The following is a 187,406-nucleotide window of genomic DNA, read 5'->3' on the forward strand; positions in this document are numbered from 1 at the left end:
CTGCCCGGCGCGCGGGCGAGCAGGGTCGAGGAGCCGCCGCCGTCGAGGTTCAGCGCGCTGTGCGATCCGGCGCGCTTCATCATCACGGCGAGTTCGGTGAGCGTGACGCCGCCGCTGTCGGCCTGGCGGCCGTCGACGGTGATCACCTGCATGCGGCTGCCGTCCTGGGAGAAGCCGACGGCGGTGCGCGGTGCGGCCGCGTTGTTGCCCTGGCCGTCGTGGTCGCGGGGCACGCCGTCCACGACCAGCAGTTCGCGCCCGCCGACCGCGGTGCGCGGCACGGGTCCGCCGTCGGTGCGCGCGTCGTACTCCAGCGCCACCGGATCGCCCGGCTTCAGCGCGTTCAGGGCCGCTGCCCCGGCCTCCCTGCCGACGAGGACCGTGGTGCCCTCGGGGATCGGCCCGGTGCCGGGCCGGTCGTCGACCGCGACGACTTTGCCGTCCCGTACGGTCGCCTCGGCCACGGGGCGCGCGGCGTCCACCGTCAGGGCGCGGTCGGCCGCGCCCCAGCCGGAGTTGTACGCCCCCACTCCCCCGGCTGGCACGTTGGCCGCGTTGTACGCCTGCAGGGGGTGCGTCCCGGTGGGGAGGGTGAGCGTGCCGTCGAAGTACAGCTGGAGTACGCGGCCGGCGCCGCCGGGGCCGATGCCGACGGCGCGGTGGACGCCGGGGGCCGGGGAGTGGACGGGCGCGCCGTCCTTGACGCCGGGGCCCTGGGGGGCGCCGGTCTCGTTGATGTCGAAGAAGTCGGCGTTGAAGGCGGCGACGGTACGGCGGCCCGCCCCCGGGTCGTGTGCGGCGGCGAGCGCGGACACCGGGCGGCGGTCGGAGACCTTTCCCGAGTGGAGGTAGTCGGCCTGTACGCCGCTGCCGCCGAGGTCGACCGACAGGGCGTCCACGCGAAGCCACTTGTCGGATTCGAGGCGGTCGTACGAGGTGAGGCGGACGCCGGGGGCGACCGGGCGGGTGTGGCGGGCCGTCTCGATGCCGTCGCCGTCGACGACGGAGCGAGCGCCGGCGGCCGGGGCGCTCGCGGGGGGCGGCGCGACCGGCCGCAGGATCTCGGCGGCGGTGCGGGGACGGGGATCGGGAGTCGTGCCGGCGGTGGCCGGGGCGATCGCCCCGGCCGTCAGGGCGGCCACCGTCGCGAGGAGCACGACGGGGCGGCCGAGGGAGCCGACTGTGCCAGGGCCCACAAGTCCTCCTGGGAAAGGGCGGGTTGGGCGGGGCAGCGGGCGGTAAGCGCTGTCACCCCAGCATTGCCGCGTGCGCACCGGGGCACCAGGGGTCGACGGGGCCCTCGGGGGAAACAGGCGGCGCCGCTGAGGTGACGAGGCATCAGGTGGACGCCGGGGGCGGGGGGCGCGGCCTTGACCACGTTACGGCGCGCCCCGGCGCGGGGGCGGCAGTCTCCCGCGCGTGCCCTGCCCTCGAAGCGGCCCGCCCGCTGGGCGCGGCGGTTCACCACCGGGCGGCACGCGCCCGCCACTGCTGCATCCGGGGCTCCGGGTCGCCGGTGTGGTCTACCCGCCGCTCGACACGGTGCCGCCGCGACGGGCCCGGGCGCCCGGTTGCCGCACGCTGGACGACGGCGGGACGGCCGTCGTCCCGGCCGCACGCGCTCCGGCCGTCCGGGGTCGTGAGCCCGCCGCGGCCGGGACGCCCGCCCACCCGGCCGCCCTCGTCGCCGCCCCCGCAGGAGCCCCGCATGCGCAAGTCCATCGCCACCGTCTCCGTCAGCGGTTCCCTGACCGAGAAGCTGGAGGCCGTCGCCCGGGCCGGGTTCGACGGCGTGGAGATCTTCGAGAACGACCTGCTCGGCTGCCCGCTGCCACCGGAGCGGATCCGCGAGCGGGCCGAACACCTGGGCCTGCGCGTCGAGGCGTACCAGCCCTTCCGCGACTTCGAGGCGGTCGCCCCGGACCGGCTCGCTGACCATCTGCGGCGGGCCGAACACAAGTTCCGGGTGATGGAGCGGCTCGGTACGGATCTGATGCTCGTCTGCTCGAACACCTCCCCCGGCTGCGCCGACGACGACGCGCTCGCCGCCGAGCAGTTGCGGCGGCTGGCCGAGCGGGCGGCGGACCACGGCATCAGGGTCGCGTACGAGGCGCTGGCGTGGGGCCGGCATGTCGACACGTACCTGCACGGCTGGCGGATCGTACGGATGGCCGACCACCCCAACCTCGGCACCTGCCTGGACAGTTTCCACATCCTGTCGCGCGGTTCGGACCCCGGAGGCATCGAGGCCATTCCCGGCGACAGGATCTTCCTGCTCCAGCTCGCCGACGCCCCGCTGCTCGCCATGGACGTACTCCAGTGGAGCCGTCACTACCGCTGTTTCCCCGGGCAGGGCGGCTTCGATCTGACCGGGCTGCTCGCCCATGTGCTGCGCACGGGCTACGCGGGCCCGCTGTCGCTGGAGATCTTCAACGACGGCTTCCGGCAGGCGGACGCCGGGCGGACGGCCGTCGACGCGATGCGGTCCCTGATCGCGCTGGAGGAGTCCGTCGCACGGGTGCTGGGGACCGGCTCTCCGCTGCCCCGGCCCGCGCAGCCCGAAGGGTTCGCCTTCGCCGAGCTGGCGACCCGTGACCACAAGCGCCTGGGCGGCCTGCTGGGCGCGCTGGGGTTCGCCCGTACGGGACAGCACGAGACCCGGCCGATCGAGCTGTGGGAGCAGGGACGGGCGAGGATCCTCCTCAGCCGGGTGCACCCCGAGAGCCCCACCGACACCTCGCTGGTGGCCATCGGGCTGGAGTCGGCGGACCCGGCGCTGTCCGCCGAGCGGGCCCAGGCCCTGCTGGCGCCGGTCCTGGCCCGCCACCGCGCCCCGGGCGAGGCGCGGCTCGACGCCGTCGCGGCGCCGGACGGCACCGAGCTGTTCTTCTGCGACACCGGCCGGGCGGTCTGGCGCGAGCCCTTCGACGCGGTGTCACCGCCCTCGGGCCATGTCGGACGCATCGACCATGTGGCGCTGGGTCACCCCTGGGACCAGTTCGACGAGGCGGCGCTGTTCTACCGCGCGGTGCTCGGGCTCCAGCCGCACGAGAGCGTCGAAGTGGCCGATCCGTACGGTCTGCTGCGCAGCCGCGCCATGTCCGACGCGGCCGGCGCGGTCCGTCTCACGCTCGACATCGCGCCGGTCGGGGCGCGGGCTCTGCCGGGGCAGCACATCGCGCTCGCCGACGACGACATCGTGGCGACCGCGCGCCGGCTGCGCGCCCTGCCCGACGACGTGCTGCTGCCCGTCCCCGGCAACTACTACGACGACCTGCGGGCCCGCTTCGACCTGGGCGAGGAGCGGCACCGGGAACTGCGCGAGCTGAGGCTGATGTACGACAGGGACGAGTACGGCGAGTTCCTGCACCTGTTCACGGTCACCGTCGGCCGGGTCTTCTTCGAGATCGTGCAGCGCGTCGGCGGCTACCGGGGCTTCGGCACGGACAACGCGCCGGTACGGCTCGCCGCCCAGCACACCCCCGCACCGTCGCCCGCCCCCGCCGGGGACGGTGACTAGCCGGCCGCGCGGCCGAGGTGGGGCGGGCCCAGGTAGGGGAACTCGGGGAGCAGGTCGGTGTGCGGGCCGATGTGGTCGCCGGCGACCTTTCCGCCCGAGATCATGGCGAGACGCGCGGACGTGACGTCGTCGGTCAGGGTCCGGCCGTTGGGGTACGCGGCCGTACGTCCCCGGTCGTAGACCAGGATGTCCGGCAGAACCGTGCGCAGGACCTCCTCGGCGGTCCGCGCGTCGTAGCCGCCGGTGTGCCGCAGGACCTCCGTCCACGGTGCGTGGTAGGTGTCCCAGTCCGCCACCGGCTCCCCCTCGTTGTACGCGCTCTTCACCTCGTCGGCGTTGAAGTACGCCGTCAGGGAGGGGTGGGCCCCGCGGTCGACGGACTTGAGCTGCCCGTCCTGACGCACGCTCACCCGGGCCCAGACTCCGATGGGGTCGGCGTCGAGCTCCTCGCTGGGGATCTCCAGGGCGATGCCGAGGACGTTCTTGTCGGCTCCCCAGTCGACGCCGGTCCACTGGAAGTCCTTGACGATCCCGTCGAGGTCCGCGAAGAACGGGTCGCTGCGCAGTCCGGCGGAGAAGAGGTAGGGCCCCGCTTCGATCACGTTCGGCTGCGGTCCGAAGGAGACCGGCGCCTCGGCGATGATCTGCTGTCCGCCCGGTTCACGGCTGCGGGCCTGCGCCCCGGTCGCCCAGTACACGCTCGCCGTCTGCTGCCCGCCGGCGGGCGGCGAGAAGACGAAGCTGAACGCCGCGTCGGCCCGCTCGTCACCGTCGATGTCGACATCGATGCGGTACACCGCGTCCGGATGGAACGCCGCACCCGTGGCAGGGGCGATCGGGTGGACGTTCATGATCAGGGCGGTGCGGTCGCCGGGGACGGTGAACACGAACAGATCCGTCAGGTCCAGCCGGGCGTCGTCCATGGGCGACCGCAGGTTCGGTCCGCTGAGGTGATGAGACATGGACCCAGCGTCGGCCCCGGGCCCCCCGCGCGCACGGCGGTGCCCGCCAAACGCGCCCCCGGTTCACTCCCCCGGCCACACGCCCGCGCCGCGAATCCCCTCCGACCCGTGTACGGGGCGGCGCGGCCCCCGTACGGTATGGGGCGCACCGTCCGGAACAGGTAGCGGTATCTGGAGGACCGGGCCATGACCGTACCCGCGCACCGGCGCCCCCGACGGCGTCTCCTGTCGGCCGCACTGGCACTCGCTGTGGCCTCGGTGTCCGTCGTGTTCGCGCTGCTGCCCGCGTCGGGTGCGACCGCGCCCTCGCAGGACGCCTGCCGCACGGTCGGTGACAGCATGCCGCGCGGCGACTGCGGACCCTTCTGGCAGATCTTCGCCGAGAACTTCAACGGCGACTCCGTGCCGCTCGGCTCGTTCAGCGACTGCGACCACCACGCCGACACGAAGGACGCGTACTGCGCCGGTCTGGAGGGCGCCTACCGCGAGGACTGGTGGGCGTACCCGAGCAGCTGGCAGGACACCGCGACGTCCGGCGCCGACGGCAACGCGGTCCGTTCCGTGGGCGGCGCCTACCGCCCCGAGGACACGGTCAGCGTCGGGCCCGCCGGGAACGGCGACGGGCGGATGAGCATCCGCATGTGGCGGCCCGAGGACGGCTGAGGACCCGTGCACCCGCCGGGGCCCGGCCGGCCCCGGCCGCCCGAGCGCCGTCACCCCTCGCTGAGTTCGCGCACCGTGGCCATGTCGCTGAACGGGATCAGCCGCTCGCCGACGATCTGGAACGGCTCGCTGCCCTTCCCCGCGACCAGCACGGTGTCGCCCGGTCCGGCGGCGGACAGGGCGTGGGCGATGGCCTCGCGCCGGTCGGCGATGCGCTCGAAGGGGGTGCCGGTCGCGACGAGGCCCGGGGTGATCTGGTCGAGGATCTCCCCCGGGGCCTCGTTCCTGGGGTTGTCCGAGGTCACCACGCACAGGTCGGAGTGGGTGCCGGCGATCTCGCCCATCTCCGCGCGCTTGGTGCTGTCGCGATCGCCGCCGCAGCCGAAGACGGTGATGATCCGGCCCTCGGCGTATCCCCGGATGGTGGTGAGCACCTTCTCCAGCGAGTCCGGGGAGTGGGCGTAGTCCACGATCACGGACGTGCCGCCCGGGGTCTCGAAACGTTCGAAACGGCCCGGGGCGGTCGGCATGCGGTCGAGTGCGGCGATCAGGCCGGCCAGGTCGTGGCCCAGTACGTGACAGGCCGCCACGGTGGCGAGGGCGTTGGCGACGGAGAAGCGGCCGGGCACGGGAATCGCCGCCGGGTACGCGCGGCCGGCGTGGTGGAGCGTGAACCGGGTGCCTCGGCTGTCCATGACGAGGTCCGTGGCCCGGTAGTCCGCTTCCGCGTCGAGGGCGTACGTCGTCACCCGGCCCGGCATCATCGCCACGATCGAGGCGCCCACCGTGTCGTCCACGTTGACGACCGCGCGGCGGCAGAGCCCGTCGAACAGACGCAGTTTGGCGTCGCGGTAGTTCTCCATGGTGCCGTGGTCGTCCAGGTGGTCCTGGGTCAGGTTGGTGAAGATGCCGACGTCGAGGAACGAGTCGTCCACCCGGTTGGTCAGCAGCCCCATCGACGTGGCCTCCAGGACCACGGTGGAGACCTCGCGGTCCCGCATGCGCCCCAGCAGGTACTGGAAGTCCGGCGACTCCGGCGTGGTCAGCACCGACCTCGGCATGGGGATCACCTCGTCGCCGATGCGGCTGCCGCCGGTCCCGATGACGCCGACCACGGCTCCTTCGGCGATCCGCAGCAGCGACTCGACCATGTACGAGACCGAGGTCTTCCCGTTGGTGCCGGTGACCGCCACCATGTCCATGGCCCGTCCGGGCTCCCCGTAGTACCGGGAGGCGACGGCCGCCGCGGCCTTCCTGGTGTCCGGGACGCGGACGACGCAGACGCCCGGGGCGGGCGCCGGCGCGGGGGCGGGCGGATGCGTACCGTCGACGAGCACGGCCACCGCGCCGCGCGCGAGCGCGGGTCCGACCGCCTCGGGTCCGCCGCCGACGTGCCCGGGTACGGCGATGAACAGGGTCCCCGGGGTGGCCCGGTGAGCGTCGAAGCAGGTGCCGGCGGTGATCGGTGTGTCCGGATCTCCCGCGAGGACCTCGTGGTCGTGGCCGGCCAGCAACTCGCTCAACTTCACAGGGGTCCTCTCGGGCGTGGTACGCCGACGCCGGTCGTCCGGAGTCGGCAGGGCCGCTCCCGGCGAGGGCCGGGAGCGGGGATACGGGGTCGGAGCACGCCACGACGGCGGGCAGCGGGGCGTGACGCCCGGGGAAAGGGCGGAAGGTCGCGGACTGCCGGAGAAGGGCCGGTCCGGGGACCGGGGCCGGCGCGGAGGGGAGACGGGCGCTAGCCGTGGCCGTGCAGGGCGCGGCACAGGGCGGGGGAGGCCCGGTTCGGGCATCCCCCTGCTTCACCTGCGCCGCGACGACCCATGTTCGGAGTGTACGGCCCCGCAGGAGCCGTCAGTACCCCTCCTGGACCGGCCCGGGGTGCCCAGTGGCACACTGGCCGCCGATTCGCCGAAGGAGCTCTCCATGCCGTTGATCCGCACGCTCAGCCGGGCGGTCCGCCGCGCGTACCGCCCCCCTGTGGATCTGAGCCACCCCACCCGTTCCCCGCTCGGCAGCGCGGTCGTGAACTGCGTGGTGTACGAGAACGGCACGCGCCGGCCCGGTGACTGTCCGGCCCAGGAGGCGCTGCTGCGGGTGCGCAAGGCCGGCCGGGGGTTCGTCTGGATCGGGCTGCACGAGCCGTCGCAGGAGGAGTTCGCCGGTCTCGCGGAGGTCTTCGGGCTGCATCCGCTGGCCGTGGAGGACGCCGTACAGGCCCATCAGCGGCCGAAGGTGGAGCGGTACGACGACGTGCTGTTCGCCGTCTTCAAGACCGTCCACTACGTCGAGCACGCCGAGCTCAGCGCCACCAGTGAGATCGTGGACACCGGTGACCTCATGGTCTTCACCGGCCCCGACTTCGTGATCACCGTCCGGCACGGCGGCCGGGGCTCGCTCGGGCCGCTCCGTGAGGTGCTGGAGGCGTCGCCCGAACGGCTCGCCATGGGCCCCGCCGCCGTGCTGCACGCCGTCGCCGACTACGTCGTCGACGACTACCTCGTGGTGGCGGAGGCCGTGCAGCACGACATCGACGCGGTGGAGAGCGCCGTGTTCAGCGAGCCGACGGGGCGCGGGGACGCCGGCCGGATCTACCAGCTCAAGCGGGAACTGCTCGAACTGAAGCGGGCCGTGGCGCCGCTGGCCGGGCCGCTGCGTCTGCTGTCCACCGAGCCGATGCCGACCGTCGGCGACGAGATCCGGACGTACTTCCGCGACGTCGCCGGGCACCTGGCCAGGACGGCCGAGCAGATCGCCGCCTTCGAGGGTCTGCTCGACTCCATCCTGCAGGCCCATCTGGCGCAGGTGACGATCACGCAGAACGAGGACATGCGCAAGATCACCTCGTGGGCCGCGATCATCGCCGTACCGACCATGATCTGCGGTGTCTACGGCATGAACTTCGACCACATGCCGGAACTGCGGTGGACGTACGGCTATCCCCTCGCCCTCGGCGTCATGGCCGTCGCCTGCTTCGCCATCCACCGCGCGTTCCGCCGCAACGGCTGGCTATGACCCCTTGACCACGATCTCGCCGCCCACGACGACCGTCTCGGCGACGGTGCCGGGGATGTCCTCGGGCGCGACGCTCAGAATGTCGCGGGACAGCACGACGAAGTCGGCGAGCTTGCCGACCGTCAGCGAACCCCGTTCGTGTTCGAGGAAGTTGGCGTACGCCGACCCCATCGTGTAGCCGCGCACGGCGGTCGCCACGTCGACGGTCTCCCCCGGCATCCACGGCTCCCCGCCGCCGAGCGGGCGCCGGGTCACGGCGGTGTAGATGCCCACCATCGGGTCCATCTCGGCGACGTTCCAGTCGCTGGAGAAGGCGAGCACCGCACCTGCCTCGTGCAGGCTGCGCATCGGCCACGCCTTGTGCCAGCGGCCCTCGCCGACGTTCTCGGCCCAGTCCTTGCCCGGCCCGGCGATCTCGGGGGCGCTGTGGCGCGGCTGCATGCAGGCGACCACGCCGAGCTCCTTGAAGCGCGGGGTGTCGTCCGGGTCGAGGCATTCGACGTGGACGACCTGGTGGCGGGCGTCGCGCGGGCCGTTGACGGCGCGGGCCCGCCCGACGGCGTCGAGGACGGTACGGATGCCCCGGTCGCCGGTGGCGTGGACGAAGCACTGGAAGCCGCGCGCGTCCAGCCGGGTCAGCAGCGCGTCGAACTCCTCGGGCGGGTAGAAGGTCTCACCCCGGTGGTGGCCGCAGCCGGTGTAGGGCTCCAGCAGGGCGGCGGTGCGGGGCTCGACGACGTCGTCGATGTAGAGCTTGAGCGGGCCGACGTTCAGCCGGTCGTCGTCGAAGCGGCGCGCGGCCTCGGCGAAGTCGTCGAGATCGGCGTCGGTGGTGCCGCGCGGGTGGAAGAGGGCCGCGACGATCCGGGAGCGGAGCCGCCCCTCGGCGCGGGCCCGCTCGTACAGGGCGAGGTCGTCGAGGGAGTTCTGCGGCTCGACGACGGTGGTGATGCCGTACCCGATCGCGTCGTCGAGGCTCCGCGCGAGGCGCCCGTACTGCCGGTCGGGCGACGCCCACGGCACGCCGAGCGCGCGCAGGGCGCGGTGGCCGTCGCGGGAGAGGCCCTTGACGGCGAAGTCCTTGACGAAGCCGGTGGGTTCGCCGGTCGCCGGGTCGGTCTCGGCCTCGCCGAAGGGCAGGCCCGTACGGTCCTTGGAGACGCCGAGGCGGCGCAGGGCCGCCGTGTTGAGCCAGGCGGTGTGCACGTCGTAGCTGAGGACGAAGGCGGGAGTGTCGCCGGTGACGGGGTCGAGGTCCTCGGCGCGCGGCATGCGGCCGCCGGGGATCGCCGAGTAGTCGAACGCCTCGGCCTCGATCCACTCGGCGTCGGGGTGGGCCGCGTGCCAGGCGCGGATGCGTGCGTGGATGCCGTCGAGCGTACGGACGCCGGCGAGCTGGACGCAGGCGTCGTCGGAGCCGAGCCTGACGTGGTTGTGCGCGTCGATGAATCCGGGCAGCACGAGCCGGCCGCCCGCGTCGAGGACCTCGGTGTGCGGTCCGGTCCACCGCGCGGCGCCGGCGTCCTCGCCGAGCCAGGCGATCCGCCCGTTCCGTACGGCCAGTGCCCGCGCCGCGGGCAGCGTGTCGTCCACGGTGTGGATGCGGGCGTTGACGAGGACCAGGTCGGCCGGGGCGGTGGGGGTGGTGCGGGTCATGAGGGGTGCGCTCCTGTACGTGCGGTGCGGGGTGCGGTGCTCTTCAGCGGGCGGCGGGACGGACGGGCGTGCGCGAGGCCAGGGCCGCGTACGTGAGGGCGGCGACGACCGAGCCGAGGAGGGTGAGGTCGGCGCCACCGAGCGGGGCGACCAGGGGGCCGGTCCACAGCTCGGAGTCGCAGGTGAGCGCGGAGAAGGCGATTCCGGTGAGGAGGGCGGCCATGCCGGCGGGGTGGCAGCCCGCCCGGTACCAGTAGGCGCCACCGCGTCCGGCGTGCAGGGCGACGGCGTCGTAACGGCAGCGTCGCAGCCCCATGTCGGTGAGGAAGACGCCGCTCCACGGGGCGAAGACGATGATCAGCAGGGAGAGGAACGACAGCAGCGACTCGGTGAAGTCGGCGAAGAACAGGGCCCACAGGGAGCCGGCGGCCGTGACGGCGGCGCTGATGAGGATGGCCCGCGACCGGCTCCAGGGGATGCCGAGCACCTGGAGGTTCAGGCTGGAGGAGTAGAGCGTGATGATCGAGTTGGTGACGGAGCCCAGCAGGACCAGGGCCAGGAAGACCGGCTGGAACCAGCCGGGCAGGAGCCCCTCGGTGCCCGCCACCGCGTCGGTCATGTCCGTCTGGGTGGCGGCGGCGACGCCGGCCACACCGAGCGCGACCGAGGAGAGGAAGCCGCCGAGGGCGCCGCTCCAGGTGATCGAACGCAGCGAGGTGGTCCCGGGCAGGTAGCGGGTGTAGTCGGCGGGCATCGGCACGTACGAGAACGGGCTCGCCAGCACGACGACGAAGGCGAGGGACCAGCCGGCCGCGCCGGGGCCGGTTGCGGGGGCGGCGGTGTCGGCGCCGGGCAGGACGAAGACGAGCAGCGCGGCGAAGCCGGCGGCGAGGGCGTACGCCATCCAGCGTTCGGCGAACTGCACGGTGGCGTGGCCCCACATGGCGACGGCGAAGGTCAGGGTGAGGGTGACCAGCAGGGCGAGGGCGCGGGCGGTGTCGCCGCCCTGCCAGCCGATCTCGGCGAAGAAGACCTCCAGGGCCAGGGTGCCGACCACCGTGTTGACGATGGTGTACCCGATGCTGACGACCCAGTTGAGCACTCCGGCGGGCCAGTTGCCGCGCGTGCCGAAAGCGGCTCGGGAGATGACGAGGGTGGCGGTTCCGGTACGGATTCCGCTGAGGCCGGCGGCGCTGATGACGAAGAAGGCCAGACCGCCGACGACCACCACGGCGGTCGCCTGCCAGAAGGACAGGCCGAAGGCGACGGCGAGCGCGCCGTTGATGACGTAGGTGAAGGTCAGGTTCGAGCCGAACCAGAGCCAGAAGAGGTCCTTGGCGCTGCCGTGCCGTTCCTCGTCGGGGATGCGGTCGATGCCGTGGGTCTCGACCCGGAACACCTCGTCGCTTCGCTGCTGCTCTGCCGTGTGCGTCGCCATGCCACTCCCACCAGACCTTGAATGCCGTTCTAAGAGTTAGAACGGCATTCAAGATGCGGTGTCGCTCCCCCACCCGTCAAGACCCCGGCGCGAATCCGCGGCTAAGGTCGTGGCATCGGGTACGGACGGCGGGTACGGCGGAGGGGAAACGGGTGGCGGGAGCGGCGCGACGGCGCGACGGGCACATCGCCCAGGAGCGGATGCTCGAGGAGGCCATGGCACTCATCGCCGAGCACGGCCTGGCCGCGCTCACCATGTCCGCGCTCGCCGAGCGGCTGGACACCAGCGGCGGCCACATCCTGTACTACTTCGGCAGCAAGGACCGGCTGCTGCTGGAGGCGCTGCGCTGGAGCGAGAGCGACCTCGCCGGGGAGCGCCGGCTCCTGCTGGGACGCCGTACGACGGCGGAGCGCAAGCTCGACCAGTTCCTGGAGCTGTACCTGCCGCGCGGACCGCGCGACCCGCGCTGGATGCTGTGGATCGAGCTCTGGGCCCGTACGGCGGCGAACGAGGACCTGCGCCAGGCCCAGGAGGAGATGGACCGGGGCTGGCAGCGGGATCTGGAGGCGCTGCTCGCCAGGGGCGTGGAGCGCGCCCGCTTCGCCCCGATGGACATACCCGTGCACGCCTCGCAGCTCCTGGCGCTGCTGGACGGACTGAGCACCCGCGTCGTACTGGGCCAGCCCGACGGCGACCGGGGCCGGGCTCTGGCGGCGGCGCGATCGGCGGCGGCCCTGCTGATCCCCCGGCCGGCCGGGTAGCCCGGCCGCGCGGCTGCGCGCGCGGCCCGGTGACCGTGCCGCGCCGCCCGGCGGCTCAGTATCCGGCCGGGCGCACCAGGCCGGTCTCGTACGCGAAGACGGCGGCCTGAGTCCGGTCGCGCAGCCCGAGTTTGAGCAGGATGCGGCTGACGTGGGTCTTGACGGTCTGCTCCGCCACCACCAGCCGCCCGGCGATCTCCGCGTTCGACAGGCCCTGCGCGATCAGGGACAGCACCTCCGTCCCGCGTTCCGTCAGGTCGCCGACGCGGTCCTTGAGCGGGGCGCGGGGCGTACCGCTCAGCCGGGAGAACTCGGTGATCAGACGCTTCGTGACGTTCGGGGCGAGCAGGGCGTCGCCGGCCGCCACCACCCTTACCGCCTGGGCGAGTTCGGCGGCCGAGGCGTCCTTCGCCGGGAAGGCCCGGGCGCCGAACTCGGGCGAGACCGGGTCCGCCCCCAGCCCGACCGTGGTGCAGGGCAGGCGCAGCCGTGCGTGCGGGACAGGGGCGAGCCAGTCGCCCGCGCCGCGCCCGGCCCAGACCGTCGCGCGCGTGCGCATCCCGGTGGCGTTGTCGGCGCCGGCGCCGGGGCTGCCGTACAGAACGATGTGCGCGACGTCGAGCCCGGGGGCGGCCCGGCCGCAGACCACGGCTCCGTAGGAGTGGCACAGCAAGGACGTACGGGCGGCGGGTCTGGTCGCGCGCAGCTGCGCCACGAACCGGCGCAGCGCGGGGGCGGCGGCGTCCGCGCGGCCGGGGGTCAGCACCTGCGGGCTCACCGTGCCCGGCGTCCTGTACCCGAGCCAGGCCACGACGGCGGACCGGCCGCCCAGTTCCCGCTGGAGCGCCGCGGCGCCGGCCCGCAGGCGTCCGTACCGGTCGAGGCCGGTGTCCGAGCCGGGGACCAGCACGGCCATCCGTCCGGCCCGCGACAGGTCGCCGAAGACCTCGGCGGTGCGGCCGCCGTCTCGGCCGTCGAAGGAGAGGAAGCGGCGCTCCGGGCCGGCCATGGCCCGCAGTACGGCTGCCCGCTTCCAGTCGCCGTGGTCCGCGGCCGCGCGCTCGGCGTCCCGGATGCCGTCCCGGTTGGCGGCGTACCGCTCGGCGAGGTCCGCAGGGGTGGCGTCCCGCAGCGGGGCGAGGGCGGCGGGGGCGGGCGCCGGGACGGCGGACGGGCGGGCCGCGCCGGACACCGGCACGGCCACCGAGGCGATGACGAGCGCGGCGAGGAGGGCGCGGCGGGGGCGGCCGCGGGGGCGGGACGCCATGGAGGGTGGTCCTTCCGTACCGGATTCATTCGTGCTTCCGGTGAGGAAGTTATGGATCACGCCTCGTGGTCGGCGTCCCGCCCGGGAGGGCACCTGACGCGTAGCTCCGAAGTACTACGGGGTAGGGGCTGCCGGTCCTCCGGGTGCGCGTCAGTGCGCGTTCTCGGTCGGGCGGAGGTCCTTGGGGATCTTCGCCCAGGTGAGCGCCGCCGCCGCGAGGGGCAGCGTCGCGGCGAGCAGGAAGGTCGGCGTCATGCCCTGGGTGAAGGCCGTGGAGACCTTGTCGAGCAGTGCCGCGCCGGCCGGGCCGCCGGTCAGGTCGGCCAAGTGCGCGGCCTCACCGACGGAGTCACGCACAGCCGCCGTCGCCGCGCCGTCCAGGCCGAGTTCGGGCAGGTGCGCCCGGTACAGCGCGGAGGCGACGCTGCCCAGGATGGCGACGCCCATCGCCGCGCCGAGTTCGTAGCAGGTCTCCTCGATGGCGGCGGCGCCGCTGACGTCGCGGGAGGGGGCGGCCGCCATGAGGGTGACCGAGGCGACCGTGGTGGCGATGCCGACGCCGCAGCCGAGCACGGCCAGCGAGAAGGCGACGGACGGGTAGCCGAGGGCGCCGGCCCGCTGGAACACCCAGGGCAGCGCGAGTCCGGCGGTCATCATCAGCAGTCCGCCGCCGAGCACGTGACGGATCGGCAGCCGGTGCATCAGGGCCGGGGTCACCAGCGAGGTGACGACCAGCCCCAGGGGCGCGGGCAGCAGCCGCACGCCGGCTTCCAGCGGGGTGTAGCCCTCGCCGTACTGGAACCACTGGGTGATCAGGAACAGCGCCGAACCGAGTGCGATCATCCCGAGGAAGATCGCGGCGGCGGCGATGCTGAACGACCGGCTCGCGAACAGCCGTACCTGCAGCAGGGGTTGCTCCAGCCTCAGTTGACGGCGTACGAACACGGTCAGCGCGATCGCCGCGAGGCCCAGCAGGGCCCAGGCGACCGGGTCGGCCGGGCCGCCCTTGCCGAGCTGCTTGATGCCGCCGGCGAGGGCGAGCATGCCGACGACCGACTCCCCGACGCCCCACCAGTCCCAGCGCCCTTCCCTCGGGCGGCGCGACTCGGGCAGCAGCCACAGGCCGAACGCGATGACGGCCAGGGCGACCGGGATGTTGAGCAGGAACGCGGACTGCCAGCCGTTCTTCTCCACCAGCAGACCGCCCACCACCGGGCCGAGCGCCATGCCGCCGCCGAACACCGCGGCCCAGACCGCGTACGCGAGGGCACGCTCGCGGGCGTCGGTGAAGACGTGCCGCAGGATCGACAGGGTCGACGGCATGATGGCCGCGCCGCCGACGCCGAGCAGCGCGCGGGCGGCGATGACCTGCCACGGCGCGGTGGCGAACACGGCGATCAGCGAGGCGAGCGCGAAGACGGCGAAGCCGATGAGCAGCATGCGCTTGCGTCCCCAGCGGTCGCCGAGCGCGCCGGCGGTGACCAGCACACCGGAGAGCGCGAGCGCGTACACGTCGATGATCCACAGCTGCTGCACGGAGCTGGGCCGGAGGTCGGCCACGAGGGAGGGGAAGGCGACGTTGAGGATCGTGGTGTCCATCGCGATCAGCAGCAGGCTGCCGGAGAGGATCGTGAGGACGGCCCAGCGCCGGGGATCGAGCTGAGCCCGGGTGTCTTGCCGGGCGGGGGCGGGGTGCATGGGGTTCCTGTTCGGGTCGTGCCGGAGGGTGCCTGGTGACACCGTGCGGTCTCGCTTGAGACATCAGTGTCTCAAATAAGACGCCAATGCGCACGTCCCTTGCGAGGGCGCGCCCTTATAGAGCGATTTGCACCTCTATGCCCCGTCGGTGGGGCGAGCGAGTACCGAGCGAGCGGTGCGCGGGCGGGGGCGCGGTGCGGTCCGTAATCCCCGGGACCGCGTCGGGCCCCCTCGTGCGATGCTGGTGAACATGACCTTGGAGGACCTGGTCCGGCTGCGGCGCGCCCGGGACACGATGGACCGCGACTACGCGCGGCCGCTGGACGTCCCGGCGCTGGCGCGCGGCGCCCTCATGTCGTCGGGCCACTTCTCCCGCAGCTTTCGCGCCGCCTTCGGGGAGACGCCGTACAGCTACCTGATGACACGGCGGATCGAGCGGGCCAAGGCGCTGCTGCGGCGGGGCGACCTGTCCGTCACGGACGTCTGCTTCGCGGTCGGCTGCACGTCGTTGGGGTCCTTCAGCTCGCGGTTCACCGAGCTGGTCGGCGAGAGCCCGAGCGCGTACCGGGCCCGTAGTCACGACGAGGGCGCCGCCCTGCCGGCCTGCGTCGCGAAGGTGTACACGCGACCGGTCAGGAACGGAGAAGCGAAACACACCCCCCGCCCGTAGCGTGAAACGCATGGACATCAAGCTTTCGCAGTGCTTCATCGCCGTCGACGACCATGACAAGGCGCTCGCGTTCTACCGTGACGTTCTCGGCCTGGAGGTGCGCAACGACGTCGGGTTCGAGGGGATGCGCTGGGTGACCGTGGGCTCACCGTCGCAGCCCGATGTGGACATCGTCCTCGAACCGCCGCTCGCGGACCCGAACGCCTCGCCCGCCGACCGGCAGGCCATGGCGGAGCTGCTCGCCAAGGGCCTGCTGCGCGCCGTCATCTTCAGGACCGACGACTGCGACGCCACTTTCGAGCGCGTCCGCGCCGTCGGCGCCGAGGTGCTCCAGGAGCCGGTCGACCAGCCCTACGGCGTCCGGGACTGCGCCTTCCGCGACCCCTCCGGCAATATGCTGCGCTTCAACCAGCCCCGCACGCAGTGAACTTGGACGCCCCGGCCCTCGCTCCGGCCGCGGCCCCGGCCGGAGCGCGCATACAGCCACGCCCGACAGATGGAGAGACCAGATGAGCAAGGCCACGCCGACGGCCAAGCGGTCGCCCGCGCCGCACGTCGCCGACAGCCAGGACATGATCCGGGTGCACGGCGCGCGCGAGAACAACCTCAAGGACGTCAGCGTCGAGATCCCCAAGCGCCGGCTGACGGTGTTCACGGGCGTCTCCGGCTCGGGCAAGAGCTCCCTGGTGTTCGACACGATCGCCGCGGAGTCGCAGCGGCTGATCAACGAGACGTACAGCGCCTTCGTGCAGGGCTTCATGCCGACGCAGGCGCGGCCCGAGGTGGACGTACTGGAAGGGCTGACGACCGCGATCATCGTCGACCAGCAGCGGATGGGCGCCGACCCCCGCTCGACGGTCGGCACGGCCACCGACGCCAACGCGATGCTGCGCATCCTCTTCAGCCGGCTCGGCAAGCCGCACATCGGCCCGCCGAGCGCGTACTCCTTCAACACCGCCTCGGTGCGGGCGAGCGGCGCGATCACCGTCCAGCGCGGCGACAAGACCAAGGCCGAGAAGGCGACGTTCGAGCGCACCGGCGGCATGTGCACGCGCTGCGAGGGCCGGGGCTCGGTCTCCGACATCGACCTCGCCCAGCTGTACGACGACTCCAAGTCCATCGCCGAGGGCGCGTTCACCATCCCCGGCTGGAAGTCGGACAACGTGTGGACCGTGGGGATCTACGCCGAGTCGGGCTTCCTCGATCCGAACAAGCCGATCCGCAGGTACACCAAGAGGGAGATGCAGGACTTCCTCTACCGCGAGCCGACCAAGGTGAAGGTCAACGGGGTCAACCTCACCTACGAGGGGCTGATCCCCAAGATCCAGAAGTCGTTCCTGTCCAAGGACAAGGAGGCGATGCAGCCGCACATCCGGGCGTTCGTGGAGCGGGCGGTCACCTTCACCACCTGTCCCGAGTGCGACGGTACCCGGCTCAGCGAGGGGGCCCGTACCTCGAAGATCAAGCGGATCAGCATCGCCGACGCCTGCGCGATGGAGATCCGGGACCTGGCCGAGTGGGTCCGGGGCCTCAAGGAGCCGTCGGTGGCGCCGCTGCTCACCGCGCTGCAGCAGACCCTCGACTCGTTCGTGGAGATCGGCCTGGGCTACCTCGCGCTGGAGCGGCCGGCGGGCACACTGTCCGGCGGTGAGGCGCAGCGCGTCAAGATGATCCGCCAGCTCGGTTCCTCGCTCACCGATGTCACCTACGTCTTCGACGAGCCCACCATCGGCCTGCACCCCCATGACATCCAGCGGATGAACGACCTGCTGCTGCGGCTGCGCGACAAGGGCAACACCGTGCTGGTCGTGGAGCACAAACCGGAGATGATCGCGATCGCCGACCACGTCGTCGACCTCGGCCCCGGCGCCGGTACGGCGGGCGGCACCGTCTGCTTCGAGGGCACCGTCGAGGGGCTGCGGGCCGGCGGCACCGTGACCGGCCGCCACCTCGGCGACCGGGCCGCCGTGAAGAAGACGGTGCGCGAGCCGAACGGCACGCTGGAGATCCGCGGCGCCTCGGCGAACAACCTGCGCGACGTCGACGTCGACATCCCGCTCGGGGTGCTCACCGTCGTCACCGGCGTGGCGGGCTCCGGCAAAAGTTCGCTGGTGCACGGGTCGCTGCCGCGGCAGGCCGCCGACGCGGGCGTGGTGTCGGTCGACCAGAGCCCGATCCGTGGCTCCAGGCGCAGCAACCCGGCGACGTACACCGGTCTGCTGGATCCGATCCGCAAGGCGTTCGCGAAGGTCAACGGCGTGAAGCCGGCGCTGTTCAGCGCCAACTCCGAGGGCGCCTGCCCCACGTGCAACGGAGCCGGCGTCGTCTACACCGACCTGGCGATGATGGCCGGCGTGGCCAGTCCCTGCGAGGAGTGCGAGGGCAAGCGGTTCCAGGCAGCGGTACTGGAGTACCACCTCGGCGGCCGCGACATCAGCGAGGTCCTCGCGATGTCGGTGACCGAGGCCGAGGAGTTCTTCGGCGCCGGCGAGGCGGCCACACCGGCCGCGCACCGCATCCTCGGCCGGCTCGTCGACGTCGGGCTCGGCTACCTGAGTCTGGGCCAGCCGCTCACCACGCTGTCCGGCGGCGAGCGGCAGCGGCTGAAGCTGGCCACCCACATGGCGGAGAAGGGCGGCGTCTACATCCTCGACGAGCCGACCGCCGGCCTCCACCTCGCCGACGTCGAGCAGTTGCTCGGCCTGCTCGACCGGCTCGTCGACTCCGGCAAGTCGGTCATCGTCGTCGAGCACCACCAGGCGGTCATGGCGCACGCCGACTGGATCGTCGACCTGGGCCCCGGCGCCGGCCACGACGGAGGCCGGATCGTGTACCAGGGCACGCCCGCCGACCTCGTCGCCGGCCGCTCCACCCTCACCGGCGAACACCTCGCGGCGTACGTCGGCGCCTGACCGGGGCCGCGCCGCACCGTCCGCCAGCCCGGCCGGCCCACCGGCCGGGCTGGCACGGCTTGCGCGGGCGCGGCATAGAATGACCGAATGATCTTCATTGTTGTCAAGTTTCCCGTGAAGTCCGAGTACGCCGACGCATGGCCGAAGCACGTCGCGGCCTTCACCGAGGCCACCCGGGCCGAGCCGGGGAACCTGTGGTTCGAGTGGTCGCGCAGTGTCGAGGACCCGAACACGTACGTGCTGGTCGAGGCGTTCCAGGACGACGCGGCCGCGGCTCATGTCAATTCCCGCCATTTCCGGGCCGCGTTGGACACGATGCGTCCCCTGGTCCGCCGTACACCCGACATCGTCAGCACGTCCATCGAGGGCGCCGACGGGTGGAGCGCGATGGGCGAACTCCGGATCGACTGACAACGGACGGGGCAGTACGTGGCGGCTCACCGTTCGCGGGCCACCCGCCCCTGCCGACGCTCGGGCCGGCTCGCGCCGCTGACGGCCGCTCAGGCCAGCTGGCGGCGCACCAGTTCGCGCAGGCGGCCGCCGGGGTCGGCCAGCAGCCGGGCCGGCGGCCCCTGTTCGACGACCTTGCCGTCCGCCATGACGATCACGCGGTCGGCGTCCATGACCGTGCTCAGCCGGTGGGCGATCACCAGGCGGCCTGCGCTCAGCCGGCGCGTGCTCTCCATGACGATGCGCTGGGTCTCGTTGTCCAGCGCGCTGGTCGCCTCGTCGAAGAAGAGGACGCGCGGGCGGCGCACCAGCGCCTGAGCGATCATCAGGCGCTGCCGCTGTCCGCCCGAGATGGCGCCGCCGCCGGAGATCATCGTGTGCAGCCCCATCGGCATGCGCCGGATGTCCTCGGCCAGACCCGCCATCTCGGCCGCCTCCCAGACCTCCTCCTGGGAGAAGACCTCGGCGCCGCTGATGCACTCCAGGATCGATCCGGTGAGCGGCTGCGCGTTCTGCAGGACGACGCCGCACTGACGGCGTACGGCCGCCTGGTCGAGCGCCGCCAGGTCCTGGCCGTCGTACAGCACACTGCCCGAGACCGGCCGGTCGAAGCCGATGAGCAGCCGCAGCAGGGTCGACTTGCCGCAGCCGCTGGGCCCGACGACGGCCACGAACTCGCCCGGCCGCACCTCGAGCGACACGTCGTCGAGGACCAGGGGCCCGTCGTCGGTGTAGCGGAACGAGAGGTTGCGGGCCTCGACGGCGCCGCTCAGGGCGCCGGGCTGCGCGCTCGTGCCGCGTACCTCCGGGACCTCGTCGAGGACCGGCTTGATCTGTTCGAACATGGGCAGGACGGCGGCGACCGAGATGAGCGCGCCGGTGAGCTGGGTGACCGAGGTCAGCAGCATGGTGACGGCCGTGCTGAAGGTCAGGAAGGCGCCGGCGGACATGCTGCCCCGGGCGGGCCCCGCCAGCAGCATGAACATGATGAGCGAGCAGAGCGGCAGGTAGACGGCGTCGAGGACCGTGGTGAGGTTCCTGATGCGGCCCGCGCGCTGCTGGAGTTCGCGGGAGCGGGCGAACTCGCGGGCCCAGGCGGCGTACGCGAAACTCTCGGCGGCGGCGACCCGCAGCTTGGGCAGTCCCCGCAGGGTCTGGAACGCCTGGTTGTTGAGCTTGTTGCCGAGCTCGACCAGCCGCCGCTGCCAGCGCACCTGCCACAGGCCCATCCCGAGGAACACGGCGCCGATGACCACCAGCATGGCGATCGCCGCCAGTGCCAGCGGCACGCTGAACCAGAACAGCAGCACGACGTTCATCGCGCCCACGGTGCTCGCCTGCACGGCCACCGGGCCGAGTCCGGACAGCACTCTGCGGATGGCACTGATGCCCATGGCCGCGCTCGCCAGTTCCCCGGTGGAGCGCTCGGTGAAGAACTTCGCCGGCAGCCTCAGCAGCCGGTCCCAGACGGCCGGCTGAAGGGTGGCCTCGACGCGGCCTTCCATCCGGAGGATGGTGAGGTTCTGCAGCAGCATGAACGACGCCGTGACGATGCTGGTGATCATGACGGCGAGGGAGACCTGGACGATGAGGCCGCTCTCGGCGTTCGGTACGTACACGCCGAGCACCTGGCCGGTCGCGATCGGGACGAGACCGCCGAGGCCGACCGTCACCAGACCGCTCAGGAGCAGGTTCCGCAGGTCGAGGCGGGTGTCACGGAGGCTGAAGCGCAGCAGCCGCCACAGGGTCGCGGGCCGGTCGGGCAGAGGCCGGTAGAACATGACCGCGCGCGGCTGGAAGTCGTCCGCGTTGTCCTTGCCGACCCGGATCCGCAGGCCCGAGGCCGGGTTGAGCGCCTCGTACCCTCCGCGCCGCCACACCAGCGCGACGGGCGCGCCGGACTTGGCGCGGTGCCCGACCAGGGGCCCGGAGTTCACCCGCCACCAGCGCCCGTCGAGCCGTACGTCGCGGGTGCGGACCCGGGAGTGCAGCGCGATGCGTTCGACGGGGGTGACGCGGTCGTCGGCCGCGCCGCCCTTCGGCGGCTCGGTGAGGGTGATGCCCGCCGCCCGCGCGACCCGGTTGCAGACGGCGAAGGTCGCGTCGTCGCTCGCGCGGTCGGTGGCCGCCGTACCGCGTCCGGACCGGTCGGGGCGGCCGATGGAGGCGACCAGGGCCTGGTCCGCCCGTTCGCGCACGGCCGCGCCGGCCTTGATGCCGGCCGCCGTCCGGTCCTCGTGGGCGCGCTCCAGTTCCTCGATCCAGTGGTCGACGGCGGACAGCAGCCGGTACTGCTGGTTCACCAGCTGCTGCCACATCGCGGTCTCGATCAGCAGATCACCGGCGGCCTCGTGGCCGTAGGAGGCGCCGTACTGCACGCTGCCGGGCGAGACCGGCATCCACAGGACGTCGTCGTCGGCCACCGGCCCCTCGATGTCCGGCCGGCCGTCCAGCGGGGCCTGGAAGAGCACGCCCAGGCCGCGCCCGACGCCGAGCGCGAAGGCGTGGTCGAGCGGGCTCTCGTACGCCGCGCCGGCGTCCCCGTAGCCATGGGCGTAGCTCTCGGCGTACTGCGGCTGCCGGTGCAGCTCCCGCAGCGGGATCCGCCGCAGCACGCAGTCCTGCGACGGCCGGCCGAGCAGGGTGTGCTGGGGGCCTTCGACGGGGCCGAGCAGCAGTGTCCCCGCTTCGAGGCGGCCGAGGAAGTGCCAGTGGCCCCGCTGGACGGCGTCGACCGCGAACAGGTCGAGCGCGCCGCCCACGACGAGCCACAGCACCTGCGGCCCCTCCAGCGGCAGGCTGCGCAGTCCGGCGCAGTCGACGGGCGCGCCGAGGCCGCCGAGCGCGTAGGTCACCGCGTCGGCCCCCTGCGGGCTCTCGACGGCGGGCGGGTGTACGGACGACATGTCAGTGCTCCTTGACCAGCTCGGCGTACGCCCCGCCGGCGGCGACCAGGTCCTCGTGGCGGCCGCGCTCGACGACCGCGCCGTGGTCGAGCACCACGATCTCGTCGCTGTCGCGCACCGTGCTCAGCCGGTGGGCGATGACGACGCAGGCGCAGCCGCGCCGCCGCAGGTTGTCGATGATGACCCGCTCGGTCTCGGCGTCCAGGGCGCTCGTCACCTCGTCGAGCACGAGGACGCTGGGCCGCCTCACCAGCGCGCGGGCGATCTCCAGGCGCTGGCGCTGCCCGCCGGAGAAGTTGCGGCCGTCCTGCTCGACGCGGCTGTGGATGCCGTCGGGGCGCCGCGCGATCACGTCGTACAGAGCGGCGTCCTGGAGGGCGGTGACGACGGCCTCGTCCGGGATGGAGGGGTCCCAGAGCGCGACGTTGTCCCGGACCGTGCCCTCGAAGAGGAAGACGTCCTGGTCGACGAAGGAGACGGAGGCGGCCAGCGCGCTGCGGGAGATGTCCTCCAGCCGCTGCCCGTCGATCCGGATCGTCCCCTCCCAGGGGGTGTAGAGCCCGGAGATCAGCCGGGAGACGGTCGACTTGCCGCTGCCCGACCCGCCGACGAGGGCGACCTGCTGCCCGGGGCCGACCGCCAGCGAGAAGCCGGTGAGCAGCGGTTTGTCCAGCGGGCTGTAGCCGAAGGTGATGTCGGTGAGCGTCACGTGCCCGGTGAGCCTGCGGGTGCTCTCGTCCGGCTCGCGGCGCGAGTACAGGACGTCGACAGGGAAGCTCTCGACGTCCTTCAGCCGCGCCACGTCGGCGGCGAAGTCCTGGATGCGTCCCGCCACCCCGTTGAGCCGGCTGATGGGCGCGGTGAAACGGGCGACCAGCGCCTGGAAGGCGACCAGCAGACCGATGGAGATGTGGCCCTCGACGGCCCGCAGGCCGCCGATCCACAGGATCAGCGCGCTGTTGAGGGTGGCGAGCGTGGGCGCGACGACGGCCAGGAACGCGCTCGGCACGCCGAGGCGCTGCTGCACGTCCAGGGTGGTCGCGTGCTGCCCGGCCCAGCGGCGGAAGAACCCGTTCTCGCCGCCGGTCGCCTTCATCGTCTCGATCAGCTGGAGCCCGGTGTACGACGTGTTGGTCAGCCGGGCGCTGTCCGCGCGCAGCTTCTGCGTGTGGGTGGCCCGCAGCCGGATCACGACGCGCATGGCGACGACGTTGAGCAGCGCGACGACGACGCCGACGAGCGTCAGCTGGGGGTCGTACGTCCACATCAGGAGGGCGTAGAGGATCACGACCACCCCGTCGACCCCCGCGGCGGCGAGGTCGCGTGCCAGCGTCTCGGCGACGGCGTCGTTGGACTGCAGGCGCTGGACGAGGTCGGCCGGGCTGCGCTGCGCGAAGAAGGTGACGGGCAGCCGCAGCAGGTGCCGCAGGAAGCGGGCGCTGCTGAGGGTGGAGGAGATGATGCGTCCGCGCAGCAGGTTCGCCTGCTGAAGCCCGGTCAGTACGGCGGTGAGCGCCACCATGGCCGCCATCGAGGCGAAGAGCGGCCCCAGCATCGACGTCTGCTCACCGATCAGGAACATGTCGATGTACGTACGGCTCAGCGCGGGCACCGCCGCGCCGACGGCGACCAGCAGCAGGCTGGCGAGCAGCGCGGCGAGCAGGGTGCCGGTGGTTCTGCGCATGCGGGCGGGGACGGCGCTCATCACGCCGGGCCTGCGGCCGCCGCGCCGGAAGGACTCGCCGGGCTCGAAGACGAGGACGACGCCGGTGAAGCTGGTGTCGAAGTCCTCCGACGGGACGAAACGGCGGCCCTTGTCGGGGTCGTTGATGTGCACGCCCCGGCGGCCGAACCTGCGCCCCGTGCCGTCGTAGACGACGTAGTGGTTGAACTCCCAGAAGAGGATGGCGGGCGCCTGGACCTCGGCGAGGGCCGCCGACTCCATCTGCATGCCCTTGGCCTGGAGGCCGTAACCGCGCGCGGCCTTGAGCAGGTTGCTGGCGCGTGAGCCGTCGCGCGAGACTCCGCAGGCGATGCGGAGCTCTTCGAGCGGCACGTGGCGGCCGTAATGGGCGAGCACCATGGCCAGCGCGGCGGCGCCGCACTCCACCGCCTCCATCTGGAGGACCGTGGGCGTACGGACCGCCTTGCGCTTCTTGACCTGTACGGGCCGCGCGCGGCGGCGGCCGGTGGCCGGCTCGGGGCGGTGCCTGCGGCGGCCCGGCGGGGGCGACTGCGGCTGGGACGGCGCCGCGGACGGGTGCGGTGGGGTCACGGAAGCAGCCAATCGATCGGGCGCTGCTCGGCGAGGTGGACGGAGCCGGTGGCGAGGGTCATGGACTCGACGGCGTACGGCGGCCCCTGGGAAGTCGACCAGGCGTAGCCCGACTTCGAGGCGCCGGACCGCTCCAGCCGTACGAGCACGGAGACGGGCTGGCCCTGCCGGGAGAACTCCTCGCCGAGCTGGCCGCTGCCGAGGAAGGCGGTGATGCGCTGGCGGGTCTGGGCGGTCCTGCCGACGGCCTGGACCCGGCCGCGCAGTACGCCGTACCGCTGCGCCGCGACGGACTGGACGGTCAGGTCGACGGCGGCGCCGACGGGCACGGTGGAGCCGCGTTCGGCCGGTACGTACAGCATGGCCATGAGGGGGTCGTCGGCGTTCTTCACGCGTTCGACCGCCGCCACGTCCGCTCCGGTGGTCACCACGGAGCCGATGGCGGCGACCAGCGCCGTCAGCCGGCCTGCCGCGATGGTGCGTACGACGGTGTCGCCCCGGGCGGTACGGACCTTGAGCAGAGGCGCGTCCGCGGAGACCCGCTCGCCCTCTTCGGCGAGTACGGCGGTGACCTGGCCGGCGACGGGGCTCTGCAGGACGTAACTGCCCTGGGCGTAGGTGAGGATGCCGGGGGCGGCGACCGTGGAGGAGACGGTGCCGGTGACGGCCCAGACGGCCGAGGCGATCATGACGACGACCGTGACGGTCAGAACAAGCCAGCCCTGGGGCCGGGCGAATCGCACCGGCAGATCAATTTCCTCGGGCGATTGCAGCTTGGAAAGCGCCTGTTGGCGGAACTGCACGACACTCTTCCCTCAACCACAATGGGCCGACCGCATGGAGCCGGCGGCGCTCGGCCGCCGGGAATTCGAGGCGGCCGTACGCCCCGGGCCCTGGGTGGGTCCGGGGCGCACGGCCCGGCCGGTCGGCAAGGAGAGGACGCCGACGGGCCGTAGTCACCGCTGGTGACCGCGCCGCGGGGCGGCGCAGGGCGAACTCAGACGCCGGCGACCGTGGCGGTGGCGATGCCCGTGACCGCGCCCGTGTTGAGGCCGGTGACGCCCTCGACGGTGCCGAGGGCGGAGCCCACGGTGCCCGAGACGGGGACGACGGAGTTGAGGACGCCCGTGGCGTTGCCGACCACGCCGCCGAGGAGGCCGCCGGACACGTTGTCCAGGTCGTTGTCGGAGATTTCCTGGGTCGCAACCTGGGAGAAGTTCATGATGCGAGTTTCCCTTCGCGGTGAATATTCGAAACAACCGGGACCGCCCCTGACGGATAGGCCTCAGTGCGAAGGATCAAAGCACGTAAGCGCGTTGGGCAGCCAGTCGGGACTTTGCTCGTCCGGGCACATCTCCGCCGGGAATTACCGTGACGTGCACGGCCGTCCATGACTTGGTGACAGGTTCTTCACGGGATCGCCCGAGCTGAATGCCGAGAGCCTTCGCCGGGCCCGCGACCGATGTGGACATTCCCGCGCAGACACACATATCCGCAGGTCAGAGCAGGTGTGACTATTTGAAGACGGTGTGCCGCCTGCGCATTCGATGTGCAGATTCGACGATGTGACACGGTCATTACGGAATGCCACTGCACAACGAGGGGAGAAAACAAGCGAGTTCCTGCCGGAACGGGTCGCCCAGGTCATCGGCGACATGGGTAGGAAACCGGTCAGGAGAGAACGTCCGTCGCGAACGGCGGCAAGAGGGGACACCCATGGACCTGAGTGAGGTCACCTACCAGGATCCCGACGACGAATCAGGCGAGGCCGCGTACGCCCGGCGCGCCTGCGAACTCACCGGCATGGACCCGGAGTACGGCGTACCGGCGCTCGCCACGATCGCGCTGCGCGAGTCCGCGTCCAACCACCCGCGGTGGCGGGTCAACACCGGCGACTCCAACGCGCACGGCCCGGTCGTGTCGGACGGGCACCCGCGCGACTGCTCGCGCGGCGCGACGCAGTGCATTCCGCCGACGTTCGCCGCGTACCACCAGGAGGGCACGGCCACCACCCCGTACGACGTGGTGGCGTGCATGTGCGCCACGGTCAACTACGTGCGCGCGAGGTACGGCGTCAACCAGTCCGGGTCCGACTTCGCCGAACGCGTCCAGGCCGATCCGGACCGGCCGCCCAAGGGGTACTGAATCCCCCGCACCGGCCCGCTCACGCCTTGCGGGCCACCAGCAGCCGCCAGTGGGGGCTCCCGTCGGTACGCCGGCCGAACTCCTCCAGGGGCTGCGACCGCACCTCGAACCCGGCCCCGGCCAGGTCGTCCAGCACGCCGCGCAGCGGGAACGTCCGGTAGTACATGACGAACCTCGGCCGCCACAGCGCGTTGCGCACGCGCATGACGGAGTCGAAGCCGAGCAGTGTCCAGTACAGGGGTGAACCGATGCGCGGGGGCGCCCCGACGGGGAAGGCGAAGAGTCCGCCGGGCCGCAGCGCCCGGTGGACTCCGGCGAACAGGGCGGGCCGCTCGGCCGGCAGGAAGTGCCCGAACGCGCCGAAGCTCACCGCCAGGTCGAATTCCCCGGTGAACGGCAGGGCGCGGGCGTCCGCCCGCACCCACTCCGCCGCCGGCTCCCGGCCGTCGTCGAACGCCTCCCGGGCCGCGGCCAGCATCCCGGCGCTGAAGTCGACCCCGGTGACCCGCTCTCGGCACAGCGGGCGCAGCACCCGCGCGCCGGCACCGGTGCCGCAGCAGACGTCGAGGCCGGCGCCGAACGGGCCGAGGGGCGCCAGGGCGCCCGCGACCGCGTCCAGGAAGCGGTCGGGGGTGCGGAAGGGCGTGTGATCGAACTTCGGGGCCAGCAGGTCGTAGCCGCGCTCGATGGAGGAGAGAGCCTGCACGGTCAGCTCACGGAAGGTCGGGCCCTGGGAGGTGAACACGGGCCCAGCGTAGCCAGCGCCCGTTCCGGCCCTGTCGACCCATTGACCAAAAGGAACCAAAGGGCGTTAATTGTGACGTAAAGGGCAGATAAGGGCTCTCTTAAGTGGAGGCAGCCTGTCATGACCACTCATCCCAGCATTGAGCAGCACCCCGATGTCGCCGAGATGCGGTCCCGGTTCGAGCGGGCGACAGCCACCCCGCGAGCCCAGGCGATCGAGACCCTGGCCCTCCTCACGGGCCTGTTCCTCGCGGCGTCGCCGTGGATCGTCGGGTTCAACGGCCTCACCACGCTCGCTGTGTGCAACCTGATCACCGGTGTTGCCTACGCCCTGTGCATGGGCGGGTTCGGCCCGGCGTACGAGCGGACCCACGCCATGGCCTGGGCCGCCGCCGTCATCGGCGCATGGACGATCGTCTCCCCATGGGTGGTGTCGGGCAACGTCGACACCACGCGCAGCGTCGTCACCAACGTGATCGTGGGCTGCGTGGCCCTGCTGCTCGCCGTGGCCATGGCGGCCATGAAGAGCGACAGCTCCGGCTCGTCCCGCTCGCGCGGCCGGGGCCGCCGGGACAGGGACGTCGGCGCGATGGGCTGACACCATCGAGCCGGCCGCACCACCTGGGCCCCGGTCACCCGGCCGGGGCCCCCTCATGTCCCGCGTCCCCGCGCCGCCCGTGGGCGCCCGAGCGGCGAAGACGGGTGCCCCCGGATAGAATTGAGCCATGGGTGACCGGCCTGTCGCGCCGACCGCGCCCGAGCTCGTCCTCGAAACTGAGGCGGGCTCGACGCTGATCAGTCCGAGCCGGGACTACCACGTCGGGCGCGACCCACTGAGCGACATCGTCATCGACGACGCGCGCGTGTCATGGCATCACGCGGTGCTCCGGCCCGAGGCGGACCACTGGACCCTCGAGGACGAGCACAGCACCAACGGCACGTACGCCGAAGGCAGACGGATCCACGAATGGGACGTCGGCCCCGGCAGCGTCATCCGCTTCGGCAGCCCGGCGGACGGGCCGCGCGCGGTGCTCGTGGGACACGGGCTCCCACCTCCGGCGCCCGAACGCCCGTCCTCGGTGTCCATGCCGTCCGCGACGGGCACCTTCCGCCGGCCGACCACCGTACGGCCGCTGCCGGCCCGCACCGTGCGCATCGGCCGCGCCGCCGACAACGACCTGGTCGTCGACGACCTGATCGTCTCGCGCCGCCACGCCGAGCTGCGGACCCGCCCCGACGGCACGTACGAGATAGCCGACCTCGGCAGCCACAACGGCACGTTCCTCAACGGCCAGCCCGTCTCCGTCGCCCAGGTCTCCCCCGGTGACATCGTCGGCATCGGGCACTCCGCGTTCTGCCTGGTCGGCGACACCCTGCAGGAGTTCGTCGACACCGGTGAGGTCTCGCTCGACGTACAGGACCTGGCGGTGTCGGTCGACAAGGGCCGCAAGACGCTCCTTGACCACGTCACCTTCCCCGTCGGCGAGAAGTGCCTGCTCGCGGTGGTGGGGCCGAGCGGCGCCGGCAAGTCCACGCTGCTCAACGCCCTCACCGGGCTGCGCCCGGCCGACCACGGCACGGTCCTGTACGACGGCCGCGACCTGTACCGGGACTACGCCGAGCTGCGTCAGCGCATCGGTCTCGTACCGCAGGACGACATCCTGCACTCCCAGCTGACCGTGCGGCGGGCCCTCGGTTACGCCGCCGAACTGCGCTTCCCCGAGGACACCGCGAAGAAGGAGCGGCAGGCGCGGGTGACCGAGGTCATCCGCGAACTGGGCCTCGAGCAGCGGGCGTCCCAGCCGATCCACAGCCTGTCCGGCGGGCAGCGCAAGCGGGTCAGCGTGGCCCTGGAGCTGATGACGAAGCCGTCGCTCCTGTTCCTCGACGAGCCGACGTCCGGACTCGACCCGGGCATGGACCGCTCGGTGATGCACATGCTGCGCGGCCTCGCGGACGACGGCCGTACGGTCATCGTCGTCACGCACAGCGTGCTCAGCCTCGACGTGTGCGACCGGCTGCTGATGCTGGCCCCCGGCGGGAAGATCGCCTACTACGGGCCGCCGGAGGACGCGCTCGCCTTCTTCGGCTTCGAGCAGTGGCCGGAGGCGTTCGAGGCCTTCGAGAACGACCGCTCGCGCGACTGGGCGGGCCAGTACGCCGAGTCCCCGTTCCGCCGGCAGTACGTCACCAACGCCACCGCACAGCCGCATCTGCCGCAGGCCCCCACGACGCCCGCCGTCATCGGGCCCCCGGCCCGCGCGCGCAGCCGCGGCGCGCAGCTGCGGACGCTGGTGCGGCGGTACGCGGCCGCGCTGAGCGCGGACCGGACCTTCCTGGCCATCATGATCGCGCTGCCGTTCGTCATGGGCGCCATGGCGCGCGCCCTGGCCGGCTCGAAGCTGACACAGGAAACAGCGATGAACGCCCTGCTCATCCTCTGCGTCGGCGGTGTGCTCACGGGCGCCGCCAACGCGGTGCGGGAGCTGGTCAAGGAACGGACGATCTACCAGCGGGAGCGGGCCGTCGGGCTCTCCAGATCGGCGTACCTGATGTCGAAGGTCGTGGTCCTGGGCACGATCACGATCCTCCAGGCCGTCGTCCTGACCCTGGTAGCCCTGGTCGGTGTCGACCTCGGGGCGCCGGGCGGCGAAGGGGTGCTGATGCCGCCCCTGGTGGAGATCACGGTGGCCGTGGCGATGCTGGCGTTCACCGCGATGATGCTGGGACTGCTGGTGTCCGCCCTGGTGCGCAAGGAGGAGGTCACCATGCCGCTGCTGGTCCTCCTCGCCATCGTCCAGGTGGTGTTCTGCGGCGCGCTGCTGAAGCTGGACGGGGTCGTCGGGGTCGAACAGCTGGCGTGGCTGATTCCCTCGCGGTGGGCGCTGGGCGCGATGGCCGGGACCATCGGGCTGGGCGACATCGTCCCGGGGGAGCTGACGGCGGATCCGCTGTTCGGGCATTCCGTGGGCGTCTGGCTGCTCAACATCGGGATGCTGGTGGTGCTGTCAGCCGTGTTCGGGTACATCGTCGCGAAGCTGCTGCGGCGGCACGAGCCCGCCATCATGCGGAAGTAGGGGCGGGGGGCCATGACGACTCCGGACTTCCGTCCCACGCATGTCGTCCCCCAGGACGGGCTGCCCGCCTGGGAGGAACCGGACGTGTCGCTGCCCACGGAGCCGCTCGACCCGCTGCTCCCGGTGCGGCTGATCGACCGGCGGGGGGACTGGGGCCAGGTCCTCTGCGCCAACGGCTGGTCGGCCTGGGTCGACGGCCGCCTGCTGGTGTCCGTACCGGGGGAACCCCCGGCGGCCGGGCAGCCGATGGCCCGTACGGCGGACCCGCGGCCGATGCTGGCCCGGGTGGAGGAATCCCTGAGCCAGTACCGGCGGGCGGCGGAGGACCTGACGGCGGGCCGCACGGACGGCCAGGGCTTCCACCGGCGCACGCGCGGCCTGCGGGTGGGGATGGTGGTCGACGGTGAGGCGGTGTGGCTGTACGACGCGGAGCACGAGCGGTGGGTGTACTGCGACGGAACACGCCTCGCCACCTACGCGACCTCCTCGTCCCCCGCCGCCGAGGAGCCGCCGCCCCGGGAACCGACCCAGGTGACCGCGCGGCCCCCCGCGAGCCCGCCGACGCCCCCTGAGCCGACCCGGGTCGTCGCCCCGGCCGCCCCGGACGACGAACGCCCGGACGCGTCGGACCCCACCCGGGTGGTCGGCCCGGACGCCGGTCGACCGCCGGAACCGGCTCCCCCGGCCGACCGGGCCGCCCCACCGGAGCCGACCCGCGTCGCCACCCCGCCGACCGCCACCCCGAGCGCACCGCCCGACGACGAGGAACCCACCGCCCCGGCGGAGCCCACCCGCGTCGTGGCCCCGCCCACCACCGCCCCGAGCGCACCGCCCGACGACGAGGAATCCCCCGCACCGGAACCCACCCGCGTCGTCACGCCCCCGACGGCCACCACCTCCCCGGCCGGGCCGCCCCACGGTGGACAGACCACTCCGCCCGCGCCCACCCGCGTCGTCGGCGGCGTGCCAGAGGAGCCGGACGATGCCGAGGGCGGCGGCGGTGATGGCGGCGGGAACGATGACAGGGGCCGCGACCGCGAGGCCACCCGGATCGTGCGACCCGGGGACCGGACCGCCCCGCGGCCGCCCGCCCGGCCCGGTGACGGATGATGGCGCGCACGCCGCACGAGAGCGGCCTGGCCGGAAGGCCGTCCGAACTGGTCGGCAGCCAGATCGCCGGATACCGGGTGGAGAGCGAGATCGGCCGCGGCGGCATGGCTGTCGTCTACCGCGCCAGGGATCTGCGTCTGGACCGTACGGTCGCCCTGAAGCTGCTGGCACCCGAACTCGCGCGCAACGACACCTTCCGTCGCCGCTTCAGCCACGAGTCGCGGGTGGCCGCCGCGATCGACCATCCGCACATCGTGCCGGTCTTCGAGGCCGGCGAGACCGAGGGCGTTCTCTACATCGCCATGCGCTTCGTCGCCGGTCAGGACCTGCGTCACCTGCTCGACCGGCAGGGGCCGCTGCCGATCGCCACCGCCTGCCGGATCGCGGCACAAGTGGCTTCGGCGCTCGACGCCGCCCACGACCACGACCTCGTGCACCGGGACGTGAAGCCCGGCAACATCCTGGTGGCGGAGGGCACGGACAGCGACCACCCGGAGCACGTGTACCTCACCGATTTCGGCCTGACGAAGAAGTCGCTGTCGCTGACCGGTTTCACCACCGTCGGGCAGTTCGTCGGCACACTCGACTACGTGGCGCCCGAGCAGATCTCGGGGCGCCCGGTGGACGGCAGATGCGACGTGTACAGCCTCGCCTGTGTCGTACACGAGACGATGGCCGGTACCCCGCCGTTCCAGCGCGACGACGACATGGCCCTGCTGTGGGCCCACCAGTTCGACCCGCCGCCGCCGCTGAGCGCGCAGCGCCCGGACCTCCCGGCAGGCGTCGACGGCGTACTGGCGAAGGCGCTCGCCAAGAGCCCGGACGACCGGTACGGCTCCTGCCTGCAGTTCGTGGCCGCGCTGCGCGCCGCGGCGGCCGGCTTCGGCCCGGACGACCACGGAGCGGTCCACGTGGCGCCGCACACCGGCGGATCGTCCTTCACCGCCGAGGCTCCGCCCGCGCCGCCCCGCTGGGCGCTTCCGGTGTTCCGCGGGCACGTCGGGTAGGCGACGGACGCCCGTGCGGCCGTCGGTCGGGCGACGTACGGGCGGCGATCAGGTGGGCGGCGGGCCGGCGGCCGGTCGGGCGGCTCGCGGCGGGACCTCGCCCCGTCGGCGGACCCGGGAGGCGAGGAGACCGCCGAGGAACCCCGCCACCAGCCCCCACAGCACGGCGAAACCGAGCGCCGTCCACAGGCGCGGCCGCAGCGACACCTCTCCCCCGAGGCCGCCGCCGGCGTCGAAGAGATCCCCGAGGCCGAGCAGCGAGAGCCCCAGGCGCGCGGAGACGCGGGCGACGAGACAGATCATCAGTACGGTGAGGGTGAGGGCGACCGCCATGTGCACGGCGTGCTGCCAGTGCCGCATCCGCGCGGGTGAACGGACCGCCATGAGGAACGCGGCGGCCGGCACCAGGAGCACGGCGGCGACCAGCAGCCACCACGCCCGCCCGTCGTGTTCGGTGAGCGTGCCGAGGCTGAGGGTGGAGATGTCCTTCGTACGGAGCACCTCGTCCAGCACCTGCGGCATGGGCAGCCCGAAGGGGCCGTCGACCTTGCCCTCCCAGGACGCCCCGAGGCCGAGCGTGAGGGCGATCCAGGCGAGGTTCGGCAGTCCGAGGAGGATCACCGCGAACGTCTCCGCCTTGTGGCCGTGCGTCACGACGACGACGAGCGCGAGGAGGAGCCCCAGGGCGACGTACGCGAGCAGCAGCGCGACCATCGCGAAGGCGGCGGGCCGGACGGGCTCCTGGAAGCGCACCAGGCGGGCGGGGAGCGGGGCCTTGCGGGACACGAGGAGAGCCACGAACAGGAGGCCCGCCAGCCACAGCAGTCCGAAGAGGATCGTGAGGGCGATGTCGGCCCGGAAGCCGACCTTGGGCGCGCCGTCCTCCCCTAGCAGATCGTCGAGGAGACCGCCCGTCGGGTCCTCCAGCGGGATCGTGAAGGTGAACCGCGCCAGGAGCGAGAGGACGACGAGGCCGATCACCCACAGGGCGGCCAGCCGGCCGGCCCGCCCGGCCAGTTCACGGGTGCCCGCGACGGCCCGGTGACGCAGCGGCCGCAGGAAGAGCGTGGCGGTCACCAGGGCCCCCGCGAGGGTCACCGAGAGGGGCAGCACCGAGAGGTCGGCCCGGGTCTGCGCGAGTTCCCCCGCGCCGCCGGCGATGCCGACCGAGCCGCCGACGGCCATCACCACAACGGCCGCCACGACGCGAAGGAACGCGCCTTGCGGCAGGTCCGCCGCGCCCGCTGCCCACAGGCCGAGTGCGGCCGTGACGACCATGGCCGCCAGGCCGGCGAGCACCGCCACGAGGGCGTCGCGCCAGAGGCGGACGGCGCTGGTGGCGCGGGTGGCGCGGGTCGGGTCGCTGAACTTTCGCTGGCTCACGTGGTCACGCTAGGCACGGGAGTCGCGGTCCGCCGCCGGAGAGGGCCGACCGCGTCAGCTTGCGGCCCGTATGGGTGCGAGGCACACAATAAGCACGCATAGCAGAACTAAGCGTGCACACCGCGACCGATCCCTACGTTGGGGAGTACCGCCCGTGAGTGCTGAACCGCCGCAGTCGTCCGACCGCCCCACAGGACCACCCTCCGGCCCGCTCTCCGGCCCCACGCAGCCGGGGCAGGGAAGGCCCACGCCGCCGCCCGAGACGCCGTCCGGCCCGACCGGAGGCGGCGGTACGGGCGGCGGCGGGCGGGGTGGCGGCGGGCCGGGCGGATCCCAAGGCCCCGACCGCCCCTGGTGGCGGAACGTACCGAGGATCGCCACCATCGCCACCCTCGTCGTCGCCGCGGTGGTGGTGACCGTCGTGCTCACCCGGCCGGACGGCAAGTCCGCCGCGGGCGGCGAGGTGTTCCTGGAAGCGGCGGGCTCCTCCGGCCCGGATCCGTACACGGAGTCGACGGCGCAGAAGCCCTCGGAGGCGGCGACGGCGTCGCCGACCACACCGTCGAGCATGCGGCCGAGCGGGTCGCCGACCGGGTCCAACGTCACCCAGGCGGTGGAGGGCTCGGAACCGGGTCTCTACGGCGGGACCCGGAAGGTCGCGAGCTGCAACGTGGAGAAGCAGATCTCGGCGCTCACCTCCCAGCAGGACAAGAACAAGGCGTTCGCGGCCGTCCTGGACATCGAGCCCACCGGCGTCCCCGCGTATCTGCGGTCGCTGACCCCCGTGCAGCTGCGGTTGGACACCCGGGTCACCAACCACGGTTACCGCAACGGTTCCCCCACGCCCTACCAGTCCGTGCTCCAGGCCGGCACCGCCGTCCTGGTCGACGACCGCGGCGTGCCGCGGGTGCGCTGTGCGTGCGGCAATCCGCTGCGTCCGCCGGTCGCCGTCCAGGGCACGGCGAAGCGTACGGGCGACCCGTGGCCCGGGTTCCGTTCCTCGGCCGTCGTGACGGTGAAACCGGCTCCCGAGCCGGTCGAGGAGTTCGTCATGTACGACCCGGAGAGCGACGACTGGTTCAAGCGCGACAAGGGTGACACCGGCGTCGGCGACGAGCAGACCACGCCGCCGCCCAAGAGGACGAAGTCCCCCTCGCCGTCCGCCGACGCGACGTCGACGTCGACGTCGCCCTCGTCCGAAGCGCCGTCCCCGCCGTCCCCGGGGTCGGATCCGCCGACGTCGCAGGAGCCGCCGGCCGAGCCGGAGCCGGACTCGCCCGCCCCCGAGTCGCCGGCGCCGGAATCACCGGCGCCGGAGTCACCGGTGACGCCGCCGGCGCCGGCCCCCGACACCCCCGCCTCGGAGGGGCCGACCGGGTGAATTCGTGGCTCCACCGGCCTCTTGGCGCGCATCCGTGTCACGTGACTGGTTTGCTGCCGGGCAGGGGGCCGGCGGGCCGCCGCAGCACACGAATGGCAACCGGAGGAACGTCGTAATGACGACGATGAACACCGCAGGATCGGCCGGACCGGAACCGGAGAGCTACGAGGACGAGCTTCCGGTCCACCCCCACCAGCGGGGCAACGTCGTGATCAAGTGGCTGACCACCACCGACCACAAGACGATCGGTTCGCTCTACCTGACCACGTCGTTCATGTTCTTCGTCATCGGCGGGGTGATGGCGCTGCTCATGCGCGCCGAACTGGCCCGTCCCGGCATCCAGATCGTGTCGAACGAGCAGTTCAACCAGGCGTTCACGATGCACGGCACGATCATGCTGCTGATGTTCGCGACGCCGCTGTTCGCCGGATTCGCGAACTGGATCATGCCGCTGCAGATCGGCGCGCCCGACGTGGCGTTCCCCCGGCTGAACATGTTCGCGTACTGGCTGTACCTCTTCGGCTCGCTCATCGCGGTGGGCGGCCTGCTCACCCCGGACGGCACGCCGGACTTCGGCTGGTTCGCGTACTCGCCCCTTAACGACGCGGTGCATTCGCCGGGGGTCGGCGCCGACATGTGGATCATGGGCCTGGCCTTCTCCGGTTTCGGCACGATCCTCGGCTCGGTCAACTTCATCACCACGATCATCTGCATGCGCGCGCCCGGCATGACGATGTTCCGCATGCCGATCTTCACCTGGAACATCCTGCTGACCGGTGTCCTGGTGCTGCTCGCCTTCCCGGTGCTGGCCGCCGCGCTCCTCGCGCTGGAGGCGGACCGCAAGTTCGGCGCGCACATCTTCGACCCGGCCATCGGCGGATCGATCCTGTGGCAGCACCTCTTCTGGTTCTTCGGACACCCCGAGGTGTACATCATCGCCCTGCCGTTCTTCGGCATCGTCACCGAGATCATCCCGGTCTTCAGCCGCAAGCCGATCTTCGGTTACATCGGACTGGTGGGCGCGACGATCGCGATCGCCGGTCTGTCGGCGACCGTGTGGGCGCACCACATGTTCCCCACCGGTGCGGTGCTGCTGCCGTTCTTCTCGTTCATGACGTTCCTGATCGCGGTGCCGACCGGAGTGAAGTTCTTCAACTGGATCGGCACCATGTGGCGGGGCTCGCTCAGCTTCGAGACGCCCATGCTGTGGGCGACGGGATTCCTCGTCACGTTCCTGTTCGGGGGTCTGACCGGCATCATCCTGGCGTCTCCGCCGCTGGACTTCCACGTGACCGACTCGTACTTCGTGGTGGCGCACTTCCACTACGTCGTGTTCGGCACCGTGGTCTTCGCGATGTTCGCCGGGTTCCACTTCTGGTGGCCGAAGTTCACGGGCAAGATGCTGGACGAGCGTCTGGGCAAGATGACGTTCTGGACGCTGTTCGTGGGCTTCCACGGCACGTTCCTGGTGCAGCACTGGCTGGGCGCCGAGGGCATGCCGCGCCGGTACGCCGACTACCTGGCCGCCGACGGGTTCACCGCGCTGAACACCATCTCGTCCATCAGTTCCTTCCTGCTCGGCATGTCGCTGCTGCCGTTCCTCTACAACGTCTGGAAGACCGCCAAGTACGGCGAGCCGGTCGCGGTCGACGACCCCTGGGGCTACGGCCGTTCGCTGGAGTGGGCGACCTCCTGCCCGCCGCCCCGGCACAACTTCGTCACGCTCCCCCGCATCCGCTCCGAGTCCCCGGCGTTCGACCTGCACCACCCCCTGATCGCGGCCCTCGACCAGGCGCACAACCGCCCCGACGCCTCGGTGACGGTGGCGCCCGGCGACAAGCAGGAGTGAGTACGCGACCACGGAGGGAAGCGCCCGCGGAAGGAAGGAGACGTGAGCGTGGAGCCTGAGCAGGAGAGCGCCCAGGGGCTGGCCCAGCTGGAGGGGTACCTCCTGTGGAGCGCCGAGGTGGCGGAGGCCCGTCACCAGGCCGGCCGTTTCGCCGAGCAGTTGCCGTGGCTGACCACCGCGCAGCGCGAGGACGTGGAGCGCGCCTACACGGCCGACCGGCTGGCCGTCTCCAAGGCCTTCCTGGTGCGTGTGGCGGCGCGGTCCACCGCGCTGCGCGCCGAGTACACCGAGCGCTACCGCCGGCTGAGGGCGCGCTGTGTCGCGACGGCCGCCGTGTGCGCGGGCCTGGCCGGCGGGACGTGCGCGGTGTTCACCTTGCTCGTGCGGTGACGCCCTGCCGCGCCGCACAGGGCGGGCCGCCCGGCGGTGCGGCGGTCCGCCGCCTTGTTTCACCCGGGCTGTTGTGGGGACCCGCAGGACGTCCGCCTGGTTCGCACGCACAGTCAGCCCGAGCAAGGTCACGGAGTGCCTCATGAGCGAGACAACAGGACTGCGGGTGGTCGTCACGGGCGCCACCGGGAATGTCGGTACCAGCGTGGTGCGCGCCCTCGCGGAGGACCCACGGGTCGGCTCCGTCCTGGGCCTCGCGCGCAGGGTTCCCGACCTGGCCTTTCCCCGGACGGAGTGGGCGTCCGTGGATCTGAGCGAGGAGGCGGACGGCGAGGGGCTGACCGGCTGGTTCGCCGGGGCCGACGCCGTGGTCCACCTCGCCTGGCGTTTCCAGCCGACCCACGACCCGGTGCTGACGTGGCAGACCAATGTCCTCGGCTCGCTCAGGGTCTTCACAGCGGTCGCCGCCGCCGGGGTGCCCGCGCTGGTCCACGCCTCGTCGGTCGGCGCGTATTCGCCCGGCCCGAAGGAGGCCCCGGGCGTCGTCGAGTCCTGGCCCACCCACGGCTGGCCGGACGCGGCGTACTGCCGGGAGAAGGCGTACCTGGAGCGGGTGCTGGACACCTTCGAGTACGAGCACCCGCACGTCCGCGTCGTCCGCATGCGGCCCGCGTTCCTGTTCAAGGAGACGTCGGCGAGCGAGCAGCGGCGTATCTTCGCCGGGCGCTTCCTGCCCGGTCCGCTGCTGCGGCCGGACCTGCTGCCCTGGGTGCCCGACATGAAGGGGCTCGTGCTCCAGGCCCTGCACACCGACGACGCCGCGCAGGCCTACCGGCAGGCCGTGCTGCGGGACGTGACCGGGGCGTTCAACCTGGCCGCCGATCCCGTCGTCGACGCGAAGGTACTGGGCGACCTGCTGGACGCGAAGGTGGTGAAGGTGCCTACCGCAGTGGTACGCGCGGCGCTGGCGGCGGCCTGGAACGCGCGCCTCGCCCCCGCCTCGCCGCACCTGTTCGACGCGGTGCTGCGGATGCCCGTGCTGGACGCGTCCCGCGCGCGCCGGGAGCTCGGCTGGGAGCCGCGGCTCACGTCCGTCGAGGCCATCGGTGAGTTCTTGGAAGGGGTGCGCAAGGGCAGCGGGGAGCAGACGGCGCCGCTCGCGGGCCGCAAGGCGAGCTAGGCACGCGATCAGCCCGACAATAAGGCGGCAAAACGCCCATATGGGTAAGATATCGGCAGGACGCTCGAACGACGGTTCCCCTCAGTGCGTCGAAGGAGCCTCATGTCCAGCCGCCTGCGTACCCGTGAAACCGAACCCGGAGCCGCCGAACCCGGCTCAGCGCGACCGGGACCGGCCGGTCTCCCCGAGATCCCGGATCCGGCGACGCTCTGCACTCTGGACGCACGCAGCCTCTCCGACTCCCTGTTCGAGCGGTTGGCGACGCTGAAGGAAGGCACGCCCGACCACGCGTACGTCCGCAACACGCTGGTCGAGATCAACCTCAGTCTGGTGAAGTACGCCGCGGCCCGGTTCCGCAACCGGAACCAGCCCATGGAGGACATTGTCCAGGTGGGCACGATCGGCCTGATCAAGGCCATCGACCGCTTCGACCTGGGGCGCGAGGTGGAGTTCCCCTCCTTCGCGCTGCCGACGATCGAGGGCGAGATCAAGCGCTTCTTCCGCGACAACAGCTGGGACGTCCGCGTACCGCGCCGTCTCCAGGAACTGCGGATCGACATCGCCCGGGCGTCCGACGTCCTGGAGCAAGGGCTCGGCCGGGAGCCCACGGGCGCCGAGCTGGCCGCCCACCTGGGTGTGGACGAGGACGAGGTCCGGGAGGGCCGGCGGGCCGCGAACGGCTACAACGCCCGCTCGCTGGACGTCGTGTTCGACGACGCCCCGGCCGGTTTCACCCAGTGCTGCCTCGGCCAGGAGGTCCGCGCGTACGACACCGTCGAGTGCGTCGTGGCGCTGAAGCCTTCGGTGACCGCGCTGGCCGAGCGGGACCGGATGATCCTCACCATGCGGTTCGTGGAGGAACTGACCCAGCGGGAGATCGGCGAGCGGATGGGCATCTCGCAGATGCAGGTGTCCCGGCTGCTCACACGCATCCTGACCACCCTGCGCGACGCGCTGCTCGCCGACGACGACGGCCCGCCCGCTAAGCCCACCGACGCTGGTGGCCGCGCGGCGCCGCCACCTCCACCCACACCGCCTTCCCGCCTCCCCGGGGCAGCGAACCCCAGCTCCGGGCGAGGCGCCGCAGCACCGTCAGGCCGTGCCCGCCGGGAACGCCCACGCCGGACGGCCGTGGTCTCGGAGGGACCGGGCTCCCGTCGGTGACCTCGACGCGCAGCCGGTCAGCCGTGCAGTGCAGCAGGATCTCCTGGGGGCCGCCCGCGTGCAGGCAGGCGTTGGTGACCACCTCGGACACGAGCAGCAGCACGTCGTCGACGACGGCCTGCTCCTCCTCGTCCGCGGCCGGAGTCCACTGCCAGTCGGCCAGCGCGTCCCGGGTGAAGTCGCGACAACGACTCACCACGTCCTCGATGCCGCGCAGGGTCAGCCGTCGGGTCCGACCCCGCGACTGGAGGACGTCACTTACGGCCATGACGCACCCCTCGTCTCGGTTGGGGTCTCAGCACCCGTGGGTTCTGAGAGAGTCTTCGGAGCTTTGAGGCTATGGCCACCGGGTGCCCCAAAAGTTGGGTTTTACCCACTGCTGCGGTCACCGTGCGACGGGCGGCCGCCCTGTGCCGGCTGTTCGCCCTCCACCGGCGCGAGCTCGTGCAGGAGTTGCTGGGACTGGGCGACGAGGCCGCCCAGCGACGTCGCCGTCTCGCTGTCCTGCTCGACCAGTTGCCGCTTCAGGAGTCCGTGCGCGGACCACGCGGACTCCAGCGCGCGCGCCCGCTCCTGCCGCGCGCCGCGCCCCCGGCCCCCGAGGAAGGCCCGGTCGGCCGCGCACACGTCGCCGGCCGCCCCCAGCAGTTCCGCCAGCTGCGCCACGGCCGCGTCGGGAAGCCGCCTGAGCGGGCTCTCCTCGCTGACCGTACTGGCGAGGGTGCGCATCAGGGCCACCAGAGGGTCGGCGATCCGCTCCCACGCCTGGTCCCACTCGGTCGGGGGCAGCGCGGCCCCGGTACGGCGCAGCCGGTGGCCGGGGTTCAGGCGGTAGCTCTCGCGGGTCCACAGCCGCGCGTCGCGCAGGTCGGCCAGGACGGCCGGGATGTGGCGCGCCCGGTCGTGCCAGCCGTCCGCCTCCTGCCGCCCGTACCCCTCCCGCAGGCCGTCGGCGACCGCGTGCAGCAGGTCGGCGCACTCCTCGGGCAGTCTGCGCAGGGAGTCGCGGACGCTGCGCAGATGGACCGGCGGGAGGATCAGCGCGTTCACCGCGATGCCGATGACCGCGCCGACGGCCGACTCGAAGAGCCGGTGCAGGATGTCGACGCCCGAGTACGACCCGTAGGCCAGCACGAACACGGCGGTGGTCGGCGCGTACAGGCCGTGCTCGCCGAAGCGCGCGTAGTTGCCGATCAGCACGGCGACCGGCAGCACCAGGACCATCGCGGTCATGGTGTCGCCCGTCAGGTTGGCCGCCCCCGCCGCCAGCACGGTGCCCAGCGCGATCACCACGAGTTGCTGGACGCCGGAGCGCAGTGAGCGGTAGACGGTGCTCTGCACGAGGACGACCGCCGTCCAGGGGGCCATCAGCGCCATCGGCGCGTTCCACCACCAGCCGGTCAGCGCCCACGCCGCCGCGGCGGCCCCCGCGGCCTTCAGCGACTGGGTGACGACATCGCGCTCGGGGCCGGGCCCCGCCGCCGCGCGGCGCGCGGAACGGCCGATCGCCGCCGCCTCCCAGCGCAGCCACTGCCACATCCGGCCGAGTGCGGCACCGCCCCGGTACGACCGGTGCTCGCTCTCACTGACTGCCACTATCGCCTCCGGGACCCGGCCTGCCTACGACGGGCCCCGGGTGCCCTGACGCGACGCGTCCAATCGTCGCCCCACCCGGGCGACCGGGCTGTCGTCGAGCCGCGCGAGCAGATCGGCCGGGTCCTCGTAGACGGCCGCCGCGCCGGCCTGCTCCAGGTCGCGCTGCGGGATGCCGCCGCAGCGCAGTGCCACGCCGAGCACGCCCGCCCGGGTGGCGGCCTCCATGTCCCACACCGTGTCCCCCACGAACACCGCGCGGTCGGCGGGCACCCCGGCCAGTTCCAGCGCCCGTTCGACCGGTTCCGGCGCCGGCTTGCCCTCGTCGACGTCCTCCGAGCTCGCGGTGGCGCCGATCGCGTCGTCGGCGTCGAGCGCGCGGCGCAGCGCGGCGAGTTCGCCGCCGCTCGCCGACGTGGCGAGCACGACGGTCCAGCCCTGCCCCTTGAGGGCCCGCAGCAGCCGGCCGGCTCCGGGGAGTGGGGGCAGCCGTTCGGCGTACGTCGCGTACAGGGTCTTGTGGGCGGCGCTGATGGCGTCGTCCTGACCGGTGTCGCGGTCGTCGCCGAGCAGCCGGGCGATGAGGTCGTGGCCCGGCAGGCCGACGGAGCGGTGGATGTCGTGCATGACGACGTCGTGCCCGGCCTGCCGGAATGCCTCCCACCACGCCGTCACGTGCAGATGGTTGGTGTCGACGAGCGTTCCGTCGACATCGAAGACGGCCGCGCGCTCCATGTCGCCGTTCCCTTCCTCACGCCTCACTCGGACAGAGCGACGGGCCGCGCCGCCGTGGCGGCGCGGCCCGCTCAGTGCGGTGCCGCGCTACTTCGCGGCCGACCTCTTCACCCGGTCGCCGGTCTTCGCGACGGTTTCCTGGGTCTTGCCCCGCAGCTGCTCGCCGCGGCCCTCGGCCTCCATGGCCGGGTCGTCCTTGACCCTGCCCGCCGTTTCCTTCAACTTGCCCTTGACCTGCTTCGCCTTCGCCTTTGCCTTGCTCACGAGGGTGTTCCTTCCAGAGATCGGAGGTGACTTTCACCTGGCTCACCCACCTTGCGCCGGTCACCGTCCGCCTGCAATCCGGGACGCCGCGTGACATCGCGCCCGTTCAGCCGGTCGGCTCCTCCGGGGCCGGCTCCTGGCCGGCGGCGGACGCCTGGTCGCCGTCGTCGTGGTCGTCCCGCGCGGCGGGTCGGCCCGCCTCGTTCGGCGAGTCCTCGCCGTCCGGGGCCTGCTGGTCGGGCAGGTCGCGCGGCACGGGCTTGCCGTTGTCCTCCGGGTCCTGCGTGTACGAGTCGCTCATGGTCCTCGGTCCTCCCTAGGCGCGGCAGAGGCAGAACGGGTGACCCGCCGGATCGGCGTACACCCGAAAGCCCCGCTTCCCGTCCTCGTCGTCCAGATCGAGCGGCGTGGCGCCGAGTGCGAGCACCTGCGTCTGCGCCGCCTCGATGTCGGGGACGTCGAAGTCCAGATGCATCTGCTGCGAGTTGTCGTCGGCCCGCGGCCAATCCGGCGGCCGGTGCCCCGGGGCCCGCTGGAAGGCGATGCGGGGCCCGTCGGGCAGGTACAGGTCGTACCAGTCCTCGGTGTTCTGCTTCACGTCGCCGCCCAGCACCGCGGCGTAGAAGCCGGCGAGTGCCTGCGGGTCCGGACAGTCCACGGCCACGAGGCCGTACTTCGCGATGGCCATTGCGACCTCCTTGCTCGGGCTTGCGTCCCACCCCGGTACCCCGCCGAGGCCCCGTTGAACCGGAACGCGCCGGGCGGAACATTTTGATAGGAAGAGGTGCGAAGCGATGTCTCCGGACCGGAAAGGTGCCACGGAGTGGAGCCAACCAGCCAGCAGGAGAACGCGCACAGCTCTGTCCTCACCCTGCACGTCAACGGCACCCCGCACACCCTCATGCTCGACCACCGCACCACCCTCCTCGACGCCCTGCGCGAGCGGTTGCGTCTGACGGGGGCGAAGAAGGGCTGCGACCACGGCCAGTGCGGGGCGTGCACCGTGATCGTCGACGGCCGGCGCGCCAACAGCTGTCTGCTGCTCGCCGCCGCCCACGACGGCGCGCGCGTCACCACCGTGGAGGGCCTCGCCGAGGGCGAGACCCTCCACCCGGTCCAGGAGGCGTTCGTCGGGCGGGACGCCCTCCAGTGCGGCTACTGCACGCCGGGGCAGATCTGCTCGGCCGTCGGGATGCTGGCCGAGGCCGCCGAAGGGCATCCCTCGTACGTCACGTCCCCCCATCACTCCCCCGGCGCTCCCGCCGCCCTCACGCCGGACGAGATCCGCGAACGCATGAGCGGCAACATCTGCCGCTGCGGCGCCTATCCGAACATCGTCGACGCGATCGGTGAGGTGGCGCCGTGAAGCCGTTCGCGTACTTCCGCGCCGAGAGCGCCGAGGAGGCGGTCGACGCCTTCGCCGGCCACGAGCGGGCGCAGTACCTCGGCGGTGGCACGAACCTGGTGGACCTGATGAAGCTCGGGGTCGCGGCCCCGGACCTGCTCATCGACGTCAGCCGGCTGCCGCTGGACGGGATCGAGGAGACGCCCGACGGCGGGCTGCACATCGGCGCGACCGTGCGCAACAGCGACCTGGCCGCCCACCCGGCCGTCCGCACGCGGTACGCCGCCCTGTCGCAGGCCCTGCTCTCCGGCGCCTCGGGGCAGTTGCGCAACGTGGCGACGACCGGCGGGAACCTGCTGCAGCGCACCCGCTGCACGTACTTCCAGGACACCTCGAAGCCCTGCAACAAACGCACTCCCGGCACCGGATGCCCGGCCCGTGACGGCGTGCACCGCGACCTCGCGGTGCTCGGCCACTCCGAGCACTGCGTCGCCACCCACCCCTCCGACATGGCCGTCGCACTGGCCGCCCTCGACGCCACCGTCCACCTGAGCGGCCCGCAGGGCACCCGCGCCGTCCCCGTCACCGGCTTCCACCGGCTGCCGGGCGACCGCCCCGACCAGGACACCGTCGTCCGTACGGGCGAACTGATCACCGGGGTCACCCTGCCGCCCGTCCTGCCCGGCACCCAGTGCGGCTACCGCAAGGCGCGCGACCGCACCTCGTACGCCTTCGCTCTCGCGTCCGTCGCCGCCGTCCTGCGCGTCGAGAGCGGTGTCGTGCGGGACGCCGCCCTCGCGTTCGGCGGGCTCGCGCACGTGCCCTGGCGTGGCCGGGCCGCGGAAGAGGTGCTGCGCGGGGCGCCCGCCACCGAGGAGACGTACGCCCGGGCGGCCGACGCCGAACTCGCCGCGGCCGAGCCGCTGCGCGACAACGGCTTCAAGGTGCCGCTCGCCCGCAACCTCGCCATCAGCGTGCTGGCCGAGCTCGCTTCCCGTACCTGAGGACGTGACACCCCGTCATGACGCACGCACACAGCCCCCTCGGCACACCCGCCGTCCGCGCGGAGGCCCGCGCCAAGGTCACCGGCGCCGCACGCTACGGGGCGGAGCACACCCCGCCTGGCTGCGCCTACGCCGTACCCGTGCCGGCGACCGTCGCACGCGGGCGGGTGACCGCCGTCCACGACGACGAGGTGCTGGCCCTGCCGGGCGTGCACGCCGTGCTCAGCCACGAGAACGCGCCCCGGCTGAAGGAGCCGGACGACCCGATCCTCGCGGTCCTCCAGAACGACCGGGTGCCGCACCGCGGCTGGTACGTCGCCCTGGTGGTCGCCGACACGCCGGAGAACGCCGCGGCGGCGGCCGAGGCGCTGCGCGTCGAGTACGCGGCCGAGGAGCACGACGTCACGCTGACCACCGGCCATCCGGGTCTCTACACGCCGGAGGAGGCGAACAGCGGCGTCCCGGCCGTCCGGGAACGCGGCGACTTCGACACGGCCTGTCCGGCGGCCGCCGTGCGCGTCGACGCGACGTACACCATGAGCGCGCAGCACAACCACCCGATGGAGCCGCACGCCTCGACCGCCCGGTGGGACGACGGCCGGCTGACCGTGTACGACTCCAGCCAGGGGTCCACCAAGGTGCGCGACGCGCTGGCGCAGGTCTTCGCTCTGGAGAAGCGGCAGATCACCGTCGTCTCCGAGCATGTCGGCGGCGGGTTCGGCTCCAAGGGCACGCCCCGCCCGCAGGTGGTGCTGGCCGCCATGGCCGCGCGGCACACCGGGCGCCCCGTCAAGCTGGCGCTCCCCCGCCGCCAGCTCGCGGCGGTGGTGGGCCACCGCGCGCCGACCGTGCAGCGGGTGCGGCTGGGGGCCGGCGCGGACGGCGTGATCACCGCGCTCGCGCACGAGGTCGTCACGCAGACCTCGACGGTCAAGGAGTTCGTGGAGCAGGCCGCCGTACCGGCCCGGGTCATGTACACCTCGCCGCACAGCCGCACCGGTCACCGGGTCGTCGCGCTGGACGTGCCGTCCCCGTCGTGGATGCGTGCTCCGGGCGAGGCGTCCGGCATGTACGCCCTGGAGTCGGCGATGGACGAACTCGCCGTGGCCGCCGGGATCGACCCGGTGGAACTGCGCCTGCGCAACGAACCGGAGACCGAGCCCGACAGCGGCAGCCCGTTCAGCAGCCGTCACCTGGCCGAGTGCCTGCGGGAGGGAGCGCGGCGCTTCGGCTGGGAGGAGCGCGACCCGCGGCCCGGCGTCCGCCGCGACGGCGACCTGCTGCTCGGCACCGGGGTCGCGGCGGCCACCTACCCCGTGCTGGTCAGCCCGTCCGCCGCCACCGCGCACGCCGCCCCCGACGGCACGTACCTCGTCCGGGTCAACGCCACCGACATCGGCACCGGGGCCCGTACGGTGCTGGCGCAGATCGCCGCCGACGTGCTGGACGCGCCCCTGGAGTCGGTGCGCGTCGAGATCGGCAGCAGCGACCTGCCGGTGGCGCCGCTCGCGGGCGGCTCGTCGGGCACGGCGTCGTGGGGCTGGGCGGTGCACAAGGCGTGCGCGCTCCTGGCGGAGCGGCTGCGGGAGAGCCCGGGCGGCGTACCGGCCGGGGGGATCACCGCGACGGCGGACACCGAGCGGGAGCTGGCGGAGGATCCGCCGTACGCGCGGCACGCGTTCGGCGCCCACTTCGCGGAGGTCCAGGCCGACACGGTGACGGGCGAGGTCCGTGTACGCCGCCTCCTGGGCGTGTACGCCGCGGGGCGCGTCCTCAACCCGCGTACGGCGCGCTCCCAGTTCATCGGCGGGATGACGATGGGCATCGGCATGGCGCTGACGGAGCACAGCACGATGGACCCCGCGTTCGGGGACTTCGCGGAGCACGATCTGGCGTCGTACCACGTGCCCGCGTGCGCGGACGTGCGGTCGATCGAGGCGCACTGGGTCGACGAGGACGATCCGCACCTCAACCCGATGGGCAGCAAGGGCATCGGCGAGATCGGCATCGTCGGCACGGCGGCGGCCATCGCCAACGCCGTCCACCACGCGACGGGAGCGCGGTTGCGGGACCTGCCGCTGACGCCCGACAAGGTGCTGCCGCACGTCGGTCCGGCGCGCTGAAGGGGCCGCCCGGCGGCACCCGGCGCGGTCCGGGCGGCCGTGTCGTGTGCGAGGCATGAGCGGCACGCGCCGGGGCACAAGGCTGTCAGCGGCGCAGCCACCGGACCGTGTGTGACGCGCCGTCGAGCGGCAGGAGAAGAACATGCTGGCAATCGCGGCGGCGGTGGTCTTCGTCATCGCCTTCATCATTCACGCGACCGAGACGTCGACGGAAACGATCTTCGGTCCGACGAGCCTCATGCTCGTCGGGCTCGCCCTGCTGGCCCTGCACGTGGCGGGCCTGGGCGCCGGGTGGTCGGCCCGGGGCCGCCGGCGGTGACGGGCCGAGGGCGCCACAGGCACCGAAAGGACGCCCGGAGCACAGGCAGTTGACGGGAACAGGCCCGGGGCGGGCCGCTGGAACCCCGCCCCGGGCCGCTCGCGTGCGTCAGGCCGCGCGGGCGCCGCGCGTGCGGTGCTCGGCGATGATCCCGGCGTAGTGGTGTCCGCTTCCCTTGATCGTGCGGCGCTGGGTCGCGTAGTCGACGTGGACCAGGCCGAAGCGCTTGTCGTAGCCGTACGCCCACTCGAAGTTGTCCAGCAGGGACCAGGCGTAGTAGCCGGCGAGCGGCGCGCCCCGCCGTACCGCGCGTGCGCAGGCGGCCAGGTGCTCCCGCAGGTACGCGGTGCGCTCGCGGTCGTCGATGGTGCCGTCGGCGAGCACCGTGTCCGGGTACGCGGACCCGTTCTCGGTCACGTAGAGCCTGCGTGCGCCGTACTCGTCGGTGAGGCGCATCAGCAGGGTCTCGATGCCCCCCGCGTCGACCTCCCAGTCCATGCCCGTGCGCGGCACGCCGGACCGGCGGATCTGCCGCGCGAAGGGGTACGGGCCGTCCGGGTCGTCGGTCACCACGGCCGGGAAGTAGTAGTTCAGCCCCAGCCAGTCCAGCGGCTGCGCGATGGTGGTGCGCCTGCCCTGACCCACCGGCCGCCGCACGGCCTGTCGGCCCCGCACCCCCTGCCCGGCTCCTCCCGCCCTCCCCGGCGGGAGGGGCCGGGCGCTCGCGCTACGCCGACTCGCGGCGCACGAGCTCGGGTGCGAAGATCACCGACGTCGGCTCGGTCCGTTTCCCCTCGATGTGCTCCTGGAGGAGCCGCGCCATCGCCGCCGCCATCTCCTCCATCGGCTGGCGGACGGTGGTCAGCGGCGGGAGGCAGGCGAGCGCCGCGCTGGAGTCGTCGAAACCGACCACGGCCACGTCCTGCGGCACGCGCCGGCCGCTCGCGCGCAGCGCCTGGCAGACCCCCTGGGCCATCAGGTCGTTCGCCGCGAACACTCCGTCGGTGTCGGGGTGTTCGGCCAGCAGCCGCGTCATGGCCGAGGCCCCGCTGTCGAGGGTGAAGCCGCCCTCGGCGATCGGGACGTAGGGGTGGCCGTGGCGCGCCATCGTGTCCTGGAACCCGGAGAGGCGGTCCTGGGCCGCCGGCAGGTCCAGCGGGCCCGCGATCGTGGCGGCACGGCGGCAGCCGCGTGCCAGCAGGTGCTCGGCGGCCAGCCGCCCGCCCTCGCGGTGGTCCAGGTCGACGTACGTGACCGGAGCCGGACGGGCGGGACGCGCGAACAGCACACAGGGCAGGCTCTCGGCCGCCAGGAGGCCCGGCAGGGGGTCCTCGGCGTGCGTGGAGAAGACCAGAGCGCCGTCGGCGCTGCCCTGCCGCAGGTACGCGAGCACCTGCTGGCGGGCGTCCTCGGACTCGGCGAACATCAGCACCGGGTGCATCGAGCGCGGGCGCAGGAAGCCGACGACGCCGCTGACCACGCGGCCGAAGAACGGGTCGGCGAGCGCCCGCGCGGCGAACTCGTTCTGCTCGCCGCCGGTGTCGTCGCCCGCGCCGGAGACGACCAGGGCGACGGTCCCGGCGCGCCGGGTCACCAGGGACCGGGCTGCGCGGTTCGGGGTGTAACCGCTGCGCGCGATGGCCTCCCGTACCGTCTCCCGGATGGCGGGGTCCACGTTGCGGATGCCGTTGACGACGCGGGAGACGGTCGCCCGGGAGACGCCCGCCTCCCGCGCCACGTCCTCGAGGGTGGGCGCCTTTCTGGTCATGTCCGCACCCTACCGGCCGTACGGCGCGGCGCGGGAGCGCTCTCCGGGACCGGACGGCGAGGTCAGGGGCGTGCGACGGGGGGCTCTGCGGTGTCGAGCGTCGCGGACAGCGGCAGTTCTCCGGCGGACGGTCCCACGAGCACCTGGTACGCGCCGGGCTCCACGCGCCAGCCGCCGTCGGCGACGGACCAGTGCCGCAGCGCCCGCGCCGCCACGGTGATGTGCGCGGTCGCCGCCTCGCCGGGGCCGGTGTCGACGGCGGCGTACCCGGCGAACCAGCGGTGGGGGCGCTCCACGGCCGAGTCCGGCTTCGCGAGGTACACCTGGACGACCTCCCTGCCGCGTCTGGGGCCCGTGTTGCGCACCCGGGCGCGGACCGTGAAGGAGCCGTCGGGCGCCGGCCCGTCGACGGCCGCCGCCTCGTACGCCCAGGTGGTCCAACCGAGTCCGTGCCCGAACCAGTAGGCGGGCCGGCGCCCCGCGCGCAGCCAGGCCCGGTGACCGATGTGGAGGCCCTCGGCGTAGTCAAGGGCGCCGCCCTCGGGGCGGGTCCCGGTGACCGGTACGTCGTCGAGAGCCGCGCCCCACGTGGTCGGCAGCCGCCCGCCGGGCTCGGCGGCGCCGCACAGGACGTCCGCGATGCCGGCGCCCGCCTCCTGGCCGGGGAACCAGGCCAGGAGCACCGCCGCGGCCGCGTCGCGCCACGGCATCTCGACCGGGCCGCCGGCGTTGACCACGACCACCGTGCGGGCGTTGGCCCGGGTGACCGCCCGCACCAACGCGTCCTGCGCGCCGGGCAGACCCAGGCCGGTGCGGTCCTGCCCCTCGGACTCGCCGTCCCGCGCGGTGGCGACGAACACGACGGCCGTGTCGGCGGCGCGGGCCGCGTCGGCCGCCTCCCTGATCGCCGCGGCGGGGTCGGGGGCGGGCGGCCCGCCGGCCAGGAGGGTGGCGCGGCCGGTGCCCGGCGCGAGTTCGCGCCGGGCGACCACGCGCACCGCGCGCCCGGCCTCCAGCCGCAGGCCGCCGTACTGGCACGGGGGGCTGACGTGGACTGCGGCCGGGTCGTCCGTCGCGCGGGGGAACACGCCGTCGACGAGGACCCGGTCGTCGACGGTCAGGCTCATGCGCCCGAACCCGCCGACGCCGAAGGTCCATGCGCCCCCCGCGTCCGGCGTCAGGACCGCGCTGATCTCCACGGTGCGGGCGCCGGGCGGCGTGGGGGGCTCCAACTGCCGCCCCGAGAGGCCCTGTCCGGCGTACAGCTCGCGGCCCCGCGCGTCCAGCGTGCGCACCAGCACCCCGGGCAGCCCGCCGCGGGGGTCGCGGCACCCGTCGGTCCCCAGCGGCGGCGGCAGTCGCTCGACGGCGGGACCCGGGGCGTGGACGACGCGGGCCCGCCCGGCGAGGGCTTCGCGGATGCCGTCGAGCGGCGTCGTAACGCCCTGCGGGAAGACCCCGGCGCTGCCGCCCCCCTGGGTCCTCGGCCGGGTGGCCGGCGCCCCGATCACCGCGACCGTGCCGGCCGTCCCGGGGTCCAGCGGCAGTACACCGTCGTTGCGCAGCAGGACCGCGCTCGCGGCGACGGTGCGCCGCAGCAGCCGCCGTACGTCGCCGGGGCCCGGCGGCGACGCGGGCGGCGCGGCGGGCCCGCCCAGGGCCCCGACGCGGCCGGCCAGCCGCAGCAGGCGCCTGACCTTGTCGTCCACGGTCTCGACCGGGACGAGGCCCGCGTCGACCGCCGTGACCAGTGCGTCACCCCAGGCGCCGCCGGGCCCGGGCATGACCAGGTCGAGGCCGGACAGGGCGGACGCCGTGGTGCCGCGGACCGCGCCCCAGTCGGAGACGACGACGCCGTCGAAGCCCCACTCCCCCTTGAGCGGCTCGGTGAGGAGCGCGTTCTCCGTCATGGTGGCGCCGTTGACGCCGTTGTACCCGGCCATGACCAGCCGGACGCCGGCGGCGACCGCGGCGGCGAAGGGCGCGAGGTAGACCTCGCGCAGGGCGCGTTCGCCGACGCGGACGTCCACGGTCAGCCGTTCGGTCTCCGCCTCGTTCGCGACGTAGTGCTTGGCCGTGGCGGCGATGCCGTGCGCCTGGATGCCCCGGATCAGCGCGGCCCCGGTGCGGCCGGTGAGTTCCGGGTCCTCGGAGAAGCACTCGAAGTGGCGGCCGCCCAGGGGCGAGCGGTGGAGGTTGAGGGTGGGAGCGAGTACGACGTCCACCCCCTTGCGCCGGGCCTCGGCCGCCAGCAGGCCGCCCAGCCGCTCGACCAGACCCTCGTCCCACAGCGCGCCGAGCGCCGACGCGCAGGGCAGCAGCGCGGAGGTGTCCCGCTCGTCCCATGCCTCGCCGCGTACGCCGGCGGGTCCGTCGGAGAGCACCATCGGCGCGAGGCCGGCCGCCGGTTCGGCGTGGGTGCGACAGGTCGTCGCCCCGGTCAGCATGCGCACCTTCTCCCCGAGGGAGAGTTTGCCGAGCAGCCGGTCGAGTTCTTCTTCCGTCATGGGTCCGCCTCCCCCGCGCCCGCCACCTTGGAGAGCGCTCTCCGAGAGAATGGCCAAGCCGGGACGGAACTGTCAACGGATCACCGGCCCGTTTGCCGCGGCGGCGCCGGGGGACGCGCCGGAGGAACGGACTCCGTCACCTCTGCTGGGGTTTCTCCTGGGCACACCGCCGAACGATCCCGTCCCGCCGAACCCGACCCCCGCGCCCGGCCCCGGTCCGCAGCCGGGTCCCGCACCAGGTCCCGTCACCTGAGCGGCGCGACGGGCGGGGTTGAGGCAAGTTCGGGCAACGGAAGCGCAGGGCCGCCGGCCGGTCACGTGTTGGGCGCGGCGGCGCTCACGTCTCCGAGCGCGGACGTGGGATCGCGCTCGATGGCCAGATCGCCCAGGGACACGATGCCCACGGCGGTGGAGCCCTCGACCACGGGCAGCCGGCGCAGCGCGTTCTCCCGCATCAGCCGGATGGCGTCGTCGACCTCGTCGCCGGGCGCGACGGTGACGAGATCGGTGCTGCAGACGTCCCGGACCGTGGTCTCCCCCGGGGCCTTCCCCTCGGCGAGCACCCGCACCACGAGGTCCCGGTCGGTGACCAGGCCGCGCAGCTCGTCGCCCTCCGCGACCAGGACCACGCCGATGTTCTCCTCGCGCATCCGGTGCGCGACCTCGCTCACCGCCGTGAGCACGCCCACGGTGGCCGGGGCGCTCGTCATGATCTCGCGAACCTGCTGACCCATCGGGTCCTCCACTGAACGGGCGGCGCCAGCCGCGGCCCCCACTGTACGAGCGGGTACCCACGCACTGTCCGCCCAAGCGCCGGGCGGCTCGGTGCCTCCCGGGGAACCCCCGGCCTTCTTCCCGGGTTGCGCGGTGTCATCCAGCCGCGGGAGTTCAGGGACGGCGCCAGGAGTCGTCGTCCAGGTGGGAGCCCGCCATGGGCCCCATCCGCAGCATGCCGCCGTCCACCTGCCACGAGGCGCCCGTGACGTAGGAGGCGTCCGGGCTCGCGAGGAAGGCGATGACGGCGGCGACCTCCCGTGCGTCGCCGGGCCGCCCCAGGGGTACGCCGCGGCGTACCTCCGCGCGTACATCCGTGTCCTCCTGGCCGGTCATCGGCGTGGCGATCTCGCCGGGGGCGACGGCGTTGACGGTGATGCCGTGCTCGGCGAGCTCCAGGGCCATCACCTGCGTCAGCACGCCGAGGCCGCCCTTGGCCGCGCAGTACGGCGCGGCGCCGACGCGGGGCGCGCTCTCGTGGACCGAGGTGACGTTGACGATCCTGCCGCCGCCGCCCTGCCGGATCATGCGGCGGGCCGCCCGCTGGGCGCACAGGAAGGGGCCGATCATGTCCACGTCGACGACATGGCGGACGGTAGCGAGGTCGATGTCGAGGAACGGTGTGGCGGTGCCCGTCCCCGCGTTGTTGACCAGGACGTCGATGCGGCCCAGTTCCTCCGCCAGCCGGTCGACCGCGTCGGCGGCGTCCGGCAGCGCGGTGAGGTCCATGGCCGCGACGGCCGCGCGGCGCCCGTGCCCGCGCACCTCCCGGGCGGTCTCCTCCGCGCCCCGGCGGTCGGTGTGGAAGGTGATGCCGACGTCCATGCCCCGTACGGCGAGGGCGACGGCCGTGGCACGCCCGATCCCGGAGTCCGCGCCGGTGACGACGGCGACCGGCGCTGCTGCCGCGTTCCCGGCGCTGGACATGTGCGGAACCTCCTGGTGTGGGGAGCGGCCTGGGATCAGACCGTCGGGGGGACGGGAAGCGAGGGCGGATCAGGGCCAGGAGGGTTCCCGGCGCGGTACGACGACCAGTTCCGACACCGCGCTGCCGGCCGGGACGGACAGGGCGTACAGCACCGTGTCGGCCACGATGTCGGGGCTCTGCAGCATGGAGGTGTCGGCGTCCGGGAAGCGCTCCATGATGAACGGTGTCTCCATGCCGCCCGCGATGATGCCGGTGACGCCGATCCCGGGGCAGTCCCGCTGCGCCTCCTTGAACAGCGTGTGCGTGAAGGCGCGCAGGCCCGACTTGCCCGCCGCGTACGGTCCGGCCTCGGTCCAGGTGCGGTTCGCCGCCGTGGAGAGGATGTTGACGATGTGGCCGCCGCCACGGGCGATCATGCGGCGGTAGGTCTCCAGGCACAGGTACATCGGTCCCAGCAGGTTGGTCGTCACGACCCGTGTCACCTCGTCCGCCGTCAGGTGCTCGATGGGCTTGGACACGTCGACGGCCGCGTTGTTGACCAGGATGTCCACCGCCTGCCCCTCGGCCTCCAGATCCTTGAAGACCTCGGCGACGGCGGTGGCGTCGCGGACGTCCATCTCGACGAACCGGGCGTCGCCGGGTCCCGTCGCGCCGAGTTCGTTGCAGAGTTCACGCGCGAGGTCCTTGCGCACGTCGGCCACCAGCACGGAGGCCCCGGCCCCGGCCAGCCTCCGCGCGATCGAGGCGCCCAGGCCCCGCGCGCCACCGGTGACCAGCGCCTGCCTGCCGTGAAGATCGACCCGTACCGCGCTGTCCATTCCGCTGCCTTCCGTCGTCTTCCGCCGTGCCGGACGGGAGAGATGTGTGCGCTGCGCAACCGCTCCGTGTCCCACTGTGAGGCCCGGGGACGCGCCCGGCACGCCGGACTACGCCGCTTCGCCCCCCGCCCCCCGGCTGTGGTCGCGCTCACGTGGCCGGGCCGCGGGAGCGGCGCGGCGCAGGGGCGCCGGGCGCCTGTGAGCAAGCCCACCAGAAGTGCCGGATCCCTTGCGGGGTACGGGATCGCGGCCCGGCGGGTCCCGGCGCGGAAGCATCCCGCCCGCACCTGGCGAACCACTTCTGCCACGATGGTCCAGGCCGTGCCCAGGCAGGACTCGCCCGCCCCGACCGGCGTGCCGAGACCGCCGACACGGGGCACGGCCCAGACCCAGATCCGGTGGAGCGGCCGCGCAGAGCAGCCGGTGTCACGAGCTTCCGCCGTTCCGCCACTTGAGCCCCGGCTCGTCTTCCGAGTAAGTCACTGTGCCTTCCTTGCCTGCGGGCCCCGCGCCCAGCCCTGCCCCCGTCCTCGACGCCGTCGCGCCCGCCCGCCGCCGGCGCTTCGGCCTCCCCGCGAAGAGCCGGGCGGACGACCACTCGCCGTGGCGTTCGCTCAGGTACCGCAGCATGCGCTGGTGGTCGGTCGCCAACTTCGTGTCGAACGCCGGTACCTGGATGCAGCTGACGGTCCAGAACCTGCTGGTGCTCCAGATCACCGGGTCGGCCGCCGCCACCGGACTGTCGATGTCGGTCCAGGCGGCTCCCGGCCTGCTCATGAGCCTCGCGGGCGGCGCGGCGGTCGACCGTTGGCCCCGCAAGCTGACGGCCGCCGTGAGCCAGGGGCTGCTCGGCGCCGTCGCGTTCCTGACGGCGGTCCTGGTCGCGACGGACCAGCTCAACCTGGCGATCCTGATGACGCTGGCCGCCGTGACGGGGCTCGTCGCCACCGTCGACGGACCGGCCTGCTCACTGCTGGGCAACGATCTCGTCCGTACCGAGGACGTTCCCTCCGCCATCGGCGTGGGATCGCTCGTGCACAACGCGGGCCGCCTCGCCGGCGCCGCTCTGGCGGGTATCACGGTCGGCTTCCTGGGCACGGCCGCCGCGTACGCCGCCAACGGTTTCTCGTTCCTCTTCGTGGCCGCCGTCATCCCCTTCCTCCGTCCGGTGCACAACGCCGTCCGGGGCGCCAAGCCCGCTCCCGCCGCCGGGGAGCGTGCGCACGACGCGGACGGCAGCGACGACGACATGCCCGTGCGGCAGGGCGTCATGTTCTTCCTGCGGCGTCCCCGGCTGGTCGCGCTCGCGGGCATCACCGGGATCAGCGCGGTCTTCGGCCGCAATTACGGGCTCACCCTGGCCGTACTCGTCACCGGTCCGCTCGCGGGCGGCGCCGGGGCCTTCGGCACCGTCTCCACCGTGCTCGCGGTCGGCGGCATCGTGGGCGCCGTCCTCGGCGCCCGGCTGCGCAAGCCGTCCGTGCGGCTCGTGGGCACGCTCGCGGCGGTCGGCGCCCTGCTCCAGGTGGTGGCGGGATTCTCCCCGTCGCTCGCCGTGCTGCTGGTCCTCGTCCTGCCGATGGCGGTGGTCGAGTCGGTCTCCGACACCGCCGGGACGACCGTCCTGCAGACGGACCCGCCGGCCCATCTGCGGGGCCGCGTGCTCGGCGTCTGGGGCACCGTCAAGACGTCGTGGGGTCTCGCGGGACCGCCGGCGCTCGGCCTCCTGATGGAGCTGGCCGGGGCGCGGGGCGCGCTGGTGTCCGGCGGTCTGATCATCGCCGGGACGATCGGGGCGGGCTTCGTGCTGCGCCGCCGCCGCACGACCTCCGCCGTGATCGTGCGGACGGAGCGGCCGGTCCTGGCCGGGCAGCCCGCCCTGGGCACGGCCGCCTGACGGACAGCGCCCCGCGGAAGACCGCCGCCGCCCGGCCACCGGGCGGCGGCGGTCCCATGTCACCGGCTCACGACGACCTCTCCAGCAGGCGCAGCCGGCGTTCCACCCGGGGCGGCGTCCGGCGCCTGCGCGCCAGGGCGGCGGGCAGCCGCCGGGCGGCCTGGGCCAGGGCCAGCCGGGCCTGGGGGTCATCGCGGCTGTCGAGGGCCAGCCGGACCGACCGGGCGAGGGCCTGGCGCAGCGGCCGCCGCAGCCACGCGGTGAGCAGTTCGTTGCGCCGCATCCGGACCGGCCGGCCGGGGCGCGGGCCCGCGTCCGGGTCGTGGCGGGCGACGACGCCGGGGCAGTGCGCCACGCCCCACCCGTGCGCGTCGAGGTCGATGGCGAGCAGTTGCTCCTCACCGCCGACCCCCAGCAGCGGATGGAACCCGCCCACTTCCAGGAACGCCTTCCGGCGCACGACGGCCGCGCACGCGAGGAAGCCGAGCACGGACCGGCCGGGCAGGTCCGGCTCCTGGCCGAGCGGCGAATCGCGCAGCTCCGCGTTGAGCGGATCGGGCTGCGCGTCCGGGCCCACGAGCGTGGTGGCGGCCACCAGACCGAGCCGGGGGTGGCTGTCGAGCACGTCGGCGGCCCGGTCGAGGGCGCCCGGCTCCCACCACGAGTCGTCGTCGCTGAAGGCGACGTACGGCGTGTCGAGTGCGGCGGCCCCGTACGTACGCCCGGCGGCGGCCAGGTTCCGGCCGGGGGTGAGCAGGTGTACGCCGGGATGGCGGGCGCGCACCGCCTCGGCGGTGCCGTCCGTGGAACCGTTGTCGACCACGGTGACCGGTGGCCGTTCCGGCAGTGCGGCCAGGCGGTCCAGGGTGCGCAGCAGGCTCGCGCGCCGGTTCCTGGTGATGACCACGACCGCGGTACGGGGCCGGTCCGTCGGCCGCCCGCTCGCGACGGGGCGGGGCCCGGTGCGGTGCGCGGCCTCCCCGCTCACCACGAGCCCTCCGGGACCAGCGGCCGGCCGGCTGCTTTGCGCAGGTCCGGCTCGGGCAGGTCGCGTACCGCCTCGACGACCTCCTCGACGGTGATCCTCAGCAGCCGTTCGTCCGGCAGCGGGCCGTGGGCGTCCCCGGGGCGGGGCGAGTCGTCGCCGTCCGGATGCCACAGCACCCGGTGGCGGGCGCGCGCGGGTGGGCCCCACAGGCGCGGGGCGACGGGGCCGAACAGCACGACCGACGGGGTGGCGAGCGCCGACGCGAGGTGGGCGAGTCCGGTGTCGCCGACGATCACGCAGCGGGCCCGGTCCACGAGCGCGGCGAGCAGGCCGAACGGCACGTCGCCCGCGCCGCCCACCACCGCGTCCGGCGCGAGCCCCGCCTCCGCCGCCACCTGGCGGGCCGACGGCCCCTCCCCCGCGCCGGCGGTGACCACGACCTCGTGTCCCGAGCGGTGCAGCGCCTGCGCCACGGCGGCGAACCGCTCGCGCGGCCAGCGGCGGGCCGCCGCGTCGGCGCCGGGGTGCACCACAACGGCGCCGGGGGCCGGGGAGACGGCCGTGGGCGGCGGGATCCACAGCTCACGCGGGTCGGCCGGTATCCCGTACCAGTCGAGCAGCCGGCACCAGCGGTGCCGTTCGTGTTCGTCGGCCCGCCACGACGGGCCCGCGATGCCGGGGGTGTCGGGGTGCGCGTACGCGAAGAGGCGTGCCGGGCGCAGTCGTTGGAGCAGCAGGTGGCTCGGCGGGCCGTTGCCGTGCAGGTCCACCGCGACGTCGGGCGCGGGCCCGTCCCACGCCAGCTCGGCGGGAACGGCCCTGGCCTGGGCGGACGCGGGCAGCAGCCGGTCCACCAGACCGGTCGCCTCCGCCGCGTCCGCCAGCCGCTCGGGGGCGGCCAGTACCACCTCGTAGCCCGGCAGCCCGCGCCGCAGTGCCCGCAGGGCGGGCACTGCGGTCAGCAGATCGCCGAGCCCCAGGGCCCGCAGCACCAGCACACGCGGGCGGGGCGCACGGTCCGGGGCGTCGCCGCGCGTGAGCGGGTGGGTCCGCTTCTCGGCACTCATGTCGGTGACTGCCTCTCCTCGTCGGCGTCGGTACGTGAGCGGGGCCGGCCGGGTCTCAGGGCGACGCGGGTCCCACCCGTACGGCGGCCTGTGCGGCCCGGTGGGCCAGCAGCGTGGTGGAGCGGCCGACGAGGTACGGCAGGACGACGGCCTGCCCGCCCCAGGCGCGCAGCACCTCCGCCTCGGGGAGGTCCTCGACGGAGTAGTCGCCGCCCTTCACCCAGACGTCGGGGCGCAGCCGACTGAGCAGCGCGGCGGGGGTGTCCTCCTCGAAGACCGCGACGGCGTCGACGCTGCCGAGCGCCGCGAGGACCCGCAGCCGGTCCCGCACCGGGTTGAGCGGGCGGCCCGGTCCCTTGCGGCGGGTGAGCGAGGCGTCGGAGTTGACGCACACGATGAGGCAGTCGCCGATCCGGCGGGCGCTCTCCAGCAGCCCGACGTGACCGGCGTGCAGCAGGTCGAAGCAGCCGCCGGTCGCGACCACCGTGCCGCCGCGCGCCCTGACCCGTTCGGCGAGAGCGAACGGGTCGGTCTCCGGGGCCTCGTCCCGCGCGCCGGGCGCGGACTCGGTGCGCCACAGCGCCGGGTTGCCCGCGCCGCCGGCCGCCACGAAGGCGGCGGCCTCGGCGACGGCCCGCTGCACGGCCTCCTCCGGGAGCGCCCCGTCCGCGAGCGCGGCGGCCGTGGCGGCGGCGAAGCAGTCGCCCGCGCCGCACGGATCGCCCTGGGCGCGGTACGGCGCCGGGACGAGCATCGGCGTACCGGCGCCGGGGCGGGTCAGCAGCACGCCGCGCTCGCCCAGGGTCACGGCGACGGCCGCGGCCCGCCAGCGCTCGGCCAGGTCGCCGCCGCGCCGCGCGTAGGCCCGCAGGGACTGGCCGTCGGCGTGGCTCAGGGCGCACGCCTCCGCGCCGTTCGGGGTGACGATCCTGGCCCCCGGCACGGGGTCGTCGCCGCTGGGGTGGGGGTCCCACACCAGGGGTGTGCGGCGGGCCGCACCCTCCAGGTGCGGCCGTACGGCACTCGCGGTACCGCGCCCGTAGTCGGCCACCAGTACGGCGTGGGCCTGCGCCAGCGCCTCGCGCACCGCGTCGTCGGGCTCGCCGGGTGTTCCGCCGCCCCGGTCGATGCGCACCAGGGGGCGGCCGCCGGCCAGTACCCGGGTCTTGATCGGCAGCGTGCCCTCCAGCGGGATCTCCACCAGCCGCACCCGGCCGCGCAGGGCCCGGCGTACCGCTTCGCTCGCCGGGTCGTCGCCGAGCGCGGTCACCAGGGTCACCTCGCGCCCGCCCCTGGCCGCCAGCGCGGCGGCGAGGCCGGCCCCGCCGGGATGGCTGCGGTCGCCGGTGACGTCGACGACGGGAGCGGGCGCGTCCGGGGACAGCCGGGTCGAGACGCCTTCGATGTCCTCGTCGAGCAGGACGTCCCCGACGACCACCAGGGGCTTGGGCGCGGTCACGAGAGCCTCCGCTCCGCGGCGGCGCCGGGCCGGGCCCCGGCCCCCGCCCCGGCGGCCGGGGCGGGTGCGCCGCCCGCCGCGTCGAAGCACTCGCACAGCACGTGCACGGCGACCAGATGGGCCTCCTGCACGGCGGCCGTACTGTCCGCGTCGACGCACAGCGCCTCGTCGGCCGCCTCCGCCAGCGGGTTGGGGCCCGGCCCCGTCAGCGCCCATACGCGCAGTCCGGCGGCCCGGCCCGTCACCGCCGCCGTGATCAGGTTGGCGCTGCGGCCGGAGGTCGACAGGAGGACCAGGATGTCGCCGGGACGGCCGTGGGCGGACACCTGGCGGGCGAACACCTGGTCGAAGCCGTAGTCGTTGCCGATCGCCGTCACGCTGGACGTCTCGGCGTGCAGGGCTATGGCCGAGTACGCGGGGCGCTCCTGCCGGTAGCGTCCCACCAGCTCGGCCGTCAGGTGCTGGGCCTGGGCGGCGCTGCCGCCGTTGCCCGCGGCGAGCAGCCGGCCGCCGACCGGGAGTACGGCGGCGAGTTCGGTGCCCCAGGCCGCGAGGCGGCCGAGGTTCCGGTGGCGGAAGCCGGTGAGCGTGTCCAGCAGCGACTGGCAGTGCCGGTGCGCGGCATCGAGTACAAGGGATTCGTTCATGCTGGCCGGGCGTGCCGCGTCCGGGGGACGACGGCCGGACCCGCACCTCCTTCGGACATCGGTGCTGCGCGGTTGACGGTCGGGGGGGCTGACGGCCGGGGGCGCCCGACGGGCGGGTACTTCAGAGGGCCCCCGTCACAGCGGGCCGCAGGGCGAGGACCTCGCCGTACACGGACTCGGTGGACGCCGCGACGCGCGGCCAGCCGTACCGGCTCAGCACCCGGCGGCGGCCGGCCTCCCCGCACGCCTCGCGCAGCGCGGGGTCGGCGAGCAGCGCGCCGGCGGCGCGGGCGAGGGCCTCGGGGTCGCCGGGCGGCACCAGGCGGCCGGTGGCGGGGTCGGCGACGGTGTCGAGCTGTCCGCCCACTCCGCTGGCGACGACCGGCTTGCCGCAGGCCATGGCCTCCAGCGGGACGATGCCGAACGGCTCGTAGTCGCCCGGGCACAGCACCACGTCGGCGGTCCGCAGCAGCGGCGCCACCTCGTCGCCGGGCACCCCGCCGGTGAAGCGGACCCGGTCCGCGACCCCGGCTTGTTGGGCGAGGTCGCGCAGCCGGCGGACCTCGGGGTCGTCGTCGAGCCGGTCGGCCGACGGGCCGCCCACGATCAGGAGTTCGGTGCCGGGCAGCGCGCCCAGCGCGGCGATGGAGACGGCGGCGCCCTTGCGGGGCACGAGGCGGCCGAGCTGGATCAGCCGGTGCCGGTACTTCCCGTCGCGGTCGGCGACCGGCCCGTACGGGGTGAACTCGGCGGTGTCGACGCCACACGGCACGACGCTCACCTTGTCGGAGGGGATGCCCATCCGGCCCAGTTCGGTGACCTCGTCGTGGCAGGTGGCGACGATGCGGTCGCAGCCCGTCCCCACCTCCCGCTCGCAGGCGATCCGGGCGGGCGGGCTGGGGTCGGCCCGCCGCTGGTGGCGCCGCTTCACCGTGCCGAGGGCGTGGAAGGTGTGGACGAGCGGCAGCCGCAGTTCGCGTGTGGCGTGAAGGGCGGCGAGGCCGGACATCCAGAAGTGCGAGTGGACGAGGTCGGGCGGCCGTACCTGCCATTCCCGCGCCAGGTAGCGCCCGAACGCCAGCATGTGGGGCAGCAGTTCGTCCTTGGGGATCTCTTCCGGCGGCCCGGCGGGCACGTGGTGCACCTCGACGCCCGCGCGCAGCGGCACCCGCTCCGGCAGGTCGCGCGCGTCCCGCCGGGTGTAGACGGTGACGCGGTGGCCCCGGTCGGCGAGTGCGCCCGCGAGGCGCGCGACGTGGACGTTCTGGCCGCCCGCGTCCACTCCGCCGAGGACCGCGAGGGGGCTGGCGTGCTCCGAGACGAGCGCGATCGACAGGGCGCCGTTGCCGGCGACGCCGCCTGTGGGGCCGAGGGATGTCATGAACGCACCTCCGTCATCACGCGCTCCCAGTCGCCCAGGAAGCGCTTGAGCCCGTACCGTTCGAGTGCCGCCTGACGGCCGCGCGCGCCGTCCTCGGCCGCGGCTTCCGGTTCCTCCAGGTAGTGCCGGGCGGCGCGCGCGAGCACCTCGGGGCGGGTGGACAGCGTTCCGGCGCCGGGAGGGACGGCCTCGACCGCCTCGGTGGTGGCCAGTGCCACGACCGGCATGCCCAGGTGCATGGCCTCCACCAGCGACAGGCCGAGCGACGTCCAGCGCACCGGGTGCAGGTACATGCGGCGCTCGGCGAGGGCCGCGTGCAGCTCGCTCTGCGGAAGGTCGGCGGTGTGGCACCGGTCGTCGGATATGCCGAGGTGCGCGGCCAGGCCCTCGCTGCGCATGCCGAAGACGTCGAGCGGCGTCGCCTCGGAGAGCGCCGGGAGCAGGTCCGTACCGGTGTACCGGCCGCGCCGGACGGGGTCGTTGACGACGACCGCCGCGCGCGCGAGCCAGCCGGTGTACTGGTGCCCGGGATCGACGATGCCGTGCTCGACGACCTCGGTGCGGGTGGACCCGTTGTCCCAGAACAGCCGGTTGAAGTGGGTGACGTGGACGAGCGTCAGGTCGTCGCGGTCCGCGAAGGGATGCCGGGTGTTCGGCACCTCGCCGTCCGGAGCGTTGTGCTCCAGGTAGACGGCGGGTACGTCGCGGCCCGGCCGGCGTCCGCCCAGCCAGCGTTCGGCGAGTTCGAGCTCGTGCGGGCGCTGGAGGACGACGAGGTCGACCTGCGTCTCGCGCAGCTGCTCGGGTGTCACCTCCCGTACGGAGTCCGGCCAGGTGAAGGTACGGGCCCGGCCGAGCCCGTCGGGATCCCGCGCGGGGGTCACCGGAACGAGATAGGTGTGCGGTCCCTGGACGAACGCCGTGGTCCAGGAGCCGTGTACGTGCCACAGCAGGATGTTCATGCGGTCGCTCCTCCTCGTTCCTTCTCGGGTACGCCGCCCGGTAGCGCCGGGCGGCCCGCTTCGGGGCGGGCACGGCCGCCGAGCGCCGCCACGGCGGCGAGCACCTCCGCGTCGCCGACGCCGTCGAGACAGGGGTGGCCCGGTGCGGGGCACTGCCGGGCCCTGGTCCCGGCGCAGGGCGCGGCCTGGTCGCCGAGCAGGACGTGGGGCACGCCGTACGGGCCCCACCGCTCGGCCGGCACGACCGGCGCGAACAGGGAGGCGACGGGCGTGCCCACGGCGGCGGCCAGGTGCGCGGGGCCGGTGTTGCCGACCACCGCGACGCGGGCTCCGGCGAGGACGCCGGCGAGCTGGTGCAGGTCGGTGGCGCCGCCGAGGTCGAGGGCGTGCGTGCCGGCGACCTCGGCGGTCAGGTCCTTCTCCGCCCGCCCGCCGGTCACCACGACGCGGTGGCCCGCGGCGGACAGCGCGGCGGCCGCCCGCGCGGCCCGTGCGGCGCTCCAAGCGCGGGCCGGGACGGCGGCGCCGGGGTGGAGGACGACGTACGGGCCGGGGCCTGTCAGGTGTCCGGTGGCGGGCGGGGGGCTGACGCGCAGCGTCCCGTCGTCGCCGGGCGGCAGCGGGAAGCCGGCGTCCCGCGCCAGGTCGAGGGCGGCTTCGGCCTCGTGCCGGTGGGGCAGCCGGTGGTGGCGCAGGTCGAGGAGTGAGCCGGGGTAGTCCTCGCTGTCGGCGGCCGTCCAGCGCACACCGGCGAGTTTCAGCAGGAAAGCGGCCGGGAGGGGGCTCTGGTGGTACGAGACGAGGACGAGGGCCCGGTCGAAGGCGCGGGCGGCCAGCTCACCCAGGAGCCGGCGGGTCTCCGCGCGCGTCACGGGCGCGGGGTCCACCCCCGCCCAGGGAGCGTCGTACTCCAGCACCTCGTCGACACCGGGGAGCAGCCGGGCCGCCCGTACGCCCAGCGGCCCGCAGAGCAGCGCGGTGTGCGAGGAGCCGGCCGCGACGGCCCGTACGGCCGGCCCGGCGAGCAGGACGTCGCCCGCGCTGTCCAGGCGGACGACGAGTGTCCGGGGTGCGGTCATCGCACGCCCCCTGTCCGGGCGGCCGCACCCGGCGTGAGCACCAGCCGCACGGCCCGGAGCAGATCACCGGCCCTCTCCCCGGCCGCCGCGGTCTCCTGCGGACGCGTCACGGGTGTCGGTACGAGCACCCCGCGCGCGCCGGCGGCGGACGCCGCCGCCACGTCGGCCCCGATGTCCCCGATGACGACGGTGTGCGCGGGCGGCACGCCGAGCCGGGCGCAGGCGGCCAGCACCAGACCGGGCGCGGGCTTGCGGCAGCCGCAGCCGTCGTCGGGCGCGTGCGGGCAGACCGCCCAGACCGCGAACGGCCCGAGCAGTTCCTCCACCCGCCGTTGCACGGCGGCCACTTGACGTCGCGTCAGCAGACCTCTGCCGACGCCCGACTGATTGCTCACCACGCCCACCGGAATCCCGAGGGCCCGCACGGCGTCGACGGCTTCCCGGGCCGACGGCATGAGTTCCACCCGCGCCGGGTCCCCGTTGTACGGAACGTCGACGACGAGCGTCCCGTCCCGGTCGAAGAGCACCGCTGCGGGCACCGGCGGTCGCGCGGGCGGCGCGTGCGGGCCGGAGGCCGCCGGTCCGTGCGGTCCCCGGGCGACGGACGGGGCGCCGGCGGGCGGGTCCCGGCGCGGGTCCGGAGGCCCGCCGGGGGCGAGCCGTACTCGTGCGGGGGGCGGGCGGTCGACCAGGGGGCCGTCGAACAGCCAGGGGCCGCTCGCGGGTTCCGGCGGCGCCGCCGCGGGGTGGCGGGTCATGGGCCCACCCGTACCTGGACCGGCTCGCGCGGGGCGCGCGGCGGGGCCGCCGCCTCGTGCGGGCCGAGCGGCAGGGCCCGGCGGTACTTGGCGTGGCCGCGCAGCCAGTGCCACGTGGCGGCGGGCGGGATGAGCACGCTGGTCGCGGCCATCGTGAGGACCTCGTCGCGGGTCCGCGGGCCGGGTGCGATCCGCGCCCAGGCGAACTCGGCCGTACCGGCCAGCCATCCGGCAGCGCACGCCGCGGCCGCGCCGCGCCTCCCGGCGACGGCGCAGGACAGGGCGGTCAGCGCGGCACCGGTCACCACCAGGTGGCGGGGCAGGCGCCCGCGCGGCGCGTCCGCCCGGGTCCACCAGTTCCGGCCGTGCCGCCGGTTCATCAACACGTCGTCGGCGTTGCCCCGCTGGAGGCGTACGGAGATCATGCGGTCGGCGCGGCGCACCGGGTGGATCGTGGTGCGGCTGCCCGCGTGCACCGTCCAGCCCGCCGCCAGCACCCGCAGCGCGAGGTCCGCGTCCTCGCGGAAGGCGCGCCGGAACCGTTCGTCGAAGCCGCCGACGGCTTCGAGCGCCTCCCGGCGGTAGGCCATGTCGGCGGTGATCCACCGCGCGGTGGCCAGTCCCGCCGTGTTGCGCTCCCAGTCCGTGGGCCGCCGGTCCGCCGGCAGCGGCACCATGATGCGCGCGGTGACGGCGGCCGTCCGGTACGTCGCCGCCGCCAGGTCAGCGGTGAGGTCCTCGGCCCAGGTCGGGCCCGGCACCACGTCGTCGTCCAGGAACACCGCCCACGGCACGGGTCCGGCTTCCCGCCAGCCCCGGTTGCGCGCCGCGGCGGGTCCGCGCGACCGGCCGCGCACCACGGTGGTGACGGGCCGCAGGACGTCGGGCACGACGACCGGCAGGGGCACGCCGCCGTTCTCGCGGCGGTCGTCGACGAGGACCACCTGCGCCGGTTTCGGCCCGCTCCCGTCGGCCAGCGCCCGCAGGCACGCGTTCAGGCTGCGGCGTCCGATCGTGGGGATCACCACCGCGTACGCGGGGGCCGTCGTCTCTTCCTCGTACGGTGTCATCGTGCCGCCCCGTCGTCGTAGGTGTCCGACGAGTGGAAGAACTCGCCGCGCCGGATCGCGTACGGGCCGACGGCCAGCAGGTCCACCGGCGAGGAACCGAAGCACTCCAGCGCGTCGCGCGGGTCGTCGACCATGGGCCGGCCCGCCGTGTTGAGGCTGGTGTTGACGACGACGGGCAGGCCCGTGAGCCGTTCGAACTCGCCGAGCATCCGGGCGACCAGCGGCTCGGTCGCCGGGTCGACGGTCTGGACGCGGGCGGTGCCGTCCACGTGCACGACGGCGGGGATGCGGCCGCGCCACTCCTCGGCCACGTCGTGGACGAAGAGCATGTACGGGCTCGGCATGGGGCCGTCGAAGATGTCGGGGGCCCGGTCGGCCAGCACCATGGGCGCGACCGGCCGGAACTGCTCGCGGCCCTTGACGTCGTTCAGCCGCTCCAGGTTGCCCGCGTGGCCGGGGTGGGCCAGCAGGGAGCGGTGGCCGAGCGCCCTGGGTCCGTACTCCGAGCGGCCCTGGAACCAGGCCACGATCGCGTTGTCGGCCAGCGCCCGGGCCACGGTCGCGGCGATGTCCGCCGGCCGGTCGAACGGCACGGCCGCCGTCTTCAGCCACGCCAGGAGCTCCGCGTCCGACCAGTCCCGGCCGAGGTCCGCGCCGGCCATGGGCACCGGGTCGTCTCCGGAGCCCGCGGCGAGCAGCAGGGCGCTGCCCAGCGCGGTCCCCGCGTCGCCGGCGGCGGGCTGGACCCACACACGGGAGAAGGGGCCCTCGCGGGCGATCCGGGAGTTGGCGACGCAGTTGAGGGCGACGCCGCCGGCCAGGGTCAGCAGGCTGTCGTGCGTCTTGCCGTGCAGCCAGCGCACGAGGTCGAGCAGCGTCTCCTCCAGTACGGCCTGCGCGCTGGCCGCCACGTCGGCGTGGTCCTGCGTCCACGGCTCGTCCGCGCCGCGCGGCGCGCACAGTTCGTGCCAGGGCACGCCCGTGGCGTGGAAGCCGCCGTCGCCGGTGGGGTACACGTACCGGCGCAGCTCGGGCAGCATGCGCGGGGTGCCGTGCGAGGCGAGCGCCATGACCTTGAACTCGTCGCTGGAGCGCAGGAAGCCGAGGTGCTCGGTGAGCTCCTCGTAGACCAGGCCCAGGGAGTGCGGCAGGTCCTGCGCGTGGAACGCCTCCAGCCGGCCCTTGACCCGGCGGGCGGCGAGGTGCGAGGCGCGCTCCCCCCGGCCGTCGAGGACCAGTACGGCAGACGTCTGCGCGTCGGGGGCGGCGAACGCGCCCGACGCGGCGTGCGCCATGTGGTGCGGTACGAACCGGACGATGGACGGGTCGAGTCCCGGCAGGGCGGCCTTGAGGAACGCGGGGGCCTGGCGGGCATATGTGAGCCGCAGGTGGTCCCAGGGGTCGTCCAACCCCATCGCCTCGGCGGCCCTGGCGAGCTCCGGGTCGAAGGAGTAGGCCACCGCGTCGAGGTCCTGCGGGCGCAGGTTGGCGCGCTTGAGGCACCAGGCGGCGGCCTGCTCCGGCAGTTCCCAGGCGGAGAAGGGCACCGGGCGCTTGCCGTGCTTGCGCCGGGAGAACCGCTCCTCCTCCGCCGCGGCGACGGTCCGGCCGTCGATGACCAGGGCGGCCGCGGGGTCGTGGAAGAGAGCGTTGATTCCGAGGATGCGCATGGGGGTCCCAGGCCTTTCGGCGAATCGGGGCGAAGGCGGGCCGCGCGGGAGGGCGGCGGGGAGGGGCGTTCGGCCGGATCAGCTGTCCAAGTGGGCGCGATACCAGGCGATGGTGCGGCGCAGACCCTCTTCGGCGGGCACCCGCGGCTCCCATTCGAGCTTGTCCACGGCCAGCGTGATGTCGGGGCAGCGCACGGCGGGGTCGTCCGTCGGGCGTTCGATGAAGGAGATCTCGGAGCGGGAGCCGGTGAGCTCGATGACGAGCCGGGCCAGTTCGAGCATGGTGATCTCGTTCGGGTTGCCGATGTTGACGGGACCGCGCATGCCGTGGGCCGCCGCGGCGAGGATGCCGCCGACGGTGTCGTCGACGTAGCACAGCGAGCGGGTCTGGAGGCCGTCACCGGTGACGGTGAGCGGCTCGCCGGCGAGGGCCTGGCGGATGAAGGTCGGCACGGCGCGGCCGTCGTAGCCGCGCATGCGGGGCCCGTAGGTGTTGAACAGCCGCACGATGCCGGTGTCGGTGCCCTGGGCGTCGGCCTCGGCGGTGGTCAGGGCCTCGCCGAAGCGCTTGGCCTCGTCGTACACGCTGCGCGGGCCGACCGGGTTGACGTTGCCCCAGTACCGCTCGTTCTGCGGGTGCTGCTGGGGGTCGCCGTACACCTCCGAGGTGGAGGCGAGGAGGAAGCGGGCGCCGGCGCCGTGGGCGAGGGCCAGGGCGTTGCGCGTACCGAGACTGCCGGCCTCCATGGTGTGCAGCGGCAGCCGGAGGTAGTCGGCGGGGGACGCGGGGGACGCGAAGTGCAGGACGAGGTCCGGCGGCCGGGCGACGTGGAACGGCTCGGAGACGTTGGCCTCCAGCAGCGTGAAACCGGGGTGGTCGAGCAGCTCGGATATGTTCTCGGGCCGGCCGGTGCTGAAGTCGTCCACACAGGTGACGGCGGTGCCTGAGGCCAGCAGCGCGGCGCACAGGTGGGAACCGACGAATCCGGCTCCGCCGGTGACGACGGCGTGCTCCCAGTCGTGCGAGAAAGCGGTGTTCATTTCGATCTCCTCCGACCCGAGGGGGTGAGCCTCCGATCAGAGTCGGTCCTGGCCGGGTGCCCGGCGCGCTGTCATAGAGCATCCGGGTGATGTACGAAGAGTGAGGGACGGCCGGACGCCTCCTCACGCCGGGGGTCGGTGCTCCGTGCCACGGCTTGCCGGTTCCCCTACGGTCGCGTGCACCCCTCGGTGCCTGAGGGTGACAAACGGACGCGCCGAGGAATGAGTACTGCCATGAGCACACCGGACGACCTGCCCGTTCTGCGCACACTCGACGAACTGACCCGCCTCGTCGAGGGGCGTGATCATCTGTATGTGCGCTGGTCGCGCGGCCCCGCCGCCGACCTGCGAGCGGTGTCGAGCAGGGACGAGCTGACGGGCGTCGCGATGCCGGGGCTGAGCGCCAACTGCCTGGACGTCGAACCGTGGTGGCAGGACCGGCCGGTGCGGGTGTGGGTGGCCCGCCGGCTGCACGACTACTCGCATCTGCCGCGCGAGAAGGGGCCCGACGTGCACCCCTGGGCGCTGCGGGGCCGGGAGACCGGTCGCGGACCCGACAACGAGCCGCTGGTCGTGGACGTCGAGCCGGTCGGCCGGATCGACGGGCGGATGATCGAGGAGGCCGCCGCCGAGGTCGCCCGGCAGGAGGGCGTCTGGGGCCCGCTGCGGCGCCGGCAATGAGGGCGGGGCGCGGCGCTGTGCTCCATCGCGGTGACAGCCGGGGCGGGAGGCATGCCCGCCCGGCGGGCCGTGGCATGTATCGGCCCATGAAGGTGAACCCGATCGAAATGCAGAAGTCCCTCGGCGGCGTGAACTACCCGGCCTCGAAGAAGCAGATCATCGAGAAGGCGGAGAGCAACGGCGCCGGCCCGGAGGTCAAGGAGGCGCTCAAGTCCCTGCCGGAGAAGGAGTACGACTCCCCCGCGTCCGTCAACAAGGCGGTCGGCAGGTAGTCCTGCCCCAGCCGGACCGGTGGTCTCGCCCGGTCCGCGTCGGCCCGGGTCGTCAGGCGGTCAGCGCCGGCCCGGGCTTCAGGCGGTCGAGGAGCCGGTCCTGGTGGAGTCCGGCCACGGGGGCCAGCAGATCGGGGTGCCGCAGCAGCGCGGCCGCCCGCCGGTCGCGTGCGTCGGGCGTGAGCAGGCGCCGGAAGTCGACCGGCGTACCGGCCGCGTGCCCGGACCCGGTGAGCGCGCCCAGGGCCGCTTCGGCCAGCCCCGGAGCGCCGAGCAGGCACGCCGCCCAGCTCGCCACGACCTCGTCGACCCAGGTGCGCCACGCGTACGCGTCCGGGTCGTCACCGGCGCCGTCCGCGCCGGTGACCCAGTCGAGCCGGTCGGAGCCCCCGGGCCCCGCCACGGCGACCAGCGCGGCGTCCATGGGGGTCGGATAGCGCAGCCAGGCCGCAACCGTCACCGCCTGGCGGGCCTGCACCTCGCACAGAGCGGAGTCCATCGCGCCGCCGCCCGACGGGTAGGCGCGGGTCAGCCACTGAGCGGTCGCCGCTATCAGCGGGGCGAGATCTGCGGACATGCCCGGACCGTCCGAATCCGTCGGGAGGGAAGTCAGGAACGCTACCCCGCGGCTTCGCGCGGGGAAGTGGCGCGGGTCACGAGCGGTGCGTGGCCTGGGCCACATCACGGGCCACATCAACCACATCAAGGAGCGACACATGGGACACGGCGGAGACGTCATCACGGAGCTGACCACGGACCACCAGGAAGTGGAGGAGCTGTTCACCAACATCGAGGAGCTTCCGGCCGGCGACAGGCAGCGGAAGGTGTACGCGGACCAGGTCACGATGGAGCTGGTGCGCCACTCGGTCGCGGAGGAGGCGTACCTCTACCCGGCGGTCCGCGAGCTGGTTCCCGGCGGTGACGCGCTGGCGGACAAGGAGCTGGAGGACCACGCCGAGGCCGAGCAGACCATGAAGGACATGGAGAACTACGAGGCGGACGACCCGCAGTTCGACATGCTGGTGGGCAAGCTGATGACCGAGATCAGGACGCACATCAGGGACGAGGAGAACAACCTCTTCCCCCGGCTGCGCGAGGCCTGTTCGCCGGAGATGCTGAACGAGCTGGGCGACAAGGTCCGCCAGGCCAAGAAGACGGCGCCGACGCGTCCGCACCCCTCGGCCCCGGACAAGCCGCCGGCGAACAAGATTCTGGCTCCCGGGGCCGGCCTGGTGGACCGGATGCGCGACGCCCTGTCGGGCCGGGGCAAGGAGTCCTGACAGTCCGGAGAACCGCTCGGCGCCCCGTCAGGAGTACCGGCGCCCGGGCCGGACGCGTGGCGACGCGTCCGGCCCGGGCGTGTGCGGGGGCGCCGGGTCGGTGCGGGCCGCCGGGACGGACCGGCGGGTCAGTCCGTGGAGAGGGCTTCGAGGAGGTCGCCCACCTGCGGGTCGGCCAGGGCGCGGGCCACATCGGCCTGGGCCACCATGCCGACCAGGTCGTGGCCGTCGATGACGGGCAGCCGGCGCACCTTGTGCGCGGTCATGGTGCGCAGGATCTCGCCGGCGTCGTCGTCCGCGCCGATGGTCACCGCCTCGCCCTGCGCGAGCTCGCCCGCGTTGGTCGTACCGGGGTCCCTGCCTGCGCCCAGGAACTTCACGACGATGTCGCGGTCGGTCAGCATGCCCTTGAGCTTGTTGTCGGTCCCGCAGATGGGCAGGGCGCCCACGCCCAGCTCCGTCATCTTCCGGGCCGCGACCAGCACCGTCTCCTCCGCCCCGATGCACTCGGTGCCGGGGGTCATGATCTCTCTGGCAGTCGTCACTGTCGTCTTCCCATCCTCGTGCCTCATGGCGAAGGGAGCCGCCCGGGGCTTCGCCACCCCGGTCCGGCTCCCGCCCCCTTCCTACGCCCGCCCCGGGCGGCGGCCAACGCGCCGCGGCGTCACCGCGCGGGCGTCATCCGATTGCCCGGCGGGCGGTGCCGCGGGCCGGTGCGCGCCTCCGGGGCCGACCGGGTGAAAGGCGAAGCGCTCCCCCGGCGCGGGGGTACGTCTGCGCGGACGAGCGGTTGGTGCGCGAGGCAGCGCGAGAACACGTGAGGAAGGGGAGCAGATGCAGATCGGCTACAAGCTCGCCGCCGAGGCCTTCGGCCCGGCGGAGCTGGTGCGACAGGCGGTTCTGGCGGAACAGGCGGGCTTCGACTTCGTCGAGATCAGCGACCATTACCATCCCTGGCTCGACAACCAGGGCCATTCGCCGTTCGCCTGGACCGTGCTGGGCGGCATCGCGGCGAAGACCTCACGGATCGGCCTGGCGACCGGCGTGACGTGCCCGACCGTGCGGTACCACCCGGCGATCGTCGCGCAGGCCGCAGCGACGCTCGCCCTGCTGTCGGACGGACGTTTCGTGCTCGGCGTCGGCTCGGGCGAGCGGCTCAACGAGCACGTCGTGGGTGTGGGCTTCCCGGACGCCGTCAGCACGCGTCACGAGATGCTGCGGGAGGCCCTGGAGATCATCCGTCTGCTGTGGAGCGGCGGGTACCGGTCGTACGACGGCAAGCACCTGCGGCTGGAGGACGCCCGGGTGTTCGACCTGCCCGAGGAGCTGCCGCTGATCGCGGTGGCCGCGAGCGGTGGGGCGTCGACGCGGATCGCGGCCGAACTCGGCGACGGTCTGTTCGCCAATGAGGACAAGCCGGAGATCGTCCGGCAGTACCGCGACGCGGGCGGCGACGGCCCGTGCTACGCGGAGGTGCCGATGGCCTGGGCGCCCGACGAGCGCACCGCGGCCAAGGCCGCGCTGGACACCTCGCGCTGGGCCGTGACCGGGTGGAAGGTGATGAGCGAGCTGCCCAACCCGGTCAATTTCGACGCGGCGACCTCGACGGTGCGCGAGGAGGACATCCTCGCGAAGTTCGCGTGCGGGACGGATCCGGCCCGGTACGTCGAGGTGGCGCAGCAGTTCGTCGACGCGGGCTTCGACCGTCTGGTCATGCAGAACGCGGGCCCCGACCCGGACGGCTTCATCGACTTCTACCAGCGGGAGCTCGCCGGTCGCATCGCCGGGCTGAAGCCGGGTGGCGACCGCGCCTGACACCTGGGTACGGGACCGCCCCGGCCCGCGCGAAGGCGGACCGGGGCGGAACGTCACGCCTGCGCGTCCGGCGGGACGCGGCAGGTGGCGTCGTGTCAGCCGAGGGTCGCGAGGGCCTCATTGAAGGTCGCCGACGGACGCATGACGGCCGCGGCCTTGGCGGCGTCGGGACGGTAGTACCCGCCGATGTCGGCCGGGGAGCCCTGCACCGCGATCAGCTCGTCGACGATGGTCCGCTCCTGCTCGGCCAGCGTCTTGGCGAGCGCCGCGAACGCCTCGGCGAGCTTGGCGTCCTCGGTCTGCTTCGCCAGCTCCTGGGCCCAGTACAGGGCCAGGTAGAAGTGGCTGCCGCGGTTGTCGATGCCACCGAGGCGACGGCTCGGCGACTTGTCCTCCTCGAGGAAGGTCGCGGTCGCGCGGTCGAGGGTGTCGGCGAGCACCTGGGCGCGCGCGTTGTCCGTCGTCTGCGCCAGGTGCTCGAAGCTCACCGCGAGCGCGAGGAACTCGCCCAGGCTGTCCCAGCGCAGGTAGTTCTCCTTGACGAGCTGCTGCACGTGCTTGGGCGCGGAGCCGCCGGCGCCGGTCTCGAACAGGCCGCCGCCGTTCATCAGCGGGACGACCGACAGCATCTTGGCACTGGTGCCGAGCTCGAGGATCGGGAACAGGTCGGTCAGGTAGTCGCGCAGGACGTTGCCGGTGACCGAGATGGTGTCCTCGCCGCGGCGGATGCGCTCCAGGGAGAACGCGGTGGCCTCGACCGGGGACATGATCTCGATCCGCAGCCCCTCGGTGTCGTGCCCGGCCAGGTACGTGCGGACCTTGGCGATGAGCTGCGCGTCGTGCGCGCGGGTCTCGTCGAGCCAGAAGACGGCCGGGTTGCCGGTCGCGCGGGCGCGGGTGACGGCCAGCTTGACCCAGTCCTGGATCGGCAGGTCCTTGGTCTGGCACATGCGGAAGATGTCGCCCGCGCCGACGGCCTGTTCGAGCACGGCGTTGCCGGCCGCGTCGACGACGCGGACCGTGCCGGTGGCCGGGATCTCGAAGGTCTTGTCGTGGCTGCCGTACTCCTCGGCCTTCTGGGCCATCAGGCCGACGTTCGGCACGGAGCCCATCGTGGACGGGTCGAACGCGCCGTTCGCACGGCAGTCGTCGATGACGACCTGGTAGATGCCGGCGTAGCTGCTGTCCGGGAGGACCGCGAGGGTGTCGGCCTCCTGGCCGTCCGGGCCCCACATGTGACCGGAGGTGCGGATCATGGCCGGCATGGAGGCGTCGACGATGACGTCGCTCGGCACGTGCAGGTTGGTGATGCCCTTGTCGGAGTCGACCATCGCGAGGGCCGGGCCCTCGGCGAGCTCTGTCTCGAAGGACGCCTTGATCTCGGCGCCGGCCGGCAGGGAGTCCAGGCCCTTGAGGATGCCGCCGAGGCCGTCGTTGGGCGTCAGGCCGGCGGCGGCGAGCGCCTGGCCGTACTGGGCGAACGTCTTCGGGAAGAAGGCGCGGACCACGTGACCGAAGATGATCGGGTCGGAGACCTTCATCATCGTGGCCTTCAGGTGTACGGAGAACAGCACGCCCTCGGCCTTGGCGCGGGCCACCTGCGCGGTGAAGAACTCGCGCAGCGCCGCGACGCGCATGACGGCCGCGTCGACGACCTCGCCCTCCAGGACGGGCACCGACTCACGCAGGACGGTGGTGGTGCCGTCGTCGCCCACCAGCTCGATGCGCAGGGCGCCCGCCTCGGAGATGACGGCGGACTTCTCGGTGGAGCGGAAGTCGTCGGTGTCCATGTGCGCGACGTTGGTCTTCGAGTCGGCCGTCCACGCGCCCATGCGGTGCGGGTGCGCCTTGGCGTAGTTCTTGACCGACGCGGGGGCGCGGCGGTCGGAATTGCCCTCGCGCAGCACGGGGTTGACGGCGCTGCCCTTGACCTTGTCGTAGCGCGCGCGGATTTCCTTCTCCGCGTCGGTCTTCGGGTCGTCCGGGTAGTCCGGCAGGGCGTAACCCTGCTCCTGGAGCTCGGCGACGGCCGCCTTCAGCTGCGGGATGGACGCCGAGATGTTCGGAAGCTTGATGATGTTGGCGCCGGGCGTCTTGGCCAGCTCGCCGAGCTCGGCGAGCGCGTCCTCGATGCGCTGGTTCTCCTGGAGGTGCTCGGGGAAGCTGGCGATGATGCGCCCCGCGAGCGAGATGTCGCGGCTCTCCACCGTGACCCCGGCCGTCGAGGCGTAGGCCTCGACCACAGGCAAGAACGAATACGTCGCCAGGGCCGGGGCCTCGTCGGTGTGTGTGTAGATGATGGTCGAGTCAGTCACCGGGTGCTCCGCTCCACGTCTGCAACATTGCTTGACATCAAGATATCTCTTGACCGTCCCTGTCTCGACAGGGCCCGGCCCGTTCCGTTTCCGGCTGTCCGTTCAGCCTGCCAGCGCCGTCGAGACGACGGCCTTGGCCTCTTCCTGGACCCGCGCGAGGTGGTCCGGGCCCAGGAAGGACTCGGCGTACACCTTGTAGACGTCCTCGGTGCCGGACGGGCGGGCGGCGAACCAGGCGCTGTCGGTGGTGACCTTGATGCCGCCGATGGCAGCGCCGTTGCCGGGCGCCTCGGTCAGTACGGCGGTGATCGGCTCGCCCGCGAGGGAGTCCGCCGTGACCTGCGCGGGCGACAGGCGCGCCAGTACGGCCTTCTCCTCCCGGGTCGCCGGGGCGTCGACGCGGGCGTAGGCGGGCTCCCCGAAGCGGGCGGTGAGCGCCCCGTAGTGCTCGGAGGGGCTCTTTCCGGTGACGGCGAGGATCTCGGAGGCGAGCAGGGCCAGGATGATGCCGTCCTTGTCGGTGGTCCACACCGAGCCGTCCCGGCGCAGGAAGGAGGCCCCGGCCGACTCCTCGCCGCCGAAGCCGAGCGTGCCGTCGGACAGCCCGTCCACGAACCATTTGAAGCCGACCGGTACTTCGACGAGCCGCCGGCCGAGATCGGCCGCGACCCGGTCGATCATTCCGGACGACACCAGCGTCTTGCCGACCCCGGCGGCCGCGGGCCACTGGTCGCGGTGGGCGTAGAGGTAGCCGATCGCGGTGGCGAGGTAGTGGTTGGGGTTCATCAGGCCGCCGTCCGGGGTGACGATGCCGTGCCGGTCGGCGTCGGCGTCGTTGCCGGTGGCGATCTGGTAGCGGTCGCGCGCGTCGATCAGCGAGGCCATGGCGTACGGCGACGAGCAGTCCATGCGGATCCTGCCGTCCCAGTCCAGCGTCATGAAGCGCCAGGTCGGGTCGGTCCGCGGGTTGACCACGGTCAGGTCCAGCCGGTGCTGCTCGGCGATGCGGCCCCAGTACGCGACCGACGCCCCGCCCAGCGGGTCGGCCCCGATGCGCACGCCGGCGGCGCGTACCGCGTCCAGGTCGAGGACGGACGGCAGGTCGGTGACGTAGCGGTCCAGGAAGTCGTAGCGCCCGGTGGTGGGCGCGGCGAGGGCGCTGGTGTAGGGCAGCCGACGTACGTCCTTCAGGCCGTCCGCGATGATCGCGTTGGCGCGGTCCTGGATCCAGCCGGTCGCCTCGGAGCCGGCCGGGCCGCCGCTGGGCGGGTTGTACTTGAAGCCGCCGTCGGCGGGCGGGTTGTGCGACGGGGTGACGACCACCCCGTCGGCGCGGCCCGAGGCGCGTCCCCGGTTGTGGGCGAGGATGGCGTGGGACACCGCCGGTGTCGGGGTGTAGCCGTCGGCCGTGTCGATGAGCACGGTCACGTCGTTGGCGGCGAAGACCTCGACGGCCGTCACCCGGGCGGGTTCGGACAGGGCGTGGGTGTCGGCGCCGAGGAAGAGCGGCCCGTCGATGCCCTGTTGGCTGCGGTACTCGCAGATCGCCTGGCTGGTCGCGGCGATGTGGTCCTCGTTGAACGCCGTCGACAAGGACGATCCCCGGTGCCCGGACGTTCCGAACGCGACCCGCTGGCCGGGCTCCCGCACGTCGGGGTGCAGCGCGTAGTACGCCGTCACCAGCCGGGCCACGTCGGTGAGGTCGTCCGGTCCGGCCAGTCGTCCCGCTCGTTCGTGCGCCATCTGCCCACTCCTCCAGATCGTCGGTGCCGGTCTCGGCCTCGGTCACCCGTGCGTACCACAGGCGGGTGTCATTGTGGGGCCGAGTGATGGTTGACCAGGCTTTCCAAGTCACTGACGGCCGTCTCCACGGTGGGCAGGGCGAGGGTGGCCAGACGGGCCTGCTTCACCCGCCGCAGCACCGAGTCGTCGCCGAGGAGACGGCGGCAGGCCGACGCGATGCCGGACGGGGTGCAGTCGGTGACCTCGTGTCCGATGCCGAGCTCGGTGACACGCCGCGCGTTCATGGGCTGGTCGGCCGTCCTGGGCAGCACCGCCATGGGGGTCGCGGTGCTGATGGACTCCCGCACGCTCGTGTAGCCGCCGTGGGTGAGGAAGAGGTCGGCGGCCTCCAGCAGGAGCGGCTGCGGCACGGAGTCGACGACATGGACGTGGGGCGCGGAGTCGACCTGGCCGACGGCCACACCGCTGGTCGACACCACGGCGACGCAGTCGAGTCGTGACAGGCCCTCGATCATGGACCGCAGGACCGTCGCCGGGTCGGGCCGGCCGGGCGGCGGGCGGTGCCCCTCCGGCGAGGGCAGGAACAGGGGCATGGCGCAGCCGATCCCGGCGTACACCAGGGGCCGGTCGGAGGGCAGGCCGACGATCCAGCTGGGGAGTTTCGCGCGCGGGTCGCTGAAGGCGGGCTGGCGGTAGGCGAGGGCCGGCGGGAGGTGCGGCGCGAAGGTCCAGGCCGGCGGGAGGTAGTCGAGGTGGCCGTGCGCCGTCAGGGACAGCGGGTCGCCCCTCGGCGGCAGGCCCGCCGCGCAGCGCCACTGGTCGAGGCGCGGCAGCAGGGCGGCCGGGTCGGTGAAGCCCTTCGCTCCCGAGGGCATCGCCACGTGGGGGATGCCCAGTTTCTCGGCGACGAGGCAGGCGGCGACATCCATCGCGTCGCGCAGCAGCAGATCCGGCTTGAAGTCGTGGGCCACCGCGTCCAGCGCCTTGAACTGGCCGAGCAGATGGGGTCCCGCCAGTACGAGCGCCGCCGTGTCCGGGGACGCGGCGCCGCTGTGCAGCAGTTCGACGGCGTCGCCGGTCTCCCCGCCGGCCGCCGTCGCGGCGCCGAAGAGGCTCGGCAGGCACGCGGTGGCGGTGACGCCCCGGTCCAGGAACGTGCCGAGCAGGTGTTCCTCGGTGGCGATGTGCACTTCATGACCCGCGCCGGACAGCAGGAGCGCGAAGCGGAGCGCCTCGCGCGTCTGGGAGGGGGAGAGGACCGAAGTACACAGGACGCGCATGCCAGAGATCACCGTTCGCCCGCTCGACAGCGTTTTCCCGTTCGATCATCCTCTTGAACGCTCATGCTCCCGGCCGCGCCGCGCCGGTGCGGCCGGGGGCCGGCGGCTAGCGCGCGGCGAGCCGGTCGAGCCCGGCCAGCACGGGACCCACGCCGTCTTCGGCGCGCAGGCGGGCCGCCAGAGCGCCGGCACGGTGCCGGTGCGAGGCGTCGCCCGTGGCGCGCCCGAGGGCGGCGGCCAGGCGGGGCGCGGTGAGCCCGCGCAGCGGGACCGCCTCGGGGGCGACGCCGAGGGCGACGAGGCGCGAGGACCAGAAGGCCGCGTCGAACTGGATGGGGACGGGTACGGCGGGGACGCCGGCCCGCAGGCCGGCGGCGGTCGTGCCGGCGCCCGCGTGGTGCACCACGGCCGCCATGTGCGGGAACAGCACGGAGTGGGGGATCTCGTCGACGGTGAACATGTCGGTGGCGTCCGCCTCGGCGTGCAGTCCGGCCCAGCCGCGCTGGACGACGCCGCGCAGTCCGGCGGCCCGCAGGGCGCGGACCACTTCCCGGCTCAGGAGCGGGGCGTCGGGCACGGTGGCGCTGCCCAGGCCGACGAAGACGGGCGGCGGCCCGGCGGCGAGGAACGCGCGCAGCGTGGCCGGCAGCCGGGTTTCCGGCGGGTCCTTGGGCCACCAGTAGCCCGCGACGGTCAGTCCGGGGCGCCAGTCGCGGGGCCTGGGGACCACCAGGGGGCTGAAGCCGTGCAGGACCGGCCAGTCCTGCTGTTCGCGGGCGCGCCGGGCGGCGCGGGCGCTCGCCGGGGGAAGCCCGGTCCGCGCCCGCAGCGCGCGCGTGGTGTCGGCGAAGACGGCGTCCACGGCGGCGTTCACCGTGCGCCCGCCCAGCCGGTTCCCGGCCGCGCCCCACGAGCGGGTGCCGGTCACCGGCGGCGGGAAGGCGGCCGTGGCGGCCAGGGGTTGCAGGTAGACGCCCATGCTGGGCAGTCCCAGGCCCTCGGCGACGGTGTGGCCGAGGGGCCCCAGCGAGCTGGACACCAGCAGTACGTCGCTCTGCCGGGCCGCGGCCAGCAGCTCGTCGGTCATCCCGCCGACCAGCTCCCGGGCCATGGCGACCATCCGCGCCAGTTTGCCGGCCCCGGTGACGCTGCGGTGCAGGGCGCGGCCCCGGGGCGAGTGCAGTTCCGCGCGCGGGTCGACGGGGAGTGGGTGGAAGCCGACGCCCGCCGGGGCCACCAGGGGCGCGAAGCAGGCGTGGGTCACCAGGGTGACCTCGTGGCCCGCCCGGGCCAGACCGTGGGCGAGCCCGGTGTACGGCGCCACGTCACCGCGCGAACCCGCTGTCATCAACGCCACCCGCATGGCGACCAGTATGACGCCGGGCATCGGACCTGCGCCGTACGCGAGGCCGTGCGACCGGCCACGGAGCGGGGCCCGGCACCTGATTCGAGTGCTCGGCTTCGGGGAACCCAGGTGTGGTCGAAAACCCGACCGGACAGGAGCGAGCCCCATGAAGGACGAAGACCGCGCGGTGGAGAACCCCGTCACGAAGCATCCGCAGCCGGATCTGCCGGACCAGGAGCAGGCACACCCCGGATGGACCGGGCCGATGGACCCGCCGCCGGACCACGGCGAGGACTCGTACCGGGGAAGCGGCTTGCTGGAGGGGCTCGCCGCGGTGGTGACCGGCGGGGATTCGGGGATCGGCCGGGCGGTGTGCCTGGCCTTCGCGCGCGAGGGCGCCGATGTGCTGTTCACGCACCTTCCCCAGGAGGAGACGGACGCCGCCGAGACCTCGAAGCTCATCGAGGAGGCGGGGCGCCGGGCCGTAGCGGTGAGCTGTGACATCCGGGACGAGGAGCAGTGCCGGAAGCTGATCGAGCGCGCGGTCTCGGAATTCGGCAGCATCAATATCCTGGTGAACAACGCCGCGTATCAGATGTCTCAGCCGGACGGCATCGGTTCGATTACGACCGAACAATTCGACCGGGTCATGAAGACGAATCTCTACGGCATGTTCTGGCTGTCGAAGATGGCTCTCCCTCATATGCCGGAGGGCGGGTGCATTATCAACTCCACATCCGTCCAGGCCTACAAGCCGAGCCCGCACCTGCTCGACTACGCCATGACGAAGTCGGCCATTGTCGCCTTTACCCAGGGCCTGGCGCAGATGGTGGCGTCGAGCGGAATCCGCGTCAACGCGGTCGCTCCCGGCCCGGTGTGGACGCCGCTGATTCCGGCGACGATGCCGGACACCACAAAGTTCGGAAAGCAGTCGCCGCTGGGCCGGCCCGCGCAGCCGGCCGAGATGGCCCCGGCCTACGTGTTCCTCGCTTCGCCCCGGGCGAGTTACATCACGGCTGAGATCGTCAACGCCACGGGCGGCACGCCTCTGCCGTGACGGGCCGGCCGGGGCTCACTTCGGCGCGCCGGAGACCGGCCGCGCCGCCTTGCGGTGCGCGGCCGCCTTGACGCCGTCCGGGACGATCTTGCTCACGAGCCCCTGCGCCTTGGTTCTCGCCGAGCCCGCGACGATCTTCTTCCGGCCGGCCATCAGCGCCTCGAACCCCTGCCGCGCCACCTGCGCGGGGTCGTCCTTCTTCTGCCGCCCGACCTGGGTGTCGTCCATGCCGGCGCGGTGGAAGAAGGGCGTCCGCGTGGCGCCGGGCATGACGCAGGTGACCGTCACCCCGGTGCCTTTGAGCTCGTTGTGGAGCGCTTGCGCGAACGACTGCACGAAGGACTTCGTGGCGTTGTAGACGGCGTGGAAGGCACCCGGCACGGTCGCGGCGATGGACGACGTGAACAGCAGTCGCCCCTGGTCACGGGCCACCATGCCGGACAGCAGACCCTTCGCCAGCCGGACGGTGGAGGTGATGTTGAGGTCGATCACCCGCAGCTCGTCCGCCAGGTCCGTGCCGAGGAAGGCCCCGCCCTGACCGACGCCCGCGTTGAGCGCCGCGGCGTCGACGGGCCGCCCGGTCGCGGTGACGGCACCCAGGAGCTTCTCGACGCCCTCCGGCGTGGCGAGATCGGCCCGCACGACGTGCACGCCGGCGCCGTGGGCCCGCACCTCGTCCGCCGCGACACCGAGTCCGGAGTCCTCGGCGGCCAGTACGAGGTCGAAGCCGTGCTCGGCGAACCGCTTGGCCAGCTCGAAACCGATTCCGCTGGAGGCGCCGGTGACGACGGCCAGCGGTCTGGTCCTGTTCTCGTTCATGAGCGGCGGGTACCCACGCGAACCGTTTCGTATCGTATGCCCTCTTTCGCCCCACTCCGTCGGCCGCTCGGCATGGAGTGCTCAACAGCACGCCGCCCGCCAGTCGCGCCACAGCGCAGGCCAGACGCCAACTCCCGCTCAAGAGGCCCCTGTTGTCTGAGCCCCTCATGAACAATGCCCGTTCCGACCCCTAATGGCCGACGTGGGCTGTTTGCCCCGAAGGGGCGTTGTGCGGCGCGGCTCGTGATACCAGTCACGTCCGCCTCGGAACGCGAATGTCCTGCCGTCCGTCAGTTTCCAGCCGGAGGGCGGAAGTTGGGTTTGCCGCCCACGGACAGTGACAGAAGTTCCCCCGCGCCGGAACGTTTTGGTGATTGCTCCGGGGTTTGCGGGGCTTGTTCTTCCCGGGCCGTCTCGCTTAACGTCACCGTCAATCCGGGTGGACCGCCGAATCCTGCCGCCGTCCGGAATCCACACCCACTCACACTCACGTACGGCAGGAGCGGGGGACCCAGGTAAGCCGCCGGTCCGGGAAATCCGGAACGGCTTGGGGTGAAGTCGCGCCGACCGCGCGACCGGGCATCTCCAGCCCGAACCCGACAGCTCACCTCGCAGGCGACGGAGAGGAATTCGTCATGCCCTCGAAGGGTAAGCACCGCCGTACCAAGGCCAGATCGATCACTCGCGGTTTCATCGCCGTCGGCACCGGTGGCGCCGCACTGGTCCTGCCCCTGATGGGCGCGACCACCGCCGGCGCGGCGCAGCCCGCCGCCGCCCCCAAGGCCGTGGCCCCGGCGGCCGTGAAGGCCGCGCCCAAGACCTACTCCGTGGTCGCCGGCGACTCCCTGTCCAAGATCGCCGCCGCCCACTCGCTGAGCGGCTGGAAAGAGCTGTACGAGGACAACCGGGCGGTCATCGGCGACAAGCCGTCGCTGATCCACCCCGGCCTCAAGCTGACGATCGGCGCCAAGGCCAAGGCCCCGGCGAAGCCCGCGGCGAAGGCCACCCCGGCCGCCGACCGCGCCGACCGCTCGCAGACCCGTGCCGCCGTGGCCAAGACCACGACGTACACGAACGACCTGGACGGCTGGATCAAGGAGTCGCTGGCCATCATGGCCAAGCACGGCATCCCCGGCACGTACGAGGGCATCCACCGCAACATCATGCGCGAGTCCTCGGGCAACCCGAGGGCCATCAACAACTGGGACTCCAACGCCGTGGCCGGTACGCCGTCCAAGGGCCTGCTCCAGGTCATCGCGCCCACGTTCGCCGCCTACCACGTGCCCGGTACGTCGATGGACAGCTACGACCCGGTCGCCAACATCACCGCCGCGTGCAACTACGCCGCCGACCGGTACGGCTCGATCGACAACGTGAACGGCCCGTACTAGAACGACCGGCTGCCTGCCCGGGCGAGACCCCGCACGGGTGCCTCACCCGGGCAGGCAGACCAATGACCCGCCCGACAATTCCGCATAATGCTAGAAATAGTGCATGAGCGGACGTCCCGGACGATCCACGGATGGCGGGCCACCGCGTTCGTCCCGGCGCGGAGTGCGCTCCCGGCTGGAGGTGCGCAGCGCCGCCGGCCAGGTGCTCCTGCTCCAGATCGTCGTCGCGGTGCTGCTGATCACCGCCGCCGTCGTCGCGCTCGCGTTCCAGACCCGCCGCGACAGCGAGGGCGACGCCCGTAACCGCTGCCTGGCCGTCGCGGAGGGCTTCGCGGACGCCCCCGGAACGGCGGCGGCCCTGCGCTCCCCCGACCCGCCCACCGCGCTGCGCGGCCCCACGATCGCGGCCCAGCGGGGATCCGGCGTCGACTTCATCGCCGTGATGGCCCCGAACGGCACCCGGTACACCGACACCGACCCGGCGCTGATCGGCCAGCGGGCCGAGGGCGTCGGGCGCGCCGCGGCCGGTGAGTCCTTCACGGAGATCTTCACGGGCGCCCCGAACGACGCGGCGCGGGCCGTCGTCCCCGTCACCGACGCCGACGGAACCGTCGTCGGCCTGGTCGCCGCGGGTGTCACGGTCGACAACGTCGGGGACGCCGTCGATCGCCACCTGCCCATCCTCCTCGTTTCCGGCGCCGCTGCCCTCGCCCTGGCCACCGGCAGCGCCGTCCTCGTGAGCAGGCGGCTGCGGCGGCAGACGCACGGCCTCGGACCGACCGAGATGACCCGGATGTACGAGCACCACGACGCGGTTCTGCACGCCGTGCGCGAGGGAGTGCTCATCGTCGGCGACGACAGCCGGCTGATGCTGGCCAACGACGAGGCCCGCAGGCTCCTCGAACTGCCCCCGGGCGCGGAGGGGCGGCAGATCACCGACCTCGGCCTCGACGACTCCATCGCCGGGCTCCTGGTCTCCGGCCGCACCGTGACCGACGAGGTCCACCTGGCCGGGGACCGGCTGCTGGCCGTCAACACCCGCCCCACCGCCCCGTACGGCGGCCTCCCCGGCACCGCCGCGACGCTCCGCGACACCACCGAGCTGCGGGCGCTGTCCGGCGCGGCGGAGGTGGCCCGGGAGCGCCTGAAGCTGCTGTACGAGGCGGGCGTGCGGATCGGCACCACGCTGGACGTGCTCCGGACCGCCGAGGAGCTGGCGGAGGTGGCCGTGCCCGGGTTCGCGGACTTCGCCACGGTCGAGCTGCTGGATCCCGTACTGCGCGGAGAGGAGCCGAACGGCGCCCACACCGAGATGCGCCGCGCGGCGGTCAGCGGCGGCGGCGCCGACCGCCCCTTCCAGCCGGTGGGCGACCTGATCAGGTTCCTCGTCCCCACGACCCCCATGGCGGCGGCCCTGGCGGGCGGCCACGCGGTGCGGGAGGCCGACCTGGCGGGCGCCCACGGCTGGCGCTCGCAGGACCCCGAGGGGGCCGACCGGGCCCTCGCCTTCGGCATCCGCTCCCTGGTGTCGGTGCCGTTGCAGGCGCGGGGGGTCGTCCTGGGCATGGCCAACTTCTGGCGTGCCGCGCCCACCGCACGTTTCGGGGAGGAGGATCTGGCCTTCGCCGAGGAACTCGCCGCCCGCGCCGCCGTCGCCATCGACAACGCCCGCCGCTTCACCCGCGAGCACGCCATGGCCGTGACCCTCCAGCGCAGTCTGCTGCCGCGGAGCCTGCCCGAGCAGGACGCCCTGGACGTCGCCTACCGCTATCTGCCGGCGCAGGCCGGGGTGGGCGGCGACTGGTTCGACGTCATCCCGCTGCCCGGAGCCCGGGTGGCCCTGGTCGTCGGCGACGTCGTCGGGCACGGACTGCACGCCGCCGCCACCATGGGCCGGCTGCGCACCGCCGTCCACAACTTCTCCGCCCTGGACCTCTCGCCGGACGAACTGCTGGGCCACCTCGACGAGCTGGTCTCGCGCATCGACGACGAGGAGGGCGACGACGGTGACGGCATCTCGGGTGCCACCTGCCTGTACGCCATCTACGACCCGGTCTCGGGCGTGTGCACCATGGCCACGGCGGGGCACTTCGCCCCCGCGCTGGCCCGCCCCGACGGCACGGTGGAGATCCTCGACGTACCGGTCTTCCCGCCCCTCGGCCTGCACGGCATGCCCTTCGAGACCGCCGAGGTGCGGCTGCCGGAGGGCAGCCGGCTCGTCCTCTACACCGACGGTCTCATCGAGCACCGGGAACGCGACATCGACACCGGTCTGCGCCTGCTGCGCCGGACGCTCGCGGACGCCGCGGACCCCTCGCCCGAGGAGACCTGCCAGGCCGTGTTCGGCGCGATGCTGCCCGCGCACCGCCGGGACGACATCGCGCTGCTGGTGGCCCGCACGCATCTGCTGGACCGCACCCGGGTCGCCGACTGGGACGTCCCGTCCGACCCGGCGGCCGTCGCCCCGGTCCGCGCGGCGTGCGGCGCGCAGCTGGAGACCTGGGGACTCGAAGAGATCGGGTTCACGACCGAACTCATGCTGAGCGAGCTGATCACCAACGCGATCCGCTACGGCTCGGAGCCGATCCATGTGCGGCTGATGTACGAGCGCGGCCTGATCTGCGAGGTGTCCGACGGCAGCAGCACCGCCCCGCACCTGCGGCGGGCCACCACCACGGACGAGGGCGGCCGGGGGCTGTTCCTCGTCTCCCAGTTCGCCGGCCGGTGGGGAACGAGGTACACGGCGACCGGCAAGGTGATGTGGGTGGAGCAGCCCCTGGCGGACGGCTCGCGGCCGGCCCCGGAACTGGACCTGGACGATCTGTCCTGGTTGCCCGGCGACCCCCTGTGACGGACGCCGGTACGGGCCGTGCCCCGTGCGTTGGGCGGAGGAGCGAACGGCATACTTGCGCCGGGCGCGATCACTTCCGACACACCAGGAGCAGCAATGGCTGACCAGATCGCCGCCGAGAAGACCACGTTCAGGACGGTCTTCGAGGTGGGGTCGTCCTTCATGGACCGGGCGCGGAGCATCGAGGCCGGGTTCCAGCACGCGATCGCGCCGGCGACGGTGGACTTCGACTTCGGTGAGATCAGCCGGGCGGCGGGCGCCGTCCCGGACTGCTCGACGGTGAAGATCATCCGCGGTTGGGGCCTCCAGGAGACCGCCCCGGTGAGCGTCATGGTCCTGTCCCTCAAGGAGGCCGTACGCCAGGCCCTTCCGGCGGTGTCCGCCGGTTCCGCGTTCTGGGACAGGTCCGAGGAGGCCCTCACCGACGCGTTCGTGGGCCTGGGCCGGCAGGCGGGCACCCACCTCTCCTTCTACCGGGAGGAGGCGGACCGTACGAGCTACTACTACAACCTGCTGTTCGCCCTCCAGGACGAGGAGGGCGGGGACGCGCTGTACGCCGTCGCCTTCTGCGCCAACGTGACGGTGGATCTGGGCCCGGAGGAGGTCCGCGCGCTGACCGTCGGGGACACCGCCCGCTGCACGATCCGGCTGAACGCGATCAGCGTGCGGCAGGACGCACCGGCCGCCGCCTGATCACCGGGCCGCCGCGTCCCGCCCCGCGCCGGGGTGGGACGCGGCGCGCTCCACCAGGACGTGCAGCGGGGCCCGGAAGGAGAGCAGTCCCAGCATCTCCGGGACCGACGAGGGGTCCACGAGCCGCAGGTCCGGCAGCCGGGCGGCGGTCGTCCGCAGCACCACGTCGGCCTCCGTGCGGGCCAGTTCGGCCCCGGAGCACCGGTGCCGTCCCACGCCGAAGGCCAGGTGCTTGCGCCGGTTCGGCCGGTGCGGGCAGAGCTGCTCGGGGCTGTCGAACACGTCGGGGTCCGATCCGGTGGAGGCCAGCATCAGGAGCAGGGGCGCGCCCGCCGGTATGTCCACGCCGCTGAGCGTGACGGGCCGGCCGGTGACGCGCCGCCAGGTGGTGATGGGCGGCTCCCGTCGCAGGACCTCGTCGGTCCAGGGCTCCACGCCGTCAGGTTCGTCCGCGAAGCGCCGCCACAGCCCCGGTTCGCCGAGTGCGCGCCGGTACATGATGCTCAGCATCTGCCGGGTGGTCGCCTGACCGGCGATGACGATGAAGTAGAGCACCGCGGCGGACTCGGCAGCGCGCAGTGGCCGGCCGTCCGGCAGCCGGTGCTCCGCCAGTGCGGCCAGCAACGCGCCCGACGCGGCTCCCGGCCCGGTCACCAGTCCTCTGAGCCAGGAGTAGAAGTCGGCCGCTTCCCCGGCCAGCTCGATCTGGCGGGCGGCGTCCGGCCGTCCCCAGAACAGTTCGAGCGAGGCGTCGCCCCAGCGGGCGAGCGTGTCGAGGCCGACGTCCTCGGCCCCTTCGAGGCCGAGCATCCGCAGCAGGACCCGCAGCGGTACGTCCCGCGCGAGCGTGGTGGCCAGGTCGCACACGCCGTCGGCGTCCAGCCGCCGTTCGAGCTGGTCGAGGCACTCCCCCGTCACCCGCTCGATCATCGGCACGGCGGCGGTGACGGCCTGGGCGTTCAGGAGCCGGGTCATGACGCGCCGGTATCCGGCGTGGCTCTCGCCGCCGTTGCTGGCGAGGGTGGGAGGCAGGGCGAACCGGGCCCGGGCGAGCACACGCAGGGTGGGCATCGAGAAGCGGCCGATCGCGTCCATCGCGTTGTCCGGCAGGAACGTGCGCGTGTCGCGCAGCACGGTGCGTACGTCGTCGTACCGGCTCACCAGCCACAGGCCGGTGTCCGGTTCGTAGTGCACCGGCGCGTTCTCGCGCAGCCCGTCCCATACCGGGAAGGGGTCGAGCGCGTACTCCTGGTCGAAGAGATCCACGGTGCCCATGGGTATCGCCATGACGGAACCCACCCCCCTTCCTCGTGCGCGGCCCTGGTCAGGCGCTTGTCGGGCCGCAGAATACCGCCCGCCGTCGGGGCGGCGTTCACGAGGGCAGGAGGCGGCCGGCGTGCCGCAGGCGGATCCGGGAGGCCCAGCGCCGGGCGACCGGACGCCAGGTCCGTTCCGTGTCGGCGCGCGCGGCGGCGAGCTGCCCGACGACCTCGTCCGACCCGGCTCCCGCCCTGCGCAGTACAGCGCTCTCGCGGGCCCAGTCGGTGACGATCCGCGGGGTCGCCTCGGGGTGGAACTGGGTGCCCCAGGCGTTGGCCCCGAGGCGGAAGGCCTGGTGCGGAGAGGTGGTGCCGCTCATCAGGGGGACCGCTCCGGGAGGCAGTACGGACATCTCCTCCAGGTGCCAGAGCATGGCGGGCGGGCTGCCGGCCAGCCCTCCGAAGACGGCGTCGCCGGCGGCCGCGGGCAGCACCTCCAGCTCGTACACGCCTATCTGGGGCGTACGGCGGCGTTCGACGCGGCCGCCCAGCTCCACGGTCATCAGCTCCGCTCCGAGGCAGATGCCGAACGTGGGCGTGCCGTGCTCGAAGGCGGTCCGCAGGAGGGCCCGGGTGGCGGGCAGCCACGGGTAGCGCTCGTCGTCGAGCGGGCCGGGGGATCCGCCCAGGACGAGGAGGCCGTCGTACGCGTCGACTGCCTCGGGCACCGGGTCGCCGCTGTAGGGGCGTACGACGTCCAGGCGCAGGCCGGCCCCGGTCAGCCACCCGCCCCACAGACCGGGCGGACACTCCGCCTCGTGCTCGACGACCAGGACCCTCGGTGGCTCGGCGCTCTCGACCATGGCGGCATTCTCGCCGCCGCGCCCCGGTGCCCGCTCAGCTTTTCCTCTGGTCCGGTCCGGGGGGAGTCATGTGCTCGCCCGGTGTCGCGAGGTCCGCGACCGCCTCGGCGCCGACCACCGCGCCCGTCGACTTCCTGCCGCGCCGCAGCCGCAGTTCGAGCCAGCCGGCGAAGGTGGTGAGCGCGAAGTTGAGCAGGACGAAGATGACGGCGACGACGGTGAAGCTGGCGATGGTGTTCGCGCCGTAGTTCGCGCTCATGGGGCGCACCGACGCCAGCAGTTCGGAGAAGCCGAGCAGGGCGCCGCCGAGCGCGGTGTCCTTGACGATGACCACCAGCTGGCTGACGAGCGCGGGCAGCATCGCGGTGACGGACTGCGGCAGCAGCACGTACCGCATCGTCTGGCCCTTGCGCATGCCGACCGCCTTGGCGGCGTCCGTCTGCCCGGCCGGCAGGGACAGGATGCCGGCGCGCACCACCTCGGCGAGCACCGAGGCGTTGTAGAGGACCAGGCCGGTGACCACGGCGTACAGCGGCCGGTTGTCGGGGCTGATGTCGGTGAACTCGGAGTACGCCGCGTTGGCGAAGAGCATCAGGATCAGCACCGGGATGGCGCGGAAGAACTCCACGACGGTGCCGGCCGCACCGCGCACCCACCCGTGGTCGGAGAGCCGGGCGATGCCGAAGAGCGCTCCGAGGGGCAGGGCGATGACCATGGCGAGGGCGGCGGCGATGATGGTGTTCTTCAGGCCGGGCAGGATGTACGTCGTCCAGGACCGGCCGTCGGTGAAGAACGGCTCCCACTTGACCCATTCCAGCTGGTTCTTGTCGGCGAGGCTCCGCAGCACCCACCAGACCAGCGCCGCGAGCGCGACCAGGAACACGATCGTGAACAGGACGTTGCGCCGCCTGGCGCGGGGTCCGGGGACGTCGTACAGGACGGAGGTCATCGCCGCACCGCCACCTTCTTGCTCACCCAGCCGAGGAAGAGGCCGGTCGGGAGGGTCAGGCAGATGAACCCGAACGCGAACAGGGCCGAGATGAGGATGAGCTGCGCCTCGTTCTCGATCATCTCCCGCATCAGCGTCGCGGCCTCGGCGACCCCGATCGCGGCGGCCACCGTCGTGTTCTTCGTCAGGGCGATCAGTACGTTCGCGAGCGGGCCCACCACGGAACGGAACGCCTGTGGCAGGACGATGAGCGACAGCACCTGCGGAAAGCTCAGGCCGATGGCGCGCGCCGCCTCGGACTGGCCGACCGGCACCGTGTTGATGCCGGAGCGCAGCGCCTCACAGACGAACGCGGAGGTGTAGGCGATCAGGCCGAGCACGGCGAGCCGGAAGTTGATGGTCCCGAAGTCGTCGGCGCCGAGGCTGACGCCGAGCGTCTGGAAGAGGCCCAGCGAGGTGAAGACGATGATCACCGTCAGCGGGATGTTCCGCACCACGTTGACGTAGCCGGCTCCGAAGCCCCGCATCAGGGGGACGGGACTGGCCCGCATGGCGGCCAGGAGCGTGCCCCAGATCAGGGAGCCGACGGCCGAGTAGAGGGTGAGCTGCACCGTCACCCAGAAGGCGCCCAGCAGATCGTAACCTTCAAGAAAGTCGAACACGGTCTCCCGCACTTTCGCGTGGGTGGAGGGCGCGGCGCGCCGCTACGGGGTGCGGCGCGCCGGTCGGTGATCCGCTTCAGTTGACGATGTTCCCGATCTTCGGGGCGGGCTCGTTCTTGTAGTCGGCCGGGCCGAAGTTCTTCTCGACGTACTCGTCCCAGGAGCCGTCCTCGACCATCTTCTCCAGAGCGGTGTTGATCCTGTCCTTCAGTTCGCTGCCCTTCTGGACACCGATGCCGTAGTTCTCGTTGCTCAGCTTGAAGCCGCCGAGCTTGAACTTGCCCTGGTGCTCCGGCTGCGCGGCGTAACCGGCCAGGATCGAGTCGTCGGTGGTCAGGGCGTCGATGACCTTGTTCTCCAGGCCGGTCAGGCACTCCGAGTAACCGCCGTACTCCTGGAGCTGCGCGTCCGGCGCGAGCTTGGTCTTCACGTTCTGCGCGGAGGTGGAGCCGGTGACCGAGCAGAGCTTCTTGTTGTTCAGGTCCTCGGGCTTCTTGATGGAGTCGTCGTCCGCGCGCACGAGGATGTCCTGGTGGGCCAGGAGGTAGGGACCGGCGAAGTCGACCTTCTTCTGCCGCTCCTCGTTGATCGAGTAGGTGGCCGCGATGAAGTCGACGTCGCCGCGCTCCAGGAGCGTCTCGCGGTCGGCGCTCTTGGCTTCCTTCCACTCGATGTCGCCGGGCTCGTGGCCCAGCTCCTTGGCGACGTAGGTCGCCACATCGACGTCGAAGCCCGTGTACTTGCCGTCCGGGGTCTTCAGGCCGAGGCCCGGCTGGTCGAACTTGATGCCGACCGTGATCTTGTCGCCGCCACTGCCGGAACCGCTGTCGTCGCCGTCGTCGGAACCACAGGCCGCGGCGGTCAGCGACAGCGCGAGCGCCGTGGCGGTCGCGGCGGTGACCTTGAGGATCTTCATGGTGATCATCCCTGGGGATTCGTTGTGGGGGGGAGTCGTAGGAGCCCGTCGGGGCGGCCTCAGTGGTGCAGGATCTTCGACAGGAAGTCCTTGGCCCGGTCGCTGCGCGGGTTGGTGAAGAACTCGTCGGGCGTCGTCTCCTCCACGATCCGGCCGTCCGACATGAAGACCACACGGTTGGCGGCCGACCGGGCGAAGCCCATCTCATGGGTGACGACGACCATCGTCATGCCGTCGCGGGCGAGCTGCTGCATCACCTCCAGTACCTCGTTGATCATCTCGGGGTCGAGGGCCGAGGTCGGCTCGTCGAAGAGCATGACCTTCGGTTCCATGGCCAGCGCCCGGGCGATCGCCACGCGCTGCTGGCCGCCGGAGAGCTGGGCGGGGTACTTGTCCGCCTGGGTGGTCACGCCCACCCGTTCGAGGAGCGCGCGCGCCCGGTCCTCGGCTTCCTTCTTGTCCTTCTTGCGGACCTTGATCTGGCCCAGCGTCACGTTCTGCAGCACGGTCTTGTGGGCGAACAGGTTGAACGACTGGAAGACCATGCCCACGTCGGCCCGCAGCGCCGCCAGCTCCCGGCCCTCGGCCGGAAGCGGCCTGCCGTCGATGGCGATCTCTCCGGAGTCGATGGCCTCCAGCCGGTTGATGGCACGGCACAGCGTGGACTTGCCCGACCCGGACGGCCCGATGACGACGACGACCTCGCCCCGGCGGATGGTCAGGTCGATGTCCTGCAGCACGTGCAACGCGCCGAAGTGCTTGTTGACGTTCTTCAGTACGACGAGGGCATCGTCCGTGCCCGGCGCCGTGTTTCCCTTGGTCACAGCTACTCCGCTCATCGGCTTCATCGTCCGTCCGGTTCCGGCCGGACGCACGCCGAGAAGGCCAAGCGGGAAGGGGGGCCCGCGCGGCAGGGAGAAAACGCGGCCTTCGGGGGGCGCTCTAGACGGCCGCGGTGGCCCGTGCCTTGGCGATGAGCAGGTCGAGAAGGGACAGGAGGGCGTCGCGGACGTCGTCGCGGGAGCGGGCGTCGAGCATGAGGACGGGCGTGTCCGGGTCACGCAGGTGCAGCGCCGCCCGGATCTCCTCGGCGGTGTACGCCTGCTCGCCGTGGAAGCAGTTCGCGCCGACCACGAACGGCAGTCCGCGGCTCTCGAAGAAGTCGACGGCCGGGAAGCTGCGGTCCAGGCGCCGGGTGTCGACCAGGACGACCGCGCCGAACGCCCCGTTCAGCAGGTCGTCCCACATGAACCAGAAGCGCTCCTGCCCGGGAGTGCCGAAGAGGTAGAGGACGACGCCGGCGTCGGTGAGGGTGATGCGCCCGAAGTCCATCGCCACGGTGGTCACCGTCTTGGACTCGATGCCGTCGAGGTCGTCGACGCCGGCCCCCGCGGCCGTCAGGCGCTCCTCCGTACGCAGCGGCTCGATCTCGGAGATCGTCTCGACGAGCGTCGTCTTGCCCACGCCGAAGCCGCCCGCGACGAGGATCTTGACGGGAGCGGCCTCGGTCGCCCCGGTCGGTTCCGCGGCTGCCGCCGGTCCGGCCGCTCGCCGGGCTGAGGTCTCATAGGTGGGCAAGGCTGTCCCTGATTCTCATGAGCAGGTGGACGTTGCTGGTCTCGGCGCCTTCCAGGGGCGCCCGGTGGCGGATCAGCCCGCGGTCCGCGAGTTCGCCGAGCAGGACCGCCATGGGGGTGAGGCGCATGCGCATCCGCGCCGCGATCTCGGCGACCGCCCGCCCGTCGGGGGACGGGCACATGGCGAGGATGGTCTGCCATTCGGTGGGCAGGCCGCCGAGAGCGTCCCCGCCGACCGCCGCCGTGATCATCGTGTCCATGGTCAGGACGGTGCGCGGAGCGGCTGTACGGCCGTCGGTCAGGGCGTACAGCCGCGTCCGGCGGTGACCGCGCGGCTGCGGGGCGTCCGGCATTACGACGGGAGTGCCTGAACGCGCTCGGGGGTGCCCAGCCATTCGCCGAGCGCCTGGGCGGTCCGTACCGCCTCGCCGCCCAGCTCGCCCAGCCGCGCCTTGCGCGAGGTCACGACGATCAGGGTGCTGCCCTCGCCGCATCCCACGATGCACAGATAGCGGTCGTCCATCTCGACGAGCTGACGGATCACCCCGCCGCCGTCGATCTCCCGGGATATCGCCTTCATCGTGGCCGCGATGCCCGAGGACGCGGCGGCGATGCGCTCCGCCCGGTCCCGTTCCAGGAGGTAGGCGCTGAGCTTGATCCCGTCGTTGGACAGGAGGACGGCCCCCTCGATGCCGGCGATCCTGCTCAGGTTGTTGTCCAGGATGCTGTAGATCATGTCGTTCGATGTCGTCGTCATGGCTGGTCCTGTCGGAGCTCTGCTTCCACTTTCCGGGTCCCTTGTTCGTAGTCGGCCCAGGCGTCGGCCACCTCTTCGGGGGTCGCCCGGTCCTGGCCGGCCGGTTGTTCCGCCGTAAGCGGCTCGCGCAGCTGCTCGGCGATGTGGGTGTGCGGTACGCGCTCGGGAAGGGCGGGGCGCGCGTCGCCGGCCGGCGCGGTGGGCGGGGTCGCGTACACGCGCTCGCGCGGCCCTTCGTCCTTGCGGCGGTTCGGCAGCCCGGGTCTTCCGTCCGGGCCGGGCCCCGTCCCCCGTCCGGCGCGAAGGGCGGGCGGCGGGGTCCGGGCAGCCGCCGGCGCGGCGGCGGCCGGGCGGGCGGGCTCCGGGGACGTGCCCGCCGGTTCGCGCTCCGTCGGTACGAGCAGCTGGCCAGGGATGATCACCACGGCCGCCGTACCGCCGTAGACCGAGCGGCGCAGGGTGACGGTGGCGGGCAGCCGGTCGGCGAGGTGGCCGACCACGAAGAGCCCCAGCCGGTGCGCGTTGCGCGCCAGGACGGCGTACGGCGGGGCGGAGTGCAGCCGGCGGTTCATCTCCTCATAGCTGGCGGGCGACACCCGTGGGCCGCGGTCCTCGATCTCGACCGACAGGCCGTCGGCGACCAGCTCGGCCCGGATGACGACCTTCGACCTGGGCGGGGAGAACCGGGTCGCGTTGTCCAGCAGTTCCGCCAGGAGATGGCTGATCTGGCTGATCACGCCCGGTTCCACGCTGATCTCGTCCAGGGCCTGCCGCTCGATCCGCCGGAAGTCCTCCACCTCGGCGGCGGCCTCACGCAGCAGGTCGGCGACGCGCATGGGCTCGGTGTGCGGGTCCGGGATCTCGCCGCCCGCCAGGATGAGCAGGTTCTCGATCTGCCTTCGCATTCCGACCGTCAGCTGGTCGGAGCGCATCAACTGGGCCAGCAGCGCCTCGTCGTGGCCGAACGTGTCCTGGAGGTCCTCGGTCAGGCTCAGCTGGCGGCTGACCAGGTTCCCGGTGCGCGCGGCGATGCCGGCGGCGAACAGGCCGAATCCGTGGCGTTCGTCGGAGAGCTCACGGTGTCCGTCGACGGACACGGCGACGACCCGCGCGAACGCGTCGCTGATGCGTCCGACCTCGTCCTGCGCCCCGGTGGGCACGGGCAGGGCGTCCGCGTCGACGGGCTGACCGCGCCGCAGCCGGGCGACGACGTCCGGCAGCGTCTCCTCGGCGATCGCCACCGTGCGCTCGTGCAGGCCGTGCAGGCGGCGCAGGACCGATCGCGTGGTGAGGACGACGACGCCGGCGACGAGCAGCAGCGCCCCGCCGCTTCCCGCGATCAGCCAGGTGACCTCGGACTCCAGCTCCGTCGCCTTGGCGTCGGCGCGTTCGAGCACGCCGCGCGAACGGGCGGCGTTGAGCGAGGCCAACTGCGCGGCCAGCGTGTCGTGCGCCGTCCGCCATCCGGCGGCCTGGAGCGGCAGCTTCACACCGGACGCGGTGTCCTCGTGGTCGGACAGCACGACGTTCTCGATACGGGTCTTCGCCTGCCACGCGCCCGAGCCGGTGATCCCCTGGTAGGCGTCGCGCTCAACGGCGGGCAGGTACGGCACGATCGACGTGTCGTACAGGTACCGGTGCGCTCCGACGGCGTTGACGTAGGCGGCGAACCGCGAGGTCGTCAGCTCCCTGGCCGGACCGGCCGACGCGAGGACGGCCTCTTCGCGCGCGACCAGTTCGGACGCGGAGAACATGGTGGTGACCAGCCGGCTCTCCTGGGTGAGCTCGGCGTCCTGCGTGTGGCTGAACTCCTGCTGGTAGACGTCGATCGTCTTGCCGATCACGTCGGTGTAGTAGCCGAGTGTGCGGTCGGCGCTGCCGCTGCGGGCGTCCGCGCGCTCGCGTTGGGCGTCCAGGTCGTCGAGGCTGTCGCGGAGTGTGCCGAAGTGGTGGGCCGGCCGCCCGGACCCCGCCGCCCCGCGGAACGCGTCGACGGCGAGGTCCGTCGCGGCGCGCCGGTCGCGCAGTTCGTTTCCGGACACCCGCGAGCCCGCCCACCGCGCGGCGGTCGTGGTCCGCTCGGCCTGCAGCTGGAGCATGAGCGCGTACGCGGGTACGCCGATGCGCTCACCGGCGGCCACATCGGTGCGCAGGTGCTGCGACTGGTTCAGCAGCCGGTTCGCGGTGAGGGCGGACTGGGTGCCCATCGCGACGGTGGGGACGACCGCCAGACCGACGAGCAGGGTGCGCAGGCGGACGGTACGCCGACGACGGCTTCGCGCCGTGTCCGGCGTGGTCGGCGTGCTCGGCGCGGCCGCCGTGCCCGGCGCGTCGCGTTCGCCTTCGGGTTCTGTGGGTGACATCGGTCCTCGGGGACGGAGGGTGGGCGTAGCAGGCCGGCGGCCGGACCGGCGCGGGCGGGAGCGGGACTTGGGGACAGCCGGACCGACGGGGTGAGACGTGGGGGATGCAGATCATAACCAGCCACGCCGGGAAAGGGAGTGATTGCCTCCCTGTCCAGTACGTGGTACAGCGCCTCGCTCGGCGGACGCCGTACCGCGGTTCAGCCGGTCCGCCCGGCCCGCTCCACCAGCCGGGACAGCTCCACCCGCGAACGCACGCCCAGTTGCGCGAAGACGTTGCGCAGGTGGTGGTCGACGGTCCGGTGGCTGACGGACAGACGCTGCGCCACTTCGCGGTTGGTCGCCCCCTCCGCGACGCAGTGCGCGATGCGCAGCTGCTGCGGCGTCAGGCAGGACAGCGCCCCGGCCGGTTCGCCGGCGGCCACGTCCCCGGTGGCCCGCAGCTCCGCGCGGGCCTGGTCCACCCAGGCGAGGGCCTCGGAACGCTCGAAGGCGACCAGCGCGTCCCGCAGGCGTCCGCGCGCCTCGCCCGGACGGCGCCGGCGCCGCAGCCACTTCCCGTACAGCAACTGGGTGCGGGCCCACTCGAAGTCGCCGCCGGCCGATGCGTGCAGGGCCAGGGCGTGGGCGTACAGGGCGTCGGCCTCGTCGGGGCACGCGAGCAGCGCCCGGCAGCGGGCGAGCAGCGCGGGCGCCTGCGGATCGCCGCCGTGGGCCGCCCAGGCGGCGAACTCCTCGACCACGGCGGGCGCGTCGTCCGGTCGTCCGGCGAGCGCGGTGGCCTCGACGAAGCAGGGAACCGCCAGCATGCGGACGGCGAAGTGCCCCCGGCGAGGGCCCTCCCGTACGAGCGGGCCGAGCCGCGCGGCGGCCTCGGCGGCCCTGCCGCGCCCCAGATCGGCCCGGGCCGAGGCCCATTCGGCCAGGGTGGCGGCCTGGGCGAGGCCGTGCGGCCCGGCGATCGCCATGGCGGCACCGACGTGTCCGGCCACGGCGGCCGCGTCGCTCTCCACCGAGGCCACGAGGGCGAGGACCGCGTGCAGGTGCGCGAGCGTGTTGCGCCGGCCGGCGCGGTGGCCGGCGGTCAGTCCCTCGCGGGCGTGGGCTCCGGCCCTGGCGTGCCGCCCGGCCCGTAACTCGGCGTAGGCCAGGTGCTCCAGGAGCTGGGGCACGAGAGCGACGAGGTCGCGGGCCCGGCCCAGCGCGAGCCCCCGGGCGGTGATGCGGATGGCGGCCGCGATGTCGCCGAGGACGAGCGCCGCGGACCCGGCGCGCAGCAGCCGCTGCGGATCGTCGTCGTCCACGGCCCGCTCCAGCACCCGCCGCAGTGGCTTCCGCGCTGCGGCGGGCCGTGCGCACAGGGCGGCGAGCATGCCGCTGCGGTAGTCGTCGTACGACGCCCCGTACGGCTGCGCCCGCCCCGGCGGCGCGTGCGGGCACACGCCCTGCCCCGTGGTGTACGTCGCGGGCCCGGCCGGCGCCGGACCGGCGCCGCCGAGCGCGGCCACGCAGCCCGCCGCGTCACCGGCGGCCCAGGCCGCCTCCATGGCGGCGAGGCGGGCGGTGAGGGCGTGGCGCGGGTCGTACGGGCCGAGCAGTCCGGCGGCCACCAGCAGCGCCGCCTGGGCGTCCCCCACCGGGCCGTCGCCCAGACCCAGGACCCCCGCGGCGAGTTCGGCCCGGCCGCGTACGGCGTCGTGGACCCGGCCGCCCGCACGGGCGGCGGCCAGCAGCTCCCGCGCCCGGTGCGGTTGGCCCGCGAGCCGGGCGAGTTCGGCGGCGGCGGTCAGACGCGACGTACGGGCGGCGTCGTCCGCCGGGGTGTGTTCGGCGGCCCGGGCGAGGGCGAGGGAGCGCTGGAGGCCGCAGACCCCCGGGGCCGAGGCGGCGGCGGCCAGGCCGGCGGCGAGGCGCGGGTCGGGAGCCTCGGCCGCCAGGGCGCGATGCAGGAGGCGCGGAAGGCGGTGCCGGTCACCGGTGAGGACCGTCGCCAGGAGGTGGTGGGCGGCCCGCCGCCGGGCGGTGGGGGCCCCGGCGAGAACGGCGCGTCGCAGCAGCGGGTTCGCGAACCGGATGAGGTCCCCGTCGCAGCGCGCCACGCCCGCCCACCGCCCGGCGTCCAGCGCCCACGTGCCGATGCCCGCGGCGCGCGCGGCCCGCGCGACCAGGGCCGTGTCCGCTCCCCCGGTCGCGGGCGTCTGCTCCTGCGCGGCCGCCGCCAGCAGCAGCACGAACGCGGTGTCCGGTGGCAGGACGGCCAACCGGTCGCCGACCGTGCCCAGCAGGGCGTCGCCGTCGGCGAGCGGCCGGGGCAGCGGCGCGTGTCCGGAGAGCTGAGCCGGCGAGAGGCGGCCGAGCAGTGCCTTGAGCAGGGCCGGGTTGCCCTCGGCCTCGTGCAGCAGCGCCTGCCGTACGGCGGGGTCCGCCCCGTTCCCCACGAGTTCGTCCAGCAGTTCCCCGGCGGTGTGCTCGGGAAGCGGCCCCGGGCGGACGACGGGCAGACCCGCGAAGTCGGGGTCGTGCGCCCGGTGCGCGGCCGAGGTCAGGAGCAGTCCGACGGCGCTCATGGCGTCCGGGCGGCGGGCGGCGAAGCCGAGGGCGGCGCGCGACCGGTCGTCGCACAGGTGCGCGTCGTCGACGCAGACGAGCAGGGGCCGCCCGGCGGCGCGGGTGCGCAGCAGCTCCAGCAGGGCGCCCGGCGCGAGACCGGACCGCGGCGCACCGGCAGGCCCCGCGCCGCCCGCCGCGCACAGCAGCGCGTGCAGCGCGCTGTACGGGAGGCGGCTCTCGGCCGGGACGGCCCGGGTGTGCAGGACGGGGCCGGCGTCGAAGTCCGCCGCCGCCCGGCGGAGCAGGGCGGTGCGGCCGAGTCCGGGCTCCGCGGCGATCAGCAGAGCGCCGCCGCGGCCGGAGCGTACCCGGTCCGACAGGGCTGCCACGGCTTCCAGTTCGGTACGCCGGCCGTACAGCCGGACCGCACCGCTCACGGTCGTCCTCCGCTCACACTCGTCACGGTACTTCCGCGCGGACAGTGACGGAAGCCTCGCGTCCAGTACCGGTCGGGAGACCCGAATACCCATCCGACCTGCGATGACAGCGAGTTGGGAGGGGTGGCGCTGGGCGCGCGCCCAGCGCCGGCGGGCGAAGTCTGTGCCCGCGCACACGCGCCGGAGGACGCGGTGTGCCGGTGCCGGCCGCGCGGCGCGCGACCGGCACCGGCATCGACGGAGGCGGCCGTCAGGAGGCGTGCGGGCAGTTGCCCCGGTACTCCTCGATGGTCAGGCCGGGCCGGGGCAGCGGGCAGAGGAACTGCTCGTAGCGGGTGTCGTTGTCGATGAACCGCTTGAGCCAGGAAAGGCTGTACTTCGCGATGGTGGTGTTGGAGGTGTTCGGCGTGAAGTGCGACGCGCCGTTGAGTTCCAGGTACGCCTTGTCGAGCGTGGACGGCAGGCTCTCGTAGAAGGGCTCGGAGTGCGAGCCGACCGGCGCGACGGTGTCACCGTCGGCTCCCACGACCAGCGTCGGCGTCCGCAGCTCCGGCCACGTCTTGTCGGTGTTCCATCCGGTCAGCGGGATCGCGGCCTGGAGGGAGGGCCGGCTCTTGGCCGCTTCCAGCGAGCCGCCGCCGCCCATGGAGTGGCCCATCACGCCGAGTCTGGAGCTGTCGATCCGGCCGCGTACGGTGCTGCGCTCGGTCAGGTAGTCCAGCGCGGACAGCAGTTGGCGGCCCCGGCTGTCGGGCTGGTCGTACCGCGTGAGGGTGTCGATGGTGAAGACGACGAAGCCCTGGGAGGCGAGCCTCGGGCCGAGCCAGGCGATGGACGACTGGTCGGCGGTGTAGCCGGGCGAGACCGCCACCGCGCCGAAGGTGCCGTCGCTGGTGGAGGTCGGGTAGTAGACGGTCCCGCCGCCGAAGCCGGTGACGCTCAGGGAGGAGACGGTGGTCCGCGAGACCGCGTAGGGGCCGGTGCTCGCTTCGATGCTGGCCGTGGTGGGGGCGGGGCCGCGCTCGTACGGGTTGTCCGCCGCCTGGGCGGTGGGCGTGAGGGCGGTGCCGAGTCCGCCGACGGCGAGGAGGGCCGCGAGGCCGGCCATCGCCGACCGCAGGCGGCCGTGGCGGCGGAGTGGGGCGGCGCCGGGAGCGCCCTTGCTGGTGTCACTGGTGTACTGCTGCACGACTGAGTCGTCCTCTCGGTCGTGGCGGGACCGCCGGGCCGGACGCGGCACTCGTCGCCGAGGGCTGCGGCCGGTCGTACGGGGGGGCGGGCACCGCCGTTTTCGCTGGCGGGTGCCACTGTCGCCGTACGTCCGGCGCGGGGGCATCGGTGGAATCACCGGTCTCCCCCACCCGTCCTCGCCGCGAGCGGTGCGCGTCGGCCCTGCCCCCGGCGAACCCCCGGCCGGGCCCCGGCACGGCCGGCCACCCGACCGGGGCCGCTGCCCGGACGGCGGCCCGCCCCTACGCCGTGGGAGAGGTGCTTCCCGGCAGCCCTCCCCCACGGCCGACCGCTGTCAGCCGGCCGGCCGCGCTCCGCCGGTCAGGCGGGCGGGGAGGCTGCGGTGGCCGTTGGAGATGAACGACGCCACCGGCCGCAGCCCCTCGGCCGGAACGGCCGGCGCCAGACCGGGGAAGCGCTCGAAGAGGGCGGGCAGCGCGATCTGGGCTTCGAGCCGGGCCAGCGGCGCTCCCAGGCAGAAGTGGACGCCGTGTCCGAACGCGAGATGCTCCTTGTTCACCCGGGTGACGTCGAACCGGTCCGCGTCGTCGCCGTGGTGCGCGGGGTTGCGCCCGGCGGCGGCGTACGCGGCGAGGATCGCGTCGCCCCGCTCGATGGTCACGCCCCCGGCCTCGATGTCCTCCACCGCGTAGCGCAACGGCAGGCTCGCCACCGGCGCCTGGACGCGCAGCGTCTCCTCGATCACGTCGTTCCAGGTGGCCCTGCCCACGCGGACCAGTGCGAGCTGCTCGGGGTGGGTCAGCAGGGCGTGGATGGCGTTGTCCAGCAGGTTGACCGTCGTCTCGTGCCCGGCGCTGATCACCAGGAGCAGGGTGTCGACCAGTTCGGCTTCGGTGAGCCGCTCGCCGTCCTCCTCGCGGGCCGCGATGAGGACGCTGGTCATGTCGTCGCCCGGGGTTTCCCGCTTGAGGGCGACCAGGTCGCAGAGCACCTGGTGGATGCCCCGGAAGGTGGCGGCCGCCTCCTCGGGCGTGGCGGCGGTGTTGAAGATGCTGTCCACCAGCCGGCGCAGTTCCTTGCGCGTCCCTTCGTCGTTGACGCCGAACAGCTCGCAGATCACCTGGATCGGGATCGGATAGCAGTACTCCTCGCGCAGGTCCACCACCTGCCCCTCGGGCGTCGCGGCGAGGCCGTCGAGGAGGTCGGCGGTCATCCGCTCGATCCGGGGGCGCAGGGCCTCGGTGGCGCGCGCGGTGAACGCCGTGGAGACCAGCTTCCGCAGGCGCCTGTGGTCGCTGCCGTACGCGGTGAACATGTTGGTCACGGCCACCCAGGTGAACAGCGGCCAGTCCGGCGTTATGTCCCCGTCGATCCACGCGGGCCAGTGCCTGCGGGGGTCCTTCGAGACCCGGGGGTCGGTGAGCAGTTCCTTGAGTAACGCGTGATCGCCGACCGCCCACGCCGGCACTCCGCCGGGGAGCTCCACCAGCGCCACCGGCCCCTCTGCGCGGATACGGGCTCCCTCTCCGTGGATGTCGGCGCCGGAGGGGTCGATGACGACGGGGCGGGTTTCGTGTTTCATCTGCTCGCTCCAGAAGGTTCGTTCGCGGTGACCGGCACGGTGACCGGCGGAAAGCACACGGGCGAGGCGGCCGGCACCCGGTGGAATGGGCCCCTCCGCCACTCGACCGGCCTACCCCCACGACCCGTTCGATATCCGGAACGCAGCGGGGCAGTTCCCGTCCGGCCGAGTCGCCCGTAGACCGCTGAGGCCCTTTTCGGACAGGCGGACGTCCGACCTCCGGGCCCTTCCGAACCGTCCGGTAACCTGGCTCCTTTCCCTAAGGAGTTGTGCCCGTGGAGTTCCGGCTGCTCGGAGCGGTCTGTGTCGCCACCGAGGCCGGCGAACTGCCGCTCGGCCCAGCCAAGCGGCGCAGCCTCCTCGCCGCACTCCTGCTGAGGCCCAACTGCCCCGTGACGGTGGAGCAGTTGACGCGGACCCTGTGGGACTGCGAACCGCCGCCGCGTGCCCGCAGCGTCATCCAGGGCCATGTGTCGCGCCTGCGCGTCCTGTTCGCCGGCGCCGACGCCGGGACGTACGGCGTGGAACTGGTCACCCAGGGCGCCGCGTACGTCCTGCGGATGCCGGAGACCCTGCTGGACGCACACCGCTTCGAGGAGCTCGTGACGCTGGCGCGTGGCCGGCGCGCGCCGGCCGACGCCGTGGCGATGTACCAGGAGGCGCTGTCGCTGTGGCAGGGGCCCGCGCTGACCGGCGCGTACCCGAGTCCGCCGCTCCAGGCCGCCGCGCACGCGCTGGAGGAACTCCGGCTGGCCACGGTGGAGTCACTGGCCTCGGGGTACGCGCGGCTGGGCGAGCACGCCCGCGCGGCGGCGGTGCTGCGCGCCGAGGCCGGCAACCATCCGCTGCGCGAATCGCTGTCCGCCGCGCTCATGCGGGCGCTCCAGCGCGCCGGGCGGCGCTCCGAGGCGCTCGACTGGTTCCACCGCACCCGGCGGCTGCTCGCGGACGAACTCGGGGTGGACCCGGGCCGGGAACTGGCCGACGCCTACGCGGTGGCGCTGCGCGGAGAGGGCGACGACGCCGAGGAGGCGCCCGTGCCGCCGGCCGTGCCCGCCACCGCCCACGGGCCGTCCGCCGCCCCGCCCGACGGTCCGGTCGACCTGCTGCCCCGTGTGCCGCGCGGATTCCACGGGCGCGCCGCCGAACTCATCGCGCTGTCCCGGGCGGCGGCCGGCGAAGCACCGGTCTGCCTGGTCACCGGACCCGCCGGTGTGGGCAAGACGGCGCTCGTGGTGCACTGGGCCCACCGCAACCGCGCCGCGTTCCCCGGCGGCCTGCTCTACGCCGATCTGCGCGGGTTCAGCGATACGGGCGAGCCGGCCCACCTCGAAGTGCTGCGCGAGTTCCTGCTGGCCCTGGGGGTCGCGCCGCGCCGTGTCCCCGAGACGACGACCGGTGCGTCCGCGCTGTTCCGGTCCCTCGCCGCCGGCCGCCGGCTCCTCGTCGTACTGGACAACGCCCGGGGCTCCGATCAGGTCAGGGAGCTGCTGCCGGGCGGCGCCCGCTGTGTGACCGTGGTGACCAGCCGGTACCGGCTGCGCGGCCTGATCGCGTCCGACGCCGCCCGTCCGGTGCCCGTGGACGTACTCGAACCGCAGGACAGCACGGCCCTGCTCGCCGCGGTGCTCGGCAAGGAGCGGGTACGGGCGGAGGTGATGGCCGCCCGGCGCCTCGCCGAGCTGTGCGGCGGGCTGCCCCTCGCGTTGCGGGTGGCAGCCGCCCGACTCGCCGATCAGCCGGACTGGTCCCTGAGCGCGATGACCACCGAACTGTCGGACGAGTCGCGCCGCCTGAGCCTGCTGGACGTGGAGGACACGGGCGTACGGGCGGCCCTGCGGCTCACCGTGCGCCGGCTGCCCGAGGACGTGGCGCACCACTTCGCGCATCTCGGCCGCCACCCGGGTACGCACGTCGACCGGTACACGGCGGCCGCCCTGGCCGGGACGGACCCGGTCACGGCCGAGGCGGCCCTCGACAAGCTGACCGCGGCGCACCTGGTCACCCGCACCGCGCCCGGCCGCTGGACCCTGCACGATCTCGTACGGCTGTACGCGCGCGGCCTGGACGCCGGTCCCGACGCGCTGGTCCGGGTGCTCGACCACAGCGTGGCCACCGCCCTGGGCGCGGCCGGCGCGGCGGAACCGGGCGACGAGTCCTGTTTCGAGCTGCCCGTCGGCTTCCGTGTGCCGGCGGCGGTGCGGGAGTTCGCGGACCGCGACGGGGCCATGGCCTGGTACGCGGCCGAGCGCGACGACCTCGCCCTGGCGGCCGCCGCGGCGCGCGCCGCCGGACTGCACGGCAGGACCTGGCGCATCGTGCTGGCCCAGTGGCCGCAGATGGTGTGGCGGGTGCTGGACGGCTGGTCTCCGCTGCTGGAGACCGCGCTCGAAGCCGCGCGGGCCGATGGCGACGAGCGCGCCGAGTCGCGGGTGCGTGCCCTGCTCGGTTGGGTGCTGACCGAAGAGGGCCGGACCGAGGAGGCGTTGGCCCACCTGGAGGCCGCCCCGGCGCTCGCCGCCCGGGCGGACGACCGGCGCGGCGAGGCGACCGCGCTGGTCAACCTTTCGCTGGCCCAGGCGGCGCTCGGCAGCCCTCAGGAGGCGGCCGAAGGGTGCGAGCGGGCGGCCCTGCTGGCCCGCGAGGCCGGTTCCCCGCACACCGAGCGACTGGCCCTGTACCACCTCGCCCGGCACCGGCTGGCCGCCGGGCAGTGGTGTGCGGCCCTCGGCACGTCCGTCGACGCGCTCGCGCTGGACGGCGAGTCCGACGCGTCGGCGGCGTCCCGGACGCTGCTGCTCACGGTGGCGGGAGAGGCGCTGCTGGGGATGGGTGACGAGGCCGAGGGCGTCCGCCGCCTCGAGGACGCGGCCCGGGAGGCGGAGTCGTCCGGCTACGACGAGGGCGCGGTACGGGCGCTGGGCGCGCTGCTGCGGGTTTCGGCGGACGTGGGACTGCGGGCGAGGTACGACACGGCGATGCTGCGGCTCATGGCCCGGACGTGATCCGGCGCCCGCCGTCGGCGACGTCCCGGGGCGTCGGCCGTGCGGGGACGGCCGACGCCCGGGCCGGCCCAGGACCGTAGGGCGACGTACGTTCGAGCGGTCCGGGGCGTGACCCCGGCCGGGCCGGGCAGTTGAACCGGGCATGAAGAAGCGCAGCATGCTCGCCGTCGCGTCCCTCGCGGTAGGGGCGGCGATCGCCGCCCTCAGCCCCGCGCCGAACTCCGCCGAGGCGTCCACGCATGACGACGCCGTCAGCAGCCCGGACGTCATCGAGTCCGCGGACCACCCGGAGGACCGCGACGCGGATCCCTCCACCGGCGCTTAGGCCGGCCGACGGTACGCCGTACGGCGGTCACTTCTTCTGCGGGTCGTGGCCCCAGTTCTTGAGGGAGTACCGCCACGGGCTCCGCGTGACGTCTCCGTCGGGACGCTGGGCGAGATGGCGCCGGACATAGCCGACGACCTTGCGCATGTGGGCGATGTCGTCGTCGTCGAGCTCCGATTCCTTGGTGCGGAGCAGTTCGACGATGCGTCGGCCCGACTCGTGACCGACGCTCTCGTCGTCGCCGTCCTTCTTCTGGCCGACGCCGCGCGACTCGTCAGTGTCCAGCCATCGCTCCAGTTCGACCGCGGTGAGGTTCACCGTGTCCCGGAACTCGGAGACGGTCTCCTGCCGAGTGGCATCCTTCGCGGTCACGGCTCCCCTTTGCTCGGTGGTTTCGCCCGTCGGTCCGAGCAGAGCACGGGGGCGCCGCTCCTGCCACCCGGTGGTGGTGCGCAGCGTGTCCGCGTCCGTGGCGGGATCGCCCAGCGGCTCGCCACCCGGCGCAGAGTCGCCAGGAACTCCCGGTTGGTGGCGCCCTTGAGTACGTACTCGGCGACACCGGCGTGCTGCATCTCCTCGACGGAGCCCTTGTCGCCGTACGCGGAGAACGCCACGATGCGGCTGCCCGGCGAGCAGCGTCCGATCTCCTTGGCGACGAAGTGGCCGCCGCCGGGGAACCGGACGTCGAGGACCACCATCCGCCGGCCGTCTCGGCTCTCTCGCGCATCTCGATGACTCCGAAATGGTCGTGCACGATCATGCCGAAGGGCTACGGGCGGCGGCCCGGCAGTCACCGCGGCTCCTCAGTCGCGGCGAGCCGGTTCCGTGGCCTCCGCCACCCTCCCCGCGGGCAGCAGGTCACTCGCGCCGATCAGTGCCAGCAGCCGCGCCAGTTGCGCTCCGATCCCCTCCACCACGAGGCCGGCGCCCGCCGCGCGTACGGCGCTCCGCGCCTCCAGCAGTGCGTTGCCCCCGGCGCAGTCGCAGAAGGACACGTCGGTCAGGTCGAGGCACAGGGTCTTCGGCTGCTCCGCCAGGCAGGCCGCGACCGCCTTGTGGACATAAGGGGCGCTGTCCCAGTCGAGCTCGCCGCCGAGGGCCACCCGGGCGACGCCGGCCCGCGCGACGGCGTACGACTCGAATCTGCTCAGGGTCACGGCGTACCGCACCTCCCCCACCGCACCCGGCCCGCCGAGCGGCGCGGCGCCGATCGGCGAGGCCTTCCCGCGGGCGGGCGACCTGTGGCGAGCTGTCGCATCCCCACCTCAAGATAGTGCGCGTACACCAGTGTTCGTCTACTGAATCTGCACTAGGGGCGGAAGTCAACGCGGTCGACGCCGCATTCGATCGTGTGCACGCGGCGGGCACGGCCCTCACAACGGATGTTCGAGCCGCGCGGGTCGGGGCCCTGTCGCTCCCCCTGACGCTGCTCCTCGACCGACGGTCCGCCGCCGAACCGTCGGCCGGGTCGTTTCCGTTCGCGCCGAACGGTTACCTGTGGTGCGTGACCGAATCGCCGGACCTCGCCGGTCGTGTACCCGCGGGATGGAGCCGTGCGGCGGCCGCTGGACGCACCGTCCACAGACGACCATGAACGCCGGGCGGCGAAGACGCCGCGGACCACGGCGTGCGTACGGAAGGCACGAACATGCAACGGGTCAGGGAAGCGTTCCGGAAGGCGAGCAGGGCCTACTCCCCGCAGGAGGAACGCCGGCTCGGCGGGCATCTGGGGGCCGTGGTCGCGTTCGGCGCGTACACAGCCGCCTGGGGCGCGGCGGTCGGCGTGCGGAAGAGGAAACTGCCGGACCGCCACGACCCCTTGGACGTCCTGTTCACGGCGGCGGCCACCTTCCGGCTGGGCCGACTGCTCAGCAAGGGGTCCGTCACCAGCCCCCTGCGGGCGCCGTTCACGCGCTACGAGAAGGCGACGGGCCCGGCGGAGGTGAGCGAGAGCCCGCGCGGGGGTGACGTCAGGTCGACCGTGGGCGAGCTGGTCACCTGCCCGTTCTGCCTGAGCGTCTGGCTGACGACCACGTTCGCCGGCGCCCACCTGCTGTGGCCGCGTGCCACGCGCGCCGTGACGGGCGGTCTCACCGCCCTGGCGGTCGCCGACGCCATGCAACTGGGATACGACTGCCTGGTACAGAAGAACAGCGAGTGAGGCAGCCCGCGCGAGGCGAGGAGGGGCACAGATGATCGACGAGACTCTGGTCCATGAGCTCTTGGACACGACCGAGGACGGCGCCGTCCTGGTGCTGCTGGAAGGGCGGGCCCAGGTGATCGGCGGGACCGCACGGGACAGTGAGGACTTCCGCGGTGCGGCGGTTCTCGTGTCCCGGGCAGAGCTCGTCGACCGCATGGGCACCGCGACGCCCGCGCGGGAGGACGTGTCGCGGGTGGCGGCGTCGTTGCGCGACGCGGTCGGCAAGCTCGGCGCCTGACGCGACGCCGCCGGAACGGCTCACGGCCGGCCAGGGTCCGCCGCCCCGGGCACGGCCCTCGCGTCGGTACGGGCCCGCCCGGCCGGTGGCCCCTCCCGCCGTCGCAGGTACGCCCTGGGTCAGCGGCCCTTGCGCACCCGGGCCGCCGCGCGGGCTTCCGCCGCCTTGCGGGCCTCGGCGGCCTTGCGGGACTCCTTCGCGGGGCGGCCCGGGCGCGTACCGATGCCGCGGAAGGGGGCGTTGCCGCTGACGGCCCCCACGGTGGTCGGCGGGCGCTTCGCCCCCGTGATGGCGGTCAGCTTCTCCTCGCCGGAGCGGACCTGGGTGACGGTCGGCCGGATGCGGGCGTCGGTCATCATCCGGTTGACCTCGCGCCGCTGGCTGGGGGTGACCAGCGTGACCACGTTCCCGGACTCCCCGGCGCGCGCCGTGCGCCCGCCGCGGTGCAGATAGTCCTTGGCGTCGGCCGGCGGGTCGACGTTGACGACGAGGTCGAGGGCGTCGATGTGGATGCCCCGCGCGGCGACGTTGGTGGCCACCAGCACGGTGACCTCACCGTCCTTGAACCGGCCGAGCGTGTGCGTGCGCTGCGGCTGCGACTTCCCGCTGTGCAGGGCGGCGGCCTGTACGCCGCTGGCCCGCAGGTGGCGGGTGAACTGGTCCACGCCGGCCTTGGTGTCCAGGAACATCAGGACCCGGCCGTCGCGCGCGGCGATCTCGGTCGCGATCGCGTACTTGTCGGCGGCGTGGATGTTCAGGACGTGGTGCTCCATCGTGGTGACCGAGCCCGCCAGCCGGTCGACCGAGGCGAGCACCGGGTCGTTCAGGTAGCCGCGCACGAGCTGGTCGACGTTGCGGTCGAGCGTGGCCGAGAACAGCAGCCGCTGCCCGTCGGGGCGGACCTGGTCGAGGAGTTCGGATACCTGCGGCAGGAACCCCAGGTCGCACATCTGGTCCGCCTCGTCCAGCACCGTGATCCGCACGTGGTTCAGGTGGCAGTCCCGGCGTGACACCAGGTCCGCCAATCGGCCCGGGGTCGCGACCACCACGTCGGTGCCGGTCCGCAGCAGCGCCGTCTGCCGGTTGATCGACAGTCCGCCGACCACCGTCGCCAGGCGTACGTGCAGTGCCTGCGCGTACGGCTCCAGCGCGTCGCTCACCTGCTGCGCGAGTTCCCGGGTCGGCACCAGGACCAGGGCGAGCGGCCGCTTCGGCTCCGCTCGCCTGCCCGCCGTACGGGCCAGGAGCGCGAGCCCGAACGCGAGCGTCTTGCCGGAGCCGGTCCGTGCGCGGCCGAGGACGTCGCGGCCGGCCAGGGCGTTCGGCAGGGTGGCCGCCTGGATCGGGAAGGGTTCCTTCACCCCGAGGCCGGTCATCGTCTCCAGCAGCTCGGGAGGCAGCCCGAGGGCGTCGAAGGACTCGGCCGGCTGCAGGCCCGGGGCCACAGCCTGCGGCGTCGACAGTTCGCCCTGCGGCGCTGTCGCCCGCTGGGTCCTGCCGGCACGGGAGGGTGCGGGAGCCGGCGGCTTCGCGTTCATGGGGAACCTTCCTGGGTGTGGCGCCCGCAACGCGCCAGGGCCCGTACCCCTCGGTACGGGCCCTGGCGGTGTTTGAGCGTGCCCCCATTTTACCAGCGGGCGCCCGGGTGCCCCGCGGCTCCGGCCGGGTCCGTGCGCCCGGTGCCCGGACCGGCCGCCTCCGGGGGCGGCGGGCGGCTGATCGTCCCGGCGGCCGGCGGGCGGGGCCGCTGGTCGTCCGGGCGGCCGGCGCGACGCTTCCTACTCGCGCGCCTTCACCGGCTGCGGTCCACCGATGATCTTGAACTGGGACCCCGGCTCGACGACGACGTCACCGGTCGCGGAGCCCGAGATGCTGACGTCCGTCAGCGTGGCACTGCCGCGGGCTCCGCCGTGCGCCAGGATTCCGGCGCCGTTGTTGGACTTGTCGATGCGTACGTTCCTGATCTGCGCGCCGGGCACGGACCCGCCGCCCGACTTGAACTGGATGCCGTCGTACGTCGAGTCGTGGATGTCGGTGTCGCGGATCGTGACACCGGGGATGTCCTGCCCCGCCGCGAACAGCGTGATCGCTCCGAACTCCTGCGCCTCGCCCCAGAACGCGCCTCCGGTGCGGTGCAGGCCGTTGCCCGCGATCAGGGTCTGCCCGGAGAACGGCAGCGGGTCGTGGTCGGTGGCCAGCATGATCCCCGGGTAGTTCATCGTGTCGGAGATGAGGTTGTTCTCGATGGTGTTGCCGTAACCGCCGTACACGGCGATGCCGTTGGCGCGCCAGGGCAGTTGGATCGTGTTGTTGCGGAAGTGGTTGTCGTGCCCGATGTCGACGGAGGTGTCCTTCACGTACCGGCTGGCCCACACCGCCAGGGCGTCGTCGCCGGTGTTGCGGAAGGAGGAGTCGAACACCGTCGAGTTGCGGGTCCCGTTGGCGAAGTTGATGCCGTCGGCGTACGTGTTGCGGATGCGCATGCCGGTGAATTCGAGGCCGTCGCCCGGGCCCCACAGCTCCGGGATGTTGGAGTAGTCCCGGCCGGCCCAGACGCCGACGTTGGCGTGCTCGATCCACACGTTGGAGATCTTGGTGTCCTTGCCGAACCGGCCGTTGAGGCCCACTCCGCCCTCGTGGTTGCCGTCGCCGCCCCGGATCGTCCCCGATCCGAAGATGGCGATGTCGGAGATCTTCGTGTTGTCGTCGATGTCGAAGCCGAAGTTGCCCTCGTGCGGGTGGTTGATGCCGCCCGCCTCGTGCGGCGGGGTCAGGGTGTAGAGCTGTGAGTGCCACATCCCCGCCCCCCGGATCGTGACGTTCTTGATGCCGACCTGGTTGTGGGTGCCCCGGTTGAGCGGGTCGTCGGTCAGGATCTTCTGCTCCTGGCGCCACTGGCCCGCCGGGATCCAGACGCACTGGATGTCACCGTTCTGGTCGGCCGTCACGGCCCGCTGGAGGGCGACGGTGTCGTCGATCCCGTCGCCCGGGACCGCGCCGTACTCGGTGATCGACGTTCAGGTCAGGTCAGGTCAGGTCGGGTCAGGTCAGACCGGGTTCGGCCTGGGCGGGGGCGGGGGCGTCGTCCAGGAAGCCGCCCGACTGGTGCTGCCACAGCTTCGCGTAGGCGCCTTCCGCCGCGAGCAGCTGCTGGTGCGTGCCCTCCTCGACGATCCGGCCCCGGTCCAGGACGACGAGCCGGTCCATGGTGGCGACGGTGCTGAGCCGGTGCGCCACCACCAGTGCCGTCCGCCCCTCCATGAGGTGCCACAGCGCCTTCTGTACGAGGACTTCGCTCTCGGAGTCCAGAGCGCTGGTCGCCTCGTCCAGCAGCAGGATCGGCGCGTCGCGCAGAATCGCCCTGGCGAGAGCGACCCGCTGCCGCTGTCCGCCGGACAGCTTGACGCCCCGCTCGCCCACCATGGTGTCGAAGCCGTCCGCCAGCGTGTCGGCGAACTCCGTGACATGAGCCGCCTCGGCCGCGCGGCGGATCTCGGCGTCGGTGGCCTCCGGCCGGGCGAACGCGATGTTGTCCCGCAGCGTGCGGTGGAACATCGCGGGGTCCTGCGGCACGTAGGCGATCAGAGCGCGCAGATCGGCCTGGCGCAGCTTGCTGATGTCCTGCCCGCCGATGAGGATCCGCCCGGCGTCGATGTCCGTCATCCGCAGCAGCAGCCTGCTGAGCGTGGTCTTGCCCCCGCCGGACCGGCCGACGAGGCCGATCTTCGCGCCACTGCTCACCTCCAGGTCGAGGCGCTCGAAGAGCGGCTCGGCGCCCGCGTGGGCGAAGGTCACCTGCTCGAAGCGGACATCGGCTGCCTTGGACCGCAGCGGCTGGGGCGACGCCGGGTCGAGCACCGTCGGCCGGGTCAGCAGCAGTTCGGTGAACTGTCCGGCCTCTGTCATCGAGCTTTCCAGGCGGCGGTAGATCTGGTTGAACTCGAACATGATCCGCGTCGCGTTGCTGTAGTACGTGAAGGCGACGACGACCGCCTCCACGCCGTTCCCGCCCCCGCCGAGGGCGACGGCGAGCAGCAGACCCATGACGTTGGTCAGCACGGACATCGGAGCGACCAGCGTGTCGATGCGCAGGTTGCCGTAGTCCCAGGACCGCAACGTGAGCCGCCGTGACTCCGCGACGCGGGACCGGTGCTCGGCCGCCTCGCGCTCCTCGGCGCCGAAGGCCCGGACGGTGTCCATGTTCATCAGGCTGTCGGCGACGTGACCCGACACCCGCGCGATCGCCTGCTCGCGCTGGTTGACGAGAGCCTGGCGCCGCCGGATGAGCGGCAGCACACACACAGCGGTCAGCGCGATCATCGCCAGGAGACCTACCACGAGCAGCGGATCGTAACTCCACAGCACGACCGACCCGAACAGCAGCGGCACGAAGCTGCCCACGACGGAGAAGGTCAGCGTGTCGACGAAGTCCTCGAAGCGGGAGGCGAAACTCAGGACCCGCTTGGTCAGCGACCCGGCGAAGTTGTCGTGGAAGAACGTGGCGTCCTTGGCGAACAGCTCGTCCATCCCGATCACGTACAGGTGCTCGATGCCCCGGGCGTCGAGGCGGTTCAGGAAGTGCAGGCCGACGCGCCACAGCGCCTCCGCGAGCAGCAGGACTCCGGCGAAGCCGAGCACGTACGGCAGCACCGAGGCGAGGGTGGAACCCCCGTCGTCCGCGATGTGCCCGACGAGCTTCGCGACGATCAGCGGCGCGATGTAGTTGATGCCGATGTTGCCCAGGGCCGGCGACAGCATCGCGGGCGCCGTCAGCCACCGGAGCCGGACCAACTCCCCTCCGTAGTAACGCAGTGCCAGGAGCACCGAGCCCCGGCCCGGCGATTCCTCACGCGCTTCAGGCAATCCCATGGCCACCCTGTGTGGTCGTGCGGCGGGCCGCTCCACGCGTCTGCGGGGAGGCGCCGTTGCGGTACCGGCCGCGGGGCGATTCTGTTCGGTCGCGTACCCCCGGCCGGATCGTCTGTCCGACAGGAGCACGAGGCGGAGCCCCCGCGGCTCGCGGCGACGCGTCCGCGCGAGTACGAGGGCCAGGAATCGCAGTGTCCCGCGACGGCCTCCGGATGGTCCACGCGTTATTCTCGGCCACCGGCGACGCCGAGCGCCTTTCATGGTGGTCGCGCGCACAACCGCTTCCGGAACTATGGTGTCCCGCCACATGGGACGCTGACCTGCGTGTTTCTACGGTGTGGCGACACGGAAACGTCCCCGCCAACTGTCCGGAAGTGGTACTCATGGCCGCCCCAGCAACCGCTCCCCCAACGCCCAGTTCCCTCAAGCGCATCGTCGCCGCGAGTCTCATCGGGACAACGATCGAGTGGTACGACTTCTTCCTGTACGGATCCGCCGCCGCGCTGGTCTTCAACGAGCTCTTCTTTCCCGGCTCCGACCCTCTCGTCGGGACCCTGCTCGCCTTCCTGACGTACGCGGTCGGCTTCGCCGCCAGGCCGCTCGGAGCGCTCGTCTTCGGGCACTACGGCGACCGGCTCGGCCGCAAGAAGCTGCTCGTGCTGAGCCTGCTGCTGATGGGCGGTGCCACCTTCGCCATCGGTCTGCTGCCGACGCACGCCGCCATCGGCTCCGCCGCGCCCGTACTGCTCACCGTGCTGCGGCTCGTCCAGGGCTTCGCGCTCGGGGGCGAGTGGGGCGGCGCCGTGCTGCTGGTGTCCGAGCACGGGGACGCCGGGCGGCGCGGTTTCTGGGCCTCCTGGCCGCAGACCGGGGCCCCGGCGGGGCAGTTGCTCGCCACCGGGGTGCTGTCCGCCCTGACCGCGCTGCTGTCGGACTCCGCCTTCCTCGCGTGGGGCTGGCGGATACCGTTCCTGCTGTCCGGTGTGCTGGTGATCGTCGGTTTGTGGATTCGTCTCTCTGTCGACGAATCGCCGGTTTTCAAGGCCGCGTTGGCCCAGGCCGAGGCCCGCAAGAGCGCGTCCGCCGTCACCGAGAGGATGCCGCTGGTCGCCGTCCTTCGTCACCACTGGCGCGATGTGCTGGTCGCGATGGGCGCCCGTATGGCCGAGAACATCAGCTACTACGTCATCACCGCCTTCATCCTCGTCTACGCGACGACCGAGGCGCAGTTGAGCAAGCAGACGGCGCTCAACGCGGTACTGATCGCCTCGGCGGTCCACTTCGCGGTGATCCCCGCGTGGGGCGCCCTGTCGGACCGGGTCGGGCGCCGGCCCGTCTATCTGGTGGGCGCGGTCGGGGTCGGTCTGTGGATGTTCCCGTTCTTCATGCTCATCGACACCAAGAGCTTCGGGAACCTGCTCCTCGCCGTGACGGTCGGGCTCGTCTTCCACGGGGCGATGTACGCGCCGCAGGCGGCCTTCTTCTCCGAGATGTTCGCGACCCGCATGCGCTACTCCGGCGCGTCGATCGGCGCGCAGTTCTCGTCCGTGGCGGCAGGCGCCCCGGCGCCGTTGATCGCGACGGCCCTCCTGGTGGACTACGACAGCTCCACGCCGATCGCCCTGTACGTGATCGCCGCCGTGCTGATCACGGTGGTCGCCGTCGGATGTGCGAAGGAGACCCGGCACCGGGACCTCGGCGACATCGAGGGGCGGCGGGACGCGGAGGAGGACGCGGTCGTACGGGCCGGTGACGGCGCTCGCGCCGTCTGAGCGGACGCGCGCTGAGAAGAGCCGTTCCCGGGAACGTTCTGCGGACGTTCCCGGGAACGGCTCTTGTCACTGGTTCATCGCCGACGACAGTCCGTGCAGCCGCAGCGCGAGCTGCACCTCCAGGGCCCGCTCCGGCGACTGCCAGTCGGCCCCCAGCAGTCTGCCGATCCGCTCCAGGCGCTGCGCCACCGTGTTGACGTGCACGTGCAGGGCGTCCTTCGTACGGGCGGGGCTCATCCCGCACGCGAAGTACGCGTCCAGGGTGCGCACCAGGTCGGTTCCCCGGCGCCGGTCGTACGCGACGACCTCGCCGATCGTGCGGCGTACGAACGCTTCGATGGCGCCCCCGGAACGGCCGTCGCGGCTGTCCGCGAGCAGCAGTCCGAGAAACCCGAAGTCCTCCGCGGCCGCGCCTTCTCCGGAACGGCCCAGCAGCCGCAGTGTGTCGACGCAGCGGCGTGCCTCCTCGTACGCCCCCGCCACCGCACCGGGCCGCGCGGCGGGGGCGTCCACCGGACCAGAGGCGCCGACCGTGACGGGCTCGCGCAGGGCGCCGCCCAGGTGCTTCGCCGTCTGGCGGGCGAGGGCGGCGGCGCTGTCACCGCTGCCCAGCGGCAGCAGCAGCACCGTGCCGCCGTCGCGGGCCGCCGCGAGGCCGTGCCCGGTGGCCGCCAGGTGCGAGGCCGCGGACCAGAGCCGGCCGCGGTCCGCGCTCTCGCGTTCGACGCTCGCCGCACGGGGGGCCTCGATGCGGGCGGCGAGCACCACGTGGGGCGCGTCCAGGTCGGCGCGCAGCCGGGCGGCGCGTTCGCGCAGCAGCCGGGGGTCGCGGTCGGGAGCGTCGAGGAGGTCGTCGAGGAGCTCACCTCGTACGCGCTGTTCGGCCTCGCCGGCCGAGCGTCTGGCCAGCAGCAACAACGACGTCACCATGGCGGCGCGTTCAAGTGTCCGCTGGTCGACGGGGTCCAGCGCGGGCTGGCCGTGCAGCACGAGCGCGCCCAGGTGCTCGCCTCCGGCCGAGACGCTCACCACCCAGTCGTCGCCGCGACGTACGGCGTGACCGTCCGCGCCCTCGGGCTCCCCGTCGGCTTCTGTGAACTCGACGTTCCCGTGCAGCACCTCGGACACCGCGTTCGCCACGTCGTGCACGCCGCCGCCGCGCAGCACCAGTTCGGTCAGCCGGTCGTGCACGTCCGAGGCACGCTCGATGACGCCGCTGCGGTCGCGGATGATCTCGTTGGCGCGCTCCAGTTCGGCCAGCGCGGAACGGGTCTCCGCCAGGAGGTTCGCGGTGTCGATCGCGACGGCCGCGTGCGCGGCGAACGACGCGAGGAGCGCTATCTGTTCGCGCTCGAAGACGCGGGCCCGCCGGTCGGCGGCGAAGAGGACGCCGATCACCTGGCTGCCGAGCGTCAGGGGTACGCCGAGGATCGCGACGAGTCCCTCGTCGCGCACCCCGGAGTCGATGGTCCAGGTGTGCTGGAAACGGGGGTCGTCGAAGTAGCTCTCGGTCGCGTACGGGCGGGCGGTCTGGGCGACGAGCCCGCCGAGCCCCTCCCCCATGCCGAGCCGCAGCTGCTGGAACCGCGCCGACACCGATCCCTCCGTGACCCGCATGTACGTGTCGCCCGCCACCGGGTCGTTGAGGCTCAGGTACGCGACCTCCGTGCCCAGCAGCGACCGCGCCCGCTGCACGATCGCCGCCAGTACGGCGTCGAGGTCGCGCAGCCCGGCGAGGTCGTGGGCCGTCTCGTACAGCGCGGACAGCTCCGCCTCGCGCCGTCGCCGCCCCTCCAGTTCGGCGCGCACCCGCAGCGCGTGTGTCTTGGCGGTCTCCAGGGCCGCGAGCGTCTGCGGCGGCGCCCCGTCCGCGCGGGCGACCAGCACGGGCCGCTCGTAGGCGTCGGCGGCGGCCCCGCGCGCGAGAAGTTCCAGGTAGGGGACTTCGCTGCCGCTGTGCTGCTGATCGTGGGACATGGAGACACTCAACCAGCTAGTGAGCGGTCCAGCCGCCGTCGAGGGGCAGTGAGGTCCCCGTGATGAACGACGCGTGCGGGCCGCACAGGTACGCGACCGCCTCGGCCACCTCGTCCGGTTCGAGGAGGCGCTTGAGAGCGGAGTCCTTGAGCAGTACGTCGGCGAGTACGCGTTCCTCCGGCAGCCCGTGCGCGGCCGCCTGGTCGGCGATCTGCCGCTCCACGAGCGGGGTGCGCACGTACCCGGGACTGACGCAGTTCGACGTGACGCCGTGCTCGGCGCCTTCCAGGGCGGCGGTCTTGGAGAGCCCTTCGAGCCCGTGTTTGGCGGCGACGTACGCCGACTTGTACGCGGAGGCGCGCAGCCCGTGCACCGAGGAGATGTTGACGATGCGCCCCCAGCCCTGCCCGTACATGTGCGGCAGCGCTCCCCGGATCAGCCGGAACGGCGCTTCGAGCATCACGGTCAGGACGGTGTGGAAGACGTCCGGCGGGAACTCCTCCAAGGGGCGGACCAGTTGCAGTCCGGCGTTGTTCACCAGGATGTCCGTGCCCGCCGCCACCTGCTCCGCCGCGTCGAGGTCGGTGAGGTCGAGGGTCTGCGGCTCCACCGCGCCGGCGAGGCCGTGCGCCCGGGCGGCGAGGGCTTCGAGCCCCTCCGCGTCCCGGTCGACGGCTCTGACCTTGGCTCCGGCGGCCGCGAGCCGCAGCACGCAGGCGCGGCCGATGCCGCCCGCCGCGCCGGTGACGAGGGCGGTGCGGCCGCCGAGGTCCGGTCCGGATGCGTGCGTGGGATGTGTGGTGGGCGCGGTCATGCCCCGACCCTAGGCAGCGCCCGTCGCGGTACCGATGTGGTTACCACCCACACTTCACGGCTGGGTGGTGGGCTCGAACCATGTGGGTTCGTCGGTGAGGGCCTGCTTGATCCGCAGGAGGGCGAACTCGTGCAGGTCCGGCAGCGCGTCCACCGGGAACCAGCCCACGTCCAGCGACTCGTCGTCGTTGACCCGTGCGTCGCCGCCGACGGCACGACAGCGGAACGTGATGTCCATGTACTGGCACCGGTCGCCGTTCGAGTACTCGACCGGCTTCAGGGCCTGTACGAGAACGACGCGTTCCGCCACGCACTCCACGGCTGTCTCCTCGTACACCTCCCGCACGGCTGCCGTCGCCGGCTGCTCCCCGGGCTCCGGGATGCCGCCGATGACCGACCACTTCCCCGTGTCGGCGCGGCGGCCGAGGAGCACCCTGTCCTCGTCGTCGAAGACGATGGCGCTGACGCCCGGCAGGAAGAGAAGCTGGTGGCCCGCGGTGGCCCGGAGCTCGCGGATGAAATCGGGGGTTGCCATGGTCAGACCCTAACGGCCGTTCCCTGGAGCGCACTCACGCCGAAACGCCGGGTGCGGTCATGCGGACGTTCCCCGGCGGGCCCGTACGGAGCGGAACACGGCCCACCCGAGACCGGCCCCGGCGAGCGCCACCAGTACACCCTCGGGGATCGTGCCGAGGCGCGTCGCGGGAGTCAGCGAGGAACGCAGCGGCACCTCGGCGACGAGGGCGTCCGGTGTGAACATCCCCGTCTTCCGCACGACCTTGCCGTCCGGCCCGATGACGGCGCTGACGCCACTGGTCACGGGAACGACGACCGCCCGGCTGTGCTCGACGGCCCGCACCCTCGACATGGCGAGCTGCTGGTACGTCATCTCGCTGCGCCCGAAGGTGGCGTTGTTGCTGGGTACGGTGATCAGCTGGGCCCCGCCCGTCACGGTGTCGCGCACCGCCCAGTCGAAGGCGGCCTCGTAACAGGTGGCGAGTCCGACCTTGGTGCCCGCGAGGTCGAAGACGCCCACCTTGTCGCCCGGGCCGAAGTCCCTGCGCACCCGGTCGACGTCCGAGCTGAAGAGCCGTACGAAGGAACGCATCGGGATGTACTCGCCGAACGGCTGGACGTGCCTCTTGTCGTACGTCGCCACAGGGCCGCGTTCCGGGTCCCACTCAATGAGCGTGTTGCGCAGTTTTCCCGTGTCCGGTGTGAGGACCGCTCCCACGACCGTCGGGGCGTCGATCGCGCGAACGGCGCGGTCGATCACCGCGCGGGCGTCGCTGTTGCGGTAGGGGTCGAGGTCGGAGGAGTTCTCCGGCCACAGGACGAAGTCGGGCCGGGCGACCTTGCCGGCTTCGACATCGGCGGCGAGCTGCTCGGTGCGCCGTGCGTGGTTGTCCAGTACGGCGCGGCGCTGTTCGTTGAAGTCGAGGCCGAGCCGCGGCACGTTCCCCTGGATCGCGGCGGCGGTGGCGGTGCCGTCCTGCGCGGAGTCGTCCACGAGCGGCAGGGCCGCCAGAGCGGCCGTCACCGGCACGACCACCGTCAGGGCGGCGAGGGCCGCCCCCCGGCGCGGCACTTCACGCGTCGAGCGGTACGCGCGGAACTGGCGCGCTGCTTCGAAGAGGCCGAACCCGCACAGCACGACCGCGAACCCGAGCACGGGTGTACCGCCGACCGCCGCCAGGGGCAGGAAGAGGCTGTCCGCCTGCCCGAAGGCGATCTTCCCCCAGGGGAAACCGCCGAACGGCACGCGCGCCCGCACGGCCTCGCCCAGGATCCACACGGCCGCGCCCCACAACGGCCAGAGCGGCAGCCGGGTCACCAGGGCGATGCCGACGCAGGCCACCCCCACGAACAGCGCCTCGGCGGTCGCGAGCGCCAGCCACGGCACCGGCCCCACCTCTTCGCCCGTCCAGCTGAGCAGCGGCAGCAGGAAGCCGAGCCCGGCGAGCAGGCCGAGCCCGAAGGCGGCCCACGCCCGCCGCCCGTACAGACACCCGCTCAGCAGCGCGAAGCCGGGCAGCACCAGCCACCACAGCGGGCGCGGCGGGAAGCTCGCGTAGAGGAGCAGACCGGAGAGGACGGCGGCCACGGGGGCCACGAGCCGGGTCAGCATGCTTCTCCCGCGTGACGGGGCGGCGGAGTGCGGGCCCAGCTGTTGCGCGGGCTGGTCCGTTGTGGTGGGGGTGGCGCTCACACGGCGGAGTCTACGGTGGCCCGGCGCGGCCCGGAGAGTGCGGTTCCGGCAGGAGAAGCAACGTTCCTGCGCAATCTGTGCACAAAGCACCGTCCCTCCCGTTACCGTGTGCGCCAGTCCCTGACGCCCGGCCCTTCCGGCCGCGGTCGGCGGGGCCCGTCTCAGCTCGGGGGGTGGACGGGATGGCCGCACCGGCCGTACGGTCCGGCGCGCGCGAACGCGGCGCGCTCAGCGACGCCGCCGGCGTCGTGATCCTCGGCGGCTGCGCCGTGTGGTCACTGGTCGCCGCCGCCGGGCGGGAGGCCAGGCCGGAGGGCGTACTGCTGGCCGTGCTCGCCGTCGCCGGGAGCTACGCCTGCGGCCGGATCTGCGGCTCGCTACTGCCGGTCGCCGCCGCTTCAGCCGCCGCGTGCGGCGCGCTCGCCCTCGCCGTCCTCCTGCACCCGGACCACGGTTTGCCGGGCGACCTGCCCGGTGCGGCCGCGAGCCGGAGCTTCGGCAGTACGGGCGCGACAGCCGCGCTGCTGGCGCTCGCCGCGGGCGCGGCCTGCTGCGCGGCGTGGGCGGCGCGACCGCGCGGCCTGCGGGTCGCTCTGCGACTGCTGGCTCTGCTCGTGGCGGTGACGGGGCTGGTGCTCGGTTCCGTCGCCGGGTTCGCAGCGGCTCTCGGCGTACTGCTGTGTTCACTGGCGGCGGCGCGGCTGCGCCGCAGGGGGGCGGGTCTGGCGGGCTTCGCCCTGGCGGCGGGGCTCGTGGTGGGCGGTTCGTGGGCGGTGGCCGAGGACGCCCTGCCGCACGGCCTCAGGGTCTCACTGGAGGGGCAGCTCACGGTGAACCGGGTGCAGCTGTGGCGGGACGCGCTCGACCTCGCCGAGGAGCATCCGCTGCGGGGCGCGGGGCCCGACCGGTTCGGCAGGCTCAGCCCCACCGCGCAGCAGGCGCCGCACTCCGTCGGCAAGCCCCACTCGGCGCCGTTGCAGCTGGCGGCCGAGCAGGGCGTCGTGGGGGTCGCCCTGCTCGGCGCGGCCTTCGGCTGGATGCTGTACGGGCTGTGGCGCTCGCCCCGCGAGACCCCTGTCGTCCTGACCGCGGCGGCCGCTCTCACCGCCGTCGCTGCACTGGCGGGCGTCGGCAACGCGCTCAGCTTCACCGCGGTCACGGCGGGCGCCGGGGTGCTGGCGGGGCTATCCACCGCTCGGCGGCTGTCCGACGACGGCGGCGGCGCCACGCGTGCCTCCGGAGTCCCGACGGCGAAGGCGCCGCCACTCGGTCGATGGCCCCGGGTGCCGACGGGCCGCCCCTTCCCGTGACCGGGGCTCCTCCCGGGGCACGGCCGCCCACGGTGGACAGGCTGGTTGACCACAGACCGGGGCGTCCTGCGGCGGAGGACCGTTCCCGGGAACGGTTCTCTCGGTGCAAAGTGCGTTCACGGGAACGCACCGTTTCCCAGCAGGGCGCGTTCCCGGGAACGTTCCGGCGCGTTCACGAGCACGCGCAGCGGTGATCGGGCGCGGCAGACAGCAGACGACGCGCTCTTTCCGGGCGCAGCCCGTTCACCAGAACGGTCAGATCGCGTACGCGCCGCCGGGCGGTCAGCCCCCGGCGGTCCTGCCCGTCGCTGCCGCGTGCAGGTGGGCGCGGATGATGCGTACCGCCGTCTCCGCGTCGTCCACAGTCACCGTGAAGATGCGGCCGTCGCCCAGACGCAGGACGACTCCCTCACCTCTGCGGACGATCACCGCCATTCCCTTCCCGGGACGCCACCGGTACCCCCAGCCGCCCCAGTGCCGAGGCGTGACCTGGGGCGCGAACTCCGCCCGCACCACGTGGGCGAGCGGGATGCGCCGGCGGGGAAGCCCCATGTGGCCGCACCGGACCTCCAGTGCGTCGTTGTCGACCTTGACCGCCACGTGTACGAAGGCGAGCGTCCCGAAGAGGATCAGCAGGCCGGCCGCGAGGCAGCCCACGACCGACATAAGGAGCGGTGCGACGCCGGAGGTCCACGTCGAGTCGACGGCGAGCTTCACACCGAGAGCGAGGCATCCCGCGCCGACTGCCGCGAGCAGCCACTGCGCGCGGTTCGTCGCGCGTCCGGTCCAGATCACAGGAACGGGCTCCGTGATACGCCCCTCGCTGTGGGGGTGGTCCCTCATGCGTAGCAGCGTACGCACGATCCGCGTGCCGGGCAGCGCCGGGCGGGGCGGCCTTCGGCCGGACGGTGGTCAGCGCGCGGCGTCGACCGTCTCCAGCAGGCGGCCCTCCGCGTACGCGAGCGCCTCGGCCGGCAGTGCGGAGTCCCGGCCGCTCAGCAGTACGGTGAGGTCCGCTCCGGGGGTGGCCGCCGGGGCCGGGCTCGCACCGATGCGGCGCAGGGCCTGCGCGGCCACGGCTTCGGCGGACCCGTGGAGCACGACGGGCGGGAGACCGGGCGGCTGGACGGCGGCGCGGATGCGCTCGACGACCAGTTCGTAATGGGTGCAGCCCAGGACGACGGCCCTTACGTCGCGCGGCGTGAGGGCGGCGGCCGCGGCGATGGCGCGGTCGATCGCCTCTTCGTCGGCGTGCTGCACGGCGTCGGCGAGGCCGGGGCAGGGCACCTCGGTGACGGCGGCGCCGTCGGCGAAGTCGCGGATGAGGCCGCGCTGGTAGGGGCTGCCCGTGGTGGCGGGCGTGGCCCAGATGGCGACGGAGCCGCCCCCGGCGGCGGCCGGCTTGATCGCGGGGACGGTGCCGATGACGGGGAGACCGGGCTCCAGCTCCGCGCGGAGGGCGGGCAGCGCGTGCACGGAAGCGGTGTTGCAGGCCACGATCAGCGCGTCGGGCCGGTGGGCCGCGGCGGCCCGCGCCACGGCGAGCGCGTGCTCGATGATGTCGGCCGGCGTACGCGGCCCCCACGGCAGGCCGTCAGGGTCGGAGGAGAGGACCAGATCGGCGTCGGGCCGCAGCCGGCGCACCGCGGCGGCCGTCGGCAGCAGGCCGATTCCCGAGTCCATAAGCGCGATCTTCACCCGGTCACCATAGTCGACCGCCCTCCGGCGACCCCTGGGGTGGTGCAGACTGCGGCGAATGAGTGCTGTTGCGTGGATTGCGGCCGTTTCGCTGGCCGCGTGGGTGTGGATGCTGCTGGGTCAGGGCTTCTTCTGGCGTACGGACCAGCGACTGCCGCGCCGCGAGGCGCCCGGCACATGGCCTGATGTCGCGGTGGTGGTGCCGGCGCGCGACGAGGCGGAGATGCTTCCACTGAGCCTGCCGTCGCTGCTCGCCCAGGACTATCCGGGGCGCGCCAAGATCGTCCTCGTGGACGACGGCAGCACGGACGGTACCGGCGCCCTGGCGCGCGAGCTGGGCGCCTTGCACGGCGGGCTGCCGCTGACCGTGGTCTCGCCCGGTGATCCGGATCCCGGGTGGACGGGAAAGCTGTGGGCCCTGCGGCACGGCATCGCGCTGGCCCGCGCGCGGGGAAGGCAGGAGTACGGGAACGAACCGGAGTACCTGCTCCTCACCGACGCGGACATCGCGCACGCGCCGGACAGCCTGCGCGAGCTGGTGGCCTCGGCCCGTACCAACGCGCTGGACCTGGTGTCCCAGATGGCGCGGCTGCGGGTCGTGAGCGCATGGGAGCGGTTGGTCGTTCCCGCGTTCGTGTACTTCTTCGGACAGCTCTACCCGTTCCGGTGGGTCAACAAGGCGGGGGCACGGACCGCCGCGGCCGCGGGCGGCTGCGTGCTGCTGCGGACCGAGGCCGCGGCACGCGCGCGCGTGCCCGACTCGATCCACCAGGCGGTCATCGACGACGTGTCACTCGCCAAAGCGGTGCGGCGCGTCGGCGGCACGATCTGGCTGGGGCTCGCCGAGCGGGTGGACAGCGTGCGCCCGTATCCGCGGCTCGGCGATCTGTGGCGGATGGTCTCGCGCAGCGCCTACGCACAACTGCGGCACAGTCCGGCGCTGCTCGCGGGAACGGTCACAGGGCTCGCGCTGGTGTATCTCGCGCCCCCGCTCACTCTGTGCGCCGGTGTGCTGTCGGTTGACGGGGCGGCGGCCTGGGCGGGCGGTCTGGCATGGGCCGTAATGACCGCTACGTACCTTCCTGTACTGCGTTACTACAGCCAGCCTTTGTGGCTCGCTCCGCTGCTGCCGTTCACCGCCGTGCTCTATCTGCTGATGACCGTCGACTCCGCCGTACAGCACTACCAGGGGCGGGGCGCGGCCTGGAAGGGGCGTACGTACGCACGCCCCGAGGCCGCGCCCGAGCGCTGAGCCCCGCCGGAGGGTCACTTCCGTCCCGGGGACCAGTTCATGCCCCACCCGTAGGCATGGTCGATGGTGCGCTGCGGGCTGACACCGCGCTCGGGTACGAGGTAGCGCGCTTCGCGGCGCACGGTCAGATCGCCGCCCTCGTTGGTGATGAGGGCGAGCGCCGCGACGGTGGACGGCACCGTGCACTCGTCGAGCGAGAAGTCGATGGGCGCTCCGTTCTGCGGCGTGAGCGTGACCGTGGCGTGCAGGTCGGCGAAGGAACGGGCCCCTTCGTAGACGGCCACGAAGATGACGAGCCGACGGAGCTTGTCCTGGTGGTCGAGGTTGATGGTCAGGTTCTCGCCGGTGCTCAAGGATCCGGTGCGGTCGTCGCCGTCGAGATGGATGTACGGCGGCTGCTGGAGCGAGCCGAAGGCGTTGCCGAGCGCCTGGACGACGCCCTTGCGGCCGTCGGTGAGTTCGTAGAGGGCGCACAGGTCGAGGTCGAGGTCGCCGTGCATGGCGACGGCCCTGCCGAGCTTGGCGGCCCATCCCGTGAACTGCTTGCGCACCTCCCAGTTGAGGTTCACGCGCATCATGCCCGTGGTGCCGCCTCGCTTGGTGAGGGAGACCGAGGGGGCTTCCTTGGTGAGTGTGATCTTGGTGAGACGTACGGGGGCGGAAGGAGGGGCCGGGGGCGCGGCCGAGGCCGGGAAGGACGCGGTGACCGGTACGGCAGCCGGGACCCCGGCCCGAGCGGCCACCGGGGACTGCCCCGGGGCCTGCGTATGGGCCTGGGCCTGCTCCTGTGTCTGCTGCGACTCGTCGACGCTGATGCCGAAGTCCCTGGCCAGTCCCTCCAGTCCGCTGTCGTAGCCCTGGCCCACGGCCCGGAACTTCCACGCGCCCTGGCGCCGGTAGAGTTCACCGAGGACGAAGGCGGTCTCGACGGTCGCGCCCTGGGCGTCGAACCGCGCGATCTCCGTGCCGTTCGCGGCGTCCAGCACCCGGACGTAAAGCCCCGGCACCCGACCGAAGTTGCCGCCGTCCGCCGAGGCCGCCACGACCACGGTCTCCACGGCCGCCTCCACCCGCGCGAGGTCGACGTGGAGCGTGTCCGTCACACTGTCCCCGGCGGGCGTCTTGCCGTCGTGGCGCACCGCGCCGGAGGCGTGCGCGGGCTGGTTGTAGAAGACGAAGTCCGTGTCGTCACGGACCTTTCCCGACACCAGCAGGAGGGCGGAGGCGTCGACGTCCGGCACACCGGCGCCTGAACGCCATCCCAATTCGACGCGCACAGCCTGTGCCGGCACCGGCACATTGGTTCCTTTAAGCATGGACATGATCGCCCCGATCGCGAGTGCGGGTGTCTGAGGATTTCCGTGGAGCCAACCTATTCCCCGCGCTCTCCGAGCCCTGCGGCGACGGGCTCAAGATCACCCGGAGACCTCGGGTAACCCATGGCCAGGGCGCTCTTTACATGATCCCAACGCCGAACGACGACCGTTTTTCCCAAGTTCGCTCGGATTAGGGATCCGCCGCCACTCGCAACCCGTAAAACAACCCTCTTATCGGGCTCCCCAACCAGAACATCTTCGGCTTAACTTAGGTGCCATGACCTCCCCCCGCGCCACCTACGGCGGCGGTTACTACTCCGCCCCGTCCTTCCCGGACACCCCCATCTACGACTCCCTCGTCGCAGAGCGGGGCACGCCCCAGATCGCTCCCATCCGGGTACCTGCCGCGTACGACACCGGAAACAGCTATCTGCCGGCCCTCCCGGCGGCGCTTCCCGCACTTCCCGCCGCACCCTCCTACTACTCCCCCGCCCCTTCCTACGGCTATCCGCAGCAGGCCGCGCCGCAGCCGCTGCAGCACGCCCCCGCGCCGTACATCCCGCAACAGGCGTCGGGCCCGCGCGGTTACCCGGGCCCGCAGCAGTACCAGCAGCAGCCGCGCCAGGCCGCCGCCACCGGGTACGAGGCCATGCGTCCCGCGGCGCCGCGTCCGGTGCCCGCCCCGACGCCGTACGACGACCCGTACAACCACCAGTACCAGGGCCGGGGGTACTGACCCGGGGGCCGATTGCCGGACCCGGCTGGCAGGATTGGCCGCATGCCGAACTCGCTGCTCCACGCGGTCCATGTCTACCCGGTCAAGTCCGCGGCGGGGTGCGCCCCGGGCGAGGTGGAGATCGAGCCGTGGGGCCCGGCCACGGACCGCAGATGGATGCTGGTCGACCCGGCCGGCAAGGTGGTCACGCAACGCCCTCAGCCGCGTCTCGCACTGGCGCGTGCCGAGTCCCTGCCGGACGGCGGGATACGGCTGACCGCGCCCGGCTGCGAGCCGCTGAGCGTGACCGTGCCCGAGCCGGCGGGCACGACGGGTGTGCAGCTCTGGAAGGACAAGGTGGAGGCGGTCGAGGCGGGCGCGGGGGCGCACGCCTGGTTCAGCGCGTACCTGGACACCGAGGTGCGCCTGGTCCATCTCGACGACCCGGCGCGCCGCCGTCCGGTCGCTCCGAAGTACGGGAAGCCCGGCGAGACGGTGAGCTTCGCCGACGCCTACCCCCTGCTGGTGACCACGCTCTCCTCGCTCGACGCGCTCAACTCCCTCGTCGCGCAGGGGGACCACGCCGACGAGGGGCCGCTCCCGATGAGCCGCTTCCGGCCGAACGCCGTCGTGGACGGCCCCCCGCCGTGGGCGGAGGACGACTGGAAGCGCGTCGCCATCGGTGAGGTGACCTTCCGGGTCACCGAGCCCTGCGCCCGTTGTGTCGTCACCACCACCGACCAGCGGACGGCCGAGCGCGGCAAGGAGCCGTTGCGCACCCTCGCCAGGCACCGGCGCTCCGGCGACAAGCTGCTCTTCGGACAGAATCTCGTGCCCGAGGGGACCGGGACGATCCGCGTCGGTGATCCGGTGAGAATCCTCGAATAGGCCGGCGGCCCGTGGGAACCCGCCGGGGCGGCACACCCGTTGAAGAAGCGCCCGAGGCGGTCGGGCGTGCGGCGGGCGCGGAAGGGGGTGCGGGACGGTGCGGACGGCGATAGCGGTGTGGCGCCGGCGGCACAGCCCGCTGTGCCGTACGACCGATCTCGTCGAGGCGTGGGTGACGTTCGCCGTCGTCCTCCTGATCGTGTTCGCCGCCCCGGCGGCGGGATGGCTTTGCGGCACGCTCACCCACGAGGCGCTGCGGGAATCGGTGCGCGCCCAGCACGAGCAGCGCCACCGGACAACGGCGTACGTCGTCCGGACCACCACCGGGCCGGTCCTGCTTCCCGATCCGGAGAACCCTTCGGAGAGCGCCGCGCACATCGGAGTGGTGGCCCGCTGGACGGCGCACGACGGGACGGGGCGCACCGGGGCGGTGTCGACCACCCAGCGGGCCGCCCGGCCCGGCGACCGCTTCCGGATGTGGACGGACGACCGGGGCCGGCCGGTGGGCCGCCCCATGCGGGGGGCCACCGCCGACACCCACGCCACCATCGCCGGCATCGGCGCGGCGGCAGCGGCGGCCGGGCTGTTCGAGGGCGGCAGGCGCCTGTTCGTACGGCGGCTCGCGCAGCGCCGGTACGCCCGGCTCGACCGGGCGTGGGCCGAAGCCGGTCCCGACTGGGGACGTACCGGCGCCGGCAGCTGACAGCCTCCCGCCGACGGTCCGCCGGACCGTCCACGAGCACGGCTGACCGGTCAACTCCGCTCCCCGGCGCGCGCTACGGTGGAGCGGCCAGTTCGTCAGCACGTCGGCACAAGGTGGGGGCACAGCAACGCCATGGCACAGGGCACGGTCCAGGTGACGCACACCGGCACATCGCGGTGGCGGCGCCGCACAGGCGAATACGCCTCCCTCGCCGCGGCTCTGGAGGCCGCGGGCGACGGCGACGTGCTCACCGTCGCCCCTGGTACCTACCGGGAGAACCTCGTCGTCGAGCACGCCGTGACCCTGCGCGGCCCCGAGGGGACGGTCGGCTCGGTACGGATCGCCCCGGTGGACGGGGTGGCCCTGACCGTGCGCGCCTCCGCCGTGATCCAGGACCTCCACGTCGAGGGACAGGACACCGCGTCGCCCGCGCTGCTCGTCGAGGACGGCACCCCCGAACTCGTCGACCTGCGCGTCGTGACGCGCTCCGCCGTCGGCATCGAGGTGCGTGGCGCCGCCCGGCCGACCGTGCGCCGCTGCACGGTCGACAACCCGGCGGGGGTCGGCATCGGCGTCATAGAGGGCGCGGGCGGTGTGTTCGAGGAGTGCGAGGTGGTCGCGGCCGGGCAGTCGGGCATCTCGGTGCGCGGCGGCGCGCACCCCCGGCTGGACCGCTGCCGGGTCCACCACACCTCGGGCGCGGGCCTCTCCGTGACCGGTGAGGGCAGCGGCCTGGAAGCCGTGGGGTGCGAGGTGTACGAGGTCAAGGGCACCGGCGTACAGGTCGCCGCCCGCGCCTCGGCCCACCTCACCGACTGCACGGTGCACCGCACCTCGGCCGACGGCGTCACGCTCGACACCGACGCCGTACTGACGCTGTCCGACTGCGACATCCACGACATTCCCGAGAACGCCATCGACCTGCGCTCGCGCGCGGTCCTCACGCTGACGCGTTCCACGGTGCGCCGCTTCGGCCGCAACGGGCTGTCCGTCTGGGACCCCGGCACGCGCGTGGACGCCAACCAGTGCGAGATCCACGACAGTACGGGCGACTATCCCGCGGTGTGGATCAGCGACGGCGCGACCGCCGTGCTGGAGGGCTGCCGGGTACACGACGTACCGGACGCGCTGTTCGTCCTCGACCGGGGTTCGCGTGTGGACGTGGTGGACAGCGACCTGTCCCAGGTGCGCAACACGGCGGTGTCCGTGAGCGACGGCGCGACCGCGCAGCTGGACGACTGCCGGATCCGTGAGGCGTCGACCGGTGCGTGGTTCCGCGACCACGGCAGCGGGGGCACGCTCTCCGGCTGCACCATCGACGGGGCGCAGACGGGCGTCATCGTCACCAAGGGCGCCGACCCGCGCATGGAGCGCTGCACGGTCACCTCGCCGGCGGAGGCGGGCTTCTACGTCTCCGCGGAGGGCCGCGGCACCTTCCACGGCTGCCGGGTGACGGGGAGCAGCGGTTACGGCTTCCACGTGATCGACGGCTGCCGTACGACGCTGACCCGCTGCCGCACCGAGCGTTGTGCGCGCGGCGGTTACGAGTTCGCCGAGGACGGGCCGCTCGTCGAGGACTGCACCAGTGACGAGAGCGGCGTCCGCGCGACCGTCCCGGAGGCCACCGCCGTGCTGACGGCCACGCAGACCACCGGGCTGCTCGGCGCGGTCCCCGGACAGCGGGCGGCGGAGCCCGTGGCCGCCCCTGTGCCGGACGCGGAGCCCGCCCAGACGTCGGCGGCCGTGCTGGGCGAACTGGACGCCCTGGTGGGCCTGGAGAGCGTCAAGCGGGAGGTGCGCGCGCTCACCGACATGATCGAGATCGGCCGCCGCCGCCAGGAGGCCGGCCTGAAGGCCGCCTCGGTCCGCCGGCACCTGGTGTTCACCGGCTCCCCCGGCACCGGCAAGACGACGGTGGCGCGCCTGTACGGCGAGATCCTCGCCTCGCTGGCGGTGCTGGAGCGCGGTCATCTCGTCGAGGTGTCCCGGGTGGACCTGGTCGGCGAGCACATCGGCTCCACGGCCATCCGCACGCAGGAGGCCTTCGACCGGGCGCGCGGCGGTGTGCTGTTCATCGACGAGGCGTACGCCCTGTCCCCGGAGGACTCGGGCCGCGACTTCGGCAAGGAGGCCATCGACACCCTGGTGAAGCTCATGGAGGACCACCGGGACGCGGTCGTCGTCATCGTCGCCGGCTACACGGCGGAGATGCAGCGCTTCCTGAACGTCAATCCCGGTGTCGCCTCGCGCTTCTCGCGCACGATCACCTTCTCCGACTACGCCCCGGAGGAACTGCTGCGCATCGTCGAGCAGCAGGCCGAGGAGCACGAGTACCGGCTGGGTACGGGAACGGCCGAAGCGCTTGTCAAGTACTTCACCGCGCTGCCCAAGGGGCCCGCGTTCGGCAACGGCCGTACCGCGCGGCAGACCTTCGAGTCGATGGTGGAACGGCACGCGGGCCGGGTCGCCCAGCTCACCGAGATGAACACGGACGACCTGACCCTCCTCTACCCCGAGGACCTGCCGGAACTTCCCTGACCGAGTGGGATGTCGGGCCGCTGCCTGGGCACCGCGCACGGCGGCAGCCGGCCCAGCAGCGCGGTCCTCTCCCGGTCGAACGCGGGATCGGCCTGGTAGTCGGAATGACCGAGCACGGGAGCGGGCAGCGGCTGTTCCCTGGTGCGTCCGTAGGCGAGCGGGTCCATGAGCGCTTCCGTGTCCACACCGGGCGCCTGGTCGCCCTTCACGCGCACCGGTCCGCCGATGGGATCGGTACGACGCCACAGGTTGCGCCAGCAGTGCACCTCGTCGCTGAGGGCTTCCAGACAGGCGGTTCCGAAGAACGCCGGGAACCAGCGCCCGTACAGCCGCTCCAGGGGCGACCCGTGGGTGAGCAGGGCGACCCGCCGCCTGGCGCGCGGCGGCAGCTGCCAGACGGACGCGGCGGCCAGGACACTGCCCTGCGAGTGCCCGGAGATGACGAGCCGTCCGCCGGTGCGGTCGGTCCAGCCGGCCATCCGCCAGGTCAGGTCGGGCACCGCGCGCTCCGCGTAACAGGGCGGCGCGAAGGGGTGGGAGGCGCGCGGCCAGAACGTGCCGACGTCCCACAGGATGCCGATGGTGCGGCGGGCCGCGGGGTCGCGGTAGGCCCGCCGGCCCCAGGTGACGAACAGTATGAATCCGACGCCGATCAGCCACGAGCCGAGCGCCTGCGCGGCCTGCGCCGCCGACGCGACGAAGTCGGCGGTGCCCGCGGCGGCCCGGCCCGGCACCTTTCCGGTCACCCACGCCCCCACGAGCGCGGCGGCGCCGAGCACCAGGGTGGCGGCCGAGGTGACGCCGAGGATCGCCGGGGCGCGGTCGGTGAGCGCGGCCATCGCACGGACGCGGGCGATACGGCGGGTGCGGACCACGTCGGGATCGGCGTCCGGGTACTCCGCCTCGATGTCGCCGGCCATGGCACGCCGGGCGCGCCAGGTGCCCACGGCGAAGAAGGCGCCCAGCGCCAGCAGGACGACGAGCAGCGGCGGGATCACGGAGGCCTGCCAGGTGAGCAGCACCGGGGGCCCCGCGATGACGCCGCCGGGCTCTCCCGGCGTACCCGCTCCGTCGAGCCAGTCCGCGACCCGCTGGGCGACGCCGCCGGTCATGACCCCGCCCAGCGCGCAGGCGAGCATGGCGGTGGCGGGACCACCGAGTCCGCGCATCGCCGTACGGGCGTCGGGCACGCGCCGGTACATGGCCAGCGCGACGACGCCGAGCGCGACGACCAGGCCGCCCTGGGCGAGGGCGACGATGCCGAAGGCACGGTCGCCCGGCAGCCGGCCCGCGGAGACCCACCCGGGGCGTGACCATGCGGCGTACAGCACCGTCAGCGCCAGCAGGACCAGCGCGGAGCCGGGCAGCAGGGCGGTGACGGCCTTGTCCAGCGTGACGTCGAGGCGGCTCTCGCTGCGGCCCCTGCGGCACACCACCCACACCACCAGGACGGCCCCGGCGAGCAGCGCCAGTTCCAGCAGCCAGCCGATCGCTTCCAGCAGGGGCCCCGCGGCGCGGCGGTCGTGGCCTGCCGCCGCTCCGGCGAGGGCGGCGGCGACGGTGAGGAACCCGGCGGCGGTGTGGGCGGCGCGCAGCCGGGCGACGAGGCGGCGGCCGTACCAGAAGCCCGGCATGCCGAGGGCGGGGCGGGCGGTCGGCTCGTCGGGGTCCGGCTCCGCGCCGGCGGGCAGGGGGCGCTGGGACTCGTACGCGCTCCAGGTGCGGTGGGACAGGTACCAGAGCAGGCCGGTCACCGCGGCGGGCACGAGCGCGGCCACGGCGAGGCGACGGCCCGGCTCGGACCACCAGCCGCCCCGATCGGTGGACAGGAAACCCAGCCACGACTTGTCGCCGGAGCAGCGGGGTGAGCCCGCGCACTGCCAGGCGGTGAGGTCCAGCGCGACCTCGCAGGCGGCGGCGATCAGCAGCACGGTGAGGCTCAGCGCGAGGAGCCGCACCAGCACGCCGTACATGCGCACGGTCCTGGTGAGGCCGCGGGTGGTGGGCTGCATCCAGTGGGCGAGGTTGGCGACCATGAAGGGCAGCAGGAGCAGCCACAGGGCGCGGGCGCCGTTGCCGGAGGTGAGGTTGCACCAGACGTACGCCTCGGGGACCGGCCGGTCGCGGGCCTCGTCCCCGGCCGGCACCTGTCCGCCGGGGCCCGTGGTGCGGTCCGCTTCGACGTCCTCGGCGCGGCGGTACACGGCTGCGGTCTCGTCGCCGGTGATGCGGACCGTACGCGGGTCACCGAGCATCTCCTGGGGTGTGGTGCCGCCGACCCCGTGGACCAGCAGTTCGAGCGCGGGGCCGCCGTCGTCGTCGCGAGGCGGTGTGACACGGGGCACTTCTGTGGCTCGCTCTCGTGGTGGGAGGATCGTCTTCCGCGCACGGCGCGGCCGCTCAAGGATCCCGGATCATGGACGGCCGTGGCACGGCTCTCGCCGAATCTCACGGAATCTCCCCGAGGTCCGGCCGCAGGGCACGCGTGCGAGGATGAGCCACCCCTCATGCCTGTACCCCGAAACGAAGGGACCGGACCGCCCGTGACCGACAGTCAGAACCTGCTCGCGGAGCAGCGTCGTGCCTTGATCCTCGACGAGGTCAGGCGACGCGGCGGTGTCCGGGTCCAAGAGCTGACCAGGAAGCTCAACGTCTCCGACATGACGGTCCGACGGGACCTCGACGCGCTGGCGCGCCAGGGCGTCGTGGAGAAGGTGCACGGCGGCGCGGTTCCGGTGGTCGAGGCGAGTACGCACGAGCCCGGCTTCGAGGCGAAGTCGGGTCTCGAACTGAGCGCCAAGGAGGACATCGCGCGGGCGGCGGCGGCGATGACGGTGCCCGGCAGCGCGATCGCGCTGTCCGGCGGTACGACGACGTACGCGCTCGCCCAGCACCTGCTGGAGGTGCCGGACCTGACGGTGGTGACCAACTCGGTGCGGGTCGCCGACGTGTTCCACACCGCGCAGCGCGCGGGCGGCGGGAAGGGGCCGCGTCCCGGTGCGGCCACGGTGGTGCTCACCGGCGGCGTGCGGACGCCGTCGGACTCGCTGGTGGGTCCGGTCGCCGACCAGGCGATCCGTTCGCTCCACTTCGACGTGCTGTTCCTCGGGGTGCACGGGATCTCGGTCGAGGCGGGGCTCTCGACCCCGAACCTGGCGGAGGCGGAGACCAACCGGCGTCTGGTGCGGTCGGCGCGGCGGGTCGTCGTGGTCGCGGACCACACCAAGTGGGGCACGGTGGGGCTGAGTTCGTTCGCGACGCTCGAAGAGGTCGACACCCTGGTGACGGACCGGGGGCTGTCCGCCGGGGCCCGTGAGGAGATGGCCGAGCACCTGCCGGGGCTCGTGGTGGCCGGCGAATCCGGGGCCGTCGGGGCCCCGGACGGTGCGGCCGGGGACAGCGGTCCGCCGGGCAGCGGTCCGGCAGACAACTGACGGCCCGCCAGTTACCGTGTGCGGGCTTGGCCGGCGAGGGCCCCCCGGGCCGTCGCGCCACCGCCCGAAACCGCTGGGGGTACAGGTCCCATGGCACGCCGACTCCGCCCTGTCGCACTCGACTTCGTCGAGACCGCTCCGACGCGCCTGGTCTTCACGGCCGAGGTGGTCGCACCTCCGCAGGCCGTCTACCGGGCGCTCGCCGAGGACGTCACCGGCTGGCCCGCCTGGTTCGGCGCGGTGACGATGTGCCGGCCCACCGCGGGCGGAGCGGGGCGCGACGTACGCCTCAAGGGCGGCGTCCGCTTCCAGGAGACGGTCCTGGCCGCGGAGCCCGCCGAGCGGTACGCGTACCGCGTCGACGTGACCAACGCCCCCGGCGTGCGCGCCCTGGTGGAGGAGTGGCGGCTCACCCCGGCCGGTACCGGCACCCGGGTGCGCTGGACGTTCGCGGCGGCGGGCCCGGCGCCCTTCGGGACGGCGCTGCGCCTGGTCCGGCCCGGTCTGGGGCGGGCCTTCCGCGACGCGGTCCGCACCCTCGACCGGCGGCTTGCTTCCGCGGACACCTAGGCATCCGCTCCGTCGGGAACGGCGTCCGCCGCGTCGGCAACCGACCCGTCGGGAACGGCGGCCACGCTGTCGGCAGCCACCCCGCCGACAGCCGTACGCACCTGCCGGCGGGGCGTCGGCCGCGCTCTCAGCAGGGCCACTCCCCCGTCGCCAGGAACTGGTCGATCGCGGCGCTGTACGGGGCGATGTCCAGGCCCTGTTCGGCGAGCCAGGCGTCGGAGTAGTACTTGTCGAGGTAGCGGTCGCCGGGGTCGCAGAGCAGCGTGACGACGCTGCCCTTGCGCCCCTCCGCGACCATCTCCGCGATGATCTTCAGCGCGCTCCACAGTCCGGTTCCGGTGGAGCCGCCCGCCTTGCGGCCGATGGCCCGGTCCAGCGCCCGCACGGCCGCCACGCTCGCCGCGTCGGGGACCTTCATCATCCGGTCGATGGCACCGGGTACGAAGCTCGGCTCCATGCGGGGCCTGCCGATGCCCTCGATGCGTGATCCGCAGTCGCTCGTCGCGCCCGCGTCGCCCCGGGTCCAGCCGTCGAAGAAACAGGAGTTCTCCGGGTCGGGTACGCAGATGCGCGTGTCGTGCTGCATGTAATGGACGTAGCGCGCGATGGTCGCGGAGGTGCCGCCCGTCCCGGCGGTGGCGACGATCCAGGCCGGTTCCGGGTACCGCTCCAGCCTGAGTTGCTGGTAGACGGACTCGGCGATGTTGTTGTTGCCGCGCCAGTCGGTGGCGCGTTCCGCATAGGTGAACTGGTCCATGTAGTGGCCGCCGGTCCTGGCCGCGAGGGCGGCCGACTCCTCGTACATCTTCCGGGAGTCGTCGACGAAGTGGCACTGTCCGCCGTGGAACTGGATGAGCCGGATCTTCTCGGGGCTGGTGGTGCGCGGCATCACCGCGATGAACGGGACGCCGATCAGCTTCGCGAAGTACGCCTCCGAGACGGCGGTCGAGCCGCTGGACGCCTCGATGACGGGCTTGCCGGGCCTGATCCAGCCGTTGCACAGGCCGTACAGGAAGAGGGAGCGGGCGAGCCGGTGCTTGAGGCTGCCGGTCGGGTGGGTCGACTCGTCCTTGAGGTACAGGTCGATCTCCCACGCGTCCGGCAACGGGAAGCGCAGCAGGTGCGTGTCCGCGGAACGGTTGGCGTCCGCCTGGACCTTGCGGACGGCCTCTTTCAGCCAGGCCCGGTACTCCGGATCGCTGCGGTCCACGTCGATCGTCGCCGTGGCTTCGCTGCCGGTACGTTCCTGGTCAGTGGTGCTCATGCGGGCCACTCCTCGTCGTAGCGCTCCCGGGGCAGCTGGTTCTGCCCGGAAACTCCGGTCCCCAACTGCCACTCTAAGCCTCTCACCTGCACAAACGCTGACTTTGGGCAGCCATAGGGATCGCTTGTGGGGCGCGGTGGTACGGACCTGGACGCGACCACGTACCCCACCGTCCGGTCATCGAGGTGCTCTGGTGCGCGGGCCCGGGCTTGTGCAGACTGCGCACGAAGGCATCCGCGCGAAAGGGACATCCGCGCGAAGCGGCATGCGGCGCGCGGAAGGGGACGTCCTCGCGAAGGGCACACGTGCGTGAAGGGGGCGAAGTGGAATGGCGGAGCCCGAGTTCAGCGCCACGGGCGTACGGATAGGGCGCTGGCCCCGTTCGTTGACCAGGGCCGGCCAGGTGCTCGTCAAGGACGGCAGGCTGGTCCTGCTGACGAGCAACGGGCTGGAGATCGACAGCGCGCCGCTGGGCTCCGTGACCGCGGCCCGGCCGTGGTTCGCCGGGGAGGACAGCACCGTGGCGACGGTCAACGGCACCCGGTACCGGCTCACCATGGCGCAGCGCGGTCAGGCCAAGGACGCTGAGGAGCTGGCCGGGCGGTTCCTCGAGACGGTCCGCGCGGCGCAGGACGCGTGCGGCCTTCGGGGCGTACAGGACGCGCGGGACTGATGCGGCGCGAGTTGCGCGGCCGCACCACCTGGGTGACCCTGGTCTCACATCACTCAGGGTGCAACGGCGGTGACGCTGCGAACCAGCCCCGCCGGACCAAACAGCAGACAGCAACTGCTGGATCCGTTCTTCGTCTTCTTCCGGACCTATTCGGGGAGTCGCAGCCGTGATCAGCGAGCCAAGCAGGCACTGCACGGTGGAGCTCCAGGCCCTGCCGTCGCGGATCGGTCAGGTCCGCAGAATCATCTCGGCCCAACTGCGCTACTGGCATTTGGATCCCTTGATAGACCCGGCGGCGCTCGGCGTCACCGAATTGCTGACCAACGTCCACCGGCACGCAGAGCCGGACAAGATGTGCACCGTGGAGATCGAGCTGCTGCTCGACCGCCTGACGGTGTCCGTCCACGACCACGATCCGCGCCTGCCCACCGTTCGTGCGGCCGGCGCGTCCGAGACGAGCGGGCGCGGTCTCGCTCTCATCGAGGCGGTCAGCGAGAGCTGGGGCGTACGCCCGCAGGGCGACGCCGGGAAGGTCGTGTGGTTCACGCTTCCCACGCCGGCTCCCGCGGTGACACTGCCGCCGTACCCCGTGTACGGAGCGACGACCGACGGACCGTTCGCGCACGACGGGACCGGTCACGAGGTCATCCCGGCGACGCACGTTCCCGCCGCCGTCCGGTCCGCCGTAGCTGGCTGACCGGACGCCGGTCTTCCGCCACCAGGGGCCCCGGCCCGCGGCACAGCCGCAGGCCGGGGTCTGTTCGTCGTACGGCGCCGTTCGTCGTACGAAGCCCTTCGTCGTACGGGACCTTTCGTCGTACGAAGCCCTTCGTCGTACGGCGACGCCCTTCGCCCGGATCAGCGTTCGGCCAGAAAGGCCCGTACGCAGGCGACCAGATCAGCGGCCGGCACCTCGACCCATGCGGCCTCGGGCGCCCCGACGCGTAGGACCTCGTACCGCCCCGCATCGGCCTCCGCCACCTTGACCTGACGGCTCACCGCGTCCAACGGGTCCGCCCGCAGGCGGACGGCGCTGTGCGAGAGCACGGGGAAGAAACCCCGGAGCGCCTCGTCCGAGTGGAGGCGGCGCAGGAGGTTCCACTGCGGCCGGTAGAAGTCGGACGACAAGAGGTGGGACCACTGCGTACGAGCGGGCTCTCCGTTGTCGAGCGCCCCGGTGAGTTCATCGAGGTCGAGGAATTCGAAGCGCGCTCGCAACGCGTCGAACGACACGCCCTGCCGCCATGCGGCGACCGCCTCCACGAGCAGCCCGAGATCGTCCGTCGCGCCGATGGCCCAGGCGTAGTCCGGAATGCCGGTACCCAGTCGGAACAGGCGCTTGTCAGCGGCAAGACCGACCGTCACGAAGCCCCTCGCCGTCTCGGACACGACACCGGCGGGTGTGGGGGACCATGACCCGATGTCGCAAGCACACCGCCCCGCGGCTTCGTACATGGCCGCCACGAGGCCGCCCGCGGCGGCCACTTCCGGGTACAGGCGTTCCGGATGAGCCTCCGCTCCCCGGCTCACGCCGGCCCCTGCGAGGCGGCCAGGGCGGCCAGCGGATCGTCGAGCACCGGCTGCCACGCCAACTCGGCCGCGCCGACCAGGCTGTTGTGGTCCAGCGTGCACGGCAGGATGGGTACGCCGCCACTGCGCCCCCACAGGCTGCGGTCGGCCACCACGGCGCGCAGCCGTTCCGGGTCGGCGTCGAGCAGCTCGCGGTGGAGGCCGCCGAGGACGATGCGGTCGGGGTTGAGGATGTTCACGAGGCCGGCGAGGCCGAGGCCCAGCCGGTCGATCAGCTCCTCGCACGCGGCCCGGACCGCCGGATCGCCGTACTGTCCGCGCAGCAGCTCGCGCGACTGCTGGAGGAGCGAGGTCTCGGGGCCCGGGGCGAGACCGGCCGCGGTGAGGAAGGCCAGCGGGTCGGTCTCGACGTCGAGGCAGCCTCGGCCGCCGCAGTAACAGGGGCGGCCGTCGGGGTTGACGGTGAGGTGGCCGACTTCGAGGGCGAGGCCCGAACTGCCGGTGTGCAGGCGGCCGTCGACGACCAGCGCCCCGCCGACGCCGCGGTGGCCCGTGGCGACGCACAGGAGGTGCTGCGCGCCGCGTCCGGCGCCGTGGCGGTGCTCGGCGAGCGCGGCGAGGTTGACATCGTTGCCCGCGAAGGCGGGACCCGCGATGCCCGCCTCGCGTACCTGCTCGGCGAAGATGTCGCGGACCGGGGAGCCCGCGGGCCAGGCGAGGTGCAGCGGGTTGAGGGCCGTGCCCTCGGGCTCCGCCACGGCAGACGGCACGGCGAGGCCCGCGCCCACGCAGCGGCGGCCGCTGTCGCGCAGGAGTTGGGCTCCGGCGTCCACCACCGCGCCGAGGACCTGCGCCGGATCGGCGGACACCGTCTTGCGGCCGGGGGCGGTCGCGACGGTCCGGCCGCCGAGGCCGACGAGCGCCGCCCGGTAGCCGTCGGCGTGGATCTGGGCGGCGAGGACGACGGGGCCCGAGTCGTTGACGGCCAGGCGGTGCGAGGGGCGGCCCTGCGAACCGGCCGCCGCTCCCGGCCGGGAGTCGACCTGGATCAGTCCGAGGGCCTCCAGTTCGGCGGCGACCGCGCCGGCGGTGGCCCGGGTGACGCCGAGTTCGGCGGTGAGGACGGCGCGCGTCGGCGCCCGTCCCGTGTGCACCAGTTCGAGGGCAGGCCCGAGCGCGCTCCGGCCTCTCTCCAGCCGCGTTCTGATGGTGGTCGCCTTGCCGTTCATGGGGGCGAGTCTCCCATGCCGGGGAAGATCGTCCGGGCCCGGCTCCGGTTGCCCCCGGCGCTGACCACCTGCGTTGTACGGATCAGAGGCGGGCCTCTATGGTGAGTTTGTGCCGCACCTAAACAAACTACGCACGGCCGTTCCAGGGGGCCCGGGCGCGAACATCGCCACAGCCTCACTGTCCCGCCTCCGCACCGCGCTGACCGTGTTCTTCGCCCTCGACGGCTTCCTCTTCGCCGGGTGGGTGGTCCGCATCCCCGCCATCAAGGAGCAGACCGGGGCGTCCGCGAGCGACCTCGGTCTCGCCCTGCTGGGCGTGTCCGGCGGCGCGGTGGTCACCATGATGCTCACCGGACGGCTGTGCCGGCGGTTCGGGAGCCACCCGGTGACCGTGGCGTGCGGCGTACTGCTGTCGCTGAGCATCGCGCTGCCCGCGCGGACGCACTCGACGCTCGCGCTCGGTCTCGTCCTGCTGGTGTTCGGCGCCGCGTACGGCGGCATCAACGTCGCGATGAACAGCGCCGCGGTGGAGCTGGTCGCCGCCCTGCGGCGGCCGGTCATGCCGAGCTTCCACGCCGCGTTCAGCCTCGGCGCCATGGCGGGGGCCGGCCTCGGCGGCCTGGTCGCGGCCCACTTGTCCGCCTCCACCCATCTGCCGGCCCTGACGGTCATCGGCCTCGTCGTCACCGCCCTGGCCGGACCCGCACTGCTGCGCCACCGCGCACCCGCTCCGGAGCGTTCCCGGGAACGCTCCGCGAAGGCGCCCGGGAACGCTCCCGGACCGCTCTCGCGAACGGCCCGTAACGCCGTCGTCCTCTTCGGCGTCATCGCTCTGTGCACGGCGTACGGCGAAGGCGCACTCGCCGAATGGGGCACCCTTCACCTCCAGGAGGACCTCCACGCCCACCCGGGTGTCGCGGCCGCCGGGTACTCCCTCTTCGCACTGGCCATGGCGGTGGGCCGGCTCAGCGGCACCGCGCTGCTCGAACGGCTGGGCCAGACCCGCACGCTCGTCACCGGCGGGGCGCTCGCCGCCGCCGGCATGCTGCTGGGCGCCCTCGCACCCGCCCCCTGGATGGCGCTCCTCGGATTCGCCGTGACCGGGCTCGGCCTCGCGAACATCTTCCCCGTCGCCGTGGCGAGAGCGGGCGCGATCGCGGGCCCGAGCGGCGTCGCGGCGGCCTCCACGCTCGGATACGGCGGCATGCTCGTCGGACCACCCGTCATCGGCTTCCTCGCCGACTGGTTCTCGCTCCCCGTCGCGCTGACGACGGTGGCGGCGCTGGCCGGGGCCGCTGCCCTGCTGGGGTACTCGGCGCGCGGCGCGTCGCCGGCAAGGCGTACCTGAGTAGGCGTACTCAGGCGCGCCCGGCTCCCCCGTCGCACGCTGGAGGCACCACACCGGAGGAGTGATCACCATGGCCGCCCGACGCCTGCGCACCATCGCCCGCCTGACGTTCCGCAACCCCGCCTCGCTGGCGTACCTGGGACTGGTCGCGGCCACCGCGGTGTTCGTCACCGTCGACACCCTCTTCGTGGCCCACGAGGACGCCTCGTTCGCCGGGGTGTCGCTACTGCTCGTCAGCGCGCCGACGATCATCGCCTTCTTCGTCGGCGGCGACGTGCTCGGCGTGAACGTGATCGACTCCGACGTCTTCTTCTACACGGCCCTGCCGCTCTCCGTGCTCATCCAGTCGTTCGCGCTCGGCTGGTTCGTCCGGCTCCTCGGGCGCACCTCGGTCCGTACGGCCCGCCCACAGGGCGCGTGATCGTCCGCGCGGGCCACTGTCACAATCTGCCGTATGAACACAGCCGATTTCATCGAATCGCTCGACACGCAGGGCCAGTTGCTGGCCGCCGCCGCCGAGAAGGCGGGGCCGGACGCCGAGGTGCCGACCTGCCCCGGTTGGCAGGTCCGCGATCTCCTGCGGCACACCGGCGTCGTCCACCGGTGGGCGACGGCGTTCGTCACGGCGGGGCACACGGAGTTCCACCCCGAGCCGAGCGAACCCGACCTCGACGGCGAAGCGCTGCTGGCGTGGTTCCGCGAGGGCCACACCCTGCTGGTGGCCGCGCTGAGGGCAGCGCCCGAGGACCTGGACTGCTGGACCTTCTTCGCGGCGCCGTCTCCGCTCGCCTTCTGGGCGCGGCGGCAGGCGCACGAGACGGCGATCCACCGGGTGGACGCCGAGGCGGCGCTCGGCACCGCATTCACCGCGCTGCCGGTGGAGTTCGCCGCGGACGGCGTCGACGAGCTGCTGCGCGGTTTCCACGCCCGGGACCGCAGCCGGGTACGCACCGGGGAGCCGCGCGTCCTGCGCATACGTGCGACGGACTGCGAGCAGGCGTGGACGGTACGCCTCTCCGAGAGGCCGCCGCGCACCGGCCTCGGCATGGACGGCTCCCCGCACGCCGCCGACTGCGAGCTGAGCGGACCCGCCGAGCGGCTCTACCTGACCCTGTGGAACCGTCTGCCGCACTCCGCGATCGCCGTGTCGGGTGACGAAGCGCTCGCGCGCCTGTGGCGGGAGACGTCGCAGGTCGTCTGAGCGTCACGGCCGCGACGGCCGCCACCGGATCCACCGCCCGCGACGGTCACCTCCCGCCGCACCTCACTCCCCGGTCCGGCCCGCCAGCATCCGCGCCAGCACAGCGCGCTGGAGGGGCCGGACCTCGGTGTGCCGCGCCCGCCCCTCGTCCGTGAGCGCGACCCGCACGCCCCGGCGGTCCTCGCTGCACATCCCGCGGTGGACCAGGCCGTCCTTCTCCAGCCTGCCGACCAGCCGGGACAGGGCGCTCTGGCTCAGATGGACCCGGTCCGCCAGTTCCTGGACGCGGTACGCGCTGCCGCCGTCCTCGGCGGCGCCTTCGGCCAGCACGTCCAGCACCTCGAAGTCGCTGGCGCCCAGACCGTGCTGATGCAGCGCGCGGTCCAGCTCGCAGAGCGTGCTGGCATGCAGGGCGAGGATCCCCCGCCACTCGTCGACGAGCGCCCGCTCGGACTTCTTCCGCACCATGGCCGCACGTTACCAGAACTCACCTCATTGTTGCATCAGAATTAAATGCACTTGCATTCAATGCACGCGCATGTACTGTGCTGCGCATGACCTCTCCGCTCAACGTCCCCCAGCCGCAGGAGCGTTGGAGCCCCCGCCTGTGGGGCACCCTGCTCGTACTCTGCGCCGCGATGTTCCTCGACGCCCTCGACGTGTCGATGGTCGGCGTCGCCCTGCCGTCCATCGCCGCCGATCTCGACCTGTCCACTTCGACACTGCAGTGGATCGTCAGCGGCTACATCCTCGGTTACGGCGGCCTGCTGCTGCTCGGCGGCCGCGCCGCCGACCTGCTCGGCCGGCGCCGCGTCTTCCTCGTCGCGCTCGGCGTCTTCGCTCTGGCCTCCCTGCTCGGCGGACTCGTCGACTCCGGCCCCCTGCTGATCGCCAGCCGCTTCATCAAGGGCCTCAGCGCCGCGTTCACCGCCCCGGCCGGCCTGTCCATCATCACCACGACGTTCAAGGAGGGCCCGCAGCGCAACCGGGCGCTCGCCATCTACACCACCTGCGCCGCCACCGGCTTCTCCATGGGTCTCGTACTGTCCGGCCTGCTGACCGAACTGAGCTGGCGCTGGACGATGCTGCTGCCCGCCCCCATCGCCCTGCTCGCCCTGGTCGCGGGCATCCGGATGATCCCGCACAGCGACCGCGACGACTCCAACGGCGGTTACGACCTGCCGGGCGCCGTCACCGGCACGGCAGCCATGCTGCTGCTCGTCTTCACCGTGGTCGAGGCGCCCGAGGCCGGCTGGGCCTCCGCCCGCACCCTGCTGTCGTTCCTCGCGGCGGCCGTACTGCTCACCGTCTTCGTACTGATCGAGCGGCGAACCGCCAGTCCGCTGATCCGGCTCGGCGTACTGCGTTCCGGCAACCAGATCAGGGCGCAGCTCGGCGCGGCCACCTTCTTCGGCAGTTACGTCGGCTTCCAGTTCCTGGTGGTCCAGTACATGCAGTCGCTGCTCGGCTGGTCGGCGCTGGAGACCGCGCTCGCCTTCCTGCCCGCGGGCGTCCTGGTCGCACTCTCCTCCACCAAGATCGGCGACGTGGTGGACCGGTTCGGCACACCGCGTGTCATCGCGGTGGGCATCACCCTCCTGGTGATCGGGTACGTACTGTTCCTGCGCATCACCCTCACTCCGCAGTACGCCGCCGTGATCCTGCCCTCGATGCTGCTCATCGGCGCGGCCTGCGCTCTCGTCTTCCCCTCGCTCAACATCCAGGCCACCACCGGTGTGGCCGACAACGAGCAGGGCATGGTGTCGGGCCTGCTCAACACCTCGCTCCAGGTGGGCGGGGCGGTCTTCCTGGCCGTGGTGACCGCCGTGATCACGGCGGGCGGCGGCGAGGGCGGCACGCCCCAGGAAGTACTCGACAGCTTCCGCCCGGGCCTGGTCGTGGTGACGGTGGTCGCGGCCGCCGGACTGCTGATCACGCTCACCGGCCTGCGCGGGCCCCGCGCGCGGCGGAGCGTCGTCCTCATGAAGTCGGTGCCCGGGAAGGCGGAGACCGCGCCGGAGCGGGTCGGCGCCCGAGACTGACCGGCGAGGGGGACGTGTGCGGCCGGCGGGCGCCTTGCCCGTCGGCCGCACACGCTGTGAGACTGGCGGCCATGGGGACAAGGACGCGGGCACAGCGCGACGCGATGACGATCGAGATCGGTTACGCCCTGCTGAGCGCGGCGGTCCTCGCCGGGGCCACCTTCGCCGCGATCACCGCGCCGTGGCTGCTCGCCTCGCCGGGCCTCGACAGGGCCGTGCTGGTCGCGGGTGGCGCACCGGCCGTGGTCGTCTTCGTCCTGCGCGTCGTGCACGTGCTGTGGGGCTATCGCGGCGCGCCCGGCACTGAGCCGAGCCAGCCGGGACGTACCAGCCCCGACGCGTAGGCCGGCGACCGCGGCGGCGAAGGAGCTCATGGGCGGCGGGGACGAAGACCGGGACGCCGCGCAGGGCGTCAGCCCGGCGGCGTGACCACACGCCGCGCAGTACCCGGGCCGGCCCGGCGCTCCCCGCACCGGCGACGCGTACGAGGGACGCCCGCACCGCGTCAGGAGCCGCCCCCGTCAGGATCCGCCGCCCGCGTCAGGAGCCGTCGCCGCTGCCGGGCGCGGCGGAGGGGGCGGGGCCCTCGGCCCGGCCGCCGATCAGGCCCACGGCGTGGGCCAGGGTGGTGGCGGCGTGCTCGAAGAACGCGTCGCGTTCCTCGACGATCCGGTCGAACTGGCCGAAGAGCTCGAAGGAGACCAGGCCGAAGAGCTGCGACCAGGCGGCGACCAGGGCGGCGACGACCGGCGGGGGGAGGTCCGGGGCCACGTCCTCGGTGATCCGCCGGGCCTCGTCGGTGAGGGCGGCCGGCAGCGGCGGGACGGCGAGACCGCTGCCCCGGTGGGCGTCGCGCGCGACGGAGATGAGGGCGCGGCCGACCCGGGACGCGGGCCCGACGGTCGCCCTGGGGGCGGTGTAGCCGGGTACGGGCGAGCCGTAGATGAGCGCGTACTCGTGGGGGTGCGCGAGCGCCCAGCTCCGTACGGCCCGGCAGACGGCGGTCCAGCGGGCGGGGTGCGGGGCGTGGGCGGGCTGCTGGGCGAGGGCGGTCTCGGCGGCGGCGCCCACGGCGTCGTACGCGTCGACGATCAGTGCGGTCAGCAGATCGTCGCGGCTGGGGAAGTAGCGGTAGAGCGCCGAGGAGACCATGCCGAGTTCGCGGGCGACGGCGCGCAGGGAGAGCTTCGCGGCGCCTTCGGCGGCGAGTTGTCTGCGGGCCTCGTCCTTGATGGCCGCCGTGACTTCGGCCCGGGCTCGTTCTCTTGCTCCGCGCGTGGTGCTCATGAGAGAGCAGTCTGCCACGGGCGAGAGCACCGCCCAATAACGAGAGCACTGCTCTTGCTTTGGATCACCGATCGCGTGCACACTGCTCTCAAGCGAGAGCAGTGCTCTCCGACTCATCGATGGAGGCCGTCATGCCGGAGTCCCAGCCGTACTACCTCAAGGGCAGCCCCATGGCCATCAGGCTGAACAACGTCGTCGGATGGCTCGCCCGCCACGGCTTCAGCCTGCTCGGCACCGCCGAGATGTCCGTCCGCGGCCGCAGGAGCGGCCAGCCGCAGCGCATCCCCGTCAACCCGCACACCCACGACGGCGCCCAGTACCTGGTCTCCGCCCGCGGCCATTCCCAGTGGGTCCGCAACATGCGCGCCGCCGGCGGGGGCGAGCTCAAGGTCGGCCGCAAGGTGCGCGGCTTCACCGCCGCCGAGATCCCCGACCACGAGAAGCCGCTGGTGCTCCGCACCTACCTGGAGCGCTGGGGCTGGGAGGTCAACCACTACTTCAAGGGGGTGACCGCCAGGTCCTCCGACGAGGAACTCCTGGCAGCCGCCCCCGACCACCCCGTCTTCCGCATCACCCTCGAGAAGTGACGCGGACCGTCCCCCCTACGCCTTGTCCAGCGCACTCAGAGCGCGCTGGACGACCGGGCGCGTACGGACGATCTCGCCCAGCGTCGTCGACCCGCGCGTGATCCCGGCGAACATCTTCCAGGCCGGGCGGAATCCGGTTATGGCCGCGTGCAGCAGTCCCGGCCGCCGCTCGAACAGGGCGAGCATCCGCCGTCCGACGCCCATCTCCACGCCGAGGCCCGCCTTGATGGCGAAGGCGTAGTTGAGCGCCTGCCGGCGGGCGTCCACGGCGTCCTGCGCCTCCGCGATGCGCACCGCCCACTCCCCCGCGAGCCGCCCGGACCGCAGCGCGAAGGAGATCCCCTCCCGGGTCCACGGCTCCAGCAGCCCCGCCGCGTCGCCGCACACCAGCACCCGCCCGCGCGACAGCGGCGAGTCGTCGCTGCGGCACCGCGTCAGATGCCCGGAGGAGACGGCCGGCTCGAAACCGGCCAGCCCCAGCCGGGCGATGAAGTCCTCCAGGTACCGCTTGGTGGCGGCGCCGTCGCCGCGGGCCGAAATGACTCCCACGGTCAGCGTCTCGCCCTTGGGGAACACCCAGCCGTAACTTCCCGGGAGCGGCCCCCAGTCGATGAGCACCCGCCCCGCCCAGTCCTCGGCGACCGTCCCGGGCACCGGGATCTCCGCCTCCAGGCCGAGGTCCACCTGGTCGAGCTTCACCCCGACGTGCGCCCCTATGCGGCTCGCGCTGCCGTCCGCGCCGACCACCGCCCGTGCCAGCACCGTCTCGCCGTCCGCCAGGACGACGGCGACCGTGCGCCGGTCCGGCACGGCCGCGCCGTGCTGCTCGACGCGCGCCACCGTCACTCCGGTACGGACCACGGCGCCCGCCTTCCGCGCCTCCTCGACCAGCGCGGCGTCGAACTCCGGCCGGTTGATGAGCCCGAAGAGCATCGTCTTCGAACGGCGTGTCCGGGTCAGCTTCCCGCCCAGCGAGAACGTGACGGCGTGCACCCGGTCCCTGAACGGCAGTTCGAAGCCGGGCGGCAGCGCGTCCCGCGAAGGCCCGATGATGCCGCCGCCGCAGGTCTTGTAACGGGGGAGCTCCGCCTTCTCCAGGAGGAGCACGCGCCGTCCCGCGACCGCTGCCGCATATGCCGCCGACGCCCCGGCGGGCCCGGCACCGACCACGACCACGTCCCACACCGGCTCTTCACGCTCACGTCCGGCGTCTGCGTTCTCGCTGCTCACGATGTGCTTCTGCTCCTGATCCGCCCGGTGATCCGTACTGCTGTCGCATCCTACGGCGCAGGAGCCGCCGATCTCTCTGTGGGAGGATCGGGCGGTGCTTGTCGGCCACCCCGTACGAACACCCACACGCACTACAACGTCGCACTCACAAGGAGCGTGCCCATGACCGCCGAACCGATCGCCGAGACCGTCGCCTCGCTGATGCCCCGCGCGAAGACGGAGCTCGCGGAGCTGGTGGCCTTCCAGTCGGTGGCGGATCCCGCGCAGTTCCCCAAGAGCGAGTGCGAGGCGGCCGCCGTCTGGTGCGCCGACACCCTGCGGACCGAGGGTTTCCAGGACATCGCGCTGCTGGAGACCCCCGACGGCACCCAGTCGGTGTACGGCTTCCTGCCGGGCCCGGCGGGCGCGCCGACCGTCCTGCTGTACGCCCACTACGACGTACAGCCCCCGCTGGACGAGACCGCGTGGCTCTCGCCGCCGTTCGAGCTGACGGAGCGCGACGGCCGCTGGTACGGGCGCGGCGCCGCCGACTGCAAGGGCGGCTTCATCATGCACCTGCTCGCCCTGCGCGCCCTGCGGGCGAACGGCGGCATACCGGTCTCGGTGAAGGTCGTCCTGGAGGGCTCGGAGGAGCAGGGCACGGGTGGTCTGGAGCAGTACGCCGAGGCGCACCCCGAGCTGCTCGCCGCCGACACGATCGTCATCGGCGACACCGGCAACTTCCGCGTCGGCCTGCCGACGGTCACCGCGACGCTGCGCGGCATGACCATGCTGCGCGTACAGGTCGACACCCTCGAAGGCAACCTGCACTCGGGCCAGTTCGGCGGCGCGGCGCCCGACGCGCTGGCGGCGCTCATCCAGCTGCTGGCCTCGCTGCGCGCCGAGGACGGTTCGACGACCGTGGACGGGCTGACCGCCGACTCGGCGTGGGACGGCCTCGACTACCCCGAGGAGGAGTTCCGCAAGGACGCGCGGGTCCTCGACGGGGTCGGCCTGATCGGCAACGGCACGGTCGCCGACCGCATCTGGGCCCGTCCCGCCGTCACCGTCATCGGCATCGACTGCCCGCCGGTGGTCGGCGCCACGCCGTCCCTGCAGGCGAGCGCGCGGGCGCAGATCAGCCTGCGGGTGCCGCCGGGCCAGGACGCCGCCGAGGCGACCAAGCTGCTCACCGCCCACCTGCTGGCGCACACCCCGTGGGGCGCGCGGGTCTCGGTGGAGCAGGTCGGCCAGGGCCAGCCGTTCAAGGCGGACGTGACCAGTCCGGCGTACACCTCGATGGCGGAGGCCATGCGCGTGGCGTACCCCGGCGAGGAGATGCAGACGTCCGGCATGGGCGGCTCGATCCCGCTGTGCAACACGCTGGCCGCGCTCTACCCGAAGGCCGAGATCCTGCTCATCGGGCTGAGCGAGCCCGAGGCCCAGATCCACGCGGTGAACGAGAGCGTCTCGCCCGAGGAGCTGGAGCGGCTGTCCGTGGCCGAGGCGCTGTTCCTTCGCAACTACGCGCTGTCCAAGCAGGGTTAAGCGCTCAGCGGAGATCGCTGAAAGCGTAGATCCGTACGGCGGGCGGCCTGCCCGTCGTACGTTCGCCGCATGGATCTCGTCGAAGTCGTCCCCCACCGCCTGTACATGTTCCGCTTCCGCATCGGCCAGGCGTACCTCTGGTGCGACGGTGCGGAGCTGACCCTGATCGACGCCGGCGACAAGGACGCGGCGGCCGACGTCGAAGAGGCGATACGGAGCCTCGGCCTGCGCCCCGAGAACATCCGCCGGATCGTCCTCACCCACTGCCACCGCGACCACGTCGGCGCCGCCGGTGAGCTGGCCGGGCGGTACGGCGCCGAGGTGATCGCGCACCGGCTCGACGCTCCCGTGATCCGGGGCGAGCGGCCGGTGCCGGAGCCCGTGCTGCTGGACTGGGAGCGTCCGCTGTACGCCCACGGACTGACCGTGCCGCCGGCCCCGCCCACCCGGGTGGACCGGGAGGCCGAGGACGGCGACCTGCTGGAGTTCGGCGACGGCGCGCGGATCGTCCACGCCCCCGGCCACACGGACGGGAGCATCGGCGTGCACCTGCCGCGGCACGGTGTGCTGTTCACGGGCGACTGCGTGGCGGGCGTCGGCCAGGTGATGCTGGGCGTGTTCAACACCGACCGCGAGCGCGCCCTGGACTCGTTCCGCCGCCTGGCGGCGCTCGCCCCAGCCATCGCCTGCTTCGGTCACGGCGACCCGCTGACCGAGGACACGGCTGCCGTTCTGCGGGCATCAGCCGACCGGGACTCCGGCTTCCAGGTTGAGCACGGCTGACCGCTCGCGGGCCCGCAGCGCCCAGCGCAGCCGCTCGTAGCGCTGGGGCGGCAGCATCCCGGCGGCCTCCTCCTCGGTGACGAAGCGCCAGCCGCGCAGCTCCGAGCCGGGCAGGACCAGCCGGCCCGCCGCCGCGCTGTCGAGCCTGCCACCGTCGAAGATCAGGCGCAGACCGCCGAACGCCGGCGGCCTCGGCGGCTCCCAGTCGACGACCAGCAGCCTCGGCACCTCGGCGAGCTCTATCCCGATCTCCTCCTCGACCTCACGCATCCCGGCGCGCGCGGGCGCCTCCCCCCGTTCCACGACCCCGCCGGGGAACTCCCAGCCGGGCTTGTAGGTGGGGTCGACGAGGAGCACCCTGTCCGCCTTGTCGAAGAGCAGGACACCCGCGGCGACGGTCTCGGCGGTCGGCTCGGGCGTCTGCACGATCGCGCAGCTCCCGGCGGCCCCGGACCGTACCGCCTCGGCGATCCGTACGGCCGTCTCGGCCGGTGTCAGCGCGCTGGTGTCGACGAGGTGGGCGTCGCCGGCCAGCCAGCCGAGCGCGGCGCGGTACGGCTCGATGTGCTCGTACGCCCATTGCCGTACCCGCTCGCTTCCCTCGGGGTCGTCCGGCATCTCCTCACGGGCCGCGATCCGCTCACGAAGGATCGTTTCGTCGGCCGAGAGCAGTACGTGGCACACCGGAATGCGGCGTGCGGCGAACCCGCCGAATATCTCGTCGCGGTACTCCTGGCGCAGGAGCGTCATGGGCACCACCAGCATGCCGCCCACCTCGGCGAGCAGCGCGGCCGCGGTGTCCACGACCAGCCGGCGCCAGATGGGGAGGTCCTGGTAGTCGCTGACCTCCGCCAGCCGCTTCTGCGGCAGTAGATTGCGCAGTCCCCCGCCGATCAGTTCGGGGTCGTAGAAGGTGCTGTTCGGGATCAGATCGATCAGTTCGCGCGCGGCGCTGGTCTTGCCCGCACTGAACGCACCGTTGATCCAGACGATCACGGTTCCCCCTCTTCCGTCGCCCCCTGTGGCCTGCCCGCGACACCGCGCCACGGAAACCCGGGGTCACCGCATGGTGCCCGCGACCGTTTGGGCACACAACCGTGCCGATGCTGTTGCATGCCAGGGGCAACGGTCCGGGGCACCGGCGGCGTCGAACAGGGGGAGAGGCGCCCTGACGGGAGGCGGGACCGTGACGCACGCGCGCGGCAGCTCGTTGGGGCAACTGGAGCAGCAGTTCGGCAGACATGGGAGCGGGGTGCGCAGATGAGTCGCATGGTGTTGGAGCAGTTCCCGGCCGGCGGCCCCAGGGGCAGCTGGCCGGCCGAGGAGTTCGCCCTGGCGCGGCGGGCGGAGGGCTGTCCGGCGGAGGTCGTGATGGACCTGGAGGCCGACGCGTTCCTGGTGGTCGTGGCGCAGCGCGCTACGGAGGCGGGCTCGCAGGGGCGCGGCTAGACGGGGGGCGGGGCGGCGAGGCGGCGGAGGTTGCGGGACTGCGGCGGGGAGGGCCGCGGGCACGGCGGCAGCGCGTGCGGCTCGGACGTCGGCGGGCGCGGCGGGCAGGACAGGAGCCCGCGCGGCTCGGGCGGTTACGGCCCCGGCTGCGGTGTCTCCCTCGGCGGGTGCGTGGCGTCGAGGTCGTCGGCGTACTGCTCGATCGCAAGGCGGTAGGTCCGTACCCGTGGGTCCGCGCTCGTGGCCGCCAGGGCCCTGAGCAGCGTCCGTACGGCTTCGCGGCCTTCGCCGGTGTTGTAAAGGGCCATGGCCAGGAAGGACTCCAGGGCCGGGTCCCCGGGGAACTCCGCCAGGCCGAGGCGCAGGGTGCGCAGGGCCGCCGCGTACCGGCCCAGGACTCGGTAGGTGCTGCCCAGCCCGAGGAAGACGCCGTGGCGGTCCTCGGCGGGCAGGCCCGGGACGCTCAGCGACCGCTCGTAGAAGGGCACCGCCTCGTGCTCCAGGCCGAGCACGTCGTGCGCCCACGCGGTCTGTAGGCGATCCCGGCGTCCTGCGGGTACCGCTCGGCGAGCGCCAGCAGCTGGACCCGGGCCTCCTCGGCCCGGCCGTCCTCACGCAGCCGCACCGCCCGCGACAGAGCCGCGTCCCGCTCCTGATCACCGTTCATGGGCCCACGCTCGCACGGCGGAGGCGTCCCGGGCAAGATCCTGCTTCCCTGCGCCGACGGCTTGCTGACATGCGGTCAGACGACGTACGCCGCCGCCTCGCCCGGCCTGCCGCCGAGCGCGGTGGCGGCCGCGGCGCCCACCAGGCCCGCGTCGGTCCCGGTCAGGGCCGGGGCGACCTGGAGGCGCTGGGCGAACGAGAGCGTGGCGTACTCGCGCAGAGCACGGCGCAAGGGCGTGAAGAGTACGTCGCCCGCGCCCGCCACTCCCCCGCCGACGACCGCGATGTCGATCTCGACGAGCGTCGCGGTGGCGGCGATGCCGGCGGCGAGCGCCTGGGCGGCGCGCCGGAACGACGCCACCGCCACGGGGTCCCCGGCGCGGGCGGCCGCCGCGACGGCGGCGGCGGTGGCGTCGCCGTCGGGCCCCGGCCGCCAGCCCTGTTCGAGCGCCCGGCGGGCGATGTTGGGCCCGCTGGCGATCCGTTCGACGCAGCCGCGCGATCCGCACGGGCACGGGTCACCGTCGAGGTCGACGCTGATGTGGCCGATGTGGCCCGCGTTGCCCGTCGGCCCCGGGTGGAGGCGGCCGTCCAGGACCAGGCCGCCGCCGACGCCGGTGGAGACGACCAGGCACAACGCGTTGTCGTGGCCCCGGGCCGCGCCCTGCCAGTGCTCGGCGGCCGTCATCGCCACCCCGTCGCCGACGAGGGTGACCGGCCGGCCGCCCACGGCCCGGTGCACGCGCTCCACCAGCGGGAAGTCGCGCCAGCCGGGGACGTTGACCGGGCTGACGGTGCCGGCCGAGGCGTCCACGGGGCCCGCGCTGCCGATGCCGACGGCCATGGCGTGCTCCCACAGCGGGGACACGGTCAGCCTGCCCAGCACGTCCTCGACGGTCCGCATCACGCTCTCGCCGTCCTCGTGGGCGGGCGTGGGCCGCTGCGCGCGCAGGAGAATCCGGCCGCCGCCGTCCACCAGCGCGCCGGCGATCTTGGTGCCGCCGATGTCGAGAGCGGCGACGAGGTCGGTGTGCATCGGTGTCGGATCTCCAGGCAGGGCAGGGGTGTGGCAGGTCAGAGCCAGTCTCCATTCAGTTGACAACGTTGTCCAGGCCCTATGCTCGACGGCACACCGTTCACGCACCGACCGCACCCGATTACGAAGAGGACATCAGACTGTGGCCGAGACCGAAAGCCGTCCGGAGCTCCGCTACGGCAACCGGCCCACCATGAAGGACGTCGCCGCCCGCGCCGGTGTCGGTCTCAAGACGGTCTCGCGCGTGGTGAACGGCGAACCGGGTGTCACGCCCGACACCGAACAGCGCGTCCAGGAGGCGATCGAGGCGCTGGGCTTTCGCCGCAACGACAGTGCGCGCGTCCTGCGCAAGGGCCGCACCGCCAGCATCGGCCTGGTCCTCGAAGATCTCGCGGACCCCTTCTACGGGCCGCTGAACCGCGCCGTCGAGGAGGTCGCCCGCGCGCACGGCGCGCTGCTGATCAACGGATCGAGCGCCGAGGACCCCGCGCGCGAGCAGGAGTTGGTGCTCGCGCTCTGCGCGCGGCGCGTCGACGGGCTGATCGTGATCCCCGCCGGGGACGACCACCGCTACCTGGAGCCGGAGATCGCGGCGGGGGTGGCCACCGTCTTCGTGGACCGTCCGGCCGGCCGGATCGACGCGGACGTGGTGCTCTCCGACAGCTTCGGCGGCGCGCGCGAGGGCGTGGCGCATCTGATCGCGCACGGCCATCGCCGTATCGGGTTCATCGGCGACCAGCCGCGCATCCACACCGCAGCGGAGCGCCTGCGCGGCTACTACGCCGCGATGGAGGACGCCGGGCTGGCGGCCGACGACGCGTGGGTGTCGCTCGGCAGCACGGCGCCCGAGCGGGTGCGGGACGCGGTGACCGCGATGCTGGACGGCCCTGAGCCCGTCACCGCCGTCTTCGCCGGCAACAACCGGGTGACGGTGACGGTGGTACGGGTCCTCGCCGGCCGGGAGCGTCCCGTGGCGCTGGTCGGGTTCGACGACATCGAACTCGCCGACCTGCTCCAGCCCGGCCTCACGGTCGTCGCGCAGGACGCGGCCCGGCTGGGCCGCGCCGCGGCGGACCGCCTCTTCCGCCGCCTCGACGGCGCGAACGACGCTCCCGCGCGCACCGAACTGCCGACGCGCCTCATCGCGCGCGGGTCGGGCGAGATACCGCCGTGGACGCCCTGAGGCGGTGCTCCGAAGACCTCAGCCGCGGGGCCGGTGGCGGCCCGGCGGCCTCAGCACACCGGCAGGCCGGGGACGGGCTCGTCGTTGGCGCCGCCCTGGATGTAGACATCGCTGACGAACACCCCCGCGTTGCCCCTGTCGTCGTCGGTCTTGGCCCACCACACGTTCGTCCACTGGCCGTCGGTCTCCCGGCGGCCCAGGTTCTGCTGGCAGTAGAAGTAGTTGGTGCCCGCGTTGAGCACGCCGACTTCGGCCCCGGCCGCCGTGTACGACGTCGCGGACTTCCAGACCGTGCAGTTGTACTTGCCGCCGCCGATGCCGTGGCAGACGGGCTCCGGGTCGGGCTCGCCGGGAGCGCTGCCACCGCCCGTGACCGTCTTGCCGCCGCTGCCCGACGCGCCCGCCGACGAGCCGCCCGCGTCACCGGCCCCGTCCTCGGCATCCTTGCCGCCGGAGGAGCCGGACGTACCGGAAGCGCCGCCGTCGGAGTCCCCGGCGGGGTCCTTGCCGTCCCTGCCGTCGGCCCCCTCGGCGTCCTTGCCGTCGCCGCCCGCCGGGGGCTTCGCGTCCGGCCGGCCGGACGCGTCGGCGCCCCGGCCGGTGGGCTTGGCCGCGGCGGGCTTCCCGGCCGTGGACGGCTCGCCCGCCGCCGGGATGCGGTCGAGGCTCCGGGGCGCCTCGCCCTCCCCCGCCGCCCGTGCCCGGTCGCCGGACGTCTGCTCCGTACCGCCGGTGAGGACGTACGTCACGCCGCCGCCGGCCAGCAGGACCACCGCGACACCGGCCGCCACCAGGGCCGCCCTGCCCCGACCGGAGCCGAGCCGGTGCGGGTCACGCGGGGCGGGCTGAACGGGCTGCGCGTGCGGGACCGGGTGCGGGGCCGGCGTCACGGGGCCGAATCCCTCCGGCCGGTGCGGCAGCACATCGCGCACCGTCTCCTCGCGGGGCGCGCCGCCGCCCAGGACACCGCCCGCCGTGGCCGCCGTTTCCTCACCGGCGGCCACGGCGGCGAGCAGTCGGGCGGCCTGCCGGGCGTCGGGGCGCTGCGCGGGGTCCTTGGCCATCAGCTGCTGGAGTACGGGCCCGAGCGGCCCGGAGCGGCGCGGCTCGGGCAGCGGTTCGGCGACGATCGCGGTGAGCGTCGACCAGGTCGACGTACGGCGGAACGGGGAGCCGCCCTCCACGGCCGCGTACAGGGTCGCGCCGAGGGCCCACACGTCGGACGCGGGGCCCGGCTCGTGCCCCTGGGCGCGCTCGGGCGCCAGGTAGTCCAGGGAGCCGACGAGTTCGCCGCTGCGCGTGAGGTGCGTGGTGGAACCGTCGCCCGGGTCGTCCATGGCGGCGATCCCGAAGTCGGTGAGCACCACCCGCCCGCCGGCGCGCTCGATCAGCACGTTGCCCGGCTTGACGTCGCGGTGCAGCACGCCGGCCTGGTGGGCGGCGCCCAGCGCCTCCAGCACCTTGGCGCCGATGGAGGCGGCTTCGCGCGGGTCCAGGAGCCCCCGCTCGCTGAGTACGTCGTCCAGTGAGGGCCCGTCGACGAGCTCCATCACGATGACGGGCCGGCCGTCGTGCTCGGTGACGTCGTGGACGGCGATGACTCCCGGGTGGCGCACGCGCGCGGCGGCGCGCGCCTCGCGCTGCATCCGGATCCGCAGGTCGGCCAGTTCCGGCGCCGACACGTCGTTGTACGTCCGCAGTTCCTTGACCGCGACTTCGCGTCCGAGCACCTCGTCGACGGCGCGCCAGACGACGCCCATGCCACCGCGTCCGAGCTGCGCGACCACTCTGTAGCGGCCGGCCAACCGCTCGTTCTCCCCCGTGGCCACCGCTGCCCCGTTCCTCTGTTCCGCGTGTTCCGCTGCTCCGACTGAGACCGGGTACAGCGTACGGGGCAGCGGTGGCGGCGCCGGACGCCGTCCGGGGCTGTTACTTGGCGGTTGCCGTGAGGTCTCCCCGGCGCGGCGAGGCGAAGCCGTCGAGGTCCGCGCGGGTGAGGCCGGTGAGCCGGGCGACCTCGGCGGTGTCGAGGGCGCCGCAGTCGATGCCGCGCAGCAGGTAGCCGCTCAGCGCCTTGGCGGTGGCGGGCTCGTCCATCACGTCGCCGCCGGCCTGGTTGACGTAGGCGGCGAGGCGGGCGGCGGCCTGCTCGTACCCCTCGCGGTAGAAGGCGAAGACGGCCGCGTAGCGGGTCGGGATGTGGGCGGGGTGCATGTCCCAGCCCTGGTAATAGGCGCGGGCCAGGGCGCGGCGGGTGAGGCCGTAGTGCAGGCGCCAGGCCTCGTGCACGTGCGCGGTGGTGCCGACCGGCAGGACGTTGGTGGAGCCGTCCGAGACGCGCACGCCGGTGCCGGCGGCGGCGACCTGCATGATCGCCTTGGCGTGGTCGGCGGCCGGGTGGTCGCTGGCCTGGTAGGCGGCGCTGACGCCGAGGCAGGCGCTGTAGTCGAACGTGCCGTAGTGCAGTCCGGTGGCGCGGCCCTCGGCGGCGCCGATCATCCGGGCCACGGCGGCGGTGCCGTCGGCGGCGAGGATGGACTGGCTCGTCTCGATCTGGATCTCGAAGCCGATGCGGCCGGCGTCCAGGCCGCGCGCCTTCTCGAACTCCTCGACCAGGCGCACCATCGCGGTGACCTGCTCGGGGTAGGTGACCTTGGGCAGCGTGAGGACGAGCCCGTCCGGCAGGCCGCCGGACTCCATCAGGCCGGTGAGGAAGATGTCGAGGGTGCGGATGCCCCGGTCGCGTACCGCCGCCTCCATGCACTTCATGCGGATGCCCATGTACGGGGCCGCCGTGCCGTCGGCGTACGCGTCGCTGATCAGGCGGGCGGCGCGGGCGGCGTGCGCGTCCTCGTCGGCGTCGGTGCGGCCGCCGTAGCCGTCCTCGAAGTCGACGCGCAGGTCCTCGATGGGCTCGCGCTCCAGCTTGGCCCGTACGCGGTCGTACACCGGGCCCGCGAGGTCCTCGGAGAGCCCGAGTACGGCGGCGAACGACGCGGCGTCGGGGGCGTGCTCGTCGAGCGCGGCGAGCGCCCGGTCGCCCCAGGAGCGGACGGTGTCGGCGGCGAAGACGTCACCGGGTACGTAGACGGTGTGTACGGGCTGGCGGGTGCCGGGGTCGCCCGGGTAGCGGCGGGACAGCTCCTCGTCGACCGGTACGAGGGAGGCGCTGATGCCCTCGCTTACCGCGCCCGCGAGACTTGTCGCCACCTTCTCCTGCTGACCCATGACCTACCCTCCAGTTTTCCGCTGCACGGAATCAATAATCCGCATGGCGAAGTTAACGCCGGTCGCGACCTGCGTCAATGGTCTGCCGAAAGCAGCCGGGGCCGCGCGGTGAAGATCACCACGCGGCCCCGGGCCGTTACCGCTCAGCACTGCTTCGCAGGTCAGCCCTTGCGGGTCTTGACCTCTTCGGTCAGCTGCGGGACGACCGCGAAGAGGTCGCCGACGACGCCGTAGTCGACGAGGTCGAAGATCGGGGCCTCGGCGTCCTTGTTGATGGCGACGATCGTCTTCGACGTCTGCATGCCGGCCCGGTGCTGGATCGCGCCGGAGATTCCCGAGGCGATGTACAGCTGCGGGGAGACCGACTTGCCGGTCTGGCCGACCTGGTTGGAGTGCGGGTACCAGCCGGCGTCCACGGCGGCGCGCGAGGCGCCGACAGCGGCGCCGAGCGAGTCGGCGAGCTCCTCGATGACGTGGAAGTTCTCGGCGCCGTTGACGCCGCGGCCGCCGGAGACCACGATCGCGGCCTCGGTCAGCTCGGGGCGGCCGGTGGACTCGCGCGGGGTGCGCGCCACGACCTTGGTGCCGGTCGCGTTCTCACCGAAGGAGACGGAGAGCGCCTCGACGGTGCCGGCGGCCGGTGCGGCCTCGACCGGAGCCGAGTTCGGCTTGACGGTGATGACCGGCGTGCCCTTGGAGACACGGGACTTGGTGGTGTACGAGGCGGCGAACACAGCCTGCGTGGCCACCGGGCCCTCGTCGCCGGCTTCGAGGTCGACGGCGTCCGTGATGATGCCGGAACCGATGCGGACCGCGAGGCGGGCCGCGATCTCCTTGGCCTCGGCGGAGGAGGGGACGAGTACGGCGACCGGGGAGACCGCGTCGTACGCGGCCTGGAGCGCGTCCACCTTCGGCACGACGAGGTAGTCGGCGAACTCGGGGGCGTCGGCGGTGAGGACCTTGACGGCGCCGTGCTCGGCGAGCGTGGCGGCGGTGGCCTCGGCGCCCTTGCCGAGCGCGACCGCGACGGGCTCGCCGATGCGGCGGGCGAGGGTCAGCAGCTCAAGGGTGGGCTTGCGGACGGCGCCGTCCACGTGGTCGACGTAGACGAGAACTTCAGCCATGGGACTTCAATCTCCTGCGAGTGCGAAGAATCTGGGGGCGTGTGAGGGGGCCGCGCGGGGCCTAGATGAACTTCTGGCCCGCGAGGAACTCGGCCAGCTGCTTGCCGCCCTCGCCCTCGTCCTTGACGATCGTGCCCGCGGTGCGCGCCGGGCGCTCGGTCGCCGACTCGACCTTGGTCCAGGAGCCCTCGAGGCCGACCTCGTCGGCGTCGATCTCCAGGTCCTCCAGGTCCAGGGACTCCACCGGCTTCTTCTTGGCGGCCATGATGCCCTTGAAGGACGGGTAGCGGGCCTCGCCCGACTGGTCCGTCACGGAGACGACGGCCGGCAGCGAGGCCTCGAGCTGCTCGCTCGCGGCGTCGCCGTCACGGCGGCCCTTCACGGCGCCGTCCTCGACGGAGACCTCGGAGAGCAGCGTGACCTGCGGGACGCCCAGGCGCTCGGCCAGGATCGCCGGGAGGACGCCCATGGTGCCGTCGGTCGACGCCATGCCGCAGATGACCAGGTCGTAACCGGTCTTCTCGATGGCCTTGGCGAGCACCAGCGAGGTGCCCATGACGTCGGTGCCGTGCAGGTCGTCGTCCTCGACGTGGACGGCCTTGTCGGCGCCCATGGACAGCGCCTTGCGCAGGGCGTCCTTGGCGTCCTCGGGGCCGACGGTCAGCACGGTGATCTCCGCGTCGTCGGCCTCGTCGGCGATCTGCAGCGCCTGCTCGACGGCGTACTCGTCGAGCTCCGACAGCAGGCCGTCGACGTCGTCGCGGTCGACGGTCAGGTCATCGGCGAAGTGCCGGTCGCCGGTGGCGTCGGGCACGTACTTCACACAGACAACGATCCTCAAGCTCACGCCGGCTCTCCTACTGCATCGTCTATTTCTTGACTGCCTCGTTGCAGGCAGCATAGGCGCCTGAAGGGGCGGTTCCCGGTCGGGGCCAACCCCGCTCCGACTGGAATATTACTCGTCAGTACATCCAGAGCGTTCCCCGTAAGCAAGCGCTTTGAACTGTGACCTTGCCAACGCTGAGTAATCGGCGGACAGGGGGACCTCTCAGTCCCTCAGCGCGTTGAAGCGTCCCTGGTGGTACAGCAACGGCCGGCCGGCTCCCGAGGGGTCTCCGGCGACGACCTGACCGAGCACGATCCGATGATCCCCCGCCGGAACGCGCGCCACCACACGGCACACCAGCCACGCCAGCACTCCGTCCAGGAGAGGCACTCCCTCGGGCCCGGTACGCCACCGGGTGGGCGGTGCGAAACGGTCGGCGCCGCTGCGGGCGAACGTGGCCGCCAGGTCGCGCTGGTCCTCGGCGAGGACGTGGACGCCGACGTGGCCGGCCTCGGCCAGCACCGGCCAGCTCGACGAGCCGGTGCCGACGCCGAAGGAGATCATCGGCGGGTCGGCGGCGACGGAGTTGAGCGAGGTGGCGGTGAACCCGACGGGCCGCGCCCCCCGTGCGGTGATCACGGCGACGCCTGCGGCGTGCTGCCGGAAGACCGCCCGCAGCAGCTCGGGAGAGCCTTCGAGGGGCTGCGGCGGCGCCTGGTGCGGGCCCGGGGCGGCGGGCCGGGTGCGGCGCGGTACGGCGAGGTCGGTCGAGGCCGTCATGGAGGTTTCCTTGCTGTCCTTCTGCGGCGGATGCGTGCGGGCCCGTGCGTGCTCAGACACCGGGACAGCGCGCGCTCGCGTCGCGGGCCAGGTCCACGTGGACCCGCTTGTGAAGGAGGATTTCTGACGGCACGCGGTCAGACTGACGACCCGTGACCTGCGCGGTCAAGCCTGGACCGCGGGATGGGACGCGCGTCACGGCGTTCATACGGCTTCTCCGAGCGCGGCGATGACATCGGCACGGCGCGGCTGCCCCGAGGCCCGGCGCACGATCCGCCCGCTGCCGTCGAGCACGAGCACGGTGGGTGTGGCGAGGATGCCCAGTGCGCGTACGAGGTCGAGCCGCGCCTCCGCGTCGATCTCCACATGGGCGACGCCCTCGACCATGTCCGCCACCTCGGCCAGCGTCCTGCGGGTCGCGCGGCAGGGCTGGCAGAACGCGCTGGAGAACTGCACGAGGGTCGCCCGCTCCCCCGTCGGTGCGCCGAGTTCGGCCGCGCCCAGCCGCGTACCGCCGTCGTGCCCTGGCACGTCGCGCCTCCTGTGTGTCCGCCGGTCGTTCCCGTCCTTTTTCCCACGCCTTGGCTCCAGCGCTCACCACGGAGAGACGATTCCTGCCGTTTCCGTACGTGACGAGAATCTCGCGCGTGAAAGCCATCAGGACTGGCTACTCGGCCGCTCATGGGGCACGATCTGCCCATTGCGGCTAAACCTACGGCCGCGTAACCTCGCCGGGAGAGCCCTCCCCGGGCACAGAAGGGTCCCCTCTGACATGGCAGAACTCGTCTATCGACCGGTCATCGGTGCCGCCCTCACCCTGTTCAAGGCGCTGGACCTGAAGATCGACACGCAGGGTTCTGAGAACATCCCCCGCACCGGTGGCGCCGTGCTGGTGAGCAACCACATCAGCTACCTGGACTTCATCTTCTCGGGACTCGGCGCGCTGCCGCAGAAGCGCCTCGTGCGTTTCATGGCGAAGGACTCCGTCTTCCGCCACAAGATCTCCGGGCCGCTGATGCGCGGGATGAAGCACATCCCCGTGGACCGCAAGCGCGGTGAGGCGGCGTACGCGCACGCCCTCGACTCGCTGCGCTCCGGCGAGATCATCGGCGTCTTCCCGGAGGCGACGATCTCCGAGTCGTTCACGCTCAAGAGCTTCAAGTCGGGTGCGGCCCGCATGGCCCAGGAGGCCGGCGTCCCGCTGATCCCGATGGCGCTGTGGGGCACCCAGCGGATCTGGACCAAGGGCCGGCCGCGCAACTTCGGCCGCAACCACATCCCCGTGACGATACGGGTCGGCGAGCCGATGGAAGCGCCCACGGACGAGTTCGCGGGCGCCATCACGCGCCGGCTGCGCGGCCGGGTGCAGGAGCTGCTCGAAGCCGCCCAGCGCGCGTACCCCGTACGCCCGAAGAACGCCGACGACACGTGGTGGATCCCGGCGCACCTCGGCGGTTCGGCGCCCACGCCCGCGCAGGTGCGCGAGGCCGGCTGACCGGCGGCGCAGGGGGCCGCGAGGTCCCCGGCCGGGCGGATCAGAGCGCGGCGGGGAGCGTTCGCCAGAGGGACGAGCGGTCCGGGGCGGCCCGCAGGGCGCCCAGGACCGCCGGGTGGGGTGCGGCGTACAGCTGCGGGTAGTCCACTTCGCCGTACTCCGTGCGGACGGTGAACGCCAGCCGTTCGCCGTCCACGGAGAACCGCGCGTCCACGCCTGGCCTGTTGCCCCGCGGGTCCTGGCGCAGCCAGTCGCCGTGCCCGGGAAGTCTGACCGCGACGAGGCCGTGGAGGACGGGGTTCGACCCGTCGTCGTCCGCGAGCCGCTGGTAGCACAGGGCGGTCGGAATGCCCTCGGCCCGCAGCAGCGCGGCGAGGGCGTGGGCCTTGGCGTGACAGATGCCCGTACGCCGCCCGATCACGTCCGAGGCGCGCCAGGGGACGCGTTCGTCGCCCGCGTCGTGGGAGTGCGGGATGGTGTCGCGGACGAAGGTGTACGCCGCTTCGGCGTATGCGTATGCACTGGGCGTCGTGGGGCGCAGGAGCGCCGCCGTCTTGCGCACCAGCGGGTGTTCGTGATCGATGACGTCGTCGGCGGCCAAGTATGCCGAAAGCTCCGGGTGTTGCTGGATCAGCTCCATGGCGCCAGAGCGTAGGGAAGCGGCCGACTGGAAGTCAATCACTTTCCAGTCGGCCGCATACCTATACGGCTTCGCTACCGGGCCATCTCTTCCTTGAGCGCCTGGACGAAGCCGTCGACGTCGTCCTCGGTGGTGTCGTAGGAACACATCCAGCGGACATCCCCGGCGGCCTCGTTCCAGAAGTAGAAGCGGTAGTGCTTCTGGAGCCGCTCGCTGACGTCGTTGGGCAGGCGCGCGAACACGGCGTTGGCCTGCACCGGGTAGAGGATCTCCACGCCGTCCACCTGGCGGACGCCGTCGGCGAGCCGCTGGGCCATGGCGTTGGCGTGGCGCGCGTTGCGCAGCCACAGGTCCCGCGCGAGCATCGCTTCCAGCTGGACCGACACGAAGCGCATCTTGGACGCGAGCTGCATCGACAGCTTGCGCAAGTGCTTCATGGCACGCACCGCGTCCGGGTTGAGGACGACGATCGCCTCGCCGAACATCATGCCGTTCTTCGTCCCGCCGAAGGACATGATGTCCACCCCGACGGCGTTGGTGAAGGTCCGCATCGGTACGTCGAGCGAGGCCGCCGCGTTGGATATCCGGGCTCCGTCGAGGTGCACCTTCATGCCGTGCGCGTGCGCGTGCTCGCAGATGGCGCGGATCTCACTGGGCGTGTAGACCGTGCCGAGTTCGGTGTTCTGCGTGATCGACACGACCTGCGGCATGGCGCGGTGCTCGTCCTCCCAGCCGTACGCCTGCCGGTCGATGAGCTCGGGCGTGAGCTTGCCGTCCGGCGTCGGCACGGTCAGCAGCTTGAGTCCGCCCATCCGCTCGGGGGCGCCGCCCTCGTCGACGTTGATGTGCGCGGTCTCGGCGGCGATGACCGCCCCCCAGCGGTCGGTGACCGCCTGGAGGGCGACCACGTTGGCGCCGGTGCCGTTGAAGACGGGGAACGCCTCGGCGAGTCCGCCGAAGTGGCTGCGGATGATCCGCTGGAGGTTCTCGGTGTAGTCGTCCTCGCCGTACGCGACCTGGTGGCCGCCGTTGGCGAGGGCGACGGCGGCGAGCACCTCGGGGTGCACGCCCGCGTAGTTGTCGCTCGCGAAGCCGCGCACCCGCGGGTCGTGGTGCCGGCGCGCGTCGGTCTTCGCCGCGTGCGTCGGATCGGGATTCACGGCTTGGGAGTCAGCCACAGACGCTGTCCATTCACTTCACTGGCGGGCTGGTCCCAGACCCCGGCAATGGCCTCGGCCAGTTCCTTGACGTCCGTGAAGCCCGCGAACTTCGCGGTCGGGCGCTCGGCGCGCATCGCGTCGTGCACCAGTGCCTTGACGACCAGGATCGCAGCCGCCGTACGGGGACCCTCTTCGCCCCCCGCCTTGCGGAACGCGTCGGCGAGCGCCAGGGTCCACGCCTCGGCGGCGGCCTTGGAGGCGGAGTACGCGGCGTTGCCGGCGGTGGGCTTGGAGGCGCCCGCCGCGCTGATCAGCAGGTAACGGCCCCGGTCGCTGCGCTGGAGCGGCGCCTGGAACGCGAGGGAGGTGTGCTGCACCGTGCGGATCAGCAGCTTCTCCAGCAGGTCCCAGTCCGCGAGGTCGGTCTCGGCGAAGGACGCGCTGCCGCGCCAGCCGCCGACGAGGTGGACCATGCCGTCGATGCGGCCGAATTCCTTCTCGGTCTTGTCGGCCCACTCACGGGTGGCGTCGAGATCGAGAAGGTCCACGGTGTCACCGGTGACGGTGGCGCCCCCGTGGGCGTACCGGGCGGCGTCGACCGCCTCGGCGAGGCGCGCCGGGTTCGCGTCGGAACCGACCACGATCGCGCCCGCCTCGGCCAGCCTGAGCAGCGTGGCCCGGCCGGCCGGGCCGCCGGCCCCGGCGACCGCGACCACAGCGCCTTCCAGCGATCCCCCGTTGCTGTTGCCGATGCTGCTGGTCATGGTCGTCGCCTCCTGGTCGCGAGGGCTCACGCGGCCACCCGCTCGGCACTCGTCGCGGTGATCCCCTTGGTGGCGGCGATCACGTTCTTGAGCTTCTTGGAAAGGGCCTCATAGAACATGCTCAGCGGAAACTCGTCCGGAAGCACATCGTCCACGAGCTTGCGCGGGGGCAGCGACAGGTCCAGCGCGTCGGGGCCCTTGGCCCAGCGGGATCCGGGGTGCGGAGCGAGGTACGTCGACACCAGGTCGTACGCGGCGAACCAGTGGACCAGCTTCGGGCGGTCGATGCCGGCCCGGTAGAGGTCCTCGATCTCGCCGCAGAGCTGGTTGGTGACCTGCGGGGCCCGCTCCCAGTCGATCTTCAGCGTGTTGTCGGTCCAGCGCACCACGTCGTGCTTGTGCAGGTACGCGAAGAGCAGCTGGCCGCCGAGACCGTCGTAGTTGCGGTTGCGGTCGCCGCTGACCGGGAAGCGGAACATCCGGTCGAACAGCACGGCGTACTGGACGTCACGGCCGTGCGCGTTGCCCTCGGCCTCCAGCTTCACGGCCTCCTTGAAGGCGGTGAGGTCGCAGCGCAGCTCCTCCAGGCCGTACATCCAGAACGGCTGGCGCTGCTTGATCATGAACGGGTCGAACGGCAGGTCGCCGTGGCTGTGGGTGCGGTCGTGGACCATGTCCCACAGTACGAACGCGTCCTGGCAGCGCTGCTGGTCGGAGACCATCGCGCGGATGTCGTCCGGCAGTTCCAGGCCCAGGATGTCGACGGAGGCCTCGGTGACGCGGCGGAAGCGGGCCGCCTCTCGGTCACAGAAGATGCCGCCCCAGGTGAAGCGCTCGGGGGCCTCGCGCACCGCGATCGTCTCGGGGAAGAGCACGGCGGAGTGGGTGTCGTACCCGGGCGTGAAGTCCTCGAAGGTGATGCCGAGGAACAGCGGGTTGTCGTAGCGCGTGCGCTCCAGCTCCGACAGCCACTCGGGCCACACCATGCGCAGCACGACCGCTTCGAAGTTGCGGTCCGGGTTGCCGTTCTGCGTGTACATGGGGAAGACGACCAGGTGCTGGAGGCCGTCCGCGCGCTGCTGGGCGGGCTGGAAGGCGAGCAGCGAGTCCAGGAAGTCCGGCACGGCGAAGCCGTCGGCGGCCCACTTGCGCAGGTCGGCGACGAGAGCGCGGTGGTACGCCGCGTTGTGCGGCAGCAGCGGCGCGAGCTCCTCGACGGCGTTGATCACGCGGTCGACGGTCGCCTCCGCCATGGCGCGCGTCGGGGCGCCCTCGGCGTCGAAGTCGATGGAGCCGTCCGCCGACTGCCAGGGCCGGATCGCCTCCACGGCATTCTTGAGCTCGAGCCAGGCAGCGTGCTCGACCACGCGCCGGGCATCGGATATGCCGTCGGCGACTGTGTCCTGCACAAGAATTTCCGTCATGTCACTTCCTCCACGGGAGAACCTCGCGTCAAGGCACCGTATAGGTCTTCTGGTCTCCCATTCAAGCCCACCCTCAGTAAATTATCCTGCCGAGCCCCCTTGATCGCCGCGATTCTTCCTGTCTCGCGCTGTGCGGGCGATTGCTTCTGCCACACCGTCCAGCGCGTCCCGGGCGTCGTCGAGCACGGCCGGGAAGGCGAGGAAGCCGTGGAACATGCCGGGCCGGTGGTCCTCGGTGACCGCCACCCCGGCGGCCCGCAGCCGCCCCGCGTACGCGCGGCCCTCGTCGCACAGCGGATCGCAGCCCGCCGTGACGAGGTGCGACGCGGGCGGCAGCCCGGACAGGTCGGCGGCCCGCAGTGGGGAGGCGTGGGGGTGGGCTCCGTCACCGTCCGGTCCCAGGTACTGCTCCCAGAACCAGCGCAGCGCGGCGGCCTCCGTGAAGTACCCGGTGGCGTTCGCGCGGTAGGAGGCGGTGTCCTGGCGCGCGTCGGTCGCCGGGTAGACGAGCACCTGGAGGGCGAGGGACGGGCCCCCCGCGCTCCTTCGCCACGAGCGCCGCGACAGCCGCGAGGGTGCCGCCCGCGCTGTCGCCCGCCACGACCAGGGCCCCGGGATCGCCGCCCAGCTCCCCCACGTGCTCCGCGGCTCACAGCAGGGCGGCGTACGCGTCGTCGACGGCGGCGGGGAAGCGGGCCTCGGGTGCGAGCCGGTAGCCGACGGAGACCAGCACGGCCCCCGAGGCGCGGCACAGCGCGCGTACCGAGGTGTCGTGGCCGTCCAGGCCGCCGAGGACCCAGCCGCCCCCGTGGAAGTGGACGACGGTCGGGCGCGGGCCGCTCCCGGCGGCCGGACCGGGCCGGTAGATCCGCACCGGCGTGCCGTCGGCGCCCCGCGCGCCGGGAACGGTGGTGTCCGTCACCTCGCCCACCGCCGGCGGCTCCACCGGCGGCCTCGGCAGCGCGTCGACGAGGCGCCGGCCCTCGACGGCGTCGGTCACCGCCCCGCCGAGGTCCGGGAAGGCGGCGGCCAGGAGATCGGCCAGAGCCCTGGCCTCGGGCGTGAGCCGGTCGGGCCCCACGGTCATCGCGCGCTCTCCTCGCACGCCCTGAAGTGCGGGATGACCTTCTCGCCCCACTGCCGGAGCGTCTCCAGGCACGCCTCCTGCGGGACGGTGCCCATCTGGATCAGGCACATGATCTCGTCGGGCCCGGCGTCGCGGAGGCGTTCGACATAGGCGATGGCGTCGTCGGCCGTGCCGTAGGCGTGGTCGGCGTTGAACGTGGCCGTGGCGGAGGGGCGTACCGGGATGTGCTGCTCGTGCAGCCGCGCGACGACCTGTTCCGCGGCCCGGCGCATCTCGGCCGCCTCGTCGGCGCCGGCGACGACCGCCTCGTCGGGGATGCCTGCGCCGCCGTACCAGTGCCCGATGGACTGGGCGAAGAAGCGCTGCCCACGGGTCCCGACGCGCCGGGCCTCCTCGCGGTCGTCGAGCACGATCGTCGGGCAGAGCACGGAGAAGTGGTCGTTCACGGCGGTCGAGACGAAGGAGTCCGGCGTACGGGCGGCCCTCGCGGCGTCGTACGCCGCGCGCATCAGCGCGATCGACTCGGGCCCGGCGAAGCCCATCACCAGTGCCCCCACGCCCAGTTCGGCCGCCCGCACGAGGGTCTCGGCGCGGCTGCACGCGAGGAAGAGCGGAGGGTGCGGGGTCTGGCGGGGGCGCGGCAGGATGGGGTGCGGGGGGATGTCGATCAGTTCACCGTGGTACTCCAGTTCGTCCTCCTGCCAGGCCCCGCCGATGATCCGCAGCGCCTCCTCCACCTCCCGCGTCGTACGGTCCCGGTCGACCCCGCACAGGGAGGTCTCCTGCTCGGTGCCGCCGCGCCCGGCTCCCAGGTCGAGCCGCCCGCCGGAGAGCAGGTCGAGCATCGCGGCGCGCTCCGCGACGCGCGCGGGGTGGTTGAAGTTGAACGGCATGCAGACGACGCCGTGACCGACGCGGATGGTCGTGGTCCTGGCCGCCACCCAGGTCAGGAAGACTTCCGGGGCGGACATGTGCGCGTACCACTTCAGGGAGTGGTGCTCGACGGCCCAGACGCGGTCGAAGCCCATCCGCTCGGCTAGCACGGCCTGTTCGACGCTGTCGCGGATGACCTGGTGCTCACGTTCGACGGTCGGGTCGGCGAGTTGGGCCTCGAAGACGACGGAGAACTGCACGGTGCCTCCAGGGGGTGCGTCCGGGTGGTGCGTCCATGGGGCTGTGCTATTTCTATGAGACATATGACTAGTCGTCATATGCTCTGGACGCAGGGCCGGCGTCGGGCGTCAACGCCCGCCCGGAGCGCCCACGCGCGAGTGACGAGGTTCGCCGATCACCGCCCCGCGACGGTAGGACGGAGCTGTGAGCACCCGCGCAGTCCTCGTCGCCGCCCTGATCACCGGTCTGATCCTCGGGATCGCGGGCACCCGAGCGGAGCACTCCGCTTCTCCGCGCGAGACGGGTTCACTCCAGGAAGAGGGCCGTTAGGCTGCCGGGGAGCCGCTGTCGACGGAAGCGAGACTGCCTTGAGTTTCCTCACCATTGGTCACCGCGGGGTCATGGGTGTCGAGCCCGAGAACACCCTCCGCTCCTTCGTCCGTGCCGAGCAGGCCGGTATGGACGCCATCGAGCTGGACCTGCACCTGAGCAAGGACGGCGCCCTCGTGGTGATGCACGACGCCGAGGTGGACCGTACGACCGACGGCCGGGGCGCGATCGCCGACCTGACCCTCGCGGAACTGCGCGGACTCGACGCCGGGCAGGGCGAGCGGGTCCCGCTCTTCGAAGAGGTCCTGGACGCGGTGCGGTCCCCGCTCCAGGCGGAGATCAAGGACGTCGCGGCGGCGCGCTCGCTCGCCGAGGTGATGCACCGGCGGGACCTGGCGGGCCGGGTGGAGGTGTCGTCGTTCCACGACGAGGCGGTCGCCGAGATCGCTTCGCTCGTACCCGGCGTACGGACGGTCCTCATCGCCAGTCGTTACGGCACCGACGTCGTGGACCGCGCCGAGGCGGTGGGCGCCGCGACGCTGGCCCTGAACATCCGCAGGCTGACCCTGGAGACGGTGGAGCGCGCGCACGCCCGCGGGCTGCGGGTCATCGGCTGGGTGGTGAACACGCAGGACCACCTGCGGCTGGTGCGGGCGCTGGAGCTGGACGGGGCGACGACGGACTACCCGGAGATCCGCCGCACGGGCCGCTTCACGGCGTAACCGCGCGGCCCTGCCCGGCCGGCGGCCCGGGGGCCTGCCCGCCACGGCGCCCGCCCCCGCGCCGCCTCACCCCAGCGTCTTCACCAGCAGTTCGAACCGGAGGTCGTCGCGCTGCGGCACGCCGAAGCGCTCGTCGCCGTACGGGAAGGGCGTCATCCGGCCCGTGCGGCGGTATCCGCGCCGCTCGTACCAGGCGATCAGGTCGTCCCGCACCGAGATCACCGTCATGTGCATCTCGCGCGCGCCCCAGACCTCGCGCACCGTCCGCTCCGCCTCCGCGATGATCACCTTTCCGAGGCCCCCGCCCTGCAGGGCGGGGCGGACGGCGAACATCCCGAAGTACGCGGCCGCGCCCCGGTGTTCCAGCTGGCAGCAGGCGACCAGTACGCCATCCCGCTCGACCGTGAGCAGCCGGCTGTCCGGCGACTTGATCACGTCGAGGACGCCCTCGGGATCGGTCCGCTGCCCCTCCAGGATGTCGGCCTCCGTGGTCCAGCCCGCACGGCTCGCGTCCCCCCGGTACGCCGACTCGATGAGCGCGACGAGCGCGTCCGCGTCCGCCTCCGTCGCGTCGCGGAAGGTGAGCTCCGAGGGGGCCGGGCGCGGGGTGGTCTCCATGAGGGGCGCTCTCCAGATCTGTACGTCGGGTCGGGCGCCCCGAGCCTAACCCGCGCTAGGGTCCGGATGCATGGTGCATGTACTGAGCAGCAGGACGCTTCTGCGGCCCACGGATCCCGAGCGTTCCCGCGCGTTCTACGGCGAGGCCCTGGGCCTGGCCGTGTACCGCGAGTTCGGCACGGGCCCCGAGCGCGGAACGGTGTACTTCCTCGGCGGCGGCTTCCTGGAGGTCTCCGGCCGCTCCGAGACCCCTCCCTCCCCCGGCCTCCAGCTGTGGCTCCAGGTCGCGGACGCGGCGGCGGCGTACGAGGAGCTGTCGGCGCGCGGTGTGCGGGTGCTGCGCCCGCCGGTGAAGGAGCCCTGGGGGCTGATCGAGATGTGGATCGCCGACCCCGACGGGGTGCGCGTCGCCGTCGTCGAGGTACCGGCGGACCACCCCCTGCGCTACCGCCCCTGACCCCGGCGCGCTCCCGTGCACCCCCGTGCGCTCGCGTAGGGGCACGCGCGCATGGGCATCGACGGGACGGACACCGTCGATCGGGAGGTACGCCGTGCACGGACAGACGCTGTCCGGCTGGCTGCTCGTGGCCCTGTGCGCCGCGACCGGCGCGTACTGCCTGCCGCGCCTGCGCGGCGGCAGGTGGGAGCACCGTGAAGAGGCGGCCGGTGAGGCGCTGATGGCGTTCGGGATGGCGGCGATGGCGGTGCCGGCCGCCGTGCTCGCGCCGCCGGCATGGGGATGGGTGCTGTACGCCGCCGTGTTCGGCGGGGCCGCGCTGCGGGGGCTGTGGCAGGCACGGGCGGGCGCCGTCCACGCGCATCACGTGGTGGGGTCGCTGGCCATGGTCTACATGGCCCTGGCGATGCTGCCCGGCGGCGGGGCCTCCGGGCACTCGGGGCACACGGCCGGGTACGCGGCCGGCGGTGTGCCGCTGCTGACCGGTGCGCTGCTGCTGTACTACGCCGCGTACGTCCTGCGCTCGGGGGTGCGGCTGATGCCCGTCACTGCCGGGCCGGCGGGAACCGGTGCGGCGGCAAAAACCAGCGGGGCGGCGCGAACCTGCGGGGCGGCAGACCGGGGCGCGCGGCCGGAGCTGGTGCCGGCCTGCCGGGTGGCCATGGGCCTGGGCATGATCGCGATGCTGCTCACGCTCTGAGCGGCCACGCGGCGAAACCGTGTCCTGCGTCACTTGAACGCCGAGACCATACCCGGGAGTAGGGCCGCGCTCATAGGCTGGCGCGCATGACGGTCTCCTTCGCACTGCTGCTGCTCGGTGTCGTCGCCGCCGTCGCGGCCCCGCGGCTGATGTCGCGCGCCGACTGGCGGGAGCGGGAGCCCGTGGTGGCCCTGTGGGTGTGGCACTGCGTCGTGGCCGCCGTGCTGCTGTGCTTCGGCCTGTCGATGACGTTCAGCGCGGCCGCCGCGTGGAAGGCGGTACGGGGCCAGATCTTCGCACCGGCCCCGCACGGCGTGGTGGAGGCGTACGCCCTCGCCGCGTACGGGCCCTGGTCCGCGGTCATCGCGGTGCTGCTGGCGTGCGGCGGGGCGTGGACGGCGGCGATGCTGACCCGGGAGATCCGCGATGCGCGCAGGCGGCGCGGGCAGCGACGCGCGGACCTGCTGGTGCGGGCGCCGCTGCTGCCCGGCGAGGAGCCCGGCGGCGACCGGCTCGTCGTACTGGAGGGTGAACGCCTGGACGCGTGGTGGCTCCCCGGCGCCACGCCCCGACTGGTCGTCACCACGGCCGCGTTGCGGCGCCTGAAGGGCCACCAGCTCGACGCCGTGCTGGCCCACGAACAGGGTCACGTGAGGGCCAGGCACGACTGGCTGCTGCACTGCGCGTCCGCTCTGGCGGTCGGCTTTCCGCAGGTTCCGGTGTTCGCGGCGTTCCGCGACGAGATGCACCGGCTGGTGGAGCTGGCCGCCGACGACGTGGCGTCCCGGCGCTTCGGCCGGCTGACGATCGCCCTGGCCCTGGTCGAACTCAACGAGGACCGAGGGGTGTTCGGCCCGTGTCCGACCCCGCACGCCGAGCTGCCGCAGCGCGTCGACCGGCTGCTCGCGGCGGCGCCCCGGCTCACCGCGGGCCGCCGGCTGCGGCTGACGGCCGCCGCCTCGCTCGTGCCCGTCGTACCGCTGCTGGTGGCGTTCGGGCCGGGGCTCAGCGCGCTGGGTTAGCCGCACGACGGAGGAGGGGGGTTGGCCCCCGGCGTCGGCGGTGGGCGAGGATCTTTCCATGCGCTCCTCCCCGTACGCCCCGCCGTCCCGCCCCGCCCGTCCCGCGTTCACACGCGCGGCACTCGTCCTCACCGGTCTGTGCGTCGCCCTGCTGCTGCTCGTCGTCACCGAGTGGCGTCCGCTCGTCTCGTTCGACCGCACGGTCGGGGACGCGCTGCACGACTCGGCCGTCGGGCACCCCGCCGTCACGCGGACCAACCGGATCCTGTCGGACTGGGTGTGGGACCCGTGGACCATGCGTGCGCTGGTGGCCGTCGTCTGTGTGTGGCTGATCCGGCGCGGGGAGCGGCTGCTGGCGCTGTGGATCGCCGTCACCAGTGCGGTCGGCGCGCTCGTACAGCAAAGCCTCAAGGCGGCGGTCGGCCGCGAGCGGCCGGTGTGGCCGGACCCGGTCGACTCGGCCCACTTCTCGGCATGGCCGTCCGGCCACGCGATGACCGCGATGGTCACCTGCGGACTGCTCGTGTGGGTGCTGGGGCTGCTCGGCACGGCCCCCCGGCTGCGGATCGCCGTGCTGGTCGTGGGGACGGTGTCCTGGATCGGCGTCGGCCTCACCCGAGTCTATCTGGGCGTGCACTGGGTGTCGGACGTGCTGGGCGGCTGGCTGCTGGGAGCGGCCGTCGTGGCGCTCTCGACGGTGGCGTACGGTCGTTGGACCGCTTCCCGGGAAGGATCGTCCGCATGACCGTCAAGGGCGCGCTCTTCGACTTCTCCGGCACGCTGCTCAGGATCGAACCGACCGAGATGTGGCTGCGCGCGGTCCTCGACGCGCGGGGCGTGTCCGTTCCGCCGGACGACTTCGCGCGGTACGCCGCACGGCTGGAGGAGGCCGGGGCACTGCCCGGCGGCGCCCCTCCGCGGCGCGTTCCGCCGCGTCTGGCCGAGCTGTGGGCGACGCGCGACGTGAGCGCCGAGCGCCATCGCGCGGCGTACACGGGCCTCGCCCGCCAGGTCGCCCTGCCCGACGACGGGTTGTACGACGCCCTGTACGAGCGCCACATGACGCCGGCGGCCTGGCGCCCGTATCCGGACGCCGCCGAGGTGCTCGGGGAACTGCGGCGGCGGGGCGTCGCCGTCGCCGTCGTCAGCAACATCGGCTGGGACCTGCGGCCGGTCTTCCGGGCGCACGGCCTCGACCGGTGGGTGGACGCGTACGTGCTGTCGTACGAGCACGGCATCCAGAAGCCGGACCCGAGGCTGTTCGCTCTGGCCTGCGAGGCGATCGGTCACGACCCGTGCGACGTCCTGATGGTCGGCGACAGCCGGCCCGCCGACGGCGGCGCGGCGGAACTGGGGTGCGCCGTGCACTTCGTGGACCACCTGCCGGCCGACGAGCGGCCCGCGGGGCTCCGCCCGGTGCTGCGGCTCTTGGGCTGAGGCGCGCGGCAGACGCAGGGCATGGCTGGCCGTCTGTATCCGGCGGTCCCCCGCGCCGCCGGATACAGACGGCCAGCCCACGACGGACCCGTGAAGCGCCTGTCGTGGGACCACTGAGTATATTGGCTCCGGGCCAGTCAACGCAGGAGTTACAGGATGTCCCCGCGCAGCGCATCGGTCAATGAAGAATTGCGTCGCCGTTCCCGGGAACGGCTGTTGCAGGCGACCGTGGAGCTCGTCGGGGAGCGCGGATACGAGGCGACGACGCTCGGCGACATCGCGGACCGGGCCGGCTCGGCGCGCGGACTGATCTCGTACTACTTCCCGGGCAAGAGGCAGTTGCTCCAGTCGGCCGTTCACCGTCTGATGAACCGCACGCTGGAAGCGGCCCTGGCGCGCGAGCCGCGCACCGAGGACGGCCGGGAACCGCTGGCTCGCGCGATCGACGCCGTACTCGGCCTCGCGTGCGACCACCCGGTGCTCATGCGCACCCACATGGCGGGCATCCTGCAGGCCGAGGGCTTCGTACGGTGTCCCGAACAGCAGCGGCTCGCGGAACTGCTGCGAGGCGCCGTGGCCCGCTACGGATCGCCGGACGTGGACGCCGACTATCCGCTGCTGCGCGCCCTGCTGATGGGCGCGGTGTTCGCCCTCCTGCTGCCGGGAGCGCCGATGCCGCTCGCCAGCCTGCGCGCCGAACTGTTCCAGCGGTACGGGCTGGACTGGGAGCTCGGCGTGCCGCCGGGCGGAGAACCGCCCGGCGGCACCCGTACACGCATCGTGGGTCAGCGGCGGTAGTCGGGCTGCGTCTGCACGTTGAGCTCGTGCAGCCGGACCTTCTTGGCGCCGTCGGTGCGCTTGTCGTTGAGCTTCAGTACGTCGAAGCCCTTGGCCATGTCGTTCGAGTAGATGTAGCCGTTGTAGTAGTACGCCGACCAGGAGCCGGCGGTGACCGCGGAGGTGTCGCTGACGGGGCCGCGCTCGAAGAACGCGATCTCCTCGGGCTTGGCCGAGTCGGTGAAGTCCCAGACCGAGACTCCACCCTGGTACCAGGCCTGGACCATGATGTCCTTGCCCTTGACCGGGATCAGCGAGCCGTTGTGGGCGACGCAGTTCTCGGTGGGGGCCTGGTGGCGGTCGATCTTGAAGTAGCTCCTGAAAACCAGCTTGCGCTTGTCTCCCTTGCCGGTGATGTCGTAGATGCCGTCGGCGCCGCGCGTGGGGCCGGTGGCCTCGTTGCAGGTGGCGCCGACGCCGCCGCCGAGCTCGTCGGTGAAGACGACCTTGTCGGCCTTCTGGTTGAAGGTCGCCGAGTGCCAGAACGCGAAGTTGACGTTGTCCTGGACGCGGTCGATGACCCGCGGCTTCTCCGGGTCCTCGATGTCGAAGATGATGCCGTCACCCATGCAGGCGCCGGCGGCCAGGTCCTTCGAGGGCAGCACGGTGATGTCGTGGCAGCCGGTGGTCTTGGAGACGCCCGGGTTGGTGGGCGCGCCCGGGTTGCCGCCGTCCGGGAAGAGCACCGGGAAGTCGACGATCGCGGAGTTCTCCGGGGCGCGGCGCGGCACCTTGATGACGGAGATGCCGTCGTGCGGAGGCTTGCAGTCCGGGAACGTGTCGCTCGGCGAGTACGAGGAGACGTACACGTAGATGTCGCGGCGCTCGGGCACCAGGGTGTGCGTGTGCGAGCCGCAGGCGGTCTCGACGGCGGCGACGTACTGCGGGTTGCTCTTGTCGCTGATGTCGAAGATCTTCATGCCCTCCCAGGAGGACTTCTCCGTCGCGGGCTGCGACGTGCTCGCGCACGAGTTGTCGTTGCGCGAGGAGTCCGTGGAGAGGAAGAGCAGGTCGCCGGAGACGGAGATGTCGTTCTGCGCACCGGGACACAGCACCTGGGAGACCGTCTTCGGAGCCTTCGGGTTGCTGATGTCGAAGATCCGGAAGCCGTCGTAGTTGCCGGCGAAGGCGTACTTGCCCTGGAACGCCAGGTCCGAGTTGGTTCCCTTGATGGCGTCCTTGGGCACGTTCGCCACATGCTCGATGTTCTTGCTGTGGACGATCTCGTCCACGCCCGGTATCTCGCCGCTCTCGATGGCGGCCCTGGCTTCCGCCTGCTGCGAGGTGGTCAGGCTCTTCTTCTTCGCGGGCGCGTCTCCCGGGTCGGGGGTCGCGGCCGCGGGGCCCGCCGTCAGCAGCGTGGCGATCAGCCCTGCCGCGGCTGTTGCCACGCCCAGGCGTCTGCGCCGCACGCGGGTGATGTGCAACGAGGTCACTGCGTCCTCCCTTGTGTCCGTTCTTAGTTGAACGGTTCATACACCCCGGCAGTATCGTCGTTTGCATGCACATCTCAACAGATGGCAACGAAGACGTGATGAAAGTTTTTGATCAGTGGCGTGCACAAGCGTGCTAAGAACGGACATCAATCACCCCATGTGCCCCAGGAGGTCGCCGTGTTGATCCGCCCTCAGACCACGCGCGCCCGCGGACCCCGGATCGCCCGCGCGGCCGTCCCGGTCGCGTGGGCCGCGGTCGCCGTCCTGGGGCTCGGCGCGTGCGATTCGGGCGGCGGGGCCCACGCGCCGAACACGAAGGCGGGCGGGGGCCCTTCGGTGGTCGCGCCGGGGAAGCCGGGCGAGCCGGCGAAGACCATGTCGGCCGAGGAGGCGGCGAAGTCACTGCCCGACGGCTCGCCCAACGGGGCGGACTACCGCTACGCGCACATGATGATCGAGCACCACGGCCAGGCGCTGGTGATGACGGAACTCGCCCCGAAGCGGGCCCGGTCCACGCAGGTCAAGCGCCTCGCCGAGCGGATCGCGGCGGCCCAGCGTCCGGAGATCGACGCGATGCGGGGCTGGCTCGGCAACAACGACGGCGACAAGCACAAGAGCGGGCACGACCACACGGCGATGCCGGGGATGGCCACCGGCAAGGAGCTCGCGCGGTTGCGCGAGGCCGAGGGCAAGGACTTCGACCGGCTCTTCCTGACGTTGATGACCGTGCACCACGAGGGCGCGGTGACCATGGCGACCGAGGTGCTCGCGCAGGGGAACAACGTCCAGGTCGAGGAGATGGCGACGGACGTGATCGCGCAGCAGAGCGCCGAGATCGGCCGGATGCGCGACATGCGGTAGCCGCGGCGGGGCGCCTAGCGGCGGTGGTGGCGGGGCGACAGGTGCCCCTCGTCGCGCGCGCCGGCGATCAGCCTCAGCGACCGGCGCCTGCTGCGCCCCGTCGCGCACATCACCGCCAGCACCGGATCCTGCCCCGCCTGCTGCGCGGCCCGGTACGCCTCGGCGGCGATGCGTCGCCCGGCGCGGCCGCCGGGCCAGGCCGGGCGGGCCCGCCCGGCGGGCGGCTGCTTCTGCTCGGGTACCGCTTCGGCGGCCGCCCCAGGGGCCTCGGCGACCACGCGGCAGCCGCCGCCCAGCGGCCCTTCGACCCATGCGGCGGCCACCGTGAAGCCGTCGAGCGGCAGGTCCGCGCGTACCTCCTCCACCGTGATCCGCTGGGCGGACATCGCGGCCAGGACGTCGATCGTGGCGCCGTCGGCGAAGGTGAGGCGGACGTTGAACCAGGCGGGCCGTTCCGGCGCAGCCGCATTCGGTTCATAATGGTTGTTAACGTTAAAAAAGGTACTTTCCAGCACGGTGAGAAGATAACCCCACCTCGCGCGGGGCCCGCCACGGCGCGCACGCGGGACGCTGCAAGGCACTCCCTCAGAGCATCTCCCCCGGTCCGCCGATCGGTGCCATGCTGGAGGCCCTTGCGGGAAGGAGCCCCCGCCGTGCTTCGTGTCGCAGTGATCGGTTCAGGCCCCAGCGGGGTCTACGCCGCACAGTCCCTCGTACAGCAGGACGCGGTGCCGGACGTGCGGGTGCACGTGCTGGACCGGCTGCCCTGTCCGTACGGACTGGTCCGGTACGGCGTGGCCCCGGACCACGAGAAGATCAAGTCGCTCCAGGGCAGTTTGCGCACCGTTCTCGAGCACGAGCGGATCACCTTCGTCGGCCATGCCGAGGTGGGCGCCGCCGGCCTCACCCGCGCACGGCTGCTGGAGCTGTACCACGCCGTGGTGTACTGCGTCGGCGCGGCGACCGACCGCAGGCTCGGCATTCCGGGCGAGGACCTGCCCGGGAGCTGTTCGGCCACCGACTTCGTCTCCTGGTACAGCGCGCACCCGGACGCGTCCGCGAACGGTTTCGCGCTGGGCGCGCGTTCGGCCGTGGTCATCGGCGTGGGCAATGTGGCGGTCGACGTGGCCAGGATCCTGGCGCGCGGCGCGCACGAGCTGCTGGACACGGACGTGCCCCAGCCGGCGCTCGACGTGCTGGCGGACAGCCGGGTGCGCGACGTGCACGTGGTCGGCCGACGCGGCCCCTCGCAGGCGAAGTTCACCACCAAGGAGCTGCGGGAGCTGGGCACGCTCCCGGACGCCGGTGTGGTCGTACGTCCCGAGGAGCTCGCCCTGGATCCGGCGTACGCCGATCCCGAGTCGGCCGCCGCGGTGGCCCTGCCCGCCGTGAACCGGCGCAACGTGGAAGTGCTGAGGGCCTGGGCCGCGGGGGGCGGCGAGGAGCGGGCGCGCCGCGTCCGGCTGCGGTTCTTCCTGCGGCCGGTGGAGGTGCTGGAGGCGGACGGACGGGCGGCGGGGGTGCGCTTCGAGCGCACGGTGCCGGACGGCGCCGGCGGCGTACGCGGCACGGGCGCCTACGAGGACATCGAGGCGCAGCTCGTGCTGCGCTCGGTCGGCTACCGGGGGGCTCCGCTCGCCGGGCTGCCGTTCGACGAGGGCAACGGCACGGTGCCGCACGCCGCGGGGCGTGTGCTGCGGGACGGCACGACGTCGCCGGGCGAGTACGTGGCGGGCTGGATCAAGCGGGGGCCCACCGGCGTCATCGGCACCAACCGGCCGTGCGCCAAGGAGACGGTCGCCTCGCTGCTCGCGGACGCGCCGGCGCTCGCCGCGCGCCCGGTCGCGGACGACCCGCTCGCCGCGCTGCGGGAGTCGGGGGTCCGTCCGGTGGTGTGGAACGACTGGCGCGCGATCGAGGCGGCGGAGGCGGCGCTGGGCGTCTCGCTGGGCCGCCGTTCGGTGAAGCTGCACGACTGGGCGGGGCTGCTGGCGGCCGCGCACGGGGGCGGCTGAGGGGGCGTGGCGCGCTCTCTGCCTCGGCGCCCCTGCCGCTCAGCCACCCGGGCCGCTCAGTCGTCGGTGCCGAGCCGGTCCGCCTCCAGCGCGGCCGCTTCCAGGACGCGTTCGATGAGGCCCGGGAAGAGCGCGTCCAGGTCCTCGCGGCGCAGCCCGTTGAGTTTGGCGGTACCCCGGTAGGCCTGGCGGATCACACCGCTCTCCCGCAGGACGCGGAAGTGGTGGGTGGTCGTCGACTTGGTCACGGGAAGGGTGAAGTACGAGCAGGCCAGGTCGGCCTCGGCCACCGCCATCTCGCGCACGATGAGCAGACGCATCGGGTCGGAGAGCGCGTGCAGCACCCCTTCGAGACGGATCTCGTCGCGCGTGGGGTGCGCGAGTTCACGCGTGCTCGTGGCGGTGGTCACGGCGTCTCCAGTTCGTCCGGGGAACCCATTGTACGACGCTCTTCGTAATTACAGCCGTTGGCGGGCGGGTGCGGCGCGCGCACCGCACCCGCCCGGCCCGCGAAACCTCAGATCGCCCACCGGTACTGGTCGGGCGTGTGCACCTCGCCGCCCAGTTCGCGTGCCGCGTGGAGGGCGAACGAGGGGTCGCGCAGCAGCTCCCGGCCGAGCAGCACGGCGTCCGCCCGGCCGTCGGCAAGGATCTTCTCGGCCTGCACCGGGTCGGTGATCAGGCCGACCGCGGCGACCGGCAGGCCGGTCTCGGTACGGACCCGCTCGGCGAACGGCACCTGGTAGCCGGGGCCGACGGGGATCCGCGCGCCGGGCGCGAGCCCGCCGGTCGAGACGTCGAGGAGGTCGACGCCGTGTGCCCGCAGTTCGCGGGCGAGGCGGACGGTGTCGTCGCCGGTCCAGCCGGTCCGCTCGTCCTCGTCGTTCTCGCTCAGCCAGTCGGTGGCGGAGACGCGGAAGAACAGCGGCAGATCCTCGGGCCACACGGCCCGCACCGCGTCCACGACCTCCAGGGCGAAGCGCGTGCGGTTCTCGAAGGAGCCGCCGTACTCGTCGGTGCGGTGGTTGCTGTGCGGGGAGAGGAACTCGCCGATCAGGTAGCCGTGGGCGCCGTGGATCTCGACCACCTTGAAGCCGGCGGCGAGGGCGCGCCGCGCCGCGTCGGCGAACTGGCCGACGACTTCCTTGATCTGATCCGTCGTGAGTGATGTGGGCACCGCGTGGCTCTCGTCGTACGCCGACGCGCTGGGGGCGACGGGCTGCCACGCCTCGGGTCCCGTGACCAGGGCCGCCCCGCCGCGCCAGGGGCGGTCCGTCGACGCCTTGCGTCCGGCGTGCGCCAGCTGGATGCCGGGGACCGTGCCCTGGCTCTCCAGGAACGACGCGACGCGGCTGAGGGCCTCGGCCTGACGGTCGTTCCAGATCCCGAGGTCGGCGGGGCTGATCCGGCCCTCGGGGCTCACCGCCGTGGCCTCGACCAGGATCAGACCGGTGCCGCCGGCGGCGCGGGCGCCGTAGTGGGCGAGGTGCCAGTCGTGCGCCACTCCGGCGTTCGGCCCGAACACCTCCGCGCTGTACTGGCACATGGGCGCCATCCAGACCCGGTTGGGAATGGTCAGCGAACGCAGGGTGTAGGGCTCGAAGAGGGCACTCACGAGAAGGACTCCGTTTCAGCCGGGGGCAGCCGGATCGATGCGCTTAGTACGATACACACCGTACTACGACGACCGTGAAATTACGAAGCCCTTCGTACAAGGCGGACCCGGGTCAGCCCCCGAAGGGCGTGCCGGGCAGCCCCCGGCCCGCGTCCGGAAGGACCAGCAGGGAGCCGGAGAGGGGATGCGGGTGAGCGAGGCCGGTGCGGGCCGTGGTGACGTACAGGTCGCGCAGGTCCGCGCCGCCGAAGGCGCAGGCCGTGGGGCGGCGCACGGGAAGCGCGAAGACCCGGTCGAGCCGGCCGTCCGGTGTGTAGCGGCGGACGGCCGCGCCGTCCCAGAGCGCCACCCACACGCAGCCGTCCGCGTCGACGGTCAGCCCGTCCGGGTAGCCCGCCCCCTCCTCCACCGTCACCCACGCGCGCCGGTTCACCGCGCGCTCACCGGCCATGTCGAAGACGTCGACGCGACGGGTCGGCGAGTCGGCGTAGTACATGAGGCGCCCGTCGGGGCTCCACCCCGTGCCGTTGCTTACGGCGGCGGACACCGCCCGCGTCGCCCTGCCGTCCGGTGCTATCCGGGTCAGACCGCCGCCGCCGGGCGCCTCGTCGTACCGCATGGTGCCCGCCCACAGCGCCCCGTCGGGTGCCACGGCCGCGTCGTTGCCGCGGCGGCCGGGCGCGGGGTCGCGCACCAGCCAGGAGAAGGCCGGGCCGGGCCCGTACAGCCCCACGCCGTCACGGAGGTTGACGACCAGGCCGCCGCCCGCCCGCGGCTTGGCCGCGCCGACGTGCTGTTCGGTGGCCATGACCGTACGGCGGCCGCTCACCGGGTCGTACGTGTGGACCCGCGCGGACAGGATGTCCACCCAGATCAGCCGGCCGGCCGCCGCGTCCCAGGTCGGCCCCTCGCCCAGCGACGCCCGCTCGCGCACCGCGACGCGTACGGCCCCGGATGTCACGACCGGACCCGGTGGCCCAGGCGGACGGACAGGTCGGCCGCGCCCTTGGCCGCCAGCTCGGCCAGCTCGGCCTCCCGCGCCTCGTTCCAGCGGATCATGGGCACCGAGATGGAGAGCGCGGCCACGACCCGCCCCGCGCTGTCGCGCACCGGCGCGGCCACACAGCTCACGTCCGGGTTCGACTCCCGGTGCTCGAACGCCAGGCCGCGCTCCCGGATCTGGGCGAGGGCGGTGCGCAGTTCGTCCGGATCGGTGATGCTGTTGGGTGTCATGGCGGCGAACGACCGGCCGTCGACCCGTGCTTCGAGCTCCGCCTCCGGCAGTGAGGCGAGCAGCATCTTGCCGACGGAAGTGCAGTGGGCGGGAAGCCTGCGGCCGGCGGCGGAGACCATCCGGACCGCGTGCGTGGAGTCCACCTTCGCGATGTAGATGACGTCGGCGTCCTCCAGGATGGCGACGTGCACGGTCTCGTCGCAGGTCTCGGCCACCTCACGGGCCACCTGCTGCCCCTCCGCCGCGAGGTCGAGCTGTTCGGCGTACCGGCTGCCGAGCTGGTACGTGCGCACCCCCAGCCGGTAGCGGCCGGGCTGGTCGGGCACGGGCACCACGTAGGAGCGCGCGGCGAGCGTGGTGAGCAGCTCGTGCACGGTCGTGCGGGGCAGTTGGAGCTTGCGTGTGACGTCGGGCGCGGACAGGGTGCCGTCCCCCTCCAGGAACAGCTCCAGTATGTCCAGCGACCTCGTCACCGCCGGGACCAGTCGTCCCATGATCGGCCACCCACCCCTTCCGTTCGAAACTCCGACCATTGGCCGGTATGACGAACACAGGCTAACCACAGGCCGGTTCGCTCGGCAATGGGCAGCGCTTCACCCTGCGCGAGCCATTGACACCCCCGGGAGCCGCTGATTACGGTCACGCCAGCATTTCGAACGTGTGACGAAATCTCGAACACTTCCGAGGGGCAACTGCCTTGCGTATTACGGGAATCACCACCCATGTCGTCGGGACACCCTGGCGCAATCTCACCTATGTCGTCGTCCACACGGACGAAGGCCTCACCGGCGTCGGAGAGACCCGGATGCTCGGTCGCACCGACGCGCTGCTCGGCTACCTCCGCGAGGCGGAGGCCAACCACATCGCGGGGTCCGACCCGTTCGCCGTCGAGGACCTGGTGCGCCGCATGAAGTACGGCGACTACGGGCGGGCCGGCGAGATCGTCATGTCGGGCATCGCCGTCGTGGAGATGGCCTGCTGGGACATCAAGGGCAAGGCGCTCGGCGTACCGGTCTGGCAGCTGCTCGGCGGCAAGGTCACCGACAAGGTCAAGGCGTACGCCAACGGCTGGTACACCACGGAACGCACTCCCGAGGCGTACCACAACGCCGCGCGGGCGGTCGTCGAGCGGGGCTATCGCGCACTGAAGATCGACCCGTTCGGGACCGGGCACTACGAACTCGACCAGGCCGCCACGCGGTACGCGGTGTCGCTGATCGAGGCCGTACGGGACGCGATCGGCCCGGACGCCGAGCTCATGCTGGAGATGCACGGCCGCTTCTCCCCCGCCACGGCGGTGCGGCTGGCGCACGAGCTGGCGCCCTTCCGGCCGGCGTGGCTGGAGGAACCGGTCCCGCCGGAGAACCTCAAGGCGCTGGAGAAGGTCGCCGCCAAGGTGGACATGCCCGTCGCCACCGGAGAGCGCGTCCACGACCGGATCGAGTTCCGCGAACTGTTCGAGTCCCAGGCGGCCGACATCATCCAGCCGGACCTCGGCCACATCGGCGGCATCCTGGAGGCGCGCAAACTCGCCGCGACCGCCGAGACCCACTACGTGCAGATCGCGCCGCACAACGTGGGCGGTTCCGTCCTGACCGCCGCGAGCCTCCAACTGGCTGCCTGCACACCCAACTTCAAGATCCTGGAGCACTTCAACGACTTCGCCGACGCGGAGATCAAGAAGGTGGTGCGGGGAGCGCCCGAGGTGGTCGACGGCTACTTCGCGGTGTCCCACGCCCCGGGTCTGGGCGTCGAGCTCGACGTGGACGCCGCCGCCGAATTCCCACAGCAGCAGGCGCGGTTCGACCTGTGGGCCGAGGGCTGGGAGCGGAGGAAACCGAAGTGAACAGCCGGTCGGTCGTGATCGAGCGGCCCGGCGAGCACCGGCTGGAATCCGGCCCCCCGCCCGAGCCCGGGCCCGGCGAGGTGCGGCTGCGGGTGGCCGCCGCCGGGATCTGCATGAGCGACCGGGAGGTGTACGACGGCCATCGCGACGCGGGGTACGTGCGCTATCCGGTGGTTCCCGGGCACGAGTGGTCCGGGACGGTGGACGCGGTGGGCGTGGGCGTCGACGCGGGGCTGGTGGGGCGCGGGGCGGTGGCCGAGGGGTTCCGCAACTGCGGCATCTGCCGGCGGTGCCGGAGCGGCGACACGTCGCTGTGCGCGGCGGGGTACGACGAGACGGGCTTCACCCGGCCCGGCGCCTTCGCCGACCATGTCGTCGTACCGGCCCGGCTGTTGCATCCGCTCGCCGACGACGCGGACCTGCGGGCCGCGGCGCTGCTGGAGCCGGCCGCCGTGGTGGCCGCCGCCGTACGGGCGGGGCGGGCGGAGGCGGGCGAGCGGGTGGCCGTGGTGGGGGCGGGGACGCTCGGGCTGCTGGCGGTACAGCTGCTGGCCGCCGGGAGCCCCGGGGAGCTGGCGGTCGTGGACCCGCGTGCGGAACGGGGGGCACGGGCACTGGAGTTCGGGGCGAGCGAAGCCTTCGCTCCGCGGGAGGCGGCCGAACTGGCGGGCCGGTACGACCTGGTGGTCGAGACCGCCGGAGCGCCCTCCACCGCCGCGTCGTCGTGCCTGCTGGCCCGGCGGGGCGGCCGGGTGGTCCTCACCGGGATGTTCACGCCGGGGGCGACGGGGATCGATCCGGTGCACCTGTCGCTGAGCCAGCTCACCGTGCGGTCCGTGTTCGGGGCCCCGTCGTCGGCGTGGTCGTTCGCCGTGCGGGCGTTCGGGGCCGGCCTGATCGACCCCGGGCCGCTGATCACGCACGAGTTCCCCCTGGAGGGGTTCGCCGACGCGGTGGCGCTCGTCGGCGGCGGCGATCCGAAGACCGGGAAGGTGCTGCTCCGCCCGTAGGGGCGGCCGGGGAGCGCGCTCTCCCCGCCGCCCCCGGCGGGGCGGCCTCGTCGTACCCACCCGCCCGAACTTCGTCCGAAATACCGAACACCAGCATCGAGGAGTCTCGTGACAGCCCGCTCGACCCCCCGCCGCCCCGGCGCCGAAGCCCTCGCCCGCATCGGGCACCGGGCGCCGGACGACCACCCCGCCGACGCCTCCCCGCACACCTTCCCCGACGGCGGCACCTGGCGCACCGAGGTCCCGTCCGTGGAAGGTCCCGAGGCACTCGCCGCCGTTCTGAAGGAGAGCGCGCGCCTCGACGTACCCGTCCACCGCATCAGCCAGGGCAGCGGCGTCTGGATGCTCACCGACGCCGACATCACCGAGATGGTGGATTCCTGCGCCGAACGCGACGTCGAGCTCTGCCTGTTCACCGGACCGCGCGGCACCTGGGACATCGGCGCCGCAACCCGCACCGACTCGGGCGGGGCCGGGCTGCGGGCCCGTGGCCACGACGCGCTCGCCGGGTGCGTCGAGGACGCCCTGCGGGCGACCGCGCTCGGCGTGAGGTGCCTGCTCGTCGCCGACGAGGGGGTGCTGTGGACGCTGCACCGGCTGCGCGCCGACGGTCTGCTGCCCGCCGACACCACCCTCAAGGTGTCCGCGCTGATCGGCCCGGTCAATCCCGCGTCGTACGCCGTCTACGAGCGGCTCGGCGCCGACTCCGTCAACATCCCCTCCGACCTTGCGCTCACCCACTTCACCGAGATCCGCCGGGCCAGCCGCGCGCCGATGGACCTCTACGTGGAGGCGCCCGACGACCTCGGCGGCTACATCCGCATGTACGAGACGGCCGAGCTGATCCGGCGCGGCGCGCCCCTCTACCTCAAGTTCGGCCTGTCGAAGTCCCCCGGCATCTACCCGTACGGCGCGCAGATGCGCGACACCGCCCTGGCCGGCGCCCGTGAGCGCGTACGCCGCGGCCGTCTCGTACTCGATCTGCTCGCCCGGCACGGCGCCGACGGCGGGATGTCCCCGCTCGGCTCCCGGCTTCCCGGCCCCCTGCACCGCTTCCCGACCACGACCACCGCCGTCCCCACCCCCGCGAAGGACTGATCCGTCATGATGCGACGCACCTACCGGGCCGCGACCGCCCTCACCGCCACCGCGCTCGCCCTCTCCCTCGCCGCCTGCGGGCAGAACGCCGAGGGCGGCAGCAAGGAGAAGAAGTCCGCCGGCAACGGCACGATCGGCATAGCGATGCCCACGAAGTCCTCGGAGCGGTGGATCGCCGACGGCGACAACATGGTCGAGCAGTTCGAGAAGCTCGGCTACAAGACGGACCTCCAGTACGGCGAGGACGACGTCGACCAGCAGGTCTCGCAGATCGAGAACATGATCACCAAGGGCGTGGACGTGCTGGTCGTCGCCGCCATCGACGGCCGCGCCCTGGGCGACGTACTGCGCCAGGCCGCCGACCAGGGCGTCAAGGTGATCAGTTACGACCGCCTCATCCTCGGCACCCCGAACGTCGACTACTACGCCTCCTTCGACAACGAGAAGGTCGGCGTCCTGCAGGCGACGTACATCATCGACAAGCTCGGGCTGAAGGACGGCGGCGAGAAGGGGCCGTTCAACATCGAGCTGTTCGCCGGCTCGCCCGACGACAACAACACCGGCTACTTCTTCCAGGGCGCCTGGAAGACCCTGAAGCCGTACATCGACAGCAGGCAGGTCGTCGTACGGAGCGGCCAGACCAAGCTCGACCAGGTCACGACGCTGCGCTGGGACGGCGGGACCGCGCAGAAGCGCATGGACGACCTGCTGACCAAGGCGTACGGCTCCGAGGACGTGGACGCGGTCCTCTCCCCGTACGACGGCATCTCCATCGGCATCCTGTCCGCGCTCAAGTCGGACGGTTACGGCACGGCGGCCAAGCCGTACCCCGTCGTCACCGGTCAGGACGCCGAGGTCGCGTCGGTCAAGTCGATCATCGCGGGGCAGCAGACGCAGACCGTCTACAAGGACACCCGGGCGCTGGCCAAGCAGGCCGTGCAGATGGCCGACGCCGTGCTGAACGACAAGAAGCCCGAGGTCAACGACACGAAGACGTACGACAACGAGAAGAAGGTCGTGCCGGCCTTCCTCCTCGACCCGGTCAGCGTCGACAAGAGCAACTACCGGTCCGTCCTGGTCGACTCCGGCTACATCAAGGCGAGCGACCTGTGACGGCGGGCCCGGCGCCCGCGTCGCCACCCGTCCTGGAGATGCGCTCGATCGTCAAGACGTTCCCCGGCGTGAAGGCGCTCTCCGACGTGACGCTGACCGTGGCGCGCGGCGAGGTGCACGCCGTGTGCGGGGAGAACGGCGCCGGCAAGTCGACGCTGATGAAGGTCCTCAGCGGCGTGCATCCGCACGGGAGTTACGAGGGGGACATCCTCTTCGACGGCGAACACTGCGCGTTCAAGGACATCCGGGCCAGCGAGGCGCACGGCATCGTGATCATCCACCAGGAGCTGGCCCTGGTGCCGTACCTCTCCCTCGCCGAGAACATCTTCCTCGGCAACGAGCACGCGCGGCGCGGGGTCATCAGCTGGAACGAGACGCTGAAGCACGCGGCGGCCCTCCTGCGGCGGGTGGGCCTGCGCGAGCATCCGCAGACCCGCGTCGCGGACATCGGGGTCGGCAAGCAGCAGCTCGTGGAGATCGCGAAGGCGCTGGCCAAGGAGGTGAAGCTGCTGATCCTCGACGAGCCGACGGCCGCGCTCAACGACGCGGACTCGGCCCAGCTCCTGCGGCTGATCGGGGAGCTGAAGGAACAGGGCATCACCTCGATCATCATCTCCCACAAGCTCAACGAGATCGCGGCGGTCGCCGACTCGGTCACCATCCTGCGCGACGGGCGGACCATCGAGACACTGAACGTCGGGGCCCCGGAGACCACCGAGGAGCGGATCATCCGGGGCATGGTCGGCCGCGACCTCGACCATCGCTTCCCGGAGCGGACCCCGTACGAAGGAGATCCCGGCGCCCGGCCCGCGCTCGAAGTCCGCGACTGGACCGTGCACCACCCGATCGACCAGCAGCGCAAGGTCGTCGACGGGGTGTCCCTGCACGTCCGGCGGGGCGAGATCGTGGGCGTCGCGGGGCTGATGGGAGCCGGCCGCACGGAACTCGCGATGAGCGTCTTCGGACGGTCGTACGGCAGGAACATCAGCGGCACCGTCCTCAAGGACGGCGAGGAGATCCGGACCAGGACCGTCCCCGAGGCGATCGGCCACGGCATCGCGTACGTCACCGAGGACCGCAAGCACTACGGCCTCAACCTCATCGACACCATCGGCCGCAACATCACCCTCAGCGCCCTGCCGAAGGTGGCGCGGCGCGGCGTCGTCGACGAGCACGAGGAGACCCGCGTCGCCGAGTCGTACCGGCGCAGCATGAACATCAAGGCGCCGACCGTCTTCGAGCAGGTCGGACGGCTCTCCGGCGGCAACCAGCAGAAGGTCGTCCTCAGCAAGTGGATCTTCGCGGGGCCCGATGTGCTGATCCTCGACGAGCCGACCCGGGGCATCGACGTGGGCGCGAAGTTCGAGATCTACAGCGTGATCGACCGCCTCGCCGCCGAGGGCAAGGCCGTCGTCTTCATCTCCTCCGAACTCCCCGAACTGCTCGGCATGTGCGACCGCGTCTACACGATGTCCGCCGGCCGGCTGACCGGCGAGATCGCGCGCGCGGACGCGACCCAGGAAGTACTGATGCGCCACATGACCATGGACAAGAGGTAAGTGATGGGCAGCCCGGTCACCACCGAGAAGCCGGAGCGGCACACCGCTCCGCCCGGACCGCGCGGTTCCGCGGTCAGCACGCTGCTGCTGGACACCATGCGCCGCAACATGCGCCAGTACGGCATGCTCATCGCCCTCGCGCTGATCGTCGTGCTCTTCGCGATCTGGACCGACGGCGTACTCCTGCAGCCGAACAACGTGACCAATCTGGTCCTCCAGAACAGCTACATCCTGGTCCTCGGCATCGGCATGATGATCGTCATCATCTCGGGGCACATCGACCTCTCGGTCGGCTCGCTCGCCGCGTTCGTCTCCGCCGCGTGCGCGGTGATGATGGTCGAGCACGACGTGCCGTGGGTGCTCGCCACCGTGATCGCGCTGGCCATCGGGGCCCTCGCCGGGGCCTGGCAGGGCTTCTGGATCGCGTACGTCGGCATCCCGTCGTTCATCGTGACGCTGGCCGGCATGCTGCTCTTCCGGGGCGGTACGCAGATCTTCCTCGGCTCGCGGTCCATCGGCCCGTTCCCCGAGGGCTTCCAGAAGATCTCCACGGGGTACCTCCCGTCCCTCGGCCCGGACACCAACTACCACAACCTCACCCTGCTGCTGGGGCTCGGGCTGCTCGTCTTCGCGCTGGCGCAGGAAGTGCGCGACCGGCGCAGGCAGCTGAGTTACGAGCTGGACGTGCTGCCGCGCTCCCTGTTCCTCGCCAAGTGCGTGGCCATGGCGGCGGCCGTTCTCGCGTTCACCCTGACGCTGGCCAGCTACCGGGGCGTGCCCGTGGTGCTCCTGCTGCTCGCGGTGCTGCTCATCGGCTTCGGGTTCGTGATGCGCAACGCGGTCGTCGGCCGGCACGTGTACGCGCTCGGCGGCAACCAGGCGGCGGCGAAGCTGTCGGGCGTCAAGGACAAGCGCGTCACCTTCCTGGTGTTCGTGAACATGGGCGTGCTCGCCGCCCTGGCCGGGGTCGTGTACGCGGCCCGGCTCAACGCGGGCGTACCGCAGGCCGGGGTCAACTTCGAACTGGAGGCGATCGCGGCGGCGTTCATCGGCGGCGCGTCGATGAGCGGCGGCGTCGGCACGGTCTTCGGCGCGATCATCGGCGGTCTGGTGCTGGGCGTGCTGAACAACGGCATGTCGCTGGTCGGCATCGGCACCGACTACCAGCAGGTCATCAAGGGACTGGTGCTGCTGGCGGCGGTCGGGTTCGACGTGTGGAACAAGCGCAAGGTCGGTTCGTAACTCCGTGCACCACCTTCCTGAGGAGTCGTAGAGATGAGCACGAGCAGACGCACGGTACTGGCGGGCGCGGCGGCGGGCGTGGCGGCCGCCGGGCTGGCGGGGGCGGGGACGGCCCACGCCGCGTCCGGCGCGAAGCCCCCCGCACGGGAGCTCTTCGGCCGGCTGGCCGACGGCACGAAGGTGTACCGCTGGACCGTCGCCAACGGCGGCACCCGGCTGAAGGTCCTCTCGTACGGCGGCATCGTCCAGTCCCTGGAGATCCCGGACCGCCGCGGCGCGACGGCGAACGCCTCGCTGGGCTTCGGCAACCTCGACGACTACGTCGCCCGGTCGCCGTACTTCGGCGCGCTGATCGGTCGCTACGGCAACCGCGTCGCGAAGGGCCGGTTCACTCTCGACGGGCGCACCTACCAGCTTCCCGTGAACGACGGCCCGAACAGCCTGCACGGCGGCGACAAGGGCTTCGGCAAGCAGGTGTGGGACGTGGAGCCCTTCAGCCGGGGATCGGACCGGGGGCTCGTCCTCAGGCGGATCAGTCCGGACGGCGAGATGGGCTACCCCGGCACGCTGAAGGTGAAGGTCACGTACATGCTGACCGCACGGGGCGCCTGGCGGATCGACTACGAGGCCACCACGGACCGCGCGACGGTCGCCAACCTCACCAGCCACACCTACTTCAACCTCGCGGGCGAGGGCAGTGGCTCCGTCGACGGCCACACGCTGGAGATGGCCGCCGCCCGCTACACGCCCGTCGACGCCACGCTCATACCGACCGGCGAGCTGGCGCGCGTCTCGGGAACGCCGTTCGACTTCCGTCGGGCGAGGACGATCGGCGAGCGGGCCCGGACGCCGCACCAGCAGGTGCTGTACGGGAAGGGGCTCGACCACAACTGGGTGCTGGACAAGGGCGTCACGACCGTTCCCGGGTACGCTCTCACGCTCGCCGATCCCGGGTCGGGACGGGTGATGAAGATGTACACGACCGAGCCGGGCATGCAGTTCTACAGCGGCAACTTCCTCGACGGCACGCTCGCGGGAACGTCCGGGCGGCTGTACCGCCAGGGCGACGGGCTGTGCCTGGAGTCGCAGCACTTCCCCGACTCCCCCAACCAGCCGTCGTTCCCCTCGACGGTGCTGCGCCCGGGAACGACGTACCGCTCCACCACGGTGCACACGTTCTCCGCGCGCTGACGACGCACGCCGAAGCCCCCTGCCGTCGGCGAATTCCAGGGGTCGTTGCAACACAAGTGATCAACTGGCTGTGGCCAGGAGCTT

The 187,406-nt window shown here is 72.9% G+C and carries 168 protein-coding genes, 5 pseudogenes and 1 riboswitch (1 of these 174 only partly in view); of the genes and pseudogenes, 74 read left to right on the top strand and 99 right to left on the bottom strand.

Annotated features, from left to right (window positions below; genetic code table 11):
- Positions 1-1,196: the 5' portion of a phosphodiester glycosidase family protein gene (locus IE185_RS12695; RefSeq protein ID WP_189715152.1), read on the bottom strand. 2,326 nt of this gene lie to the left of the window's left edge; only the first 1,196 of its 3,522 coding nucleotides appear in the window; the start codon lies at positions 1,194-1,196; its stop codon lies beyond the left edge, outside the window.
- A gap of 512 nt (positions 1,197-1,708) precedes the next feature.
- Between IE185_RS12695 and IE185_RS12700 the strand changes: the two genes are divergently transcribed.
- Positions 1,709-3,520, top strand: coding sequence for a bifunctional sugar phosphate isomerase/epimerase/4-hydroxyphenylpyruvate dioxygenase family protein (locus IE185_RS12700; protein ID WP_138899067.1), 1,812 nt, complete (start codon positions 1,709-1,711; stop codon positions 3,518-3,520).
- On the opposite strand, the gene IE185_RS12705 is transcribed toward IE185_RS12700, so the two are convergent.
- Positions 3,517-4,482, bottom strand: coding sequence for a DUF4331 family protein (locus IE185_RS12705; protein ID WP_138899066.1), 966 nt, complete (start codon positions 4,480-4,482; stop codon positions 3,517-3,519). The genes IE185_RS12700 and IE185_RS12705 overlap by 4 nt on opposite strands.
- Positions 4,483-4,668: 186 nt before the next feature.
- Here IE185_RS12705 and IE185_RS12710 point away from each other — a divergent pair, with 186 nt between their 5' ends.
- Complete coding sequence (locus IE185_RS12710) at positions 4,669-5,145, top strand: hypothetical protein (RefSeq protein WP_229843470.1); 477 nt, start codon at positions 4,669-4,671, stop codon at positions 5,143-5,145.
- A 50-nt stretch (positions 5,146-5,195) separates the two neighbouring features.
- Here the strand turns inward: IE185_RS12710 and IE185_RS12715 are convergent, their stop codons facing one another.
- Positions 5,196-6,674 carry a UDP-N-acetylmuramoyl-L-alanyl-D-glutamate--2,6-diaminopimelate ligase gene (locus IE185_RS12715; protein WP_138899325.1) on the bottom strand — a complete coding sequence of 493 codons (1,479 nt, stop codon included), beginning with the start codon at positions 6,672-6,674 and terminating at the stop codon, positions 5,196-5,198.
- Between the two features lie 397 nt (positions 6,675-7,071).
- On the opposite strand from IE185_RS12715, the gene IE185_RS12720 reads away from it, so the two are divergent.
- Complete coding sequence (locus IE185_RS12720) at positions 7,072-8,160, top strand: magnesium and cobalt transport protein CorA (RefSeq protein ID WP_138899037.1); 1,089 nt, start codon at positions 7,072-7,074, stop codon at positions 8,158-8,160.
- On the opposite strand, the gene IE185_RS12725 is transcribed toward IE185_RS12720, so the two are convergent.
- Together IE185_RS12725 and IE185_RS12730 are read right to left on the bottom strand one after the other, a co-directional pair.
- On the bottom strand, positions 8,155-9,816 hold the full coding sequence (locus IE185_RS12725; RefSeq protein WP_189715153.1) for an amidohydrolase: 1,662 nt from the start codon (positions 9,814-9,816) through the stop codon (positions 8,155-8,157). The two genes, IE185_RS12720 and IE185_RS12725, sit on opposite strands and share 6 nt — an antisense overlap.
- 43 nt (positions 9,817-9,859) lie before the next feature.
- Positions 9,860-11,254, bottom strand: coding sequence for a purine-cytosine permease family protein (locus tag IE185_RS12730; RefSeq protein WP_138898919.1), 1,395 nt, complete (start codon positions 11,252-11,254; stop codon positions 9,860-9,862).
- 152 nt (positions 11,255-11,406) lie between these two features.
- On the opposite strand from IE185_RS12730, the gene IE185_RS12735 reads away from it, so the two are divergent.
- A complete protein-coding gene (locus tag IE185_RS12735) occupies positions 11,407-12,015 on the top strand; it encodes a TetR/AcrR family transcriptional regulator (protein ID WP_138898920.1) in 609 nt (202 codons plus the stop codon).
- A 55-nt stretch (positions 12,016-12,070) separates the two neighbouring features.
- On the opposite strand, the gene IE185_RS12745 is transcribed toward IE185_RS12735, so the two are convergent.
- Entirely contained in the window at positions 12,071-13,282 is a 1,212-nt protein-coding gene (locus IE185_RS12745) for an alpha/beta hydrolase (protein ID WP_373303719.1), read from the bottom strand.
- 150 nt (positions 13,283-13,432) lie between these two features.
- Positions 13,433-14,980: an MFS transporter gene (locus tag IE185_RS12750; RefSeq protein ID WP_138907676.1), complete on the bottom strand. Its 1,548-nt coding sequence runs from the start codon at positions 14,978-14,980 to the stop codon at positions 13,433-13,435.
- Between the two features lie 250 nt (positions 14,981-15,230).
- Between IE185_RS12750 and IE185_RS12755 the strand changes: the two genes are divergently transcribed.
- The 4 genes from IE185_RS12755 to IE185_RS12770 all read left to right on the top strand — a co-directional run bounded on the left by IE185_RS12755 (position 15,231) and on the right by IE185_RS12770 (position 18,973).
- Positions 15,231-15,650 carry a helix-turn-helix transcriptional regulator gene (locus IE185_RS12755; protein WP_138895522.1) on the top strand — a complete coding sequence of 140 codons (420 nt, stop codon included), beginning with the start codon at positions 15,231-15,233 and terminating at the stop codon, positions 15,648-15,650.
- Between the two features lie 10 nt (positions 15,651-15,660).
- Complete coding sequence (locus IE185_RS12760; RefSeq protein ID WP_138895523.1) at positions 15,661-16,077, top strand: VOC family protein; 417 nt, start codon at positions 15,661-15,663, stop codon at positions 16,075-16,077.
- Between the two features lie 82 nt (positions 16,078-16,159).
- Positions 16,160-18,562 (top strand): ATP-binding cassette domain-containing protein, encoded by a 2,403-nt coding sequence (locus IE185_RS12765; RefSeq protein WP_138895524.1) that lies wholly within the window; start codon positions 16,160-16,162, stop codon positions 18,560-18,562.
- Between the two features lie 87 nt (positions 18,563-18,649).
- On the top strand, positions 18,650-18,973 hold the full coding sequence (locus IE185_RS12770) for a putative quinol monooxygenase (RefSeq protein ID WP_138895525.1): 324 nt from the start codon (positions 18,650-18,652) through the stop codon (positions 18,971-18,973).
- Positions 18,974-19,062: 89 nt separating this feature from the next.
- Here IE185_RS12770 and IE185_RS12775 read toward each other — a convergent pair whose 3' ends face one another.
- From IE185_RS12775 to IE185_RS12790, 4 genes are all read right to left on the bottom strand, one after another.
- On the bottom strand, positions 19,063-21,918 hold the full coding sequence (locus IE185_RS12775; RefSeq protein ID WP_138895526.1) for an NHLP bacteriocin export ABC transporter permease/ATPase subunit: 2,856 nt from the start codon (positions 21,916-21,918) through the stop codon (positions 19,063-19,065).
- 1 nt (position 21,919) lies between these two features.
- Positions 21,920-24,193, bottom strand: coding sequence for an NHLP family bacteriocin export ABC transporter peptidase/permease/ATPase subunit (locus IE185_RS12780; protein WP_138895527.1), 2,274 nt, complete (start codon positions 24,191-24,193; stop codon positions 21,920-21,922).
- Positions 24,190-24,996 (bottom strand): HlyD family efflux transporter periplasmic adaptor subunit, encoded by an 807-nt coding sequence (locus tag IE185_RS12785; protein ID WP_138895528.1) that lies wholly within the window; start codon positions 24,994-24,996, stop codon positions 24,190-24,192. Before IE185_RS12785 ends, IE185_RS12780 begins: the two co-directional genes overlap by 4 nt.
- Positions 24,997-25,190: 194 nt before the next feature.
- On the bottom strand, positions 25,191-25,415 hold the full coding sequence (locus tag IE185_RS12790; RefSeq protein ID WP_138895529.1) for a type A2 lantipeptide: 225 nt from the start codon (positions 25,413-25,415) through the stop codon (positions 25,191-25,193).
- A gap of 494 nt (positions 25,416-25,909) precedes the next feature.
- Between IE185_RS12790 and IE185_RS12795 the strand changes: the two genes are divergently transcribed.
- The gene (locus IE185_RS12795) at positions 25,910-26,338 is read left to right on the top strand and encodes a lysozyme family protein (RefSeq protein WP_138895530.1); all 429 of its coding nucleotides are present in this window, start codon (positions 25,910-25,912) and stop codon (positions 26,336-26,338) included.
- A gap of 19 nt (positions 26,339-26,357) precedes the next feature.
- Here IE185_RS12795 and IE185_RS12800 read toward each other — a convergent pair whose 3' ends face one another.
- Positions 26,358-27,083, bottom strand: coding sequence for a class I SAM-dependent methyltransferase (locus IE185_RS12800; protein ID WP_138895531.1), 726 nt, complete (start codon positions 27,081-27,083; stop codon positions 26,358-26,360).
- 120 nt (positions 27,084-27,203) lie between these two features.
- Between IE185_RS12800 and IE185_RS12805 the strand changes: the two genes are divergently transcribed.
- The 4 genes from IE185_RS12805 (at position 27,204) to IE185_RS12820 (ending at position 32,276) form a co-directional block, all read left to right on the top strand.
- Positions 27,204-27,680 (top strand): SPW repeat protein, encoded by a 477-nt coding sequence (locus tag IE185_RS12805; RefSeq protein ID WP_138895532.1) that lies wholly within the window; start codon positions 27,204-27,206, stop codon positions 27,678-27,680.
- A 127-nt stretch (positions 27,681-27,807) separates the two neighbouring features.
- The gene (locus IE185_RS12810) at positions 27,808-30,159 is read left to right on the top strand and encodes an FHA domain-containing protein (RefSeq protein WP_138895533.1); all 2,352 of its coding nucleotides are present in this window, start codon (positions 27,808-27,810) and stop codon (positions 30,157-30,159) included.
- 12 nt (positions 30,160-30,171) lie between these two features.
- Positions 30,172-31,269: a hypothetical protein gene (locus tag IE185_RS33105; protein ID WP_229843471.1), complete on the top strand. Its 1,098-nt coding sequence runs from the start codon at positions 30,172-30,174 to the stop codon at positions 31,267-31,269.
- Positions 31,269-32,276 carry a serine/threonine-protein kinase gene (locus IE185_RS12820; protein WP_138899097.1) on the top strand — a complete coding sequence of 336 codons (1,008 nt, stop codon included), beginning with the start codon at positions 31,269-31,271 and terminating at the stop codon, positions 32,274-32,276. Before IE185_RS33105 ends, IE185_RS12820 begins: the two co-directional genes overlap by 1 nt.
- A gap of 48 nt (positions 32,277-32,324) precedes the next feature.
- Here the strand turns inward: IE185_RS12820 and IE185_RS12825 are convergent, their stop codons facing one another.
- Positions 32,325-33,659, bottom strand: a complete 1,335-nt coding sequence (locus IE185_RS12825; protein WP_138899096.1) for a streptophobe family protein — start codon at positions 33,657-33,659, stop codon at positions 32,325-32,327.
- Positions 33,660-33,813: 154 nt separating this feature from the next.
- Between IE185_RS12825 and IE185_RS12830 the strand changes: the two genes are divergently transcribed.
- From IE185_RS12830 to IE185_RS12850, 5 genes are all read left to right on the top strand, one after another.
- Entirely contained in the window at positions 33,814-35,040 is a 1,227-nt protein-coding gene (locus tag IE185_RS12830; RefSeq protein WP_189715154.1) for a DUF6777 domain-containing protein, read from the top strand.
- Between the two features lie 115 nt (positions 35,041-35,155).
- Entirely contained in the window at positions 35,156-36,889 is a 1,734-nt protein-coding gene (ctaD, locus tag IE185_RS12835; RefSeq protein WP_138907623.1) for an aa3-type cytochrome oxidase subunit I, read from the top strand.
- A gap of 48 nt (positions 36,890-36,937) precedes the next feature.
- Positions 36,938-37,279 (top strand): hypothetical protein, encoded by a 342-nt coding sequence (locus tag IE185_RS12840; RefSeq protein WP_138896119.1) that lies wholly within the window; start codon positions 36,938-36,940, stop codon positions 37,277-37,279.
- Positions 37,280-37,421: 142 nt separating this feature from the next.
- Positions 37,422-38,459, top strand: a complete 1,038-nt coding sequence (locus IE185_RS12845) for an NAD-dependent epimerase/dehydratase family protein (protein WP_138896111.1) — start codon at positions 37,422-37,424, stop codon at positions 38,457-38,459.
- 102 nt (positions 38,460-38,561) lie between these two features.
- Positions 38,562-39,623 carry a SigB/SigF/SigG family RNA polymerase sigma factor gene (locus IE185_RS12850; protein WP_373303720.1) on the top strand — a complete coding sequence of 354 codons (1,062 nt, stop codon included), beginning with the start codon at positions 38,562-38,564 and terminating at the stop codon, positions 39,621-39,623.
- Here IE185_RS12850 and IE185_RS12855 read toward each other — a convergent pair.
- The 6 genes and pseudogenes from IE185_RS12855 to IE185_RS12880 form a co-directional block, all read right to left on the bottom strand.
- A pseudogene (locus IE185_RS12855) lies at positions 39,547-39,891 on the bottom strand (ATP-binding protein); the annotation flags it as partial. The gene IE185_RS12850 and the pseudogene IE185_RS12855 sit on opposite strands and share 77 nt — an antisense overlap.
- Before the next feature lie 101 nt (positions 39,892-39,992).
- A complete protein-coding gene (locus IE185_RS12860) occupies positions 39,993-41,219 on the bottom strand; it encodes an FUSC family protein (RefSeq protein ID WP_229843473.1) in 1,227 nt (408 codons plus the stop codon).
- A 24-nt stretch (positions 41,220-41,243) separates the two neighbouring features.
- Positions 41,244-41,951 carry an HAD family hydrolase gene (locus IE185_RS12865; RefSeq protein WP_138896112.1) on the bottom strand — a complete coding sequence of 236 codons (708 nt, stop codon included), beginning with the start codon at positions 41,949-41,951 and terminating at the stop codon, positions 41,244-41,246.
- Between the two features lie 87 nt (positions 41,952-42,038).
- A complete protein-coding gene (locus IE185_RS12870; protein ID WP_138896113.1) occupies positions 42,039-42,215 on the bottom strand; it encodes a CsbD family protein in 177 nt (58 codons plus the stop codon).
- Positions 42,216-42,321: 106 nt separating this feature from the next.
- On the bottom strand, positions 42,322-42,516 hold the full coding sequence (locus tag IE185_RS12875; protein ID WP_138896114.1) for a hypothetical protein: 195 nt from the start codon (positions 42,514-42,516) through the stop codon (positions 42,322-42,324).
- Positions 42,517-42,531: 15 nt separating this feature from the next.
- On the bottom strand, positions 42,532-42,903 hold the full coding sequence (locus IE185_RS12880; RefSeq protein WP_138896115.1) for a VOC family protein: 372 nt from the start codon (positions 42,901-42,903) through the stop codon (positions 42,532-42,534).
- A gap of 135 nt (positions 42,904-43,038) precedes the next feature.
- Here IE185_RS12880 and IE185_RS12885 point away from each other — a divergent pair, with 135 nt between their 5' ends.
- From IE185_RS12885 to IE185_RS12900, 4 genes are all read left to right on the top strand, one after another.
- Positions 43,039-43,581 (top strand): 2Fe-2S iron-sulfur cluster-binding protein, encoded by a 543-nt coding sequence (locus IE185_RS12885; RefSeq protein ID WP_229843474.1) that lies wholly within the window; start codon positions 43,039-43,041, stop codon positions 43,579-43,581.
- Positions 43,578-44,564: an FAD binding domain-containing protein gene (locus tag IE185_RS12890; RefSeq protein ID WP_138896116.1), complete on the top strand. Its 987-nt coding sequence runs from the start codon at positions 43,578-43,580 to the stop codon at positions 44,562-44,564. Before IE185_RS12885 ends, IE185_RS12890 begins: the two co-directional genes overlap by 4 nt.
- A 17-nt stretch (positions 44,565-44,581) precedes the next feature.
- Entirely contained in the window at positions 44,582-46,687 is a 2,106-nt protein-coding gene (locus IE185_RS12895) for a xanthine dehydrogenase family protein molybdopterin-binding subunit (protein ID WP_138896117.1), read from the top strand.
- A 142-nt stretch (positions 46,688-46,829) separates the two neighbouring features.
- Entirely contained in the window at positions 46,830-47,006 is a 177-nt protein-coding gene (locus IE185_RS12900; protein ID WP_167518280.1) for a hypothetical protein, read from the top strand.
- Positions 47,007-47,114: 108 nt separating this feature from the next.
- Here the strand turns inward: IE185_RS12900 and IE185_RS12905 are convergent.
- The 6 genes and pseudogenes from IE185_RS12905 to IE185_RS12930 form a co-directional block, all read right to left on the bottom strand.
- Positions 47,115-47,636, bottom strand: a pseudogene (locus IE185_RS12905) (family 1 glycosylhydrolase); the annotation flags it as partial.
- A 97-nt stretch (positions 47,637-47,733) separates the two neighbouring features.
- Positions 47,734-48,774, bottom strand: a complete 1,041-nt coding sequence (locus IE185_RS12910) for a LacI family DNA-binding transcriptional regulator (protein WP_138907629.1) — start codon at positions 48,772-48,774, stop codon at positions 47,734-47,736.
- Between the two features lie 62 nt (positions 48,775-48,836).
- Complete coding sequence (locus IE185_RS12915; protein WP_138898783.1) at positions 48,837-51,281, bottom strand: glycoside hydrolase family 3 C-terminal domain-containing protein; 2,445 nt, start codon at positions 51,279-51,281, stop codon at positions 48,837-48,839.
- 314 nt (positions 51,282-51,595) lie between these two features.
- Positions 51,596-52,015, bottom strand: coding sequence for a CBS domain-containing protein (locus IE185_RS12920; RefSeq protein ID WP_138907631.1), 420 nt, complete (start codon positions 52,013-52,015; stop codon positions 51,596-51,598).
- 154 nt (positions 52,016-52,169) lie between these two features.
- Entirely contained in the window at positions 52,170-52,982 is an 813-nt protein-coding gene (locus IE185_RS12925) for an SDR family oxidoreductase (protein WP_138899178.1), read from the bottom strand.
- A 69-nt stretch (positions 52,983-53,051) separates the two neighbouring features.
- The gene (locus tag IE185_RS12930; RefSeq protein ID WP_138899179.1) at positions 53,052-53,801 is read right to left on the bottom strand and encodes an SDR family oxidoreductase; all 750 of its coding nucleotides are present in this window, start codon (positions 53,799-53,801) and stop codon (positions 53,052-53,054) included.
- 628 nt (positions 53,802-54,429) lie between these two features.
- Here IE185_RS12930 and IE185_RS12935 point away from each other — a divergent pair.
- Positions 54,430-55,698, top strand: coding sequence for an MFS transporter (locus tag IE185_RS12935; RefSeq protein WP_138899189.1), 1,269 nt, complete (start codon positions 54,430-54,432; stop codon positions 55,696-55,698).
- 67 nt (positions 55,699-55,765) lie between these two features.
- On the opposite strand, the gene IE185_RS12940 is transcribed toward IE185_RS12935, so the two are convergent.
- The 11 genes from IE185_RS12940 to IE185_RS12990 all read right to left on the bottom strand — a co-directional run bounded on the left by IE185_RS12940 (position 55,766) and on the right by IE185_RS12990 (position 67,820).
- Positions 55,766-56,686, bottom strand: a complete 921-nt coding sequence (locus IE185_RS12940; RefSeq protein ID WP_138899188.1) for a glycosyltransferase family 2 protein — start codon at positions 56,684-56,686, stop codon at positions 55,766-55,768.
- Positions 56,683-57,753, bottom strand: coding sequence for a glycosyltransferase family 9 protein (locus IE185_RS12945; RefSeq protein ID WP_189715157.1), 1,071 nt, complete (start codon positions 57,751-57,753; stop codon positions 56,683-56,685). The genes IE185_RS12940 and IE185_RS12945 overlap by 4 nt, the downstream gene beginning before the upstream one ends.
- A gap of 55 nt (positions 57,754-57,808) precedes the next feature.
- Positions 57,809-59,212, bottom strand: coding sequence for a D-glycero-beta-D-manno-heptose 1-phosphate adenylyltransferase (gene rfaE2, locus IE185_RS12950; protein ID WP_138908956.1), 1,404 nt, complete (start codon positions 59,210-59,212; stop codon positions 57,809-57,811).
- Complete coding sequence (locus tag IE185_RS12955) at positions 59,209-59,859, bottom strand: D-sedoheptulose-7-phosphate isomerase (RefSeq protein ID WP_138899271.1); 651 nt, start codon at positions 59,857-59,859, stop codon at positions 59,209-59,211. Before IE185_RS12955 ends, rfaE2 begins: the two co-directional genes overlap by 4 nt.
- A 121-nt stretch (positions 59,860-59,980) precedes the next feature.
- Positions 59,981-61,240 carry a glycosyltransferase gene (locus IE185_RS12960; protein WP_189715158.1) on the bottom strand — a complete coding sequence of 420 codons (1,260 nt, stop codon included), beginning with the start codon at positions 61,238-61,240 and terminating at the stop codon, positions 59,981-59,983.
- Positions 61,237-62,202, bottom strand: a complete 966-nt coding sequence (locus IE185_RS12965; protein WP_138899345.1) for a glycosyltransferase — start codon at positions 62,200-62,202, stop codon at positions 61,237-61,239. The genes IE185_RS12960 and IE185_RS12965 overlap by 4 nt, the downstream gene beginning before the upstream one ends.
- A complete protein-coding gene (locus IE185_RS12970) occupies positions 62,199-63,281 on the bottom strand; it encodes a glycosyltransferase family 9 protein (RefSeq protein ID WP_189715159.1) in 1,083 nt (360 codons plus the stop codon). Before IE185_RS12970 ends, IE185_RS12965 begins: the two co-directional genes overlap by 4 nt.
- The gene (locus IE185_RS12975) at positions 63,278-64,039 is read right to left on the bottom strand and encodes a D-glycero-alpha-D-manno-heptose-1,7-bisphosphate 7-phosphatase (protein ID WP_308432759.1); all 762 of its coding nucleotides are present in this window, start codon (positions 64,037-64,039) and stop codon (positions 63,278-63,280) included. The genes IE185_RS12970 and IE185_RS12975 overlap by 4 nt, the downstream gene beginning before the upstream one ends.
- Positions 64,036-65,109: a glycosyltransferase family 2 protein gene (locus IE185_RS12980; RefSeq protein WP_138899076.1), complete on the bottom strand. Its 1,074-nt coding sequence runs from the start codon at positions 65,107-65,109 to the stop codon at positions 64,036-64,038. The genes IE185_RS12975 and IE185_RS12980 overlap by 4 nt, the downstream gene beginning before the upstream one ends.
- On the bottom strand, positions 65,106-66,779 hold the full coding sequence (locus IE185_RS12985) for a carbamoyltransferase family protein (protein ID WP_138899077.1): 1,674 nt from the start codon (positions 66,777-66,779) through the stop codon (positions 65,106-65,108). Before IE185_RS12985 ends, IE185_RS12980 begins: the two co-directional genes overlap by 4 nt.
- 78 nt (positions 66,780-66,857) lie before the next feature.
- Positions 66,858-67,820, bottom strand: a complete 963-nt coding sequence (locus IE185_RS12990; protein ID WP_138898733.1) for an NAD-dependent epimerase/dehydratase family protein — start codon at positions 67,818-67,820, stop codon at positions 66,858-66,860.
- A gap of 234 nt (positions 67,821-68,054) precedes the next feature.
- Here IE185_RS12990 and IE185_RS12995 point away from each other — a divergent pair, with 234 nt between their 5' ends.
- Both IE185_RS12995 and IE185_RS13000 read left to right on the top strand, forming a co-directional pair.
- On the top strand, positions 68,055-68,501 hold the full coding sequence (locus IE185_RS12995; protein WP_138898734.1) for a DUF6098 family protein: 447 nt from the start codon (positions 68,055-68,057) through the stop codon (positions 68,499-68,501).
- A gap of 86 nt (positions 68,502-68,587) precedes the next feature.
- Positions 68,588-68,773, top strand: coding sequence for a DUF2795 domain-containing protein (locus IE185_RS13000; RefSeq protein ID WP_138898735.1), 186 nt, complete (start codon positions 68,588-68,590; stop codon positions 68,771-68,773).
- 52 nt (positions 68,774-68,825) lie between these two features.
- On the opposite strand, the gene IE185_RS13005 is transcribed toward IE185_RS13000, so the two are convergent.
- Positions 68,826-69,350 carry a hypothetical protein gene (locus IE185_RS13005; protein WP_138898736.1) on the bottom strand — a complete coding sequence of 175 codons (525 nt, stop codon included), beginning with the start codon at positions 69,348-69,350 and terminating at the stop codon, positions 68,826-68,828.
- Positions 69,351-69,489: 139 nt separating this feature from the next.
- Between IE185_RS13005 and IE185_RS13010 the strand changes: the two genes are divergently transcribed.
- Positions 69,490-70,053, top strand: coding sequence for a hemerythrin domain-containing protein (locus tag IE185_RS13010; RefSeq protein WP_138898737.1), 564 nt, complete (start codon positions 69,490-69,492; stop codon positions 70,051-70,053).
- A 128-nt stretch (positions 70,054-70,181) separates the two neighbouring features.
- Here the strand turns inward: IE185_RS13010 and IE185_RS13015 are convergent, their stop codons facing one another.
- A complete protein-coding gene (locus IE185_RS13015; RefSeq protein ID WP_229843475.1) occupies positions 70,182-70,598 on the bottom strand; it encodes a CBS domain-containing protein in 417 nt (138 codons plus the stop codon).
- A gap of 289 nt (positions 70,599-70,887) precedes the next feature.
- On the opposite strand from IE185_RS13015, the gene IE185_RS13020 reads away from it, so the two are divergent.
- Entirely contained in the window at positions 70,888-71,868 is a 981-nt protein-coding gene (locus IE185_RS13020; RefSeq protein WP_138896210.1) for a TIGR03557 family F420-dependent LLM class oxidoreductase, read from the top strand.
- 95 nt (positions 71,869-71,963) lie between these two features.
- Here the strand turns inward: IE185_RS13020 and IE185_RS13025 are convergent, their stop codons facing one another.
- From IE185_RS13025 to IE185_RS13040, 4 genes are all read right to left on the bottom strand, one after another.
- Positions 71,964-74,183, bottom strand: a complete 2,220-nt coding sequence (locus IE185_RS13025; RefSeq protein WP_138896209.1) for an NADP-dependent isocitrate dehydrogenase — start codon at positions 74,181-74,183, stop codon at positions 71,964-71,966.
- A gap of 102 nt (positions 74,184-74,285) precedes the next feature.
- Positions 74,286-75,926: a phosphoglucomutase (alpha-D-glucose-1,6-bisphosphate-dependent) gene (gene pgm / locus IE185_RS13030; protein ID WP_138896208.1), complete on the bottom strand. Its 1,641-nt coding sequence runs from the start codon at positions 75,924-75,926 to the stop codon at positions 74,286-74,288.
- A gap of 68 nt (positions 75,927-75,994) precedes the next feature.
- Positions 75,995-77,206, bottom strand: a complete 1,212-nt coding sequence (locus IE185_RS13035) for a glycosyltransferase (RefSeq protein ID WP_138896207.1) — start codon at positions 77,204-77,206, stop codon at positions 75,995-75,997.
- Between the two features lie 106 nt (positions 77,207-77,312).
- Positions 77,313-78,554, bottom strand: coding sequence for a glycosyltransferase (locus IE185_RS13040; protein WP_138896211.1), 1,242 nt, complete (start codon positions 78,552-78,554; stop codon positions 77,313-77,315).
- A 163-nt stretch (positions 78,555-78,717) separates the two neighbouring features.
- On the opposite strand from IE185_RS13040, the gene IE185_RS13045 reads away from it, so the two are divergent.
- A complete protein-coding gene (locus tag IE185_RS13045; protein WP_138896206.1) occupies positions 78,718-79,608 on the top strand; it encodes an SDR family oxidoreductase in 891 nt (296 codons plus the stop codon).
- A 15-nt stretch (positions 79,609-79,623) separates the two neighbouring features.
- Here the strand turns inward: IE185_RS13045 and IE185_RS13050 are convergent, their stop codons facing one another.
- A complete protein-coding gene (locus tag IE185_RS13050) occupies positions 79,624-80,427 on the bottom strand; it encodes an SDR family NAD(P)-dependent oxidoreductase (protein ID WP_138896205.1) in 804 nt (267 codons plus the stop codon).
- Positions 80,428-80,895: 468 nt separating this feature from the next.
- Positions 80,896-81,058: riboswitch (cyclic di-AMP (ydaO/yuaA leader) on the top strand.
- A 4-nt stretch (positions 81,059-81,062) separates the two neighbouring features.
- Between IE185_RS13050 and IE185_RS13055 the strand changes: the two genes are divergently transcribed.
- The 3 genes from IE185_RS13055 to IE185_RS13065 all read left to right on the top strand — a co-directional run bounded on the left by IE185_RS13055 (position 81,063) and on the right by IE185_RS13065 (position 85,362).
- The gene (locus IE185_RS13055) at positions 81,063-81,818 is read left to right on the top strand and encodes a LysM peptidoglycan-binding domain-containing protein (protein WP_138896204.1); all 756 of its coding nucleotides are present in this window, start codon (positions 81,063-81,065) and stop codon (positions 81,816-81,818) included.
- Positions 81,819-81,921: 103 nt separating this feature from the next.
- Positions 81,922-84,669: a SpoIIE family protein phosphatase gene (locus IE185_RS13060; RefSeq protein WP_189715160.1), complete on the top strand. Its 2,748-nt coding sequence runs from the start codon at positions 81,922-81,924 to the stop codon at positions 84,667-84,669.
- A gap of 96 nt (positions 84,670-84,765) precedes the next feature.
- The gene (locus tag IE185_RS13065; protein WP_138896697.1) at positions 84,766-85,362 is read left to right on the top strand and encodes a Type-2Aa cytolytic delta-endotoxin; all 597 of its coding nucleotides are present in this window, start codon (positions 84,766-84,768) and stop codon (positions 85,360-85,362) included.
- On the opposite strand, the gene IE185_RS13070 is transcribed toward IE185_RS13065, so the two are convergent.
- The 13 genes from IE185_RS13070 to IE185_RS13130 all read right to left on the bottom strand — a co-directional run bounded on the left by IE185_RS13070 (position 85,363) and on the right by IE185_RS13130 (position 100,468).
- A complete protein-coding gene (locus IE185_RS13070; protein WP_229843476.1) occupies positions 85,363-86,649 on the bottom strand; it encodes a cytochrome P450 in 1,287 nt (428 codons plus the stop codon).
- 85 nt (positions 86,650-86,734) lie between these two features.
- Positions 86,735-87,484 carry a type 1 glutamine amidotransferase gene (locus IE185_RS13075; protein WP_138896696.1) on the bottom strand — a complete coding sequence of 250 codons (750 nt, stop codon included), beginning with the start codon at positions 87,482-87,484 and terminating at the stop codon, positions 86,735-86,737.
- 34 nt (positions 87,485-87,518) lie between these two features.
- Complete coding sequence (locus IE185_RS13080) at positions 87,519-88,433, bottom strand: amino acid ABC transporter permease (protein WP_138896695.1); 915 nt, start codon at positions 88,431-88,433, stop codon at positions 87,519-87,521.
- On the bottom strand, positions 88,430-89,095 hold the full coding sequence (locus IE185_RS13085) for an amino acid ABC transporter permease (protein WP_138896700.1): 666 nt from the start codon (positions 89,093-89,095) through the stop codon (positions 88,430-88,432). Before IE185_RS13085 ends, IE185_RS13080 begins: the two co-directional genes overlap by 4 nt.
- A 76-nt stretch (positions 89,096-89,171) precedes the next feature.
- Positions 89,172-90,011: a glutamate ABC transporter substrate-binding protein gene (locus tag IE185_RS13090; RefSeq protein ID WP_138896694.1), complete on the bottom strand. Its 840-nt coding sequence runs from the start codon at positions 90,009-90,011 to the stop codon at positions 89,172-89,174.
- Positions 90,012-90,070: 59 nt separating this feature from the next.
- Positions 90,071-90,850: an amino acid ABC transporter ATP-binding protein gene (locus IE185_RS13095; protein WP_138896693.1), complete on the bottom strand. Its 780-nt coding sequence runs from the start codon at positions 90,848-90,850 to the stop codon at positions 90,071-90,073.
- Positions 90,851-90,953: 103 nt separating this feature from the next.
- Entirely contained in the window at positions 90,954-91,499 is a 546-nt protein-coding gene (locus IE185_RS13100) for a GTP-binding protein (RefSeq protein ID WP_138896699.1), read from the bottom strand.
- A 76-nt stretch (positions 91,500-91,575) separates the two neighbouring features.
- Positions 91,576-91,941 carry a DUF742 domain-containing protein gene (locus IE185_RS13105; protein WP_138896692.1) on the bottom strand — a complete coding sequence of 122 codons (366 nt, stop codon included), beginning with the start codon at positions 91,939-91,941 and terminating at the stop codon, positions 91,576-91,578.
- On the bottom strand, positions 91,941-92,345 hold the full coding sequence (locus IE185_RS13110) for a roadblock/LC7 domain-containing protein (RefSeq protein ID WP_138896691.1): 405 nt from the start codon (positions 92,343-92,345) through the stop codon (positions 91,941-91,943). Before IE185_RS13110 ends, IE185_RS13105 begins: the two co-directional genes overlap by 1 nt.
- Positions 92,342-94,708, bottom strand: a complete 2,367-nt coding sequence (locus IE185_RS13115; RefSeq protein ID WP_189715161.1) for a sensor histidine kinase — start codon at positions 94,706-94,708, stop codon at positions 92,342-92,344. Before IE185_RS13115 ends, IE185_RS13110 begins: the two co-directional genes overlap by 4 nt.
- A 200-nt stretch (positions 94,709-94,908) precedes the next feature.
- Positions 94,909-97,695 carry a helix-turn-helix transcriptional regulator gene (locus IE185_RS13120; RefSeq protein WP_138898011.1) on the bottom strand — a complete coding sequence of 929 codons (2,787 nt, stop codon included), beginning with the start codon at positions 97,693-97,695 and terminating at the stop codon, positions 94,909-94,911.
- Between the two features lie 250 nt (positions 97,696-97,945).
- Positions 97,946-98,884 (bottom strand): bis(hydroxyethyl) terephthalate hydrolase, encoded by a 939-nt coding sequence (gene bdeA / locus IE185_RS13125; protein WP_138907219.1) that lies wholly within the window; start codon positions 98,882-98,884, stop codon positions 97,946-97,948.
- A gap of 336 nt (positions 98,885-99,220) precedes the next feature.
- The gene (locus tag IE185_RS13130; protein ID WP_138895022.1) at positions 99,221-100,468 is read right to left on the bottom strand and encodes a cytochrome P450 family protein; all 1,248 of its coding nucleotides are present in this window, start codon (positions 100,466-100,468) and stop codon (positions 99,221-99,223) included.
- Between the two features lie 275 nt (positions 100,469-100,743).
- Between IE185_RS13130 and IE185_RS13135 the strand changes: the two genes are divergently transcribed.
- Positions 100,744-103,473, top strand: coding sequence for an AfsR/SARP family transcriptional regulator (locus IE185_RS13135; RefSeq protein WP_138895024.1), 2,730 nt, complete (start codon positions 100,744-100,746; stop codon positions 103,471-103,473).
- A gap of 142 nt (positions 103,474-103,615) precedes the next feature.
- Entirely contained in the window at positions 103,616-103,798 is a 183-nt protein-coding gene (locus IE185_RS13140; protein ID WP_138895021.1) for a hypothetical protein, read from the top strand.
- A gap of 27 nt (positions 103,799-103,825) precedes the next feature.
- Here IE185_RS13140 and IE185_RS13145 read toward each other — a convergent pair whose 3' ends face one another.
- The 3 genes from IE185_RS13145 to IE185_RS13155 form a co-directional block, all read right to left on the bottom strand.
- A complete protein-coding gene (locus tag IE185_RS13145) occupies positions 103,826-104,170 on the bottom strand; it encodes a DUF3140 domain-containing protein (protein ID WP_138895020.1) in 345 nt (114 codons plus the stop codon).
- Positions 104,167-104,496: a response regulator gene (locus IE185_RS13150; RefSeq protein WP_138895019.1), complete on the bottom strand. Its 330-nt coding sequence runs from the start codon at positions 104,494-104,496 to the stop codon at positions 104,167-104,169. The genes IE185_RS13145 and IE185_RS13150 overlap by 4 nt, the downstream gene beginning before the upstream one ends.
- Positions 104,497-104,601: 105 nt before the next feature.
- The gene (locus IE185_RS13155; protein WP_170198286.1) at positions 104,602-104,955 is read right to left on the bottom strand and encodes an STAS domain-containing protein; all 354 of its coding nucleotides are present in this window, start codon (positions 104,953-104,955) and stop codon (positions 104,602-104,604) included.
- 491 nt (positions 104,956-105,446) lie between these two features.
- On the opposite strand from IE185_RS13155, the gene IE185_RS13160 reads away from it, so the two are divergent.
- Together IE185_RS13160 and IE185_RS13165 are read left to right on the top strand one after the other, a co-directional pair.
- Positions 105,447-105,959: a DUF1360 domain-containing protein gene (locus IE185_RS13160; RefSeq protein ID WP_138895017.1), complete on the top strand. Its 513-nt coding sequence runs from the start codon at positions 105,447-105,449 to the stop codon at positions 105,957-105,959.
- A 31-nt stretch (positions 105,960-105,990) separates the two neighbouring features.
- Positions 105,991-106,239: a hypothetical protein gene (locus IE185_RS13165; protein ID WP_138895016.1), complete on the top strand. Its 249-nt coding sequence runs from the start codon at positions 105,991-105,993 to the stop codon at positions 106,237-106,239.
- Between the two features lie 119 nt (positions 106,240-106,358).
- On the opposite strand, the gene IE185_RS13170 is transcribed toward IE185_RS13165, so the two are convergent.
- The 3 genes and pseudogenes from IE185_RS13170 to IE185_RS13180 form a co-directional block, all read right to left on the bottom strand.
- Positions 106,359-107,777 carry a DEAD/DEAH box helicase gene (locus IE185_RS13170; protein ID WP_138895015.1) on the bottom strand — a complete coding sequence of 473 codons (1,419 nt, stop codon included), beginning with the start codon at positions 107,775-107,777 and terminating at the stop codon, positions 106,359-106,361.
- Between the two features lie 240 nt (positions 107,778-108,017).
- Positions 108,018-109,256: pseudogene (locus IE185_RS13175) on the bottom strand (right-handed parallel beta-helix repeat-containing protein); the annotation flags it as partial.
- Positions 109,257-109,281: 25 nt separating this feature from the next.
- Positions 109,282-111,108 (bottom strand): ABC transporter ATP-binding protein, encoded by a 1,827-nt coding sequence (locus IE185_RS13180; RefSeq protein WP_138895014.1) that lies wholly within the window; start codon positions 111,106-111,108, stop codon positions 109,282-109,284.
- A 383-nt stretch (positions 111,109-111,491) separates the two neighbouring features.
- On the opposite strand from IE185_RS13180, the gene IE185_RS13185 reads away from it, so the two are divergent.
- Entirely contained in the window at positions 111,492-112,880 is a 1,389-nt protein-coding gene (locus tag IE185_RS13185; RefSeq protein ID WP_167518933.1) for an MFS transporter, read from the top strand.
- A 66-nt stretch (positions 112,881-112,946) separates the two neighbouring features.
- Here IE185_RS13185 and IE185_RS13190 read toward each other — a convergent pair whose 3' ends face one another.
- The 4 genes from IE185_RS13190 to lnt are packed head-to-tail and all read right to left on the bottom strand — an operon-like array spanning position 112,947 to position 117,798.
- The gene (locus IE185_RS13190; RefSeq protein WP_138895012.1) at positions 112,947-114,857 is read right to left on the bottom strand and encodes a helix-turn-helix domain-containing protein; all 1,911 of its coding nucleotides are present in this window, start codon (positions 114,855-114,857) and stop codon (positions 112,947-112,949) included.
- A 16-nt stretch (positions 114,858-114,873) separates the two neighbouring features.
- The gene (locus tag IE185_RS13195) at positions 114,874-115,671 is read right to left on the bottom strand and encodes a 3-hydroxybutyrate dehydrogenase (RefSeq protein ID WP_138895011.1); all 798 of its coding nucleotides are present in this window, start codon (positions 115,669-115,671) and stop codon (positions 114,874-114,876) included.
- Between the two features lie 54 nt (positions 115,672-115,725).
- Complete coding sequence (locus IE185_RS13200) at positions 115,726-116,205, bottom strand: NUDIX hydrolase (RefSeq protein ID WP_138895010.1); 480 nt, start codon at positions 116,203-116,205, stop codon at positions 115,726-115,728.
- 57 nt (positions 116,206-116,262) lie between these two features.
- Complete coding sequence (gene lnt / locus IE185_RS13205; protein ID WP_138895023.1) at positions 116,263-117,798, bottom strand: apolipoprotein N-acyltransferase; 1,536 nt, start codon at positions 117,796-117,798, stop codon at positions 116,263-116,265.
- 263 nt (positions 117,799-118,061) lie between these two features.
- On the opposite strand from lnt, the gene IE185_RS13210 reads away from it, so the two are divergent.
- The gene (locus IE185_RS13210; protein ID WP_189715164.1) at positions 118,062-119,189 is read left to right on the top strand and encodes an O-antigen ligase family protein; all 1,128 of its coding nucleotides are present in this window, start codon (positions 118,062-118,064) and stop codon (positions 119,187-119,189) included.
- A 282-nt stretch (positions 119,190-119,471) separates the two neighbouring features.
- On the opposite strand, the gene IE185_RS13215 is transcribed toward IE185_RS13210, so the two are convergent.
- Positions 119,472-120,032: a hypothetical protein gene (locus tag IE185_RS13215; protein WP_138898639.1), complete on the bottom strand. Its 561-nt coding sequence runs from the start codon at positions 120,030-120,032 to the stop codon at positions 119,472-119,474.
- 69 nt (positions 120,033-120,101) lie between these two features.
- A complete protein-coding gene (locus IE185_RS13220) occupies positions 120,102-120,887 on the bottom strand; it encodes a glutamate racemase (RefSeq protein ID WP_167519127.1) in 786 nt (261 codons plus the stop codon).
- Between the two features lie 58 nt (positions 120,888-120,945).
- Here IE185_RS13220 and IE185_RS13225 point away from each other — a divergent pair, with 58 nt between their 5' ends.
- On the top strand, positions 120,946-122,139 hold the full coding sequence (locus IE185_RS13225) for a glycosyltransferase (RefSeq protein ID WP_138898637.1): 1,194 nt from the start codon (positions 120,946-120,948) through the stop codon (positions 122,137-122,139).
- A 14-nt stretch (positions 122,140-122,153) separates the two neighbouring features.
- On the opposite strand, the gene IE185_RS13230 is transcribed toward IE185_RS13225, so the two are convergent.
- The gene (locus tag IE185_RS13230) at positions 122,154-123,473 is read right to left on the bottom strand and encodes a TerD family protein (protein WP_506004901.1); all 1,320 of its coding nucleotides are present in this window, start codon (positions 123,471-123,473) and stop codon (positions 122,154-122,156) included.
- Positions 123,474-123,732: 259 nt separating this feature from the next.
- On the opposite strand from IE185_RS13230, the gene IE185_RS13235 reads away from it, so the two are divergent.
- The 4 genes from IE185_RS13235 to IE185_RS13250 all read left to right on the top strand — a co-directional run bounded on the left by IE185_RS13235 (position 123,733) and on the right by IE185_RS13250 (position 128,299).
- A complete protein-coding gene (locus IE185_RS13235; RefSeq protein WP_189715168.1) occupies positions 123,733-124,191 on the top strand; it encodes a DUF6643 family protein in 459 nt (152 codons plus the stop codon).
- A 42-nt stretch (positions 124,192-124,233) separates the two neighbouring features.
- Positions 124,234-125,058, top strand: a complete 825-nt coding sequence (locus IE185_RS13240) for an MOSC domain-containing protein (protein WP_138897990.1) — start codon at positions 124,234-124,236, stop codon at positions 125,056-125,058.
- A 97-nt stretch (positions 125,059-125,155) separates the two neighbouring features.
- Positions 125,156-125,761, top strand: a complete 606-nt coding sequence (locus tag IE185_RS13245; RefSeq protein ID WP_138897989.1) for an Rv1733c family protein — start codon at positions 125,156-125,158, stop codon at positions 125,759-125,761.
- A gap of 132 nt (positions 125,762-125,893) precedes the next feature.
- The gene (locus IE185_RS13250; protein WP_138897988.1) at positions 125,894-128,299 is read left to right on the top strand and encodes a right-handed parallel beta-helix repeat-containing protein; all 2,406 of its coding nucleotides are present in this window, start codon (positions 125,894-125,896) and stop codon (positions 128,297-128,299) included.
- Here IE185_RS13250 and IE185_RS13255 read toward each other — a convergent pair.
- On the bottom strand, positions 128,269-130,644 hold the full coding sequence (locus IE185_RS13255) for a TMEM165/GDT1 family protein (protein ID WP_189715170.1): 2,376 nt from the start codon (positions 130,642-130,644) through the stop codon (positions 128,269-128,271). The genes IE185_RS13250 and IE185_RS13255 overlap by 31 nt on opposite strands.
- 198 nt (positions 130,645-130,842) lie before the next feature.
- Here IE185_RS13255 and IE185_RS13260 point away from each other — a divergent pair, with 198 nt between their 5' ends.
- Together IE185_RS13260 and IE185_RS13265 are read left to right on the top strand one after the other, a co-directional pair.
- Positions 130,843-131,733, top strand: a complete 891-nt coding sequence (locus IE185_RS13260; RefSeq protein ID WP_138896018.1) for a DeoR/GlpR family DNA-binding transcription regulator — start codon at positions 130,843-130,845, stop codon at positions 131,731-131,733.
- 90 nt (positions 131,734-131,823) lie between these two features.
- Positions 131,824-132,303 carry an SRPBCC family protein gene (locus tag IE185_RS13265; protein ID WP_138896017.1) on the top strand — a complete coding sequence of 160 codons (480 nt, stop codon included), beginning with the start codon at positions 131,824-131,826 and terminating at the stop codon, positions 132,301-132,303.
- A gap of 127 nt (positions 132,304-132,430) precedes the next feature.
- On the opposite strand, the gene cds1 is transcribed toward IE185_RS13265, so the two are convergent.
- A complete protein-coding gene (gene cds1, locus IE185_RS13270) occupies positions 132,431-133,567 on the bottom strand; it encodes an L-cysteine desulfhydrase Cds1 (RefSeq protein ID WP_138896016.1) in 1,137 nt (378 codons plus the stop codon).
- Between the two features lie 328 nt (positions 133,568-133,895).
- Here cds1 and IE185_RS13275 point away from each other — a divergent pair, with 328 nt between their 5' ends.
- Complete coding sequence (locus IE185_RS13275) at positions 133,896-134,240, top strand: hypothetical protein (RefSeq protein ID WP_138896015.1); 345 nt, start codon at positions 133,896-133,898, stop codon at positions 134,238-134,240.
- A 166-nt stretch (positions 134,241-134,406) separates the two neighbouring features.
- On the top strand, positions 134,407-134,937 hold the full coding sequence (locus IE185_RS13280) for an ATP-binding protein (protein ID WP_189715172.1): 531 nt from the start codon (positions 134,407-134,409) through the stop codon (positions 134,935-134,937).
- Between the two features lie 161 nt (positions 134,938-135,098).
- Here IE185_RS13280 and IE185_RS13285 read toward each other — a convergent pair whose 3' ends face one another.
- A complete protein-coding gene (locus IE185_RS13285) occupies positions 135,099-135,605 on the bottom strand; it encodes a DUF6193 family natural product biosynthesis protein (RefSeq protein WP_229843477.1) in 507 nt (168 codons plus the stop codon).
- A 161-nt stretch (positions 135,606-135,766) separates the two neighbouring features.
- Positions 135,767-136,999, bottom strand: a complete 1,233-nt coding sequence (locus IE185_RS13290) for an ROK family protein (RefSeq protein WP_138896013.1) — start codon at positions 136,997-136,999, stop codon at positions 135,767-135,769.
- 109 nt (positions 137,000-137,108) lie between these two features.
- Here IE185_RS13290 and IE185_RS13295 point away from each other — a divergent pair, with 109 nt between their 5' ends.
- From IE185_RS13295 to IE185_RS13305, 3 genes are all read left to right on the top strand, one after another.
- Entirely contained in the window at positions 137,109-138,347 is a 1,239-nt protein-coding gene (locus tag IE185_RS13295) for an MFS transporter (RefSeq protein WP_138896012.1), read from the top strand.
- A gap of 70 nt (positions 138,348-138,417) precedes the next feature.
- The gene (locus IE185_RS13300) at positions 138,418-138,768 is read left to right on the top strand and encodes an SCO4225 family membrane protein (RefSeq protein WP_138896011.1); all 351 of its coding nucleotides are present in this window, start codon (positions 138,418-138,420) and stop codon (positions 138,766-138,768) included.
- Between the two features lie 33 nt (positions 138,769-138,801).
- Entirely contained in the window at positions 138,802-139,548 is a 747-nt protein-coding gene (locus IE185_RS13305) for a maleylpyruvate isomerase family mycothiol-dependent enzyme (protein ID WP_138896010.1), read from the top strand.
- 63 nt (positions 139,549-139,611) lie between these two features.
- Here IE185_RS13305 and IE185_RS13310 read toward each other — a convergent pair whose 3' ends face one another.
- Positions 139,612-140,016 carry a MarR family winged helix-turn-helix transcriptional regulator gene (locus IE185_RS13310; protein WP_138896009.1) on the bottom strand — a complete coding sequence of 135 codons (405 nt, stop codon included), beginning with the start codon at positions 140,014-140,016 and terminating at the stop codon, positions 139,612-139,614.
- Positions 140,017-140,102: 86 nt separating this feature from the next.
- Between IE185_RS13310 and IE185_RS13315 the strand changes: the two genes are divergently transcribed.
- Both IE185_RS13315 and IE185_RS13320 read left to right on the top strand, forming a co-directional pair.
- Positions 140,103-141,590 (top strand): MFS transporter, encoded by a 1,488-nt coding sequence (locus IE185_RS13315; RefSeq protein ID WP_138896008.1) that lies wholly within the window; start codon positions 140,103-140,105, stop codon positions 141,588-141,590.
- Positions 141,591-141,661: 71 nt separating this feature from the next.
- The gene (locus IE185_RS13320) at positions 141,662-141,934 is read left to right on the top strand and encodes a DUF6332 family protein (RefSeq protein ID WP_138896007.1); all 273 of its coding nucleotides are present in this window, start codon (positions 141,662-141,664) and stop codon (positions 141,932-141,934) included.
- A 196-nt stretch (positions 141,935-142,130) separates the two neighbouring features.
- Here IE185_RS13320 and IE185_RS13325 read toward each other — a convergent pair whose 3' ends face one another.
- Positions 142,131-142,877, bottom strand: coding sequence for a TetR/AcrR family transcriptional regulator (locus tag IE185_RS13325; RefSeq protein ID WP_189715174.1), 747 nt, complete (start codon positions 142,875-142,877; stop codon positions 142,131-142,133).
- A gap of 131 nt (positions 142,878-143,008) precedes the next feature.
- Here IE185_RS13325 and IE185_RS13330 point away from each other — a divergent pair, with 131 nt between their 5' ends.
- On the top strand, positions 143,009-143,464 hold the full coding sequence (locus IE185_RS13330) for a nitroreductase family deazaflavin-dependent oxidoreductase (protein ID WP_138898082.1): 456 nt from the start codon (positions 143,009-143,011) through the stop codon (positions 143,462-143,464).
- A gap of 15 nt (positions 143,465-143,479) precedes the next feature.
- On the opposite strand, the gene IE185_RS13335 is transcribed toward IE185_RS13330, so the two are convergent.
- Entirely contained in the window at positions 143,480-144,694 is a 1,215-nt protein-coding gene (locus IE185_RS13335) for a geranylgeranyl reductase family protein (protein WP_138898083.1), read from the bottom strand.
- A 162-nt stretch (positions 144,695-144,856) separates the two neighbouring features.
- Between IE185_RS13335 and IE185_RS13340 the strand changes: the two genes are divergently transcribed.
- On the top strand, positions 144,857-146,221 hold the full coding sequence (locus IE185_RS13340) for a dipeptidase (protein WP_138898084.1): 1,365 nt from the start codon (positions 144,857-144,859) through the stop codon (positions 146,219-146,221).
- 69 nt (positions 146,222-146,290) lie between these two features.
- Entirely contained in the window at positions 146,291-147,004 is a 714-nt protein-coding gene (locus IE185_RS13345; protein WP_138898085.1) for an MBL fold metallo-hydrolase, read from the top strand.
- Here the strand turns inward: IE185_RS13345 and IE185_RS13350 are convergent.
- Complete coding sequence (locus IE185_RS13350) at positions 146,963-148,000, bottom strand: NUDIX hydrolase (RefSeq protein WP_138898086.1); 1,038 nt, start codon at positions 147,998-148,000, stop codon at positions 146,963-146,965. The genes IE185_RS13345 and IE185_RS13350 overlap by 42 nt on opposite strands.
- Before the next feature lie 264 nt (positions 148,001-148,264).
- Here IE185_RS13350 and IE185_RS13355 point away from each other — a divergent pair, with 264 nt between their 5' ends.
- Positions 148,265-148,453 carry a DUF8839 family protein gene (locus tag IE185_RS13355; protein ID WP_138909416.1) on the top strand — a complete coding sequence of 63 codons (189 nt, stop codon included), beginning with the start codon at positions 148,265-148,267 and terminating at the stop codon, positions 148,451-148,453.
- Between the two features lie 134 nt (positions 148,454-148,587).
- Here IE185_RS13355 and IE185_RS13360 read toward each other — a convergent pair.
- Positions 148,588-149,120: pseudogene (locus tag IE185_RS13360) on the bottom strand (tetratricopeptide repeat protein).
- Positions 149,121-149,195: 75 nt separating this feature from the next.
- A complete protein-coding gene (locus IE185_RS13365; protein ID WP_138895504.1) occupies positions 149,196-150,155 on the bottom strand; it encodes an ROK family protein in 960 nt (319 codons plus the stop codon).
- 193 nt (positions 150,156-150,348) lie between these two features.
- Between IE185_RS13365 and IE185_RS13370 the strand changes: the two genes are divergently transcribed.
- The gene (locus IE185_RS13370; protein ID WP_189715197.1) at positions 150,349-151,338 is read left to right on the top strand and encodes a LacI family DNA-binding transcriptional regulator; all 990 of its coding nucleotides are present in this window, start codon (positions 150,349-150,351) and stop codon (positions 151,336-151,338) included.
- A 50-nt stretch (positions 151,339-151,388) separates the two neighbouring features.
- Here the strand turns inward: IE185_RS13370 and IE185_RS13375 are convergent, their stop codons facing one another.
- From IE185_RS13375 to IE185_RS13400, 6 genes are all read right to left on the bottom strand, one after another.
- The gene (locus IE185_RS13375) at positions 151,389-153,167 is read right to left on the bottom strand and encodes a serine/threonine-protein kinase (protein ID WP_138895502.1); all 1,779 of its coding nucleotides are present in this window, start codon (positions 153,165-153,167) and stop codon (positions 151,389-151,391) included.
- A 100-nt stretch (positions 153,168-153,267) separates the two neighbouring features.
- The gene (locus IE185_RS13380) at positions 153,268-154,566 is read right to left on the bottom strand and encodes a DUF6986 family protein (RefSeq protein ID WP_138895501.1); all 1,299 of its coding nucleotides are present in this window, start codon (positions 154,564-154,566) and stop codon (positions 153,268-153,270) included.
- Between the two features lie 161 nt (positions 154,567-154,727).
- Entirely contained in the window at positions 154,728-155,690 is a 963-nt protein-coding gene (locus tag IE185_RS13385) for an electron transfer flavoprotein subunit alpha/FixB family protein (RefSeq protein WP_138895500.1), read from the bottom strand.
- Positions 155,691-155,751: 61 nt separating this feature from the next.
- Complete coding sequence (locus tag IE185_RS13390) at positions 155,752-156,537, bottom strand: electron transfer flavoprotein subunit beta/FixA family protein (protein WP_138895499.1); 786 nt, start codon at positions 156,535-156,537, stop codon at positions 155,752-155,754.
- Positions 156,538-156,738: 201 nt separating this feature from the next.
- Positions 156,739-157,296 (bottom strand): flavin reductase family protein, encoded by a 558-nt coding sequence (locus IE185_RS13395; protein WP_138895498.1) that lies wholly within the window; start codon positions 157,294-157,296, stop codon positions 156,739-156,741.
- A gap of 204 nt (positions 157,297-157,500) precedes the next feature.
- Positions 157,501-157,827, bottom strand: coding sequence for a TlpA family protein disulfide reductase (locus tag IE185_RS13400; protein WP_189715176.1), 327 nt, complete (start codon positions 157,825-157,827; stop codon positions 157,501-157,503).
- A gap of 241 nt (positions 157,828-158,068) precedes the next feature.
- On the opposite strand from IE185_RS13400, the gene IE185_RS13405 reads away from it, so the two are divergent.
- Positions 158,069-158,791, top strand: a complete 723-nt coding sequence (locus tag IE185_RS13405; RefSeq protein ID WP_138895496.1) for a lysophospholipid acyltransferase family protein — start codon at positions 158,069-158,071, stop codon at positions 158,789-158,791.
- Between the two features lie 40 nt (positions 158,792-158,831).
- Here IE185_RS13405 and IE185_RS13410 read toward each other — a convergent pair whose 3' ends face one another.
- The 7 genes and pseudogenes from IE185_RS13410 to IE185_RS13435 all read right to left on the bottom strand — a co-directional run bounded on the left by IE185_RS13410 (position 158,832) and on the right by IE185_RS13435 (position 164,999).
- Positions 158,832-159,431 carry a transglutaminase domain-containing protein gene (locus tag IE185_RS13410; protein ID WP_138895495.1) on the bottom strand — a complete coding sequence of 200 codons (600 nt, stop codon included), beginning with the start codon at positions 159,429-159,431 and terminating at the stop codon, positions 158,832-158,834.
- A 74-nt stretch (positions 159,432-159,505) separates the two neighbouring features.
- Positions 159,506-160,591 (bottom strand): beta-eliminating lyase-related protein, encoded by a 1,086-nt coding sequence (locus IE185_RS13415; RefSeq protein ID WP_138895505.1) that lies wholly within the window; start codon positions 160,589-160,591, stop codon positions 159,506-159,508.
- Positions 160,588-161,355: an SDR family NAD(P)-dependent oxidoreductase gene (locus IE185_RS13420; protein ID WP_138895494.1), complete on the bottom strand. Its 768-nt coding sequence runs from the start codon at positions 161,353-161,355 to the stop codon at positions 160,588-160,590. The genes IE185_RS13415 and IE185_RS13420 overlap by 4 nt, the downstream gene beginning before the upstream one ends.
- A 26-nt stretch (positions 161,356-161,381) precedes the next feature.
- A complete protein-coding gene (locus IE185_RS13425; protein ID WP_138895493.1) occupies positions 161,382-162,779 on the bottom strand; it encodes a DUF6421 family protein in 1,398 nt (465 codons plus the stop codon).
- A gap of 81 nt (positions 162,780-162,860) precedes the next feature.
- Positions 162,861-163,292: an alpha/beta hydrolase fold domain-containing protein gene (locus tag IE185_RS33660; protein ID WP_268246662.1), complete on the bottom strand. Its 432-nt coding sequence runs from the start codon at positions 163,290-163,292 to the stop codon at positions 162,861-162,863.
- Between the two features lie 67 nt (positions 163,293-163,359).
- Positions 163,360-163,866: pseudogene (locus IE185_RS33665) on the bottom strand (alpha/beta hydrolase); the annotation flags it as partial.
- Positions 163,863-164,999 (bottom strand): LLM class flavin-dependent oxidoreductase, encoded by a 1,137-nt coding sequence (locus tag IE185_RS13435; RefSeq protein WP_189715180.1) that lies wholly within the window; start codon positions 164,997-164,999, stop codon positions 163,863-163,865. The pseudogene IE185_RS33665 and the gene IE185_RS13435, both read right to left, overlap by 4 nt.
- A 184-nt stretch (positions 165,000-165,183) precedes the next feature.
- Between IE185_RS13435 and IE185_RS33670 the strand changes: the two genes are divergently transcribed.
- Together IE185_RS33670 and IE185_RS13440 are read left to right on the top strand one after the other, a co-directional pair.
- Positions 165,184-165,309: a hypothetical protein gene (locus IE185_RS33670; RefSeq protein ID WP_268245840.1), complete on the top strand. Its 126-nt coding sequence runs from the start codon at positions 165,184-165,186 to the stop codon at positions 165,307-165,309.
- A 38-nt stretch (positions 165,310-165,347) separates the two neighbouring features.
- Positions 165,348-166,031: a glycerophosphodiester phosphodiesterase gene (locus IE185_RS13440; protein WP_138898508.1), complete on the top strand. Its 684-nt coding sequence runs from the start codon at positions 165,348-165,350 to the stop codon at positions 166,029-166,031.
- 66 nt (positions 166,032-166,097) lie between these two features.
- Here IE185_RS13440 and IE185_RS13445 read toward each other — a convergent pair whose 3' ends face one another.
- Positions 166,098-166,649 carry a GNAT family N-acetyltransferase gene (locus IE185_RS13445; RefSeq protein WP_138898507.1) on the bottom strand — a complete coding sequence of 184 codons (552 nt, stop codon included), beginning with the start codon at positions 166,647-166,649 and terminating at the stop codon, positions 166,098-166,100.
- A 70-nt stretch (positions 166,650-166,719) separates the two neighbouring features.
- Between IE185_RS13445 and IE185_RS13450 the strand changes: the two genes are divergently transcribed.
- The 6 genes from IE185_RS13450 to IE185_RS13475 all read left to right on the top strand — a co-directional run bounded on the left by IE185_RS13450 (position 166,720) and on the right by IE185_RS13475 (position 171,063).
- On the top strand, positions 166,720-167,106 hold the full coding sequence (locus tag IE185_RS13450) for a VOC family protein (RefSeq protein WP_138898506.1): 387 nt from the start codon (positions 166,720-166,722) through the stop codon (positions 167,104-167,106).
- A gap of 94 nt (positions 167,107-167,200) precedes the next feature.
- Entirely contained in the window at positions 167,201-167,806 is a 606-nt protein-coding gene (locus IE185_RS13455; protein ID WP_138898505.1) for a DUF5134 domain-containing protein, read from the top strand.
- Between the two features lie 86 nt (positions 167,807-167,892).
- Positions 167,893-168,828 (top strand): M56 family metallopeptidase, encoded by a 936-nt coding sequence (locus IE185_RS13460; RefSeq protein WP_138898504.1) that lies wholly within the window; start codon positions 167,893-167,895, stop codon positions 168,826-168,828.
- Between the two features lie 58 nt (positions 168,829-168,886).
- Positions 168,887-169,573 carry a phosphatase PAP2 family protein gene (locus tag IE185_RS13465; protein WP_189715182.1) on the top strand — a complete coding sequence of 229 codons (687 nt, stop codon included), beginning with the start codon at positions 168,887-168,889 and terminating at the stop codon, positions 169,571-169,573.
- Positions 169,570-170,265 carry an HAD family hydrolase gene (locus IE185_RS13470; RefSeq protein ID WP_138897898.1) on the top strand — a complete coding sequence of 232 codons (696 nt, stop codon included), beginning with the start codon at positions 169,570-169,572 and terminating at the stop codon, positions 170,263-170,265. The genes IE185_RS13465 and IE185_RS13470 overlap by 4 nt, the downstream gene beginning before the upstream one ends.
- Before the next feature lie 156 nt (positions 170,266-170,421).
- Complete coding sequence (locus tag IE185_RS13475; protein ID WP_138897897.1) at positions 170,422-171,063, top strand: TetR/AcrR family transcriptional regulator; 642 nt, start codon at positions 170,422-170,424, stop codon at positions 171,061-171,063.
- Here IE185_RS13475 and IE185_RS13480 read toward each other — a convergent pair.
- Positions 171,051-172,538: an LVIVD repeat-containing protein gene (locus IE185_RS13480; RefSeq protein ID WP_138897896.1), complete on the bottom strand. Its 1,488-nt coding sequence runs from the start codon at positions 172,536-172,538 to the stop codon at positions 171,051-171,053. The two genes, IE185_RS13475 and IE185_RS13480, sit on opposite strands and share 13 nt — an antisense overlap.
- Positions 172,539-172,715: 177 nt before the next feature.
- Here IE185_RS13480 and IE185_RS13485 point away from each other — a divergent pair, with 177 nt between their 5' ends.
- On the top strand, positions 172,716-173,399 hold the full coding sequence (locus IE185_RS13485; protein WP_138897895.1) for a DUF305 domain-containing protein: 684 nt from the start codon (positions 172,716-172,718) through the stop codon (positions 173,397-173,399).
- Between the two features lie 14 nt (positions 173,400-173,413).
- Here the strand turns inward: IE185_RS13485 and IE185_RS13490 are convergent, their stop codons facing one another.
- Positions 173,414-173,914, bottom strand: a complete 501-nt coding sequence (locus IE185_RS13490) for a DUF6214 family protein (RefSeq protein WP_138897894.1) — start codon at positions 173,912-173,914, stop codon at positions 173,414-173,416.
- 138 nt (positions 173,915-174,052) lie between these two features.
- Here IE185_RS13490 and IE185_RS13495 point away from each other — a divergent pair, with 138 nt between their 5' ends.
- A complete protein-coding gene (locus IE185_RS13495) occupies positions 174,053-175,414 on the top strand; it encodes an FAD-dependent oxidoreductase (protein WP_189715184.1) in 1,362 nt (453 codons plus the stop codon).
- Positions 175,415-175,470: 56 nt separating this feature from the next.
- Here IE185_RS13495 and IE185_RS13500 read toward each other — a convergent pair whose 3' ends face one another.
- From IE185_RS13500 to IE185_RS13515, 4 genes are all read right to left on the bottom strand, one after another.
- Positions 175,471-175,824 (bottom strand): ArsR/SmtB family transcription factor, encoded by a 354-nt coding sequence (locus IE185_RS13500; protein ID WP_138898271.1) that lies wholly within the window; start codon positions 175,822-175,824, stop codon positions 175,471-175,473.
- A 107-nt stretch (positions 175,825-175,931) separates the two neighbouring features.
- Positions 175,932-177,029: an NADH:flavin oxidoreductase/NADH oxidase gene (locus IE185_RS13505; protein ID WP_138898270.1), complete on the bottom strand. Its 1,098-nt coding sequence runs from the start codon at positions 177,027-177,029 to the stop codon at positions 175,932-175,934.
- Between the two features lie 112 nt (positions 177,030-177,141).
- Entirely contained in the window at positions 177,142-177,990 is an 849-nt protein-coding gene (locus IE185_RS13510; protein ID WP_138898269.1) for an SMP-30/gluconolactonase/LRE family protein, read from the bottom strand.
- Positions 177,987-178,757, bottom strand: coding sequence for an IclR family transcriptional regulator (locus IE185_RS13515; protein ID WP_138898268.1), 771 nt, complete (start codon positions 178,755-178,757; stop codon positions 177,987-177,989). The genes IE185_RS13510 and IE185_RS13515 overlap by 4 nt, the downstream gene beginning before the upstream one ends.
- 203 nt (positions 178,758-178,960) lie before the next feature.
- Here IE185_RS13515 and IE185_RS13520 point away from each other — a divergent pair, with 203 nt between their 5' ends.
- The 7 genes from IE185_RS13520 to IE185_RS13550 all read left to right on the top strand — a co-directional run bounded on the left by IE185_RS13520 (position 178,961) and on the right by IE185_RS13550 (position 187,322).
- The gene (locus IE185_RS13520; protein ID WP_138898267.1) at positions 178,961-180,109 is read left to right on the top strand and encodes a mandelate racemase/muconate lactonizing enzyme family protein; all 1,149 of its coding nucleotides are present in this window, start codon (positions 178,961-178,963) and stop codon (positions 180,107-180,109) included.
- Positions 180,106-181,119 (top strand): zinc-dependent alcohol dehydrogenase, encoded by a 1,014-nt coding sequence (locus tag IE185_RS13525; protein ID WP_189715186.1) that lies wholly within the window; start codon positions 180,106-180,108, stop codon positions 181,117-181,119. The genes IE185_RS13520 and IE185_RS13525 overlap by 4 nt, the downstream gene beginning before the upstream one ends.
- 108 nt (positions 181,120-181,227) lie before the next feature.
- Positions 181,228-182,217, top strand: coding sequence for a hypothetical protein (locus IE185_RS13530; RefSeq protein ID WP_189715188.1), 990 nt, complete (start codon positions 181,228-181,230; stop codon positions 182,215-182,217).
- A 6-nt stretch (positions 182,218-182,223) separates the two neighbouring features.
- Positions 182,224-183,330, top strand: a complete 1,107-nt coding sequence (chvE, locus tag IE185_RS13535) for a multiple monosaccharide ABC transporter substrate-binding protein (RefSeq protein ID WP_138898669.1) — start codon at positions 182,224-182,226, stop codon at positions 183,328-183,330.
- Between the two features lie 38 nt (positions 183,331-183,368).
- Positions 183,369-184,889 carry a multiple monosaccharide ABC transporter ATP-binding protein gene (gene mmsA, locus IE185_RS13540; RefSeq protein WP_138898670.1) on the top strand — a complete coding sequence of 507 codons (1,521 nt, stop codon included), beginning with the start codon at positions 183,369-183,371 and terminating at the stop codon, positions 184,887-184,889.
- Positions 184,890-184,892: 3 nt separating this feature from the next.
- Positions 184,893-186,131, top strand: a complete 1,239-nt coding sequence (mmsB, locus tag IE185_RS13545) for a multiple monosaccharide ABC transporter permease (RefSeq protein ID WP_138898668.1) — start codon at positions 184,893-184,895, stop codon at positions 186,129-186,131.
- A 33-nt stretch (positions 186,132-186,164) separates the two neighbouring features.
- Positions 186,165-187,322: an aldose epimerase family protein gene (locus IE185_RS13550; protein ID WP_189715190.1), complete on the top strand. Its 1,158-nt coding sequence runs from the start codon at positions 186,165-186,167 to the stop codon at positions 187,320-187,322.
- The last annotated feature ends 84 nt before the right edge of the window (positions 187,323-187,406 follow it).

Source organism: Streptomyces chryseus (assembly GCF_014650755.1).
Lineage (GTDB): Bacteria > Actinomycetota > Actinomycetes > Streptomycetales > Streptomycetaceae > Streptomyces > Streptomyces chryseus.

Coding starts and splice junctions, on each gene's coding strand:
- IE185_RS12875 (WP_138896114.1), bottom strand. CDS start 42,516: ATGAGCGACTCGTACACGCAGGACCCGGAGGACAACGGCAAGCCCGTG.
- IE185_RS12975 (WP_308432759.1), bottom strand. CDS start 64,039: ATGACCCGCCACCCCGCGGCGGCGCCGCCGGAACCCGCGAGCGGCCCC.
- IE185_RS12705 (WP_138899066.1), bottom strand. CDS start 4,482: ATGTCTCATCACCTCAGCGGACCGAACCTGCGGTCGCCCATGGACGAC.
- IE185_RS12765 (WP_138895524.1), top strand. CDS start 16,160: ATGAGCAAGGCCACGCCGACGGCCAAGCGGTCGCCCGCGCCGCACGTC.
- IE185_RS13515 (WP_138898268.1), bottom strand. CDS start 178,757: ATGGGACGACTGGTCCCGGCGGTGACGAGGTCGCTGGACATACTGGAG.
- IE185_RS13380 (WP_138895501.1), bottom strand. CDS start 154,566: ATGGGTCAGCAGGAGAAGGTGGCGACAAGTCTCGCGGGCGCGGTAAGC.
- IE185_RS13115 (WP_189715161.1), bottom strand. CDS start 94,708: ATGTCACCCACAGAACCCGAAGGCGAACGCGACGCGCCGGGCACGGCG.
- IE185_RS13035 (WP_138896207.1), bottom strand. CDS start 77,206: ATGCGCGTCCTGTGTACTTCGGTCCTCTCCCCCTCCCAGACGCGCGAG.
- IE185_RS12925 (WP_138899178.1), bottom strand. CDS start 52,982: ATGTCCAGCGCCGGGAACGCGGCAGCAGCGCCGGTCGCCGTCGTCACC.
- IE185_RS13095 (WP_138896693.1), bottom strand. CDS start 90,850: ATGAGCGGAGTAGCTGTGACCAAGGGAAACACGGCGCCGGGCACGGAC.
- IE185_RS13410 (WP_138895495.1), bottom strand. CDS start 159,431: ATGGAGCTGATCCAGCAACACCCGGAGCTTTCGGCATACTTGGCCGCC.
- IE185_RS13020 (WP_138896210.1), top strand. CDS start 70,888: ATGCAGATCGGCTACAAGCTCGCCGCCGAGGCCTTCGGCCCGGCGGAG.
- IE185_RS13315 (WP_138896008.1), top strand. CDS start 140,103: ATGACCTCTCCGCTCAACGTCCCCCAGCCGCAGGAGCGTTGGAGCCCC.
- IE185_RS12930 (WP_138899179.1), bottom strand. CDS start 53,801: ATGGACAGCGCGGTACGGGTCGATCTTCACGGCAGGCAGGCGCTGGTC.
- IE185_RS12935 (WP_138899189.1), top strand. CDS start 54,430: ATGCGCTGGTGGTCGGTCGCCAACTTCGTGTCGAACGCCGGTACCTGG.
- IE185_RS12965 (WP_138899345.1), bottom strand. CDS start 62,202: ATGAACATCCTGCTGTGGCACGTACACGGCTCCTGGACCACGGCGTTC.
- IE185_RS12725 (WP_189715153.1), bottom strand. CDS start 9,816: ATGACCCGCACCACCCCCACCGCCCCGGCCGACCTGGTCCTCGTCAAC.
- IE185_RS13265 (WP_138896017.1), top strand. CDS start 131,824: ATGGCACGCCGACTCCGCCCTGTCGCACTCGACTTCGTCGAGACCGCT.
- IE185_RS12755 (WP_138895522.1), top strand. CDS start 15,231: ATGACCTTGGAGGACCTGGTCCGGCTGCGGCGCGCCCGGGACACGATG.
- IE185_RS13300 (WP_138896011.1), top strand. CDS start 138,418: ATGGCCGCCCGACGCCTGCGCACCATCGCCCGCCTGACGTTCCGCAAC.
- IE185_RS13395 (WP_138895498.1), bottom strand. CDS start 157,296: ATGACGGCCTCGACCGACCTCGCCGTACCGCGCCGCACCCGGCCCGCC.
- IE185_RS13060 (WP_189715160.1), top strand. CDS start 81,922: ATGAGCGGACGTCCCGGACGATCCACGGATGGCGGGCCACCGCGTTCG.
- IE185_RS13050 (WP_138896205.1), bottom strand. CDS start 80,427: ATGAACGAGAACAGGACCAGACCGCTGGCCGTCGTCACCGGCGCCTCC.
- IE185_RS13075 (WP_138896696.1), bottom strand. CDS start 87,484: ATGGTCGAGAGCGCCGAGCCACCGAGGGTCCTGGTCGTCGAGCACGAG.
- IE185_RS13470 (WP_138897898.1), top strand. CDS start 169,570: ATGACCGTCAAGGGCGCGCTCTTCGACTTCTCCGGCACGCTGCTCAGG.
- IE185_RS13290 (WP_138896013.1), bottom strand. CDS start 136,999: ATGAACGGCAAGGCGACCACCATCAGAACGCGGCTGGAGAGAGGCCGG.
- IE185_RS13130 (WP_138895022.1), bottom strand. CDS start 100,468: ATGAAACACGAAACCCGCCCCGTCGTCATCGACCCCTCCGGCGCCGAC.
- IE185_RS12915 (WP_138898783.1), bottom strand. CDS start 51,281: ATGACGGAAGAAGAACTCGACCGGCTGCTCGGCAAACTCTCCCTCGGG.
- IE185_RS12880 (WP_138896115.1), bottom strand. CDS start 42,903: ATGGCCATCGCGAAGTACGGCCTCGTGGCCGTGGACTGTCCGGACCCG.
- IE185_RS12700 (WP_138899067.1), top strand. CDS start 1,709: ATGCGCAAGTCCATCGCCACCGTCTCCGTCAGCGGTTCCCTGACCGAG.
- IE185_RS13250 (WP_138897988.1), top strand. CDS start 125,894: ATGGCACAGGGCACGGTCCAGGTGACGCACACCGGCACATCGCGGTGG.
- IE185_RS12790 (WP_138895529.1), bottom strand. CDS start 25,415: ATGAACTTCTCCCAGGTTGCGACCCAGGAAATCTCCGACAACGACCTG.
- IE185_RS12795 (WP_138895530.1), top strand. CDS start 25,910: ATGGACCTGAGTGAGGTCACCTACCAGGATCCCGACGACGAATCAGGC.
- IE185_RS12865 (WP_138896112.1), bottom strand. CDS start 41,951: ATGGAGCGCGCGGCCGTCTTCGATGTCGACGGAACGCTCGTCGACACC.
- IE185_RS12850 (WP_373303720.1), top strand. CDS start 38,562: ATGTCCAGCCGCCTGCGTACCCGTGAAACCGAACCCGGAGCCGCCGAA.
- IE185_RS13225 (WP_138898637.1), top strand. CDS start 120,946: ATGAGTGCTGTTGCGTGGATTGCGGCCGTTTCGCTGGCCGCGTGGGTG.
- IE185_RS13110 (WP_138896691.1), bottom strand. CDS start 92,345: ATGACGACGACATCGAACGACATGATCTACAGCATCCTGGACAACAAC.
- IE185_RS13385 (WP_138895500.1), bottom strand. CDS start 155,690: ATGGCTGAAGTTCTCGTCTACGTCGACCACGTGGACGGCGCCGTCCGC.
- IE185_RS12985 (WP_138899077.1), bottom strand. CDS start 66,779: ATGCGCATCCTCGGAATCAACGCTCTCTTCCACGACCCCGCGGCCGCC.
- IE185_RS12775 (WP_138895526.1), bottom strand. CDS start 21,918: ATGTCGTCCGTACACCCGCCCGCCGTCGAGAGCCCGCAGGGGGCCGAC.
- IE185_RS13330 (WP_138898082.1), top strand. CDS start 143,009: ATGCCGGAGTCCCAGCCGTACTACCTCAAGGGCAGCCCCATGGCCATC.
- IE185_RS12995 (WP_138898734.1), top strand. CDS start 68,055: ATGAGCACACCGGACGACCTGCCCGTTCTGCGCACACTCGACGAACTG.
- IE185_RS13475 (WP_138897897.1), top strand. CDS start 170,422: ATGTCCCCGCGCAGCGCATCGGTCAATGAAGAATTGCGTCGCCGTTCC.
- IE185_RS13320 (WP_138896007.1), top strand. CDS start 141,662: ATGGGGACAAGGACGCGGGCACAGCGCGACGCGATGACGATCGAGATC.
- IE185_RS13190 (WP_138895012.1), bottom strand. CDS start 114,857: ATGTCCCACGATCAGCAGCACAGCGGCAGCGAAGTCCCCTACCTGGAA.
- IE185_RS13550 (WP_189715190.1), top strand. CDS start 186,165: ATGAGCACGAGCAGACGCACGGTACTGGCGGGCGCGGCGGCGGGCGTG.
- IE185_RS12970 (WP_189715159.1), bottom strand. CDS start 63,281: ATGACCGCACCCCGGACACTCGTCGTCCGCCTGGACAGCGCGGGCGAC.
- IE185_RS12945 (WP_189715157.1), bottom strand. CDS start 57,753: ATGAGTGCCGAGAAGCGGACCCACCCGCTCACGCGCGGCGACGCCCCG.
- IE185_RS13040 (WP_138896211.1), bottom strand. CDS start 78,554: ATGACAGCGGGTTCGCGCGGTGACGTGGCGCCGTACACCGGGCTCGCC.
- IE185_RS13370 (WP_189715197.1), top strand. CDS start 150,349: ATGAAGGACGTCGCCGCCCGCGCCGGTGTCGGTCTCAAGACGGTCTCG.
- IE185_RS13160 (WP_138895017.1), top strand. CDS start 105,447: ATGCAACGGGTCAGGGAAGCGTTCCGGAAGGCGAGCAGGGCCTACTCC.
- mmsB (WP_138898668.1), top strand. CDS start 184,893: ATGGGCAGCCCGGTCACCACCGAGAAGCCGGAGCGGCACACCGCTCCG.
- IE185_RS13210 (WP_189715164.1), top strand. CDS start 118,062: ATGGCCGCACCGGCCGTACGGTCCGGCGCGCGCGAACGCGGCGCGCTC.
- IE185_RS12955 (WP_138899271.1), bottom strand. CDS start 59,859: ATGAACGAATCCCTTGTACTCGATGCCGCGCACCGGCACTGCCAGTCG.
- IE185_RS13275 (WP_138896015.1), top strand. CDS start 133,896: ATGGCGGAGCCCGAGTTCAGCGCCACGGGCGTACGGATAGGGCGCTGG.
- IE185_RS13165 (WP_138895016.1), top strand. CDS start 105,991: ATGATCGACGAGACTCTGGTCCATGAGCTCTTGGACACGACCGAGGAC.
- IE185_RS12770 (WP_138895525.1), top strand. CDS start 18,650: ATGATCTTCATTGTTGTCAAGTTTCCCGTGAAGTCCGAGTACGCCGAC.
- IE185_RS13445 (WP_138898507.1), bottom strand. CDS start 166,649: ATGGAGACCACCCCGCGCCCGGCCCCCTCGGAGCTCACCTTCCGCGAC.
- IE185_RS13000 (WP_138898735.1), top strand. CDS start 68,588: ATGAAGGTGAACCCGATCGAAATGCAGAAGTCCCTCGGCGGCGTGAAC.
- IE185_RS12810 (WP_138895533.1), top strand. CDS start 27,808: ATGGGTGACCGGCCTGTCGCGCCGACCGCGCCCGAGCTCGTCCTCGAA.
- IE185_RS13005 (WP_138898736.1), bottom strand. CDS start 69,350: ATGTCCGCAGATCTCGCCCCGCTGATAGCGGCGACCGCTCAGTGGCTG.
- IE185_RS12920 (WP_138907631.1), bottom strand. CDS start 52,015: ATGGGTCAGCAGGTTCGCGAGATCATGACGAGCGCCCCGGCCACCGTG.
- IE185_RS13325 (WP_189715174.1), bottom strand. CDS start 142,877: ATGAGCACCACGCGCGGAGCAAGAGAACGAGCCCGGGCCGAAGTCACG.
- IE185_RS13065 (WP_138896697.1), top strand. CDS start 84,766: ATGGCTGACCAGATCGCCGCCGAGAAGACCACGTTCAGGACGGTCTTC.
- IE185_RS13425 (WP_138895493.1), bottom strand. CDS start 162,779: ATGACGGAAATTCTTGTGCAGGACACAGTCGCCGACGGCATATCCGAT.
- IE185_RS12960 (WP_189715158.1), bottom strand. CDS start 61,240: ATGACATCCCTCGGCCCCACAGGCGGCGTCGCCGGCAACGGCGCCCTG.
- IE185_RS13345 (WP_138898085.1), top strand. CDS start 146,291: ATGGATCTCGTCGAAGTCGTCCCCCACCGCCTGTACATGTTCCGCTTC.
- IE185_RS12760 (WP_138895523.1), top strand. CDS start 15,661: ATGGACATCAAGCTTTCGCAGTGCTTCATCGCCGTCGACGACCATGAC.
- IE185_RS13460 (WP_138898504.1), top strand. CDS start 167,893: ATGACGGTCTCCTTCGCACTGCTGCTGCTCGGTGTCGTCGCCGCCGTC.
- IE185_RS13045 (WP_138896206.1), top strand. CDS start 78,718: ATGAAGGACGAAGACCGCGCGGTGGAGAACCCCGTCACGAAGCATCCG.
- ctaD (WP_138907623.1), top strand. CDS start 35,156: ATGACGACGATGAACACCGCAGGATCGGCCGGACCGGAACCGGAGAGC.
- IE185_RS13215 (WP_138898639.1), bottom strand. CDS start 120,032: ATGAGGGACCACCCCCACAGCGAGGGGCGTATCACGGAGCCCGTTCCT.
- pgm (WP_138896208.1), bottom strand. CDS start 75,926: ATGGCGCACGAACGAGCGGGACGACTGGCCGGACCGGACGACCTCACC.
- IE185_RS12750 (WP_138907676.1), bottom strand. CDS start 14,980: ATGCACCCCGCCCCCGCCCGGCAAGACACCCGGGCTCAGCTCGATCCC.
- IE185_RS13200 (WP_138895010.1), bottom strand. CDS start 116,205: ATGGCAACCCCCGATTTCATCCGCGAGCTCCGGGCCACCGCGGGCCAC.
- IE185_RS13340 (WP_138898084.1), top strand. CDS start 144,857: ATGACCGCCGAACCGATCGCCGAGACCGTCGCCTCGCTGATGCCCCGC.
- IE185_RS13150 (WP_138895019.1), bottom strand. CDS start 104,496: ATGGTGGTCCTCGACGTCCGGTTCCCCGGCGGCGGCCACTTCGTCGCC.
- IE185_RS13055 (WP_138896204.1), top strand. CDS start 81,063: ATGCCCTCGAAGGGTAAGCACCGCCGTACCAAGGCCAGATCGATCACT.
- IE185_RS13305 (WP_138896010.1), top strand. CDS start 138,802: ATGAACACAGCCGATTTCATCGAATCGCTCGACACGCAGGGCCAGTTG.
- IE185_RS13185 (WP_167518933.1), top strand. CDS start 111,492: ATGGCCGCCCCAGCAACCGCTCCCCCAACGCCCAGTTCCCTCAAGCGC.
- IE185_RS13010 (WP_138898737.1), top strand. CDS start 69,490: ATGGGACACGGCGGAGACGTCATCACGGAGCTGACCACGGACCACCAG.
- cds1 (WP_138896016.1), bottom strand. CDS start 133,567: ATGAGCACCACTGACCAGGAACGTACCGGCAGCGAAGCCACGGCGACG.
- IE185_RS13365 (WP_138895504.1), bottom strand. CDS start 150,155: ATGCACACCGACCTCGTCGCCGCTCTCGACATCGGCGGCACCAAGATC.
- IE185_RS12990 (WP_138898733.1), bottom strand. CDS start 67,820: ATGAACACCGCTTTCTCGCACGACTGGGAGCACGCCGTCGTCACCGGC.
- lnt (WP_138895023.1), bottom strand. CDS start 117,798: ATGCTGACCCGGCTCGTGGCCCCCGTGGCCGCCGTCCTCTCCGGTCTG.
- mmsA (WP_138898670.1), top strand. CDS start 183,369: ATGCGCTCGATCGTCAAGACGTTCCCCGGCGTGAAGGCGCTCTCCGAC.
- IE185_RS12900 (WP_167518280.1), top strand. CDS start 46,830: ATGCTGGCAATCGCGGCGGCGGTGGTCTTCGTCATCGCCTTCATCATT.
- IE185_RS12730 (WP_138898919.1), bottom strand. CDS start 11,254: ATGGCGACGCACACGGCAGAGCAGCAGCGAAGCGACGAGGTGTTCCGG.
- IE185_RS13105 (WP_138896692.1), bottom strand. CDS start 91,941: ATGCCGGACGCCCCGCAGCCGCGCGGTCACCGCCGGACGCGGCTGTAC.
- IE185_RS12845 (WP_138896111.1), top strand. CDS start 37,422: ATGAGCGAGACAACAGGACTGCGGGTGGTCGTCACGGGCGCCACCGGG.
- IE185_RS13355 (WP_138909416.1), top strand. CDS start 148,265: ATGAGTCGCATGGTGTTGGAGCAGTTCCCGGCCGGCGGCCCCAGGGGC.
- IE185_RS12910 (WP_138907629.1), bottom strand. CDS start 48,774: ATGACCAGAAAGGCGCCCACCCTCGAGGACGTGGCGCGGGAGGCGGGC.
- IE185_RS12720 (WP_138899037.1), top strand. CDS start 7,072: ATGCCGTTGATCCGCACGCTCAGCCGGGCGGTCCGCCGCGCGTACCGC.
- IE185_RS13090 (WP_138896694.1), bottom strand. CDS start 90,011: ATGAAGATCCTCAAGGTCACCGCCGCGACCGCCACGGCGCTCGCGCTG.
- IE185_RS12980 (WP_138899076.1), bottom strand. CDS start 65,109: ATGACACCGTACGAGGAAGAGACGACGGCCCCCGCGTACGCGGTGGTG.
- IE185_RS13235 (WP_189715168.1), top strand. CDS start 123,733: ATGACCTCCCCCCGCGCCACCTACGGCGGCGGTTACTACTCCGCCCCG.
- IE185_RS13180 (WP_138895014.1), bottom strand. CDS start 111,108: ATGGGATTGCCTGAAGCGCGTGAGGAATCGCCGGGCCGGGGCTCGGTG.
- IE185_RS13195 (WP_138895011.1), bottom strand. CDS start 115,671: ATGACCGCGCCCACCACACATCCCACGCACGCATCCGGACCGGACCTC.
- IE185_RS13140 (WP_138895021.1), top strand. CDS start 103,616: ATGAAGAAGCGCAGCATGCTCGCCGTCGCGTCCCTCGCGGTAGGGGCG.
- IE185_RS13465 (WP_189715182.1), top strand. CDS start 168,887: ATGCGCTCCTCCCCGTACGCCCCGCCGTCCCGCCCCGCCCGTCCCGCG.
- chvE (WP_138898669.1), top strand. CDS start 182,224: ATGATGCGACGCACCTACCGGGCCGCGACCGCCCTCACCGCCACCGCG.
- IE185_RS12745 (WP_373303719.1), bottom strand. CDS start 13,282: ATGGCGTCCCGCCCCCGCGGCCGCCCCCGCCGCGCCCTCCTCGCCGCG.
- IE185_RS13070 (WP_229843476.1), bottom strand. CDS start 86,649: ATGGCGATACCCATGGGCACCGTGGATCTCTTCGACCAGGAGTACGCG.
- IE185_RS12895 (WP_138896117.1), top strand. CDS start 44,582: ATGACGCACGCACACAGCCCCCTCGGCACACCCGCCGTCCGCGCGGAG.
- IE185_RS33105 (WP_229843471.1), top strand. CDS start 30,172: ATGACGACTCCGGACTTCCGTCCCACGCATGTCGTCCCCCAGGACGGG.
- IE185_RS12710 (WP_229843470.1), top strand. CDS start 4,669: ATGACCGTACCCGCGCACCGGCGCCCCCGACGGCGTCTCCTGTCGGCC.
- IE185_RS13310 (WP_138896009.1), bottom strand. CDS start 140,016: ATGGTGCGGAAGAAGTCCGAGCGGGCGCTCGTCGACGAGTGGCGGGGG.
- IE185_RS13450 (WP_138898506.1), top strand. CDS start 166,720: ATGGTGCATGTACTGAGCAGCAGGACGCTTCTGCGGCCCACGGATCCC.
- IE185_RS13240 (WP_138897990.1), top strand. CDS start 124,234: ATGCCGAACTCGCTGCTCCACGCGGTCCATGTCTACCCGGTCAAGTCC.
- IE185_RS13080 (WP_138896695.1), bottom strand. CDS start 88,433: ATGACCTCCGTCCTGTACGACGTCCCCGGACCCCGCGCCAGGCGGCGC.
- IE185_RS13405 (WP_138895496.1), top strand. CDS start 158,069: ATGGCAGAACTCGTCTATCGACCGGTCATCGGTGCCGCCCTCACCCTG.
- IE185_RS12805 (WP_138895532.1), top strand. CDS start 27,204: ATGACCACTCATCCCAGCATTGAGCAGCACCCCGATGTCGCCGAGATG.
- IE185_RS13420 (WP_138895494.1), bottom strand. CDS start 161,355: ATGACCAGCAGCATCGGCAACAGCAACGGGGGATCGCTGGAAGGCGCT.
- IE185_RS13170 (WP_138895015.1), bottom strand. CDS start 107,777: ATGAACGCGAAGCCGCCGGCTCCCGCACCCTCCCGTGCCGGCAGGACC.
- IE185_RS12820 (WP_138899097.1), top strand. CDS start 31,269: ATGGCGCGCACGCCGCACGAGAGCGGCCTGGCCGGAAGGCCGTCCGAA.